The following is a 225,944-nucleotide window of genomic DNA, read 5'->3' on the forward strand; positions in this document are numbered from 1 at the left end:
ACGGTTGGAAATATGACAAGAATGCCGCTTGGAGAGAGCATTGAGGTAGTTTCTGCTGACTAACTCGGCAAAATCCACGCATTACAGCCCTGCTATACCTGTTGTAGTCTCAACTTCCAGACAGCCAGAAATTATATAGCGATATGGGGTTTATGTGATTTCGAATATCCATAAACCGGGTGATTTAGGACTTCTACCCGCCGAATTGGGTTGTCTGGTGGCCTCGTGCGACCGCTTACGTTTAGCGCGATAAACGTAAACAGATTCAAGGAGGAGGCCGCCGTCTGCCACAGCCAACACCATGTCACCGCCCAAACCTCCGGATACAGACCCTCAAGACACCACTCCAGAGTCACGGGGGGACGCGGTGGCCGTCCTCGACGTCCTTGATGACTACCTCACTGACAAAGGGAAAGGACGAGATGGCGAGAGCGGACAGTATCGACGACACGCTGACCGCGAAGTGAACCGTTTCGTCGAGTTCCTCGCCGGCGACCGATCGGCGTCGTCGGCGACCTTCGAGGAGCTGACCGTTGAATCCCTCCGGGAGTACGCTCGCTACCTCTCTCGACAGGGCTGGACTGGGGGCACAGTCCGGAACTACTACGCCCACGTCTCCGGGTTCTGTGGGTGGGCGGCACGCGAAGGCTATCTGTCTGGGAATCCCGCCCAGCGCCGCCGTGCGAAAGAGCCACTGCCCGAAGATACCGGGCGAAAGAGCGGGGAACAGCAGGCGTGGACGGCCGAGCAGCGCGAGCAACTCCTCTCGTACGTCGACGAACAAGCGCACAAGGCAATCGACGACGTCGCGAGTGACCGTCAGGCCGCAATCAAAGCGTGTCGCGACCGGGCTCTCGTCTACGTCCTCTGCTTTACGGGAGTCCGAGGCGCGGAGATACTGGCCGACGACGGCGATGATCGACGCGGTCGGGATGGTCTCCGCTGGGCGGACGTTGCCCTCGAGGACAACAGTATCCAGGTCCTTGGGAAGAGCGGGAAGTGGGACGATAGACCACTTCCTGAGCCAGCAGTACCCTCGATTGAGCGCGTTCGGAGTGTGCTCGCTCCCTCGGGTGAGGACTGGCCGGTGTTTCCGACGCTCGATTACCCGACGCTCGTACAGACGTTCACACAGGCGATGACTAGTCGGGGATACGACATCGGGGAAGTCGAGATCCTCCGCCGAGAGCAGGTGAACGACGGTGAGGCGTCCGTTCTCGAACTCCTCGCGGACTATGATATCGCACCACCGGCGTTGACGACCCATGGCGCTCGGACGGTTCTGAAGCGTCTCACGGACGAGGCGGGCATTGAACTGGACGACAAGCACGGGTATCTCGCGCCTCACGGGGCCCGACGCGGTGTTGGTGAGGTCCTCGTCAGGGCGTATGGCCACGCTGAGGCGGCTCGCTACCTCGACAATTCCGAGGAGATCGTTCGCGAACACTACTCACATATCGAGGCCGGAGAGCTGGCCGACCGCGCTGAAGCTGCATTCGCCGAACACCGTGAGAAACAACGACGCCCCGCTAAGGAGGGAGATGAGGAACACACAGAGGACAGTGGGGGGGATACAGAGCCGGAGACAGGGTAAGACATCTCATTATTCCCTCTCAACCGTGTGCAACGGTCGGTAGCCGTTTCCTCGCTCGTTCAATCAGGATTCCGCGCCTGTCCGTCTCAGTAGCGCTCGAGCAGTTCTTCGATGTACGCGTCGAGGTCGTCGTGGTTGAGTCCGGCTCTCATGACCGCTTCGAGGAAGTGCTTGTGTTTCTCGATCTCCCCCTTATCTTCCATGACTCGTTGGGCATTCGCTTTCGTGTATGCCTGGTTAAGTTCCTCTTGGAACTCTTCAGTGAGGTACACAGCGTACTTCGTCCGAGTTCTGCGGGTGCTGTTCGGGTCGGGGTCGGGGCCGCGAGTCTTCTCTGTAGAACTTGTCACACCCCCAGAACTTGTCGAACTCGCAGAACTCGTAGAACCTGTATCACCCGTGTTATCTGTCTCACTTTCATCTCCTTCATCACCGGCTTCATCATCGGTCTCCTGGGGCCGCTTACCGACTCGACCACTGAGAGCGTTGCCGAGAGCGTCATCAAAATCTCCGCCGGACTGCGGATCAGCGTCTTCGGATTCGATTTCGTCTTCGGGTTCTCCGTCAGTCATGCGAAGTAGTCCTCCACGGCACGTGCGAGGCCATCGTAGGTCTCACGGACTTCCTCGGCCTTCTGTTCCCGATGGCGATTCTCCGGTTCATAGGTGTAAATACTGTGGTTTTGAGCAAACGCGCCTTCGATGGCGACTGTCTCTGGGATGGTGAACGTGTGCTCTTCGCCGATGTTCTTGTGGAACCACTCGAGGCGGTCCTCGCTGATGTTGTTCCGAGTTACAGCATTGACCACCGCTCCCATAATCCCGATATCTGTCTGGAACTCGCGTTCGAGTTGGTTGATCTCCTGTGTAAGGAGATTCATCGAGAACGTCGCGATTGGATCTGCACGTGAGACAAACAGGACGTTACGGGCGGCTAATAACGCGCCGTCTGCGAGTGGTCCCATGTTGGGTGGTGAATCAATGAGCACATAGTCGTAGTCGTGCTCAATCCGGTCGAGCACCATTCCTAGGCGCTCCTGAGTCCGGCTGAGTGACCAGAGCTCACGTTCGAGCTGGAAATTGCTCCCGTGGGCTGGTAGGACGTCGAACTCGCTGTGTGAGACGATGAGATCATTTACCTCGTCGAATCGGTCAATATCCGTCATGATGTCGTAGAGGGACCGATCCTCACTCACGTAGTATTCGCGCAGACCCAGCGTGATGGTGATGAATCCTTGGGGGTCTGCATCGACGACGAGCACGTCGCTATCCTCCTCAAGTCCCTCAGAGACGGCGAGCGCCCCTGCGAGATTTATTGTCGTCGTACTCTTTCCGACACCGCCTTTCTGCATCGAGATTGAGAGCCGATGTGTCATGGGTATCCCGTGTGTTCTGTAGAACCTGTGTGATACGGGTACTGCCCGTTCTACAGGTTATGTGGCGAGGTACTCGTAGAACGCGTATAAATCTACGTCAGACACGTTCTTTGGGTTATACAGGTTATACAGGTTCTACGGGTTATACGCTAAGATTCGTGCTCCTTCTTGGCCCTACTACCGTAGTATAAAGGTTCCACACGGAACCCGTGTTCTACAGGTTCTTCGACTAGATGCGTTCCTGTTGGCTCATGGGCCGAATGGCCAAACAAATGTAGCGCAGTCCGTCGATTTACCTCATCACCGAAAGGATATACGGCCGGAGTCCTTATTTTGTATTGGCCAAGACTGTGACACCCGGATAGGAGCGTCTGTGCGGACAGGTGATGAGGCAGAGATTGCCCCAACATACGGGGTGACCTCCCGCTGTCACGCTGACATCTTTAGGAGGGTGTTCCAGTGGAATCTCACGGGTGGTGCCGTGGGAAGCCACTCCGTTGCAGATGCCCCGGTAAGTGCCGTGGTCTGGCCATCACCCAGCCGAGTCTCGCCGTGAATACGCGGTTTTGTGTGGGGAGAGAGCGTGAAGGCCCGAATCCCTTTTTGTCGCCTCGTCGCGTAGAGTATCTGAGCCAACCGAGCTCGCCGTCCCCCTTCGAGAACCACCACCATGCCTTACCTCGCGATGCGTCCGAACGGCGACCGGGTTCTTCCTCTAGACGTCGGAGATGACGACACGATTCTGTGCCCACTTTGCGAAGAGTCACTCGGCGTTCGCCGGTCGCACTACAACCGGGGGCGCTTTGTCTCAAAGCATTTCGTGCATCCGCGAGGGTCGGAGTGTCCGGGCGAGTCGAATCTCCACGCCAAACTCAAGACCATCGCGGCGATGAAGCTGCGTGAGGTGTTCGAGACGGCGTCCGTAGATCACGAGCGGCAAATCCCAGGGACAAATCGGATTGCGGATGTCGTCGCGACGTTTTCCACCGAGTTGTACCCCTTTGGGAAGGGGCTCATCGTCGAGATTCAGCACAAGCACGCCGAGAAAGAGATTGGCCCGATCACTGGGGAGTATCTAAACGCGGGCTACTCGGTGTTCTGGGCGTACCAGTCCGATTTCGAGGGCCACGACATGGCGTTCGCCGAACACCGCGTCAAGCGGCCGTGGCCTCACGCGGTCCCTCTCGTCGGGGGAGTGGACGGCTATCCTAACCCCGTGCAACGATTGTTGGACCCCGAACCGGCTGAGGAAGTGCGCCTGGAGGTGCCGTTCCCGACGGAGTATCTGCGGGCCCACGCGCTCGAGGTCATCCCGCCGCTGCGCGGCCACTACGATGGGGGGCGGTCTCCGGAGGGCTGGGAGCGAATTGACACGGTCTCACTCCACGGCAAGGGCCGCGAGCGAGCGTGGATGAACGTCCTGCGCTCGCCGTCGAATCACATCTTCCTCGAGTTCTGGAAGAAGGACACTGAGGACGGCGAATCGGAGTATCTCATCACCCACATCGGGAGTGAGTTCCCCGAGCGATTCGAGGTGTTCATGGAGGATGCTCGGACGTGGTTTTCTTCAGAGGACGTCGACCAGCAGGTTGCACACTGGGTGGGTGGCGCGTCGTTGAGTTTCCGAGGGACGACGCTGTGCGAGTCGTGGTTGTCGCTGGTGAAGGTCCCGTTCGGCCCGGTGAAGTTCGTGGTCGCCCGCCGAGACACGAAGGGAAACACGCGGACGTGGGCGGTGAACTACCGGAGCGGCGATCTCGGTCGGCTGGCGGCGTTGCGACACCCGATTCGACGCTTGTTCGGAGACGTCACGGACACGGCCGCTGCTGTGACGGAGACGGGGGCCTCGACGGCGGCTCGCGAACGGATGGCGGGCAATTCGGCGGACGTAGTTCGCGACTAGAGCTCGTCCCAGGCTGGTGGTTCGGGTGACCCAGGGACACCAGTTGGCCCGTGTTCGTGGACGAGTGCGAGGACATTTGCCGATGGCGACGGTGAGATGTCCGACGCACGCGATTCCGACTCCGTTTCCGTCTCTGTCTGCGTCTGTGCGTTGGACTCGATGTGAATCTGAACCGGGGGTTCGTCCGGGTTTTCGGTCGCGATCTCTACATCGACTGGTAGCGTCTCCCCGCGCTCTTCGTAGATGGCGTCGCGGCGCTCGGTGAGCCGGCGGATGATGCCTCCTCGATTTCGGTGCGCTCGTTCGTACTCGAGGTACTGTTCGACGGTTTCGACTTCTCCCATCATCGTGATTGCGGGGGTGATGACGCGATAGTTCGATGTATCGAGGAGTTTCTCCGGCGGGAGTTGTTCGAGGACGGCGGCGTCGTGGCTCATCGGGTCACACCCGTGCTCGCTCGTGTTCGGTGGGGCTGGTCGCGTTCTCTGGGCCGAAGCGTCCCCACGCATTGAGGTGCGAGCAGGCATCCTCGACGACGTGTTCGATTGCGCGTTTGGTCGAGTCAACTTCGAGTGGGCGTTCGACGATACGTGCGAGTTCGAGGGCATCCTCGAGGCGGATGTGTGGGTGTGCTCGATAGAGGTCTTCGACGACGGCCTTCGCGAGGGTTTCCGGGTCGTCTGTGTGGCGGTCTGTATCGTCGAGGTGTGCCCTGACGACGGCACTGAGGTGTTGCACACGGCGGGCGCGGGCGATGCTGGCGTCGACGGAGTCCACATCCGGAGTCAGGGTTGGCGGCGTCACCTGGTGGTCGGTCGTGGTTCGTCTGGCGGGGGTGGTTTCGGTATCCATCGGGCAAGTCCCTCACCGACCCTGGGGGCGACAAACGGTGCGCGAGTTCGATTCCTACGCAACAACTATACTGAGCTCTTACGTTGAGTGTTGCGTAGGAAAATGGCCTCGGACTCCCCCGACAGCACCGACGACGATTTGCCTGAGCCCCCGGATGAGTTGGCGAACTGGGTCGTGGACCCGCTTCAATCCCAGAGCATCCCGAAGCTCGAGCACGTGATCGAGTATGCCGAGGAGTTGATCGCCCACAAGTCGCGACCCGTCTCTGTTGGGGGGGCGGACGAGAGCGAGGAGGTAGACGGGACTGGTGAGGGTCGGGGCGGTGAGATGGTTGATACGCTGCCACAGAAGGACCAGCCTGCTCCGGAGCGCCGGCGTCGACAGAAGGAGTTCGAGGAGAAGTCGAAGTCAGAGCGGATTGCGCTCTCGGATGAGGAGTTGCGGCGGTACGGGACGGTCGAGATACGGAAACTCGACTGTGGCCCTGGCTGCAAGCAGTGTCCACACGGCCCATATCGCTATTGCGTCTTCAGGAACAGCAAGGGAACGGTGACCTCGAAGTACGCGGGGAAAGCCAGCGGCGAGTAGGCGCCATCCCCCCTCTCCCGAGTGTACTGATCGGTAAATCCTGAGCCATTCCCCCGAGGTCGCGGCCTTGCTTACCCGCCGGATTCGTAGAAGTCAGTAGTGGACGTCGACGGGCGTGACGTACCACTCTTGGTCGTCGTCGGTGTCGCCGGTCGCGATGGTTTCGAGGAGATCGCGGTATTCCGAGGGGGTACGAATGGCCGTTCCGTACTCGTCGTAGAGGTAGTACATCGGGCCGCTGTATTCCCCGACGCCGTACATCGCGTACCGGATGTCGCCGGTGTACGTGTCGATGTAGTCGTCTTCGTCGGCTGCGAGCCCGAGTGGATTCCAGGGTTCGACACTGGCTTCGACGCTCTCGCCTTCGAGGATTTCTTCATCGGAGAGTTGCTCGAAGCCGGCGCGGATGACGGCGAGTTTCCGTGAGAGTTCCTTCATCGTCGAGTGCCACGCCTCCTCGATGAGTCCGTTCCCGGTGTCGCTGTCTGCGGGGACGGAACCGACGTCTCGGAGTACTTGGGGGAGCGAGTCGCTCCATCGACCACCGTCGGTCATGAGCGTGCCGTAGTCGAATGTGGGATACAGTGGGGCGCCGTAGCCATCGAAGAGGCCACGAGCGATTCCGGTTGCGTCCTCGGCGCAGTGGGCCTGCGAGACGACGCGGATGAGCATGTGCATGGGGAGCTGGAATTGGGATTTGAGGGCCGGTCAGGGCGAGATGAAGAACGCTTCATCGGCAGCACCGATACCGAACAGCGCGCCGGGGCCGTTTCCTTCGGGGTCCATCGATGGATAAAGGATAGCACCGGATTCGAGTTCGATGACAGGGGGCGAGTTCCCGCGTCGGGCAGCCCAGCCTTCGTGTTCGAGTTCTGTATCCCTCATCTTCCGGATCGCGACGATTCGCTGTCCTTCGATCTGGTCGTCTGTGTTGGGTTCCATTTTGGAATGGCCTCCGCTGTGCGGGGCCCGACAAACAGGTGCGAATTAGCTGTCGCCGGGGGGTGAATTCAGCACCAGGGCATGATGTGCTATACGTTCAGATTTCGTCTCATTTCCCAAGCGTAGTTGCCGCGGTGAGGTCTATCAGAGGCAGATGATGTCGCAGAAGTCGTGCTGAATACACATCGCGGGTCTCGCACCCACAACCTTATCGCCAAATAACAGGATTGGCCAGTATGGATATCCTCACCGCATACAACGGTGCCCTCCTCCGTATCGGGCTCTATCTGCTTATTTTCTGGCCAACGGTCGGGTACTACGTATATCAGGATAGTAAAAAGCGAGGGCGCTCATCACCACATCTCCGTGGGGCTGTCTACGGGTTCTTCGGGATACTGGGATTAGTTGCGTATATCTCACGCAGGACTGGAGGTGACGCATCTGACTCATAGACCATCTGTGTCGAACGAAGCACTTCGGCGAGCTGTCACTCGTCGTTACTGCAGCCCGTACAGACCCCAAGTAGCGACAGGAGAGAGAACACGCGAACGTCTGTCGCGGATTACGGATGAACGAGGTGAAGGGTATCAGTCGTAGAAACTGACCCGCTCGACAACATCCGCGAAGGCGACGTTTTCCCGCACGTCAGTGATTTCGATGGTGACTCGTTCACCCTGTTCAGTCTCGGGAACAATGACGACGAAGCCTCGCTCAACCCGGGTGATACCGTCGCCCTGTTCACCAATGTCTTGGATTTCGACGGTGCGCAGCTCACCTTCCTCAACAGGCGGGGTCTGTGGCGTTTGCTCGTGGTTCGATTCTGCCTGCGTCTCGTTGGCTTCATCGGTCACCGGTGATGGGAGAACAGCCACACGATACGTCTCGCCCGCCTGAATGTTGTCGAACCGAATCTCTTGCTCAGGTACCTCAACGACATACGAACCGTCTCGCTCTTCAGCAGAGGCGGAGAACAGACAGCGAAGTTGATCGGAAATCTCCATTAGTGGACTCTCAGACAAGTTACGCGAGGGAATACACTTGATTCTGCTGTTGCCCTACTCCGGCGCGACGACCTCGCCACACGCAGGACACTCGGCCCACGTGCCTTCGGTACCGTCAGCCTTCTCATAGTCAATGAGCCGCCATGCAGTAGCAATTCGCTCGCCGCAATCCGGACAGCGACCGAGTAGCTGCGTGTCGTCGGGCATGGAAAGGGGTGGAAGGAGCGTGTGACAGTGTTCCTTCCATTCGCATTTCTAGCGTTCTCGAACCTAAGGCTTCGGCGGGATTTCGCTCTCTGAGCAAAAACGAGATTCGGGTGGAAATACTAACACAGGCGAATTCCAATCACGATTATTGCCGGTCGGACAAGGTCAGTCACACTCACTCCTCGGTGACGCTATCCCACAGCCCCTCGTAATACTCAACGTAGTCGCGCTCGGTCTGAGAGCGATACGCGAGCGTTCGGCCGTCCTCGTAGGTGACGACGATGGCGTGCTCGATAGGATAGGTTTCGTCATCGTCGAAGTCGACGCGTGTCTCCCATTCATCCGGGCCAGAGAGTGGGTCGGGTTCGCCGATATCTCCGCCTGTGGCCCCCCAAACGGCATCGTCAGGCTCTCTGACAGCGGGGCCGTGACGGTCACGGAGAGTAATGGGCCACACGCCGCGTGCCTCCCAGTAGGTTCGCATCTCACGGAGGCTTCGACGGACGGTGCTGCGAATGGAGAGTTGGTCGGCGCGTTGCCACCCGTCTCGCGACCAGGACTCCCCGTTGTAGGCGACTTTGTGCGGGCCGTTCCAATCGAGCCCGACGATATCAGCGGGTGGATCGCTGGTGAGCGTCGGCTGGGTGAGTTGCTGGATGACGTTCCACTGCTTGGGTGGACTCGCGCCGAGGAGATGCACACGCTGGCCGCGCCAGTCAGCGTAATCGGAGAACTCGTTCGCGAGGATATCCGAGTAGCCCATCGAGTAGCCGAGGACAAGCGGGGTTCCTGGGACCTCGGCGTCCCCGATGATGGCGATTGCTTCGTAGCACTTCGGGACGACGATGAGCGTCGCTTCTGGGAAGTCGGCTTTGAGCTCGCGGGCGGCGTCGACGTAGCGATGAGCGGCGTCGGGCGTTGGTGCGTCGCCGATGACGCCGATTTCGGGTTCGTGGGTTCGGAAGGTTTCGAGATACCGCTCGAGGTCGGGGTTTTTGAAGTCGTTGTCGAGCATCCCGAGTGGGATGTCGACGTTGCGGAGGTGGTCGGTCTGGAGGCGACAGTCCTCGCGGATGCCGGTGACGAAGCCGAGTTCGTGGGCGTCGGTCGCGAAGGGGTGTCGCGAGAGGAAGGCGACGTACTCAGCACGTCGAGCAGTCTCGATATCCTGGACGTGTATCGACGAGTCGGGGCTCGTGTGCTGTGGTTGGGCGTGTGCCATATCTCGAATCTGCGGTGAGAAGGTGGTGATTGGCTAGCGGCGCACGGCGCCGCCGCCAACAAACGTGCTCCTGGTGGTCACGCCGACTAGGACGTTGTCGGTGACGCGATTACGATTGGCTTGGCCGAGTCTGCCCCGGCCTCGACGGGCGTGGTGAGGCCGTTGAAGGCGTTGATTGCGATGGGATTCTCGAGGCGGGTTTCGACGGTGGCGTATCCGTGGAGGGATGCCCACTCGACGGCGTCGGCGATGAGCGCACGCAGTGTGTTCACGGGATGACATCCTCCCCGGCGTAAACGCCGGGGTTTCCTCGCGCTGGGGTACCGACTACCGACCCACGGAGGCAACTTGCGGGTTCGTATGCTCCTCGTTGGGACGGAGAGAGCGTGATGACTCCAACCATTCGTGGTTGTCCCACTTGAGGCATACAGGCCGTGCCATCGACCGTGTCACCATTGTCTGCCGTCTCAGGAACGTTTCCGACGCCACGAGGTCGGCGTGCCCCTCGAAGCCACACGGACACGTCAGCGTGTCTCTGTGACGTGTCGTGTCCTCTGTCGAACCACAGTTTAGACACTCCTGACTCGTCCACGCCTCAGACCGTACTTCCACCGAGATACCGTATTCCTCAGCGGTACACGCCAGTCGATTCACGAACGCTCTGAACGCCCAGAAGTTGTGCGTCTTCGCGTTCGTCTCCACCGACCAGTGCGTGTCAAGGACGTCCGTCAACGCCCCGACGTACACCATCGAGACGCCTTCGTCATACAGGCGTTCGATGAGATCACGAGCGAGTGCGTCTTGAGCGTGGTCACGGCGCTTGGTACGCCGGTCGTACAGGCGCTGGATTCGGTGACTGTTGTATCGACCGTCCTCCAGCAGTGATTGGAGGCGGGCGATTTCCCGCGTCGTCTCACGGAATCGTTTGAACAGGTCGCGTCCTTCGTACAGGTATCGCTGGCCGGTTGTGGTAGTGCAGGCGACGAGGTTGTTCGCGCCAATATCCAGAGCGGCTTCTTCCGAAGCCAGTGGTTGTGCCAGCAGAGAATCGTCGACGGTGACTGGCTGAAAAGCCCTAAATGTCTGTGCTTGCTCGTCGTAGAACAACTCCAACCGACCTTGCTTCTCGTACTCCTTCCAATTGGGGTCGCCTCGAACTTCGAGCCGGAACCGTTCGCGGTGTCCCAACCCGTACTCGTCTTTCAGGTCTTTACCGACGAGGATTTCGAGGCGAGAGTATTCGCCCCACTTGACGGAGTACGACGTGTTTCGGATGTACGTGCAGAGTTCTCGACCTTCGTCTGCGTTACCCCAGAATCCGGGTTTGCCGTTGGCTTCGCCCTTCTTCTTGAGGCTGAAGAACGACTTCCATGCTTCTCGGTTCTTGCGCTCGATTTGTTGAACCGTGGACGCACCGAGGACACCGCCATAGCGACCGCGATACTCACTAATTTCCCACACATCTCCGTCTGGATCAGCATAGTTCTCGCGGCGCTCGTAGTTGATCTCGTTCCAGAGCGCGGCAGAAGCGTCCAACAGGCGTCGAAGTAACTCCTCGTCCGCGTCGGACTCAGGAACCACTTCGAACGTGTTGGTTCGCTTCATTGAACCAAGGGAGGGCGAGCAGATACCTATATACTCGCCATCCGGAGTGAAGGTGAATGGGGGACACCCCGGAATAAGTGACGACTGCGGTTGTTCGTAAGTGGTCGGATTCACGCCCGCCCTGAAACGCGGGACTCTCTCCTTGAAGCAGGTAGGTGAGGAGCCGGTCGTAGCCTTCGAGCGTGGCCCACCGGCAACACCGCGAGAGGAGCCACGACCCGGTGTTCGCGGACCGGGGGCGTCAGGCGCTCGCCCAGCCGAAGAAGAGGTACATGTTGTCGCTGAGGTGAATACAGCCGGCGGGTCCCCATTTGCTGTCGATACGCGGGTCCTGGTCACGGATGAGCTGGCTGGCGTATTCGTGGGGGTCGGTATCGCCGACTTCGTCGGCCGGTATCTCGGTGAACGACGTTTTCTCTGCTATTGTGCCGGTGTAGCCGGCGTGTCCGTGGCGGTATTGCGCGTCCTCGACAGCGTTCTGGAAGGCACTTTTTGCGTCTTCTCCGCTCGAACGGGTGTAGAACGTGTGTGCTCCCATTAATGGGCCTCCTTGGTATCTTCGGGATTGGAGCCGACGAAGAGTCCGGCGGCGTCGTCGGGCGGCCAGTTGTCGCGGCGTGCTTCGCAGGTGGCCCAGAGTGCGAATTCGATGTCGGAGACGCGTTCGCTCCCGGCCATGTGATGTTCGTGGCTACGGCCTATCGTTTCGAGATCACGGCTGAGGTGGAACCAGGCGTATTCGGTGACGACTCGTTCGGGGTTGTTGAGGACCGCTGGCGGGACGGCGAACGCTTCGTGGTCCCAGAAGGCCCACATCTCGTCGCCGGAGCGAATCTCGTGGTCACCCGTTGACTGGTCGGTGAGTCTGATTTCGTCGGCGGGTTCATCGACACGGATGACGCGGAAGATGCGGCCCCCGTCTCTGGTGACGAAGACCATTCCTGGGTGGAGTTGCGCGTAAATGGGTTCCTCGTCGTCGAAGACGTGGCTGGGGCGGGTCATCAGTGGAACTCCACGTTGTGGCTTCCACACTCGTCACACCAGCAAGCTCGCGTCTCGAGTTGTTGGTGCTCTACGCTGTCCAAGTAGCCTTCCCCGTCGTAGATTCGGGTTTCGGTTCCTTCGACTTCGTGGTTGAATGCGACTGACTGCCCGCAGTCGAGACACTCAGGCATCATCGCTCCCCCGTGGTGGCGACGCGGTCCGCAAGCACAAGGTCGTCGTAGGTGCGGTCTTCGCCACACTCGACGCAGAAGACGCCGTTCTCGCCGATGTCTGACCCCGTGATGGGGCCGTCTTTGCTGGCCTCGACGTCCACGTGGCCGTTCTCGAAGCGATGCACACCGCCGAATTGGACCTGGTGGATTACCCAAGAGAAGCGCTCGCCGCCGCACTCGGGGCAGGCGAGGAAGCCACTTTCGTGTTGGTTCGTATTCGTATGTCCGATGCTGTCGCTGTGTGTCATCTCGTGGTTGTCCTCCACTGGCTACGGGGAGCCACAAACTGGCGGTGACTTCGCGGCCGGGAACGGGCAACGTGGAATCGTAGACGTGCTTCAGGACGTCACGACCGGCGTGATCGTGTAGGCGAAGCCGGGTACAATCCAGAGTTCTGGTTCTGCGCTCCCGTATTCGGGTGGCGTGTACTCCTCTGGACTGTCGGGAACGTGATACCCGTCGAGGAGGTCGACAAAGTCGCCAGCTGATGTGACTGGGACGCCAGCTTCGTCGTAGAGATAGAACCACGGTTCGGCTGGGCGGTCCTCGAGTGGGTCGTCGAGCCAGTCCGTCCGTCTCCGCGCTTTTTTCAACAGGCGAAGGCCGTCTTCGCTGGCCACAGGCACGGCATCGGGGAGCGCGCCCCATCCGACGGTGAACGGTCGGATGTCGGACTCTGGAGCTTCGTGGATGAGGATGAACGTCCGGCCGTCGAAGCCGGTCGGGAGATCGGGGATGGTCTGGCGGTCGTGGAACGCGTGAGTGGCCTTGATGATGGCCTCATAGTGCGAGCAGGCGGGGACGACGGCGAACGCAATGTCGTCGACGGTGGGTTCGTAGCCGACGGCGATTTCGTCGAAAACAGGCGCGTAGGCGTCGGGGTGGGCGTTGGCTTCCTCGAGTTCGCGTTCGCAGTCTGCACAGAGGTCGTCGCCTGCGGTTATGGGCCGGTCGCACTCGCTACATTCAATCTCGGTGTTATTCAGGTCCGAGTCGGCATCGGGAGTTCCGGGCCCATAGTGTTCGTTCTCGTAGTAGGCGTCGCCGAAATCCTCGGGGCTGTAGTAGTCGCGGTCGTCGGTGGTCATAGGAGGGTGTATCTCACCCTCTATACCCCGCTGTCGTACTTAAGCCAGATTGGCGGTCAGGCTTCGTCGTCCGGGGAGTCCTCGTGTCCGTGTTGTCGGCGCTGCCGGACCTCGAACAGGAAGCGGGCGTTGGCTTGCTTACCGTTGAGAGTTCGCTGGTCGAGTGCGGTATCAGCGAACAGCGTCCCCTGCTGACCGGGGGCGGCCTCGAGAGAATCGGTGCTGTCCCGTCCCGAGCGGATGGCCGAGAGCGGCCGGTCGTCGATGAACTCGTCGCTCCCGCCGGTCTCGATTCGCGAGGTTCGCTGGCGGGTATCGACGTCGACGCCGTGATGGAAGAGCGTGGTCTCGAACGGTTCATCGTCGAACGCGAGCAGTCCGTGTTCGTCGACAGTCTTGGTCTTCGTATCGGCCGTGTGGTCGGTATCACCGTCGCTGTCAGCGTCGGCGCCGATGACGAAGACGGATTGGTGATGGACGGTGAACGAGCGGTTCTGCGGGCTGGCACTGGCTGTATCGGAGCTCATGGTATCGGTCGAGTTCGTGGGTGGTGGTCGTATCACCGGGGCGAGACAGAACGGGAGGGAAGTGCCGTCGGTGACTGATCCCGCGCTTTCGACGGGGGGCACAAACAGGGTGCGAGGGGCAACCGCGCCCCTCGATGCGTGGTCCGCTATATGTGGAAGTGCCAGTTTGCGACGGAACGCCACGGACCGCCCCAGTCGCCACCTGATTCTTCGAGTTTGTAGTCGTGGACGCCGCTGAGGAAGGTAACGATGAGGTGGTCGGCGTCCATGCTCGAATCGAGTTTCCCGGTGATGGTGATGGGCCCGTATCGTGCGCCGAGACGTCCGGGGTGTTCAGGCGTACAGGTGGTCTCGTCGATGGTGTACGCGAGGGCGATGATGGCTTCGCCGTCGACCACATCGAGATAGTTGATACCGTAGTAGCCGCAGGCGTGGGTGTAGTGTAGCGCACCCGTGATAGTGAACGTCCCGTCGGATTCGATGACGGGCTCGTCGAGGTAGTCAAGATCGAGGCGCGCGAGTAGCGGACTGTTTTTCCGGTTGGCGTGGGGTGTATTCGTGATGGTGACGTCTTGGAGGCCGTGATTCGCGGCGGTTAGGGGCCCCACCCAGGCGCGGTAGTCGGGCTTTTGCCACTGCTCGGAGCCACCGCGTCCCTCTTCTGGTTCGACATCGGCGGGAAGGACGCCGGGGCCGACAAGCGACGTCGGTGCCTCGGGCGTCGACGCCTGGTCGGCGTCGGGTGTCGATGGTCCATCGGGGTCGTGGTAATCGTCGCCGTCACTGCCTCCCGCTCCCGGGCCAGTGCTTGGCGTGGGAGTTGCGGTTCCGGGGGTGGTCCTCGGTTGGTCTGCGGCGACGGGTTCTGCGCCGAGGAGTCCGAGACAGCCGGAGAGACTGCTTGCTGCGAGGAGGCCAACCCCGGCGAGGGCGCTTCGGCGGGTCAAGTTCCTTCTCAGCGTTCGAGGTCGCTGGTGATCTCCAGCCGGAGCTGAATCTACATCGCTTGTCGATGCGGTCGCTGGCATCCTGGTGTGGTCGGTCGGTGGTTCGTTGCTGGTGGTGGTCGGGTCAGTCATGGGAGGGAATTCCTTTGATTTATTAATGCTGAGGCACGGCGGCGGGTCCTGGCAGGCAATTACTGGTTAGATCGCTCCGGTGCTGTCCTCGGTGTTCTCTTGGCCGGGTTGGTCTGGCTGCTCGCTTCGGTTGGTGCGGAGCTCTCGTTCTTCACATTCTGAGAGGGCCTCCTCAGGAACGCTGAGGTATTTGAGCGCCCACTCCTCGATTTCTGGGAGCGTCATCGGATGGGGGAGTTCGTGATGCCCGACGGGGCGTGCTAGAAAGGTCCCGTCAGCGTCACGGAGATCTTCGTTGAAGTACCCGAGAAAGTACCTCTCGAGCCCCTTCACACCCGGGCCATCCATGATCGTAATCATATCAAATGAGTCGACAGACACCTCAGATTCCAAGCTGAGTGTCGGGTACGTGGAGGGGATATTCACACCTATGTTAGGCTTAGTTCAAACATAACTTCGCGCAGTCCACATTTCCACATTGAATGTGGTGGTTGTGGCGTCCTCACTAGGTCAATCGATGGCGTAGTGGGTTGTCTGGTGTCTCGGTCTCGTCAGGCGGGGACCTGTGCGAGGAGTTCTTCGACGGCGCTGACGGTGTCGTCTTCGCCGGCGTCTTGGAGGGCGTCGATGGCCTCTCCGAGGTGCCAGCGGGCATCGGTTCGGGCGCTGTGCATCTCTCGGCCACGCGCCTCGCCGGAGAGCTCAGCGGCGACGGCGGCCTCGAGGTGATGCCAAAGGACGCCGGCGCGGAAGGTTTCGACGAGCGTGGTGGCACAGTCGGGGAACTGGGCAGGTTCTTGGATATCCCGAAGGCCGTATTCTGCGCTGAGTACCTGAAGCGTGTGGGCAATTGCGACGAGGTCCTCACCGAAGGGATCGCGGTCGGTGTGGAGGAGGTCGTCGATAGCGTCGGCTCGGGCCTCGAACAGTTGATCGCTGTCGGCGGCTCCGAGTGAGGTTCCCTGCTCATCGAGCCGGTCGAGGGTGTCGTTGACGAGGCTGTGAACGATGCTACGTGGGTTCAGTTCGTGAGAGGGCGGTCGCGTCATTGGCTGAGTCATAGCGAATCACTCCGGAGTTCCTCGAGGGCGGCCGGGACGCCGTTGCGTTCGGCAAACTCGAAACAGGAAGAGTGTGCTTCTCCACTACCGACGGTTGCAACAAGTGCGTGCGCGGTCTCGAGCATCGTGGAGGATGCTCCGGGTGCGGGCTCATCGAATGCGTCCCAGGAGAGTGTCTCCCGCTCATCGGCAAGCTCACCACAGAGAGGACACGTGACGGAGTGGACGTCGATCCAGCGGTCAGTCATGCGTCTGACTCTGTGGAGTGGGGTCCGTCGTGTCAGCGTCGTCTTCGACATCGACCACGATGACGTCGGAGGCGACGTAGGGGTCTGTCCCGAGGCGCTCGAGGAGGACTCGTTCGGCGGCTGCTTCCGTCGGCGCGTCGACCCGAAACAAGTCGTCGATGGCGAGGATATACGTCGGCATTAGTAGCCACCCGCCTTTGAGTGAGCGACCGGCTCACTCCCGTACGTGACGGGGATGGATTCGATGGATTCGAGCGCTTCCCCGTCTTCGAGACGTTCATCGGGGTTGCTGTCGAGCCCGAGGTCAGTCGCGGTCTCGAAGGTGAGGCCGATACCGAGCGTGGTCGGATTGGACTCGGTGCCCTCAGCACTCTCGACGTCGCCGTACACGTCGACGCGCCAGATGTGGTCGTCAGGGATGACGGTGAGGAGTTCTGTCGTTGCGTCTGCGATTGCGAGGTCGCGGCCGACCACGCGTGTCGTGAGGATTGCTTCGTAGTCGTTCATAGGTTCGTAGCGGCTTGGGCCGCTCTACCGCTAGCGGAGGAGACAAACCGAGGCGTCGATTCACTCCTACGCAACAACTGGAGTGTAAGCGAATCCACTCTGTTGCGTAGGAAGCCGACTGGGGAGGGATACAGCCTACCGCACACACCCCTATTTCGAGTTGTAACTAGCTCCTGACCCCCCTTTTTCGTGTTGTAACACACCCCTGTTTCGAGTTGTAAATGTGCTGTATATGTGCGTCCGAGGGTTTGTTACGCGGATTCAGTGTTTTCGACGTCGTGTTTTCGGCGTCGATGCTCGCGATAGACTTGGCAGAAGCGTTGGCGTTGACTCCGAAGATTCGATTGGGCGGTGCGAGCCCGGCGTGCGCGGTCGAACGCGAACGGATCGCGATACTGTACGTGCGTCGGGATTGAGACGTGGGCGAGGTCGCCGCCGGTTGAGACCCCGAGTTCGCGAAGATAGCGCCTTAGAATCGCTTCGGTGGAGTCGATTTGCGAACGGAGCGAGCGCAGTGTTCGTTCGTGGCCGGTCGGGTTCTCATCGAGGGCGTCGTAGTCGATATCGTTGATGTCGATGTCTTCCCAGCGGAGGGTGTCGTAGGGCGGCACAGTTACCGTGGTGGGTGCTCGTTTCCGGTCTCGACCTCGATCTCATCGACGAGTTCGTCGACAGTCACGTAGAAGGGGCCTGACCAGTTCCGTGCGATATCGGGGGCGTCGTCGACGCGAGCGAGTTGGTCTGAGCCGTCCGTATCGTCGGCGACGAGCTCACCGTCGGGAGTGAGCGCGTGCTCGATGGGAACAAGATATGTTTCGGTGTCGTCGCTGGTGACGGCCCGGCCGTGGTGCCAAATTTGCGGGTGGAACGTGACGCGGACGTGCGTGGCGTCCGGGTGGTCCTCGAGGACACCCATCGTCAGGCTCCGGCCTCGGCGGTATCAGTGGTCGCGTCGGCCGACGGACGGGGAACGGTTGCGCCGACGCTCGGTGGGTCCGGGTCACGGTCCTGGTCGTGGAAGGTGTCGTCCCGAGCGTTCATCGAGGCCTGTTCTATCTCGTCGTTGGCATCGGTGTCGTCTCTGTCGTCTCTGTCGTCGTGTTCGTAGTCGTGGTAGTCGCCGGCGACGTAGAGTGCGATGCGGCCGGAGATCGTGCCGTCGGCGTGAGCGGTGAACAGGACGTGTTCCGTGTCGTATCCGAAGTGGTTGACGGCGAGTTCGTGAAGCTGTTCGGCTTCGTAGCGGACACGCTCGGGCGCGTCCGTCTCGATATCGTAGGTCATGTTTCGAGTCCCTCACCGACTCGGGGGCGACAAACGGTGGCGGGAACAGTGTCCTACGCAACAAAGTGAAGTCATCTGACGGTCCAATTGTTGCGTAGGACAAGCCGAACTGTCTGCCGGTCACAGTTCCCCGAACGTGAGCTGGCTGGTCGAGTCTGCAGTCTTGCCTTCACGCTCGTTCTCACTTTGGCTCTCACACCCGGCTTCGAGCGTGGTGTTGCTGCTCTTCGAGCCCCTGGTTGCCCCTTTGCTGGGCATTTGCGCGAGCGATTCGGCGCAGATTCCCAGCGGGCAGTCGCCGTAGTGTCCGTCAGCGACGGCGAGCCGGTCGCGAGCGGCGTGTGGGTGGACGAAGTTCCCGCCGTGTCCGGAGGGGCGCTTGCACTTCGTCCCTATGTCGGCTCCACACGTGGGACACCGGATTTCGAGGACGGGATCGCGAGGCCAGGTTCGGTCGCACTTCTTCCGATTACAGGAGACGGTCATCGGGGTGTCACGCGAACTCGTCGAAGCCGACCTGCGCGGTGTTCTCATCGTCGAGGGCGACATCGAGGGCAGACTCAACTCCTGTCGTGTGTGCCGTGGGCGGTTCGGTGACGGGCTCGCCGACTTCACCTCCGTGTTCAGCGTCGGCCTCGTTATCGACGTCGTCCATGGCGTCGTCTACCGACGGTTTGGTCGCGCCGTCGTCGAGTGGCACACCGAAGAAGCGAGCCAACACACGATCACGCCCGTCGGCATCGAGGGCTTTCACTGGGTGGTCGCCACGGGCGAGTTGGGCGACGCTGACGAACCAGACGCGGTGAGCCTCGAGTTTCAGGGCATCACCGAGCAAGACGTACCCGGTGAGGTCGTTGAGGACGAAGTTCAGAACCGCCATTTTCGCGCAGATCGGGTCTTTGTCGTAGCCCAGGAAGACGGCGGGGGCCTCCGGAGCGATTTCGCGGAGGCGGTTCGCGGTATCGACGATGAGTCGGCCACTTCCACAGCCGGAGACGTCTCCGATGACGAGCAGGTCTTCGGGGGTGGCCTCGCGGAGGTCCTCACCATCGGGGAGGTTCATCGCTGCCATCGCGCGGCTCACCGCCCCCGGCGTGAAGTACTGGGCGAAGTGACTGCTCGTCAGGCCGTAGTGTTCGTACACGCCGCCGAGAACGTCTTCGTTGGTCTGTTCCATCGCGAGGACGAGTCCCCCGAGGGCGTTTGCGTGCTGAGTTGCGAGCTCTCGGACGGTGTCTTCATCGCGACCGTCGTTTGCATACCGGGCGAGCGGTTTTTGATACGCGTCTTCGTCGCCGCTGAAACTGGCGAGGGCGAGGTCGATCCAATCCGAGAACACTTGATACGGCGAATTGCCGGTCTGCTGGCTGATGGCGTCGAGTGGGTCGGTGACGAGTTTCCGATGTTCGCGTTCGAGCAGCGTCGTCATCGGTGACAGCCCTCCGCTCGGGATTGGTGTGAGACCGCGATTTCGGGGCTGACGAAGCGCCGCGCTCGGTGCGGGACGTCGATGCCCCGGGAGACGGGGAGGAAGATCGAGTCGCGGCCACCGCAGACGACGCTCGCGAGCAGTTCGTGTTTGCACATCACGCGCCACGGGGCTGACTGTTTGTACGGACAGGCGCAGGTCAGGGCGTCACCCCACGGGATGAGAGGGTACTGGCTGCCGCTTTGGTATTCGCCGACCAGGAGCGGGGTAGGGAGGTCGATGCCGTAGTCAGCGAGTCGGACGGGGTCATCGGTCTGGGTATGCGAGAGCGCGGATTCTCGGAGGACGTACGTGGAATCGAGGGTGCGGTCGCGAGCGTAGGCGTCGGGGTCGGTGTCGTCGTCGACGAGGACCATCCCGACGAAGGCGTTGTGTTCGAGGAGGCGATCGGCGTCGGGTGCGGGCCCGATACACGCCTCGATGAGCGAGCCGTACGACGAGTCCTTGAGGACCTGACTGAGGTTTGGCCCGGGGATGAGTTCGCGATACCATTTCTCGCGGCGCTGGCGTTCTTCCTCGAGAGCCTGTTCGGGGTTGGGTTGTTCGCGAGCGATTCGGAGGCGCGCTGCTAGGAAGGCCGGGGCATCTGCGAGGACGGCGTCGTTGTCGACGTGGTCGTAGAATCGCTTCTCCTCGTGAATACGAGCGGCACAGGAGGTTTCGGCGTAGGCGAGGCCGAGTGGTTTCTGCTTGACGCCCTGCCAGGGGAGGGTGGCGGGGTCGGTCGGGTCGTACTTCCAGGGGTTGTAGCTGCCGAGAAGTTGGTCGCGGCGGACGGGGCCACCGCGGATGAAGTCGAGGCGGATCTGGTGTTCGATCGGTTCGACGTTGGCCGGGTCGCGTTCGACGTCGTACTCGTATTCTCGGTCGGTGTGGGCGAGCGCCCCCGGCGGGAGGACGAGACTGGGCACGTTGCCGTCGGCTGTATAGAGTGTTCGACAGGACATAATTCGGTGACTGGTGCGGGCGTCGGAGGGACGCCCCGCTACCGTTTCGGGGGCGACAAATTGGCTAGGAGTGACTCTCAGAGACCGGCGAGGAGACTGGCGAACTGGTCGAGTCTGTCGTCGAGACGCTCAGGCGAATAGACTGTTTCCTGGCGCTCGTAGTAGGCCGCGAGTTCTGAGGCCGAACCTGAGAGCGTGCCGGGTTCGGTGTCAGTCGCGATGGTGAGCGAACAAACGGGAGCGTACGCCCGGCGGATGACGTCTTTCACGGCGTCAGCTGAGGTCTGATCGTCACCGACGCTGATAATGAGCGGTTCATCCTGCTGGGATTCGACGAGGTCGTTCGCGAGGGCAATCGCATCGGCGAGTGGCGTTCCTCCACCACAAGAGGTATCGAGAAGGGATGACTGGACGTGTCGCGTCTCGATGCTGAACGGCTTGACGAGGCGGGCGTTGCCGTGGATGAAGTCGATAATCGCGACACGAATACCGAGAGTCTCAGCGGCGAGGGCAAACCGAGTGAGAGCCTGGGTTGCCACCTCTATCTTCGCGGGTGACCCGCCTCGCATCGACCCCGAGCGGTCGAGGATGAGGACGAGGGCATACTGTTTCTCGTTGCCTATCGTCCGGCTCTTGCAGACCCGGGAGTCACCGATGGCGAGGCGGTGGCCGGCGCGAGTGTCGTAGGCTCCGGCAGAGAGTCCGCGTCGCGTGCTCTTGCGGCGATCGAGTCGGAGATACATTTCGAGCGTGTCCGCAACGCGGCCAGCGCCGTCTTCGATGGCAGCCCACGCATGGGGTGGGACAAGATCGTCAGCCACAGGCAGGATTTCGAGGTCGGTGAGGCTCTCCGGAGAGTATCCTACCCCTCCACGCTGTCCGCTGTTCTCCTCACGTTCGGTATCCGGTGTCTGCTGGCGGCGTTGATGGTCGAGGTGGTCAGCGAGCGCGTCGAGTTCGTCTTCGAGTGCCCGTTCGTCGACTTGTTCGCGGTCGGCTTCGGTGCGGGCTGCACGCTCGTCGCCGGCGAGGGCGTCTTCGTACGCTGCCTGCTCGTCGCGCTGTGACCGTGAAGAACTCTGTGCGTGGGCTGGCCCGGCGGGGAGATCCTGCGTCTGGTCGGCCACGCTACCCGTAGAACTCGTAGAACCTGTGGTCTCTGTACCACCCGCGTCTCCAGTCTCCTCACCGCCCTCGACATCGACGCCGGGGGAGCCACTCTCGCTTTCACCCTCACCACCACTTGCACTCTCACGCTCGCTGGACGACGGCGAGTCTTCGATGTCGTCCTCGGTACGAGGTTGATGTTCGTCCTCGAAGTTGCCGAGCGTGAGCTGGTTACGCTGTTCTCGAGAACGGTCGCTCCCCGCCGAGTCATCTGCTCCAGATGAGTCAGCGGGATTCGGTTGCACTCTTGACTCGTCTCCAGCACAGGGGTCTGTTTCTGTTTTCGTTCCGTTAGCGGCTCCCGCTTTCTCGCGTTCTCGAGCCCGCCTGGTGGCTTGAGCAATCACCTGTGCCCGAGTCGGAGACTCAGGTGTAGAATCGATGCTTGAGGGATCGCTGGTGTCACTGTCAAGTCTCTGGTCGCCATCACCGCTGGCGTCGCTCCCACTGTCACTGGTTCCGGGAGAGGGTGCTCCAGCCGCACCGCCAGCGTCGGTGGCGCTATTGGTGCCATCCACGTTGTCGGGGGTCGTCTTAGAGTGCTCGGCGTCGACGTCGTCGGGATGGGGGTCAGCCGTGACTTGCGGTTGCTCGAAGATGTTCTGATGGGGGTCGTCAGTCGCCTCTCGTGAGAGCGTGACCTCGTTTGGATCGAAGTTTTCGGGCAGAGATGGCTCGGCGTTCTCACCGGGCGTGGCTGAGGCGTCCGGTGTGGCGTTCTGAGGCTGTCCGTTTCCACTGGAGATCTCGCCGCCACCGTCAGGATTGGACGCCGACTCGGAGCGGCCTGTGGCGTCTCCGCCAGGATCCTGCTGTTGTCTCTGTTCGTCGCCGTCGTGCTCCTGAGATTGCCCTTGGCCGTCTCCCCCCGCTTGCTCGTTGTCTCGGGCCTGCTGGCGGTTTCGAGTGTCGGCCTCGAGGACGGGCTGGATATGGTCGGTCCAGGTCTGAATGACGCGGCGGGCGCGACGGACGGAGGCGGTCTTGTCGTGGGTGTGGGTCGTGTCGTCGCTGTCGGCACTCCGAATCGCGAGTGCGTCACGCGAGAGGGCGCACAGTTCGGTGTGGATGGCCTCGAACGCGTCGCGGTCGGCCTCGCCTTTGAAGCGGACTCTGTCGTCGGCCTCGTCGAGGAGGACAGCCGTGGTACCGGTCGGATAGATGGCTTCGTCATAGAGACACGAGGTGACGGCGTCCCAGAACGAGTAGCGAACCTCCTGTCCGTCGGGGATGTCGTCGGGCGTCTGTGAGTGGAGTCGGCGGGTCAGTTCGAGGCGGATGCCAGCGTTGTCGCTGAAGTTCTCGCCGTGGATGGCTTCGCTCTCGATTGCGCTGTCTTCGATGATGTTGATGAGGTCGTGGACCTGCACGTGATACTGCGAGTCGATTTCGGTGTCGAGTAGCTCACCGATGGCGGTGATCGCCGTTTTGAGGATGTGCAGGAGTTCGTGGAAGGCGAGGCCGAACTGGTGGGCGTGGTCGGCGGTGAGTTGGTCGTTGAGCGGGATTCGCGTGAGGTCGGCTTCGTTCCCGGTGACGAGCACGAGATAGTCAGCCTCGACGCCGGCGAGGAACTGTTCGGCCTGAGCGCGTTCGATGTCGGTGGCGTCTGAGGAGACGATGGCGTCGACGTCGGCCGGGAGGACGGCGGCAGTCTGGACGCCGGATGTGATGACGACGTCGACGGTCACCTCATCGGGGAGATGACCGAGGATGAACTCGCGGAGTCGGTCAGCGCGCTGTGTGGAGATGCGGGCTCTGGTCGCGGCCTGTGGCGTGAGGTCGTCGACGATCTGTTGGTGATTGCGATCTCGGTGGCGGTGGCTAAGTGACATGAGTTGGATGGGACGAACCCCCTCGTCGACGCGGGGGCGCACAAACGTGCAGAGTCCATTAGAGGAAGTCGTTGAGCGTTTCGTAGGCATCCTCGGGATACTGATTCGGTTCTGCGACCGCCCAGAGCTCGTTTTTCGTCGCGGCCTTCGGTGACGCTCCATCCTCGATGTGCTCGCAGAGAATGGTGAGGTTCCGAGTCGACAGCGTCGGCCAGGATTCGTTCTGCCGCGTCTGGTGAGCGAACTGGACGATCTTCCGGAGCGTCGGGCGGTCCACCACGACGTCCGTACTGTTGACCTGGCGGTCGAGCGTCTCGACCTCTTCTTCGACATCCTGGATGTAGGGTTGCTCGAAGCCTCGGAACCGGCCTCGAGTGGCGGAGTTCATCGGCTCGGAGTCACGGTACTCTCTGGTGGGCGGGTTCATCGTGATGACGAGTCGCGCAGAGGGGTGGGGCTCAACGAGTTCTCCGTGGGATTTGACGAGGAGCGTACCCTCGTTCAGGAGCCGGTGGAGGGCGATGGCCGCGCCAGCCTGCATGACGGGGAACTCGTTGATGACGATTGTATCGCCGTTCAGCAGTCCTTGTTTCACGGCGCCGTTGCGGGGCACGATGACGTCGCCATCGGGAACGAGCGGCCCGAAAAGGTCCTCGGGTTCGGTCGCTCGATCGACGTCGATGGACTGGTAGCCACGGTTCGTCTTGTGACAGAGGTACTTGAGCAGGTAGTTCTTCCCCGATCCCCGGGGGCCAACAACTCTGACGGGGACGAGTCCGCGGGCGAGTTTCTTCGCGATGAGTTCGTCCAGCGGGAGCTGGAGGCGGGGGTCAATGGGGACGGCGGGCGGGATGACCTCACCGTGTTCGTCGATAGGGAGAGCATCGTAGCTCGCATCGGGATGGGTCGCGGCCTTCGGGACGCTGGGATGGTCAGGATTGTCGAGGATGTGGAGACCCGTGGGAACGGGAGTCCCGGCGTTGCGTCCGATGTTGGAGACGTACATCCCGCGTTCGTCGTCGGGGTCCCAGCCTTCGGCTAAGAAGCGCGGTTCGCCGACGGATTCGGTGACGAGCGAGAGGTCGGTGACGCGGGCTTCACCGAGGCCGGTGTCTGGATTGCTCCGTTGGCTGTAGTAGGCGGCGGCTCGCTGTGCGAGGCGGTGCCCGATGGGGACGTGTCGCTGGGCTTCTTTGAGGAGATTCTCGGCGCGGCTCTCGGTGAGGGTTCCGGTGAGGCCGGCGATGTCGTTGGTGCTGGCGCTCGCGAGTGCGGTGAAATCATCGTAGCCGGCGTCGTGGAGGGCGTCGTTGATCGAGTCGGTGACGACGCTGATGACGCGGAAGTCTGCGCCGGTGTCGTGTTGGAGTTCGCCAAAGGCATCGGTGATGACCTGTGGTTCGGGCCCCTGTGGTGAGACGCCGGCGATAGTGGCGCTTCCGCTCTGTGACCGATTCAGCGTGTAGATGCCTGCGTCTGCGCCGTCGTCGATGAGGTCGGCGGCGTCCTGGTCGGAGAGGTCGGCGTAGTCAGAGACGCGGAGGGTAACGCGTTCGACGGGGATGTTTCCGCCTTCGCGCTGTAGGAGTCGATTCACGAGGTGCGAGAGGATGACCTGCTCCTCGGGGCTGTCTGGACTGTCGGGACTACCGGATGTCGTGGTTGAGGACATGGGGTTAAGTTTGCGAGGCTGAGTCTGTTCGGCTCCTCCACGCTTCCGGGAGCGACAAACGATACTCAAATTCACACTCCGGCCACGTGCAACGGTCGGTGGCTGGAGGCGGCCTCCGGTGACTCGAGAGAGGCCATCTGCGGTGCGTTCGAGAGGCTTTCAGACCCGCTGTGAGTGGGCTAGGCGTCGCCAAGCCGCTGCTGGAGTCGGTCTTGGACGCGCTGGGCCTGCTGGTCGGTGAGGTCAGCTTCGGTATCGACGCTGATGCCGGGAATATCGACGATGTCCTCGAGAGCGTCTGAGAGCGTCTGTTGACTCTCAGGGAGGATTCGTTCGGCATCCGTATCGGCACGCCGGTCGTGTTCCTGCATCGCGAGCTGAATCATCATCGCGGGCTTCCTGAACAGTTCTCCGGCGACTTCGAGATACTCCTGGTAGGAGTTCGAGGCCATCGAGCCGTCATATTCCTCGAGAAGTGCGATGAGCAACGAGAGCTGGATATTGAAGACGGTGGGGCGGTGTGCGGGCTTGGCGATTGAGGTTGCACGCTCGGCGGCGCGCTCGGCGTATTTGAACGCGACCCCCCAGTACGTGTAGCAGTCTTCGAGCGAGAAGGGAAGGTCGTCGAAGTCGTAGGCGATGGCGCGGGTCCGTCGGATGGCGGTATCGACTTCGATCATCCGCGTGTCGATGTCGTCGTAGATGTTCCGCCACCACTCGCTGATGGGAACGCGGCCCTGTTTGCGCTCGTGGGCGGCGTTCGTCGCCTGCCCATAGTGGCGTCGCGTGTAGCGCTCACCCATATCGGGGAGGACTGTCCCCGAGTCGGGGAAGAACAGGATGGGCCTCGCCCAGAGTGTTTGCGTGCCTCGGAAGTCGTATCCTGTTTGAAACCCGCCGTAAACAACTGTCTCCGGGGCATCGGAGTCGGAGTGGGGGTCGGTCTCTGCATCACTCGTGTCACTGTCGGTCTGAGCGGCGCTGACGAAGCTCGTGATACTGTCTTCGTCGACGGCGTCCTCGAGGTCTGCTTCCCCACCGGAGACGACGTGGCGGAGGCTGGGACAGATGACGACCATTTTGAGCAGGCCGCCCCAGTCGCGGTAGGACACCCATCCGAAGGCGTCGGTTTCGCCCCGTTGCTGGAGCGCACTGATGATGGGGAGATACGCGTCCTGTGGGTTGATGATGCTATAGGAGTCGCTGGCGATCTGCCAGCGGAATTTGACGTCGTAGCCCAGGGCGTTCAATGCTTTCCGGCGGTCGTCGACGATATCCTTGTGGTCACGGACGCGAACGACGGCGTCGGCGCTACTTCCAGCGGCGAGGTCCTCGAGTGAGCGACCAGTGGCGGCTTCGAGGGCGTCGATATCGAGTCCATACACATCGCGGATGGCGGTGGTATCGACGCGGCCGCTCGTCTCGACGAAGTCGTTGGTCGCCCAGAGTTCACCTGAACTGGCCTTCGGCAGGACGCGAATCGCCTCTTTGAACGAGCGAGGTGAATCGGCGAGACACCGGGTTTCCGGTGGGATTTCGTCGGGATACGACCCGATGTCGGTCTCAGTGAGGCCGGCGAAGTTGATGTCGGTCTCTCGGGTGAGGAGATCGGCTAGGGCGACGGCTGGGCGGTCAATCACCCCGGACGCGTCCCCGCTGTTCGCGTGCTGGGTTTCGTTATTGTTCTCGGCCTCGGTCGAGGCGGGCGATTCGGTATCGGACGTGGTGGTGGGTTCTGTGGACATTGGAGTGGAGTGTTTCCTCGTACGAAAAGTGGCAACCGCCAATGGGTAGGACAGCGGTTGTTGAGAGAGACCGGAGAACGGAGGTGGAAGCGCGGTCGGGGGCGGTGCAATGGTTCGAGAAGAGACGGACGAAGAGAGGTCAGGACAGGAGCCTCAGCGGAGAGGGGAGAGGAGATCGCCTTGAACAGGAAAGTGGTGCCTCTGACGAATGGCGTACCGGTGCGTCCTCTGTAGGGGAGAAAGAACGGAGGGTGTTCCGTTCTGAGGACGGAGGGCGAGTTGTGGTACACCCACGCGGAACCGCACTGGGCCGTTTGTGTCGGCACAACGCGCTAGGAACGCTCTGTGTGGACGTCCGCCCTCCACCGCATCCGGGGGAGACAAAACGAGTCCTACGCAACGGCTAGACCGACCGGCGAGTGTAGTCTGTTGCGTAGGAACGAGCAGACTGTAGGTCGCGACTCCCAGCTCGACGGACGGGGAGGAGAGGAAGAACTCAAGAGAACATGTAGAACCCGTGTTCTACGGGTACTGTGGAGGGCGGGAGCGAGCTGTGGCGTCAGGCATCATCACCGTCTGCGAGGGCGCTCCGGAACGTCTGTTGGGCGCTTTCCCCGCCCGTGGCTTCCGAAAGCGTCATCTCCCGGCCTTCGTGTTCGGGGATGTACTCTTCGCCACCGAAGTACTGGACGAGGCCGGGGCGAGCGGCGGTGAGTTTCTTCGCGGTCGCTTTGCTGATGCCGTTTAATCGGTCATGGTGACGACCGAAGCAGATCCAGCCGGCGAAGTCGCCCATCGTGTCGAACTCGCGGACGAGCGTACTGCGGGCGTTCGAGGGAATGGAGAGGCCCGGAACCCGATACAGGGTACTCGAGGAGACGGAGGCGGTACTCGGGTCTTCCTCACCGTTCCAGATGGCGAGGAGACGACGGAGGTTGTCGCGCCGGTTGCCGCTGGGCCAGAGGACTTCGTCGAATTTCTCTGCGAGTGCGATCTCCTCAGCGTACGTGATGGTGTCGAGGTCGACGTCCTCGAGAGCGGGCATAGCCTCTGGACTGGGGGCGGTATTCGCTGGATAGTCGCGACCGTCGATGGCACGGACGTAGTCTGGACTGCGGAAGTCGCTCCGCTTGATTTCCCAGGTGTCTTCGGTGAGTTCGCGCCGGACGAAGTTCTCGGCGAACAGGTGGTGGTGTTCGACGGCGTAGTCCACGCCTTTGTACGGGGCGAGGAGCGCGATGGCGAGTTGGCAGGCTTTCTCGTCGGAGGCGTTGGGGCCCCAATCGAAGCCGCCGGGGGCAACGCGATGGACGAACAGATGCTTATCCAAGAGGTTCTCCCCGGAGTACACGAAGTTGCCTCCGATGGAGCGTTCGCCTCGGTACGGTTCGGTCTTCCACTTGATCTTTCTGGAGTAGTCGGTTTTGGCTGGCATGGTGTGGGGTGAGGTGGTTAGCCGGTGGCGTGCTCGGATGTAGGCGGGCCGGTCGGTGCGGCGCCGTGGTCGCGGTGGTGATAGATGAGGTACTCGTCGCTGCGGAGGAACTCGAGGACACAGAAAGCACATCCGGCGTGGTTGGCGGGCCAGCTGTCGAGTCGGTACAGCGTGTGCGAGTTCCACCGACAATACGGACATTTACGTTGGTCGTCGGATTCGGATTCGGATTCAACGAGCGAGAGTGGCGCTGCGTAACGGTCGAGAGCCATCTCAGCCGAGTGCCCCGGTGGGATTGGTGTTGTTCTGGGTGGATTCGCTCGGCGTCCCAAGGCAGGAATCGTCGTCGAGGGTGAGGTTGAGGTGGTGTTCGCCGACAGGGGTCTCGGGCGTGTCCGGATGAAAGACGCGGATGGTGATGGCGTCCTTGCGGGCGGTGCGGTCGATGGTGACGATGAAGTCGTCGCCGAAGCGAACGTCGGCGTAGGTTTCGCCGTCGCTGAGGGTGGTGAGGGAGTTCATGAGAATCGGGGGGGTGCACGGAGCGCGGTGGTGGGTATGCGATACGACGTGGTGGGCGCGTCGACTAGTCGCTCTGGATACGCGGAGCGAGCATGGCGAGGACGTCGCATTCGCCGTCACTGAACTCGTACTCGAACATCATCGGGAAGTCGCTCCCGAAGGTGAGCGTGATCTCCGTGCCCTTGGGGAACTGTTTGGAGATGTCGTTGACATAGTCGAGGCTGTAGAGTGCGTTGCCGTCAGCGGCCGTGAGCGCGACGAGGTCGTCATCTGCGAGTTCGAGACTGACGTTGTCGGTGTCGCCTTCGGCTTCGATGTAGACGGTGGTCTCGGCCTCGTCACAGCGGAAGCGGATGTGGTCAGAGACCATATCGGCGGCCTTGACGCCACGCGAGATTTGTGCTTCCTCGAGCGTGAGGGAGATGGGCAGGTTCATCTCGGGGATTTCGGGCTCTTTGCGGATGCTGTCGGGGTCGATGAGCGCCATCGTGAACTCGACGCCGTCGATGTGAATGACGAGCTTGAACGACGTGGTGTTGAACGAGAGTTGGACGAGGTCGTTTTTCTTGGCGAGTTTGAGGACTTCCTCGAAGCGTTCGAGGTTGACACCGAGGACGCCCTCGGTAGCGTCGTAGGACTCGAAAGCGCCGGCTGCGAGAGAGACGTCGTACATCGCGACGTTGGCGGGGTCGACGGCTCGGGTGTGGATACCGTCTGGGCCGACGCGAATTTTCGCTTCGTCGACGATGGCGCGAAGCGTGCTGACGAATTCCTTGATCTCTCCGCCCTTGATGGCGGCGGTGAACTGCTGGGGCGGGCTCGTGACGACCTCTGCTTCGTCGTCGCCACCTTCGCTTTCTGGTTCGGCCTCCGTCTCCCCCTCGGTTTCGCTCTCGGCGGCTTCGTCTCCGTCTCCGTCAGTGTCAGTGTCAGTGTCGACGCTGGGGTCGGATTCCGGTTCGGCCTCGGGTTCCGGGTGGGTGTCGATCTCGGATTCTGATTCGGCTTCAGGTTCGGTTTCAGATTCGAGGTCGGGAGTAGTCGCGGGCTGTGCATCGGCGGTGTCGGATTCGATGTTGGTACTCATCGGTTTCGAGCGTGTTCGGGTGGTTGGTCTGCGTCGGTGCGGTTCTGGGTGTTCGACCGTGCGTCGGTGGTCGAACTCGGCAGCTCGTCGTGTCGGTTGAGGAGTTGGCGAGCGAGCAACGCAGTCACGGTGTGGATAATGCTCATCTCTGTCCCCTCACCGCCCTTAGGGGGCCAAAACTGAGCGTCGGTGTCGCACGTGGGGGAACCGGCGTTGGTGAGAGTGATCGCGCAGGACGATACTGAGGCGATGGTCTGGGGTGCTGGCTGCGAGCTGTCGGCTCTCGGAGTCGGGGGCTGTCGACGTACTCGTCATGGTTGAGACTCGGAGGTGGAGTTCGAGTGTGACTGTGCGTTCGTCTCGGGGAAGTCGATGGCGTCAGGGTCGGTAGCGATGGAGCGGGCGGCCCGGTCGAGTTCGACTTCGTCGATGGCGATGCTGATTAGCGCCTCGAATGCGTCGTCGTAGGCTTGCTGGGCCGGGTTCGGATCGGACGCGGCATCGAGACGCTGTCGGAGTGCGGTCTGGAAGCGATTCGCTGCACGGTGGTGGCTGAGTGTGCCCATTCTGGGTGTCCTCCACCGAGTCCGAGGGAGACAAACGAGGCGGTGGATTACTCCTACGCAACAGAGTGGAGTGGATTGTCGGTCCAAGTGTTGCGTAGGACGATGAACCTGCGCGGAGCGATGCCGCGCCGACCGACCGGGCTACCCGAGGTAGTCGTCGAGATTGCCGTCTGGATCGGGGAGATCACCGGCCTCGTCGAGCGAGAGAAGTTCCCGGCGGATGTTCCGGATGGTCGTTGGAGTGGAGAAGCCTGCGTCGGCGAGTCGCTGCTGTGTGAGCCGGAGGTTGGTGAGCTCGCTTTCATCGTGAGCGTGATAGAGGCACGCGGCGGCGACCCCGGCGGGCTGTCGGCCGTTGGCGAGGACACCGACAGGGGGGGCGGTGACGAGTTGGTGGGCTCGTCGTTCGACTCGGGGGTGGGCGTCGACGGCGTTGGCGAGTCGAGGGAGGAAGTCCTGCGGGAGCGGCGGTGGCGTTGCGAGTTCGAACTCGCGATTCAGCAGTCGATAGGCGCTTTTGATATCGGATTCGCCGACGCGGGCAACGGCGGCGAGTTCCTCGAGGAACCGTGGCAGGCGTTCGAGGCGACAGGCGGCGAAGATGCTGGCGGTCCCGATGGCTTCGATGGAGCGCCCACGGAGGAGATTGCGCTCCCAGGCGTCGCGAAAGAGTCTCGCAGCGCGGTCGTGGATCGGTGCGGGGAGTTCGGCCGCACTCACGAGACGGGCGATTTCGCCAAGACCGGTACGGAGCGATTGGTCGTGAGTGGTACTCGCCTTCGCGCGGTCGTCCCATTTGCGAAGGCGTTTGAACTGGCGCTGTGTCTTCGATGAGAGTTCGTTTCCGTAGCCGTCGCGGTAGGAGCCAATCTCGGTCGGGAGTCCCTTGTCGTGGCGTCTGATGGTCGTAGGAGCCCCGCCCCGGGCGGGTTGCCGTTCGCCATCGGCAGTTGTCTCCCACTGGAGTTCCCGATCCAGGATGTCTCGGGCGACCACGAGGCCGCACGCCTGACAGAAGGTTTCAGTCTCGTCGACGACGAGGTGTTCGTCGGTCGCACACTCGGGGCAAATTGGGTCACCGACCGGTTGGGTGCGTTTGGGCGCCAATTTCTGGGCTGACGACGGCTCGGAGTCGATAGCTGGGGCGAGTCCCCGCTGGTGGGTACCGAGGGGGCTGCCGGACGGATGGGGCCCGGGACGGGCGTTGCTGTTCGCGGTCTCAAGATAGCGTTGGGACATGGAGAGTGGTGAGGAAGGGGACGGAAGAGACCAGGAAAGGGCAGTTCGACCCCTCTAGCGAAGCGGGGACAATAAACTGAGAGCGATCAATAGTCAGCGCAAACCCAATATCACGTTGTTTTGATGCCTCGATCAATGATCGGTGTCAGCAGTCCTGCTGAAATGAGGGTGCGTGTGCCATGTCTTGATATATAGGGTTGCAAATTACATTATATTTATTACATTTCATCATCTTCATAGAGATGCTGGTCAGAGGTGCTCCCCTTCCCACCCCCCGTTGACGCCTCTATTGCCGCCGAAATAGAGACCAGCAACGTGTTAAACACACCCTCTGTCTCTCGCAGACTGGTACTGAGAGACGATTGAGGGGGCTATCGGTGGTGTACTCGACGCAGGGCATCCGCTGTCGCTGTCCCCGATATGCGGATATACTTCTGGGCAGTCGCCAGATCGCTCCATCCCATGAGCGCTTGGAGTGGCACCGGCGCGACACCCTTGTACGCATGGTAACTGGCGGCAGTTGCCCGCAGGCAGTGTGGATAGACACGACCTGGTAGGTCGGCCTCGGTTGCTGCAGCCTGTATTCGCCTGTTGATTGTTGAGCGTGAGCGCGGAAACGCATCGTACCGATTGGCGAAGCGTTCGAGACACAGCTCCAACCGCAGTGTGAGGTCGAACGGGATGAGCCGAGCCGAAGCCACCGTCTTCGGATGCCACCGTGACTGGATAGCCCCCTCGACAGACAGCCCACTGTTGTGGGTCGCCTCCTGTCGAGCTTGTCGTTGGCAGTACCCGCACTGACACGGTTCGTGCTGTGGAATGCGAATCGTTCGACGGTTCCAGTTCACCCACGTCGTCTGAAAGTGCGCAATCTCACCAGCGCGAAGCCCGAGTCGACCCGCGAGGAGACAAATGAATCGTGCTTCGAAATCGTGCGGTGCTGGAAGGACTGAGCAGGCCTCAAGCAGGAGTTCGAACTGGCGGTCAGTTAGGACATCCTCGTGGGTATGCCGGGTCGTGAGCGCCCGCCGATGACGATCCGCCCATTCGGTTGCAGGTTGGTTGTGGTGGGACACTCGTGGCTATCCTCATGCTGGCGGATTGGGGGTTCCGTCAAGTCGTGCTGAATACAGGGCGCGAATCGGTCAGCCATCTTTCGTCGAAAAGCAGGATTGTGAGTCGATCGATACAGAAATGATACTCAGCGCGCTGGTCGAGGTTCGACCGTGTGATTATGTGATTTGCCGACGTTCTGATTGCATGGCAGACAAGACGTACTCCTCTTAGGTGTGTGGCACTCGGGGGGTCTCTCGATGATTCTGGGTTCACTGGAGAAGAGTCAACGGCACCTGTGGCAGCTACCGAGCCCCAAGGGAGAACACCCGACCGTCAGCGAGCGCAATATAGATCCTCCCGTGAGCCAGTGCCACCCTGGGCTGCATGATGTAGGCCGCCATCCCTGGTGCATCGAACGCCTCCATGTTGAACTGCCATCGACGCTCCCCCGCTGCATCGTAGGCTTCGACGTTCCCTCCGGTCGTCGGGATAACGACGTACTCACCTGCGGCAGCCGGTGGCCCCTGCCCACCATACTTGCCTGATCGCCACTGTTCGCGACCATCGGATCGACGGAGTGCCAGTACTCCGCCGTGAATTGTATTCACGTACAGGCGGTCATCAACGACTGTGACCGACGGAATCGCGTTGCCGTACGACTTCGACAGCAATCGTGTCTGCCAGCGAACCGCCCCGTCCGCCGCATCGACTGCGTAGAGAGTGTAGTTCGTCGCCGACGCGTAGATAGTCCCGTCGGCAACAGTTGGCGTCGTCTGGAACCGAGGCCGGTGTCCGTCGCGGGCGACGCTCTGCTGCCATCGCCGCTGGCCGGTCTCGGCCTCAAACGCAACGAGCCGACCTCTATCAGTACCGACGTAAATCGAGTCTTCAACCGCACAGGGAGCCGTCGCTGCATCCTCGTCACCGCTTGCGACGGCACGGTCCCACTGGTACGTCCCATCGAGTGCAACAGCTGACAGCCCGCTGCCGTAGGCGGAAATATAGGCTGCACCGTTCGTGACCAGCATGCCCCGGAGCGATGCGGAGGGCAGTTCGGTTTGCCACTCGACTGTTCCATCGGTCACGTCGAGGGCTGTAAGGAGCCCTCGATCGGGGTCTCGCTCCGAACTGATTGCCAGAACTCGGCCATCGTCGTACGATAGGTCACGGACTCGCCCAGTCGTGACCTGAGTCCACCACGTACGCTCTCCGGTCGCACCGTCGAACGTAGCGACGAAGCCGTTGCGGGAGCCATCCCGCTCGTCGGTCCCCAGCCCGGACCCCACGTAGACACGCCGGTCATCGGTGATGGGGTGCGTCGTCTGGAACGTCCGCTGGTCGGGGACAGGGGTTCGAAGCCAGGCAGCCCCGACCTCCCCGGTCGGGAACGAGGTATCCGGGTTGTGGCTTTCACGTCCCGGTGCCATGCAGTACATCGGCCAGGCGCCACCTTCGGTGAACTCTCCTGCGAAGGCGTCGTTGGTGGCCGAAAGTGGCGGCGTGTCCGAGGGTGTTGAGCGAGTCCTCGTGGAAGAGCCCAGGTCGAGTGAGGAGGCACACCCGGCGCTGAAGGAAGCAGCGGCGAGGGTTCCCGCGAGGAAGGTTCGCCGGTCCATACTCCCACTCGTTGATACATCGGCATAAGTCTCCCCGCTGCTTTCGTTGGGGGACTCCTCTCCCTCCGGTCCAGAGTGTATCATCGTAATATCGGCAGGGGTCCGGTGCTGCTGCACTCAGCCTCTCTATCGGTCACCGTGGAACAGATTGACAGCTGAGAAGTCCTACCCGTGATAGACTCAACGCAGCCCGTCAGCTGTCGTGTCCTCCGTCGTCGGCACCTCACTCACCGGCGCCGTGACCGTCGCCGACGGCCTCGGATACGAGTGGCGGATGGACGGTCGTCCCACGAAGGCCATCGCGACGGCGGCGGTCACCGGAGCGTGGGCGCTCTCTATCGGCGCGCAGTTGCTAGACCAGAACCCGGTCGATACGCTCGTCCTCGCGCAGGTGTCGCTCGTCGTCGGGACGCCCGTCTTCGGGGCGCTGCTGCTCGTCATCCTGAACGACGATGACGCCGTCGCCAGATTCACCAACACCCTAACGAGGAACGTCCTCGCCGTCCTCGGCTACCTGCTCGGCCTGGGCGTCGTCGTCGCACTCCTCTCGTCGTTCCTCTGAGAGTGGAGCGACGTTCGACTTAAACACCCGAACCCGTGGGAGAGAGAACTGAGGTGGGGACACACCGTGGAGGGAGTATGCACGAGACGGACACACAGGAGGCCCCCGGTGGCGGGCGGCCGTGGACGACGGGGACGAGTTGGGCATGAAGCGGGTCGCAGAAGGCGTCCACTCGCTCGGCGGCATCCGCGACGGAATAAACGCCTACCTCGTCGAGGACGTCCTCGTCGACGCACGGACGAAGTGGGCAGCAGGGACGCTGTTGCGGGCGCTGGAGGGCCACGAAGTACGCACCCACGCGCTCACTCACGTCCACCCGGACCATCAGGGCGCGTCCGCGGCCGTCTGCGAGGCGCTCGACCTCCCGTACTGGGTGCCGGAACCGGAGGTGGAGACGGCCGAGTCCGGCGCGGTGTACGACTCGATGCCGCGGAGTGCGGTCGGGTGGCTCCAGCAACGGTTGTGGGTCGGGGCTGGTCACCCCGTCGACCGTGGGCTGTGCGGCGGCGACGAGGTGGCCGGCTTCGAGGTGATCGAGACACCCGGCCACAGCGAGGGACACGTATCGTTCTGGCGTGGGGCGGACGGGACGCTCGTCCTGGGCGACGTCCTGGTAAACATGGACCTGCTGACGACACGCCCCGGCCTCCACGAGCCACCGGGGCTGTTCACGAGCGACCGGAAGCGGAACCGCGAGTCGGCGCGACGAGTAGCCGACCTCGAGCCCGAGACGGTCCTTTTCGGCCACGGGCCCCCGCTGTACGACGGTGACCGGTTCATCGAGTTCGTCGCCGAACTCGGTCGCTGAAGCGGAACGCACAACCCAGCGCTCGCCTTGCGGAGGGTATGGTATACGCTCGGTTCCGGGTCCGGTTCCCGGAGTCACTCTGGATCGGGCGTCTCTCGCGAGAGTACCCCTCGGCAGTAGTGACGGCCCTGTCGGCGATGGGTATCGACGACAGCGTCGTGACGCTCGTGGAAGTGGTCGACGCACCCCCTGCCGAAGTCCTTGAGCTTGCTCGATCTGATCCGACCGTGACGACGTTCGACCCCGTCGCCCAGAGCGACGGCCGACTTCTCTTCTCGTACCGAACCCGGTCGACACTCTACCGGGCGGCTGAGCGCAGCGGCGTCCCACCGCTGTACCCCGTCGAGGTTCGCGACGGGTGGGCGGACATCGAGTCTCACGCGTCTCGCGAGGGAGTCTCTAAGCTGGTCGCCGAACTCGAAGCCGAGAACGCCACCGTTGAGGTGACCGCGATCTCAGAGGGACCGGCTGGCGATGCGCTGCTCACCGAACGCCAGCGAGAGGTGCTCACCGAGGCGTACGAACGGGGGTACTACGATTCACCGCGGCGGTGCTCGACGGCCGAACTCGCCGAGGAACTCGGCGTCGCCCCTTCAACGATAAGCGACCTGCTCCGGCGGGCCGAGCGCCGGGCGCTCGGGGCGCTCGTCAGCGACGGGGCTAGCTGAGCGACCACACCACCCGGGTGAGACTACCGTCAGGTTCGATACCGTATCATGGACGGCGGACCTCGGCCACCTGGACGGTCTCGTCGACGACGAGTTCGAGCGTCTCGCCGTCGAGGGTGAACTGGACGCCGACGCGGAGTGGGTCCGTCTCGAGGCGCCGCACGTCGGTGCTGGTGCGCCACATCTCCGACCAGAGCGGGTGCTCAAGCGGGTCCACTGCGTGGTTCATCCAGAACTGGACGACAGCAGGGTGTTCGACCAGCCACGCCGACACCGTCCCGTTGACCGTCCGGGCACACTGCTGGCAGGTGTAGCGCGCGGTGATGTCCTTCGCTGGGTGGTCGGAGTCCTCGTCGGTGAGGTGACCACTGAGTCGGCCGGAACAGACCGGACAGATGTTGGCCCGGACTCGGCGGACAGTCGTCCGGACCCATCGGTCGAGGAGATCCGGGAGGTCGGGAGGATCGTAGGCAGCGACGGCGCCGGCCGGTAGTGGAAAGTCGAACATACGGACGTCGCACTCGAGACACCGGACACAAGCGAGGTCGTCCTCGTAGACAGCCTCTATTCCGCCGCCACAGTCCGGGCAGGTCCCGTCGATACCGACTGGGCCGACGCGCTCGGTCCGGTGGTAGCCACCGGACTCGATCGAACCCATCACGTAGCCGGCGGCGACAGTGAGTTCGTAAGTCGGGCTGCCGTCAGTCTCGTGTTTGACGACGAACGGGCCGAGCAGTCGCCGGAGGTGGTAGTTGAAGTTGCCCGCGTCGGGGTTCCCGACCGCCTCGCGGAGCTCGGAGAACGTGAGTCCCTTGTCCCCGGCGTCCCAGAGGGCCCGGAGGATGGCGAACCGCATCTCCTGGCCGATGAGCGCGAACGCGGCCTCGGGTTCGAGGTCGGAGTCAGGGTCGCTACCCTCGGCCATGTCGTCCGCTTCCATGCTCGCGCTCGGGCCTTCGCGGATAAAAACGCTCGGCGCACCCGATTGCAGTAACCAGGCTGTCAGTTCGTCTCGATCCGTCGGGCCTCCGCCACCGGTGGGAGGCGCCGGAGCGACGGCACGACGAGGTGGTGGATGGCTGCGAGAAAGAACGCGAGGGCGCTCGCGGCGAAGATAGGGACGACGCCGACGCCGTCGGCGACGGCACCGCCGACGAACGCACCGAGCGGTGCCGCGAGCGACGAAGAGGACGCCAGCAGCGCCGACACCCGTCCGAGCATCGACGTCTCGACAGCCGACTGAATCAGCGCGCTCGTCAGTACGCTCATCACGCCCAGCGGGAGCATCGCCAGCCCAAACAGGACCGCCGTCGGCAGCAACCCAGGGATGTAGACACCCGCCACCCACGCGAGGCCGCTGCTCGTCAGGGCGACCGGTGCCAGTAGACCGTATGGCAGACTGTCGAGCGGTCCGGCGACGAGCGACCCGAGAAGCATCCCGACCGCCGCGACAGAGAGCAGGGTACCGTAGGCCGTGGCGCCGCCGAGCGTGTCCGCGAACCCGGGCATCAGCGCGAGGTTCATCCCCCCCTGGAAGTTGACGACGATCGGGACGAATGCCATGTGCAGCAGTACGGTTCCGCGGACGAACGAGAACCCCTCTCGCAAGTCCCCGAAGTAAGAGGTACCACCCTCGGTGTCGCCCCCATCGGCCGCGACGACCTCGTCTTCCCTCTCACCATCGGGAGTGCCCTCACCACCCGGCCGTCCGAGGCCAAGCCGGGCGAACAGGAGCGCGGCGACGCCGAACGTCACCGCATCAACGAGGAACACGGCGACCCCGCCCACCGCCGCGACCAACACGCCCCCGACGGCGTTCAGTACCGAGTCCGACCCCTGCAGCGCGAACGCGAACGCGGAGTTCGCGTCGGTCAGTTCGTCGTCCGCGACGATGCGTGGGAGTGCGGCGCTCTGGGCCGGGTAGACCGGTTGGTTCAACAGTGCCGTCAGCGGGCCGACGGCCATCACTACCCATACCGAGAGGCTCCCGAGTGCCCACGATACGGGTACCGCGAGGACGACGAGCAGTTGCGTGAGCTGAGAGCCGACGAGTAGTCTGTCGAGGCGAGCGCGATCGGCGAGCGGGCCGAACAGGAACTGAAGGGTGTTCGGTGCGAGCGTGAGCGCGCCGGCGAGTCCGGTCAGCGCGGGCGACCCACCGAGTTCGTGGACGAGCCACATCGTCGCCACTGCGGCGAGACTGTCACCCGCGTTCGTCACCAGGCGGCCGGCGAACAGTCGCAAGAACGTCGCGTTTCCGAGGAGCGAGCGCATACCGACGCGTCGGGACGGCCAGGACGTAAGTGTCAGGAGCAATAGGTTTCTGTCGAGCGCGTTACTGCAACCGAGTGCAGGGTCGATGACCACACAGTGGATAAAGGTAGGGATAGCCGAGAGGCCGGACGGACCGTAGTGACGGCGCACCTCAGAAGCCGCGATTTCCCCACCATGCCCTTCTGGCGTGGGACCCAGACTGCGCCGCCGATCCGCCTCGGGACGGCTCCGGGTACTCACCGTCCGGGGGGAGCCACTCATGCGGAGACCGGGGACCGACCGCCACGGCCGGCGGGATGACTGACTCAGGGATACAGGTGGCGGTCGAGCGACCGCCGGATGCGGTCGTACGCCCCGATACCGCGGAGGTGGCCGACCGGCCACACCGTCGGGTCGACGCCCGAGTAGGAGGCCCGCTGGGTCGCGTAGCGGTTCAGCTGGTCGTGGCGACCCAGCACCGGGTGGACGTGGGCGTGGTCGTGTTCACGCCACGTATCGGTGAAATTCAATCGCTTGCGGAGGTGGCCGGCTCGCGAGCGTGCGACCGGCGCGGCGGGGACCGTAGTGAGGAAGATCTCGCCGTGGGCGGTGCCCGCCATCAGCGGCACGTAGGCGTCGGCGGTGTCGTGGTGGACGTGGTGGCGGTTCGTGACGAAGCCTCCCAGACTGTAGCCCGCGACGACGGTTCGGCCGTCGACGGTCTCGAGGACGTGTTCGGTGGCGGCGACGGCCACCGCCAGCGTCGCGAGGTAGCGCGAGAGCGTCGCCCCCACGCGCTGGACGCCGAACCGGGTGTCGTGGCCCGGTGCCCGGACCACCACGAGGTTCGCACCAGCCGCGTCCGGGTCGGGAAACACCCCGTCGAAGATGGTATCGTACGGATACTCACCCCCGCCGTGGTGCCAGACGAGCGTCGGGGCGTCGGGGCCATGCCACGCGCGAACCGAGACGGCGGCCCGGAGCGACCCCGCTAGCGTCTCGACGGGACGTTCGCAGGTGCCGACAGCTGGGACAGACGGCCAGTCGGCGTCCACGGCCTCTAGGTGGGCCTCGAACGGCGGCGAGTCGGCGCCGTCGCGGAAGTAGCGTCGTCGCCGGGTCAGCAGTTGGAGGGCGGCGAGGAACGCCCGGTCCAGCAGGGCGTCGCGGTGCGGGAGCCGTCGAAGGAGAGATTCGTGGCGCACGACCGTTATAGAAATTCAAAAACAATATTGTTTTGTATTTCTAAGCGTGAGTGGGTACGATGCTCGACGCTCAGGCGGCGACGGCGGAGACGGCGAAGACGACGGACGGCGACGCGGGTATCGACGGGACACCCGCCGTCGTCGTTGAGGACCTGCGGTTCACGTATCCGGGGAACGACGAACCAACCCTGCGGGGACTCGATTTCACCATCGCGCCCGGCGAGGTGTTCGGCTTCCTCGGGCCAAGCGGGGCCGGCAAGAGCACCGCGCAGAAGGTGCTCATCGGGCTGCTCGAGGACTACGACGGCCGAGCGAGCGTGTTCGGTCGCGAGGTGGCCGATTGGGGCGGCGCGTACTACCAGCGCGTCGGCGTCTCCTCGGAGTCCCCGAACCAGTACCTGAAACTGACCGGCCGGGAGAACCTCGAACTGTTCGCGGCGCTCTACGACGGCGAGACACGCGACCCGGAGGAACTCCTCTCGATGGTCGGCCTGCGTGATGCCGCCGACCAGCGCGTCGAGGCCTACTCGAAGGGGATGCGGATGCGCCTGAACTTCGTCCGCGCACTGCTCCACGACCCAGACCTCCTGTTCCTCGACGAGCCGACCTCGGGACTGGACCCGACGAACGCCCGGAACGTCCGCGACATCGTCCGCGACCTGCAGGATGCCGGGACGGCGGTGTTCCTCACCACGCACGACATGACCGTGGCCGACGACCTCTGTGACGAGGTGGCGTTCATCGTCGACGGCGGGATTCCCGTCGCCGACGCCCCGGCCGAGCTGAAGAAGCGCCACGGCGCGCCGCTCGTCGAAGTCGAGTTCCGCCGCGACAGCGCGCTGGAGACCGCGCAGTTCGACCTTGAGACCATCGGGAGCGACCCCGAGTTCGACCGCCTGCTCGCGGAGACACGGATCGAGCGCATCCACTCCAGCGAGGCCACGCTGGAGGACGTCTTCATCGCCGTCACCGGCCGGGAGCTGGTGTAGATGTCCGTCACCACGATGCTACGGTGGGATGGTCGGCTGCAGTTTCGCTACGGCTTCTACGCCGTCTACGCCGTCGTCACGGTCCTGTTCGGCCTCGGCCTGAGCGGCCTCCCCGCCTCGGTCCGGACGGACACGCTCGTGATGGTGCTGTTCGCCGATCCCGGCTTCCTCGGGTTCTACTTCGTCGGCGCGCTCGTCCTCTTCGAGAAGAACGAGGGGGTCCTCCACGCGCTCGTCTCCTCGCCGCTCTCGGCCGACGAGTACCTCGTCTCGAAGACCCTCTCGCTCTCGTTCATCGCGACGCTGGGCGCACTCGCCATCACGCTGTTCGTCCACGGCACCGGGTTCCAGCCCGGCTGGTTCCTGCTCGGCCTCGGCCTGACCGCAGGGCTGTTCGTCCTCGTCGGGTTCTCGGCGGTCGCCCGCTTCGACTCGCTGAACGCCTACTTCCTCACCGCCATCGTCTACATCGTCCCGCTGTCGCTCCCCCTCCTCGACCACTTCGCGGTGGTCGAGAGCCCGCTGTTCTACCTGTTCCCGACACAGGCCTCGCTCGTCCTCATCGGGGCGGCGTTCGAGGCGACGCCCGCGTGGGAACTCGCCTACGCCGTCGGCTACCTCGTCGTCGGCATCGGCGTCGCGTACGTGCTGGCCCGACGGGCGTTCGAGCGCCACATCGTCCGCGAGACGGAGCGAAAGCCGACGGCCGAGGTGGAGCGCGGAAGCCTGCTCTCGGGGCGCTCGCTCGGCCCCGTCGCCACGCTCGCCGTGACCGACCTCCGCAACTGGGTCCGCGACCCGTTGCTCCTCTACATCGGGCTCTCGCCGTTCCTGCTCGGCCTGCTCGCCCGGTTCGGGGTCGCCCCCATCGACGCCGCCGTTGAATTCGTCGACCTCGCGGCCTACTCGCCGGAATTGCTCGCTGCCTTCCTGTTCACTCCCGCCGGCACGCTCGGCTTCGCAGCGGGGTTCTTCATGCTCGAAGACCGCGAACAGGGCGTTCTCCGGGCGCTCCGGGCGACGCCGCTGACCGGCCGTGGCTACCTCGCCTACCGTGGAGCGGTGTTCCTCGGCCTCGCGTTCGTCTCGACGCTCGTGATGGTCCCCCTCGTGGACCTCGGGACGCTCCCCCTCGTCCCGTACCTTGCGATCGCCCTCGTCGCGTCGCTCCACACGGCCGTCGCGGGGCTGCTGATGGCGAGCCTCGCGGCCAACACCGTCGAGGGCGTCGGCGTGAGCAAACTACTCGGGTTCCTCATCATCGCCCCCGTCGCGGCCATCGCGCTCGTCACGGAACCGCTCCAGTTCCTCGCAGGTGTCCTCCCACCATTCTGGGCGGCGAAGGCCACCATCGCGGTGCTGGACGGCGCTGCGCTCGCCACGGTCGGCGGTTACCTCGCCGTCGGCGTCGTCGTACAGGTAGCCCTGATAGCGCTCCTCTTGCGGCTGTTCCTCCGGCGGGCCGACTGATGGGAACGACAATGCCACCCGCTCCGAAAACTCAGAACCTATCCGTTCCTGATTCATGGTGGAGAGTATGAAGGGATTCACCGACGACCAACGCGAGCGCATCCAGTCGGACCTGCTGGAGGCCGGGCGCGAACTGTTTGCACAGTACGGCCTCGGGAAGACGACCATCTCCGACCTCACCGGCGAGGTCGGTATCGGGACCAGCACGTTCTACCAGTTCTTCGGCTCGAAGGAAGCGCTCTACCTCGCCGTCCTCGAACGGGAGGGCGAGGAAATCGTCCATCGACTCTCCGAGGAAGGCGTCGTCGACGGCGACGACCCGGAGACGGTCGTCCGCGAGTTCCTGCGGTTCCTGTTCGACGAGATCGAAACGAACCCGCTGGTACGACAGCTGGTCGTCTCGGACGAACTGGGCCGCCTGCGTGAGTACCGCACGCCGGAAGAACGCGAGGCCGAGCGGGCCGAGGAGGTGGCGACCATCCGCGCGTTCACCGACCCGTTCGTCGAGGCTGGCGCGGTCCACGGTGAAGACCCCGAGCTCGTCGCGCGGGCCGTCGGCGCCGTCCCGTACCTCACGCTCCACGAGGACGACATCGGCTCGGACCACTACCCCGAGGTCCGGGACTTCGTCATCGATACATTCGCACGAGGACTTGCGGCCGACGAGGAGTAGGGCGCCCGGTCGTCTATCGTCGATTTGATTCCAATCTATTCGCTGTCCTTCTCGATTACCTCCTTGAAATACTCCAACTCGACGAGGGTGTGTTCGTAGGCTTCCTGCTCGATGTCTCCGAAGAGAGCCAGACCCGTTTCAGCCACCGCCCCCAGCACCGTGGGAGGGATACGGGCCCAGACGCGGTGAGAGAGGCGTGTCTGTTCGTCCGTACCTTCGAGTTTCATCGTTCCGCCCTCTTCGACGGTGAATGCGAACGGGATCGGCGGCAGTGTATACGTACAGGTGCCTATCCAGCTGAATCGCTCCTCAGTGACGACGTCACGGAGATCAGCCTTGATCAGCCCCTTGACTGGTCCGACAAACTCCCGCTGGTAAAATCGGAGTCCATCCCGCAGCGGCTTCTTCGGGTCCATGACGACCCACGTCCCGTCGTGATCTGGATTCGACTCTTCCCAGAGTGTTTCAAACTCCTCCAAATACGACCAGACGGTTCCTGGTGACGCATCGATTCTGACCGCTGCGCTTGCTTCGATCATATGCTGTCAGTTTCGGACAAGTGAGGTTGACGCTATATCCGAGTATACTCGGGTGCTTCTTATGCTATAGTGACTCATAGAACAGCATGCGTTATGCCTCCGGTGTTCTCGTTTGGAACGATGGAGAACTCCATCCGCTCGAGACTGCTATCGAAGGCAGTCCTGCCGTCACGATAGAGACGACACATCACATCAATAGAACAGGCGAATGGTTCGTCGAGTTGAGTGAATTTTCAGGAGACATGGCGACGCTCGAGCGACTTCTCGCAGCCGAATCTTCAGTTCACGACTTTGCAGTGACACCCGAGACTGGACTCGCGTATCTGGAGTACGAGCAATCCTCGTCGATGACGCAGTTGTTCGCCATTCTCAAGGCGTATTCGCTCATTCTCGCCCCACCAGTCGAATACACCGACGAATACGGGAAGCGTGGCGTTCGCCTCACTGTCGTCGGCACGGAATCCGCGATCTCACGGATCACCGCCGACCTGCCATCCGAAATCGAGCTCTATCCAGAGCGCGTGGGTGAGTACGTACCCGAGCGTGGTCACCTCGAGGAGTTGCTCACCGACCGGCAACGCGACGTGTTCGAGACCGCCGTGAGGCTGGGTTACTACGAGGTTCCGCGAGAAGCGACACACGAAGAAATCGCGGCAGAGGTCGACCGAGCGTCAGCGACGGTCTCGGAGCAGCTCCAGCGGATCGAGGCCAATCTGCTGCCTCGCTATCTCGAAGCGGAGTTTGGGTATATATGACCCGAGTATACTCGGAGTTGCTTCTACTATCATCCCTTACTGAATCTCAGTATGTCCCGGACTGACGCTTCTGTTCTCGTCGTCGGTGGCTACGGCACTATCGGCCGGACTGTCTGTACCGAACTCGCTAAGCGGACACAGAGAAATATCCTCGCCGCAGGCCGATCGCCGGAGAAAGCACGGCGTTTCACGCGTTTGGTCGACGGTGTCGACCCCCGGACCCTCGATGTAAGCGACAGGACGGGCTTCGCGGACGCTCTCGACGGCGTAGGGGCGGTGGTTATGTGTTTGGATCAGGACACGCCGCAGTTCGCGGAGGCCTGTCTCGAGCGGGGAATCGACTACGTCGACATCTCACCGACAGATTCTCTTCTTCAGGAAATCGAGTCGTTCGACGATCTCGCCCGTGAACGAGGCGCGACTGCCGTCCTCAGTGTCGGTCTATCGCCCGGAATGACGAACCTCTTCGTTACCGAAGTCACTGACGAACTCGACAGTGTCGGCCGAGTGGATATTACCCTTTTGCTAGGTCTTGGAGAGGCGTTCGGTCCAGACACGGTCAAATGGACTATCGAGGACGCCCTCGGTTCCTTCTCGGTTCGAAGTGACGGCGAGTCTCTCTCTGTAGTCGGCCTCACCGACCCCCGGGTTGTCGATATCCCCGGGTGGGGACGACGCAGAGCGTATCGTGCGAACCTCGCTGATCAACACGTCCTCGCCCGGGCGACGAATATCCCGACGATCGAAAGCAGACTGTGTTATGACTCTCGCATCATTACTCGCTACCTCGCGATTTTACGTCGAACCGATGTGTACCGACCGGCTGTCTCGGTGCTCGGGGTCGATAGAGTTGCCAAGTTGGCCAACACTGTCCCGTTTGGCTCCGATGAGTCGGTAATTAAAGTGGAGGTTCTCGGGCGGGTCGACGGCCGAACAAAGCGAATTGACCGGTGGGTTCGCGGACCCGACCAGGCCCGAGCGACTGCCATCGTGACTGCACGAGTCACCGAAGCGCTGGACTCCTCCCAGCCTCCGGGCGTCCACCACATCCAAGAGTTGTTCAGCAGTGCACCGCTCTCCGATGCGCTGGTCGAGGCTGGATACATCATCGGGCGATCAGAACAGCACGGAGACCTCGCATGAGCGGCAATCGTCACGAAAAGACTCTACTGTCCGGCTACCGCTGCGTCAGTATCGGGCGTCAGTTCTGCTGTTACCTGTTTCGATCGGTAGCCCCCACACCGCCCACCAGGGGCCACCGGTAGATTCGATAACTGGTGTAAAGTACACTTTACTGTAAAGTCAGATTTACATCGTGGCCGAGACGACACCATGTCCACCTCCACACGCACCAGCGAAACCACGTATCGCACCCTCTACATCGGTCTCTGGGCCCTCTCCGGTTCGCCTTCGCGGGCGGCGTGAACAACGCCGCCCGCGAACGCCGCGAGACCCGTGCCATCACGCAAGGTGACCTCGCCTCGCACGTCGGCGTGACCCGACAGAGCATCAACGCCATCGAGCGCGGCCGGTACGACCCGAGCCTCGAACTCGCGCTGAAACTCGCCGCCGAGTTCGACGTCACCATCCAACAGTTGTTCAGGCTGGGGTCGTGAGCGTCGGTAGCTTTCCCGAAACTCTCGACCGACGATGCTCAACGACTATCGTCGTTCGGTGTCTGTTCCAAATCCGCGATCCAGCGCGTTGACTTCGCTCTTGAGCAGGCGTTCGACCCGGTGCTCGAACTCCTCGTCGGAGAGTTCGCCCGCTGCGTATCGCCGTCTGAGAACCTCCAGCCCACTTGAGGGTCGTTCAGTCCGTGTGCTGGCGACGTCTCGCTGTTCGTCGCCGCGACGGTCGCGGGCCATCGCGATAGCACCCGGGAGGAGGACTCCGAAACCGATGGGAAACGCGACCCAGAACGCGCGGACGCCGAGCGCCAACAGCCCAAACGCCACTCCCAACGTGAGTGCAGTCACACCGCCTACGACGAGCAGGGTGAGCGTCTCTCCGCCGGTCGTGCAAGCACCCGAAACGCGGTGATACCGACTGTCGTTGAAGATACCTGAGAGTCGCACTCGTTCAGTATCACGTTTCCACCAACACGTTGGGCGAACAGGGTTCGAGTATCGACGAGGATGCACTCGGTTCTCTCACGAACGGAGACGGGGGTACCTGTACCTCCAACAAGGGAGAACCACACAGTCGAGATGATCTACGAGACTAGAACGTCGTCAGAGTGGAAGGCGTGCACCGAGGCGCCGAATCAGCGACCGAGTTTCCCCCTCGTCCGTGCTCGCTTCAGTCGGTCTGTCGTCCGGGGCGGTATCGCCTGTCGACCCGTCCGCTGGTACGACGAGTTCGTCGTCGACTGTCCCGAGTCGTTTACCAGCAGTCTCTGACTTCCCGACCGCTGGCTCGAGCGTACCGGCACCGCCCAGACCGAATTCGGGCATATTGTTGTAGACGGTCTCACAGTCGTCGGGGTCGACAAGGTAGGTCTCGTGAAAGATGCCGACACCACCGCTTCGTCCGCTGGTCCGGTTGTACTCGACCCAGGCTGGCACGTGTTCCTGTAGTGGGTCCCGGGCGTACTCTCGGACGCTCTCGAACGAGTCCCAGTACTGGATCATGAGGATTGTTCGGGGAGTGACTGCAGTCTCGAAGTGAAGCAACCCCGAGTGCTCGGCCGCTTCGAGTTCCCGAAGCATCCGCGGCATGGATCCGGCGATCGGGACCCACTCGTGTACCCTCCAGTAGCTGTTGATTCGCATCCCGATGAGGAATACGACGAACGGTTCGTCCATCTCGGCTGTCATTCGGCTTGTAAACATACGTGTCCAGGCAGACTGCCGGAGCACACGGTCACCAGACCTCTCGCGGTTCTACGTCTAGGACTGCGACCGAGGCGGCAGTACATCGACTACACCGAAACAGGGTCGGTGGAAACGATTTTCACCAACACGTTGGCCACCTGCTCCACCGAGACTCACACCATAGTCGAGAGACGGGGAACCGAACGGCCCACGCACCGACTGGCGGGGACCACCGGTAGATTGAATAGCAGGTGTAAAGTACGCTTTACTGTAAAGGTAGCTTTACGCCACACGAGACTCCGACGATGTCCCCGAACACCAGTTCCGAACGCACGTATCGACTCCTGTACATCGGCCTCTGGGCCCTCTCCGGTGTCGCCCTCGCGGCCGGCGTCATCGCCAGCTATCCGCTCATCGGCGTTGGTGCGTTCGCCGCGCTCGGCCTCGCCGCACTCCTCACGTTCCGCCGGTACGACGGCCCGCTGTTCGACGAGCGCGACGAGCGCCGGCAAGCCGCCGCGAGCAAGCGCACACTCGCGGTGATGGGCGTCACCTCCGCAGTCGTCTTCCCCGGCGTGACCGCACTCTGGGCGCTCGGCGTGGTCGAGTGGCCGCTCTGGCTCACGCCCATCGCGTTCTTCGTCGCGGCGCTCACGTTCGTCCACGTCGGCAGCACGATGTACGAGTCCGCGCGGGCGGCATGAACAACGCCGTCCGCGAGTACCGCGAGGGACGCGACCTGACGCAGGGAGACCTCGCCTCGCACGTCGGCGTGACCCGACAGAGCATCAACGCCATCGAGCGCGGCCGGTACGACCCGAGCCTCGAACTCGCGCTGAAACTCGCCGCCGAGTTCGACTGCGCCGTCGAGGACCTGTTCTGGCTCGAGTGACTCAGGCGCGTCGGCGCTGCGTCAGGAACTCCTCCAGCACGCTGGCGGTGCCGCGTCGAATCGTCTCACTGACGGTGGAGGTGTCCACGTCGAGCGCGTCGGCCACGTCCGCGAGCGAGCAGTCACGCGGCACCTCGAAGTAGCCCATCCGCCACGCCACGGTGAGACACTCCAGCTGGCGGTCGGTGAGCGGGCCGCCGCCCGAATCCTCGCGGTGGACGACCGACAGGAGTTCGTAGCGCAGCCCGCTGGCGTCAAGTCGGTCACCGAACGCCTCGAACTCGTCCCGCGTCGCCGTGATGGCAAAGGTCATCGTGCCGTCCTCGACGACGAGTGGGAACTCCGGGAGGAGCGAACTCGCGCCGAGAAACTCGAACAGCGCCTGGTCGCGCGTCTCGTACTTGGAGATGGAGCGCTCCGCGTCGCAGTAGAGCAGTTCATGCGCGAGGACGTCCGGGTGTGCCTCGATGGCCGAGACGACCGCCCTCGGGTCCTCAGCCCGCGTCTCGCCGAGTTCCATCGTCTGGTCGCCGACGGGCGCGGCCGTGAGCAGGCGGAGGGTCGCCTCCGGGAACGCCCGGGACACCTCGGCGATCCAGAGGCCTTCGGCGAGTCGGAGTCGGAATCGGGCACGTATCACCGCACGACCTCCCCGTCTGCCGGTCCGTTCTCCCACGTCACACCTCTCGTCGAGGGGCGGCGAGGCATAGCGTTTGTCCCGGAGCCAGAGCGCTCACGCCAACTCCCTACCCCAGAGCCGGAACGAGTAGAGCGCCCCGGCACCGACCACGCCGATGAGCGCCAGCAAGACGGCGAACGCGACGTAGCCGAACAGCGGGTTCGCGTACGGCAGGACGACGTCGCCCGGCGGTTCGACGGCCCACGGCGAGAGGTGGAAGAACACCAGCATCCCCGCGCCGAGCGACATCACGACGGTCCAGTAGCGCGCGCCCGCCCGCCCAGTGAGCGAGAGCGTGAACCCCAGCACCAGGAGCGGGTAGATGGCGAGGCTGTAGGTGAACGGGTTCACCTCAGGCGTGATTGGCCAGCCGACGTGGTTCCCCCGAATCACGTGGTCGAGGTGGTGCGCGAGGCCGAGCAGGGTGGCGACGGCGAACAGCAGGTACGCACGCGGGGTGAGGGTCCCCGGTTCGGCGTCTGTCGGTCGGGTCGGGTCGTCCATACCGGACGGAGGGCGGAGCGTGCGGAGAGGATTTGCCCAAGGTGTTGGGCACGGTGGCCGGCTAGCCGGTCACTCCGGGCCCTCGTCCGCGTCGAACCGGCCGTACAGCGAGTAGGCGATGGCGACCAGGCCGAGCAGTTCGGCGCCGTTCGTCGTCACCACGACGAGGTAGTTCGGCAGCGCGGTGAACGTCGAGAGGAACAGCGACAGCACCGCCGGCACCGCCGTCAGCAGGACGATGCCGGCCGCGAGGTAGAGCATCGGTCGCGAGGCGTTGCGGCGGTACCCCTGGTAGGCCTTCCGCGCGATGACGAGGCCGAGAATCGCCGAGAGCAGGAACGTCGCCAGCACGGCCAGCACCTGCGCGGTTTCGCCCGTCTGGGTCACCTGCAGGGGGAGTGTCGGGCCGATCATCGCAGTCCCTCGTAGAGTCGGGTGAAGCGGTCGGCGGTCGACTCCTCGACACCGTCGACGTGGACGGCGTACTCGCCGTCCTCGAACGTGACGGTGACGCGCTCGACGGCGGTCCGGTAGACGGCGTGGTGGTGGCCGCTGGCCTCGTACTGCATCTGCTCGACGAGGAGCCCGGCGTCCTGCAGGTCCTCGACCCGTCGGTAGACGGTCGGGGGCGAGGCGTCGATGGTGTCGGCGAGTTCTTTGGCGGACATTTGCGCTCGGCTGGTCGCCGTGAGGATGGCGCGGGCGTACTCGTCGTCGAGGAGGCGGAGCACCTCCGCCCGGTCCACGTCCTCACTCACAACGGACGGGCGGGGCGAGGGGTGTTATACGGTGCGGCACAGTTTCTGGGTGGGAAACTCGGCTTCCCGGCTTATCCCTTCCCCCAACCCAGTGGGGGTCGTGATGCGAACGACCACTCCGACGCCGCGCTCGGCCGCGCTGGCGTTCCTGACCGCCCCCGTCCGCCTACAGACGTACAAGAACCTCGCGTACCTCGCGCTCCAGTTCCCGCTCGGCGTCGCGTACTTCACGCTGCTCGTCCCGGCGCTCGCGTTCGGCCTGGGGACGCTCCCCCTGCTCGTGCTGTTCGGCCTGCCCGCCGTCGGCGCGTTGCTGCTCGGTGTCGGGACGATGACTCTCGACCGCGCGGTGACGGGTGCCCTGCTCCCGGTCAATCTGGAGCGTCACACCGCCACGAAGTCGCTCGACGACGGCGTCGTCGCCTACGCAAAGGACCTCCTGCTGGACCCCGGCACCTATCTCAGCCTCGTGTTCGTCCTCGCGAAGTTCGTCGTCGGCATCGCCACGTTCGTCGGCCTCACGGTCTCGAGCGCGCTCGTGACCGTGGCCCTCGCGGCACCGCTGCTCTACGACCTCCCGATGACGAACTATACGTTCCCGCTCCCGTCGTGGCTCGGCGGGACGACGTACGTCGTCGATACGCTCCCGGAGGCGCTCGCGGTCGCCGCGCTCGGCGTCGTCGGCCTGTTCGTCACGGTGAACGCGCTCAACGCGCTGGCGTGGGCTCTCGGGGAAGCGACGGCGCGGGCCTGCCGGTACGCTCGCGTCCTCGGCCCGACCACGACGGCGCCCGACCACGCGTAACGACGAAGCCACCGCACCCACACTACCACCCATGTCGACTCCCTCCAAGACTCGCGGCGGCCCGGCCGAGAGTCTCCTCGACGTCCTCCGTGCCGTCTTCGGCGTCCCGTTCCGCCGCCGAACCTACGGGAACCTCGCGTACCTCGCGCTCCAGTTCCCGCTCGGCATCGCCTACTTCACCACGTTCGTGACTCTGCTGGCGCTCGGCGCCGGCCTCTCCGTCGTCCTCGTCGGCGTCCCGCTCCTGCTCGGGACGCTCGTCCTCGCCACGGGCGTGGTCCGGGTCGAGGCGGTCCTCGCGGATACGCTCCTCTCGGTCGACGTGCGGTCCCGCTCGGTCAGCGTCGACCTCGATGACGGCGCCCTCGCGTACGCCACGGACCTCGTCCTCGACCCCGGTACCTACGTCGGGCTCGCGTTCCTGCTGGCGAAGCTGTTCGTCGGCGTCGTCACGTTCACCCTGCTGACGTTCTTCGCGTCTCTGACCGGTGCCCTCCTCGCGGCGCCGTTCCTCTACGACAGCCCGGGCTCGTACCGGTTCTTCTACGACACGACGCTGACGTTCGCGCCCGAGATACGGTTCGTCCAGGACCTCTGGTCGATAACGTTCGCGCCCGTCGTCACACTCTCCGAATGGAACGTCGACACGCTGGGGGAGTCGCTCGTCGTCGCGGCGTTCGGGCTGGCCCTCCTCGTCGTCTCGCTCCACGTTCTGAACGCGCTCGCCCGCGGACTGGGGGTCGTGACCGCGTGGGTCCTCGGCCGCGCCCGGTCGCTGGACTTGTGAGAGGCCAGCTGATTCGCCGAGTGAGCGAACGGTGGTCGGGGTTCATGTACCGTCCTCCCCCGCGTGGAGACGTGTGCCGACCGCTCCGACCGCTCCCCGACTCTCCCACCGCCTGATGGACGACGCCGACACGCTCGCGCCCGTCGCCGAAGTGCTGGCCGACCCGTACGCGAGATCCATCCTCGCGGCGGCGAGCGAGGAGCGCGTCGACGCGGCCACGCTGGCCGAGCGTCTTGACGCCGACCCCTCGACGATCTACCGGCGGCTAGAGACGCTGGCGGCCCACGACCTCGTGACGAGTCACCTCCAGCCCAGTTCGGACGGTCACCACTACCGCGTCTATCGGACCCGGCTCCGCCGGGTGACGGTCGACCTCGAGGACGGCGAGTACCGCGTCAGCGTGGAGCGCGAAGAAGCGACAGACCCGGCCGACCGACTGACCGACCTGTTCGAGGAGATACGATGATAGCACAGACCACCGCCGAGACGCTGTTCCTCCCGCCGTTCGTGACCGTCCTGCTGTTCCTGCTCACGGTGCCGCTGGGGTTGACGGTGGGCTACCTCGCCTTCCGCGGGCTCCGGCGGGGCCGACGCCGGGCGGCACGGGCGCTCGCGCTCGGCCTCGTCGTGTTGACCGCCGTCAACGCGCTGCTGGGTGTCTCCCTGAGCGTCGGCGAGACGACGCTCCTCGCACAGCGCGGACCGCTACTCCGCGTCGTCGTCCAGGGTCTCGGCCTGCTGTCGATCCTGTACGCCATCTACGTTCCCCAGGGCGGCGAGGGAGGTGGGGACCCGTGACCGCCGCTCTCGAGCCGCTGCTAGTCCCGGCGAGCCTTTTCGTGGCTGCCCTGAGCCTCCTCGTCGTCGCGCAGTGCTACCGCGGCTACGCCCGCAACGGGAGTCGACCGCTCCTGTTCCTCGGGCTCGGCGTCGCGCTGGTGACGTTCCCGTCGCTCCTGCTCTACCCGGTGTCCGTGGCGTTCGCCGTCCCGGCGTACGTCGACGTGGCCGTCCTCGCCCAACTGCTCGGCCTGCTGTCGCTGCTGTACGCGTTCACGCGGGCCTGAACTGGATCCCTGGCGCCGAGTTTCCGACCCGGAAACTCTGACTCGGGAAAGATACCCCCACACCCGAAGGTCGGGATATGTCACGGACAGATTGGCGACGATTCGCCTTCGTCGACCACCCCGTAGTGACGTTCAGCCTCCTCGACTTCGCCCTCACGTGGGGGCTGTGGACGCTCCTCTTCACGCTGAGCGACGGTCCCCCGCCCGGCCCGCTCGTCCTCTGGGTGGTCGTGGCCGCGCTCGTGCTCCGGTACGGTCACCGGACGCTGGCTGCGGGCGACGCGTGGACCGCGACCTGAACGGGCCGGGCGAGCACCGCGGAGGCGGCCGACTGACCGCACTCACCCCAACAGGTTGGGCGAACGCCAAACCCGCTCCCCACCGACCCACCGATATGACACACGGAACCGACGGCAGAACGGTCAAGGGGAGCGGATGAGCGGGGACAGCGTCTGGTCGCGTTCGCGACAACGGCTCGTGCACCTCGTCCTCGGGACGACGCTGGGTGTGTACCTCTACTCGCCGCTGGGGGATGTGGCGGCGTTCGAACTCGCGGTGCAGGTGCTGGTTTTCCCGGCGCTGGCGCTCTCCGGCCTGTTGCTGTGGAAGGGCCACCGCGTCCGGCATTGGCTGGGCCGATGAGCGGGGAGGGTCTGTCGACCGAGGGTGTCCCGCCCGACGCCCGGCGTCTGTTCGAGTCGTACCGCGAGACCCTCCCGCTCGAGGAGCGGCCGGACCTCGCTGGCGCGTTTTCGTTCGGCGACACGCCCGCGCTCGCCGACACGCTCGCTGATCTCGTCTACGTCGGCAAGAAGACGGCCACAGCAGAGGCAAAGTGGACGTTCGAGGCGGCGGGAGAGCCCCTACCGGAGCCAGGCGACCACTGGGTCGTCCTCGACAGCGGTGGAGAACCGCGGTGTGTAATCCGCACCGAGCGCGTCGAGGTGGTCCCGTTCGTCGACGTGACCGCCGACCACGCCGCCGCCGAGGGCGAGGGCGACGGCTCGCTGGCATCGTGGCGCCTGTCGCACGTCCGGTACTACCGGCGGACGCTCCCCGAGGGGCGGTCGTTCGACCGGGAGATGCCGGTCGTCTGCGAGCGGTTTCGGGTCGTCTACCGTGCCTGAGCGTCCCCCGTGGCCGGTTGACGTGAGTCGCCCGTCAGCTCCCGGCCCCACACGCCGATCACGACGAGCGCCACCGCGACGGTCAGGAGTGTCATCGCCTGTCCGTACCGGAGCTCGAGGAGTGGCGTGGTGAGCGTCCCCGAGACGAACGCTTCCGTCCCGTTGACCGTCGCGTGGAGGAGGACGGCGTGGAGTACGCTCCCCCGCGTGTGGTCGAACACCCACGTCAGCAACACCGAGAGCGCGAGGAGTCGTGGCAGGTACCATTCGAACGGGAGCGTCGTCCCAGCGTCGGTCAGGAGGAACACCGGCAGATGCCAGACAGCCCAGACGGCCCCGAGGAGGAGGCTAGCGCCGAGCGCGTCGAACCGGGCCTGCAGTCGCGGGAGGGCGTAGCCCCGCCAGCCCAGTTCCTCGGCGAGCGCCCCGCTACCGAGACTTGAGACGAGGAACAGGACAACGACGACGGGAAGCGGGAGGGTCCCGAGGTCACCACCGAACCGGCCGAGCGGTCCGGCTCCGGCGGTCAGATGGAGGTACCACCAGCCGAGGAGACCAAGGCCGACCGGCAGGAGCGCGGCGGCGTACCAGCGGAGGGGGACGCGGACCCGGACGAGTCGGGCGAGCAGTCGACGGACGCCGGCGAGGCCGTCGGCCCGCCACGTCAGCGCGAGCGCCGCGACGGTCGGCCCGAAGATGGAGGCGACCACGAGCGGCGTGGCCGACCCGACGGGGACGAGTCCGAGGACGACGGGGACGAACGCACCCCACGAGAGCAGGAACGTGAGGCCGAAGAACCGGGCGAGGGTGGCGGGCGGGGCGTCGTTGCGGGTCGGGTTGGGGAGCGTCATAGGTACCCGTCGAACGCTCGCCACCTCTCACCCACAGCCGCGTCACGGGGTGCGGAATCCGGCGGTACTGTTATGTACCGTCAGCCGCCGCGCTCCGAGAGCGTAACCAGCAGGAGCGCCTGTCCGAGGATGAGGAACCCGGCGTACCCGAGGGCCGCGTGTGCCGGGCCGCGGCCGAGGAGGACGAGCGCGGCGGGGTTGGGGGCGACGACGAGCGCGACGGTGCCGGCCGACAGCGCGAGCATCCGCGGGTCGGCCCGGCGGCGATAGGCGCGGGCGGCCTGCCCAGCCACGAACGTCCCGGCGGTGACGACGACGGCGAGCGTGCCGGCGGCCAGGGTTCCGGCCCCACCGACGAGCGCCATCGCCACCCCGACGGCCGTCCCGACCGCGAGGGCGAGCGCCACGACGACGAGGTCGGCGGAGGACCGCTCGGCCCACCGTCGCTCCGCCCCTGCCGGGCCGTACATCCCCCAGAGGACGGCCAGCAGTCCGACCCCCTGGACGACGCTGCCGGCGACGTATCGAAGACGGTCGGGGAGAAGGCCGACGTCAAGGAAAACGAAGGCGAGCGGAGCGGCCGCCACCAGCGAGATGCCGACGGCGAGCGCGCGAAGCGACGAGTCGGGGTCGGTCCGGGAGCGACGGACCACGCGGACGACGATGACGAGCCCGAGCAGCGCCGCGAGGCCGACGGCCAGCGTCGCGGCCAGCACCACCGGGGACGCGTCGCCGAGGCCGAGGCTCTGGAGCGGGGCGAGCGGCAGGGGGTGCGGTGTCGGTGTCATCGGAGTCGGTCGAAGAGGCCCTCAAGTCGGTCGACGGCGTCGTTCGGCGGGTCGGTACGGTCGACGGTCACCGAGAGGCCGTCGGAGTCGAGGTCGACGGTGACTCGGTCGAGCCGCGCGCGGTATCGCTCGAAGTGGTGGCCGCCGGGATCGAACTGGACGGTCGAGGTCACGAGTTCGGCGGCCTCGAGCCGCTCGAGCTGGCGGTAGACGGTCGTCCGGGAGGCGTCACACCGGGCCGCGAGTTCGTCGGCCGAGAGGGCCTCGCGGGCGGTGTAGACGAGTATCTCGCGGGCACACGGGTTGGCCAGCAGTTCGGCCACTCGCCCGAGGTCGTCCCGGTCGGCGTCACCACCCGGAGCCATTCGTGCGTCGTCTCGGCCGGCGGCGTGATAGCCGCTCGTGTTCGGGGGTCACTCCGCGACCGCCGTGGCGCGCGGCGGGTCCCGTCCCCACAGGTACGCCGCGAGGAGGAACAGGCCGAGCAGGCCACCGGTAAGGAGCGTCGCGCCAACGGCACCGGCCCAGAGCGTCGGTCGGGAGCGACCGGCCACCGCGGCGTCTCGGCGGACCCAGACGGCCACCAGCAGGCAGACTCCGACGTAGGCGCCGGCGAACAGGACGAGCACGAGGACGACCAGCCAGCCGGTGGCGGTGGTCGGCGGGAACGACGACTGGAGGGGGACGGACAGGGAGTGGAGCAGTTCGAGCATCACGGGTCATCAGAGGGGGGCAGGGGTCGTGACCCCCGAGTCACGGTCACGCCGGACGGAACTGGGCGATAGCTTCATACGGCAGTCTCAGGCGTCGTCGGCCGCGACCAGTCGCACGTCGTCGAAGAACCGCTGGACGGTGGTCTCCCAAACGACGTTCATCCCGACGGCGACCACCCCGGTCCCGGTGAACTCGACGGGGTACTCGTAGGTCTTCCAGCCAGCGTGGTCGCCGGTCTGCTCGCTCGTGTCGAAGTCGGCCTCCGAGAGGCCACCCTCCGGCATCGGCCCGGTGTAGACCGTGAGTTCGGCCAGGAGGTTGAACGTCGCCTCCTCGCTGTAGCAGTCCACCCGGAGCGTGTCCACGCCGCCGAACTCAACGCCCTGCCCGACCCAGACGGTGCCATCGTCGGCGCTGCCATCCACCTGCATCCGGACGCTCGTCGACCCGTCGCTGGCTTCCGCGGTGCTGGCTTCGACCGTCGAGGCGACCGGGTTCCCTGGGTCGTTGGGGTCCTCGGGGAGGTCACGGCCGACCGTCAACCCCGCGAGGCCGTCCTCGAACGAGGGGTTCGTGAGCCCCGGCCGCGGGGTCGGCGTGGGCGAGGCCGTCGGGGTGTCAGTGGGCGTCGTCGTGTCAGTGGGCGTCGCCGTCGGCGTGTCCGTCTCGCCCCCGTCGTCCGGGTCGGTCGCGTTACAGCCAGCCAGCGACGCGGTCGCCGCCGCGCCGAGTGCCACCAGGTACTGTCGTCTTCGCATACGCGACCCTCCGGGGGGCGGGACTGAGTACCTACTCGAGACACAAAGAGCCGTTTGAAGCGATGGAGATTCGCCACCGGTTTCGTCGAGTTGGCGGGTCTGCAACTCGTTCTGGGGGTCTTCGTCGTCGTTGGTCGGGGACTGAGTGTGAACCGAACCACACTCGTCCGTCGCCCGGCGCTCGTCGCGGCGGTGGGCTACGTCTGTCTGCATGTCGCCGTCGTCGTCGTCGGCGCCGTCGCCACGGGTGGCGACGCGGGCACGCTGGTCGCGGCCGGCTTCCCCTCGCTGGCGTACTACCTGCTGATAACCGCCTTCGGGGCGGTCCTCCTCACGGTCACGGTACCCTCGCTCCCCCGTGGGTGGTGGCTCGCGGGCGGCACGCTCGCGGCGACGCTCGTCGCCGTCCGGTACGCGTTCGGGACCGCCGCGGGCGTCCTCACGGTCGGGTCGCTGTTCGCGCTCGTCTTCCTGCCGTACCTCGTCGCCGCCGGCGTCGTCGTCCGACTGCTCGTGACTCGGGTCGGGGGTGAGCGATTGCGTGGGCTCCCCGGACACCCCCTGACGCGGCGGGGACTGTTCGTGGCCGGCGTGTTGCTCGTCGCGACCGTGGGCGGGTCGGTGCTGGCGGTGGCGACGGCGCCGGCCGCCGTGCCGCCGTCGGACTGGTCGGCCGACCGGCAACTCGAGTACCTCGAACGCACCGACCAGCGCGATCGGGAGACTGGCGCGGTGGCCGACCGGAGCCGCGACTACCGCCGGGCCGAACGGGTCCTCTCGCTGCTGGCGGCGGGGCAAGCGGACGACCCCGAGCAGTGGCTCGACGCGGCCGTCGTCCTCCAGCACGGCACCTGTCCCGAGCACTTCGAGGTGGCCCACAGGCTCGCGCTCGCGGCGAACGACTCGACCGCCGTCGAGGCCACGGACTGGGTCCACCTCACCTACGACCGCTGGCAGGTGTCGATGGGCCAGCCACAGCGCTACGGGACGCAGACCGGGACACGGCCGGTGGACGCGGAGTGTCACCCGCCGGTGCCGGCCGAGCTGGACCCAGCAGCACCGCTGGAGTCGGTGGCGTGAGCGAGTCCCCGAAAAGTTCATTGTGTAAAGCCCACTTTACGTAAAGCGAGCTTTACACCATGACGACGCCACCACCCTCGGCCCGCGCGCCGGAGCGGCCGACGCCCGGAACCGAACGGCTCCCGCTCGACGGGACCGAACCGACCACCGAGCCGCCGGAGGCGGGCAGATGAGCGACGGTGAGGTGGGCGTGACCGAATCCGGAGGTGGCACGGGGGCGTCCTGGACGGGTCCGGAGACGGACCGTGGTGCCGCGGCCGTCGCATGGCAGCGACAGGCCCGCGCGTTCGCCCTCCGGACGCTCCGGGAACTGTTCCGCAACCGGGCGGCGCTGGTCTGGGGGGTGGCCGCACCGGCGTTCTTCTTCCTCGTGTTCGGCGTCCTGCTGGGCGACCTGGGGGTGCAGCGTGGGGCGAACGCGGTGGTGTTCGGCGTGTTCGGCGCGTTCAGCGTCTCGCTCGTCATCTTCGCCACCGCGCTGAGTGCGGACCTGAAGGCCAAGCGCTACCGAAAACTCCGGTCGCTCCCCGTCTCGCCCGCGGCGGACGTGCTAGGGCGGTTCACGGGGGGGCTGGCGCTCGCGCTCGTCTCGTTCGTGCTCGTGCTCGCCCTCGGTGTCGCCCTCGACGGGACGCTCGCGATCCGCTCCGTCGTCTCGATACCCGTCGTCCTCGCTGCGCTCGTGCTGTTCTGCCTGCTCGCGATGGGGGCGGCCGTCCTCGTCGCCTCCGTCCTCGACGACGGCGAGTACGTCGTCGGCGTCACCAACATGTGCACGCTGGCGCTGTTCTTCCTGACCGGCTACAACGGGCTGCTGCCGGCGATGGCACCGGGACCGCTCGGCGACTTGGTGAACGTGCTTCCGAACTCGCTGGCGACGCGGCTGGCGGTCCACCACCTCGTCCCGGTCGGCTCAGGCACGGGGACGCCGCTTGTGCCGCCCGCGCTCCCGACCGGGGCCACGTCGGCCCTCCTCCTCGTCGGCTACGCCGTCGCCGGGGTCGTGCTGGGGGCGGTCGTGATGCGCCGTCGCATCTACGACGGCGAGGGGGGTGAGTGACGTGTCGAGCGACGCCACCCCGGCGGTCGAGGCGACCGACCTCGCCAAGTCGTTCGATGGAGACCCGGTGTTCGACGGGGTCGATCTCACGCTCCGACGCGGGGAGACGACCCTGCTGATGGGTCCGAACGGGGGCGGCAAGACCGTCCTGCTCTCGTGTCTCGCGGGCGGGCTGAAGCCGTCCGCGGGGTCGGTGTCGGTGTTCGGCGACCCACCCGCTGACGCCCGGTCGCGACTCGTGTTCATGTTGCAGGACGGCCTCGTGATAGACGAACTCTCGGGACGGGAGAACGCGGCGTTCTACGCGTCGCTCCACCCACGCGCGACCGACCGGTGGCGCGAGCTGGTCGACCGCCTCGGACTCGACGCGCTGGACCGCCGCGTGACGGACTACTCCGGTGGGATGCGGCAGAAGCTGGCACTGGCGCTGACGCTGTCGGTCGACGTGCCGCTCTACCTCCTGGACGAGCCGACGGCCGCACTCGACCCGACGACCGTCGAGCGGTTCCACGCGATGCTGGACGAGCTGGCCGACGCGGGGCGGACGGTCGTCGTCACCAGCCACTCGCCGCGCGACATCCGTGCGGCCGACCGACTCGTCTTCTTCGGGCCCGGGGGCGTGGTCGCCGACGGCGATCCGGTCGCGCTCCGTGAGTCGACGCCGCCGGTCGTCGTCGTCGACGACACCGTCCGTGACCCCCCGACGGGCGTGCTCCGCAGCGGGCGGTTGCTCGAGACCGACGCGGGTCGCCGCGGGTTCCTCGCGGCCGGCGCCGACCCGGATGTCGTCGCCGGCCGGAAGGACGTGCACGCCGTCGAGCCGCCCACGGCTGCGGACGTCTTCGACTACTATGTCCACCTCCAGTCGTGAGCGAACTGCAATCCCCTGCAGGAAACGGCTTAGGAGCGCCCGACTCACGGACCACCGTGAGCCCTCCCCGACACGCCCAGACACCCCCGCCGGAGGAATCGCCGATGAGTGACCGCGAACCACGCCGGTACAGCCGTCGCCGGCTGCTGCGTCTCGCCACACCGGCCGTGGCGCTCGGTCTCGCCGGGTGTGGCGGGACCGAGTCGACGCCGACACCGACCGGGACCAAGACCCTCACGCCGACACCGACCGGGACCAAGACCCTCACGCCGACACCGACCGGGACCAAGACCCTCACGCCGACACCGACCGCGACAGCCACGGCCACCGACACCGCGACGGAGACGCCGACCGAGACGGAGACCGAGACCCCCGAGGGCACGCCGACGGACGCCGAACTCCGCGAGGCGGCGCTCGGGTTCGTCGAGCGGCTGACCACCGGCGAGTACGAGACGGCCCGCGAGGTGTTCGCCCCGAGCGTCGCCGACCAAGTGAGCGCCGCCGCCCTCCAGAGCATCTGGGCCGACCTCCAGCGGGCCAACGGTGCGTACGTCGACGTGGAGGGCGCCGAGCGGACGACCGTCCAGTCGTTCGCGGCCATCGTCGTCACCGTCCAGTTCAGCCAGGCCCGACAGGGGCTCCGGCTGGTGTTCGACGACGACGGGTTGGTTGTCGGCTTCCAGATCGTCGCACCCGCGAGCGCAGAGTGGACGCCACCAGCGTACGTCGACCGGGAGGCGTTCGAGACGCGCGACGTCGGGATCCGCGGACCGGGGAACTGCGCGATTCCGGGTGAGCTCGCTACGCCGTCCGCCGAGGGTGGTGACGGACGCCCGTCGCTCGTCTTCCTCGGTGGCTCCGGCCCGACGGACCTGAACGGGACGGTCGGCCCGAACCAGCCGTACCGTGACCTCGCGTACGGGCTGGCGACGGCCGGGAACGCCGCACTCCGCTACACGAAGCGGACCGCTGCCTGCGAGGTCGATGCGGCGAGCCTGACGATCGACGACGAGTACACGGACGACGCCGTCGCCGCGGTCGAGACGCTCCGGTCGCTCGACGGTGCCGACCCGGACCGGACCGTCGTGGCGGGCCACAGCCTCGGGGCGATGCTCGCCCCCCGCGTTGCCGCTCGCCTCGACGGCGTGGCGGGCGTCGTGCTGCTCGCCCCGCCCGGACGGCCGCTCCACGAACTCGTCGTCGCGCAGACGCGCTACCTCGTCGAACTCGACGGGACCGTCTGAACGGGCGACTCATACGCGGTACGTAGGGCCATGCGAGAGACGCGCCCTCTATCCAGCACATGCTGACCCGACTACCCATCATCTGACAATAGCGGTGTGACCGATACAGAGGGCGCGAGCCGGTCACAGGTCGCTGCTACGGAACCGCCAGTAACCAATCAACGTCGGAATCACGACCCACAGCGCGAGGACAACCGCCGATGCGGAGGCTGAGAGGTGTACTGGGACCGGTCCTCCACCCAGTTGCTCCGCGGTAGTCGCGGCTGGCGGACGGATGGAGAATATCGACGCGTTTGTGGGGACGCCCAGCGCGGCCTCGACGAGCATCTGGTAGGCCATCGTCGGCGAGAGCCGTTCGACCAGCAGATACCAGGCTGGCACCTCGAGGCCCGGGATTGACCCGGTGACGGCGTAGTGGAGGCCACCGACGAGTGGCTGCCAGACCATCACGAGCAGGACGTACGCGCAGACGGCCAGCGCCAACGCCCGCCCCCGGGATCGAACTGCAGCCGAGATTCCCACCGCGAGGCCGCCGAACGCCACGCCCAAGCCGACCGTCGCGAAGGTGAAGCCCGCGTAGCGAGCGAGGGAGAAGCCACCGTACAGTACGGTGCCGACGACCCCTGCGGCGAGGAAACTAACCGCGATGGAGCCGGCGACGACCGCGGTGCGGCCGAGTACCTTCCCGGCGACCACGGCCAGCCTGGAGACTGGAAATCCGAGCAGGAGCTTCAGGTTACCCGAGCGGCGCTCGCCAACGACAGCCATGTAGCCCACGACGATGGCAGCCAGTGGAACCAGCAGGACTGCGGGGAGGGTGAGCGCGCCGACCGCCTCGATCGCCGTCGCCCCGTCGGCCCCGACGAGAGCGAACAGCGAGACGCCGAGTACAGAACACAGCGTGAACACGGCTGTCAACCCCCAGACCATCCGCGATCGACTCGTATCTCGGAGGTCCTTCCGGGCGAGGCCAGCGACGCTCATCCGCTCACCTCCTGGGAGTCGCTCTCGTCCGCGTCACCCGCTGCATCCTCGGCGGGCACGTTTTCCGCGGTGCCAACGATAGACGCGGTGAACAGGTCCTCCAGCGATGCGGCCTCGGTTTCGAAGTCGACCAGGCTGGCCTCCGAGTCGTGGATGGCAGAGAGGAGACTGAACTTCGCCGTTCCGTCCTCACACTCGGCGACCAGCCGGCCGTCCTCAGCCGCGACGGAGCCGACCCCATCGATACTCCCGAAGGGACTGGGGGCAGGGAGTGGATTAGCGTCGACCCACAGCCTCGCGGTCGCACCGAGGCGCTCGCGCAGACCGTCGACTGTGTCGACCGCCACCAACTGCCCTCGGTTCAGTATCGCGACGCGGTCGCAGACCGCCTCGACCTGATCGAGGTCGTGGCTGGAGAAGAACACCGTCGCACCGTGGTCGGCCTCCTCGCGGACGATTCGTCGGAGCGTCCGGACACCGTCGGGGTCGAGACCGGTCGACGGTTCGTCGAAGACGAGGAGGTCCGGATCACCGACCAGAGCCATCCCCAGCGCAAGGCGCTGGCTCATCCCCTTCGAGTAGCCGCCAGCCGGTCGGTCGGCGGCCTGGGCCACGCCGACCCGTCTGAGGACCGCGTCTGGGTCGTCGTCGGCGTCCTTCAGTTCGATAGCCGTCTCGATATGTTCCCGACCGGTCAGCCGGTCGTAGAGTGCGTAGCCGTCGGAGAGTACGCCGATTCGCTGGCGGACAGACTTCGACTCGCTCACGGCGTCGTGACCGAGGACAGTGAGACTGCCCGCGGTGGGGTACGCGTAGTTCAACAGCAGGTCGATAGTCGTCGACTTGCCCGCCCCGTTCGGACCGAGAAAGCCGAACACCTCTCCCTTGGACACCGAGAGGTTGAGGTCGTCGACGGCGACGGTATCGCCGTACGTCTTTCGCAGGGAACTGATGGATATCGCGTCCATGCTCGCTCCGCGACTTCCCAAGGGTTAGACGGCGGCCCACAGTCGCATCAGCGAGTACTGTGGAAAACGTATATGTATGAGAAGTTGAACCCGCGAGACGGTGGGGGTGACCATCATCATTGCCACCACCCGAGGCTGGTACATCGCGGGTCAACAGCTCGTCTTTCTTCTCGCCTACACGCTCGGCTTGGAGCTCGGTCGAAATTGGTGACAAATTTCAGTAACTGTGCTGGATAGAGGGTGCGTAGTCCCAAGCGGCAGAAGACTCATTACTGCGAATAGACGGTTTTCAGTATGGCGACCCGTCAGATGACCGCCGTCTTCTTGATACTGCTCGGGGTGTTGTCTGTCGGGTCGGTTATCGTAAATCCGCCGGGCGTCGGGCAAGGTGGCCCCGGGGTCGCCTATGCCGCGTTCATCGTAGCGGTGATGGCAGGCGGTGGGCTTCTCGCAATAGTAGTTGGACTTTACTCGTCGTACACAGGTCGTTACCGGCTCTCGACCGTGGTTTCTAGCGGATACGTGGCCGTTGGACTCGTGTACGGTGTGTATAGACTTCGGCTATTCCTCGAACTCCCTGCGACAGTATTCGCAGCCGTTGCCACTGGGTTCGTGATAGCGGTCATGTATGGCACCTTCCGGCTGACGCCCCTCGACGAGATACGAGCAGGGTAGTTTCTGACATCTTTAGCTTGCTGAATACACCCTCTATATTCAGCACGCCGGTTCTGTCTGTTCCTGGGCAAATTAGTATATCCGACATCACCGACTCGTCCACGGGAGTTCGTGGAGGTTGGTGAACAGGCGGATGGCCTCATCGAGGGCTTCATCCCCTCCGTCTTGTGCAGCGGCGTGGGCTTTCGCCGCGTCCAGGAGTGTCTCGAACGCCGGGCGGCGTTCATCGTCGATGACGAAGTCGTCGTAGTCGAGGAAGGCGCGCTTGCGGTACTGGAGGTCGTCGTAGCGCCAGTCCGACCAGAGGTCGGCGAGTTCGACGTCGTATTCCTGGCCGTTGTATTCGTCGCGGAGACGGACGAGTCCCCGGTCGGTATCGCAGGAGACGATACGCCGGACGTGGCCCGTGCCGTCGGTGATGAATACTCTGGAGTACGGAGCGACCTCAGCGATTCCGAGGTCGTCGGCCATCGTCTGGAAGTCGAGTTCGCCGGCTTCGGTGAGTGGATACGCGGCGCGACGGCCGAGTCGGTGATCGCTCATCCCGTTCCCGGCGATGTCGGCAGCCGCCTGCTCAAAGCATTCCTGACAGACGACGAAGTGGGTACGCCTCAAGCTGGCGTCGGTGTCTTCAGTGTCAGAATCGGAGTCAGAATCGGACTCGGAGGTGGGAGCGAGGTTGAGGTCGAGGCCGAGGTGTTTCGCGGCGGGCGTCGCTGGTCCGACGGCGACGTACTCGCGGAAGGAGAGGTCCTGGCCACAGACCTCACAGGAGTAGGTCGTGGTTCGCGGGTCGAACGCTGAGTCCTCGGCGCCCTCTATGGAGTGGTCAACAGCACGCTCGCTGGCGTCTGTACGGTCAGAGTTACTCATTGGATGCCTCGTTTTCTGCGGCGTTTTTGACCGGGATGGGGGGCTCGCCAACCCGCATGATGAAGGAGCCGTCGCTGGTCGTCACGACGTCGTCGGCGGGCGTCGGTTCGTCGTAGGCGTAGTACTCGAGGTCGGATTCGAGAAGCACGTGGTGGGTATCCGAGTCGTGGACGCGGAGTTGTCGTTCGTAGCCGTCGTCGACGTTGGGGCCGCCGAGGGCGAGGACGAACCACCCGGAGTCGGGTGAGCCACGCGTGGCATCGAGGACGCGATAGACGCGGCCGGTCTCTTCGTCCAGGAAGAAGACTGTCGGGGGATTTTCGGAGTCGATTTCGCGGGCTTTCGAGAGGGCGTAGAGAACGCATTCCTCGTCGAATCGCTCACGAAGGTCGGCGAACGTGTCTGGCGTATCGGTTGGATTTGAGTTCATGGCTGGATGGATGGATAGCTGGGTGGGATGACTGGCTGGCTGGTCGTGGAGATGCACAGTTACCGGCTTCGGGGTGTCACTCGGGTGGTGCGGAGGGGGATTCGAGGATTTCGTGGACGTCGGGGTCGTACTGAGCGTGGAAGGCGTCGAGTACGTCGCGCTGCCACCGTTCGTGGCCGGGATCGCCGAGCCGTTTGATGCCGAGGCCGTTCGAGCGCGCAAGCTGTTCGAGGTCAATACACTCTATCGAGGAGACGTCGCCGCCGTCACCGGCGGGGATGTCAGCAGCGTCTAGGAGTGGGGTCTCGACCCAGGCGTCGAAGCAGTTGTCGCTCGAGGACGTGACGACGAGGCCGTCGGTGGCCCCGGCGAACAGTTCGGTGGTGATTCGCCCGAGGTTCTGGTAGACGCCGGGCGGAATAACGAGGAGGTTGCGTTCGTGGTCGATGGTGGATTCGGCGCGTACCTGCCGGGGGTGGCCTTTGAGGAGCCACTGTTCGTCGGTGTTGAGCCAGGCACCACGGATGAGGCGCTGGATCGCAGCGTCGAGGTGGTCGTGCGTTCGGTACGTGAGGTGGCCGGAGAGACGGGCGTAGAACGTCATGAGAGAGTCTAGTAGTGGAGCCAGTCGAGTGTGAGTGGGATTCGAGAGCGTCCTCAAGGTCCGAGTTGCGGGCCGGGGGCGACGAGCACTCAGGCGAGTGAGACGTGGGTGATTTCGCCATCGGGGTCGACCATGTACTGGTAGCCGACGAGCGGGAAGCGACATTTCTCGTAGCCGGCGGTCTGGACGATGAACGGTTCGGTGAGGTATGCTGCAAGTTCGCGCAGGAAGTCCTCGGCGTGTTCGTGCTGGTAGTCGTACACGAGGTCCTCGGTTTCGGCGTCGATGAGGGCGTCGCGGTCGTCGTCGCTGAGGCCCTCGAGCTCGCCGTCGGCGTCGAGGTGGTCGCGGGCAGCGTCACGGACGGTCGGGCGGTGTGCTGGCCCGAAGGAAGCGTAGCCGTACAGGACGAGATACGGCGACGGCGTGTCGCCGATCTCGGTATCGCTATCCGTCTGCACGTCGGTGTCAACGTCTTGTTCGGGTTCGATGACGTCGGCGGTGAGGTCATCGAATGGGCCGGTTCCGAGGAGCCACTCGGTGAGGAAGGAGCGGAGTTCGTCGACGCGTTCGTTGTCGACGGTCGGTGCGTTCGAGGCGGTGCTGACTTGGAGTGTTGCCATTGGTGCTTCGGACGAGTGCCCTCCACCGATTCGAGGGAGACAAAGTGGGCGTGTTGGTGGAGCGGGGCGACTCAGGTTAAGGAGCATCGCTGTACGGAAAATCGGGCGTCGCGTGTGGAGTGTCACTCGCGTTCGATTCGGTTACTCGAACGCGGATGAGACGAGGGTGGGATGATTGCGTATCCCCCTGAGAGAGAACGACCGTGTTGGAGTGCTGTTGTGGAAGGTCTTGCGACGAATCACTCCTCAAGGCCGGCGTTGGCGACGGCCGAGGCGAGGGCCGCTTCGTCGATGGCCCCCTCTTTCGTCGGCCCCTCGGGGTCGGACTCGCTGTTGCTGTCGGTGTCGTGGTCGCCGTCATCGCTCTGGTCGGCGTCGTCGGTGTCGTACACGCGGGTGTAGCCGCCCTTGGTGTCGGCCTCGGCTTCGACCTCAACCTCGCCATCGGCGTCGTCGTAGCGGACGGCGTCCATCCCAACGTCTTCGCGAGCGTCGTTGAGGGCGTCGTGGTAGACTTCGAGCGAGAGGTTGTCCCCGTACTGTTCACGGCACATCGCGACGTAGGGGGTCGAGTCGGTGCCGTCCTCGCCTCCGTTCTCGAAGGCATCGAGGCGAGCGGCCGTCCGGTCGATGGTTTCGCGCACCCACTGGTTTCGGGTGGCTTCATCGACGCGGGTGATGGTCTCGGGCCGAAGAGAGACGTTCACGTTGCCGTCGTCGGTTTCGTACGTGCTGGGCTTGGCGGTGATAGCGACGTACGCGGGGGGTTCGAGGCCGTAGAGGAACGCGGCGGCGTCGGGCTGGTACTGACCGGCGTAGACGAACACCGTCCCCGTGGGATCGACGATTCGGGCCTGCCAATATTCGCTGTCCTTGCCAACGTCGTTGACTTCGGTGACGGTCCCGACGAGGAAGTAGCGGTTCGCAATCTCGCCGCTGGGGAGCAGCGCGAATTTCGGGGCGCGCTCCTCGTCACTCTCTTTGAAGACGTGGGTTGCCTCGTTGAGTTCGGCGGCGAAGGCGCGCTTTGCGACCTGTCGGCCCTGTCGCTGGGTGCTGTTGCTGTCGGTGCTGCTGTCGGCTGTGGATGCTGAGTTACTCATTAGTGTGAATTGGAGAGGGTAGTGGGCGGGGCGTGGACCTACGCGAGTGGGTCGGCCTCATCGACAAGGAGGTATTTCCCGATGACGCGGCCGCTGACTCGGTAGTAGCGACCGACGAGGGCGTCGGTGAGGTCGTTCGCGACGACGCTCGTATCGAGAGCGTCCATCGCTTGCTGTTTGGCCTCCTCGATGGTGATGTCGGCGAGGGCTTCGGTCGCCTCCTTGTCGAAGATGGCGTGTTGGACGCGCACGCCGTCGTCGAAGACGGCCTTGATGCGGAGGTCGAACTCGCCTTCGACCTTTCCGTGTTCGGCACACCGGCCGTCCTGGAGGACGCGCGTACAGCCGTCGTGGGGACAGCGCTTGATGAGCCCGCTTCCGGACTGGATCGCGACCATCGGGGCCTCGATAGTCAACTCCTCTGCGTTGTCGCCGACTTCGATATCGTCATCGACGGGTTCGATGACCGACCGGGAGTTGAGGTTGATGGAGTAGCGGCCTTCGTACTCGCTGGTGACGACGTTGTCGATTCGGTACACGCCGTCCGCGTCGAGTTCGGGAAGGTCGGCTTTGGCCCACTTGGTGAATTTGAGTCGGCCGCTCTCGTCGCCGATGAGCCCGACCTGGGCGATGCTGTCGCTGGTCGGCTCCCATAGGTCGACGACTTTGACGGTGACTCTGACCCACTGGCCGTCGGTGTTGATTTCGTCGAGCGTCGTGTCGCCGGCACTCTGCGAGGAGAGTGCGAGGTCGTCGTATTCGATGCCGAGCACGTCGAGGTAGTGGTTGCGCGTGGCGCGAGTAGCCTCGTCGAGCGGCACGTTGTAGCCGTTGACCATCTGGTCGAGCCGGGTGACGATATCGTCGACACTCGGGAGGGCTTCATCACCGGCGTCGTCGGGGAATTGTTCGATGAGGGTGGTCGCAGCCGTCGCGAGGTCGTCGCTGGAGGCGTTGACCGCCGAATCTGCGGGTGTTGCGTTGGTGGACATTGGTTCGAGTTTTGGTTCTGGTTCGATGGCTGTTTGAGGTGGCTTCGGGGGGAGTTTCTCCACGAAGGAGACGGGCCGAGAAGCGTCGGAACGAGGCACACGAGAGCCGTGAGAGACACGGTATCTCTCGTCTCTCCTCTGATTCCCCTCACCCCCCTTGGGGAGCAAAAACTCTGGGAGGGATTGCTGATCGCGACGGTCTGCGAGTCCTGGCCTGCTCGGTCAGCGAGCGTCTTCGAGACTGATGGTTTCGTCGGCGCTGATCCATCCGCCGAGGGCGGCACGCTCAATGATGGCGAACGACCCGTCTTGGAGCGTGGCAAAGCGCGTCCCGACGGTCGGGCCTGGCCCCGGTGGGTCAGGCCGGTATCGGTCGTCGGGATTGACCGCTCGCGAGGGATCTTCGCCGTCGACGATATCGAGGTCGAACAGCTCCTCGTCGGTGGGAATGGCGTCGGTATCGGTATCGGTATCGGTGTCGCTGCTATCGGGATTGGAGTTGGTATGTGAGCACATGAGTGTGAGGTTAGCTGTCGTCGCGCCAGCGCTGGCCGCAACTGGCACACGAGAGGAGTCTGGTCGGTGGCTCGTCGATGGAGCGGAGTTGGACGAGTCGGTAGTGCGCCCGGTCGTGGGAGCACTCGGGACACCGGCAGGTGGTCGTGGGAAGGCCGAGGCTCGGCTCTGTCGTCGCCGTCGTCTCGGAGGTGTCGGGAGTCGCGACGCCGGTGAGCGCGTTCATGCTGGCGTCCTCGATGGCTGCTATGGACTCGTCGGGAGCGCCCGAGTCCTCGTCCTCGAGTGCGGTTCCGAAGTGGTCGAGGTTGCGCACGAGCGCCCAGAGACGGCGCTTGCCCTGTGGGACGGGATGGTCTGGGACGGGAGTCGAGTCGGGCTGTGAGGTGGCAATGACGTCGTGGACGGCGGCGTGAATCGCGTCTCGGTCGGCGTCGGCGTCGACGAGGACGGAGACGACGTTAGCCTGTTCGCACCACCAGGTCGGGAGTGGGATGCCGCCGTCTTCGTCGAATATTTCGGTGGCTTTGAGCCATTCGTGGGCGTCCATCTGCCCGCTCTCTTCGGCGTCGAGACGGTCGACCGGCGTGTGGACGGGACGAGAGACTTCCTGCACACCGGGTGTGCCGAGCGCGGGTATCGAGCGGCCGCCGTGCCGCTGGAAGGGCTGTTCGATGCCGCGCTCACGATTTGCTTTGGCGTATTTCGCCCAGTCGACGTTGGAGATGTCGCCGCGTGGCGCTGGCCCGTCGCCAGCCTCGATGACCGTGATGCGAGTCTCGGAGTCGGCGGCGAGCGTCGCTTGGCCCTGGTATTTCCCGACTTTCCCGGCGACAACGCGCACGAGGTCGCCTTCGTGGAGGATGGTTCCCTGATTGGATTTCGTCCAGACGGTGAATTTGATGGTCCCGGTGTCGTCTTCGATGAGGCCGACTTGCTGTTGGGTGCGGGATTTGGGTTGCCAGAGTCGCGTGACGGTCCCCTGGATGTCGGCTTCGACGTTGTACTTCGAGGGGATGATCGGCACGGAAGAGATGGGCTGGATGACGCCCGCTTCCTGGTAGAGTTCGTCGAGGACGTTCGATTGGGCGGTGAAGAGGTCCTGTCCTCGGGCGACCTTGCTGGCGAGGCGGTGTTCGAGGATGGGCTTGTTCGGGGGCGTGACGAGGCGGTCGGTGATTCGGTCGGCAGCGTCGTGCACGCGCTGGGTGGTTTCCTCGTCGAGCTGCTCGAACGGGTCGTAGGAGTGGATGTTGTCGCCGATGACGCGGTCGTTGTAGTCGGCCCGGCGCTCGCGGTACTCGGTGAGGAGTTCCTCCCGGCGCCGTGTTTCACGGTCGATGCCGGCGACGTGTGCGGCGAGGGCTTTCTCTCGCTGGCGTTTACGTTCTTCGCGAAGTCCGTGGAGGCGTTCTTGGGCTTCGAGTGGGAGTCCGGTGAGGTCCTCGTCGGCGAGGTCCATCGGGTCGATGTCGCGGGCTTGCGTGGTGCGGAGGCTCGCGCCGACCCAGTAGGCGTCGAGTTCCTGTCCGCCGGTGCCTTCGATTTCGAGGCCGAACTCGTCGTATTCGGGCTGGGTTCGGGCGGCCATCATGAGTTCGCCTGCGTTCTCGAGGCGGACGCCGAGACAGTCGCTCTCGAGGTGGGGACTCTCGTAAAGCCCGCGCAGCCGGAGTTCGTCGAAGCGGTCGTCTTGTTCAACGTCGCTGTTTGAGAGGCGGTGCTGTCCGTCGTGGTAGTATGTCATCGGTAGGTCACTCCGTGGTGGATGATTCGGGAGGCGGGCGGCTGTCGGCCATCCTCCTCTCGAACTCCCCTCGACCCCCTTTGGGGGCCAATACTGAGCGAGAGCTAGCCGAGCCCGGTCTGTGGAGGCGGAGTTCGATTACCAGCGACACAACCTGGTACAGTCCTCACAGGGCTCCTCGAACAGCGTATGTGACGTGGAACCCGGAACGACCGGGAGTGGACGACAGGATGTGGAAGTGGAGTAACATAGTCCCGTGGCAAAATACTATATTCCCACACCACAAAGGAACCAGTATGAGTGATCGAGCGCTGGCCGAGTTCGCGGATATCAACGAGAAGGTCCGAGAGGATTGGAAGGAGGAGACGACACCGTACGAGCGTGTCCGCCACGTTATCGCCCACACGTATTCACCCGTGTCGGCAGACACCGTCGCCGAGGACGCTCTCACCTCGCCGAAGACGGCTCGAAAGCACCTCAATGCACTCGCCGACGAGGGATTTGTCGTGACGGCTACCGGCGAGCACGGTGGGACAACGTACCGCCGGTCCCCCGAATCGCTCGTCGTTGAGCAGGCGGCAGATATCCTCGAGCACGTCTCGACGGATGAACTCGTCACGCGTATCGGCGAGATGCGCGATCAGCTCAACGAGTATCGCTCTGAATACGGCGTTGATTCGCCTGAAGAGCTAGCCGTCGAGCAGACGAACCAGACACTCGAGGATAGAGCATCGGACCAGCCGGAAATTGATTCGGAGACGATTCAAGAGTGGCAGACGCTCCGGCGCAACCTCGCGTTCGCAAACGCAGCCCTCTCGATCGCGAATGCCGAACGATTTGTCGATGGTGATCGTCGCTCGACCGACCGCAGTATTTCGGCCTAGTCGATGTCGAATCCAGATGGAACGGAGGAGAGCCACTCGCTCCGTGGGCCGATTGACCGATCAGCCCTGATTACAATCCGCGATATTATCGACGAGACAGAGCCCCTCGCGACACCTTCACTCGACGACTATCTCAACCCGTCTGTACTTGAGATCAGCCTCAAGGATGGCCTTTGTGGGGCCGATAGTGGGCGAATTGACGTCCAGTGGACAGTCCGTGGAGACTACAAGTTTCACTATACCGACTCCAAGGGCGTGAACTTTCGGTGGGGAAAGCATCCACACGATGGGGACTATATCCACGTGCCCGGTCTCGAGCATTATCACCCACCACCTAATGCGAGTTCAGACCCGGACGAGGTAGAGGAATCCTGCATCAAGCAGTCACCGGAGGCACTGGTTACTCGTGCTGTGCTCAAACTCTGGCGTGTCGCCTACCACAGCCAGTCATATGATCCGCTGAACGCTGGAAGCAATCCTCCGTGAGACTCGACTACCAGCAGAGCTAGCGATGGATAGTTCCGTCTTCGAGGTCCCTCGACGATATCGTTATATCCAAGCGTGGAGTAGCTACAGTGAGCCTTGAACGGCTCATCATAACAAGCTCGGAAAGGCACATTCGCCTTTCCACTCTACTTTCGATGAGCGGGAGCGCCGTTCCATTAGCGAGTTTCTGTCCTGAGTAGCCCTGTTCGACGTGGTCGTTCGTGGGTGGTCGTCCGTCGCGCGCCAGAGGCTCGTCGAATGTACGCGGGATTGTGGGGGATTACAACGTAGGAATCGATAGACAGCGCAGGGATACCGCGATACAGTTATGACTGCTGTTCGCCTCTCTGAGAGTGGAAAGCACGGCGCTTTTCGAGCTTGTTATGAGTGGATACACCGACAGGTCCGACCTCACTGAGGACGGACAACAGAACGGCAGTACCGAAATCGAACACAACAACGAACATGAGCACCCCACCCACACTGTTCGCCTGTTCTCACAGGCGGCAGACCACGGATTCCCGGCGACGGTTCGCCTCTCCACCGAGGAGGTCCGCCGTCTCGACGACGGAGTGGAATCTCCGACGATTCGTCGGTGGCTCAACCTCGATGCAGACACGAACGCAGACGCGAGTTCCCACTCGCCGTCCGCAGTCTCAACTGAGCGTGAGTTCCGTGGCACCGTGGATGGACAACACTCGACCACCGATCCCTACTCCGAATTCGACTCCGATGTCGATGTCTTCGTCGATGTCGATGCCGGTGTCGACTTCGAGCGTGAGTCCGAGCGTACAGGTGCGCACGAGTTCGGTTCTGAACTCGAACGTGAATCCGAGGGCGTCTACGGCTGGTATGATGACCAACCGATGGTCGCGTCTCGGAGTGATGAGCGGAGGACTGAGATGAACGCTCGCGGACGACCCGCTGATGCGCTCTCTGAATCTGATGTCATCGCACGTGGGCAGTACATCTACATGGGCCACGACCGCCTGACCGACCCGACTGGCGACCAGTTGACGGGCACGGCATCTGGCTTCGATGAGTACGACCCCATCAGTTCGACGGAGGTTCCGGTGCGCCTTGGACGAACACTCGTCCCTGAAGACCAGCTGGATGCACACACTCGCCGGCTGCGTGCGCTGAAGGCCATCCCCGAGGATGAGCAGACGCCACGCGAGGCAGAGGGTGTCGGAACGGACGATCTGGAAGTGACGCTTCCCTCTGGGGAGTTAGTCGCACTCCGGACTCTCGTTGCGAATCCAGCGGAGTACTCTCGATCGTCGATTCCTGGTATCGAGCGCCGGCTGGCGTTGGATGCAGAGCTAAAGAGAGTCTCTGCGGGAATTGACGCTGCTGGACACCTGACTGGCCTGGCTGCGACGTTGGATGCACACACCGACTTGCTCGCTCGCTACCGGAGCGCGCGTGCTGGTGTTGCTCCTGCGAGTCGTGAACAGACCGTCGCCCAGCAACTCTACGACCTCGCCGAGCCCCTTCGGGAGCTCGACGCTGAGGATTCCGAACTTCGTGAGGAGGTCTTGACTGAAGCACGCAGATTGCTCCAGGCTGAGACCGTCCACGAGATTCGTCGCCGACCCGTCGAAGTCGCGTCCGACCTTGCACAGCGTGTGCTGGATGGACAAGATGTGACGTCGGCATTCCTCAGACTCCTCGAAGACGAAGCAACGAACCCGAGAAACGTCCTGCGAATCAACGCGATTCTACAGGCGAACCTCTGGTCCTCGAAAGGCTATCTCACCACGCAAGGCGTCGTGAAGAAGGTCTACCATGCTGACGTCCCTGGATTGAAATTCGGGATGATCGTCAAGGATGGAGATCGCCGCGAGGATGAAGTTCGTGTCTCTGTCTGGGAGTCAAGCGAAGAGGAAATTACTGCATCAACGGCCGACCCGGATGACGCCGATGGAGAAGTAATCATCTCGAAGAAAATTCTCGCCGAGCCGAACGAAGGTGACGTGGTCCGCCTTGTTGACTTCAAGTTACCGTACAAGAAGTCCAACCAGACGTACCAGGGTCAACCGAAGCTCGACTCGCGCTGGGAATCCGAGATTCAGATTCTCGAGCGTGCACCGATCACCGCATCGACTCGCTCGACGCCTGCGACACCTCAGCGTGTTAGTCAGTCGTCGCGCTCGTCTGATGCTGGTGAGGCTGTTCCCCGGAGTTCCGCTGCGAAGTTCTCAGGTGATGTTTCGACAACCTGGCCGTCGCCAGTGCTGCTCGAGACGCTCATCGAAGACGAACTCGCTCGTGTCTCCGACCGCGTTCAAGCAATAGCCGAACGCAAACAGCTCGCACAGCAAGAGCGTCAGATGAAGCGAAACCGCCGATTCCTCACGGACCACCCTGAGGCACTCGGTCTCTTTAAGGCAAACGCGTCGATGAGATTCGTGAACGGCGACTCGCCTCGTGACCCCTCGTCGTGTTGGGTTTGTGGTGTCCGGAACGATGACATGAACTACGATCCGGTCGTAGCGTCTCGATTCCACCCACTCTGCCTGGCACGCGCTGGTGTTGAGAGTTGTAAGGAATACACCGAACAGCGTCTCACCGAGTACACCGAGTCACTCGATGGAGGAGCTGTCTGAGTATGCGTACGTGTATGAGCACAGCTGATACCCGCACTCAGATTCGGATACAGGCTCAGATTCGACAGCCCTCGATAACGGTACTTCCCGTTCCCTGGTTATGTCCTGAACTGTAACGAACCCTAGCACCCCCGAGTTCCCTACCGATTGAACTCAGAATTCCAACTAAACCCTCTTTCGAAAACCGGACCTGTAGCCACCGAGCAGCGCCTCAGCCTCCCGAACCGCGGATCACGAACCCCCCAGAAGCAGCCTGTGCTTCGGTAGATATCGTGCGGACCAGAATGTGGTGGGTGTAGTTCCACATTCAATGTAGCCAACGAGTCCTCATACGGGTGAGACGCATATGGAACAACAGTATGACGACGTCTGGGCACGGTGGGGAGGAGACATGGTTTGAGGTACAGCTGTCGGTTCCATGGGTGGTGGCGGGAACGACGGGCGTCCAGGACGTGATCAACATCGCGGTGTCGGAGGTGGGCAAGAGGGTGAATCAGACGTCGGCGCGGTACTCGGAGATCGTCGTTCAGGACGTCGCGTGTCCGTCCTGCGGGTATGAGTATGAGGCGGCGCTTTCGACGACGGATTTCGCGTTGGTGGTCGTGACGGTGTTGGCGCAGTTCAAAGCGGCCTCAGCGGAGGAGAGTTCGCGCATCGCGAAGCGGGAGTTGGGTGTGCGAATGAAGGATATTCCGTTGACTGTCCTTGGGGTTCGGCGGGCGTCGTTAGCAGTGGAGGAGCCAGCGGTGGAAACGGCGTCGGAGCCGGACGCGGTGACAGATGCGCCCTCAGGGGACAGGCCGGAGAGTGACGCCTCGAGGTCAAGCTCCTCGGCGAGGTAGTCTTCCGTCTCTTCAAACTTCATAGTGAAACGAAGCCCTACAGGTGGTATAGCGCTAATACTGGCCTTTAGTACTCTACCTCAATCCAACTTCCGGGGTATTCGAACCCAGTATTCTGATTGTGACCCCGAAAGTCATAATATTTATTATGTTAAGGAACCAACTGATGTCGTGCCCAAAACACCCTCCTACGACGGACGACACCCCTCCATGGATGGGCACACATCCACCGGGGATTAGGACAGTTTCCCACGTCTCCTGCCACAAGCGAGCGAAGTTGCTCGACCAGTGCCGAGCGTAGGATCAGCGGAGCAGTCTCTAGCGGTGGATTAGCCGCGGATGACTGTAACGCCGAAGCCGATAGCAAAGCCAGTTCCAATCCCACTGCCCGTACAAGCACGGGAACTCGGCCTCTCACGTAAGGATGGCCGGGGACACCCTCCTTTCGAGAAAGTACCAGAACGAACGGTGCGCGAGGTCGATGGCTTAGTGTCTGGTCGGGGAGTGCATTCAGCCAATTCAATTCGTAAAGAAGATTTCGAGTGTGGGGTCACGGCTGTCGAGGGACCGAAATCCGTGGTCCTCAGCACGCCCTCAACGACATGAGCAAAACTGGATATTCGATGCACAGCGACCGCCGGCTACCAGGACGGTCGGGTGAACGCGTGGAGGATGCGTCGGATCGTCGAGATGACGATGTATGCGGTCGAGACTGCGAAGCCACCGACACAGACGGTCCAGAGGCCGGTGGTAACGAACTGCGGATCGACAGCGAGGAACATCATCCCGACGTAGGCGGTGATAAACATCGAAAAGACGGCGGTGGTCAGGAGCGGTACATTGACCGGGGGTAAATATCGGATGGACATAATTCGTGGTCGGAGTCGAAGGTGAGTCAAGACTGATTGGTTCGGTCGGGTCGGCGGCGCATGGCCGCGCCGCGGACAAAATCGAGATCGAGATCGAGCTGGAGCTCTGGCTCGGAATCGGAACGACGCGAGTGTCGTCGACGTCGCGGCGACACGCCGCGCTGCTCGACTTCCTCACCCCCTTTAGGGGACCAATACTCGGCCCGAGAGTGACCGTCCGGGGGGGGTCGAACCGCATCGGTAACCGGCCGAGCGAAGCGAGGCCGGGAGCGGAGCGGGGCGGCGGAACGGGGCGGGGCGGAAGCGACAGGCCTCTCACAACCGGGGGAGCGCTAGCCGAACCGGATCAGGGGCTTCGAGCGTCAAAAAACGCCTCCGAGAGGTGGGGACGGCTCGCCCCTTACTGGGCTTGAGCGGGACTCGCTTCCGGCGCGATGTCCTTGATGGCCGCCTCGACTGCCACTTCGATGTCGGAGACATCCGACTGGTACACCGACTGGACGGCGTCGGTGGCGTCGGAGTCGCGACTGGCGAGCGCGCCGAGGCGCTGCTGGGTCGCGTCGATGGTCTCGGCCACCCACGAGTCACGGGCCTCGCGGTCGACGACCGTGATGGACTCAGGTTGGATGGACACCTTCACGCCGTAGTCCGTCTCGTAGTGGTGGAGTTTGCCGACCACGGCCACGTACGAGGGCGTCTCGGCCGACCGGAGCACGTCCATTGCCTCTGCCTGGTACTGCCCGGCGTAGAGGTTGGCGGCCTCACCAGCGGCCATCACGCGCCCCTTCCAGAACTCGGAGTCACTGCCGACGTCAGCCGTCTCGATGAGCGTCCCGACGACGAACACGCGGTTGGCTGCCTCGCCACTCGGCAGGAGCGTGAACTTCGGCGCTCGGTCATCACCCTCGTCTTCGGGGCGGGTGAACGAGTGGGTCGCCTGGTTGAGTTCTTCGGCGAACAGGCGCTTGGCCGGCTGGCGCTGAGTGACGGCCGGGGCCATGCTCGCGTCGTTGAGGCCGGGGTTGTCCGCGGAGTAGCCTGTCTCGACCGCTTCGTCCACGAGGAAGTACTCGCCGACGACCGGGCCACGCACGTCGAAGGTCTTCCCGATGAGCGAGGCGCGGAGTTCTGCGCCGACGACGCTGGCGTCGAGGGCATCAGCGGCCATTTCCTTCGCTCGCTCGAGCGTGATGCCACTGACAGCAGTGGTCATCTCGGCGTTGAACAGCGCTCGGACAGCGCGCTCACCGTCGTCGAGGATGGCTTTCAGCCGAAGGTCGAACACACCATCAACTTCGCCGTGCTCGGAGCAGCGGCCGTTCTGGACGACGCGGGTGCAGTCCTCGTGGGGACAGCGCTTGATGAGGCCACTCCCGTCTTCGAGGGCGACGAGCGTGCCCGTTGCGCGCACTTTGCCGTCGGTGGGTTCGACGGCGTCCTCGGCGGCGGCCTCGGTGACCTCGCTGGCCTTGTTGAGCGAGATGGAGTACTTGCCTTCGTACTCGTTGGTGATGGCCGAGGCGATGTCGTAGGTGACGCCCTCCTCGAGGGCAGGCAGGCTCTCAGTGTTCTTCTGCCAGACGACGAACTTCATCTGGGCGCTCTCATCACCGATGAGGCCGACCTGCCGCATGGAGTCGTGCTTGGGCTCCCAGAGGTCGACGACCTGCGCTCGGACGTCCACCCATTCCTCCGGGCCGACGTCTGCGATGTCGCCGAGCATGACGCGCTCGAAGGCGTGCGAGCCGCTCGCGTCGCCACCGAAGCCCGCCAGCGCCGAGATGTCCTCGGACAGGTCGCCGTCGTCGAGGTCGTACTCCGCTGCGAGGTTGCGAACCGTCGTCGTGGTCGCCTCCTCGAGTGGGACGCTGAACTCCTGCATAGCCGCGATTCGCTCCTGGACGGTCGAAGCGGGCACGTCAACGCCCATCTCGCCGAACTTGCCGCTGATGTCTGCCGCACGCTGCTCCACGCTGAGGTTGGAGTTTGCACTCATAGTAGTCTCTCTGAGGGGGATTTCACGAGCAGGACAGAACGAGGACGCGCCTCGCCCCACCCGCACTTCCCTCACCCCCTTTGGGGGCCAATACTTTCGGGAATCGCAAGCAGGACAACCGCCAGTGGCGGAGTTTCAACAGATCGGCGTTGCTCGCATCGAGCCGCTCGTGAGGTCGAAGATCGAGAAGATGGACGTCGTCACGCCCTCTCTCACTTCCCTCACCCCCTTTGGGGGCCAATACCCACGTCAAAGGGGAAAGCCAAACTCGTCTTCGTTGAAAGTCTCGCTCGATTCTGAATTCCAGTGACTGTAGCCGATGTCGGGAGCGTATTCGAGTTGTATTTCTCTCTGGTAGGCCCTAGGATTATATGTTTCTAAGGTAACCTGTTGATGCCGGGAGATGTCAGAGGCACCGGTTCCCCCACCCCCCAATCCCCTTGCATACTGGTACTACCCCGGAAGAGGGGTTGTCGAGATAGAGTCAAGGATTGTCCATTACTCCCTTCTAGCAGCACGCATACCGAATTGGTCATCCCCTGTGGATTGCTCTGAAGCCTAAGCCTGGAATCCTGCTCTTAGCACATGATGTGGATTAGAACGTGTAGTCGTCGCGAACGACCGCGTTCGCACAGGATTCACAGAGGACGTCAAAGGGGGGCCACCCGGTGAGGCCGTCGGCGTCCTCGAGGAGCGCGGTCGGGACCAGGCCGCTGGTCCCACAGCCACCGTCACACGAGGTGAACGAATGGCTGACCGCGGCGAAGGTCTCGCCGTGCGGGTCGTGGTCGGGCTTGCGGAACTCGGGTTCCTCGCCCGTTTTGAATGACACGCTGACCGGCTCGCGCTCGGCCGTGTGGTTGGTATCGGTGCGCCGCTCGTCGGACTGGATGTTGGTCATCTCAAATCCCTCACCCCATTTGGGGTCCAATACTTTCGCAGCGACGAGGAGGGGCACACCGCTGGCCGTGCGGGAGAGACGCGCGGCGACCACCCCACCAGCAAAGCCGGGGAGCGGAGTTAGCCGAAGAAGCGGGAGAACATCCCTCGTTGTTTCCGGCGTTCACGTTCGTCGGCCTGGATCTGCTCGTTGGCCTCCTCGTATTCGCGGAGGACGGCGTCGAGGCCGGAGAGCGTCTCCTTGGCCGTCGCAACGTCTTCGCGACGGACCAGCGGGCGGAGAATCTGCTTGAGCCGCTTGACGGGGTCGTCCGGAAGGTCGGCATCCGCCGGCGACAACAAGCCGGCCCGCTTGAGCTGGGTCCGGTAGCGTTCGCGTTCGCCCATCAGCTCGTCCATCGCCTTCAGGTAGGTCTCGGCGGTGAACTTGTAGCGGTCACGTTCCTCCTGAACATCCGCGAGATCGCGGAGCCGCTCTTCGAGGCGGGTCTGATACCGCGCCAGTACGCGGTTGTCCTCGCGAGCGACCTTCATCGCCTGGGCTGTCGGCGTTCGACCCTCGATGGGACCAACGGTCCAATCCGTCGGATGTTTCTCGGAATCGTCGAGATGGGGATTGGTCCGCGACCAGTTGCCACCGGCTTTCGTGACGGATTCGGTCATCATCCGCTGCGTACTCTCATCGAGGTCGGAGTCGATGTCCGTCCCGTCGGGAGCAGCGGGCGAGACGCCCTCGGGAGTGACGCTCCCACCAGGGGTCGACTTGCCCCGGTCGTTCGAGGCGGGGGAAGCGTCGCGCATGGCCGTCGACGTTGACTGTCCAGTGGGGGCGTTCGCAGCCGCGTCCGCAGCAGCGGCCGGGTCCACCCCCATATCCACACCCACACCTCCGTCGTCGGCCCCACTGTCGCTGTCGTTGTCGCCGTCGAGGCCGAGGAGTACGTCGGGGGAACTCTCGGCGGCAGTCGCGGCGTCATCCGTGTGCAGCGGACCTGGGGCGCTCGGAGCGGCCTCGGCCGATGCAGACGTGCCATCACTCACGAAAGAACTCCCGGCCGCACCAGCGGAGTCCTGTGGCTTCTGAGCGGATGCTGAGGATGCCACGTCATTCGCGGGGATATCCGAGGCCGAGGTCGAGGGAGAGGACGATGCCGTTGGCCCGTCGGCCTTCGAGAACTTCACCCCATCGTCACTCGGGAGTTCGTAGTGGTCATCCACTCGGAGGAGCGCGCGGGCGAGAGTGACGCCGCCGTAGGTCGCACCACTCGAGTAGTGTTGGCCGTCCCACTTGGGTCGCATCAACCCGGAGGTACGAAAGAGCGCGTCCATCCGATCGGGGTCTTTCCCCGTCCAGAACGCAAGCGTATGAGCGAACGCCATATCCGCTTCAGACTGGCTCGGATAGTCGGCATCGTGAGACCCCCACATCGAGGAATCGCCTTCGTAGAGGCGGCGTTTCCGGTCGCCACCTTGCGAGTCGTACATCCGCTTCAGAATCTCGCCATCTGATAGCTCGATACCGGGCCCTGCGAGGTCGGCAAACGTACTGGGGCACACCGGGGGAAGGTACTTCGTCTGGACCCGCTCGAGGGCTTCTCGGATGGCCGGGTCACGGATGTTTCTGAAGGCGTCACCGTAGCGCTCGACGAGTGCGCTTTCACTCTGCCGACCAGGGACGTCGGTGGAACGCCGACCGCCACGATTACCTCCACTTTCTGAGGCATCGCTCGCGGCGGTATCGGCGAGACTCAACTGCCCATCCGAGCTGGACTCGCCACGAATGTACTCACCGTGAACGGCGTCTAACTCGTCCTGACATTTCCGAATCTCCGTGGGCGTGTCCTCGAGGTGCGCCCCGGTCACGGTGAAGTAGCGATCAGAGTCGTACATCTCAACGCGACCCCGGCGATTCCCGGCGGCGGTCAGTTCGCCCCCGACGAGGATATGCACACCCGTGCCGGAGGGAGACACTTCGGTGTATGAGTCGAGTCGGTCGATGATATCTTCGGCCCAGTCTTCGAGCTTGCCTGTATCAGGGTCACGACACTTATCGAGGTCGACGCCGGTGATGGAGACGTTGTCGGTGAAGACGAAGCCAAGGCCATCGCCGGGCACGCGGGAGTCGTTGAGTGCCTCCCACGCAGTGTCGAAGTCGCGGCGCTGTTTGGGATTGGTGACGTCGCAGTTGATATCACCGCTGGTGCGATACGGTTTAGTCGGGATTTTGGTAGCTTTCCCGTTGCGCTCTCCCTCACGCCAGAGAATCCAGTTCTCGATAGAGCGGATATTGGCCGGGATTGCGTCGTTTGTTACGTCTATATTCGTCATAGATTCATCGTGATGTTCGGAAGGGTCGTCGCCACTCGACGGCGGGCGAAACAAACCCGGATTGTCGATCTCGACCCGATTTCAGGGAAAATCGACACCCTGCGCGCGATTCGCGCAGAACTGGTGACCCCCTCTAATCCAATACTATGATATGTAGCATCGAGGGAGCCGAATGGGGCCACCAGATCGCTCAATAGAGTCTCTGGACCGTTTTGCGCGCGTGCGCTAAGTCCCGACGGTTGGGGAGTCGTCGCAGACCCGAATTCTGGGGATAGAAGTCTCTTACCTACTGTGCGCGGCGTGCGCGGATTTTGCGGGGATTTGCGCGCACTCGAATCACCTTCAATTTGGCCGATTTTGAGCGGAGCAACGAGCGCGCTTTTTAGACCTTCTGGGCCGTTTTGCGCGAGTGCGCTAAGTCCCGACGGGTAGGAGGCGGTCTCAGACCCGGATTCTGGAGGCACAAGGACCCTACCTGTTGTGCGCGCCGTGCGCGTACTTTGCGCGCACCGCCGGAGATGGTTATTCAAGTTCATCGAGTAGATTGGCCGCGCTGACGAACTCCCATTCTCCATCCGGCCCCCAGATCGACTCGGTCAGTTCACCGTGTGACCGCCCCCGTCGTTTGGCGGGGAGCTCGTCGATCAAGCCGGCGTTCGCGAGAGCCCGCGCGATATTCCACGCTTCTGAGAGATTTGGGACGACCCAGATTTTCTTCTCGACGTCGAAGCGGTTGAAGTCCTCGTAGTGCTTGACGATGTGCTCGTGGCGAACGTTCCAGATCGCCTCTCCAATCACAGCTGGCTTGTCGTCTTTGTACGCGACGACATCTGGCTTCACGTCCGTCCCGAAGATCGGGGTGTATCGATTGACGAAATAGTGAGAGGTTTCATCGTTCGCGAGTGTGCGAGCGAGTGCCTCGACCATCACCTTGTGGTAGGTCTTCTCGTTGACGTCACCCTGGTCTTCACCGAAGGCGACGCGAGCGCCACACGCACGCTGACCGTCCTCGGTGACGGTGTAGTAGACACGGAGATTCTCGGTCACCTTCTCGAGGTAGCCGAGGTTGATGAGCCGGTCGGGGTCTACCTCAGAGAAGTGACTATTTATCGGCTTCATCGTATCGAGCATATCGAACTTGGGATGTCGACCGTTCACAGTCGTCACCACGGCAGCGAGAAATTGGCGTTCCTGAACTGTCAGATTCTCGTCTATTCCTGAGCCAACGCCACCGAGCCAGGTATCGTGCCGGTCAGCGTGGTCAGCGTCCGAAGGATTCTCCGTGGCCGCCCCCGCTCCATCGGCGCGGGTCGTATCTCCCTCCACGCCGCCCTGTGCAACGGCGGTAGCAGTCTCGTCCGTGGTGGTTGGGTCGGCCCCGTTGTAGAGGAAGTCGTTGATACGATTTTCCAGATTGCTTACCGAATCTTCACCGCCACGTTCAGCAGGAGATTCGGCCTGAGCGCCACCGATTCCTTCGCTGGCTGCTCGGCGCGAACCAAAGTCGTCCGTGAGGTCGTCGGCGGGCCGGGTGACAGGCCTCGACGGTCCATTCTGATCGCCACCATTTGCGGGTTGCGTCCCGACCTGAGTTGCTACGTTCCGCCGACTCTCCCAGACGTCTTCTTCGGGCTTCGAGTCGGAGTCGGGGCCGGAGCTGGGCACATCGTTGTGGTGTTCGTTCGGATCGGTGGCATCGACCCCAGAGCCGGTGTGGGATGCCGAGAGTTGCTCGGCGGAGGGGTCCGTGTTGCTTCCGGGGATGAGACAGTAGTCGTCCCGTGTTTGGCGTGTCTTCTTCGCGTCGATCCCCCCGAAGGAGTCACCGTAGGGTGAGACTGAATCCTCGTTCACGGGGTCGTCCGAGTCCCGGTGGCCTGCGGGGATGCCGACCGGCAGGAGCGTGACAAGTTCGGGAACGTCGGTCATGAAGCCCGTGTCGGGGAGTTGGGCGACCCATTCCCCACGAGGGAGTGACGTAATCCGGTCAACGAGTTCCTCGTCTTCGATGCCCTCGTGGAAGAGTGTCATCACCAGCTCTTCGTCGACGGCGAGTTTGCCGATGAGTTTGGTGTTGATGTTCCGCAGAATCTCCTTGTAGGAGGAGACGTCGAGGGCGTCGGATTTCACCTGCTCGGCGAAGTGAACGATAACCTCGAGGGCGAGGCCGAACTCACGGCCGTCGGGGATCATGTCGTCGCGAACCAGTTCGGACTGGAGGAGCGGTGCAGCCTCGTCGATAATCAGGTTGATGACGTAGCCATCGCTGACAGGCGGTGTCTTGCCGAGGCGATGGCGGAGGCGAGCGCCGGACCAGATGTAATCGAGCAACATGAACGTGAAGAGGTTGCTCGAGGCGGGCCGGAGGTCGCCGGTGTCGATGAGAACGACGCGCTTGCTGGCGAGGATGTCCTGGATGTCGAACATCGGCGATTGGTGGGCGTAGTGCCCGTTCTCCTCGTCCCATTCTGGGACGAAGTTGAGAATCCGCCAGATGAACGACCGCTCTGCTAGTTTCGTTATCCGATTCATCACCGCGTCGATGGAGGTCATGAACCGCTGGCGGTCAGCATCGACGTGGCGCTGAAGGGTCCGGTGGAGCGTGGCATCGCTCACGGGTGGGAGCTTCCCCTGGGCCTTCGTTTCCTCGTTCATGCTCCCAAGTTTCTGCATGTCCATCGCCGCAGTCAGGAGGTCGCTGATGGGCCATGCATCCTGGCCGTGAACGGGGTCGAACATCGCCTTGATGAGGCTGTTGAGAATTTCCTGAGCGACGAACGCCTGGTCAGCCATTTCTCGACCGAGGACGTACACGAGCAGTTCGTTGTAGCGGTCGATTTTCTCTTGGACAGCGACGGTTCGACTGACGCCGGCGGCGAGTTGCGGGCGAATATCGAAGTAGGGGAACGCGAGGACCTCGTCGTTCGGCCCAGGGACGGTGATATGGACGACGTCGTCGAGGTTCCCGAACTTCTTGAAGTGGGCGCGCTTGTACTGGTCGGCCATCGACCCGCCCTTCTTGTCGAAGACGAAGATGGGGCCGTCGAACGACTCGTAGGCGCTGAGGGTGTCGTTAATCATCGCGGTGGTCTTCCCGCCACCCGTCGTGGCTGCGCGCATCACGTGGTGGGTGAGTTGTTCGGCGCTCAGGCTGATCGGGATGTCCGGCCGGTTGTCGACGGCAGTCTCGGCGTACCCGATACACATCCCGTGGTTATACTGCGAGAGGAGGTCCTCGTCAGTCGCAGTGAGTGGCGAGCGAGCGTCGGGTGAGCCGCCGGAGGATCCGCGACTCGCGCGGGGGAGTGCGTCCGTGTGGGGGACGACGACGAAGTTCGCGAGTTCGTCGGGCGAGGCACACAGGATGGGGTCGCCTTTGCTGAAGCGCCCGGAGAGCCCGCTCGAGGTCGCAAGCCGGGCGTGACAGAGCGCGGCGAACTCTTTGTCGCTGATGCCGAGGAGGTCGCCTTCGATGCCGTAGTAGGGGCCTGACAGCGAGGTGAAGGCGTTCGAGATGCTCTGGATGGTCTGTTCGTTACAGGCGGCCCGGAGCGTGAGGTCGAACGTCGTCGTGGGCTGTTTGTGGTCGATCTGGGCCATCCGCGAGCCGGTGATTTTGTTGCTGTCACCGGCGGTGACGGTCCCCCCGACCTGTTCTGAGATATCGCCTCGGTGGATGTTGCGGCGTTCCTGTTCTGAGGTACCGAACATCTGGCGGGCGAACTCGTTTTTGAACGCGCTGAACGTCCCGTGGTTGCCCATCTTGAGGTTGCGCTTGTGGACTTCGGCTTCACTCGTCCAGTCGGGTCGTGGTTTGAACACGGCCTGGAACATGAACGGGTCGTCGGCGTGCACAGCCTGTTCAAGGAGGACGCTCAGGGGCGACCGATACTGGTCGTCGTTGTCCGTCGCGATGTCGCTGAACGGCCGCAGGAGCGTCATCCAGTCGTTCTTTTTCGACGAGATGCCTTTCCAGCGAACCAGCGAGGGGCGTTTCTCCTCGGGGACTTCCTCGGGACGGAGGGGGACGCCTTTCTTGATGAGTTGCTGCTCGGCTTCCTTTGGTGAGGGCCCGTCGCCACGGCCGATATCGTGGTCCTCGAACACGGCGGGATCCTCGAACCCGCTGAGGCGCTCGAGGTCGCCAATATCTTCGAGGGTCGCAATCCGCCGACCGCCCACCTGTGCGTTGCCGTTGTCGCTGGCGAACGCGGCCACGGGGTTGAACGGGACGATCTCGAATTCAAAAGACTCGGGATACATCGCGGCGATGTTGGCAGCGAGTGTCTTGAACGCGGTTGCGTCGTAGGGCGTTACCGAGACGTAGAAGTCGAAGCGTTTGGTGTCTCGCGGCTTGTGAATGACGAACTCGAAAGATTTCTTCGTGTCTTTGAGTCCGAGGCGGCCCGCGAGGTTGAACCGCCCAGTGTCGGTGACGCCGGCTCGATAGAGGCCGAAGAGTCCGGCGATTATGTTACCGGGCGTGACCTGCTCCCGAGCGGGGGAGATGTGGATGTACGGGCGGGCTTCAATAGGGTCGCCGAGTTTCTTTCCGGGCCCGGACCCCACTTCGACGTCCTCGTAGTCGGCGAGACGGTCCTCACGTGACGCATCCTGGTCGCCTGCGGTTGCTGGCGTCTTGACGCGGTCAAGGTCAGATGACTCTGTGCGAGTCTCTGCGGGGATTTCCTCCTCTGTACGGTCGTTCTGGTGCTCGCTCGCGTCCGTCGTGGAGTTCGGAGCGTCGGCCCGGAGACGCGAGAGGTCGAGGCCTTTCCGCTCAAAGACGCTCTTGGGGGGCTGTGAGCTCTCTGGAGCGTCGGCGTCCTGGTCGAGTGTTTCGCGGTCTGAGGGCGTTGCGGTCATCGCATCACCTCTACGCGGCCGGGGAGAGGTCTCCCGGTGGGGCGTGCGATGGTCGCGAGAGTCCCGGTGGGCGGGACGATTCGATTGCTGTTGGTGTGCTCGGTCATTATCGTGATTGGCGGGTGAGCGTCTCGTCCGGGGACGCCGGTGTTCCACGGGGTAATGCCTCGGAAGCTGTCGCTCCCGAGCTGTGAAACGAGCCACTCGGAAAGGGCCCGGTTGGTTATTCGGGCACGAGTGGGACGATGATTGAGGTGTGTTTCCTATCCGTCCCTGCCGGGTCAGGGGGTGGCGATCCACTCGAGGAGCGTCACGAAGACGGTGACCCCGAAGTAGAAGATCGTCATGCTGGCTCCGCCGATCATGAGCCACATCCCGTTTTCTGCACGGTCGGAGTTCTTGCGGGCGGTGAACCAGACGATTGCGCCTAGCGCGAGGCCGACGAGACCTGCGTACTTGAGGACGAGCAGGACGGTGTCGTACAGGTTGGTCATGATGCCTTCCAGACCACTCGTGCCAGTCTGTGCCGCGACAGGCTGCACGAAGAGGGTCAGTGTGATGAGGCCCATGAGAACAGTCATTCGGTGCTTCTTCAGGTGTTTCGTTACAGGGAGGGTGTTCATGTGATTCCTCGAACACGAGTACGGCGAGAACGAGAATAAAGAAGCGCAGCCCACATTGGATGTGGTAATGTAGCGGATGTAGTGATGTGGTCAGAGCAATAGTCGAGGACCGCTTCGTGAACAGTCCATGCGGCTGATTTCGGCGTTTCGAAAATATACACGGGTTTGCGTGGGATTCGCGGAGGGGCGGGATTGTGGGGGTGACCGCTCAGTTTATTTTCATGCCATACGTAAGCGTCTCCGGATAAGGGAACACCCTCCGCGTAGACCCAGTCCATCGAGTGATTGAAGTGTCAGCCAAAAACACCACACCAACCACGGGTATTGCTACCGACTGTGACGAACCCCGGACGACGATCAACGTTTGTCTGCACCGGAATACGCACACGCGTTTGACGGCCTACAAGAATTACAACCCACTCGCGAACAAGACGTTCGACGAGGCGGTCAACGAGATTCTGGACTCGGTCGGATTCCCCGAGGCCGATGTCTTTGAGAACCCGGCGTTCCCAGTTCTCTCATACACGGGTGACCAGCCATTCTCAATGCCTGGTGACGACTGAGCAGAGCCACCCACGCGGTCTTTCCCGCCGGTCGCTCTCCACAATCAAATAGCTGACTCTGTTGAAATTATTAGTCGTTGATAATTCTCAGCAGCCGTGCTGAATATAGAGAATAGATACAGCAACCAGTGTGGGTTCAATTCAGGTTTCAGTACCTGAGTGCGCTGTTACGCAGGCGACTCTACGTCTCAGCAGGTAATGGCACGCCACAGTAGTCACACTGCTGTCTGTTGACCGGATTACGAGACCCACACTCAGGACAGTTGGATTTCTCCTCCGGTGAGACGCGATCTTCACCCGACGTTGCGGCGTGGACAATCGAAAATTCGGCCCAAATTAGAATGACAGTACCGGCGCAGAAAACGAGTAGAACGCCTGCAGCCAGTATCTGGTTCATCAGACTGAGGACGGTGATAGAGAACGAGGGTGAACTCATTCTCTCGTAACATATGCTATCATTCTGGCATGAAGGTTAGGATTACAAATGGGATGTCGCCTAGCTCTACAGATTCGAGTAGCGTCGATTCTGATTGACGACGGTGACCGACTCGCGCCCTGTATCTTGCACGCACTCTCTGTCAATTTCTGAGGATTTCAACAGAGCCTGACGCACTGTGCGTGTTCGCTGGCGCGATTCAACTGGTTTCCGTGAGACATCGCCTCCGAGAATCCTACGCAACAATTGACCTCCAAATTGAGTACACTGTGTTGCGTAGGAACAACAGCCCCCGTGACCTGACTCAAGCGCTCGATCGGGGGGAACTCGGGGGACGGTATGGCTCGGGGGCGACCACATCGGGTCCGTGTTCGTCCTCGATGATAGCGACGACAGTCGAACCGCCGTTGCGAACTCGCGGTGGGCCCCACTCGATTTGCACTGTGTCGCCGACGGCGATGTCGTTCTCAATCGTCCACTGGTATGGTACTTCGAGGACGTACTTCGCTCGCCCCCGATATTCCGTATAGGGTTCGCCGTCGGTTTCGAGTTCGGCGTGGTGGATGGTCGTGATGGTCCCGTCGGCGTCGATGAAGATGATGTCGATGGGGAAGGTCATATCTCGCATGACGTAGGCACGCTCTTTCTCCTGTTTGTGGCGGAAGAACATCCCGTGGCCGGGGTCGAGCGACTCGGTTTCTGAGAGCCCGATGGCCAGTTCGCGCCACGTCGCGGCGACGGGACCCTCGACGGATTCGAGGTAGCCACCATTTTCGTCGTAGATGGTCGCTGACGCGTAGTTCGGCGACGTCAGATCAGAGTACATCGTGAATCCGACCCAGCCGACCATCGGCGCGAAGACGATGATGAGGACAGCGAGAACTCGGCGGTCTTTGAGGCGGTCGATGATTCGGCGGGCGAGCGTGTCTTCAGGGAATACCGGGAGGTCGGTCGGGTCGATGACCTCCTCATCCACCGCCGTGTGCCCCGGTCGGTGCTGGTCTTCGTGATCGTGATTGTCGGTGTCTGTGCGGTCTGGAGTGTTTGAATTTGAGTCTGTAGTTATGGAGGTGAGACGGTCAGAGGAGAATCCATGCGAGCGTGCTGAACACGTTGCCGCCGATACTCGCCCCGACGAGCGTGAGACCGATGACGATACCCCGCCGCCCTCGGGCGTTGGCGAGCGAGTCGCGGCTGCCGAATGCCCACCAGGTCATCCCGATGATGAAGACGGCGAGGCCTAGCGCTTCAAGTGCGAGACTGAGGGCAGTGGCGAGTTGTGAGATCGAGCTTGCCTGTGGACCCGTGACCGCGCCGTATGGCCAGCCGGCGGGGAGGAATCGAGACCCCAAGATGAACACGAGGACATCATAGAGGACGTCGAGGCCTGTGATGGCGACGAACCCGCTTGCGCCGCCGACAGCCATCCCCCGGTAGCGGTCCATCGAGCGGGCGTCCTTTGAGGCGTAGAACCATCCTATCACGCCGACCACGAGTGCGATGAGCATCCCGTAGCGCCCGAGTACCTCTGCGATCTGGTAGATGCGGAGGAAGGGCTCGACGAAGCCGCCGACGCTACTCATGCGTTCTTCCCTCCGCCGCGTTTAGTCGTGCGGCGGCGCATCCGCACGTACCAGAACGCGAAGATACCGAGGGCGAGCCACTCGACGAAGAGGAGTGTGTTATTGATTGCCCCGGAGATGTACTCGCCGACGGTGCCGGCGGCTACGAAGGCAACGTCTCCCGGTGGAAGGAGATACAGGATGCTGTCACCCTTGTAGTATGGGTTGTCCGGGCCGGTGTCCCATACATCGCCGTCGTACCTGGCTCGGAGGGTCATCCCGTCCCACGTAACTGAGGCACGCCCCTCAGAGTCGGTGGTGACGGTCCAGTTCGTCGCGTCTGCTTGGGTGACGGTGATGGTCTTGTTGTCGAGGAAGTTGCTGTTCGTATCGGTCAAGATGAGTGTGCCCTCGTGCCCTTCGCCGGTGGGTGAGCGATCTATCTCCATCAGCCGAAGGACGGTTGGAGAGTAGGGTTTAGTGGAGACGTTGAGTTGGTCGTCGAGACTGCTTCCGAAGGGGTTGTCGGCGGTCGCCGTGGCCGTCTCGCCAGTTTCGAGGTCGTTGGAGTTGAGGGTCACGACGTACTGCGTGTAGAGTTCGGTTGGTGCGTCGTTGTCCGTGTCGCTGACGCCGGCAGGGAGCGGTGCTCCACCGGGTCGCGCTGCGACTTGCGTATCGACAGTTCGGAGGTAGCCCCAGCGTTGGGTTTCGACGGAGTCCTGTTGACGTGGGAACTCCATCGTGACGTTGGCGACGCTCGTCTGATAGTGGTAGATGGCTGGCCAGCGGTCGCCGTGCGTGTGGGTTACGTCGTGTGTGTTCGATCCGCTTGCCGTCCGGACTTCGACCGCGTCGTTCCGTGAGACGCCGTAGAAGCGCCACGGTGAATCGATATTGACGACTTTCCCGTTGACGTCAACCTGAATCTGTCTCCACGGGTCGTGGGGAAGGTCCTGGTCGCCCGTCCACGTGATGAGCAGTCGGTCGTCGCCTTCACCGTCAATGTGAACGACGCTGATGTTGAGATTGGGCGAATCGAAGTCGGTGATCGTCACAGGGACGCTGTATTGCGTCGTGTGAGTGTACGTGCTCGTACTGGATTTCGACCATTCGTTGCACCGCGAACTCGTGATGCCCCAGCGACTTTCGACCTCGCTGGTCACCCGGAGCGTGGCGGTGAGGGTGTATTCCCCTCGGGGGTATTCGAGGGGCATACTCGACGGGTCTTCGATAGCAATCCAGGTTGTGTCACCGAATTTCGCCCAGTCGGATTCACCGCTGAATCCGGGGCGGTCGAGCTGGACAGAGGTGACTTCCGCACTAGAGTTGATGAGTTCGTACTCGGCCCACTTCGTCCGGTCGTAGTAGTGCCAGTGGGTACTTGTGTGCGTGTGCGTAGAGTTATCGTGGGTGTGCGTTCGGCGGTGGATGTGCTTTATCTTACACTGGTCGTCGTAGCTGTAGTCCGGCGGTGCGATGGCTCGGTGGTCGAACGGGACGTAGGCTCCCCGCGTGGGGGTTCCGCCCACGACGTAACTATCGCGATACCAGACGCCACCGAAGACGTGGTTGATGCCGACCCACGCATCGCGGACGGTGTCGAAGTTCGACTGCCCCCACTGTCGGGACATACTCGCGCCATCGCTGGTCGGATAGAGTGCTCGGCCATTCACCGTCGGGATGGCGACCAGGTCGGAGTCTTGGGCGTACCGCGAGTACTGGCCGGCGGCGTGGAGGTTTCGGTCTATCGTGTTCGAGTAGTACGCGGTGTGGATGAGCGCTTCCTCTGGGTTTGCCACGTAGAGTTCCTCCGTGCTACGGTCCCACCTGACCTCGGCATTATAGACGGGTTGCCACTCACCGTATTGGCTGGTGACGCGGACGAACCACTTTCCATCGGTGCTCGTCGGGCCGTCATAGGTGTTGTTGCCGTGGACAAGGAGGAACTGCGTCTCCTGGTAGGAGGTGATATCGGCATAGCGCGTCCACCGATCTCGATACGGTGCGGCTTGGAAATCGCTGAGGTCTCTGATGTAGAGGTCTTGCGTCGCGACGTATCGGAGTGTCTGTGAGGGTGATTGCGATTTGGCTTGGAGCTCGACCGGCCCGTATGGATAGTCGTTCTCGAAGTAGCCGTCGTAGGAGATGTCACTCGGGTCGACGTCGTCGTCGTTGTTCGCGAGGATACGGTAGGTATCGTCGTAGGACTTCTCGACACCGGGGTCGGGGGACGGGATTGCGGTGATAGCCCCCAGGCCAGCGGCGGCGACGCTGACGGACGCGAGCAGGAGCGATCCCACGAGCGCTATCGTAATGCACGCGTGGATGTGCTGTGCGTACCGCCCGTCGGTGCGCTTGAGCCGGGGAAGACTGAGACGTCGCTCGGAGAGTCCGGTTCGGAATGCGCGACCAGCCGACGTGACACGCCCTCCCAGCGTGGTGTCGTCCTGGTGCGCTCCGGTCCCAGTCCCGGTCTTGGTCTTTGACTCGTCCTCGGCCTCGGGGTCGACCCGTTGACTGTCAACGTCGGCCCCCTTCCGGGGGGAGTCAGCCTGAGAGGACATGGTCAAGCAGGCGGATGAAGACGGGGAAGGCGAAGCCGATAATCGAGATGACGATACCTGTGGTCGCCATCATGAATCCGCGCCGTCGGTTGTTCAGAGAGGGGCTGATGAAGTACGCGATGATGCCGACAATCATCGTGATGAGGCCACTCCACTTGAGGAGGGTTCCGACCCAGCCGGGGACCCTGATTGCATCTTTCAGCTCGGCAACGAGCGTGCTGAGGTCCGTGCCGGATTGTAAGGGAAGGACCAAAGCTCGCTGTACATCTGGGGTCGAGTGGAGTGCGTCCGAGTAGAGTACTTGTGCACGCGTAAGCGTCTGTATGAGGTTGAGGTTATTGCCGAGTCGAAAACCGCCAGATCCAAAGCCGAATCCGAGAGGTTGGAGCGGGCCGCCAGCTGCTCGAAGCGACGGGGCCACCGAGGAGGCCGCGTCGATGGCTGTGCTGGGTAGTGAGAGAGGCCCGGCGAGGATGAGCCACCGGCTGGCGACCTCGATGGCCTCTGGCTGTAGTGCTATCATGGGGAGGGTGTTCTCTCCACGCACCGTCTGGTGTAGCGACGGTGGTGTTTGGTACAGCACGGGAGGCCGTCTGCGGGTAAATACCCTCTTCGGTCACATCGGATGTGGTGCTACAGGGACCACATTGAATGTAGAAATGTGGGCTTGATAACATCTTAAGGTTGGCTGGCTTACGGATGCCGATGGAAAGTCCCGGTCATAACCAGTCGGTCGCTCGCAATTCGAGCGACTGCTCGCCCGCCCGAGAGGGGCGCGAGTCCGCGGAGCGTCTCGAAGACGCTCGGTGGGACTCGCGACGCTCCGGAGAGCGCCATCCGGGACTCTGTCCACAATCCAAACAACGGGAACACCCTCCTATGCCTGAAATCCAAGTTGATTGGCACTCTCAACAGGAGGCCGACCGCCTACGCGATCTCCGTGACCGACACGGGATGGTGTGGCGCGGCGTCCTGCTCGAGGGGGCTAAACACGCAGAAAGTGTAGATTTGCTTAAGGCGCTCACAGAGCTCCACCCAGCACTCGCGACAACTCTCCCCAACCCGACCGGGGACGGCGCGGCCCCGAGCCGGTCGGAGCTGACCGAGGAGTTGCGAGAGCAGATTCGTGAGCGACAGCGCATCCGATCGACGGCAGAGATCCCACTCTCTGCGTTCGATGATGAAACGGACGCCGACACGCAACGACAGCGTGAGGGCGACATCGAGAGCGACCCTACTCCCGAAGTAGCGGGCGTGAAGGCACAGCCGTCGCGTGTTGATGCCGACCGAGCGCGGGCGTACAAACAGTGGGACGTACAGGAAACCCGTGCCCTCGAAGACGGCGAGGTACTCCATCTCGATGCACATGCGGACGTGCGAGATGTGCTTCGTCACGAAGGGCGAGAGGCCGATCACCCCGAGGACGAACTCGAGGAGTGGGAGGTCTATGACGACTATCTGTACGATTACGACGGTGACTACTGATGGCGGGGAGTACCCGGATCAGAATCACGTCCCAGGAGGAGTACGAATGGCTCGACTCCGTTCGTGTAAAGTACGGACTCACCTGGCGTGGGATGCTGTTAAAGGCCGAGCAGCGGTTGCTCGCCGCCGAACGTTACTGGCCGGAAGAGTTCCAGACACCAGAGCACCTTCGCGCGGGCGGCGTCGCCGGCGTTGCGAGTGACGCCGATGTTGAAAGGGACGCGTCGGCAGAGACCGACGAGGTGGTTGGATGAGCAAGGACGTCCCGATGGCGTCGCATTTGCTTTCCTCGAAAGTGTTCGGCGTCTCGGCCCGGAAGTTGGCTGAGTCGTTGGGTCCGCCGCTCATCGTCCCAATCATCCTCTACGCGATTGGATTACCGCTCCTGGTCACGACGCCGTTCGTGATTCTCGGGGGCATCGCTGGAATCGTTATCTACACACGGACGCCGGAGGGGCAACGCCCGATTCGGTATGCAGCAGCAATGGCTCGCCACTTCCGAGGGCGGACAGAGTACCTCTGGAAGCCTCCCGAGGCTGGTGACCACGATATCGCCTCGCGTGAGCCCTTCGAGGGCTGGATCACGGAGCGGCCAGACCCGGCGGCGACCGAGAGTGAGAGTGTGAGTGAGAACGAGGGCGGGAACGAGAGTTTCCGCTCGGATACTGTGGACAGAGAATTGACGGTGAATACGGATTCGGATTCGGATGCTGGGCCCGCTTCGGAGTGGCCCGCTGCGACGACAACGCTCGGAGAGACCTACAATGACTGAATACGAAGAGGCCGGTTCGACGCTGGACCTCATAGACTTCAAGAATGTCCGTGACGGCGGTGTCGTAGAAACGCCAACGACGTACGCGATGCTCATGCGGGTCCAGCCCCGCGAGTGGCTCATCCTCTCAGAGGAACGCCGGGAGAGCCTCTACTTGTCGTTCATGACGTTCCTTCGCGGGCTACAGTTCCCGACGCAGATCCTCTCGGTGACGACTGCGTACGATCCTGAGCCCTACTTGGGACGTTTCGAGAACGTCGACCGCCCGCTCATCGGGACGAGCGAGGACGGGGCTGACGAAGAGGACGCGCTCGACGAGTCGCCGCTGATGGATTACGGGCGACAGTATCACGCTGAGTGGCTGCGGAACGTCGTCGACGTCGCGGAGATTCCTGACCGCGATTTCTACGTCGCGGTCTCGGTCGCGAAGGATGGAGAGGCCGACGATGGCGTCATGGCCCAACTTCGTGGGTTCCTGCCGGGTGGGAACGATGTCGAGACGGACAGCGAGACGGAAGCCGCGTGTCTCGAAGAAGTGAAAGCCCGCGCCCAGCGTGTGGCCTCGAAACTCCCGCAAACGCAGGTGAAAACGGAACTGCTCGACACGCGAGCGTCTGTCTTGGAAGTCCTCTATGAGGTCTATCACGGGCAGAAGCCACCGATTTCGTTCACGCAGGGCAACTACACGCGTCCGGACGACCGCGCCCAGGATGTTGCTGACGCGGCCTACGATGTCGAGGCGGCGGCCCAGGCGGAAGCGAACGAGGATGGCGACTTCAAGTTCGACCGTATCTCCGAGAAGTACCCCGAGATTGAGATTGAGTCGGATGCCGACCCACTCGCGGCCGTCGGTGATGGTGGCTATGCCCACCCCGAGTTCGTCGAACGGGTGGCGAGCTCGCGTATCCTTCGCTGGTACGCACGGAATATCGGGCCGGTTGGCCACGGTCCCCGCCCGGTCGTCCCGCGAGCCATCTACGCTGGAGTCTTCGTCGGCCTACTGAGTTTCCTCCTCGGCGCCGTGGCGCTGGGGGGATTCGTGTGGTCGATGGAAGTTCCCCAACGCGGGTCAGACATCTACTGGCTGGCTCGAACGGCTTCGTTCGCGACTGGCGCGGTGAGCCTTCCGGCCTTCCTGTTGAGCCTCGTCGTGCTCTTCCCCTCGGGACGAAAGACGAAGGCGCTCTCGCTGGTCGGCCTCGGCGTGGTCGGCTATGCGATCAGCCTGTTCCTCGAGGCGTACCCCTATGAGTGGGACTCGAATGCGGCTGTGACGACGCTCACGGTCGAAGTGTACGCGGCTGGACTGGCCGCGTTACTGCTCTGTGTCGCCCTCGCAGTTCGGTCCCGGCAGAAGGTGGACCTCTCGAATCTCACCACGCTGCCTGTCGGTGGCGTCGACGGCGAGATGGAGCTTGACCCTCGCACCGACGGCGGCTGTACAGAGGTAGACACTGACGAAACGAACGGCGACGCGGTTGCTGACGACCCGCTCACGGCGGCGGACGCGGACACGGACACGGACGCGGAAGTGGACACGACGGTCGAGCGAAACGAGGCAGACCAATGAATCCCCTACACAGACTCCTCGGGCGAGACAATACCGAGGATGACGAGACTGAACGGATCCCGATTGACGACCTCACGGGCGAGGAGACGCAACTCGCACTCGAGTATTTGAATCTGCTCGACCGGGACGCAACTCGGAAGAACATCGAGTGGGCGGCCTACCAGTTACAGGCCGAAGAACTCCCGTTGGTCTCAGCCATCGAATCCCTCGAAGAGCGCGGGAAACTCGACAAGAAGCTCGTCGCGCCCCGTGCGATGGAGCGCTACCCCGAGTTCCAGATTCGCAACGAGAAGGTGACGCAGATTATGACCGTCACGGGCTTCCCCCGGAAGGTCAATCTCGGCTGGCTCGTCCCGCTGACGATTGCGGACGTCGACCTTCGACTGTCGTTCCACATCACGCCGCGTAACCCCGCGAAGACTCGCCAACAACTCCAGCGACGCTACACGCAAACGACGACGTCGCTGGCGCTCAAGAGTCGCAAGGGCCGGACAGACACTCACCAAGACGAACTCGAACGCGAAGACCTCCTGCGCATCCTTCAGGACGTGGTTCGGGGGACGACGAAGGTGTACGACATCGCAATCTACATGGAGTTGATCGCGGATTCCCACGAGGAACTCGACGAGATGCGCGAGCGCGTCGACACCATCCTCGCCGAACAGGATGTCGAGACGACCGTCCTTCGCCACCAGCAAATCGAGGGTAACGGGACAATTGTCCCGCTCGCGACGGACACTATCAAGAACGTCCACCCGATTCAGTTGGAAGCGCTGGCGACGCTGTTCAACCTCGTCGAGCCGCCGATTTACGACGCGGACGGCATCATGATGGGGTTCGACGACACGAGTCGGCCGGTCATCATCGACCGCTATGCACACTCCGGGTACGGAATGGTCATCTCGGGGAAGACGGGGTCGGGGAAGTCCTACGCCCGGAAGCTCGAGATTTACCGACGCTTGCTGGCGGACCCGACGGTCCAGTGTGTGCTGTTCGACCCAGCGGGTGACGACTATCCGTTCTTCGCGGAGAAGCTGGGCGGGGAAGTCATTCGCTTCGGCGGCGCACAGAAGGTGAACCCGATGGATATCGAACCGCCGTCGGGCGACCTCGGTGCGGCCGAGGATACCTACCCGCTGACGGTTCGCTCGGTCGTGGAGATGCTGAACACGCACTACGAAGACCGGGGCGGCCTCCCCGCTGCGGAAGAGGGAATGCTGATCCAGGCGGTCCACTACGCGTATCTCTCGAAGGGGATTGTCCTCGGTGAATACGAGACGTACGCGAACGAGTCGCCTATCATCGACGATCTCATCCGGGGCGTCGAGGTCATCACTCACGGTGGCTATGAGGCGGCGCTCGAGGAGGGCCTCGTCGACGAGGCCGAGTTCGAGCACTTCTGTGAGATGGGCGTGCTCTCTGAGGAGGGCGAGCCAATCACGGACGCCGGGATTTCGGTCCCGATGGCGGTGTTCACGCCCTCGGAAAAGCACCAGGAGGTCGCGAAGTCCCTGGAACCCAAATTTGAGTCGTTCAAGCCAGGCGGTATCAACTACAACCTGAACGGGACGACGAACCTCGAGTTGAACTCGCGGCTGGTCGTGATGGACATGAGTTCCTTCGCGGACACGGGCGAGATGCCGCTCATCCTCCACGCGATGTTGCAGTGGGCGTACCTCGAGGCCAAGCGGTCGCCGAATCGCTTCGACGTGACGTTCGACGAGGCCCACTATCTGTTGGGTCGGGAGTCGACGCGGGATCTCATCAACCTCTTCATCCGCCACGCCAGGCACTACGATGCCGGGCTGACGCTGATGAGTCAGACCGCACACGAGTTCCTGCGGACGGAAGAGCGCCGCGAGATTTACGAGAACTGTGACATCAAGATGCTGTTCTATGCGCAGTCGGTCTCGGACGCGACGAAGGAGTACTTCGACCTCTCGCCGGCTGAAGTGAAGTACCTACAGTCAGCCCCGCGAGGGCAGGAATCCGGGTACTCTGGCTGTCTGTTGTCGACGACGAAACACGGTCGTCGCCGGCTCGAGGTTCACTCTGGTGACTTTGAGCACTACATGATCGACAACAACCTCGACCCGTGGACGTACATCGAGGAGCGCGAGGGAACGCGCCGCCCCGAAGATGCCGGACCGGTCGAGTCCGAGCTGGACCTGACTGATATGCCGGACATCACGAACCGCGAGTTGGATATGCAACTCTCTGGTGAGTTCGCACAAGACCGGGCCGCAGCAGAGCCGTCGCCGGGATCGGACTCCGTCGATGGGGCTGTGGCGGACGTCCCAGCGTCTGGTGAGCGCTGATGGACCCCACGCTACTGGTCCTGATGGTTCCGCAGCTCGCGGTGGGGTCGGTAGTGCCGCTCCAGATTCTCGGCCCCGATTCGGTCGCAGAGGCAATCTGGGGATGGCTTATTGATACGCTCAATACGGCAGCGTCAGAGATGTCGTCGGCGCTCACTGACGAGCTCCTCAAGGGTCTCCTGAAGGTCCCGAACCCACACGGTTCGACGGCGGCGAACGGAGCGTGGACTGGGATATTCGAGATTTCGCTCGTCTTGCTCCCGATAATGATCGCGTTGGCGCTCATCGCGTGGCCGTTCAGTGAGGACCGCGAGTCCGGGTTGATGGACCTCGTGGTCCGGACGGTGATGGTGCTGTTGTTCATCGGGATTTCCCAGCCTGCCTGGGGATTCGCGATCGACGCGACGAATGCCGTCACGATGGCGATTCTGAACCTCGACCCCGACCCGGGAGTAGCGAACTATGGGTACGGTAACGGTCTCGTCGGCGCACCCACGACGTTCGCCACGTGGACGCTGAAGTTCATCGTCTCGATAGTCGCCGCGATTCTCGCGGTGCTGTCGCTCCTACTGGCGTTGTTCTTCCTGCTACTGCGCTGGTTCATGATTTGGATGGCCTACATCGGGACGCCGTTTTTCGCGGTCGTCTGGTTCGTGGGCCGTGGTCCATTCAAGTCGGTGGGGAGCGTCGGAGCGACGTTCATGCGGATGGGCGTCTTTGCGCTGTTAGCCGGCCCGATCATCGCCATCATCGTGTTGGCTTTCCAGGTGATCGAACACGGTGGTATCCTCCAGGCCACGGGCGGGAGTTCCGATAGCGCCGGGGCGATGATTCAGAATGTCGCTGGCGAAACCGGCCTGATCTTCGCCGAACTCGCGTTGATGCTGCTCTTCCCAGTTGTGCTCATCGTGGCGATCTGGAAGCTCATCTCGTGGGCGGGCCAGCCCATCGGGGTTGGTGAGGCGGCAGCAGTCGCGACGATGGCTGTCACGGCCGCTGTCGGCGGCGCCGTCGCTGGCGCGGCCGGTGGTGCGGCTGCTGGTGGGTCCGGTGGTGCGGCCTCCGGTGGCGCATCAGGCGGTGCATCGGGCGGTAGCGCGGCGGGCGGTTCGAGCGCGGCGGCCTCGGGGTCGGGAGCGACCGCGGGGAGTGCCGGCAGTGCGAACGTCGGGGCCGGCGGGTCCGGCCTCTCGAGTCGCATGACAGCGCGGGCGAAAGGCGCTGTCAGCAGCGTCAAGCAGAGCGCACACCAGCAGGCGACCAAGCGTATCGGCCACTACGGGACGTCGGGGAAGTTGGACTCGGCACAGGCCTCGTTGTCTGAGGCGCAAACCGACCACAAAACCGCGTCGTCGCAGGCGAAGTTCATCCAGAACGCGATGGCGAACGAGGAAATGGACATGGCCGAGGCCAAGAAACAGGGTTTCCTCGACGCCGAGCCGATGGAGAACCAGAAGCCGGAGTTCAAGACCGACCCCGATACCCTCGACCGGAAGATAACGTATATGGGGACGGATGGAGCGAGTCGCTCGGTCAACCTCTCGCAGAAGTTCCGGGCGGCAAAGGCCGACCAGCAGGATGCCAGCGAGCGCATCACGACCGCAGAGAGCAACATCGCAACGAATGCTGCACGGAACCGCCGTGTGGAGACCGGCAAGAAGGGCGTGAGAACCGGGAGGAAAGCAGGGACGTTCACGGCGAAGACTGGCGCGGCCGCGATGATCGGCGGGGTTGGTGGCAACTCCTATCTCGCGTATTCCGCGGGCCGCCGGGCTGGTGGGCCGATGATCGGCTCGAATGGCTCGGAGTTCGGGAAAGCAGTGGGCGGCCAGAGCAAGCCACCCAAGCCCGACGATGGAAACGGGCCGGAGGTCTAGACTCAGCACAGAGTCGAGAGGGCTCTGAGCCGCTTTGTCTTCGCTCTCGCGGAGATTTAAATACGGGCATGGGGCTAAGAGGTGTGTGATTCAGAGGGACCGTCACGCGATGCTGCGAGGGCCACAGACGGACCGTGGATTCATCTCGCGTGATCGCAGTCGGCCCTCTCGTCGATTTACACCATACAAAATCGCATCACCTCCGAACCCGCCTTCGGGCGACGCATAGCCACTCACCCATCGACATCACCAACAACAAACCATGTCACCACCATATTACGGGGACCTCGCCACTGGAACTGTGGCAATCATCATCCTCGACCTTGCATACGTCTACGTCCGCCCCCGCTTACCGACCCCCGACGGCGGTCGTCGCGAGCGCGCACTCGAAGCGGCCACTGTCGCACTTCTCGTCTCCGGCTGGGGATTGCTCGCGTATCCGGCTTTGTTCACTCCAGCGTGGCACGGAGCAGCGGGAATCGCGATGTACGGACTCCTCACGGTTCCTATCGTGGGTGTCCTCTTCTTCCTCGGGAAGCCGCTCATCCCGCCGATTGGAGCTGGCGGTGTAGTATTCATCCTAATGGTGATCGGACTCGCATTCCTGAATATGCTCCTCCCGGGGACCAACGGGGGGAGAGAGCTCTCGAATCTCCTGTCTGCACCGTTCCTGCTCGCTATCCCGGTTGGCCTCTTCATCGGCGTGTACGTTGTAGGGATCCTCCAACAGGAGATTGCTGAGGACGACGAGCCAGAGTATGACCCAATCGGCTTCGCAGGGGGACCGACCTCTGAGACGCCGGACCCGAACAGCACGGGCAGTCCGTCCTCGAACACCTCTCCCTCGTCCCACACGCCGAATCCGCCGAAGCGCGTCTCGATTGACGAAGTCCCACAAGACCTTCGAGAACAATTCCAGCTCGGGGATTCGTCTCCTACAGAACGAATTCCGCTGGAGGAGTACCGCTATGACTGGCGATATTCAGAGACATCGTTCGACAATATCGGCGGCTACTACGACCTGAAGGACGCCCTCCGCGAAGACGTGCTCAAGCCACTCCGAGCGGCTCAGCGAGGAGATGATCGCTACTCACGATTCGGTATCGAACCGGAGCGCGGCATCCTCCTGTATGGGCCTCCGGGGACAGGGAAGACGATGTTCGCAAGAGCGCTCGCCGGAGAACTAAACATCCCGTTCGTGGAGCTGTCGCCGGCGGACGTAACGAGTATGTGGGTCAACGAAAGCAGCGACCAGGTCAAGACGCTGTTCAGCGAGGCCGACGGGATCGGGCAGTGTATCATCTTCCTCGACGAGGCGGAACATCTCTTCGGCGCTCGCGAACACACCGCCAAGAGTGCCCACGCCGAAGACCGGAAGGTCACGAGTGAGTTCCTTGCGCAACTCACGCGGGATGACCGCGAGGCGATTGTGGTCTCGGCGACGAACCGACCGGGAGATATCGACCGGGCGATTCTCCGACCAGGCCGCCTGACGGCACACTTCGAGGTTGGCCTCCCCGACGAAGAGGCCCGCCACGCGATACTCATGACTCATCTCAAGGACATACCCTCGAGAGTGTCGGGCGATGAGTTCGCGGCGCTGGCCCGTCACACAGGCGGGTTGACTGGCGCTGATCTCGCCAATCTCGTCGGTCAGGCTCGCCGGAGTGCGGCATACCGGGACGCAAGCGCGGTCACCCGCGAGGACTTCCCCTCAGAGGATGCTCTCGAGGAGCTGTCGGTAGAGTTAGCAGCAGCGAACGAGACGGGCGAACTCCCAGACGCCGACGACGGGTCGGATACTGAGACTACCGACTCGCCGGAAGCGAAAGCGGGCGTGCGAGCGGATGATGAGGGGGATTCCGGACCCGACGGCCCTGCTCGCGGCTACCAGTAGGGAAGACGCTCTCTCACGAGGCCGGGGACCCGCAATGGCGGTGACGGGATTTCTGTGGCGGAGCAGCGCGAGGGCGGCCAGGGGGTTTAGTCCTACGCAACAACTGAACCGGCTACTGACTTCACTCTGTTGCGTAGGAATCATTGGCTCGCTGTTCCCCGCCCGGCGGCTCTGTTCGCGACGTCGGGGGTCCCTCGGTTCGCATACTCCCCCACCAACCGCTGTGCAACGGTCGGTGGCAGTACGGTACTCCGGCGTGGCTGGCAACGAGGCCACGTATCGCGATGATTCGATTTCGTCATCGACTTCACTTCGATAGAGGGGGTGTGTCCGCATTCGTGGCTCGTGACGCTCGGTGGAGATATGCGGGATTGTGGGGAATAGCGACGAAAATCGCCCGATTACGCCCGATTTCGCTGTCTCGGTTTATACCGAGATAGAGCGTATAGTTGAGTGGACATGAACACCCTCCGTGAAGACGCCCAACTACTCCACGAGCAGGTGGCCCCCCACCTCTCGGACGACCAAGCAGATGACTACGACGTCGACGCTCTCGAGACACTGTTCGACTGCTACGTGAACACGTATCGAGTGCCGAGAAACGCGGCCTTCGACAGCGTCCGTAACCACGTCCTCAAAGAGGCGGATGTGGATACGGAAGCGTTCTGGGCCTCACTCCGAGGCGGCGACCAGGGAACGACCGAGGAACCGCTTCCGCTCGCCGAGTGTACGGCTGACGGCGCGTGGGTGACGGTGCGAGCGAAGATCGTCGAGCTCTGGGACCCTCGCGAAGACTCGATCCACCAAGTCGGCCTCATCGGTGACGAATCTGGCCGGCTCAAGTTCGTCGCGTGGGCCAAGTCGAACCCGCCTGTCCTCGAGGAAGGCACGACGTACACGTTCAAAGACGTCGTCGTCGACGAATACGACGGGAACTACTCGCTCAAGATCAACTCGCGTAGCGAAATCATCGAACACGCCGCTGACAGTCCGGAGACAATCAGTTCGGTCGGAACGATGACGACGGTCTATGATGGCGTCTTCGTCGCGATGCAGAGTCAATCGGGGCTCATCAAGCGGTGCACAGACCCGGAGTGTACGCGCGTGATTCAGCAGGGGGAGTGCAGCGAACACGGTTCGAACGAAGGTGAGTTCGACCTCCGAATCAAGGGCGTCCTCGACGACGGGGAATCCGTCCAAGAGTGTCTGTTCACGGCCGGAATGACAGAAGTCGTGACCGGTATCGATCTGGAGGAGGCGATGCAGCTGGCGTCGGACGCGCTCGACATCAGCGTGGTCGAACGCCGACTCACTGATCTACTCATCGGGCGTCGCTACTCGGTCGAAGGGCCGATCCTCGGTCGGTATCTGCTCGTCGGCGAAGTTTCAGAGACACCGAACCGGGCGTTCGCTCAGGGCTACCACGATGCGGTTGATGACCTGCTTTCTGAGTACGGCTATGATGGGCCGGGCCTGACGGCCGAGAACATCGAGGATCTCCCGCAGACCTATGACGCGCCGGTCGCGGCAAGAGGGAACTAAGACCAATGGCAGCAGCAGACACCACCCCCCAGCAGACGGACGTACCGACTCGCGAAGTCGCCAAGCGCGTCTTCGCCGCAGAGCTGAACACGGCGACCTACACGTTCAGAACCTCACAAGATGAGCGCGCCCCGGTCTACGTTGCGCTCCCGACGGGCGAGCGGGCCAACCGCATCTGTATCGCGGGGACGGTCACGGATATCGAGGACGTCGGAGAGAGCGCAGAGTACCTCCGCGCTCGCGTCGTCGACCCGACCGGGACGTTCTGGGTGTACGCTGGCGAGTATCAGACAGACGCGCTCAAGCAACTCAAAAAGGTTCAGGCGCCGGAGTTCGTCACGATCGTCGGCAAGCCACGGACCTACAAGACTGACGACGGGTCGGTGAACGTCTCGGTTGTTCCCGAAGACGTCGGCGTGATCGACCTGGAGACGCGGAACGCGTGGGTGTACGAAACAGCGGCGCGGACGCTCGAGCGCGTTCACTCTGCGCGGGAGACATCTCCGAAAGTAGCAGCACTTGCTCGCGAACAGTACGGCCACGATGGGTCGTCGTTCGCGCACGTCGCGGCGTTCGCCCTCCAGGACCTCCTCAATATGAGCGGTCACGACGCGGTGAGCGGGACGAGCCTCGACGAAGAGGCGTTCGAGAGGCGTCTGCTTGAAGTCGAGTCTGAGGACTCGGCTGAATCTTCGGGCGACGACGTCGACGACGCTGCGGATCTCGAGAACGAGTCGCTGTCACCGGAGGAGCTGGGGAAGCAACTCGGTGACCCATCCGGCGTCGACAGCGAATCCGATTAGTCATGTTCGGACGGCGTTCCGGAATCAACGGTCGGTTTGATGACCCGCGAGCTCACGACGGGAAGTACCCGCCGGACTGGGATGCTCGGCGGAAGGCGGTCTATGAGCGCGATAATTATACCTGCCAGCAGTGTGGGCGACGGAGTGGTCCCCACGCCGGTGATGGTGGAGTCGTGTTGCACGCTCATCACCGGCAGTCGCTTCGTGACGGTGGCTGGCATCATCTCGGGAATTTGGTGACGGTCTGCCAGTACTGCCATGACGGGATTCACGGTCACCCGACGGGGAGTGGCTACGGAGTGGGTGGGTTCAACGGGCTGCGCGTCCTTCGAACGGCCGGCCGAGCCTTCCTACGAGGCCTCCGGTGGGTGCTGCGATGACCGAGACGATGACCGCGATGTCCGATAGGAAGCTGGGCGTCCTGGGTCTGAGCGTCGTAGTCCTGTTCGTGGGCGCGGTGCTCGTCTGGTATTCGTATCAGTTCACGGTCTGTCTCCTCGGCGGCGTGGGACCGAATCCCCCCACGGGGACGTGTGCACCGAATATTCGCTTTTTCGTCCCAGGCGTCATCGCGATAGTCGCCGGCGGTGCCGGACTCGTGTATAGTCTCGCCTCGAGATTCGCGTAGGAAGACACCACAGAATCCAATTCAGGATTCTCGACTGAGTCGTGAACTGGTTCTCGCTATGTCAGGCGACGCGTGTGCCGCCAGGGAGTGGCACAGTTCGTGGGCCGGGTTCTGCCATCACGATGTCGTCGTGGGGTGCTGACCGGACGGCGAAGGTACAGCCGACGACGGGGTCGAGTTCGTTCATCAGTCCCGGTTCCATCCGGTAGTAGGCGAACGCGAGTTCTGCAATCTGTTGTATCTCGGCGCGCATTACTTGCGAGTGTATCCCGGGAAGGAGTTGGTCTTCGTCGAGCGAGGAGATTGTGAAGTCGATATCGAGGACTTCGTCGATGTCGGTATCGACGAACCCATATCTTGGGCGTCTGTTCTCGTTCTCGTTCCTATCCCCGGCTCCGTCGGGGTCGTCATCGGTGACGTTCTCGTGGGCTCGCTGCGAGTAGTCGTCGTCGACGCCAAACGATGAGGGCGACATTGGGTAGGGGTGTCCCGTGGCGGGGCCCTCGAACTCGGGCATAGCGATGCCGATAGCGTCGGTGAGGATGGTGTTCGCGTAGGGGCCGCTGAAGAACAGCAGGTCGCCGAGTCGGTTGTGCCCAGTGACGCGGTCGACATCGAGGACCTCGAAGCGTTCGGCTTGCGGCACGAGCTGGTCGAAGAGGAAGTGGCCGTCGTTGGCGGCGGAGATAGCGAGTTGAAACTCATCGAGAGCTCGAGCGACGGTGGTGACGTACTCGGGAGGGTATCCGAGGTCGGTCACGGCGTGGTAGATGTTCGTGGCGGTGACGGGGGAGTATAGGGGTGTGGTGGATGGCGAATCGGTGTCGAACGGGTCGGTTGGAGTAGGGGCGGTCATCGGCGAGCGGTCTAGCCGCGTAATCGCTTATAAACCTCAGCAGGGCAGAAAACTCGAACCAGAGTGGGAAGGTTGTCGGAAGTGATGTCGATCAAGGTCGGACACCCCCACCCCTTTTTCGAGTTGTAACGGACAGCGATGACACGGGGAGAGAAGCTGTCGAACACGACGAGAACACCAAGGACGAACGGGAGAGGTCGTCAGAGTGCGGTTCTCAGAGGTTAACCACGATCCCCTCATCACTCACGGATACGTAAGCAAGCTTACGTTTCGTTCGTAGGTATTGTCTAGTGCGGTTGTGGTATGCTACCGTACTACATAAAGTTTTGCTTTATTGTAGTACACTTTTGAAAATGGGCGATACAGTGTTTGTAACCGCTGGAATCGTAGAATACAGCCTGTTCGAGCCGCAACGCGGCAGTGGCCCCCCACCCCCCCTCGTTCTGTTACAACTCGAAAAAGGGGTGGGGGTGTGGGTTGATTCCTCGAGGACGCTCCTGGTCTCCACCGAGTACTGTCCGTGGTTTGCCCTGTGATCCTGTCCTCAAGGCTCGTGTGGAACTCGTTCTTCATATTCTCACCATTTGATACAATCGTCCATCGTATAATTCTCAAAACTGTGTTAGAGGCTCCCAATCCGTTACAACTCGAAAAAGGGGTGTGTCTCTATATTCTATTCTATCTTTGACAAGACGTTACAACTCGAAATAGGGGTGTGCCGCTCCGTCGACAGCGGTTCGAGCCTGGAAAAGAAGAGATAGCCGACTCAGTCACTCCATCGGTTGAATCTTCGCGTTTACAAATCGAAATCGGTGGCCTTCAATTATTTATACTAGGCCTACAGAGGATGGAGACATGGGTGATGGACCGCCGGATATAGATATTCAGACGGAACAGTCTGGTTCTATAGACGAAGTTCCGAGAGATGGGGGGAGCAATTCTGACGGGTCCGACACCAGTCAATCTACGTTCGATGACTCGGGGAGCGGCATCTCGATCATGGATGAACTCCAATCCGAATCTGTCGAAACTGTCTTCGAGAACAAGGATCTGGTTCGCCCCGACACCATCATCGACGAAGATCGAATCGTTGGTCGCGATGACCAGCTGAAGACCGTCATCACGAATCTAAAGCCCGCACTCCAGGGTCAGGGGATTCCGGATATGTTGTTGACCGGACCGTCTGGAACCGGGAAGTCGCTGATTATCCACGCAGTCTGTAAGAAAATCGTCGAGCTGAGCGAGGCTCAGGGAATGCGGTTCGGTGTGTTTTCGATAAACTGCGAGGGACCCGGCACCACCAGTCGCGCTGTCTATCGTCTGATCCAGGAAGCGACGATGAATATCGAGGAGGAACCTGGTGTTCCTGAGAGTGGTGTCTCGACAGACCAGAAACTCGAGCGCCTCTGGGAAATCATGCGCGAGCACTACGATGGCGTCATCTTCGTTCTCGACGAAATCGACATGCTCGATGGTCCATACTCTGAACCAGAATACAATTCGCTTCTCTACCAGTTGTCGCGAGCTCGCGATCTCGGTCGCTTTGATGGCCCCGTCTCTGTGACTGCGATTACGAACTACGTCGATTTCATGTCTGATCTCAACAGCCGCGCAAATAGCTCGTTCAATCCTGACGAGATTTTCTTCGAGGATTACGATGCGACCCAGCTCCGACATATCCTCCGAAACCGCGAAGACGCATTCAAACAAGAAGCTCTCGCGAGTGACGTCGTTCCGCTCGTGGCTGCGTTCGGCTCGCAAACCCATGGTGATGCACGGAAAGCTATCGACCTGCTTCGGTGGTCCGGTGAATTAGCCGATAAACAGGGGGATGAACGGGTATTGGAAACCCACGTCCGGACTGCTCAGGAACGATACGACTCCGATCGCAAATTGCGACACATCGGCGGGCTATCGACTCAAAAGAAGCTCTGTATTTTCGCCGTGGCTGCAACGGACTATTATTCAAATGTGAGTGTCGACTGGATCCCCGCTGGCCCTTCCTACAGTCTCTATCAGTACGTCTGTGACGTCCTCGATACGGACTCCTATGGACGAGAAACCTTCGTCAATCACGTCACTGAGCAGGCGACCTACGGTATCCTCGAGTTTGACCGACGTGGTCGTGGGAGGGGCAAAGGTATCCACATGCACTTTGATCTCGCCGAGGACCCCGAGTCAATTATGGAACGAATACTGGAGGATGACCGCTTCTCAGAGTTAGAGCGCGAAGAGGAGATGATGCGATCGGTCGCCAAGTCGCAGATGAACTCGTTCCTGAACTGATGCGCGATTGCGAACTCTCCCCCACCCTCCGGTGTTTACAACTCGAAATAGGGGGGTCATCGGACAATACCCTTCGATAGTCATGCCGAATGTCGCGTTACAACTCGAAATAGGGGTGTCCACCACCATGTCCGCTGTTCTTGTGGGTGTCCTCTTCGCTTACAACTCGAAATAGGGGGGTGGTCCTTCGAGCAGGTTAGCGATTCAACCCTTCCGCTGATTCTCATACCCCTTTGTTTCTACTCGACACTTTGAGCCAACGACTTCAAAACAAGAAACCGGCTTAGATGGTCTGGCAGCCGCGAATTCCCTATATTTACAACTCGAAAAAGGGGTGTGTTACAACACGAAATAGGGGTGTCTGGCCACGTCCCTATCCCCTTCACAACGCGAAATAGGGGTGTGGTCAGCTCCAGTTCGTGATGCCAATCACACGAGATCCATCGAGTTCTCGTCGAATGTCGGTCCGATCCCAACCGAGCGGAGACAGTATACTCTCGGCCGCTCTGACGAGCTGAACCTCGTAGTAGGAGGCGTCGTAGGTGTTGATATCTTCATGGGCGAGGGCCACCCGGTCTCGCGAGGATTTCTCGTTGTCGACGACCACGTACTCGATATCCTGGCCCGGGTGGACTGCAAGGTTCTGATCGCGAGCTCGTTTCAGCGCTGCCACGTTCAGGGTGTTCTGTGTGTACCCCTCTAGCGGCTTAGAGACTCGATTTCGCTCGACGAGCCGCTTCACTGCGACGGTCCCCGACCGCAACTCGGTGATTGCTCGTTCGAGACGTCCGAGTACCGCGTCCGGTGACCGTGTGGTATCGAGTCGGTCGAGACAAGCCCGCTGGAGATCCTCGATGAACGGCGGGGTCGAGCGTTGTCGGGCTTCGATGCCTCTGATCTTGAACTCCTCACTGTCCGCTTCTTTGCCGAAATACTTCGTCAACGCGCCGGCGTCGCTCTCACGCTGCGGGACGAACGCGACCCAGTCGTAGTGTGCCTCGTGTTCGAGCCGAATCTCGACTGCATCAGAAATCTCCGTCGCGAGCGTCTCGAGGTCCTCGCGGCCATCATCGTCGACGTCGGGATTTGGCGTCACCCAGATGGAGTCGACGATACCGTGGACAACGCGCCAGCCACCGGCCTCCAGACGCTGTTTCGCCGTCAGCAAAATCTCGCGAGCAAACGCGTTGATCGCCTCGTGGCACTCGATACGGCCGAACTTCGCGTTGCTGAACCCTTGATAGCCAAAGCAGGCGACGAGAATCCACTTCAGCGCACCCGACCGTCCTTCGAGTTCCGCCAATCGGTCCTCGTCGGGGTCGTCTCGATTTTCCTCGTGACGGATGTTCGCCTTAATCTCGTCGCGGGCATCGATAATCGGCTGGAGGACGTCGACGAGATAACCGCGCTCGTCGCAGATCGAGTATCCAAGGCCGGGGACATCGTCGCGGTCGTGGCAGTCACACCGGATGACGTCCGGTGAGACGTTCCGCGTACAGATGATATTCGGATAGAGACTCGAGAAATCGAGTTCGTGGACGTTCTCGTGGAGACCGACCTCGGGGGCGAAGATGAAGCCGCCACGGTCGGCATCGTGGAGCGTTCCCATCGATTTATAGAACTCGTGGCGCCAGGAGTTCCACGGCACAAGAACGCCGCGGTCGTGTGCCTCACATATCTGGATCGCCGTGAGGACGTTCCCGATTGACGCCCACGCGAGTTCCTGGACGGGCTTCTTCGAGCGCGACACGAGGTCGAGGACGCCGTCGAGGTTTGTCTCCCCGTAGAAGAACGTGTTCGACTCGTCGATAATCGCACGGCCGGGCACGTTGTACCGTGCCGGAGAGTGCCCAACCCGGCCGTAGCTCGAGTACGTCGACCACCTCGCGAGCTGCTGATAATCAACGCCCGGCCACCGACTCAACGAGAAGTCGTCAACGCCGGCGTCCGTCGCCATCTCGTAGAGCGTCGGAACAATCTCACTTGTCGAACAGACCAAGACGTCCGGGTTGTGTACTTCAACTGCAGTCACTACAGCCGACAGAATGTCTGCCGGCGAACCAGTGACGGTGTCGCCGGCGACGGACAGCTCTCCATAGCTGTCGTTGCTCGTTTCGGTCAGCGGGACGCTGAGTCGGAGTGTCGACAACTCAGTCGCCGGCGTCGGATCGACGTCTTCCTCCAGGCAATACCGAAATTCCCGTGAGAAGTCGACGTTGAAACAGGCGAGATCACCGACTGGATACTCCGACAACTGGCGCGCTTGCCCGGCGAGCGGGGTGACGCGGTCGATGTGCGTAACGTCGACCGCGAGGACTGTCTCCTCGTCCCGTCGAAAGCTGGGCCGTCGTGCAACCGTCTCGGTCGCGACGACGTTCGGATGCGGGTCGTACACCGACTGGAGTGTCGTGAGATCGGTGTCGGCGTCAGGGTCACGAGGGGCGACGTAGAAGCGTGGGTTGTAGTCATCGCGTTCGGTCGCGACGGCGCCGTCAGCTGTCGTCTCCCACTCGAGGACGCGCCCATCGTCGAAGAAGTCGATACTGAACGGCATCGTCACGAGTTCGAGTCTGGTGGAGCAGCCTTCTGGTCATCGTTTGCTGCGACCGCGGCTTCGAGTTCATTGAGACGTTCTTCGTGGTCGTCGAGACGGGTTTCTTGTTCCAGATGGATGCTGAACAGTGCCGGTAATAGCGGATTCTGGTGGTTCAACAGCCCGCTAGCGTCGGCGTGTTCGCGAGCGTACTCGAACAGCCGGTCAAACCGCGGTTGGTCGCGTCGCCGCAGTGCCCGTCGAAAGTCCGACCAGCGCTCCTCGATGGCCCGCAGTGCATCTCGGTACGTCGGGTTCGTACGCCCCATCGCTACCGGCCTCCTGTGCCGGTCGCCGCCCACGCATCGAGCAGGGGATTCGTGGTCGTCGCCACAGTCTCACCGTCAGCGGTGACACCCGTCCCGACGCTCTCCGGAGTCGGCGTCGACGGCGTCGGCGTCGACGGTTCCACGCCCACCTGCGAAGCGCGTGCCGCGAGCAGTTGCCTCCAGTACGCGAACGTCGTCTGGTAGTACGCACCGTCGTTGACGGGATAGACGAGCGTCTCGAAGTCCTCGCCGACGATCCGCGGCCCCATCCGGGTCTGCTTGCACTCAATGTGGTGGTCAGCGGCTGTCGCGACCGATGTCGTGAAGTCGTCGTCTCGGATCCGGGTAATGAGCACAGGGATGTCGTATCCGTCGGCGTAGGTTGCCAACCGGGCGAGTATTCGAGCCTGCAAGGTTTTCGCGTGGGTCTCGCCGAGGCTATCGTCAGCGCGATACTGGGCGTCGACGGCCGGTGCGACGATAAGGGCGGGTGTGTGGTGGGATGCGTCCTCGTCATCACTTGGTGACCGCCGGCCGCGTGTCCCGACATCGGCGGTGGACTTCTGGAATGTCTTGTTCACTGCTGTTGAGAGATCGCGGACGGCGCCGTAGTGCTGGTAGGCGGTGAAGCCCCGTGCGACGTGAATCCTATCGAGCAACCGCTGGCTCGGGGCGATTTGCGAGAGCGTGGTCGTCGTCGCGTGGCCGTTTGCATCGACCCAGAATGAGGGTCCGTTGTGTAGGAGGAGATGGTCGAGCACGAGTGACTGCAGAATCGGAACCCCAGGGCCGCCCTCCACGTCGAGTAGCGTGATACCGTCCTCGAGCGACGGTAGCAGCATATCGTCTGTTGGTGAGTCGGCTTGGCCCGCGAGGGACTGATTGCGGTCGGCGCTCCGAGTCGGCTGGTTCACCACGAGACGGTTCGATGGAACTGTCGATTGGTCGGGCATACTCGTGTGGATGCCCACAATCCCGATAAGCCGCGGCGTGTCGCTTCCGCGTTTCAGGGAACGCGAACGGGGCGTACCCAATCAGGGTAAAGTCTCGGGAATCCTCTGTTTAGAGACTGTTTCCGAGAACGGTTCCAGAATCGAGAGCCACCTAATATTAACCAACAGTTCCACCCCTTGCATCGGAATGTTGGTTAATAAAACACGGCCGTAGAGACTCCGATTCTCTCGCTCGGAATGTTAATGCTTGACACCACGTTGTAAGAGGTGCTCAATGAGCTATCCACGAACCTACGTCAATCACCGCGATCCGAATCATCACGAAGCAATCCACCCGACTCGAAACATCGGGAACTCTCACGTTGTTGCGGGAGAATTCCTCACCTCGCGGTTTCACGATGCTCTCCAAACCGTTCTCCACCCACTTGGGGAGTCTTTGGACACTCAGGACCAACACGCGCTCAACGATCTCGGGATCGTTCATGCCGATGGCTCGCTCAACGATATGTCTCCTATCGTCCGTCGATACGTCAAGCTCGACGAGTATTGGACTCGAACCCATCGTACTGCCCTCAACGAGTTATTCGGCGACCGACGTGCTCACGTCCTAAGCTGTTGTACGCGGTGCCTTCCTGAGTTCTCTCGACGCACATTCGAAGTCGAAACTGGGCGGTCTGGTGCTGCACTCGATACTACCCTCGCCCCACTTCTCGAAAGTGGATTTCTCTCACATAACGATGACGAGCAAACGTCCTATACCGTCGATGAACACCATGCGCTGTATCGGCCGACGGAACGACTCTTCGACGCACTTCTTGATCAAGCAGCTGTTCTCTGTGATCTTCTGCCACCGACCGAGCTCTAATCGAACGAGTCAGGGCTTTCGGACATCCAGATACGTTGAATAATTCCCCGGTCGAACCAGAGTGTATGTGTGGCCGGAACTCGCTCTTCATCGACCAGACCGACCTTGAGGCCCGCTTCAACGCGGAGGTTGTCACGGATGGGGGCTATAGACCCCGATACAACATCGCACCTGGCGAGGACCTCTACATCATCACGAACGAAGCTTCCGACGAGATCGACGCCTACCACTGGGGATTGATCCCGTTCTGGGCGGACGAGCCCGAGGAGGGCATCATTAACGCTCGCTCCGAGACTGCCGACGAGAAGAGCGCGTTCAAGGGGGCGTGGGAATCCCGCCCCTGTCTGGTTCTCTCGTCAGGGTTCTACGAGTGGAAATCGCCGAACGGCGGGTCGAAACAGCCCTACCGGATTACCCGAGAAGACGACCCTGCCTTCGCGATGGCTGGCCTCTGGGATGTCTGGGAAGGCGACGACGAGACAATCTCGTGCGTCACGATTCTCACGACGGAGCCGAACGACTTGATGAACTCAATCCACGACCGGATGCCTGTCGTCCTCCCGCAGGACGCAGAATCCGACTGGCTCACCGCAGACCCGGCTACTCGCAAGGAACTGTGCCAGCCGTATCCGAAGGACGACCTGGGCGCCTACGAAATCTCGACGCGAGTCAACAATCCCGGCAACGACGATCCGCAAGTCATTGAACCGCTAGAACACGAGCAATCAGGCCTCGGTGAGTTTGGTTCGGGATAGCTGACGGGGTCACAGTCACTGCATCGGCGACGCAGCAGCCGAATCCACGAGCGAGTATTCCCGGTCCCGACTCGTTCCCTCCGCCTTGAGGAGGTTGTACTGAGCCATCTTCGAGAGGTATGTCCGGACTGTTCGTTTCGTCCGGGGATCGTCGGCTTCCTCCGTGTAGCGATCGTGAATTTCGCTCGGCCCGAGTGGGCCGTGCTCGCGAACGATATCGTAGACGATCCGCTGGTGCGGCGTGAGCGAGTCAAGGCTCTTCTGCTTAATCTGGGCACGGGCGTCCTCGGCGGCGTTCAGGAGGATATCGTCGGTGATGCGCTCGTGGTTCTCGCGATCCGCCTTTCCGGCCGCCGTTCGTAGGATGCCGATTGCGAGCCGGGCGTCGCCGGCGGCCGCATCGGCGATCCGGTAGAGCTGGTCGTCGGTGATGATGTCCTCTTCGAGACCCCATCTTGCGCGAGCACTCAGGATGTCATACAGTTGCTTGTCGTGGTACTTGTCCATTCGGACGTGTTCGCTGGAGCGCAGGCGACTCACGAGTCGCTCGTCGACTTGGCTGAACAGCTCTTCTTCCTTGTTTGCGATGCAGATGATGGCGAACTGCGGGAGGCTGTGGAGGTCGTAAATAACGCTCAGATCTTCGAGTTGATCGACCTCGTCGAGGATAACGACGGTTCGAGGGCCGTCGTGCTGCTGGAGGCGGTCGACGAGTTCGTCGTGCGGGGTCGACTGCCGGTGGATATCGATTGTCGCGCCAAGGTCGTCAAGAATCTGGTAGAGGGTGCGGAATCGGGTGTAGTTGCGCCAGCAGTTGACATAGGTCGCCTCGACGTCGAGGACCTCTTCTCGGAGACGTTCAGTGACAAACTGCGCGATGCAGGTCTTGCCAGCCCCGCTGGGACCGGTGACGATGGCGGTGTCGGCGGGTTCACCGTTCGTAATTGGTTCGAGAACGCTGGAGAGGTGATTGACTTCGGCGTCGCGATGCTCGACTTCCCGAGGGACGAACCCGGCGCGGAGCACGCGAGCATCACGAATCATCTTGATCTGTTAGACTGGTTTTCCGGCTAATACTAAAAACGTGATAGGGATCTTTCCGGTAACAACCCGATTGATGGCTCCTTCGGCACCGAGATTACGGCGATGTCGCGTGGTTTTGTTTGTAGAAAATTCTCCTTTCCGGGAACTTCCGGAAAGCACCCTTCGCTGTGATTATCGAATGACCTGTTGTTGATGGCTAAGATTGTCGATCTTCGCCGAGATGGTCAAACTTACTGGTTCCTAGTATTAGATTCGCCATTCTGAGGGAGTTCCAGACCATCTCTCAAATTTTGATATTCGGCACATGGCACTTGTTCTTCGGTAGGTGGGTGTGATTAGTTCTGATGACAGCTTGTTCGCTCTCTCCTCGTACTATACAGACAAACTCCTGAGTTTCAGGTAGCATTATGTGGTTTAGTCGACACACTACTTAGAAGAAATGTCTCGGCTTCTCTGTGGCCCAGATGCTGTTACAGTTGATCGGACAGCGCTCAACTGGGCCGCGAACCACTCGGACGGAAATCCTGAAAGCGTCCTCTACATCGCGAATCAACCTCATCGTCTCCGAGAAATCGAAGCGCAGTGGGAAGGCGTCGGCCGGCCGCTGGAACTCACTGCGCTCACCCTCGACGAATTCGTCGACCGGTGTTACGATAGGGAAGAGATCGGCGGTGCTGCCTCACGGATGGACCAGCCAACCCGTCTCCGGCTCGTCGAACAGGCTCTCTTGGACTTACCTTCCAAGTGGTCGCTTATGGAAGGGGACGGACTGCCTCCGACTGGTCTCATCGAGCAGATTGAGGACCTCCTGAGTCTCGTCGAATTCGCCGGGCTGCTCTCACCTGAAGCTGTCCGCAACCGCCTAATTGAAGAAGGGCTAATCAATCTGAGTTCCGAACTTGAGGCCATCACCGAGCGGTTCTACGACGGACGAGAACGGCTCCCCGACGGTTCATCTATGACCCTTTGGGCAGAGCGGTACCGACGGGTAGCCAACTCCAATCCTGCTCAGTGCTTTCCACACACAGACGCGGTCATCATCGGAGGTTTCGACACGTTTTCCATTCTCGCATCGCGCGTCGTCGAAACAATCACCGAAACCTGGCCAACGGCGGCGACCTTCCCCCGATTGACCGGAACAGCCGCTCCGAACGGCGTCGACGTCGCAACGGCCCCCGCATGGGAGTTCTTCGTCGACGACCTCGGATTCGAACCGGATACGGTCGCGGCCCGTGAGTCTCGCCCACCGGCGAACCGACGGTTAGCGTGCGCACCGTTCCGTCCTGATGCCGACACACTCTCCCTGGATGAGACGACTGCCGAAACCGTCGTCCTGTCCTCACTTCCGGGTGAAGTCCGGTATACCGGTCGGCAGGTACAGGAACTCCTGAGTGACGGTGTCAACCCAAACGACATCGGCGTGGTCGTGACTGCGCCGTCAGCGTATGCCCACCGTCTCGCCGGTGAGTTCTCTTCGCGATCCGTTCCATACGCTGTCGCTCGGGACTACGATCTGGATGGAACGTCGGTTGGTGCTGCTCTCTTGACCGCGCTAGAGCTGCTCGATGACACCGAGACGGGAATCACTGATGACCTTCGCAGTCTCCTCGATAATCCGCTCGTAGAGCCGGTGCTGCCGAGTTGGGAGACCATCGATAGCGAACAGGCATACGACGCGATTGCGGACGTGGAAGAACTCAGTGACGTCGAGGAGCCGTACCGAGCGGCCATCGACGAACTTCTCGCCAAAGCAGAAACCGTCGAAGATGACGGAGGCGTCGAAGCCTACCGCCACTTCGTTGCGTGTCTCGGAATCAAGGACACCGTGGAAGATCGAACGACGACCGGGTCACAACGGGTCGTCTATCGCAGTGCTGAGCGAGTCCTCAACGCCGTCGAACGGACAGGAGACGGGGACGACCTCGAACGCGCCCGACACGCACTCGGTGCCGTCTCCGTCACCGATGATTCGACAATTCGCGATGGGCGAGTCGAAGTGCTCGGCGCGGCGGAACTCGGGATGCGGACGTTCGACCACGTGTTCGTCCTCGGGCTGACTGCGTCACACTTCCCAGGGTCTGCGAACCGACTCGCACTCGTGAACGCCGTCACCGACGCACACCCAGACTTTGCCGAAGCCGACCAAGCTCGGCGCGCTGAGTACCGTATCGCAAGCCTCGTCGCTGCCGCAGAGTCAGTCACGCTCTCGCGGCCGAAACAACAACTGGACGGGACAGAGTATATCGATGCCGGCATCCTTGCGGAATTCCGTCGAATCACCGACACTGAACCACAGCGACGAGACGAGTTCGGTCACCTCGTTGGACAGGCACCGACCGGTCGCCGAGACAAAATTGGGGCGCGAGAAGACGCACAGCGAGCGCTCGCGACCGCCGGCGCTCGTGCTGGCCCCGAAACACTCGGCGAGTATGCGACTGCCGCGTCGTCGACCGAACTGTTCGCGGAGGCGGCCGGAAGCAGTGACTGGCTCAGTACGGAGGCAGCACCGGGGGAGGGAGTAATCGACGGGATCCAGACAGCGTCTGATCGCGGGCTTGCGCGGCCGTCAGAGCACACGGGCTGGCTCACTCCCGAGACAGCGCAGAGCCTTTCGTTCCAGCTCGACCGACTCTCGCCGACGCAGGTAGAACGATACGCCAGTTGCCCGTTCCGGTTCTACGCGAAGGAAGTCCTCGGGCTGGAGGAAGAAGACCGCGACGAGGGGCCGATCAACCGCGGACACTACGTTCACGATGTTCTGGAACGGTTCTACACGGAGCTCCGGGACGAGGTCGGGTCTCCAGTTTCGCTCACCGGGTTCGACCAAGAAGATCTGGAGACGCGACTCCTCCGCGTCGCGGTTGATGAACTCCAAGCGGTCGACGACGAGTTCGACGACCGCTGGCTGTTCGAACTACTGGCTGGCCTTGGTGATGCCGACCAAAACGAGTACTACAATCGGACCGCCGTCGACGGCCGCCCCGCTGGTATCCTCGTCCGATTCATCGAAGAAGAGCTCGCGCTGTACGTCGATCCGGATGGCCGACTTCAAAACGGCCCTCTCACGGCAGCACCGGTCTGGTTCGAAACCAAACTCTCGTTCGACGTCGACGGGACTACGATTCGCGGGGTCCTCGACCGCGGCGAAACGACATCCGACGGCAGGACCATCGTCCGTGACTACAAAACGGGGTACACCTCCTCCGAACGCGACACATTGGACGGACTCAGCTTCCAACTCCCCATCTACGCGAAGATGCTCGAGGAGAACGTCGACGAGGTTACCGAAGCCGTCGGGGGTGGGTACTACCGGCTCAAGGAACCCGGAAAGGTGAGTAGCACCGCTGGCCAGATCGGGTTCATCGGTGACGGCCCACCGAACGCGAGCTGGCGCGGGAACTCGTACCGCGACGGATACGGTGGGACACCCATGGTCTACCGGAGCTCGGACAAACCGAGCATCGAGACCCGAGCAGGCTTCCGCGAGTTCCTCGACGACATCGTCCCGCAACGCCTCACAGATATCGTCGCTGGCATCGAAGCAGGAACGTTCCATCCGACGATCAACGACCCCGACGACGCCGGATGTTCGAGCTGTCAATTCCGTGACGCCTGCGACATACGCTCCTACCGACGTCAGCTTTTCATGGAAAATCTGGAATCCGAGGGACGAGATGCGTACGTCCCGCCGATCGCTCGCGGCGTAGAATGGACCCCGACGGTCGAGGAGGGGGAGAACTGATGCGCCGAGACGACCTCACCGACCAGCAGGGCGACGCTGTCACGGCGCTCTCACAGAACTATCCACTCACGGCTGGTGCTGGGACCGGGAAGACGACGACGCTCTCGTTCCGGTACCTTGCGCTTCTGGAGGACCATCCTGATTCCCTCCCCGAGAACGTCCTCGTGACGACGTTCACACGACGAGCCGCACGCGACCTCACAGAGACCGTCCGCGAACGCGTCTTGGATCGACTCGCCACCGCAGACGCCGATCACGAGCGCTGGCGAGATGTTCTCAACGGGTTGGACGACGCGTACATCCACACGCTGCACGCATTCTGTCAGCGCATCCTCTCCGAACACGCGACCGCAGTCTCCGGACTTGACCCCGGATTCGATACCCTCGACGACGTCGAAGCGAGCCGCCTCCAACGAGACGTCATCGACGAACTCATCGAAGAAGAACCACGAGAGGTCATGCTCCTGCTGGATGCGTTCTCGGAATATTCCCTGCGCGAGGTTCTTGAAGACCTGTTCGGTGAGCGCCCAGACAGCGAGGCCTGGGCCGAGGTCTGGAGCGCACCTGCTCGTACCGTCGACGACTACGTCAACTACGTCGAAGAAGAACTCCATCCGTTCCCGGCCGACGAGGTAAACGCGCTCTGCGCCGACGAGACGCTCCGAGCGCTCGTGGAGGAACTCCAGGAGCTCGTTGCCGACCTCGACAAGACTGATGCCGGTGGGCGGACCGAGCGCGTCTGGGCCGCAGTCAGACTCTTCGATGAGCTGGACGCCCTGGATTCCGTTCGTGACCGCCGAGAGCGGATTTACGACGTGTGTGACGATCTCACCAAATCCCGGCACGACGAGTACGCGGACTACACCCCGGTGAAGGGAGACTGGAGCGGTACCGACGAAGACGCCGACCGTATCGGCGAAGTCGTCGCCGAAATCGTTGAACGACTGGATGCGACACACCGATCTGCGGAGGGTGACGGTCTCGATATCACCGTCGACCGCGAGGGCGCGCCGTACTACTTCGCGTTAGCTCGTCTGTTCGACGAGGCCGTTCGCAGGTACGACGCGCGGAAGCACGATCGGAACGTCTTGGACTACACCGATCTGGTACAGCAGACACGGAACCTCCTGCATCCGGAGCGTGGAAACGACGCCGTTCGCGAGTCTCTCGCCGACCAGTTCGACTTCGTCATGATCGACGAAGTTCAGGACACCGACCCGAACCAGTGGGACATCGTTCAGTCACTCACCAGCCTCGCCACCGACGATACCCCCTACAGCGCGCAGAACGTCTTCGCAGTCGGCGACGAGAAACAGTCGATCTATCGCTTCCGGAATGCGGACGTCGCCGTCTTCCACGAAGCACGGAGCGCACTCGTCGGCGCAAATGGGAGCGAGAACACAGCAACGACAGGTCAAGGGGACGATGTTGTCGGGTACCAGCTTCAGGACAATTTCCGAACGCTCCCACCACTACTCCGCTTCCTGAACAGTCTCTTCGAGGACGTCTTTGATGACGAGGCGGACGACGCTTTCGAGGCAGCACCCCAACCCCTCCGTCCCCGACGAGACAACCCTCATGACGTGACGCCGACTGTGGAGTACCTGTTCGTCCCGGACGACGACCTCCGACCGAACGTCCTCGCTCCTGGTCACCCGCTCAACGATGCACCACCCTCGGCACGACGGTGGACGGAAGCGCAGTCCGTCGCAGCGCGTGCTACGCGCCTCGTCGACGACGAGACACAGGTCTACGAACCTGATCCGGACGACCGCCCGGAGAGCCGGCCGGTGACGTACGACGACATCGCGGTCATCATCCGGAAACGAACCCACCTCGACGAGTTCAAGCGCGCGTTCGACGACCACGAAGTTCCCTACACCGTCGTCCAGGGAGAGGGCTACTTCGACACGCCGGAAGTGCGGACGCTCACGAACCTGTTCCGCGTTCTCGCCGACCCGACAGACGACATTCACCTGTTCGGACTGCTTCGCTCTCCGATGTTCGGCTTCACCGATGACGAGCTCGCGCCGGTCGTGGAAGGAGGCGACGTCTGGGAAACGGTCGGTGAGACGGACGACCCGGAACTCGCACGCAGTCATTCCCTGCTTGCCGAGTTGCGAGCGCTCGCTGGTGCCACTGAGGACACCGCCGGTCCACAGGTCGACTCGTGGGGCGAGATTCTCGATATTGCGCTTGATGCAACTGGCTACCTTGTGAGTCTCAGTGCTGACGAACGACCGCGACAGGCACTCGCTAACGTCGAACAGTTCGAAGAGTACCTGCGTGAAGCCGTCAGCGACGCCGGAAGTCTCCGTTCACTCGTCACACGCCTCGACGAACGTCAGGAGTTCACCAACTACGACCCGGAGGCCGCGATTCCCGACGGCGAAACCGGGGTCCAGATACTCACTGTCCACGCCGCGAAAGGCGAAGAGTTCCCCGTCGTCATGGTACCTGGCCTCGGTGACAAATTCAACACCGACCCACCACTCGCCGGTGGTACCGAGTTCGAAGACGTGAACGACCGGCCAGCACTCGGTCTCTCTGTTCCCGACAGTGACGATCCCTTCGACTCCAACGACACTGTCGCGAAGAAGGGACTCCAAGCGCGTCGACTCGCCAAGCTACGTGCAGAAGAGAAGCGCACGCTGTACGTCGCCTGTACGCGCGCCCGGGACCACCTGATTCTGGCCGGCACGCACGGGACCGAAGACGACGAATCACTCACCACCCTGCAAGAACCGGATAGCGACGAACCAACCCGATGGAGCGACTTCGTGCAAGAGTCACTGCTCGGTGACGAGGAGTTACTCGCCACTCTTGAGGCTAACGGGAAGGTGACTGATCAGCTGCACGTCGACTCGCTCACCCGGAGCGAGGACCCCGACCGGGACGGGCCCACCTACTCGGTTCGGCTCCCGCAGCCAGGAGTGCCTCAGACACAGGATGTCGATGTCGAGGCGCCACCAACCTCTGTCGAGATACCGGAGCGACAGCCCGGCCCCATCCAATACCGCCTCTCGCCCTTCCAAGTCGCGGACGTTCTGGGAGAGGACCAAGACGGCGAACTGGTGTTCGACGAAGCGAACCGTATCGTCCACTACCGACGAGGAACTGACGACGACACCGAGTGGGACGAAGACGACGATACGCCCGCAGAAGAGGGAGATGGGCCGACCGAGCTGTCCGGCCGCTTCTTCGGCGAAGCGGTCCACCGAATCTGTGAACTCCAGCATCCACCCGAGCGCTGGGACGACATCATCGACGACGCTCTCCGGTCGATGGACTACGAGGGAGTGGTTACCGCAGACGACCGCGACCGCGTCGCTGAGCACGCTCAGCGAGCGAACGGATACGTCCGTCACGTGGCCGACAGCGACGACGCCGTCTATCGCGAACTCAAGGCAAGCGTGGAACTGGCCCACGGCTCAATCTCCGGAATCATCGACTGCCTCGTCCTCGGTGACGAGACAGCCACTGTGGTCGACTACAAGACCGGGCGCGTCGACGAATCGAAACTGGAGCAGAAGACCGAGTACTACCAGCCACAACTCGAGGCGTACGCTCTGATGGTCGCGGCGTTCGACGACCGTCCGGTTACGACGAGTCTCTATTTCACCGAAATCGAAGCTGACACCGGCGTCGAATTCAGCGCCGGGAGTGGCGACGGATCGCTCGGAGAGCTCAAATCCTGCCTGGACAGGCGGCTTCGTGAGGAAATCGAAGCGCAGACACAAGCTGAGTTCGACAGATAATCTAGGACGCCAGAGTGGGCCGATGACCCGGAGAGTCGTCTCGAACACCTCTTCGCTCACTTCTCTCTCAATCGGCGCTATACTGTTCCCGATTCGCGACGAAATCGTCGTACCAATTGGACAGTTCGGTCACAGTGGTTGCTTCTGCGACAGTGCCGTCGTCTCCAACCACGCTGATAGTGCCGTCTCTACCCCAGCCGCAGACAACCGGGCGGGACGACTGTCCTTTAGACTCGGTGAATTTCACCAGTCGCTCAGTCCCATCCGAGGTCGTCCTCCAAGTCTCGACAAGATGCCGCAATAACGGGTTTCCGGGCGCGAGATAGTGAAGCGATGGGAACTCATCCGCACATTCGTCCGAGAACGTCACTGCAACCTCCTCATCGTCCGGAGCAATCACGGAAGCCAGAGTCCCCTCTGTGTCCAACTCTGGAATAGACTCTATGTCGCTGACTTCCAGTCGGTACGTACACTCTCCGAACTCGAAGCCGTCCCCGTATTCGGTGTCAGTCACATCTATCCCGAGCTCGTCGACGCTCGTGAATCGGATTCCAGCATCGACGAGAGCTTCGCTGCTGGTCAAGACCGACTCAAGGGATTGCACAGTGAACGGCGTATCTGCGTCGTAGTCGTCAGCACCGACATCGAGGATATCTGGATGGTTGAACGATTCCCAGGCATCGAGCTTCGCCTCGTCAATTACGTCTTGGGCGAGGGGTTCATCGATGTCGTCCAGCGATTCACCGACATCAACCCTGTCGCTCTCTTCCTGCTTCTCGATCCGGTCAGAGAACTCCTTATCAGCTCGCTCAACCGCATCTCGGCTTTCATCCCGCTCCGTCTCTAGCGTCGCGGAACGAATCTGGCTGCTGACTCCAGAGAGGATCGGCTGCATATCGCCAACAACGTTTTCGAAGAGACCAATCCGTGCGTCCAGTCGCTCGTAGATGTCCGTCTCGACCGTGTCCTCGTAGCTGTAATTGAGAATCGTCACCTCGTCGTACCGCTGTCCGATACGGTCGATTCGCCCGATACGCTGTTCGACACGCATCGGATTCCACGGGAGATCGTAGTTGATGAGAGCGCCACACTCCTGAAGGTTCAGCCCCTCACTGGCGGAGTCCGTACAGACGAGAATATCGACTTGCCCATCGTCCGCTGCGAACTCGCGCTTCACCCGCTCTTTGCCGACGTGAGTCCACGACCCCGAGTCGCCATCGTACATCTCGCCGCCGCGGCCAGAGTAGGTCGCGACAGTCTCACCGTGGATAGACACGAGGCTCTGACGGATGAAGTCCATCGTGTCCGCATACTGCGTAAAGATGATCGCCCGGTTGTGCCCCTCGTGATCCAGTTCGTTGAGATCGTCGATGAGTTGGCCGATTTTGGGGTCCTGGTCTATCTCCGCCAGTTCGTCGACGAACGACTCCAGTTCCTCGATCTCTTGGTCTAAGAGGTGGAGCCCTTCGTCAGTGACGTTGGGGATGATCTCAGCGAGATCAGCATCTTCCAAGTCGCCCTCCAGTTCTTCCAGCGCCTCCACATCCTCGAGATCGTACTCGGAGAGCGTCTCCATCACCACCTGACGAGAGCCGCCCGAATCCGCTTCCTGAGCACGCTGTTTCCCCCTGAGCACTGTCCGCTGTCCCCGGAGTTTCTTGAGACGATTCTGGAGACTCTGCGAGATCGCATAGACGCTGCTGGTGAGTCGTTGACGGTACGTCGTCATCACAAACCCAATCGCCCGGGATTCTGCCTCGTCGGACTGCTGCGCGAGCTTGTAGAACTTCCTCGTGTAATCGTCGATCCGGTCGTACACGCGGCGCGTTTCGTCGGTCAGCTCAATTTTGTGCTGCTCTGGATTCCGGTCGGGGACAGTCGCATCAAGGAGTCCCACGCGCTCGTACTTGCGGAGAGTGTCACGGGTATTCCGATGGATGAGCGCATCGACAGGGGTCGACTCCCCGAGAACGTCCTGAACGACCTTCCAGCCCGATTCCGAGAGTTCGTCGAGCGCTGCAAGGCGTTCGTTCCGCGAGAACGTCAGCCACTCCTCATCCGCTTTCCACGCAGGATACAGGAGGTACTTCAGCTTCTCGTCCTCTTTGGCGTCGAATGGATCGACGTCGTGCTCGTCCATCGCGGATTCGAACACGTCGATGTACCCATCGTAGTGTTCGCCGTAGTCACTGGCGAGGTCACATGCCCGAAGCACGCGTTGCTTGGCGATAGACCGGGCCTGCTGGTCGTCACCCACGTCCAGTTCGGTGCCGACCGCGTCGAACACGAGGTCGGAGAGGCTCCGTTCACCAGGGAGCCGGTCTTGATACCGGCTTTCGGTGAGCGTCGCCTGTGCGGACCACGATTCGTCGTTCGAGGTGCTATCGCTACCCAGCTCCTTGTCCAGCGCCTTCGTGAGCGCACGGCGGGTTTCGAAGAACTCGACGAACTCGTCTTGATTGTCCCACTCGCCCGGGAGGTCGAGCAAGGACATCAGATCGTACAACTCGCCCGCGTGCAGCTGCATGGGCGTCGCGGTAAGGAGATAGTACGCCTGCGTGTGGTCGCGAAGACGTTCCAGCATCGAGTAGAAGCTGCTCCCCTTGCGTCCGTTGTGGGCCTCGTCGACGATGACTGCGTCCCACACACCCTCTCGGTTTGACGTCTGCCGGCCGCGACAACTCGCAGGCACCTCGTCGCGTGTTCGCGTCTGGCCGCCATCCTTGGGGGCGACCTGATCCCATCGGTCACGTAGTCGCGCAGTATGCCAGGACATGATGACGATCGCGGGGCCGCTGTTCTCGTCACTGTCCTGATGTTCGTGGAGAAATCGCCACATGGGGCTCTCCACCCAGGCCTGTTCTCGTTCTTGGCCCCGGAGGTCGAGTTCAGACGCTCCAGGCGGGGAGTGTTCGCGTCCGAACGCATCGATGAAGGCGTACTCGTAGTTGCTTCCTCGCTCGTAGCGGTAGGTGTTCAGATTGAACTTCTCCCACATCTCCTCCTGCCACTGAACAGTGAGGCTTGCCGGGACGAGCAACAGTCCGGTCTCGAGCTCATCGGTCAGCCCGAGCCGGGAGAGTGTGAGTCCGGCTTCGATGGTCTTCCCGAGGCCGACCTCGTCACAGAGCAGGAAGCTGTTCGGGTAGGTGTTGACCAGCGTATCGGACACGACGCGCTGGTGCGGCCACGGCGTAATCGTGCTGCCCTCCTCGGCAAGTGCGAGTCCGCCAGGAGAGAGATGCCCATCGGCGATGATATTTGCCTTGTCCCGTTCCGTCGGTGGTGCCTCACCACGGGCGATCTGAATCGCTTCCTCGAGTTTCGTCTGCGAGTCCGGATCCTTCCAGTCGATGAGTTCCTTCTCGATGGCTTCCGGGAGGTCGTACACCTCGACGTAGGGGTGTTCGTTCTCCCAGAGTCGGTCGAAGGTATCGATGTCGCCGTCGACGTACGTCGACTGCTGGTCGACCCACGAGCGGTGGACTTTGAACCGCTCGTAGTTGTTCTTCCACCCGCCAACGGTCTCGTTCACGCTCCCTTCGAACGAGAGCGCGTTCCCATCGTCGTCGTGGAAGATCCCCATCTTCGGGTGGAAGATGCGCCAGGACCCTTCCCGGGGAACGGCGACCTTGATCTGTAGACGTCCTTCTCGGAGAAGCCGAGCGAGGAGCTGGAGCTGTGCATCCAACTGTTCGTCCTCCAGCTCTTCGAGCTCGTCGGTCAGTTCGTCGGTGAGCGCCTCGAAGACAGGTCGGTCAGTAGAGTAGAGTTCGGTCCCAACGACGAGCCTCATCTCGCCGTCGTTCTTGAGGAGGGCGTCGATTCCTCGGGACGCGACCGCGAGCGCGCTGCTGGAGAAGTACCCGGCGACGCGGTCGTAGCGAACGGAGCGCTGGAGTGCAGGCACGTAGAATTCGTCTACTAGATACGCACCGTCTTCCTGTGGCCGTGTTTCGTAGATAGACTCCCAGGTGTACGATGGAAGCGACATCGAGATGAGTTCTGTCGAATAATGTGGGAGTCAGTTTATAAACGTGTGCCTGTGAGGGGATAGCAAACGAAATATACTCGCCAGACGGAGTGCCTTGAGAATTGTCGGGCTATCCCTGACTACGCTCCTCAACAGCGGCTAACAGCTGGTTCCGGGTTTCTGTTCCAAGTCTGGCAACACCGGAGCGACGGTACACATAGAGATCGTTCTTCGTACGGAGTGAATCAAGGTCCACGCTATCTAGAGCACTTCGCGGGAGTCCGAGGCCCCAGATTGCCCCCGATTTCGTAGTCTCCACGAGCTCGTCCCAAATGGGCTCGACGACATCCATGAATGCTCTCTTCGTCAACAACACGACGACCACATCCGCGTCAGGTACAGCGTCTCTGAGGAGTTTCTGAGCGTCTTGTCGCATCTCGCCTTTCGATGCTTCTTCAACTTCTGAGAGAGTGCTTCGCCCTTCGCACAGTCCGTGCTCGTCGGAGAGAATGTACACGTCGGTTTCGACGATGTCGGTGAGTTCGTCCACGAGAGTAGCAACTGGTCGAAACTGGCCTTTGTAGTATTCAAGCAGTTGTGGGTCATCAGCGGCTTTTGAAACCGTTTGTGCTTCCTCTGTGAGAACGACCGCTTTCATTAACAGAGGCGTTCTCGGCACCGATTCAAAAACCCACTTACGTGAGAATCGGTATAGAGTGGGAGTCAGTTAGTGATCCGTCAACTCGCTCTGTGTAGTTTCATCACCGTCGTCAGCGAAGACGTTCGGACTGAAGTCGAGATCTAAGACATCTCGGGTTCTTCCGACAGCAAGGTCGCGAGCAAGTTCCCAATCTTCGTGGTCGTGTGGGAGTACCTGAAGAAGTGCCTTCAGCGTCGCTTTGAATGTCGAATCCGAATCGAAGTTCCGTTCACGAAGCCAGTCGCAGCAAGCACTCTCACCCTGCACGTCATAAACGTGCATCGCGGCATGTACTTTGTCCAATGCGAGACCGAACGAGAGATCGTCTGGGTTCACCGGAATGCGACTCGACCGATTCTCTGGTTTTTTATTGATGTTTTGAACTCGATCTGAGTGGCCACGTAAACTAATATCACCACGACTCTTTCGCCAAGTCTTCGTGCTTCGCTTGATTTCGTCGATGTCTACGCCAATTCCTAGTCCCAGTTGATGCCCTTCATCATAAGGGAATGTTTGCGATTCGTGTACTAACCAACTGAGGATATACCATTCAGAAACATCATCAAGATCCTCAATTCCTTCTGCATCCAAGTATTCGTCAACTAAAACTTGGGTGACTGCTTCTCTAGCTTCTTCTAAAGCACGACGCGGCTGTACTTCGTTGTCCTCGTCGTCAACAACGGGATATGCGTCTGCAAAGACGCGCAACGTGGGACCGAAGGCGCTGATAATAACATCCGTTTTCGTGAGACTAAGACCAGACTCGATCAGGTCTCTGGCAGCACCTTTTGCTGCTTTTCGAGTGTCACTTTTAACATCTGTCCAGAGGGTAGGAATTGTGCTTGTAGCATCTCGCTCCTTCTGAGGTTTCCGTCCTGTAAGCAGTAGCGTACTGTCTGCTGAAGCGCTTTTCTGCATTCCTGCGCGCTGGGGCATCTCACTCGTGATCGGGTGGGTAGATGTTATTGTGAACCCGGAATTAATCAAGGACATCGTCAGGGTGTCCCAGGCATCTGTTTCCTTGTGTGTGAACATTACCGTCATAACGCCGCCTGGTTCAAGGACTCGGTAAAGCTCAGAGAAGATCTCACTCATCTTCTGTTCGTAGAAGTCGTTGGCGAGTTCTCTTTTTGATGATTCTCCTGCTACATCTTCAAATCGACTTGAGTTAGCGACTGCTTCATTACTCTTGTCTGTCAGTTGTGAATTAAAGAATTCCGGACGGACATCATCTAGATACTCTCTATGCCACACATAGAACATGTCTGAGAGTTCAGAATACATGACACTACTGTAGTAAGGTGGATCAATGACTACAGCATTGACACTATTCTCCTTAAACTCCAGATTCGCTGCGTCTGAGTTAGTGAGATGAGCAGCTTCAGAATTTTCAGGTAGATAGGAAGCTAATTTCTCATAAGAGTCAACAATCTTGCGAAGGTGGGACTCATATCCCATCGTTCCCACAGAAGCATTATTATCGACAAATACTCGCTGGAATGCATAGTTTTTCCCCTTAGATATGTGATTTGGATATCCACGGTTCATATTCCAGCTTGACAGACGTGTGTTGTAGTCAACCGTCTTACTCGCCACAAAACTGAGAATTGTCAGGATTGCCTCGGCGGTTTTTTGATCGTATTCTTCTTTGATATCCGGTTTAAAGTGGTTATATGCATCCAAGAATTCGTAGTGGGTGATCAGTTGCCTTGGCGAAAACAGATCCCTCCACTTTTTTATCCCATATCGTAAGGGCTCACTAGACTTTGCACCTTCTGGGATTGGAATATCAAGGAGACTTGCTATATTGTAATCTGATTTAACCTTATTAGCTGCCTTATTAAGCGCTTTTTTGTCTTCTTCCGTTGGGGCTCGGTATCCGTAATCTCCGCTATTATCAACGTACTTCACACAGACAAGCTCATATTCGAACTCTCCTTGAGAGATGGATTCCTTCACATCTGAGCTCTCCATGACGACATTACAATTCAAACACTCCGCGTCCCCGCCACGGGACACGGGACCGTTAGACGGGTCAAAGCCATCTAGCTCTTTTTGACTTGGATCAATCAAACAGTCATATTCGATTTCACCATCGTTTATTCTTGGTTTGGCTACAACGTCCTGAGAGCTACGACGGTACCGAATATACCATTTCGGCATCAGCGGGATTTTACAACCACAAGACGGGCAAGTTACCGTGTAGGTACAAGGACAACTCTCTGGGATCTGATTTTGGTTTTTACTGGGATAGTATTCTTCTCATCCGTCTTTAGTTAGGAGACGAACCGCATGACAGCGGCGGCGTATCGAGGTATGTTTGCGGAAGGAACGAGGAGGCAACGAGTGTGTACCACGAAACCTCCTCATCTCGGATTATGCGTCGGCTCACTACGCTTTTTCCATCTGAGTTCCTCGAAGAGCACGCCGAGGAACTCGGCGTGGTCGAACGTGATCGCAAGCTCCAGATTCCCGCCTTCGTCTGGTCGTTCGTGTTCGGCTTCGCCGCAGGCGAACGCCGAACACTCGCAGGGTTTCGTCGCAGCTACAACTCGACAGCTGACGAGCCGATCTCTCCCGGCGGCTTCTACCAGCGGTTGACACCGTCGCTCGTGGAGTACCTCCGTGACCTCGTCGAGCGAGGTCTCGACGAGGTCGCAGTCCCAGACGCTGTCGGTGCTGATATCGACCGGTTCAAGGACGTGATGATCGCTGATGGAACGGTGTTGCGGTTACACGAGTTTCTCTCCGATGAGTACGAAGCCCGTCACGAGGAGCAGGCTGGAGCGAAGCTCCACCTGCTCCACAATGCTACTGACCAGACGATTGAACGGCTCGACGTAACCGACGAGAAAACACACGACAGCACGCTGTTCAAGACAGGCACGTGGCTTGAAAACCGCCTCGTGTTGTTCGACTTGGCGTACTTCAAGTACCGCCGGTTTGCGTTGATCGACGAGAACGGCGGCTCCTTCGTGAGCCGGCTGAAACAGAACGCGAATCCGGTGATAACGGAGGAGTTACGGGAATGGCGCGGGCGCGCCATTCCCTTAGAAGGCAAGCAGCTCCGAGCTGTTCTCGATGATCTCGACCGGAGGTACATCGATGTGGAGGTCGAAGTCGAGTTCAAGCGCGGGCCGTACGAGGGGACGCGCTCGCTGGATACGAAGCGGTTCCGCGTCGTCGGCGTCCGCAACGAGGACGCCGACGACTACCATCTGTACGTGACGAATCTGTCGAGAGAGGAGTTCTTTCCGGCAGACCTAGCGCAGATCTACCGGTGTCGGTGGGAAGTTGAGTTGCTGTTCCGTGAGTTGAAGACGCAGTACGACCTGGACGAGTTCGACACGAGCAACGAGCACGTGGTGAAGATCTTACTGTACGCAGCGCTGCTGTCACTGCTTGTGAGCCGTGATTTGTTGGATCTGGTCACCGAGCAGGCTGACGATGAGCTCGTGTTTCCACCGGAGCGCTGGGCGGCGACCTTCCGGTCGCACGCCCAGCTCATCCTCCACGACCTCGGTGAGCACCTCGGTTATTCGCCACCGCCGCTGTTGGAGCGGCTGATCAAGGACGCACAGAAGATCCACAAGCAACGACCGATCTTACAAGAGACGCTCGCTACCGCTACGCAACCGAGGTGTGAGTCTTAACTAAAGACGAATGGTTTGACACTGCGGGCCGAACAGGACTACACGAAAGTCCAGGATCTGTTCGAACAGATGCCGGACGAAGCGTCGAGTCTGAAAATCGAGATCAGCTTCCAGAAGTAGGTCTCAAGAATCAGGCTCCAGCCCGCTGAGGTAGTCAGAGTCTCCAAACTTCTTTGGCGGCAATAGCTGCTAATTCCTCGCTCCTCCCTTCGATTTCGGAAACTCCCCATCGCTCCTTATCTTGGAGCTCATGAGTCATGATAAAGTCAGTCGCCTCTTCCGAGTAGTACTCTTGCTTCTTTTCCAGAGATCGGTTCGAAGCACTGATATTCGGGTCTTCTTCCAGAAGGGTGAGGTTCCCGATTTTATTCTTGAAGTCGTCATGTTCGTCGTCGCTGATATCGAAGGGTTCCAACCAAAGCCTGCTGAGGTTCTTACCGGGGTACGTTGGAAGGATATGCTCTATATGAACTTGATAGCGACTTTCGACGACTTCTTTCCCACCATGTCCGAAGTGGTCCTCCTCAATCTTGCTCAGTATGTACTTTGTCCCATCACTCCGTGAGAAATTCTCCTGTTTGAAGTGCCGCTTGAATTGCTCGTCGTTGGGAAACCTGCCCTCAGATTTCAGATACTCGTCAATGTATTCCAGGGGATCTGTTGACTCGAACGCGTTATGAGATAAGTGATTGAATATCGTGTCGTGCGGACCGGTGTTCCGATCACAGATTTGCCGCCGGATGAGTAGGGCGTTCGACTTCCGAATGACCTCCTTCAATAACTCTACATCGTCCGATTCGGAGAATGCTCTTAGGAAGAACGTGAACGGGGTGATAGAAACAATCTGGGCATCGCGGAGCAGCCGATTGATTTCAGAATTCTCACTGGGACTAAACTGGTCGATGTCCTGTTGGAGCAGTTTACGGAACAGCGACGATTTCTCACGGATGTCTGTGAGCAGTGTCTCGATGTCATCCGCTCCGTCGATTGTTTCGATGAAGGTCGGTTCGTACAGCTTCTTCGTCGTGATCTTTTCGCGAATCTCAAGAACACGTGAAGACATGAAGTATTGCCTGAAGAACGTGACACCTGGGTTATTGACATCCGACACGCTGTCAAGATTCTTGATGATATCTCCCCAGAGGTCCTCCACCCGGTCTTCGTTTGCATTTGCCCGGTCAGAGGCTCTCATCAGAAGGTAGTTCTTCATGAGGTCGATGGGAGACAACGAAAGACCGCGGTTGTTCATGGTCTCGAAAAGCTGGTACGCTTCAGAGTGCCCTTTCGCCGTGATGGATACATAGATGAGCTGGTCGAGAATCCGATCGTGAATCTCCTTTACTTCGTCAAGATCCGCACAGTCCGATTCTAGTCGATCTCGAAAGAACCCATACGCGTTTATTATCTTCCCATTCTCGATTTCGTCGATATAGCCCTTCACCAGACTCTCGTAGCTTTCTCGGTCTAGGTTTCCGAGATTCAGCCGCATTCCCTGTTTCTCCCCATCTCTGTCTACGATCCACAGGTTTTCGTTGATCGACTCCACTCGCTGCTCGACATCGTCCTCTTCATAGGTTTCACGTAGGTGATCCCGAATCGCGCACAGGAGTATCGAAACGGTCGTAATCCGCTGCTGGCCGTCCACGATGTCTATTTCGTTTGTGCCCCCTGCAACGTGGGTTCCGGACATGAAGACGATCGTCCCGAAGAAATGACTTCCATCCGAACCAATCTTCTCCAGGTCACTCCAAAGGTCGGCGAATTGTTCTTCCTCCCATGAGTAGCGCCGCTGATACGATGGGATTCGTAACCGCTCGTTCTGATCGAACAAGTCGCCCATATCCTTTGGGAGGATCTGTTCTGCTATCTGCATACAGACTTCTCATGGAAGTCCCACGAATATAAATCACAGTCGCCGATTCAGTTCGGGCGGCGGTGTACCGCCGGGACTGAACAGCGTAGACTTATGGGCTTGCTCGTTAACATCTGGATATCTCGAATAATGTCTGAAGAGTCAGGGTCTTTGACCGAGGAGCGGACGGAACTCCCGATCGAGCGCGGTTTCCCCATCGAGCGCGTGAACGAAATCGCCGAGAAGGAAGGTCGGGCGAAGATGTACTACCGCCCGATATACACGATGCACAAGTGGTGGGCACGTCGCCTCGGCTGCGTCTTCCGAGCTATCTCACTATACACGCTGCTGGACGACCCGGAGAAGGTCTCGGTGTTCGAGCCGGGTCACGAAGGCAGCACGCTCGCGGCCTATAGCGACGACGTCGACGGCGAGTCAGACCTCGACATCGCGTCACTCCTCGAACGCGTGGACATGACCGACCCGGAGAGCCTCTGGGAGCTCTACCCCAAGGACGTTCGCGTCGAGGACAAGAAGATTCTCGACCCGTTCATGGGCGGCGGCACCTCACTCGTTGAGGCGTCGCGCTTCGGCGCGGAGGTCGTAGGGAACGACTTGAACCCCGTCGCTTGGTTCGTCACGAAGAAGGAACTCGAAGCGGGCCAGACCGACGTCGAAGAGCTTGAAAAAGCCTTCGAGAAGGTGAAGGAGGACGTCGCCGACGAGATCACGCAGTATTACAAGACACCTTGCCCGAACGGTGACCATGATGCCGACGTGATGTACAACTTCTGGGTGAAGGAACTGGACTGCGTCTCCTGTGACTCAGAAGTCTCGCTAACTAATGACTACCGGCTTGGTAAAGGACGGTATAGCGAAGATGATTGTTACAATGTAGTCTGCCCCAAATGTGACTTCGTTAACTTAGTGACAGACTGGCATGAGGAGACTGTTTGTGGAGATTGTGGCAATGGATTCGTTCCGGACCAAGGAACTGTCGGACAGGGGAAATATACTTGTCGTGACTGCGGGCAGAAATATAAGATTGTAGATGCTGTAAAAGAGCAGGACGGCTTCTCTACTCGCCAATATGCGATCGAGTACTATTGTTCGGTGTGCGAACAACAGGGTGCCAACAAGAGTGAATATAAGGGATATAAGCGGGCTGAAGAGGAGGACATCAAACTCTTCAATGAAGCATCCAAACAGTGGGAACACAGAGATGAGCACAAGAAATTTGTACCTAATGAAGAGATTCCGTTAGGTATTTTGTCAGATAGTTCAGCGTTTGAAGGCGGTATCGGCGGTGGACACAATATCCTGCGACAGGGCTACGAAGAATGGACAGATATGTTTAATGAACGCCAGCTCCTTTGTCTATCAAATATTTTAAGTCGGCTCGATGAAATTGAAGACGAGAACATACAAGAGTATTTGATCTTGGCGTTTTCTGAGAGTCTGAACTATAATACGATGTTGACAGATTATAACCCTGGATATAATAAGATTCAACCAATTTTCAAAACAAACGCCTTCAGGCCTCCAGTAAAACCTATAGAAAACAATGTGTGGGGGACTGATGAAGGGTCAGGTACGTTCTCTGCAATGTGGGATATGGTGAAAAACGGAGTTGACTACGCTAATGCACCAACAGACCGTTACGTCACGAATGGAGAAACAAATAAGACTGCAGAATTTGAGCAGACAGTCGGTAGTGCGAGCGAGTTGTTCTGTGGTGACGCCCGAAAGTTGGATTTCAAAGACGAATTTGATGCAGTAATAACTGACCCACCATACTACGACAATGTGATTTACTCCGAATTATCGAATTACTTCTACGTATGGCAGCGTCTGCTATTGAAGGAACGCTACGACTATTTTCAACCTCACGAAACACCAAGAGCAGAGAGTATCGTTGCGAATCCCGCAGAAGGAAAGGGAGCGCCAGAATTTGAATCTGAATTGAAACAGGCATTCAGTTCGATTCATAAAGCTCTGACAGCAGATGGATCACTCACCTTCACGTATCATCACGCAAGCTCAGAGTCTTGGGGAGAACTGCTTGAGGCCCTCTGCGAGGTCGGATTTGAAGTTACTGCGACATATCCACTCACAGCAGACATTAACAAATTCATTGAGGGCGAAGCCGTCTCCTTCGACATCGTCGTCGTCGCCCGTCCCATCGACGACACTGAACCAGCATCGTGGAAATCCCTCCGCCGCGACATCTACCGCACGGCTCGACGCACCCGCAAGCAACTCGAAGAGAACCGCGACCTCTCTCGCGGCGACATCGGCGTGATGGAGATGGGTGCGTGTTTCCGTGAATACTCGAAGCACCATGGAAAGGTCCAGCGCGACGGCAAGATCATGAACGCGAAGGAAGTCGTCCAGGAAATTTACGGCATCATCCAGGAGGCCAGCGACATCGGCGTCGAGGACGTGTTCATCGACCTGCTCGACACCTCGAACGTCTCCTACGATGACGTCAACAAGCTCTGTCGCGGGACGAACGCCACGCCGGAGGAGCTCAAAGAGATGCGCCTGTACAACCAGGACGACGGCTTCGAGCTCGGCACCTGGGACAACGAGAAGCGTCAGGCGTACATCCAAGAGCGTGTCAACGGCGACGGCGGCGACCATCTCTCGAACCTCGACAAGCTTCAGTTCCTCCGCTACCGCTACGAGAAGGGGCAGGCAGTACAGAACTACGTCGAGAAGTGGGATATCGATGACGACCTGCGCGAACTCGCTGGCCGGCTCGCGGACGTGACCGGTGACGAAACGTACACGCGCGTCCTCGGTGACCGAGACATCACGAGTTTCGGAAACTAAGGATCGACCCGAATCGTACAGTTACAGTAGACGTATTCCCCCCTCTTCACCCACGATCCACAGTCCTCGCAGTACAGCAAGTCATAGGCACGCCTGAAAACATCGCGCTCACTTTTTAACTCCTCTCCAGTATAGAACGCCGCTTCGGCATCGTTGTGGTGCACGTTTCGATGCAGCAAATTGAGATGTCGTTCCATATCCTGCTTGAACTTCTCGATTGCCTCGAGATTCGCGTCAATCTGAGTTTGGTCGTACAGCGATTGCGGATAATCCGTCTGCTCGACAACAGTCCCCCCTTCCAGGAGCGATTGGTATTCCGAGAGCGCCGTCGTGAAGAGTCGCCCAATCTGGAGGGACTCGTCTTCCAGTTCGTGGTATGGGACACTAGCTTTCAATGCGGCGCACGACCGCCGCGAGTACCACTCGACAGTCTTCCGAATCCAAGCCGCTGCAGAGGTGACGTCGTCGCGCTCGATTAGATATTCGATCCGCTCCCATGGGTCGGAGATATTCTCTACGGGGAGCGGTCCGCCTCCGAGTGAACACTTCGAGAACCGCACCTGTTTCTGGAATTCGCCCGTGAGATGGAGGTGCCGGTCCCAGGTTTTGTCGTGTGTGGTCAGCAGAATCTGATATCTGTCGGAGATGTCCCCAGCGAGAAGGTTTGCGATGTTCGACCGATGGCCCGAATCGATCGACATCATCACGTCGTCGAGCAACAGGATGTCGATTGCTTCACCACCGACGTCAGACATTGCCAGGAATAACGCCAGGCCCATACTATCCCGATGTCCTTCGCTGTGGACTGCACTGGGATGGTGATGTCCTCGGTCGTAGAACTTTGGCTCGAACTTGACGCCGGTGTCCGTCGGCTCAAGAATCGCCGAGAAGTCCTCAGCTTCGTCGTCTTGATGCATCTCCTCGTAGTACTTTTCGAACTTCTTTCGAATGTCACCGAACGCGTCCGTCAAGACCCGACTCCGGGCATCCAGGAAATGCTGTTTGATGGTCCCGAGAACGTCCTGGACTTCTTCTGCTTCTTCCAGCTCTCGCTCCCTCTCGACGAGTTCCTCATACCGATCGTCTGCTCTTGCCAGTCGGTCGACGTTCTTCGTAGTCGACTTTAGCTCTGGCTTCTCCTCGGCGATCTCCAGCAACCGATGAATTTCTGATTCTATATCATCAGTGAAGACCAAATCATGAACGTCGGGTTCATTGACCAGATCGGTCAACGGCCCGTTGTTGAGTTCCGATTTACACGATTCTGCCCGGACGATTTCTTCGGAAATCCGGGCTGCGGCCTTGGGATAGTCCTCCCGCAATTCGGACCTGAGACTCTCTAAGCTATCCGTGTATCCGACAATTAGTTCATTCACCTCCTTGTAGAGCGATTCCAAGGCTTCCTTTCGGTCTTTTAGATTAGCAGCTTGCTCCCTCCGTTCATCGAGACGCTCAAGAAGATGTTCATCCTCCCAATCAGTCAAACAGAGTGGGCATTCGTTATCGTAGTGATCGAACACCGAAAGCCCGTTCTCAACCAATTCCAGGGTTGCTAGCTCCCGCTCGAGATGCTCCGCTGCTTTTAGCTCGGACGTTAACTCCTGCAACTGGTCGTAGTGTCCCTGGAACTGCGATTGTTGTCCATCGAACTGGTCCGCGACCTGCTCAAGAAGCGAAACGGTCGGCTCACTCTGAAGCGAATCAACTGAGATAACTTCGCCTAACTCGATCCCCTCTGTGAAGTCTTCATCAAGGGAATCGAGCCCTTTGGCTCCATGTTCCTCTCTCAACTCATTCACGCGCTCCAGCGCTCCCGAACGGGTTGAGACGCCTTGCTCGAACAATTCGAAGAACCGCTGATCGGCCTGGCTCTTCTCCTTCTTGAGGGTCTTTATTTCCTCTTTTCTGTGCTTTCGCTCGGCGTACTTCAACGCTTTCCGTTTCTCGTCCATCTTCTCGAGCCCAAATAGCTCGTCGATTCGGTCTCCACGCTCCCCCTCCGGAGCCGTTACGAACCGTAGCAATCGGTCTCGGTCGAGGATAGAATGCCCTAGCGCTGCAGCTTCCATTTGCTCATCCAACCAGTCTGGAATCTCGTTCAGGCCTTCTGGTTCGACCACCTCTGGATTGGTCGGCTCCGACACCAACCGCTTCACCGTCACGTCCTGTTCCCCTTCGTGAGCAAAGGTCCCCTCGACCCACGCCTCATCTGGCTCCGCTTCCATATGCGAGGCGTACTCGGGGAACGGGATGCCCTGAGTTCCACTCCCGCGAAGCCTCGAGATATCTCCGGTGAGAACGAACTCGACCGATTGGATCACTGAACTCTTCCCAGACCCATTCGGGCCAAGGATGCGAACGTTCTCCTTCCCAAATTCTTCTTTCCAATGGGTTATACCGCGAACGTTCTCGATCTCAATCTTCCGAATGTGCACCGCCCACCACCTCCTTTGCGCTCTCGATTACTTCGGTCGCGTCGCTCAGCTCCCCCCTCCGCTCAAGTCGCTCCAGTTCTTCGACGACTTCCGCTGGAATTGAATCGTCGTTTGTGAGCTTCTCGAAGAATGATTCCAAAATCTCGATTTCCAGATTCCTGCCACCTTCGACCATGCTCATCGAAATGATTAGCTGGTAAATAAATCTCATTACTGATTACCATTTTCTCGTTCAGATATCCAACGAGCTCCCACGGATTTGCCAGTCATTCGCTCCAGTCTCGTCGTAGACCGACACCAACTTGGTTTTTTGAGTTCACCCACCCAAATTCTGTGAAAATCCCCGACACCCACGGACCTGAATGGCAAGAACACGCGAACTTTTCACGCTGTAGCACCGTACCTAAGCTGATGGCAGGACCCGGACAGATCCCCGGCCGCTACAATCTCGTCGTCGAGGGAAACTTTGAGACGTTTGACCATCAGATTCCGGTCGAGGAGTTCATAGTTGATTTGAAAGAAGACGATGTCCCTGACAAAGCAAGCGTCGTCGGACTCGGCGAAGCATTCGAAGATGGTGACCTAGCAGCCGAGCTCGCCACAGCAATGGACCAGCGAGCAAACGATCTCGAGTACCAGAGTCCGACAATCCAGTTCGTCGTCGAAGGCTCATTCCATAGGCGGGGGAAGACGTTTGACCTTCGCCAGAACGACGAACTGTATCCCCTCCAGGAGGTCTTCGGTCCGCAACTTGAACGGAAGGAAGAGACTGGATGGCTCATCGCGCCATTCTGAATACGATGAAGCTTGCAGCCAGGATTCCTCCCACCGTACCACGGACCATAGGATAACTCACTTACGACGATTCTTGACTTCGGTGGCCGCCCTCAATAGATGAGTTCCAGCGGGCCTTCCTTCTCGACGTCACCGGTTCCATTGTTCAAGAAGTAGAGGTCGATCAGTTCCTCGCCACCCTCACGACGGAACACAGGAATACAGGTGGTCGTGTACTCGTACCGGTTGTCACAGTGGTTCTCTATGGAGTCTCTCGTCCATTCCCCTTCCTGCTCGAGATCGAAGCGGTTTCGAACGTTGTACGAGTGCTCGTCCGCGGCCGCTTTCACGACGCGGAGAGAGAAATCTCGCTTATCGGTGAAACTGAAAGGCCCACCAGCGTCCCGCGCTTTGTCAAGGTCGCTCTCGTCGACACCATCCAGGCTCAGGCGATTGTTTGCCACCGCCCGGAACGCTTCGAGTTCGGGGTGCTCCTCTGTGAGGATTTCGTGGATATACTCGCTTACTGCTTCGTCGTAGGCTTCTAGCGAGAAGTCGTCCGGTTGGGAGATGATTCGTAATTCGGCTCCGGTCTGCGTCACTGTTCGCGTCTTTGGTTCCAGAAGCGGGCAGAGGAATCCAAGATAATCAGAGTCGAGCAGGTACGCGTAGCTGAACAACCGGGAGCGTGATGGGGACTGCTTCACTGGGTCATGACCCGCCGCGTAGTACTTCGAGTCCAGAACGGCCAGCGTGTCTTGCCCCCGCTCGAGGGCGTGGTCAGGTTGATGATAGATGTCGCTCTCATCCTCGAACGGCTTCACGTTCGGAGCTGATTCAGATGCGACGTCCACGATCTGATCGAGGTGATCGTATGCCTTCACGGCATCCAGTTGTCGGTCGATGACGACCTGCGAGTACTGCTCGAACAGCGACTCCATGTTGAGGACGTAGTCAAGGGTCAACTCCCGCTGGCCATCCTGTAGCTGTCGACCCAGAGAGGACGACACGATCGATTCAGAGATTTCCAGTGCCTTCTGGTAGTAATGTCGTTGTTTCGGCAAGTCGTACAGTGAGAACGTCCGGTACTCTCGCATACGCCGTGCACTACTACTCACACCCAAATCCTCGAGCTTCTGCACCTCGCGATGTACCTGAGAGAAGATATGGTTGTACGCCGGATGAGTGTAGTCCTCGGCGTGCTCTCTGAACAACCTGAGCAGAACTGTTCCTGCGTAATGCAGAAGCGAGTTCGCCGAATTATCGTATTCGACTTCTTTGAGGATGCAGTGAATCTGTGAGCTACCCTCAGCACGGTTCACGAGCGTTTGTTCGACGTCGACCTCGCCGCGGACATCGTCGAGGTCTGCTCGTCTAGTTTCCAGGTCCCTAATGAACCCGTTCCTGTGGATGATGTCGATGCCCTCGAGGTAGTTGATCGCGAGGATCAGAAAGACGTCGGAGAGCTCGATGTCGTCGGCGAGGAAGTTCTCGAGAGGAACGCCGTGGTATTCGAGCGACCGGTTCTTGTCGTAGACCTCGAGTACCATATCGAAAATGTACTCCCAGTCGATCTTTGGATTGATCTGGACCTTGGAAGTCGGAGTCAAGCTGACGACACCAACCACGTCTCTTGCCTCGAGTTTGAGACTCGTGCCATCGACAGTCGCTGTGACGACGGTGTAGTTCCTCTCTTCGTCGAACGCTTCTTGCGTTCGCTCGAAGACGTTAGGGCTGATTCGATCGAACGACGCTCGCTGGAGCTGTTCGCCGATAGAATCCGGGCATTCCTCAATGACGATTTCCCCTCGTTCTGGGATCTCGAACGTTCCATGGTCGAACGAGTAGGAGTCCGCCGAGCTACTCATACGAACCCATCTGACGCTGTTCGGCCTCCAACTCGCGTTTCGCCAGGTCTGCTGCAGGGGTCAAGTCGAACTCTTCGAACTCGTCGTTGAGCGCGCGATAATGGTTCTCGATGCGTTCGATTTGCGGGAATGCAGCCGAGTTGAGCAACCGGGGAATGATGTACGTTCTGAAGGCCTGCCCCACTGCAGCTCTAGAATCGTTGAGATAGAGCTCGGGGTCCTCCGACGCAACCCCCAAGAACTTCGCCACGTCCTCGTAATGCATCGGCCCGAACCGCATAATCGGCCCCTTTGAGGTCTGGTTGTTGCCCTTGTTTATGCCCAGATAATCCATCTCAAACAACTCCAGCAGGCGATCTTCATTGTAATGCGGCGAGCCTCCCGAACCGGACTGGTCGATGTGGCTCTTGATGAACTGCTCGAAGAGCTTTCTTCGACTCTCCTCGCTGTACTCGTCGACCTCAATCATCGCGAACCGACGAGTGATGGCGTTGTCGAGTTCGTTCACCGTACGGTCGGACATATTCATCGTACAGATGATGTTCACGTCATCCGTGAGTGTGATCGGTTCCCCATCGTCCGTTTCGATGAGTTCCTGTTGTGGATTCTCGATGGCAGTGTAGAGCGGACCGAAGATTTTCGAGATGTCTGCTCGAGTAATCTCGTCGAGGATGACGGTGTAGTCGATGTCGTAGTCCCCAGAGCGCTTGATAGCTTCTGACACACACCCCAACTCTGTCTGGTAGTTGAGTCGAGCGCCGGTTAGCTTCGGTCCAATTCCACCAATGATATCCTTCGCGGTCCAGGACGGCGTCGCCGTATTGAGCGAGTACCCCAGACTCTGCTCAAGCGCAAGCTGTTTCGCAAACGTCGTCTTCCCAGTCCCGGTTGGGCCATAGAGGACGACCGGCTTGCCCGCTTCGAGAGCAACCTTCGCGTTCCGGTACACGTCGTCCGGGACCAGGATCTCTCTCGGTGTATTATCGTTCCGAGTAATGACGAGTCGTTTGAGTTCTTCAGAAGCTAGGTCAGATTTGAGGACCGCTCGTCGAACTTGTCCAATTCCTCGCTCACCGTCGTGGACGGTGTCGAGGTTCTGCTCTTTGATGAGGAAGTCGAGAACCTCTTCGTTGGCAGCTTTCTCGATAGCATGGACGACTTTGTTAGAAACTTCTCGAAGGACGCCGAGGTCATCTTTCGCATCGTCGATAGAATAGCCACTTGATTGACTCATTGACTGATAGATATCGCCGACGAAGTAAAAAGGTAGTTGGCCGAAGCGTGTCCGATTCTCGAATACTCGATCCTTTCGGCGAGCGTTACATCTTATTACAGGACCTTTGAACGACTTCGAACGAATCGTGATTTGTAAGTGCATCCGCGCGACCGATATCTTCGTACTTCAGGGAAGGCGAACTAAACTTTGCGCCACTAACTAGTTGACACCGAAGGGGGCACTCACTCATGCCAATTAGTAACTTAACTCGGACAGGATCTATACTATCCGGTCCTAGAAGGCGACCAATTAATGAAATGTTCCGTTAAGGCACAATCTCGAACCGGCACTGGCCCATACAATCATTACGTCGACACAATAACCCGGTACCATGAGCGATGCCCCCGTAGACGATGCACCGAGTCTGGCCGGTGCGTTGCATCTTCATCCGTTTCTGGGAGACACACTGGCGGACTCGGCACCACCGCTGTTTGTCGACCTTGCTGAGGCACATGGGCCGGGCAATATCCTCGTCATCAAACGGTTCCCGACGGGAATCGAGGAACTAAAGTCTGCACTCACGAACGCGGCTGATGGCGTCACAGCACCCGAAATTTCGGGACTGGCCGCCCACAGTCGACGAGTCCTCGAAGAGAGCCCCCACTCATCGCGAGTCCTCGCCCCGGCCGAACAGTCCCTCCTCTTAGAATCATTCGAAGCCCAGTACGACTGGGAGACACCCTATCTGCAGCGTGCGAGCCAGCAGGAGTCCTTCGTGGGGGACCTCGGCCGGTTCGTGGCCGAGGCGACGTGGCAGGGGAGTCGCATCGAAACAGACGACGAGGTCCTCGCCGAGCTCGCGGCGTTCAACAGGTCGTTCCACGAGTGGCTCGGTTCCAACGACCTGCTCGACCCGGGGAACGTCCTCTCGACGGCTATCGGACAGCTCCAGGACGACGAGACCAGACAGCGGATCCAGCGGGAGTTCGACGCCGTACTCGCCCTCGAGTTCGAGGAGTTCACCCCGATCGACCGGGCCTACCTTGCATGGCTAACGCTCGATGTGCCACTCGTCTGTGTCGCCGAGCGGGATAGCGCCATCCAGCGACTCTGGAACGAAGCTGGGCGTATCGAAGATACCGCGCCAGCACTTTCGGTCGTCGACCACACGGACACGACACAGCGGACCCGTCCCGATGCAGTCGCGTCTTTCCTCGCCACCGGCGACCAACCGGGCCCAGCAGACGACGGGCACGTGGCCGTTCTGGAGAGCCCGACGTTCGAGGCACAGGTCCGCCGCATCGCCGACGAGATCGAGCTCCGCCGACGAGCTGACGGCGTCTCCTACGACGAGATAGCGGTGGTGCTGCAGGACTCGAAGGCGCCGATCCCGGAGACGCTTCGACTGCTCCAGAACGCCGGGATACCCGTCACGTCAGCGACCGTCGGCGGGCTCGAACACGACCCGGCCGCCAGGGAGCTGTACGCGCTCGTCTGCTCGTGTACCGACGAGACCGACACCGACAGCGGGTGGTCAGTTGACCGCGCACACACGACCCTCACAGCCAGAATTGAGAACCCGGATTCCGTATCCGAACTACGCGACGGAACGGTCGAGCGAGCCCGGACTGACGGACTCGAAGCGGCGCTGTGGCACTGGATTCTCGAGACCGACCTGAAAGGACGCATCGGGCGCGACGAGACGCCGCTCGATGCGAAGACGCAGTTCGAACACGTTCGCGAGGTCCTCTCGCTCGCGAGCTTCATCGACGACACGGACCTGATCGAGTCGTCCTGGGAGCGGCTCCGCCACGGCCTCGAACGGGAGATGGAGCGCGCAGCGTCGGACCGGGTCGCCGCGGAACTCGAAACCCCCACCGAGGGCGTGCTCGTCGATACCGTGCGGGTCGTGAAGAACACCAGCAAGGACACGGTGTTCATGGTAAACGCCATCGACCGCGACTACCCTGCAGATCCCCGGTTCACCGCACTGTTCCCGACACCGCACCTGGAGCAGCTCGACGCGTACCCGTCCTACACGACGCCGACCGAAGCCGACGTACGAAACACCTTCTCGACGGAGTCCGAGCTGCAGACGCGACCGCTCCACGCCTACTACGCAGCGCTGAGTCGTCGGTTCCTCGCGGTCGGCGCCCGCGCAGCAGCGGACCACCTCTACTTCTGCACGTACCGCGAGGAGGTGGGCGGGACCGGCAGCAACCTCCAGCCGTCGCGCTTCCTCGCGGCTGCAGATGAGGCACTCGGCCCGTTCGAGCGGATACGCCACGACGGAATCCACAGTCACGGGAGCGCCGTCGAGTTCGCTCTCACGCGCTCGGACAGCGCACTCGACGAGATCAGGCGCGCCGGCGTCATCGGTGACCCCGTCGACGTCGAGGACGTTCGCGAGGACTTCGCGACGATCCAGACACTGCTCGAACGGGACCTCCCCGACGAGGTTCGAGAAGCGATTCGAACACGCGTCGACTTCGCGGAGGGGGTGGTCCACCGTGAGTGATGACGTCGTTCGGGTCTCGCCGTCGAGTCTGGCGACCTACGCGACCTGTCCCCGGAAGTTCGAGTACGACAAGGAGTGGTCGGTCGAGTCACCGGAGGAGTCACGGCGGTATCTCGACCGGGGACTCGCCTACCACGGTGCCATCGAGGACACCTGTGCCTGGGTCGCCGAGCAGTCCGACTCACCGACTGACGATGAGATTCAGACATACGCTCACGAGGCCATCGAACGCCGATGGGAGGACCACGCCGACCGCGACGAGTACGCTTCGGACGCCCAGTTCGGCTACGACCGGCAGGTCGCGATCGCGGGGGTGGACGCCTACTTCGCCGAGGACGGCCTCGAACACGCCCGCAATTCGGTCGCCCAGGAGGGCTGGCTCAGCTGTGACCGGGGCGACGTCCACCTGCACGGTCGTGTCGACAACATCGTCCGGACCGACGAGGGGCTCCAGATCATCGACTACAAGGGGAAGCTCTCGGGCATCGTCTCCGGTCGCAGCCACGACAAGATCGAAGCCCACCACGCCGGCGAAGCGTACCACTCCGATATCCTGAAGAGCGTCTTCCAGGCCGCCACGTACATCGAGGGCGCGAAGGCGACGGACTACTACGAGCCGGGCATGGACGTCGAGTTCACGTTCTACGGTGTCCTCTACAGCGTCGACCGGACACCCGGACAGGACGGACTCACGGTCACGGTCGACGGGAAGTCCCGTGATGTCGGCTGGATCTACGAGGCCGACGAGGATACCATCTGGTCGCTCATCGAGGACTGCTACACCGGCATCGTCGAGGGGAAGTACACACCAGAGCCGTGGGAAGCCATCCAGGAGAACGCGTGTGGCGACTGTGCGTACCAGGGTATGTGTGGCGACTACATCGGCGCCGAGGTGAGCCTCGATGACTGACGCCCCCGACTCGGCGGACCAGCGCCCGGAGCCCCGGGACGCACAGCAGGACATCATCCAGAGCGACGCCTACCCGATGCGCGTCCGAGCTGGCGCTGGCACCGGGAAGACGTTCACGATGGTCCGCAAGGTCCAGCGACTCATCGAGAACGGCACGCCACCGGACCGCATCCTCGCGCTGACGTTCACGAACAAGGCCGCCGATTCGATGCGGGAGAAACTCGTCGAGACCGTCGGCGAACAGGGCTACGACATCGAGGCGTACACCTACCACGCCATCTGCCACGAGCTCCTGCAGGAGTTCGCGTACCACGCCGACCTCGACCCGCGGTACGACATCGCGACCGACGCAGACCGGTTCGCACTCAGCTACGAGGTCCTCGACGAGATGCCCTACCGGTTCACGAACCCTGACGTGTACGAGGGCGTGGACTACGCGAGCGGGGCCTCGGACCGGATCCTGCAGTTCATCCCCGCGATGAAGCGCGCCGGAATCACGCCCGACGACGTCGACGCGTACCTCCCGAGCGTCGAGCGCCTGTTCGAACTCGGGGAGCTGACCGAGCAGATCCACGAGGCTGCGGACGAACATCTGAAAGTCCGCTGGCAGAAGGTCACCGAGGACCGCCTCGACGAGATGATCGACAACCTCGGCGAGATGGAACGGAGACTCGCAGCGCTCCGCACCGACCTGCACGACGAGGGGATGGAGGCGCACGTGGCGGCGTATCTCGACGTGATGACCGAGACGTGCGTGTCGTTGGCGGCGTTCCTGAACTCGAACCGAACCGCGGTTCTCGACGGCGACCTCACGTACAGCTTCAAACTCCCCGCCCATCTGTTCGGCCAGTACAGCAGCGCCCCGAAAGGGATGCCCTCGCTCGACTACTCGCTCCCCGAGAAACTCGACGAGTTCGTCGAGCGCGGGCAGGTCCTCTCCGACCTCGTTCCCGGCTACAGGGCCTACGAATCTCGACTCGACGAGGAGAACCTGCTCGACTTCAACGACCTCGTGCTCGCGGCGGTCGACCTGCTCGAAGACGACACGGTCGCCGGCTGGCTGGGGGAGCGCTACGACTACATCTTCTGTGACGAGTACCAGGACACCGACACCGTCCAGTTCGAGCTCGTCCAGCAGCTCGCTGCCGAAGCCGACCTCTTCGTCGTCGGTGACGACGACCAGGCGATCTACGAGTGGCGTGGGGCGAACGTCGAGAACATCGGTCCACGACTCGACGACGCCTACCCGGACCTTCACGACCGGACACTCGAGGAGAACTTCCGCTCGCGCCAGCCGATCCTCGACCTCGCGAACAACGCGCTCTCGCACCTGGATGCCCGGGGAAGCGACAAGGAACTCACCGCGGTCGGTGACGCAGCAGCCGCCGAGACCGGGGTCTTCACGCTCGATGCCGAAGAGGAGCCCGAGGACGAAGCAGCCCAGATCACGAACACGCTCGCTCGGCTCATCGACGGCGAGAACCAGATCGCGGACACGGCGTACAGCCCTGGCGACATCGCGATTCTCGTGCGCAAGAAGCGTCACGCGCGTCCGATCGCCGACGAACTCTCCGCAGCGGGAATCCCGTACGAACTCGGCGGCGACCTCGCATCCGAGGCACCGGGCGTCGAGACCGTCGTTTCCGCACTCAAGGCGCTCGCGAACCCACGCGACGAGGTCGCACTCAACCGAGTCCTCGCGATGCGGTACCGGATCTGTCGGGATGACCTCGAACGACTGAACACCCACGAACTACCGGGAACCAACCCCGACGAGGATACGCCCCTCAAGGAGTCGCTCCTCGAGATCTCGCTCGATGAGCTCGCCGAACCCGACCGTGTCGAGACGGCGCGCGAGCAACTCGACGACCTCTGGACGAATCGGGACACCTACTCGCTGTCCCGTCTCTACCAGGAGCTGAAGTCGACGATGCGCATCGAGTGGTTCCTCTCCGAGCAGGAGCGCCGCGACCTGCGGGCCCTCGACGAGGTCGTGAGCTCGTTCGAGGAGGGTGCTGTCGAGCCCGAACTCTCGGGTCGGTTCGTCGAGTTCCTCGACCAGCACGACATCATCACGGAGGTCTCCGACCGCGAGATGGAGGACCAGCCCGAGGCACAGGACGCAGCCGTCTCGATCATGACGATCCACAAGAGCAAGGGGCTCGAGTTCCCCGTCGTCGTCCTGCCACAGCTCCGTGCCGGCGAGTGGGAGCCCCAGGCTCGAACGTACGACGTCGTCGAACACGTCCTCGATGGTGGCAGCCCGTTCGACCACGACTTCGCCGAGCGCGACGAACAGGAGGCTCGCCGACTGCTCCACGTCGGTATCACCCGTGCCGAGGAGCTCTCCATCCTCAGCGGCCGGGTCGACGACGACGCCACCGACGCGGTCGGCGACGAAACCGTGCCGCCAGCGACCGTCGCCGACCTCCTCCCACCGACCGTCCCGTGGCCGGTCGACGGCGTATCGTTCCCGATCTGGGAGACGATCCAGGAGAGTCTGCCGCCGACGGCTGTCGACGGGACCGACACCCTCGCTGCTCCTGTCGACGTGACCGAACGGGTCGCAGCGGTCGACGAAGACCACCAGCTCGGACGATCGGCCGGCCAAGCACGCGTGCTGGGCCTCGCGAGGCAGGCGCTCGACGGTGCGCTCGATCCTGCACTGGCCGACGAGCTCCCCGCCGACATCCTCGGCGAACCAGCGGCTGCGACACTCCATCGTCGCCACAGTTACACGTCACTGGACACGTTCGAAACGTGCGAACGACGCCACTATCTCAGCCACGTCGTCAGAGCGTTCGACGACCCGCCGACGAGCGAGTCCGACGGCGCAGCACGGAGTGGCCCGAGCCAACGCAAGATCGGCATCCTGTTCCACGACACGGCGGAACGAGCCGCCGACCGCGGATACACGAGCAAAGCCGAGTGGCTGGCGCTCGCAGACCGCCTCGCGACGATGCGTGGAGAAGGCGCCGTACTCCCCGCGGTCGAGGCGTGCATCGAGCGGTTCTTCGACACCGAGGCGAGTGGGTGGGAGATACTGGCCGCCGAACGTGGCTTCGAGCTGACGTTCGACGACGAGACCGTCGTGGGGATGATCGACGCTCTCTGTCGGACCCCCGACGGCGAGCTGGTGGTGCTGGACTACAAGGCGACCCAGACGGAGCGCTCGCTCGACGACGACCTCCAGCTCCCGCTCTACCTGCTCGCCTGTGAGCAGCTGTTCGAGGAGCCAGTCCGAACCGCCGGCTATGCGTACGTCGGAGCGCAGGGCCCGAGAATCGACCTGCGGGAGTTCTCCGACCGGGAACTCGACCGGGTGAGAACAGCGCTCTCGGACCGTCTCGCGTCGGCCGCCGAGAGTTCCTTCGAGAGGTACACCGCTGGAGAACACTGCAGGTACTGCCCCCACAGGAGTCTCTCCTGTAGCGACGAGGCAGCCGTCGACGTCTCTCGTTGAGGTCCGCGAGACGGCGGAGGGCTCACCGTCGCTCCGGCTGCTTCTGACTGAGGGTTTCGAGCAGGTGGAGCTCCCGTTGGAGTGTGCTATCCCCGAGCGCCTCCTTCTCTGCACCGAGATAACCGTGGAGCGAATCGAAGCGATCTGCATACTCCGTGGGAACGACCAGCGGAACCGACTCCCGTTCGTGGTCGCCACGTCTGGCCGGCAGCAACCAGTCGTCGACACCCTCGGAACCGTTCGCACGCTCGTGGACATGCCGAGTCCATTCGCGAAGTTCTCGTGCGTACCGGGCCAGTGCGATCGCCTTTCTGATGCCGTCGTGTCCGTAGGTTCCAGCTTCAGCGGGGACGTCGACACTCACGGATTCCTGATACTCCGAACCGTCGCGTTCGGTCCACGAGACGACGAGGTCGAGATCGGTGTTCGGCACCGTTCGGTCGACTTCGACGAGGACGATGCCGCCTCTGGCCTCGCCGTCCTCCTTCGCCGAGGGGAACAGCGTTTCGACGTGCATCAGTTGCCCCGAGGAACCATCCGTAGACGGTGACCCGTGGACGTCTGTCACCGCGTAGCCCTCGCCGACAAGTTCTAGCTCCAGGTCGTAGACCAGTGGCGTCACCATGTAGTCGAACTCGTCGCCGAGTCGCTCCTCGAACTCCTGTCCTGACTGGACGAAGTAGTGGTTGGCTCCCCTGATTCCTGACAGTGTGTCAGCGAGCGCCGCGTTCGCGTCGATACCCATCCCGACGAACGTCGTGTGTATCCCGGTGGATGCGGCGTCTTCGAACAGTTTTGTGAGGGAGTCCCCGCTCGTGGTGCCGGTGTTCGGCATCATATCGGTCATGAAGACGACGCGCTGCTCGACATCAGCCTCGTCGGACTGTCCATCCTGTGCATCCTCGACCAGCAGATCGATGGCGGCTTCGAACCCATCAGCGAGGTTCGTACTCCCCCCGGCCGCGATGTCGCGGATGTGTCGGCGGATTGCGTCCATGTCCGTCGAGCCGACGTCGCGGAGTGGTTTCGCGACGTGCGCTCGATGATTGTACAGCACGACACCGAGTCGGTCGTCCTCGCGAAGTCGTTCCGTCAGCGCACAGAGCGACTCCATCGCGGCTTCCAGCTTGGTCTGGGACCCACTCTCCGTTTCGCGCTTCCGATCGTGTTCGTCGTAGTAGTAGGAGTCGAACTGGCTGTTCATCGACCCCGAGACGTCGAGCACCGTGACGATGTCCAGCTGGGGTCGCTCGAAGTCCTCGAGAGCGAGCGTCGAATCCAGGCCCACGGTGAGGAACTGGTCGGTCTCTCCGGTGAGTGGATTCTCGCTCGCGGCAGCCGCATACCGGGGCGCGAAGAGCGCGTCCGATCCGGTCCGTTCCCCTGTTTCGAAGTAGTAGTCGTAGAAGAGGCCTTCGGTGGTGATCGATTCTGGCTGGGGTGTGTAGCCGTTGGCGACGTTCTCGCGGAAGTTACTCACGTCTTTCGCTCCCCCCGTCGCCAGTCCGACGGTCTCAGGCGCCCCCCGGCTCATATTCGGAGCACGAACGGGACTCTCGTTTGCGATTGGCTCAGTCGGTTCGTCCCGACTCTCGTGCAGCTCCCGGGAGTCGACAGTTCGTCCGCATGCCGAACAGACGTAGTCGGGTGCCTTGGTGACCGACCCACTCCGCCGGTCGACCGACATCGGCTGCCAGTCGTCAACGGCATCCGTGTCCCGTTCCGCGAGGGACACGGTAGTCTGCTCGTCGATGATGCCGAAGAGCTGCGTCACCCCCAGTGGCGAGGCGGCGTCGGTGATCGTGGTGTCGATAGCATCAGCGGTGACGCCGCGTCGAAGCGTCCCCCCACATGAAGGGCATTCCTCTGCCGGATCTCTCCCCGGTCCAACTGGTGCGCTGCCGAGAAGTCCGGTGAGTCTGTAGCTGACTCCCGTCCGAAGTCCTCCGAGATCCCCCCTCTCCGGCGAGCTGAAGATCGCGAACCGTCTGCCGGTGTCGTCTTCGACCAGTAGCCGACAGACGCGGCTCGCACCGCTGTCGAGCGCTCGTCGTGAGATGAACTCGACGGTGATGTCGACTCGTTCCCCCTCGTTCAGATCTGAATATGTCGCGTTCATCTGTTCTGAAGTGCCGTCTTCCCCCCAGACAGCCAGTGGGTGGCCGGACCCAACCTGACAACACACCGCGACGATTATCGACATCGCAGTGTTCCTTTCCCGGCCACCGCAGTCAATAATGTGTACCAAGATGTATTAAATACTTCGGCAAAACTCGTCTTCTAGTCTATTATCTCGTTGAAACAGACTTCTTGACGGTGAATATTCCTGCTCACCGTGCTCCTGACCGCACATTGGTCGAGATAAGTGCGACCCAACAACCGCTCTATCGAGCAAAAGATCCCCGAAAAAACCATTGGGATGGGCTCTGATACTCCGATATCGATGTCACTCGACGCCCGCGATCCCCTGGTTCAATCCCTCCACGATCACAATCCGTGGTGGGAACAGGGTGCTGCCGCATTTTCACTCCCTGCGCGGCAGAAAAGCGACTTCTACCATCTCGTCAGGCCGAACCGGTCCGGGAGCCAGTTCGAAGACCAACCGCTGCTGGGACTGGTCGGACGGCGCGGCGCGGGGAAGACGACCCTGTGCAAGCAGTTCATCCATCACCGAATCGAGTCCGGTGCCAGGCCCGAACGCTTCCTCTATCTCCCGTTCGATTCGAACCCACTCTATCAGCTCCAGTCGGACGAGCAACTCCGCCGTGCAGTCCGCTATTACGAGAGCCGAGTCCTCGGGCGGCTCGATTCACCTGCTCCACACTTCATCGTCCTCGACGACGTCCACCAGATCGAACATCCCGGAAAACCGACCATCGACGGTTGGGGAACACCGGTCGTGGATATCCTCGACGACACGGCCGAACGTTACGTTGTTGTGACGGCGAGTGCGGAGGTTCAGGTCGAACGTGAACTGGAGAGAGCTGACTTTCCAGCGGCCCGATACGACACGCAGCCCATCCTCCCAGAGAAGTTCCGTGACTACCTCTTCACGCTCTACCCCGACCTCGAGGAGTCCGACCGCCGGGTGAGTCCGACCTCGATCCGTACCGGGGAGCACAGCCTCCCGGCCACTCTCGATAGTGGTGAGGTCGACCCGCTGCTCGACGAGCTTCGCGGGAAGTACGCACAGATCGAAGACGTCGAACCCCGTATCCAGTCCAAGGTCGTGGATTTCCTGGCCATGGGTGGGACGATAAGCTACGAGCACGAGGGAGTCATCGATTCCGCATCGGAGCTCTCGACGAGCGACTACTCACGCCTGCGGGAGGAGGTCCGAGATGCGCTTTATCAGGAGGTCCCGGGGTTCGAGTCCATCAAGACGATCGCGGATCTCGAACGTCTCTGTGCACTTGCTGCTGCCAATCGCGGCACCGAACCGATACGATACCAGGAGCTCGTCGAACTGTTCGATGTCGACCGGCGGACCATCGCTGACAGTTACCTCCCGGCTCTCGCGGACCTGTATCTGTTGACCGGTGTTACGGAGTACGACAACGCCCGTCCACGGTCGGTCAGGCTCTATCTGCGAGACACAGGTCTCCTGACCGCACTTGCCGACGGGAACGCCGAGCGGGCTCTGAGTGATTTCGGACGGGAGGCCGACCTCGCTCGTGTCGCCGGGTTCGACCACAGTATGCGGTTCACCTACGGAGTCAATGCCGCTCAGGGATCGGAGACGGACCCCTCCGTTCAGTTCTGGCGAGGGAGAGAGGGTGTGGTCGATTTCGTCCTCGATATCGACGACACGCCGGTGCCCGTTGCGCTCGCATATCGACCACCGATCGACGATTCGCTCGACGTGTTATCCGAGTTCCTCGACGAGTACGAGGTTCCAGTCGGGTTCCTCCTGACCGGGGATACAGTCCCGACCGAGGACCCGATCACGCTCCAGCGAGACCGCATCATCCAGCTTCCCTATTGGTTCTACCTGCTGCTGTGTTGAAGCCGACTCTCAGTCTGTGGCGTCCAGGATCCGCAGATCTCGTTCCAGTCGCGGCTCGATCTTCGGACTTCGGCAGTCGACCTCGAGCTGTTCGTGCTGCCAGTGTCGGCCGTCTTTCCCGTTCCAGACACCGTACAGCGTGACCTTCGGGAGCGTGATGACGCCGAACAGCACTGCGAGGTGGTACAGCAGTTCACAGGCGTCGGTCCAGGTTCCAGTCGCCTTCCGTGGCATGTCGAGCGGGAACTCCACGTGCTGAGCGGGCACCCCCGCGTCGGTCGCCCGGGTGATGAAGCCGCGGTCGTTGCTCAGAAGGACTGCTGTCTTGCGGCTCTCCCCGTTGAACCGCTCGTACGCGTCGACGATGGCCTGGTCTCCGGTGCCCGATTCGACGATGTCGACCGTTCGGTTCGTCCGGAGGCGCCGATACTCGTACAATCCCATGAACCCCTCGCGGTTGCTCCCGGCCGGCTGATTGTCGAGGCGCTCGAACTCCGTCCCGAAGGCGGCGGTGAGTTCGTGCGTGTTGTACTGCTTGTAGTGCCAGTCGAGTTCCTCCTTCACACCCGTCGCGAGTGCGTAGCCGTTCGTCGGGGCCCGGTCCTTCTCGTCGGGCTCACCGGTTCTGCTGTCGACACCGAGTATCTCGGGGAGTCGCCACGGCATGACGTTCGTATCGAGTCCGAGCACGACGGGGCCATGGCCGGCCTCGAGGTCGGAGTACCCATGACGGTCGAAGAACGCGTCTATCTCGTCCCGGTTTTCGAGGTCGACCAGCGAACTCGCGACGGCGGCACGGGTATAGGTCTCCGCGTCCGGGAGGTCGTCGTGCGCGGATTCGCCGTGCTTCGCAGGAATCGCCTCCCGGTTCTCCTGGTAGGTGAACGAGCCCTGGGTGAACCGGACCGTCACCTGGCCATCTCGCTCGAGTTCGATCCTGACGAGTTCGCCGATGTCACTGGATGGGTGCTCGACCGCTATCGAGTCCACGCCTTCGTCGTACAGTGCGTTCAGCAGCACGGTCAGTCGCTGGCGGCCGACCTCCATCACAGAACCTCCGTGAAGTCGATCAGGTCGGTGGCGGTCCGTGGAATCTCGGGGTAGTACTGACCGTAGTACCCGCCGGCCTTCCGATGGAAGTAGTAGACGTGGTCCGCGCCGAACTGGATACCTGCTTGAAACGCGATCGCGGACATGAACTTCCGTCCCGGAGTGACGTCGATGGCTACCTCGTCGTCGGCTGGCGAACCCTCCACCTGGTCCCGGTAGAAAGCCACGATGCTCTCGAAATCGGTCTCGGTCGTCAGTTCGTGGACCGCGATCTCGGCATCTCCTCCGTATGCCGCGATGACTTCGCTCATCAACGCCTTCGCTTCGGCGACGTGTTCCATGACTGGCGGATTGGACAGGATACGAACCTCGTCCGGTACGTACCCCCGGTCACACGCTGCAGTGACCGGATTCAGTATCCCGGGCGTCGTCGGGGTCCCGCAGGTAACCCATCGTCGTGTCATATCGCATACTCGCCATCGGTGGCCAAAATCCTACTGGCGGCTCACTGACCGTTCGTATCGAGTCGCGTTCACGGTCCCCACCGACACGAGGTGGCTGGAAACCTGCAGGGACGACAGTTCGTAGCGAGGCGAGTATCCGCTTCGAGAGACCGCCTCGACCTCTACCGACGGTGAGCAAGAAACCCTCGTTCGAACTGCCTTGGGACCACATTTAACCCCCGCCATTGCATGCTTTTGGACGTAATGAGCAATACCGATATCGAGGCAGCCGAGGTCGCCCGACGGCTGGTCGAGGAGGATGCGGAGGCGCCGTTCGTCCTTGACGTCCGCAACGAGGACGACTACGAGGAGTGGCAGATCCCCGAGAGCACGAACCTCCCGGTGTACGACCAGTTGCTGGAGTACGACTACTCCGGACTGGAGGACCACCTCGACGAACTACCCGAGGACGAGGAGATCGCCGTCGTCTGTGTCGCCGGTGTCACGTCGGCCCGTGCCGCCGACTTCCTGCGCAATCACGGCTACGACGCGAAGTCGGTTCCGGACGGGATGAACGACTGGGGACGGCTCCACCGCGAGTACGACGTCGAGGGTGTCGACGGCGTCCGACAGGTGGTACGGCCCGGGACCGGGTGTGTCTCGTACCTCGTGCACGACGACGAGGAAGCCGTCGTGGTCGACCCCAGCCAGTACGTCGACAGGTACCTGTCCGTGGCGGACGACCACGACCTGGACATCGTCGGCGTCGCCGACACGCACGCACACGCCGACCACGTCTCCGGCGCTCGCCGACTCGCCGGCGAGCTGGACGTCCCGTACTACCTCCACGGCGAGGATGGCGGCGAGCTGGACGAGATCACCGAGGTCGAGGACGGCGATTCGATCTCCGTGGGGGACAGGTCGCTCGACGTCCGGTTCACGCCCGGACACACGCCCGGCAGCGTCTCGTTCCGCTTCGGCGACGCACTCCTCTCGGGGGACACCCTGTTCCTCCGGAGCGTCGGCCGACCCGACCTCGAGGACGGCAGCGAGGACGCGGTCCGCGAGGCCGCTGGCCGGCTGTTCGACAGCCTCGACGAGCTCACCGACCTGCCGGACGGCACGGTCGTGCTGCCGGGGCACTTCAGCGACGAGGAGCTTCGCCCGCTGGCGACCGAACTCGGCGAACTGGAGGCGGAGACGACGAACGAACTGCTGAGCGACGTCGAGGACGACGACGAGCAGGCGTTCGTCGAGACCATCGTCGAGAGCCTCTCGGACGAGCCCGCGAACTACAACGAGATCAAGCAGATCAACTGGGGCAAGGAACAGCCCGGCGGTGACGTCGAGCGCCTCGAACTCGGTCCAAACAACTGTGCGGCCAACTGACTCGGGTCCAGGTCCTGGACGGTCTTCTAGCGGTCATCCTCGGCCGTCCCCGATTCCCTGGTGAGGGCATCGGCGATCGCCGTCAACCACGCCTCCCGGTCGTCAGCGTCGACGAACGCCGACGCCGCGCCGGCAGCGTCGGCACCGTGGTCGAGGCTCGCCGCCACATCGGCCGCCGTGCTGATGCCGCCCCCGAGCAGGACCCGCGTCGCCGGATTCTCCGATTCGACCATCGAGACGAACGCGTCGACGCGCTCGGGCTCCGTTCGAGCGAGCGCGCAGTCGCTGGCGATGTCCGCCGGGTTCTCGAACAGTAGACAGTCGGGATCGAACGTGAGTGCAGCCCGGCCGAGCTCGATGCTGTCGACGCAGACGATCGACTCGAGGCCGTACTCTGCACAGGCGGCGACGATATCGCCGACTTCACCGAACTGCGCGGGGCTCTCGGGATGGTTGACGAGCACCCCCGCAGCCCCGGCTTCGGCGACGGCCGGAAGCGACACCTGTCCGTTTCCACGCCCGGGTGCCAGCGCGTCGACCGACTGGGCCACGACCGGGAGGGCCGTCGCCTCGGCGATACGGTAGATGTCCGGGGTCTGCGGGGCCACCGCGAACGTCGCACCGGTCCGCCGTTGCACGGTCTCGATGGTCCTCGCCAGTTCGAGCCCGTCGGCTCCCGCAGTCCCCTCGTAGAGCTTGAAGTTGAGCAGGAAGTGTGGATACGTGAGCGCCATCGTCGGGCGGACCGACGAGCAGGAGCGGTTTCAGCGTTGTCCTGCGGGGCGGCCAGTGGCCTCAATCGGGCACAGCTGTGTGGAATCTGCTCGCATCACGCCGGTGACTGTCGCAGTCTTCGGGCCGCTACAGCGTAATTGGGCCACTACAGGGCGTTCTACGGGCGTCAGGGGGCCGGAAACCTGTGCAAACCCGGTCCGGTGACCACCCCCCGACTCGAGTATTCTGGCCCCCTCGACCCGACAACACGTATATACCGCCTGAACCAGTATTGTGGAGTATATTTAATGGCTCGTCTGAACCGGCAAAGTGAGACACAGGAGAACGAGACCGAATCAGACACGGAGGAGCGGGCGGGAGAGTCGGAGACGCAGTCGTGTCCGGAGTGCGAGTCGGAGCGCCTGGTCACGAGCGGTGACGGTGACGAGCTCGTCTGTGACGACTGCGGACTCGTGCTCGAGGACCAGATGATAGACCGGGGGCCGGAGTGGCGGGCGTTCAACCACGGGGAGCGCCAGAGCAAGAGTCGCGTCGGGGCGCCGACGACGCAGACGATGCACGACAAGGGGTTGACCACCCAGATCGACTGGAAGAACAAGGACGCGTACGGTCGGTCGCTCTCCTCGGAGAAGCGGAGTCAGATGTCCCGCCTCCGGAAGTGGCAGGAGCGGATCCGCACGAAGGACGCCGGGGAGCGGAACCTCCAGTTCGCACTCAGCGAGACGGACCGGATGGCGTCCGCGCTGGGCGTCCCGCGGTCCGTTCGGGAGGTCGCGTCGGTGATCTACCGGCGCGCACTGAACGAGGACCTGATCCGTGGCCGGTCCATCGAAGGCGTGGCCACGAGCTGTCTGTACGCCGCCTGTCGACAGGAGGGCATCCCCCGGAGCCTCGAGGAGGTCTCCGAGGTGTCGCGGGTGGAGCAGAAGGAGATCGGGCGCACGTATCGCTATATCTCCCAGGAGCTCGGCCTCCGGATGGAGCCAGTCGACCCGAAGGAGTACGTCCCGCGGTTCTGTTCGGAACTCGGGGTGAGCGAGGAGGTCGAGATGAAGGCGAAGGAGATCATCGACGTGACCGCCGAGCAGGGGCTCCTCTCGGGGAAGTCGCCGACGGGGTTCGCCGCGGCCGCCATCTACGCGGCCTCACTCCTCTGCAACGAGAAGCAGACACAGCGCGAGGTGGCGTCGGTCGCACAGGTGACCGAGGTCACGATCCGGAACCGGTACCAGGAGCAGATCGAAGCGATGGGCATCCAGTGACGGACTGAGGGGTCTCCGATCAGGGGGGCGGGTTCGGCGGCGGAAACCGATGTTCTGTGGTCAGTTCGTCCGTTCTGGCAGAGACGGCTGTGTGTCGACGGGAGCGCAGCCGACGAGGTGCGACCGGCTCTCGACAGTCGGTTCTGGGGCTACTCCTGCCAGTCCGGGTCGTCGCGTGGCGGGCTGAAGATGTCGAGCCCGACGACGGGGACGTCACCGCGGTTCTCGGCGCCGTGTGGTTCACCACCAGCGAAGACGTAGGAGTCACCGGCTTCGACGACGTGGGTCTCGCCGTCGACGATGAACGTCAGGCTCCCGTCGATGATGTAGCCGGTCTGCTCGTTGGGGTGGCTGTGTTCGGGGACCGTCGCGCCGGGCTCGATGCGGAACTGCTGGACGTTCATCTCGCTGCCGCCGGCGAGGAGCTTCAGGTGGGTGCCGTCGACCGCCTCGGTGGCCTCGACGTCGGATTCGGGGACGATCTCCATGCAGGACGCATCGCGGTGGGCGGACAAATACTCTCGCAGAGCGACGGCATCGGGCTGCTCCCCCTCGGCTTCGTCGCACTCCGCATCGCTGCGGAGTCGTGTCCGAGTCAGGTGCCACTGGCGTCGCGAACGGATTCACGTTCGGAGGGTGTCGCGGCGTCGCCCGTGGTCAGTGGTCGAACGTGCGCTCGCCGGCCCTGATCGGCACGTCGAGCCAGTTCTCCATCGGGGGCAGCGGGCACTCGTAGCGGTCCGAGTAGGCACAGGTGGGGTTGTACGCCTCGTTGAAGTCGAGTATCCACCGCCCGTCGTCGGTCCGGTGGCTGTCGGGTTCGAGGTCGAGGTAGCGGCCGGCACCGTACGTCTCGTCGCCGCTCGTCTCGTCACGGAAGGGCACCCAGAGGCGGTCCTCGTCGGGGTCGCTCTTGTAGGCCGTGATGCTCACCGACTCGCCGTCGACCGTCACGGTGAACTCGCCCCAGGCGAGGTACTCCTGCTCCCCGTCGGTGCTGGTGCCGACGACGACCGGCTCGGGTTCCTCGTACGTCTCGAGCTCGACCACGAACCGGAGGTCGGGGTCTATCTCGTAGTAGTCGAGCCCGTCGAACGTCTCACGGACGTCGGGCGGGAGCGGCGAGTGGGGGTCCTCGCCGAAGTACTCGTCCTTCTGCTCTCGGTGAGCCTCGACCGCGTCCGTCCACTGCTCTGTGTCCTGGTCCGTCATGTGTTCCTGTCGTGATGTTCTCGTCCCAGGCACTTTAGTATTGTGCGGAATATGCAATATGGTGTCGCCATCGAACGCGTCGTCCGCAACCCGGGCGACGCCACTCGACACGGGCCAGGGTCGGGACAGATCCCCGGCAGCGACCGTTCGACTGGTTCCGTCGCCCGCTATCAGTTCACGACGTTCTCAGGGATGTAGCGCTCACCGTCGACGATGATCTCCGAGGCCTGCGTGACCGTGACCTGATGGTCAGCGAACTGGAACGTCACGCGACAGTTCCCCAGCTTCTGCTGGGCACCCAGCTTCGCCAGTATCTCCGGGTCGATGTAGTCGTGGAGCTGCGGGACGTCGGCCATCGCGACCCCGTCGGCCGCGGCCACCGCCTCGACGACCCCGGTGACGAGATCAGTTCGAGTCACTCTCGCTCACCTCCCCGATGACGGTACACTCGTCGCGCAGCCGGCGTGGTAATCTGGTCTCCGACTTGGTCATCTTACCGACTACCAGCGCCGGTTCCGCGAAGTGGGGGCCGCGCCTGACGGTGAGCGGGTCGCTCTCCCAGCGGATGTAGCCCGCATCGGCGAGCTTCGGGAGATGATGGTGACGCAGTCGTACGGTCAGGTCATCGGTATCGAGCTCGCGGGACGCCGACCGAGCGGCATCTGGCAACGGCAACCGCCCGTCCGCTGGCTCCTTCATGAGCGAGAAGATGATCATCCGACGAGGCTGGGAGGCCAGTGACTCGTACAGCTGGTCCCACGTTCCAGTGCCGCTGTCGTTCGTAGAGTAGGTGCTTGACACGCCCGGGACTACCGACTTCAACCCACAAAAAGACTTGTTACGTGTTGACAACCATCGACGTGGTCGCGCCGTTCGACGGGCGCTCCCACGGCCATCGAAATTGTGGGGTTAGCACAATACTTTATGGTCTCGCCGGGCGAACGTTCGCACATGGAAGGTCCGTTCGTCATCGTCGGCGGAGACGCGGCAGGGATGAGTGCGGCGAGCAAGGCAAAGCGGGACGACCCGGACCGGGATGTCGTCGTCTTCGAGAAGGGCGAGTGGGTCTCCTACGCCGCCTGCGGGCTGCCCTACTACGTCAAGGGCGACGTGGAGACCCTCGACGACCTCGTCACGGTCACCCCCGAGGCGTTCGTCGAGGAACGCGGTATCGACCTGCGGACGAACCACGAGGTCACGGCGGTCGACCGCGCGGACCGGACCGTGACGGTGGCCGGCCCGGACGGCGAGTTCGAACAGGCGTACGGCGACCTGCTGATCGCCACCGGAGCGCAGGCCATCGTCCCACCGTTCGACGGCATCGACCTCGACGGCGTGTTCACGCTGCACAACATGAACGAGGCGGCCCAAATCCGCCACTACCTCGGGCTGGACACGCCGACCGTGAACCTCCCCGAGAGTGGCTACGGGGAGGCGGCGACGGAGTACGCCGCGGCGGAGCAGCCCGACGCGGTCGCCGTCATCGGCGGCGGCTACGTCGGCATCGAGATGGCCGAGGCGTTCGCCGCTCACGGCCTCGACGTCCACCTCTTCGAGATGCTGCCGCACACGCTCCAGCCGTTCGGCGCCGAGGCGGCGGTCGTCGTCGAGGAGCACCTCCGCGAGCAGGGCGTCGAGCTCCACCTCGACACCGCCGTCGACGGGATGGTCGGCGACGAGCACGTCGAGGCCATCGCCGCCGGCGACCTGACCGTCCCGGTCGACCTCGCGCTGGTCGGCGTCGGCGTCGCCCCCAACACGGAGCTCGCCGAGGCTGCCGGCATCGAGCTCGGTCCGACCGGAGCCATCGCGACGGACGAGTACGGCCGGACGAACGACGAGCACGTCTACGCGGCCGGCGACAACGCCGAGATGACCCACGTGGTCACCGGCGACCCGGATCACGTGCCGCTCGCGCTCAGCGCGAACCGCGCGGGCCGGGCCATCGGTGCGACGGTCGCAGGCGACCCCACGCCGGTGGGCGAGATCGCCGGGACGGCCGCGGTCAAGGCCTTCGACCTCGAGGTCGCCCGGACCGGTCTCGTCGACGAGGAAACGGCCCGCGAGGCCGGGTTCGACCCCGTCTCGGTGACCATCACGGCCGAGTCGCGCGCCCACTACTACCCCGGCGGCGAGGAGATCCAGATCACGCTGCTCGGTGACCGCGAGGGCGAGCGCGTGCTCGGGGCGAGCATGGTCGGTCGAGAGGGTGTCCCGAAGCGCATCGACACGGTCGCGACCGCCCTGCACGCTGGACTGACCGTCCAGCAGCTCTCCTACCTCGACCTCTCGTACGCGCCGCCGTTCAGCCCCGTGTGGGACCCGGTCCTGACGGCGGCCAAGGTTCTGGACGGCAAGCTCTGACGGGCCGACTGCCAGCGCCGACGCTGGCAGCCCGTTCGCAGTGCCATCCACTACCGTCGGTCCGTGGCCCTCTCAGTCCCCGTGTGGGGCACACCGGACCTGGTAGTACCGCCCCTCGTGCTGGAGGACGGCCGTTCCGCCGTCCCGTGTGCCCTGATAGGGACATCTGACGCCGAGGTCGTCGAGGCTGCGGACGGCGGCGCGTTCGTGTTCGAAGCCGCGAAGCGAGAGGTAGCAGGCCTGGAAGCCGTCCGCGTCGGTCTCGCAGTTCCCGGCCGCGAACAATGCACTCTCGACGGACGGCGCGTCCGAGAGGTCGCCGACTGGCTCGCCCTCGACGGCATCGGCCGGCACCTCGTGCGCGCTGACGACGTAGCCCCAGCCCCAGCCCAGGCCGAACGCCACGAGGAGCACGAGCAGGACCAGCACCGGGATACCGCCGACGAACGCCGGGACGGCACCCGAATCGACCTCGAACCTGTACCGGAGCAGGATGGGGACCGCGAGCAGCACGAGCAGGAGCAGCAGGAACGCCACGGGGGCGGCGGCGAACCCGAGCAGTGCCACCACCAGGAACACGACGAGCAGTCCTACCAGCGCGGCGAGTGCGGACAGGAGGGCGTCACGGTTGGCCAGGTCGCTGCTGAGGTAGTCGGCGACGAACAGGGGAACCGCTGCTGCGACCACGCAGATGCCGAGGAAGTGCAGCAGGACGGCGGCCTCCGTCGCCTCGCTCGGTCCGAGCCGCAGGTAGAGGAGTTCGTAGAGAAGCGACTGGACGAACACCGTCGAGCGCATGAGTGCGAGGGCGACGGCGAGCGTGCCCACCAGTCCGAGTCCGAGGTACGCGACTGTCCGTGTGATCCCCTCTAGCGTTAGTTTCGTCCGGTCCATCCCCTCTGATCCCCCTGGTCGAACGCCGCGACCATCCAGAACGATGTGTCGCCGACCGCAAGTGTGTTACGAACTCACGCACCCTGCCCCCACTCCTCCTGTCAGGTCCGACCCATCGGCCCATCGATCCGCACGCGGGGCCACGGCTGGCAACTGCTCCGTGGCCCACATTTTTCAGGATGCTGGTCGATATCACGGGTACACATGGGAACTGGGCAGGACCAGGCCACGATTGAGGCGGGGGCGAACCGCGAGGGTGAGACCCCCGAACAGCTCACGACCGTCGAGTCGGCCTCCGGTGAGACCTCCGTCACCGAGGAGGGGACCGAGCTCGAGCGGTCGATCGGGCTCGTCGGCGGGCTCTCCATCGGCGTCGGCACGATGATCGGCGCCGGCATCTTCGTCTTCCCCGGACTCGCAGCGGGTCGCGCCGGGCCGGCCGCAGCCGGCTCCTTCGCCTTCGGGGCCGTCATCGCCCTGCTGGTGGCGCTTCCGGCGTCGGAGCTCGCGACGGCGATGCCGAAGTCCGGCGGGGGCTACTACTTCATCTCGCGAGCACTCGGCGCGTTCGCCGGCGCAGTCGTCGGCATCAGCATCTGGCTCGGGCTCGTCTTCGCCACCGCGTTCTACCTCGTCGGCTTCGGCAACTACGCCGCGGCGGTGCTGACGGAGGCCGGCGTCGCCATCGGGAACACACCAGTCGTCGTCTCGCTCGCGCTCGTCTTCGGTGTCCTGTTGACCGCACTCAACCTGTTCGGCACCGAGAACGCCGCGGCGCTCCAGAACTACGTCGTCGGCCTGCTGCTGACCATCCTCGTTCTCTTCCTCAGCTACGGCGGACTCGACGCCGCCGGCGTCTTCGGCGGGAGCACCGCCCCGGAGCGGTTCCTGCCGTTCGGCCCGATGCCCGTCTTCACCACCGCCGCGCTCGTGTTCACGTCCTACCTCGGGTTCGCGCAGGTGGCCACCGTCGCGGGCGACATCAAGGAGCCGGGACGGAACCTCCCGCTCGCGATGGTCGGCTCGGTGCTCGTCGTCGGGACGCTGTACGTCGCCACCATCTTCGTCGCGACGAGCGCATACGGCAGCAACACGCTCGCGGGCTTCGGGGAGACGGCCATCGTCGAGGTCGCGCGGAGCTTCGTCGGTCGCCCCGGCGCCATCGTCATCCTGCTCGCCGGGCTGCTGGCGACGGTCTCCAGCGCGAACGCGTCCATCCTCTCCACGTCGCGTGCGGTGTTCGCGCTGAGCAAGGACGCACTGCTGCCCCGGTTCGCCAGCCGGGTGAACCTGCAGTACGGCACCCCACACGTCGCGCTCGCCATGGGCGGCGGCCCGGTGCTCGTGCTGGTCGCGTTCGGCGAGGTGGAGGTCCTCGCGGAGGTCGCCTCGTTCCTGCATCTGGTCATGTACGGGCTCATGTGCGTGGCCCTCATCACGATGCGGCGGAACGAGCCCGAGTGGTACGACCCCGAGTTCCGGGTCCCCGCGTACCGGCTGGTCGCCGGTCTCGGGGCGCTCGCGAGCTTCGGCCTCATCTTCTTCATGAAGCTCGAATCGCAGGTCATCGGTCTCGCCATCATGCTCGCCTCCGGCGGCTGGTACGGCTACTACGCGAACGACGTCTCGCTGAAGGGGGTGGTGTAGATGAGCGACGAGCCCACCACCGCCGCCGCCGACGACCCGGCCCCGGAGATATCGATCCGGGAACCGCCGAAGGTACTCATCCCGGTGCGGGTGCTGGAGGGACAGACCGTCCCGGACCCCCTCGTCGAGTTCCTCGCGCCCGCCGAGATCGTCATCCTCGGCTACCACGTCCTCCCCGAGCAGACGCCGACGGAGCAGGGGAGCATGCAGTTCGAGGACCGCGCACAGGAGGCCGTCGCCGACATCGCGGACGCCTTCCGCGACGCCGGGCGCGAGGTCGAGACGCGGGTGGTGTTCACCCACGACCGCGACCAGACCGTCGACCGGGTGGCCGAGGAGGTCGGTGCGACCGCAACCCTGCTCCCGAACCCCTGCGGCGAGATCACCGACGTCCTCGTCGCCGTCCGCGGGAGCATCGACGTGAGCCGGCTCGCGGACCTCGTCGCCTCCCTGCTCGTCGACACCGAGGACACCGTCACGCTCTGGGGGCTCACCGGCGGCGAGTTCGACGCCGAGGCGGCGGTCGAGCAGGCCGCGGCGACGCTCGCCAGACGCGGCTTCGACCACGACCGGGTCACCGTCGAGACCGACGCCGTCGAGACCCCCATCTACGACATCGTCGCACGGTCCGCGGAGTTCGACGCCATCGTGATGGGCGAGGGCGGTCCCCCGGTGCTCTCGGCACTCTTCGGCGAGGACGCCGAGCGCGTCGCCGAGGGTGCGGTCGCGCCCGTGCTCGTGGTGCGCGACCTCCCGAAGGCGGCGGAAGCTGCAGACGAGGACGCCCCTGGCGAGAGTGGGGCCGACGCCGACGAGGCGGCCGGAGACGATACGGCAGAGCCGGAGCGCTGAGGCGCTGCGAGCGCCCGTCTTCGGGACCGGGCGCGTCGGTACCCGTCCCGCTCGTCTTCAGCGGTGGCCGCGGTGCAGGTAGCTCCTGACGACCCGACGTTCCGCCTTCTGGAGGTGTTCGCTCGCCGTGCTCGGGGCGCAGCCCAGCGCGGCGGCGACCTCGTCCCGACCCGCCTCGCGTGGGACCTCGTAATAGCCGAGGTCGAGCGCGGTGACGAGCGCCTCGTGCTGGCGGGCGGGGAGCGACGGTGGGACCGGCGGCCGACCGAGGTCGTACTCGCCGACGCGTTCGATCTCGGCGTCGATGTTCTCGGGAACCGCCTCGACGGCGGCCTGGAGGATGTGTGTCGGGCCGACGATGCGGGCCGTGATGGAGCCGTCGTGATGGTACTGCAGCGGGAAGACCGGGATGAGGCCCTCCATCGTCCCGATCTCGAACAGCCGCCACTCGACCGGGTGTGGCTCCGAGTGCACGTAGACGTAGGCGCGGTCGTCGACGAACCGTGTGACGTCGTACTGAAGCACCAGTTCGGTCGTCTCGAGCACCGCCTCGAACCGGTCGGTGTCGCCGTCGACGTACAGCAACACGGTGGCCCGCGGTGGGTCGAACGAGGGTGCCCAGTCCACCATCTGGACCTCGCGGAAGACGGACTCGTCGGTGAGCGTCGGCACCAGTGGGTGCAGCTCTGCCTCCTCGCTGGAGACGCGGAGCGTGAGGTACCGCATCGGCTACACATCCCACCCATTACTGATAAATGAACCGACCAGAGTCGGCAGTACCAGCTTGCCCTCACGCGTCCAACTGACTGTCATGAAGGTGTTCATCGCTGGCGCGACCGGCGTGCTCGGACGACGACTCGTCGACCGGTGTGTCGACCGGGGGCACGACGTGGTCGGGCTGAGCAGGGACGAAGCCGGGGACGAGACGATCCGGACTGCTGGGGGTGTTCCGCGCCGTGGCGACGTCCTGGACGCCGACTCCATCGTCGAGGCGGCCGCCGGGGCCGACGTGCTCGTCCACGCCGCGACGAAGATTCCGACCGACACGAACCCGGACGACGCCGACTGGGAGCGCAACGACCGTGTCCGACGGGAGGGTGCGGAGAACCTCGTCGCCGCAGCCGCGGCACACGATGCCGACCGGGTCGTCCTCCAGAGCGTCGTCTGGGTCGCCCGCCAGCCCGACGGGAGCCGGTTCGACGAGGACGCCGACCCGAACCCCGACCGGTCGACGCGGTCCGCACTCGCTGCCGAACGGATCGTCGAAGACGGCGCCGAGAGCCACGGGTTCGAGCCGGTCGTCCTCCGGGGCGGCTACTTCTACGCGCCGGACACGGTCCACACGCAGCTGTTCGGGGAGCGGCTCCGTGACCGCCGGCTGCCCATCGTGGCGAACGGTCTCCTGGGCCGCGACGACGCGGCGCTCTCCTTCGTCCACGTCGACGACGCCGCGAGCGCGTTCGCTGCAGCCGTCGACGGCGATGCGACGGGAACGTTCCACGTCGTCGACGACCGCCCGACCACGTACGCGACGTTCCTGCGGACCTTCGCGGAGCTGCTGGACGCACCGACCCCGCGACGGGTCCCAGCCTGGCTCGCCGGGTTCGCCATCGACGACAACATGCGGCGACTGCTCACCCGGCCGATGCCGACCTCGAACGACCGATTCCGCGAGGCGTTCGACTGGGAGCCCGCGTACCCGACGGTCGAGGAGGGGCTGGCCCAGGTCGTCTCGCGCTGGCAGGAGACCGGCGAGGTCGAGGCCCCGTGAGGATGGTGTCCGGACGGCGGCTCCTCGCCATCATCCTCGTGGTCCACCTCGTCGCGGCGACGACACACGGGCTGACACACGGACTCGTGCCGGTTCCGCTGCCGCCGTGGCAGAACGCGCTGGTCGTCGCGACGACGTTCCTGGGTCCGATCTTCGGCGTCGTCCTCCACGCCCGTGGTCATCGGTCAGGACTGCCGCTGTTCACCGTCTCCATGGCGGGCGCGTTCCTGCTTGGGGTGCTCCTGCACTTCGTCGTCGAATCGCCGGACCACGTCCACGCTGTGTCTGCGGGGACGTGGCAGTTGCCGTTCCAGGTGTCGGCGGCCGCCGTCGCGCTGACGCCACTGCTTGGGGTCGTTGTCGGGGCCTGGTCCCTCCGCGATGAGACGGTGACAGGGTAACCGGACGGGCCTGAATCATCTGGGGAGCTCCGTCGGTACTGCGATAGATTTCACCGTACACACGACGATCGATTTCCGCGTTTTGCGAGTGTCTGGAACCCTACTGGTGGGAGTGTGCTTCCGATTCTCGTCTGCTGTCCGAGCCGATCGACTGGTCAGGGTGACGATTGTCAGGGTTGGATGCACACGGGAATTCCGTGGTCGTGTGCATCTTCGGGGAAGCAGATCTCTCGACGTGTGACCCCAGGGGTTGCGCTACTAACACTAGTCGCTACAGCTTGTCGTGCAGTTCACGAAGATCGGAGGCCGTGAGAGCGTCGTTGGCTTCGATATACTGCTCAACCTCGTCGACAGTCGAATTTTGTTTGAGAATCTGGAGTTTAGCACAGGCCTGAGCATCAAATTTACCGATATTTCGATATTCGTGTTTCCGGGCGGCGAACACCCAGAGGATGTTGTAGTCTGGTAGGTGGGTGTGGAGCATCACATACAGCCGCATGTCTCCCTGACGGAGCTGCTGAAGAGCGCGGCAGGTTTCATAATCCTTCTCGATTACTGATTCGGGTGCTGCGTTCGAGAGGCAGTTGATAATCGCAGTCAGGGCGTCTTTGCCGTCGCTGGCGTCGAGCTTACGGATATCTTTCAGTGCGTCGTCGGTGAAGATGGCAACACCAGTATCGCGGTCGGAAAGAGAGTGCCAACGAGTCACTATGCAGTTAACTGCTCACCGCGAGAATATGAAGCAACAGGGTGTCGAGTGGAGCCCCCTTTGCGGATTACTCAGTAGAGAGGAAGGCGTCCTTGACGTCATCAGCGTCGGCGACGTCGCCATTAAGCGCGTCGTCGACACCATCTTCAATCTGCTCGCCGAGGGATTTCTCGTCGTCTTCCTCCGTTGCGGTGCTCATACTACCACTTTCATATTCGTAAGTGTAAACCTTCGGGTTGTGACGGTTGCATAAGTGTTCTACAATCTCATTCAATCGGTTTAGTGCCTCAGATTCGCTTATGAAAGTTCTCGTTAGTTCTCGTGCTCTTCACAATCGGTTTTCCCTCATGACACTCTAAGGACACCACCGTTTCGAGTGTTTCATCTGGAATCGGTGGTTCGGAGGTTGGGCGGGGGCTGAGTATTTTTTCTGCTTTGTGCCCTTGGGCACACACTTCCCGCACCCCCCAATTCACTCTTCAGCAGTCTCCCTACGCACGGACTCGATGCGAGGCCGGGACCGACCTCGACCGACGCGCGCTCCCCGTCGACGGCGAAGTGGACCGAGAACCGGGGCGGCTCCCGATCCAACTCTCCGCCGTGGTCGTCGCGGCCACGCCGCTCATCGGGGCTCTCGCTGGTCTATCGATTGGGCGGGAGCGAACAGACACCTGAAGTCAGTCTGCCCGCGGTTCCCGCCGGACGTCCTCCACGAAGCCGTCCGCGGTCACGGTCGCGACCACCTGTTCGTCGTCGACCGCGAAGCGGACCCCGAACGCGGGCTGCTCGTGACCGTCGTAGAACGCCTCGTGGTCGTCGAGTTCGGCCCAGATCTGCGACGGGTGCCGGGCGGAGACGTCGAAGCCGTGTTCGGCGAGGAAGCCCTCGACGATCGGGTGCATCGTCACGAGCGAGCCACCGGTAATCACGCCGAACGAGCCACAGCGGGTGCACTCGAACGCGACCTCTGACGGGCCACGTCCCTCCTCGATGCTCTCCGGCGGGTGCAGCAGCTCCCGCTCGACACGGCCGCTGCAGACCCCACAGAACCCGTTGAACAGCTTCCGGAAGCTCTGGTGGTACCAGCGGGCGAACGCCCGCGGCAGCTCGTCGCGGTCGAACTCGTCGAGGTTGCCCGGCGGGAACGGGAAGGAGGCACCCTCCTCGCAGTCCTCGCACCGGAACCGTACCCGCTCGTCCTCGTAGTGGATCAGCATCTCGCCACCACAGAGCAGGCAGTCCCAGTCGGCCGAGATTGGTTCGATGGCCGCGTTCGCGGTGTAGGTACCGGCGTACATCGCACCGACGACCGACTTGCCGGCGTGGGTGAGGCCGTAGCCGTCGGTCTTGCGGACGAAGACGCCGCGGAGCTTCTCGAGGTGGTAGTTGAAGTTGCCGCTGTCGTCGATGGCGACCGCATCGAACAGCTCTGAGAAGGAGAACTCGTCGTCGGGGCGTGAGCCGAGGGCACGGAGGATGTCGACCCTGGCTTCGCTGCCGAGCAGCCCGAACACGTCGTCCGGTGCTCGCTCCTCGACCGCCTCGCTGGTCTCGGATTGCCGATCTGCGCCCATGGTTCGTCGTCCGCCCGCACGACCTACTGGTTTGTGGTCGCATCGTATCTACCGGCTTACAGTATCGTGGTACAGATTACGCTTTTCCCGTTCCCGCACTGGAACACAGACACATCCGACCGTTCGCACATCACCCGGAATTCGGCACCCACCACACCACGATATGTCGACATCGACCCCCGTCCGGTACCTGTTGCACCGGTTCGCTCGCCGCCGCAGTCCCCAGTTCGTCGGCGGCACGCTGCTGATACTGCTCGCGCTCGCGTTCCAGCGCGTCCCCGCGCTCGTCATCGGCGTCGCGCTGGACTCGCTGCTGCTCGAGAGCCAGGCGTTCGGGCTGCCGCTCGTCCCCGACGGCCTGGTTCCGGACGAGGCGGGCGCACAGGCCACCCTCGTGGTGGCACTCCTCGCCGTCGCCGTCGCGGGCGAGAGCCTCTGTCGCTGGTACGGCACGCTCGTCTACGAGCGTGCGAACCTCGAGACGCTCCACGACATCCGCACCACGGCCTTCGAGACGGCGACGGGCCTCCCGCTCGCCGCGCATCAGGAGGCGGAGAACGACCTCCTGAGCGTCCTCAACGACGACGTGGACAACCTGGAGGACCTGTCCGACGGCGGCCGCGCAGCGGTCGTCTACGGCGGCGAACTCCTCACCGCGTTCGCGTTCATGCTGCTGCTGAACTGGAACCTCGCGCTCATCGTGGCCGTGCTGCCGGTCGTCGTCGCCATCACCGCCCGGTACTACGCCGGGCTGCTCGAACCCCGGTACGACGCCGTCCGCTCGAACGTCGGCCGACTCAACGCGCGGCTCCGCGACGCCATCGAGGGCATCCGGAGCGTGAAGTCGCTCGTCCGCGAGGACCACGAGGCCGACCGGCTGGGTGACGCCTCGAACGCCTACAAGCGCTCGGCGTGGTCCGCGCTCAAGCTCAGGGCCATCTACAACCGCGTCTCCTGGCTGCTCGCGGTCGCCGGCGTCTGGTTCCTCTTCGGCGTCGGGAGCTACTGGATCCTCACGGGCGTGCCCGCCCTGTTCACGCAGTCGCTGACCGCGGGGACCCTGCTGACGTTCATCATGTACACGTTCTCGCTGATGGACCCGACGCGCAAGCTCGCCGTCGAGGTCATCGACAAGATCGAGAGCGGGCAGGCGTCCAGCCGGCGGGTCGTCCCGCTGCTGCGCCACGACGCGGCCGAGCGTCCCGACGAGGATGCGCCGCCCCTGTCGGTCACCGAGGGAGCCGTCGAGTACGACGACGTGTCGTTCACCTACGGTGACGCCGAGAGGCCCACGCTGGAGGCCGTCTCCCTGGACGCCGAAGCCGGTGACTTCGTCGGCATCGTCGGCCACAGCGGCGCCGGGAAGTCCACCCTCGTGACGCTCCTGCTGCGCTTCCACGAGCCGGACGTCGGCGAGATCCGTCTCGACGGCCGATCCATCGCCGACCACTCGGTCGAGAGCCTCCGCGAGCACGTCGGCTACGTCGGCCAGGACCCGTTCCTCTTCCCGGGAACGGTCCACGAGAACGTCGCCTACGCCGACCCGGGGGCCTCGCGGGAGGCCGTCGTCGCGGCCGCGAAGCGAGCCAGCGCACACGAGTTCGTCACCGAACTGCCCGACGGCTACGACACGACCGTCGGCGAGCGCGGCACCACCCTCTCGGGCGGCCAGCGCCAGCGCCTCGCCATCGCGCGGGCGCTCCTGACCGACCCCGAGATACTGGTGTTCGACGAGGCGACGAGTCACGTCGACACCGAGACCGAGGCCGAGATACAGCGCACGCTCCGGGAGGTCGCCCGGGACCGGACGGTGTTCGCGGTCGCACACCGCCTCTCGACGGTCCGGCAGGCCGACCGCATCGTCGTCCTCGAGGACGGCCGGGTGACCGAGCGCGGCACCCACGACGAGCTCGTCGCGCAGGACGGCAGCTACGCCGCGCTCTGGTCCGTCCAGACCGGTGCTGCCGCCGGCAGCGACGATGCGGCCGGCGTTGCCCACACGGAGGTGCAGGGATGAGCGACGCGTTCGCCGAGCGCGCGGACGACGCCCCGCTCGTCTCGCTGGTCGGCCGGTACGGGCGCGCCGACCTCCCGCTCCTGCTGGTCGCGATGGCGTCGACGTTCGTCTCCATCTTCCTGAGCCTCGCCGACGTCTACCTCATCGGGCTGGGCATCGACGCGCTGTTCAACGACCAGCCGTTCGCGCTGCCGCTGCTCCCGCAGTCCGTCGTCCCGACGGCGACGCTCGACCTGCTCGTCTTCGTCACGGGACTCATCGTCGCGACCAGCCTCGTGTCGCACGCCCTCTCGTTCGTCGGGGAGTACTGCTTCGGGCTCTACACCCAACGGTTCCTCCACGAGGTCCGCACGGGCGCGTTCTCCCGTGTCCTCGGCTTCGACCTCGCGTTCTTCGACGAGCACCGCACCGGGAACGTGATCAGCGTCCTCAACGACGACGTGAACCAGCTGGACACGTTCTTCAACAAGCTCATCGAGGCGAGCATCTGGGCGCTCACGACCATCGTGAGCGCGTTCGTCTACATGGGCCTGCTGAACGTCCAGCTCGCGCTGTTCGTGCTCTGCTCTGCGCCGGTGCTCGCCGGCCTGAACCACTGGTTCTCCCGCCGCGTGGAGCCGATCCAGGACGACATCCGCACCGACCGAGGCCGACTGAACGCGCTGCTGGAGACCGCACTCGGCGGGCTCGACGTCATCAAGGCGAACACGGCAGAGGCGACCGAGAACCGGCGGGTCGACGACGCATCCCGTGCGTACACCGACGCCCGGCTCGAGAACCGCCGGCTCTCCATCCGGCAGGCGCCGCTGAACCGCCTCGTCGCGGGCATCTGGCTCCTGCTCGTCGTCGCCATCGGCGTGCAGTGGATCACGGTCGGCCCGCCGCTGTTCTTCTCCGGCACGCTCACCGCCGGGGAGCTCGTCCCGTTCCTGTTCTACCTGGAGCGGATGACGCCGCCGCTGAAGAACCTCGGCGGCCTCATCAACGGATACAAGGGCGCGAAGGCGGCCGCGAAGCGCGTCGGCGGACTCACCGCTCGCGAGCCCCGGACCGACGATCGAGACGGGACCGCGATCGACCTCGATGCACCCGGCGTCTCCTTCGACGGCGTCTCGTTCGCCTACCCCGGCACGGACCAGCGCGTCCTCGACGGCATCGACCTCGACGTCGCGCCCGGTTCGACCGTCGGCATCGTCGGGACGACCGGTGCGGGCAAGTCGACGCTGCTCGACCTCCTGCTCACGTACCACGACCCGGACGAGGGGCGCATCGCGGTGCAGGGGCAGGACCTCGCGGACGTCGCACCGGGTTCCTACCGCGAGCAGGTCGGCTACGTCGACCAGGACTCGTTCCTCTTCGACGGGACGGTCCGGGAGAACATCGCGGCCGGCGCACCGGCGGGCGAGGTGGACGACGAGCGGGTCCGCGAGGCGGCCCGGGTCGCCGGCGCCCACGGGTTCGTCGAGGAGCTCCCGACGGGCTACGAGACCGAACTCGGTGCGCAGGGCACCTCGCTGTCGGGCGGTCAGCGCCAGCGCCTCGCCATCGCTCGCGCCGTCGTCGACGACCCCGAGCTCCTGGTGTTCGACGAGGCGACGAGCCACGTCGACACCGAGACCGAACGCATCGTCCAGGAGCACCTCGCCGACATCACCGCCGACCGGACGACGTTCGTCGTCGCCCACCGTCTCTCGACGGTCCGTCACGCCGACCAGCTCGTCGTGCTGGACGACGGCGCGGTCGCGGAGTCCGGCACCCATGAGGAGCTGGTCGAGGCAGGTGGGAGCTACGCGAGACTGTGGAACGTGCAGGTCGGTACCGTGTCCGCAGCAGGGGACTGACCCCCCAGGGTCCTCGATGCCGGAGTGCACCCACTCCGGCCTTGCCGAGATAGCTCACCCCTGGTGTTTGCCCCCACCGACGACCTCGTCGGCGTCGCAGACCCGTTGCCCGGCGGTGATGGCGGCCCGGTCGTGGACGGTCCACCTGTCGTCGAGTCCGGTCGCCGTCGCGGTGTCGTCGAACCGTATCGGGAGTCCCATGCCGGTGAAGAAGCTCGGGCGGTCCTGCAGATGGAAGTGGAGGTGTGGTTCGGTGGAGTTTCCCGAGTGACCACAGGCGCCGACGCGCTGACCCGCCTGCACCTCCTCGCCCGGTTCGACGGTGACGCTCCCCCGTCGCAGGTGGGCGAGCATACTGTACTCGCCGTCGGCGTGTCGGATGGTCACGTAGTTGCCGACGATGCTCCGCTGGTCGAGGTCGACCCACCCGATGCGGTCGTGGTCGGGATGTCCGGTTCGAGTCGCGACCACCGTCCCGTCGGCGGGGGCCACGACCGGCAGGCCGAAGCAGTGGAACTGCTCCGGGTCGGTCCCGTCGCCGTCGTGTGTCGCACCCGAGTCGTCGGTGACGACGAGGTCGTAGGCGTAGCGCTGGGTGACCAGCCCCCAGGAGTGCGAGTGTCGGCGCTCGTGACTCCCGTTGACAACGGTCCACTCGCCCTCGACCGGGAGCCGATACTGAACCTCGCTCTCCCAGGTCTCCGGGTTCGGGAGCCTGCCCAGATAGCGGCCGTAGACCGCGGCCTGCCCGCCCAGCTGTTTCAGCCCCTCCCAGACGACGAACGGATTGAACTGGACCACGAGCGACGAGAGGACGAACTCCCTCGTCGACCCACCCATCCCGACCCAGCCGACGGGGTCGGCCTCCGCTGGGGTGGCACTGCTCGGCAGGAGCGCCTGCACGAACGGCCAGAAGCCGAACAGGAAGAACAGTGCGAACAGCTGAAGCCCGGCGAACTGCTCGAAGAGGAATCCCGGAAGGGAGACCAGCCCGAGCATCGCGAGCGTCGTGGGGTCGGGGAGGTGGCGCGTGACCCGCTGTCGAAGCGGGCGGTCGGCGCCGGCGTCCTCACCCGCTGGCGGCTCCGTCATAGCTGTCGACTCGAAGTCGGCGCGCTTAACGGTTGGTGGCGGCGGGGCGGTTCGACGTGGCCTCAGTTCTGCGCCCCGGCGCCGTTCGCGGCGAACGTGTTCCCGCTGCTCGAGACCGTCGAGTCGCCGCTCACCGCCAGCCCGTAGCCGGAGCCGTTGCGGAGCGTCGAGTTCTGCAGGGAGAGCGTCGAGCCCTCGAAGACGACGACGTTCCCGTGACCGGGCGCGAAGATCCAGTCGTCCCGGCCGCCGTACTCGACGACGCACCAGTGGAGCTGGTTCTCCGTGCGGGCGGTGCCCCGGAAGGCGATGCCGTCCCAGTAGCCGGCCGTCTGCTGCTCGCCGGTGAAGGTGATCGGGTTCCCTGACTCGCCGACTGCGGTCAGCGCGCCGGGGCCGTCCTCCTCGACGGTCATCCGGGCACCCTGGCCGAACTCGACGGTGGTCCCGGGGTCGACGGTGAGGTGGCCGTTCACCTCGACGTTGTCGTCCGTGTGCACCCGGTACGGCACGTCGATGGCGTCCCACGTGACCGTCTGTCTGCTCCCGATGTTCGCGCCGCGCACCAGCACGATGTCCTCGTCGTTGCCGGTGTAGGTGCCGGTGTCCGAGAGCGGGTGCGCCGTCGCCGCGGAGACCAGCCCCGCGCCCGACGAGTTCCCGGTGACGGTGTTCGTGGTGAAGCTGTCGACCGTCGCGCTGCCGGAGAAGGCGAAGCCGTAGTTGTCGCTCTCCCGGAGCGTGCAGCCGTCGATGCGGACACGCGAGCCCTCGAAGACGACGACGTTCGCCCTGGCGGGGGCGAAGATCCAGTCGTCCCCGCCGCCGTACTCGACGACGCAGTTGCGGAGCTGGTTCTCCGTGCGGTCGGAGCCGCGGAACGCGATGCCGTCCCAGTAGCCGCGGGTCCGCTGTTCGCCCGTGAACGTGATGGGTTTGCTCTCCTCGGTGTCCCGGTCGATGCCGACCGCCGTCAGCCTGCCCGGCCCGTTCTCCTCGACGGTCATGCGGGCCCCCTGCCCGAACTCGATGGTCGCGCCGGGGTCGACGGTGAGGTGGCCGTCGACCTGCACGTTCTCGCCGGTGTGGACGCGGTACGGCGCGTCGATGGCGTCCCACGTCACCGCGTCGTCGCCGGCGATGGTGTCCCCGCGGACCCTGACGTAGTCGTCGTCGTTGCCGGTGTACGTTCCCGTGTCCGAGAGGACGTGCGCGGTGGCGGCCGTGACCCTGCCGGCGGCCGTCCCGTTCGCAGTCACGGTGTTCTGCACGAACGCGTCGACGCGTGCGTTCCCGGAGAAGCTGAAGCCGTAGTTATCGCTCTCGCGGAACGTGCAGTTCGCGATGCTGACGCGCGAGCCGTCCCAGACCGAGAGGTTCGCCCGGCCCGGCTGGAAGATGTAGTCGTCGCCGCCGCCGTACTCGAAGACGACGTGCTCGAAGCGGCTCGGCGTCTGGTCGCTGCCGACGATGCCGATCCCCTTCCAGTAGCCGCGGGTCTGCTGTGCGCCGGTGAAGGTGATCGGTCTGACCGCCTCGGTCTCCGGGTCCATGCCGACCGCGTGGAGCGACCCCGGCCCGTCTTCCGACACGCGGAAGCCGACGTTCTGGCCGAACTCGACCGTCGTCCCGGGGGCGATGGTCAGCTCGCCGTTGAGGACGATGTTGTCGCCCGTGACGGCGCGGTACGGGACGTCGAGCGCGTCCCAGGTCCCCTCGAACTCCGCGCCGATGTCGGTGCCGCGGATCTCGACCCTGTCCTCGTCGTTGCCGGTGTAGGAGCTGCTGTCGCTCAGGTAGTGCGCGGTCGCTGCAGACACGAACGCGGCGCCGTCTCCGTTCGCCGTCAGCACGTTCTGCTCGAAGCTGTCGACCGAGACGCTCCCGCTGTAGGCCAGGCCGTAGGCGTCGCTCTCGCGCAGGGTCGAGCTGTCGATGCGCAGTCGCGCCCCGTCGATGGCCACCACGTTCGCCCGCGCCGGAGCGAAGATGAACGAGTCGCCGCCACCGTACTCGACGACCGAGTAGGTCAGTTCGCTCTGCACGCGGTCGGCGCCCTCGAAGAAGATGCCGTTCCAGTACCCGCGCGTCGCCTGGTCGCCGGTGAACACCACGGGGTCCGCGCACGTCCCGACCGCCGAGAGCGCGGAGTCCGATCTGATGGCCAGTGCGGTGTCCTGTGCGAAACGGAGCTTCGTCCCCGGTTCGACGGTCAGCACCGCCCCGTTCTCCACGTCGATTGAGTCGGTGACCAGGTACTCGCTGGCGTCGGCGCCGAGCGTCGTGTCCTCGGTGTAGGTGCCGCCGATCTCGACCACCTCGCCGCCCCCGGCGTTCCCTGCCGGACAGGCATCGAGGCCGGCCGTGGCGCCGTCGCCGGCCGGCTGGTCGGTGTCGTCGCCCGTGTCGTCCGTCGATGGCGACTGGTCGGTCTCGGGCGCTGCCGTCGTCGACGCCCCCGTCGGTGTCCCGGACTGGTCGTCCGTCTCACCGAGGAGTCCCGAACAGCCCGCCACCGAGGTTGCGAACGTCGTCGCCCCGACCGCCTTGAGCAGGTCGCGCCGTCGCGTCGACCGGTCCCCCCGGCCCGTCATCGGCGGCCTCCGCTGCCCGCGTCGGCAGCCGCGTCGAACCCGTTCGCAACCGCAGTCGCTGTCGATGTCACCGTCTCTTGTCTACCCATCGACCTCCCATCGGTCGCCAGCGCTCTTGACCTAGCAGTCGAAGTACTTCGTGTCCGCACCCACGGCTGCTGTGCTCGGTCCGAAGTACGTCGCCTCCGCACCCGGTTCTCTGGGCAGAGAACGGCAGTTTCAGCCCCTCAGACCGGTGTGACAGGCACGTCCGCCTCCCGCAGGACCCGGTCCGTGACCGACCCGAGGTGGTGGGTACCCTCGGTCGGTTCGCCCGTCGCGCCGCGCTTGCCCATGACGATGGCGTCGATCTCGTTGGCGGCCGTGTACGCCAGTATCTCCTCGTACGGCACGCCGCGGCGGACCGCAGTCGTCGTCTCGATGCCGTGCTCGATGGCGTCCTCGACGATGTCGCCGACGAGGTCCTCGGCCTCGTCCGCCAGCTTCTCCAGCGACGCCTCGTAGCTGCTCAGTGCGGGTGTCGAGCCGTACACCTTCTCGTCGACGACGAAGAGCACGTGCAGGGTCGCTCCGTGCTCGGCGGCGAGGTCCATCCCGTGTTCGACGCCGCGCTCGGCGTGCTCGCTCCCGTCCGTCGGCACGAGGATGTTCGAGTACATGTGTAATGATAGCACGTGTCGTACCAAGAGTGGTTCGCCGCTTCTCACACCCTCGGAACTCATGGGGGGTCACTGTGCCATGTTCCCGAGAGCGTAGGTGGGCTGGTCCGCGCCGGCGCCGTCCCGTCAGCACGTGGTGCAGCGACGGCGTTGATAGCCCAGGATACCGACGAACAGCACGATACTCGCGACACCCAGTACCGGCCTGAGCGGGTCGAGGTAGGTCATCAGGGCCGAGGTACTGAACAGCGCGAGGAGGACGGCGTTGCAGATCGGGCAGCCGAACGCCAGCAGTCCGGTGAGGACGCCACCGGTGGCAGCGCCATCGCCGACCGTCTCGTCCGCCAGCGAGCGCTGGTAGACGAAGGCGGCGGCGAAGGCCGACGTGGCGGTGAGGAACAGGTAGTCCGCCGGCGTCCGGGCGACCATCCGAACGTACAGCGGGTTCGGTATCAGGCCCGTCACCGTGCCGAACACCAGGAACGTCACGACGCCCACGGCGATGCCTCGCAGGACGTCGCGCCGGTCGCCAGCGAGGGTCACGAGAGATCACCGACGCTGCAGGTCCGGGGGTCGCCCGTCCTGGCGAGGAACCCGACGAGCAGCAGGATGCCAGCCACCCGCAACAGGTTGCCCTGGAACGGTAGCGCAGCCATCGCTCCCACGAACCCGAGCATCCCGAGGACGCCCGCCCCGCAGCTCGCACAGCCTGCCGCGAGGACGCCCGGGAGCACCGTCGCCAGCGAGGAGGCCCCTCTCCCCCGTGCCTGTCGGTACAGTGCAGCGGTGTGGGTCAACGCGACGCCGGTCAGCAGCGCATAGAGCACGACGAGCCCGAGCCCGACCCAGCCGGTGGTGAGGTACACCTCTCGGGTGAGCGCCGAGACGGCGTAGCCGATGTCGGTGGGGTCCCGCGAGACCAGCTGCACCGAGAACTGCGGGAACGTGCTCAACACGAGCACAAGGTATGTCACTGCCGTGGCGACAGCCGCGACCAGCAGTCGGCGGTCGGATGTGAGGGGATAGCTCAGTGCCTCCCGCAGCGAGTCGAGGTGGCTCCATCCGGTACTTTCGGCGGTACTCACGCCGCTAGCACCCTGTCGAGCGCTTCCTCGAAGTTCTCGTAGGGGTGCGCCCCGACGATCTTCCCGGCGGCGTCGGCGTCCCGGTTGTAGAGCACGAAGCCGGGTGTCCCCTGGACCCCCGAGTTCCGGGCCAAGCTCACGTCCGCCTCGATGCCGGACTGGATCTCCTCGCGGTTGGTCTGCCGACACTCGTCGACGGCGGGGACGGTCACGCCGTCGGTCCGCTCCGTGATGCCCGCGAAGGTCGCCTCGTCGGCCCAGTCGTGGCCACCGCTCTCCTGGGCCTCGAACGCCTCGCCGTGCCAGTGCCAGTACGTCGACGGCTCGCTCTCGGCGTTCAGTCGCCACACGCACCGGTCCCAGTGCGCCGACGGTCGCGAGTACTGCCCGATGTTCGGGTACGAGAGGAACACCAGCCGCACGTCGCCGGACTCGATGTAGTTCCGACCGATCTTCGGCAGCGTCTGCGTCTCGAACTCCTTGCAGAACGGACAGAGGTAGTCCGTCCAGTAGTACATGTCCACGGGGGCGTCACGCTCGCCGACGACCGGCCTGCCGGCGAGTTCGACACCGTAGCCCGTCTCGCCGTCCATGGACTGGTACGTCGAGGGGGTGTACTCAGACTCCGATTCGGACGAGTCCGATCGGGTCGCCACGTAGGCGACAGCGCCGCCGAAACCGACCGTACCGAGTCCAGCGAGGAGGGCTCTCCGGGTAGCGATATTGTTCCCGTCTGCCATTGACGTCCACGACTACCGCCGCCCACCTGAAGTCCTTTGGGATAGCTCGATACCGAAATGTGTTCGACGGACACGACTGCACCGGGTTCGAGAAGCCGTACTCAGGCCGTGTCCGACTCGACGGACAGCCCCCCCTCCGCCGCGGAACTCGCCTCGCGCCACCAGACCAGCTCGAACTCGATGCTCTGTTTTGCTTCGGTATCGCCTTCGCTCCAGTCGGACTCCCCCTCCAGCTTGAACGTGATGTCGTCCGTCGGGTCGAACGACACCCGGTCGCCGCCGAGCTGGAGGGTCACTGGCTCCGAACCGTCCAGCTGGTCGGCCAGCTCGCGCAGGTAGTCCGCGACCTCGCCACGCGTCCGCTGTTCCTCTGTCTCGAGTTCTCCCATGGGAGACCAATCGACTGCATGATGGAAAAATCGCGGTGTCCGACCCCTGACCGTATCGTTCCCAACCGTCGACCATCGCAGTTCAGCACGACTCGGAACGGTGCTTCGACCGACCGACGAGGACGTAGGCGACCGGAACCGCGGCTCAGGCCGGAAGCGCCCGCAGCAGCCACGTCTCCGGGTTCTGGCGTCTGACCTGGAAGGATTCGAACGCGTCGCTGTCTGCCACGTCGAGCAGCAGCTCCCGCACGGGAGATGGATCGCGGTCGCTGACGACGTAGAGTGGCTCGCCGGCGTCGTGGTCCTCGAACCCCGTCCGGACGTGTTCGCGACGCTCGTCCGGCGAGACGCCACGCAGGTCCACCGCACCTTCGGGGAGGTCGACCGTCCAGATCTCGCCGAGCCGGTCGCGGACCGCCGTCGAGAGGTCGCTGGCGTGCGCCGGCACCCCGTCGGGGGACGGCTCCGGAGCGGCCTGCATCTCGGGGTCGAACGGGATCTCGGCGAGCACGGGCGCACCGAGGGCCTCTACCGGGTCGTCGCCGTCGAACAGGTCGTGGGGTTCGCCACAGCTCTCGCAGACGAACTCGCCCATGTTCGAGACGACGCCGAGGACGGGTACCTCGTTCTCCTCGAACAGCTGGAGGGACCGGTGCGTGTCCGAGACGGCGGCGTGGAATGGGGTCGTCACGAACACGACGCCGTGGACCGGCACCTCCTGCAGCGTCGTCAGCACCACGTCACCGGTGCCGGGCGGGAGGTCCACCACGACGGTGTCGGGGTCATCCCAGGCCGTCTCCTCGAACAGCTCCGAGAGGGCGTCGTGGGCCATCGCACCCCGCCAGGCCAGCGGCGCGCTGGAGGAGAGCAGGCCCACGCTCATCACCTCAAGACCGTCGGCGTCGACGGGGATGGGGTTGCCGTCCTCGTCGGAGTGGACCGGGCCGCTCGTCGAGAGCAGCTCCGGGACGTTCGGGCCGTGGATGTCGGCGTCGAACAGCCCGACGGACTCGCCGTCGGCGGCGAGCGCGCAGGCGAGCGACGTGGCAATCGTCGACTTGCCGACGCCGCCCTTCGCGCTCGCGACGGCGACGACGCGGTCGGCGGCACCGATGCCGACGCTCCGGTCGTCCATCTCGGGCTGGGCGTGGACGTGCTCGACGTGGGCGTGGTCGACGCCGTCGACGTCGCTCGCGGCCCGCGTCATCGTCGCCGTCACGGCCTGGGCCTCGTCCGGTGGGAAGTCCCCGAGGTCGGCCTCGACGACGACGCGGCCGTCGTCGACGAACACGCCCTCGACGAGTCCGGCCTCGAACACGTCCTTGTCGGCGTCGGGGTCCCGGACGCGTCTGAGCGCGGCCTCCACGTCGTCCTGCAGCTGGTCGTCGTGCGAGCGCTGACTCGTGTCCGTATCTGGTGTCTCTGCCATGGTTCAGAGGTCCGGCTGTCGGTTGAGGCGGCTCTCGCCAGGGAGCGCCGCGCTGTCGTTCTCGGTGCCGCCGGTGAACTGCCGGCGGAACTTCCCCGGGTCGGCGTCGAGCGACCGGGCGGCCGTGCTCCGGACGACCTTCGGCTCGGTGTCGTCGCCGGCGACCGCCCGGAGTCGCTGGTCCGCCCGCTCGTCGTCGACGCCCGCGAGCAGGTGGACCGCCCACTCGCGGACGCGTTCGCTCTCGTCCCGGCTCTGTTCGAGGAGCGTCTCGAGCATCGCCTCCCCTCGCGATTTGAACAGGGAGACGGCCGCGTTCCGGCGGACTGCGTGGTGCTCGTCGTCCAGTGCGTCCTCGACCCGGTCCTCGAACGTCACCCGGTCGATGCGGTCGAGGGCGACCACCGCCTCCGCCCTGACCCACGGGTTCGGGTCGTCGAGCGTCGCGACCGCGGCTTCACCCGCCCGCTCGCCGCCGAGGTTCCCGAGCGACTCGACTGCGAACTGCCTGACGTCCCCGTCGTCGTCTTGCAGCCCGAGGTGGACGAGCGCGTCCACGACGACGTCGGTCGGTTCCTCCTCGCCGAGCGCGAGCGCGGCGCGCCGGCGGTCGACGACGTCGCCGTCCTGCAGGCGGCCCACCTTCTCAGCCACCGCCTCGTCGGCGATGGGGCTGATGTCGGTGGCCTGGAGCTCCCGGGGGGTCGCCTCCCCGATGGTCACGTCGCGGTCGACCTCGATGTCCTCGAGGCCGGCGGGCTCCTCGCCGAAGCCCGGGCTCTGCTCCGGGTGGACGCGCGGGTCGGTCGGTCCGTCGGTGGCCTCCTCCTCGTCCCTCATGGTGCCACCTCCGTCTCGCTCCGACCCCGGTCCGTGCCCGGAGCGAGCGCCCCGGCTGGCAGCAACACGAGCGCCGCGCCGAGCAGGACTGCCAGCGCTCGCGGGAACGTCGCGGGCATCCCGGCGACGACCAGCAGGCCGGCACCGGTCGCGGTCGCGTACTCGCCCCGGCGGACGGCCGCGGTGCCGACGGCGGCACAGACGCCAACCGCGGCGGCGACCAGCAGGTGTGGGACACCCACGACGGCGAACGCGACCAGTAGCGCGCTCCCGGCCACGTACGGGTTGGCACCGGTCAGCGCGAGGGTCGCGACGAGCACGAGCACCCCGACGGCTGCGGCGAGCCGGTCGCGCTGGACGCGGATGCCGGTCCCGAGGATCGCGGCGACGACGAGCAGGCTCCCCGTCTGGCGCAGCCCCACGTCGACCAGCCCGGTCGCGGCCGCGAGCGAGACCGCGACGCCAGCGACGAAGCCGGCAGCCACGGCGAACCGGCGGAACGCACGGTACGAGTCCGGGACGCCGACGGTCCCCAGCAGGGCGAGGCTCGCCCCACCGGTCACCCCGACGGCGCCGGGGAGCGTCGCAGCCGCGTCGAACGCGGGGAGCACCCCGAACACGGCGGCGAACAGCAGGCCGACGCGGACGGTCCGCCTGCCGGTCGAGAGGACGAGACCGACCAGCGTCACCGTCAGCACCGCCAGCATCGCGGCCCCCGCGACCGACCGGCTCGACGGCGACACCGGGACCGGGTCGAACGGGAGGTTGTACAGCGTGCGCAGCGCGGTCGCCCCGGCGACCGCGAGGAGGGCGGCGAGACCGAGGCCGGCGACGACCCGCTCCCGGTCGCCCGTCCAGCGTGCGGTCGGGAGACCCGGGTCGGTGTCCGTCGGGCCGTCCTCGTCGTGGACCTCCGTCGTCATCGTGCCCCCTCCCCGTGGATCCGCTCGTCGAGGTCGTCGACGTCGGCCTCGGAGAACCGGTCGAGGAAGTCTGCCAGCTCGCCGTAGATGCCGGTGCCTGGCTCGGACTCGAGGGCGTCCGCGATGCCGCTGGTCACCACCCGCAGGTGCCGGTCGTGGAAGTCGAGGCGTGCCTGGGCGAGGGTCTCGTCGACCGCTGCCTCGCGTCGGCAGAGGTAGCCCATGAACTCCAACTGCAGCCGGAAGTGGTCGTGGTTCCGCCGATCGTCCTGGTCGACCTGGCAGCCGAAGTGCTCGTACGCCCGTGCCAGGTCCAGGTTCACGTCGTTCCAGGAGACCTCCGACCGGTAGTCGGACTCGTACAGCGAGACCGGCGGGCCCTGGTTGTCGACCGTCCCGTCGGTCTTGTCGACGACCTCCGTGAACCCGATGACGAACAGGTCGTTGTAGCGGGCCGAGAGGATATCCTTCTCGTCCTCGACGGTCAGCTCGGGCGGCTCGACCGCCAGGCCGCTCCTGTCGACCAGGGTGTCGAACTCCGCGGCGACCCGGCCGTCGTCGAGGGCCTCGTACAGCTCCGCGTCGAGCTGGTCGAACGTCCGCGCCGCGAGCGCGTACACCGCCCCTCGTGCCCCGGCGGACGCGTCGATCTCCTCGTGCAGCCGTCGTCGGTCCGCAGACCGGGCGAGTCCGTCGGTGTCGTCGGTCGACACGGTCACGCACCCCTCGTCCGGCGGACGCCCTCGATGGTCACGAGCGTGGTCACGACGATGCCGATGCCGGCGACGGTCCAGAGGATGGCCTCGTACGGTGGGCCGGCCGGCCCGGGCCCCAGCGCGAGGTAGTACCACTCGCTGGCCGCCTTCTGGCCGGAGCGCTCCATGTTCCCGCCGTTCCAGACCGCGATGGCGACGTCGAGGTCCTCGTCGGTCGGGACCGTCGTCCGGTTCGCCGATGTGCCGTCGAGTGCCCGGGAGAACGTCACCGTCCACCGACCATCCCGGTAGGTGGCGTTCGTCGTCATCGTGGAGTCGGGGAACTGCGTGGTGGTGCCTGGGCCGCCCGCGAGCAGCTCCTCGCTCGCGTTCGCGCCGGACCAGTACCAGACGTTCACCGGGTTGTCGGTGCTCCCCATCGCGATCGGCGGCCGATTCGAGGCGTTCGCGGGGAACTGGACGGCCACGGCGTCCGCGAACGAGCGGATCTCCTCGTTCGAGACGTTCCGGCTCGGGTCCGCCCACGACACCCGGACGTGGAGGGTCTCCTCCGTCCGGACGACCGCAACCGACGCCTCGGTGACCGAGGTGTCGTCGCCGCCGGGCACGTTCGCGCCGGCGCTGCTGAGCGGGACGGTGGCGGCGGGCGCACGGTCCCACGCCTCCCCGTCTGCGCCCTCGACCGAGTCGTCGTCGACCGTGTAGTGCACGGGTATCTCGTAGGCTGGCCGCGCCTCGACGAACGTGGGCGCGACGGCCGTCGTCGCGACCACCGCGAGCCCGAGCAGGCAGACCAGCGCGAGGTCACTCCTCCGCATCGTCGAACACCTCCAGCCTGTACTGGTCGGCCGTGTCCTTCGTCGTCAGCATCTCCATCACCTCGCTCTCCTCGCCGCGTTCGACCTTGTTCCGCTCCCGCTCGATGGTGTTCAGCGCCTCGTTCACCTTCGGGCCGAACAGCTCCTCCAGGTAGTTCCGGGGGATGCGCTCGGCGTCCAGGGACTCCCCGCTCTCGGAGTGCTGCGGCGGCGCGAACGGCGGGATGTAGTAGACGTTCGGCTCGGTGCGGTACTCGGGGTGGAGCCGGACGGCGACCTCGTACTCGTTGACGAGCTTGTGGATGGGGCCCTCCTCGTCGTCGAGGTAGCCGACGAGCCGGAGCTGGGGCGGGCAGTCCTCGGCGCACGACGGCGGTCTGACCTCGCCCTCCGGCCCCTCGCCCTCGATGCGCGGGTAGCAGAAGATGCACTTCTCGGAGGTCTTCTTCATCGCGTTGTAGTACACCTTCTTGTACGGACAGCCCTCGACGCAGTAGCGGTAGCCCCGACAGCGGTCCTGGTCGACGAGGACGATGCCGTCCTCCTCGCGCTTGTACAGCGCCGACCGCGGGCAGGCCTCCACGCAGGAGGGATGCGTGCAGTGGTTGCAGATGCGCGGGAGGTAGAAGTAGTACGAGTTGGGGTACTCGCCGGCTCCCTCGTCCTCCTCCCAGTTCGGCCCCCAGGAGGCCGCGTCGCCCATCGGCCGCAGGGGCTCGTCGCTGCCCTCGTACATGATCTCCTCGTGGTTGAACTCCCACGGGGTGCCGTAGTCCTCCTCCTCGGGGAGGTCGCCGGGGGTGCGCTCCTCGCCGGACTCGTTCCAGCCGCCGCCCATGTCCTCCCAGTCCTTCGGGTAGCCGGAACCGGGTTTGGTCTCGACGTTGTTCCAGTACATGTACTCCCGGCCGCCGCCGTCGGTCCAGTTCGTCTTGCACGCGATGGTACAGGTCTGGCAGCCGATGCACTTGTTCAGGTCCATCACCATCGCGACCTGGTGGTCGATCCCCTCCGCGAGGTCGACCGTGTCGCCCTCGTCCGACTGGCTCATGAGTCACCACCTCCACCGGCACCGCCATCGTCTCCACCCGGTCCGTCCGCGACCTTCTCGACCTCGACGCGGACGTCGCTGTTGACGCCGGTCGGGCCCCAGTAGTTCGGGAAGAAGTGGAGGTGCTCGCCGGTGTCCTCGGGGTACTGGACGAGCTGGGTCGGCTTCATGTACATCGGGACGAGCGAGTTGAAGTTCTCCCGGTCGGGGTACTGGAACTTCTCCCAGGAGAAGAAGTGCCGCGCAGTGCCGGGCTCGCCGCTCGGGTAGATCTTCGCCTGCACCTCCACCTCGGAGAGGTCGTTGTAGACGCGGACGGTGTCGCCGTCCTCGATGCCCCGGTCCGCGGCGTCCTGTGGATTCAGGTACACGGTGGGCTCGCCGCGCTGGAGGCGGAGCATCTTCGTGCTGTCCCGCCACGTCGAGTGGATGGACCACCGGCTGTGGGGCGTGTTGTAGCCGAGTGGGTACTCCGACTTCTCCTGGAGCACCGGGGCGTCCTTGTGCGTCGGGAGCTCCTCGCCGAGGTCGAGGAACCAGTCGTGGTCGATGTAGTACTGCTGGCGGCCCGTGAACGTCGGCCACGGGTTCTTCTCCTGCACGTAGTCCTTCCAGGGCGTGTACGCCTCGCCCTCCTCGATGGGGCTCGTCCAGTGGTCGCCCGAGGCGAGGAACCGTCGCGGCTGCTCGTCGATATCGTCGAAGGTGATCTGCTCGTCGGTCCCCTCGGGGTTGGACTCCTCGGAGTGGTCGAGGATGAACTCGGCGGCGGCGCGGTCCTCCGCCAGCCCACCCGGCTCGTCGTCGAGCCAGTCCCGGACGTAGTCGTCGTGGACCGACTGGAGGTCGATCTCGCGGTCGAACTTGCGGTCCTGGACCGGCTCGACGCCGCGCTCGGCCGCGACCTCCTGGATCTTCGCGGCCAGTTCCCGGAAGATCTGCCAGTCCGTCTTGGACTCGCCGAGCGGCTCGACCGCCGGCGTGAACGGGTGCACGAACGTGTGCATATCCGTCATCGAGAGATCGTACTTCTCGTAGTGGCTCGCGGTCGGGAGCACGATGTCGCTGTACAGCGCCGTCGAGTCCATCCGGAAGTTGATGTCGACGACGAGGTCGAGCTTCGGCCAGAGCTCCTCCTCGACGGCGACGTTGCCCTTGGCCTGGTTGAAGTAGTTCCCGCGCCAGACGAACATGAGCCGCGGGTCAGGGCGGCTGCCGTCCTCGCGTTCGCTCGGGTACAGCGGCATCCACCCCTTGTCCACGGACTCGCGGATGCGCGCCGCGGTCTCCTCGTCGGTGTTGTCCATGATGCCGGCGTGGTAGTACGTCCACAGCGTCGTCGGCACGCCGCGGACGTTCCCCGTCGGGAAGGAGAGCTGCTGCCAGCCCTTGAACGTCCAGATCTTCTCCTGGCCGACGTAGTGGTCGAGCCCGGTCCCCTGCCGGCCGAGGTTGCCGGTCAGGGTCACGAGCAGCTGGATGGCCCGGTTCCCGAGGTCGTTGTGGTACCAATCGTTGACGCCCTTGCCGTGGATGATCTTGGCGCGGTCGACCGTGGCGAACTCGCGGGCGATCTCCTGGTGGGTCTCCCGGCCGACGCCGGTCACCTCCTGGACGTGCTCGGGCGTGTACGTCGACAGCTCGTCACGCAGGTTGTTCCAGACCGTCCGCACGGCGACGCTCCCGTCGGTCGTCGCCACGTCCGTCTCGGCGGCAAGCTGCGGGTCGAAGTCGAGCTCGATGCTCTTCGAGTGGTCGTGCTGGCCGTCGCGCTCGCCGAGCGAGCCCGGTGCGGCCCGGAGCTCGCCCGACGCGTCGAGCATGACGAACACGTACTCGGGGCGGTCGGCGTCGATGGAGAGTCCCTCGACCTCGTCGGCCCGGAGGAACTTCCCGGTGTCCTCGCGCACGAGCAGCGGCATGTCCGTCTGCTCTTTCAGGTGCGACTCGTCGTACAGCCCCTCGTCGACGATGGTCCGGGCCATGCCCATCGCGAGGGCGGTGTCGGTGCCGGGCTCCGGGCTGAGCCACTCATCGCAGTGGATGGCCGTCTGGGAGTAGTCCGTGAACACGCCGACGCGCTTCGTGCCCTCGTACGCCGCCTCGAGGAAGTACTTCGCGTCGGGGATGCGCGTCACGTTGACGTTCGAGCCCCACGCCATCAGGTAGTCCGCGTTGTACCAGTCGGCGGACTCGGCGTTGTCCGTCTGGGTGCCCCAGGTGATGGGCTGGCCCGGCGGCAGGTCCGAGTACCAGTCGTAGAAGCTGTGCGAGACCCCGCCGAGCAGGTTGACGAGGCGGCTCCCGCCCGCGAACGACACCGGGCTCATCGCCGGGATGGGCGTGAACCCGCTGATGGCGTCGTACTCCTCGTCCACGACGGTGTCGACGACCTCCTCGGCGATCTCGGTCAGCGCCTCGTCCCAGCTGATCTGTTCCCACTGACCGTTCCCGCGCTCCCCGACGCTCCGGAGCGGGTGGAGCACCCGGTGGTCGGCGTTCACGTAGTCCGAGTAGCAGGCGCCCTTCTGGCAGCCACGCGGGTTCGGGTCGGGGAGGCTCTCGTCGAACTGCGGGTAGTCGCCCGCCTGCGACTCCCGCCACACCTGGCCGTTGCGGACGTACACCTCCCAGGAGCAGCTGCCGGTGCAGTTGACGCTGTGAGTGCTCCGCGCTTTGGAGTCCCAGTCCCACTCTTCGCGGTAGAGGTCCTCCCAGTCGCGGTAGGGGTAGGAGCCGATGGGGTCGTCGACGACCTCCAGGCCGTCCATCCCGAGCAGGTCGTCGCCCAGGACGCTGGCCGAGCCGGCGACGGTCGCCGTCGCGCCGATTCCCTTCAGGAAGTCACGACGGGCCAGGTCGAGGCCGTCGTCGGTGCTGTCGTGCGTCTCTCGTTGGTCGCTCATTGTGTGGTGATGATGACGGTGGTGAGTCCGACTGCGACGCCGATTGCTGCGAGTGCGATGCCGAGTCCGGTGTCCCCGCCGACCTCCAGCCCGGCCGCGATGAGTGCGATGCCGCCGAGCTTGGTCGTGCGGTCGAGCCACCGGTACTGCCGCGGGGAGCACGCGATGCTCCCCAGACGTCCGGTCATCCGCGCTCACCCCCGTCGTCGTCGGCCGACGCGTCGGCGTCGGGTGCCGACGTCTCGTCGGCCGCGACAGTCCCCTCGTCCTCCGATGCCGATTCCGTCTCGTCGGGCTCCGCCGTCGCGTCGTCCGGTGTCGAATCTCCATCCGCGCCCGGTGGGTCGTCGCCACCGGTCGTCCGGTCCTCGCCCGTCCGGTCGATGACGAGGTAGGTCACCACGCCGGCGACCGACGGGACGAGCACCAGGGCGGCCGTGAGGTACGGCTTGAGGGCCGCGGTGTTCGTCTCCAGCAGGTCCGCGACGATGACGTCCATCCCGGCGATGGAGGCGACCATGATGAACACGACCGCGGCGATGCCGACGGCGGTCTGGCGCGGCCGTTCGAACGGGTCCGCCGTGAAGTGCGTCGGCTCCGACTCGTAGTCGATGAACGGCCAGAGTGCGACCGCGCCGAACACGATGCCCGGGAGCACGAGCCCGCCGACGAACTCGGAGCTGACGTGGACCCCGAACAGGTCGAAGCTCATCCACGCCGGCGTGAGCTTCAGGAAGCCGTACCCCCACATCAGGAACCAGTCCGGCATGATGAGCGACGGCGTCGATGCGGGGTCGTTCGGTCCGTACTCCGCGATGTTGTGCACCGGCAGGAAGCCGGCCAGCAGCGAGAGCGTCGCCAGCGTCAGGAAGAACACCACGGCGCTGACCGCCACCTGGTTCGGGACGGCGGGGAGGCCGACGACGACGCTGTCGTCGTCGCGGTCCACTCCCTCGACGGCAGTGCGTGCGGCCTCGCTTCCACCGGCGGTGCCCTCGCCGGAGCCATCGGCGTGCACGCCCTGACGTCCCGGGACGTCGCTATCGCGCGGGTCCTCGGTGTGCTTCTGCCGCACCAGGATGGCCATGTGGACCGCGATGAGTCCCGCGATGATCAGCGGCAACACGAAGACGTGCAGGAAGAAGAACCGTGGGATGGTCGCGCTCGAGGGGAACTCCCCGCCGAAGACGATCTGGCCGAGCATGTCGCCGATCAGCGGCACCGAGATGGCGACGTTGTAGCCGATGCCGGCCGCGGTGCTCGCGAACTCGTCGAACGGCAGCGCGTAGCCGGTGTAGGCCGCGAACATGGAGGTGCCGGCGAGTCCGGTGCCGACGAGCCAGTTCGGCTCGCGCGGGTTGCGGTACGCCCCGGTGAAGAACACCCGCAGCATGTGCAACGCCATGGAGGCGACGAACAGGTGCGCGGCCCAGTGGTGGATGCGCCGGATGAGCATCCCGAACGGCACGTCGTACGTGATGTTGAGGACGCTGACGTACGCCTCCGGCAGCTCCTCGCCCTGGTACTCGGCGATGCTGCCCTCGTACTCGACCTCGGACGTGCTCGGCTCGAAGAAGAACCCGAGGAACGTCCCGGTCAGCACCAGCACGAGGAAACAGATGAGCGCCACCTCGCCGAGCAGGAACGAGTCCTCCGCGGGGAACGCCTTCCCGAGGAACGACTGCGCGCCCTCGACGTCCAGGCGGTCGTCGACGAACTCGTACGCTCGCTGCAGACGGCTCATCACTCACCCCCCGGGCCGACCGGCCCGGTGAAGTCGCCCGTGGCGACGAGGTAGCCGTCGCTCGAGATGGTGATCGGGAGCTGTGGCAGCTGGCGCGGCGGCGGCCCACCGGTGACCCGCCCCCCGGTCAGCGGGTCGAACCGGCCGGAGTGACACGGACAGACCAGCGTGTCCCCGTCGCGGTCGGCGACCATGCAGCCCGCGTGCGTACAGACCTTCGAGTACGCGGCATAGCCGCCGACCGTGTACTCCATGTTCGTCCCCTCGCCGTACTCGCTCTCGGGGAAGCGGACGAGGAGCGTCGGCGCGTCCGCGATGCCCGGCCGTGGCTGCGGGAATACGGTCATGTGCTCGCCCTCGGACAGGTGGTCCTCGGCGATCTGGGCGCCGTCAGAATCTATCAGCGCGACCCCGTCGGAGTAGACGGGACCGGTGTACTTCCGTTCGAACACCTGCGTCAGTCCGGCGAGCGGTGCGGCGAGGCTCCCGAGAGCCGTCAGGCCGCCGATGGTCGCGAGCACCTTCGCGTAGTCGCGTCGGTGGAGTTCGGCGCGCTCGTCCCGCCAGAGCGGGTGGTAGATGCTGGGGGTGCTGGCCCCGTCCGACTCGCACGGACAGTCGTCGTCCTCCTCGCTGCCGGGATAGCTCCGGGCGAGGAGCTCGCGTCGGTCGGTGGGGCTCACGAGTGGTCCCTCCGTTCGGCGACCTCGACGTGCGGCATGAACCAGGCGTAGTAGGAGACGGTCAGCCCGGTCAGCGACATGAACATGCCGAAGGCGTAGATCCCGAAGTACTGGGTCCGGGCGAGCGTGAGGTACTCGCCGGTGAACAGGGCCGCGAAGACGATCGTGAGCACCGTCAGCCCGCCCATCGCGACCAGCCCCGCGAGCGCGTCACTCGCCGGTGCGTACTCGACGATCCAGCGGTCCTCGGTCTCGATCCAGGGGAGGCTCGGCCGGACGGTCCCGCCGTCGGAGATCGCGTCCTCGTCCGGGGCCGGTCTGGCGGCGTAGTTCATGAACCGGTGGAAGAAAGAGAGCACGCCGACGAGTGCCAGCAGGGCGACCCAGACGACGACCCCGACCTGGCTCGGGGAGAGCTTGTTCGGGGTGTCGACGAAGCCGTCGAGCGGCCTGATCTCGTTGACGCTCTGGTCGATGCGGATCTCCTCCGAGGGCGGCTCGCCCTGGATGGCGACCGCCCACATCGGCAGCAGCACAGCGAGCACCAGGAGGGCGACGACGAGTTTATCGGCGCGCATCTGTGCCTCCGGTCTGTCGGCCCGTTCTCCAACTGCCCACACCTGGTCGGCGCCGGGTCACGACGTCCCGACGGCACCTGTCTGTTGTGCGTGTTGACAGGAGACGGCGCCCCAGCCGCCGAACACGAGGTGTGATACCAGTGGACATATCCGGTGAATCTGGATGTATCATAATAAAACCTGATGGTGAAATCGGGTGAATACGGCGATGAGGTTCCTCGCCACCGTCGTTCCGGATGGCGGATTACTGGAATCGACTCAGGTTGATGCTTGGCGTCGGGAGGGTATTCAACCCGGTCGCGAACATGTTCGTCATCCGGACCAGTCGGTCGCACGACGACTGTGGTTATAAGTACGCGTCCGCACCACGTCCAGACAGCACATGACCTCAAAGCCGGACCCACGCCGGCGTGGTCTGCGATGAATCACGGCGACACGGTGTCGCTACCGGCGGCACTCGAGGCGCTCCGCGGGCGACTCCGGCCACTCGACCGTACCGAGACTCTCGCGCTCTCCGACGCCAGGGGCCGCGTCCTCGCCGAGCCCGTCGTCGCATCCCGCAGCATACCACACTACAGACGGGCCGCGATGGACGGCTACGCGGTCCGGTCGGCGGACATCGTCGGGGCATCCGACGACTCGCCGGTCGCCCTCGCCCAGGCAGCGGACGAGCTCTCCCCCGGCCAGGCAGTTCCGGTCCACACGGGCAGCGAACTCCCAGACGGTGCCGACGCAGTCGTCAGGGTCGAACGCACCCGTGAGTCCGACAGTACCGTCGAGGTGCGCTGTCCCGTGGAGCCAGGCACGGACGTCGCGCCCGTCGGCGAGGACGTCTCGCGAGGCGACCCGCTGTTCGACCCGGGGCACCGCCTGACGACAGCCGACCTCGCGCTGTGCAAGGGGATCGGCGTCCGGTCGGTCTCGGTGTACGAACGCCCCACGGTCGCCGTCCTTCCGACCGGCGAGGAGCTCGTCCAGCGGGACCCCGCCCCCGGAGAGGTCGTCGAGACCAACGGGCTCACCACGGCCTCGTTCGTGGAAACCTGGGGCGGTGTGCCGACGTACGGCTCGGTCGTCACCGACGACGAGTCGGCGCTCGCGAACGCCATCGAGGGTGCCTGCGACCACGACATCGTCGTCACGACCGGCGGGTCGTCCGTCGGCGACCGGGACCTCGTCCCCGACGTCGTCGACGACCTCGGTGAGCTGTTCGTCCACGGCGTCGACATCAAGCCGGGCCACCCGGTCGGCCTCGGTGTCGTCGGTGACACGCCGGTCCTCCTGCTGCCGGGCTACCCGGTCTCCTGTATCGTCAACGCCGTCCAGTTCCTCCGCCCCGCGGTCCACGAGGTCGGCAGGCTCCCCACGCCCGCGTTCCCCACCGTCGAGGCGGAGCTCGCCGCGCCCATCGAGTCGGCCGCCGGGGTCAGGCGGTTCGCCCGGGTCACGCTCGATGCGTCGGCGGACGGACGGCCACTGGCCACCGAGACCGACGCAGCCGGTGCGAGCGTCCTCTCCAGCGTCTCCCTGACGGACGGCTGGGTGGTCGTCCCCGAGGAGACGACCAGAGTCGACGAGGGCGACACGGTGACGGTCCAGCGATGGGAGCACGCGCTGTAGTGCTGCCCCCATCGGGCGTGGGCTTCAACACTGTCGCCGTGGTACACCCCGACAGATGACTGGTCAGGACGGTCCGGCAGTCGGCGGACGCGACCGGTGCACGACCGACGTACAGGTCGCTGGTGAGGTCCCCCGGTCGCTCGACGCGCTCCTGTCGCAGGCCGAGGTCGGGACGGTCCAGCGGACGCTCGGCTACGAGTGTCTCTCCCGTGGACTCGTCGACGCGACCTGGCGAGGCGTGCCCGTACGGGACCTCGCCGACGCCGTCGGGCTCCCGGACGAGACGACGCACCTCGTCGTCGAGAGCCGGGACGGCCTCCGGGGCTGCGTGCCCATCGGGACCGCACTCGACGGGCTCCTGGCCCTCGAACGCGACGGTGAACCACTCGCGGGTCCACGGTTCCTCGCGCCGGAGATCGAGGGGCCTCGTGCCGTGAAGGACGTGGCACGTCTCGCGCCCGTCGCGCTGTCCCCCGACGAGGACCGGACCGCGTACGAGACGAGCGCCGGTGACTCGGGCGATGACGTCTGACGGAATCACGGCCGTCGTGTTGGTCGGCGGCGACAGCACGCGGTTCGAGGACGGTCACAAGGCGAGTGCCACGTTCGAGGGACGGACGTTCCTCCGTCGCGTCCTCGACGCCGTGGCTGCTGTCTCCACGGAACCGCCGGTGCTGGCCTTCCGGAGCGACGCGCAACGTCGCTCGGTCCTGGATGCGGTCGAGGACGTGACCGGTGACGGGGTCCAGACCGCCATCGACGACGACGGGTTCCGTGGACCTCTCGCCGGCCTATACGGTGCGATCGAAGCCGTGGAGACATCCTGGCTGTTCCTCTGTGCTTGTGACATGCCGCTCGTGTCGGCGACTGCGATCACCTACCTCTCCGAACGGTGGAGGGACGGCGTCGATGCTGTCGTCCCCGTCGACCCGACCGGCGGGTACGAACCGCTGTTCGCTCTCTTCCGATGCGAGTCGCTGCTCGATGCGGAATCAGAGCTCCCCCGTGCGGCTGGCGTCCGAGCTCTCGTCGCGCAGCTCGAGGTGGTCGAAACGGTGCCTCTGGAGTCGGCACCACCGCAGTCCGGGCTGACGGTGGCGACGACGAACGTCAACACCAAGGCGGATCTGAGACGACTGTCAGAGTGATACCCAGCCCCGTCTATACTTCAGCAACGCCCGACCGGGTCCGGAAGGTCCGATGACTCTTCAGCCCGAAAATCGCTGGTCTCGGTACTCTCACCCTTGCTGGCCTGCGGATTCGCGGTCGACGAGCTCTGACCGACCCGTAGCGTCCCCGGGCCGGTCCCGAGCGACCCTCGTCTTCTTCTTCCGCCCGTCTGCCAGGCGGCCCGTGGCCCCCTCTCGAACGCTGATGGTTCGATAGTAAACCCCTAATCGCTGGCGCCCGTCTGTCCGACGAACGATGTGCGATGCCCCCAGCTACCACCGTATTCGCCGGCCGAGTCTCCCCCGACGCCGGCAGGTCCCGGGTGACCGGCCGTGACGGACACCGACAGCCTGCTGGACGAGACGACCACGTTGCTGGTCGGTGAGACCGACTGGCTCGACCGGTTCGAACGCAGACTCGACGACCGGACCGACGCCAGGACCCAGCGCGAAACTACCGCCGCCGCCGCCCTCGAACGGGTCGGCTCGGAGCCCATCGACTGTCTCGTCGTCGAGCAGTTCCTCGCGGACGACACCGCGGTCGACCTCCTCGAACGGCTCCGAACCAGGACGGCGGCGCTTCCCGTCGTCGTCGCGACGGACGCCGGCGACGAGGCGACCGCGAGCGAGGTGATCGGTGCTGGGGCGAGCGACTACGTGGCCCTCACCGAGGACGAAGCGGCCTCGGTCGAGGAGGTGTTCGACCGGTCGGAGCGCGCGGTCAGAGAAGCCCGGCGTGACAGGACCCGGCGCGAGCGGGCCCGCCAGTTCGACGCGATGTTCGGCGACGACCGGACCGCGACCTGGGTGCTCTCGTCCGACGGCAGGGTCGTCCGGCTGAACGAGACTGCTCGCGACCTCGTCGGCGCGGCCGCCGATGACCTGGTCGGGACACCGTTCTGGTCGCTTCCCTGCTGGTCGAACGGGGACGAACCGCATCGGGACGTTCGCCGCCTCGTCGGGACGGCGCTCGACGGCACGTTCGCCAACGCTGTCGTCGCACCGACCTCTCTGAGCGCCGATTCCAGCGTCTTCGAGCTCTCGGTTCGGCCGGTCTCGAACGAGCGCGGCGAGCTGGTGTCCGTGGTCGTCGAGGGCGTCGACGTGACCGACCGCGTCGAGCTCGAACGCGACCTCCGTCGCTCCGAGGAGCTCCACCGCGTCACCCTCAACAACATGACCGACACGGTCCTCATGACCGACGAGGACGGCGAGTACACGTACGTCTGTCCGAACGTCCACTTCATCTTCGGCTACACCGCGGAAGCGCTGCGCGAGCGGGTCCCCATCGACGAGCTGCTCGGGGAGGACCTGTTCGACCGCGACGAGCTCGCTGCCGAGGGCGTCCTCAAGAACATCGAGGTGACCGCCACCGACAGGGCCGGCAACGAGCACACGCTCCTCGTGAACGTCCGCGAGGTGTCCATCCAGGACGGGACGCTGCTGTACAGCTGCCGGGACATCACGAAGCGCAAGCAGCGCGAGGAGGCACTGGCGACCCTGCAGGAGACCGCCCGGGACTTCCTCTACGCCCAGACGGGGCAGGAGATCGCCCAGCACGTGGTCGACGACGCACCGGGGGTCCTCGACCTCGACGCGAGCGCGGTGTTCCGCTTCGACCCGGACGCGAACGAGCTGCGGCCGAGTGCGTACTCGCAGGCGCTCTCGGAGCTCCACGGCCCGCTCCCGCAGATCCCGTTGAGCGAGGACGCCCTCCCGAGCTTCAGCTTCGTCGAGGACGAACCGCTGTTCCTCGACGACGTGCATCGGTCGCCCCACCTCGCGAACGAGGCGACGGACCTCCGTGGGGCGGCGTTCATCCCGCTGGGGGACCACGGCGTGTTCATGGTCGGCTCGGCCACCGTCGGCGTGTTCGACGACGTCACGCGGGAACTGGCCGACCTGCTCGCGGCGACCGCGGAGGCCGCGCTCGACCGCGTCAGGCGGGAGTCACGGCTGCGCGAGCAGGACCGGACGCTCCAGCGGCAGAACGAGCAGCTGACGATGCTGAACCGCATCAACGAGACGATCCGCGAGATCGACCAGGCGCTCGTGCAGGCGGAGACCCGCGAGGCGGTCGACCACACCGTCTGCGAGCTCCTCACCGACGACGACCGGTTCGCGTTCGCCTGGGTCGGGTCGGTGGACCGGACGACCGGCAGGGTCACACCACGAGCGTGGGACGGTGCGGAGCAGGGCTACCTCGACAGCCAGTCGTTCGTCGTCGACAGCGAGGCCGACGAACCGGTCGGACGGGCCGCCGCGTCCGGCGAGCCGACCATGGTCACAAACGTCGCGGCGGGCCTGCGAGAGGAGCAGTGGCGGACGGACGCTCTCGCGAGGGACTACCTCTCGGTGCTCAGCATCCCGCTCGTGTACAACGACCTGACCCACGGCGTGCTCACGGTGTACGCGGACTCCCGGGACGCCTTCGACGACACCGCCCGCGAGGTCCTCTCGGAGCTCGGGGAGACCATCGCCGCGGCGCTCAGCGCCCTCGAACGCAAGAACGCACTGCTCACCACCGCGATGACGCGGCTGGAGTTCGCCAGCGAGGACGGCACGTTCGTGCTCTACCGGCTGGCCCGCGCGGCGGACTGCACCATCTCCTATCAGGGTGGCGTCCAGCAGACCGCCGACGGCAGTTTCGTGTTCGCGAAGGTCGAGGACGCGCCGGTCGACGCCGTCGTTTCTGCGGCCGCCGAGCTCGTGGCGGTCGAGGACGTCCAGCCCGTCAGCACGGACGGCGACGGCGGCGTCGTTCGACTCCGGCTGTCCCAGCCGTTCCTGGCCCTCGAGCTGGCCGACCACGGTGCGGTGTTCCGCGAGGCGACCGCGATGCCCGAGTCGACCACGCTCGTCGTCGACATCCCGGACGGGATCGACGCCCGAACCGTGACACAGCTGGTGCGGGAGACGTTCTCGGGGGTCGAGCTCAGGTCGAAACAGAGCATCGACACCGTCGGCGAGCACGAGCTGTACGCGTCGTTCCTCGACGAGGTCACCGACCGACAGCTGGAGGTCGTCCAGACGGCGTACTTCAGCGGGTTCTTCGAGTCACCCCGGGAGAGCAGTGGGGAGGAGGTCGCCGAGACGCTGGGGATCTCCTCGACGGCGTTCTACGGCCACGTCCGAACCGTCCAGCGGAAGCTGTTCGGCGTGCTGTTCGCGGAGGGCGCACAGCCACGCCACCCGGGCAGGGTTCGATAGTAAACCAGTCTGTTGGACACTGGTTCGACTTCCAAGGCACGGATATTCCCTTATACACCTATTACCGATTCGCCGAGTGCCTCGGGCTTCCCGCTGGCGCTCGTGACCACAATGAGAGATGTCGACGTCAACCCCGACGAGGAGAGCCCGTACGAGTGTTTCGAGTGTGGAACCATCGTCTTCGCGACCGACGACCCCGGTTCCTGCCCCGACTGCACCGGCTCGATGCGTAATCGACGCACACCCATCGAGTGACGATGGCTTCGCAAACGAGCGCACCCGACGACGAGCGCAGCGCTGCGGAGTCGGTCGAGCCGGAGTCGGCCGTCGAGACCGCACGACGGCAGCTCGAGCACGCCGCCGAGCTGGTGGACATCGACCCGAACATCGTCGAGCGACTGCGGTACCCGAAGAAGGTCCACGAGGTGACCGTGCCCATCGAGCGCGACGACGGCTCCGTCGACGTGTTCACGGGGTACCGCGCTCAGCACGACAGCGTGCGCGGCCCCTACAAGGGTGGACTCCGCTACCATCCGGAGGTCACCCGCGACGAGTGCGTCGGGCTCGGCATGTGGATGACCTGGAAGTGCGCCGTGATGGACCTCCCATTCGGCGGCGCGAAGGGCGGGATCGCGGTGAACCCGAAGCAACTCAGCAGCGAGGAGACGGAGCGGCTCACGCGTCGGTTCGCACAGGAGATCCGCGACGTCATCGGGCCGACGGTCGACATCCCCGCGCCGGACATGGGGACGGACCCGCAGACGATGGCGTGGCTGATGGACGCCTACTCGATGCAGCAGGGCGAGACGACACCCGGCGTCGTGACCGGGAAACCGCCCGTCGTCGGCGGCAGTGAGGGTCGCGACGGCGCGCCGGGTCGGAGCGTCGCCATCGTCACCCGCGAGGTCGTCGAGTACTACGACCGGGACGTCTCGGAGACGACCGTCGCCATCCAGGGGTACGGGAGCGTCGGCGCGAACGCGGCGCGACTGCTCGACGAGTGGGGCGCCGACGTCGTCGCCGTGAGCGACGTGAACGGTGGCATCTACGACCCGGACGGGCTCGATACCGCCGCCATCCCGTCCCACGCCACGGAGCCCGAGGCGGTCATGGCACACGACGCACCGCGCACCGTCAGCAACGAGGAGCTGCTCGAACTGGACGTCGACGTGCTCGTCCCCGCCGCGGTCGGCAACGTCCTGACCGCTGAGAACGCCCGCGACGTGCGGGCCGACATCGTCGTCGAGGGCGCGAACGGGCCCACCACTACAGTCGCCGACGACATCTTCGACGAACGGGGCATCCCGGTCGTCCCAGACATCCTCGCGAACGCCGGCGGCGTGACCGTGAGCTACTTCGAGTGGCTGCAGGACATCAACCGCCGAGCCTGGTCGCTCGAACGCGTCCACGAGGAGCTCGAGGCGGAGATGCAGGCCGCCTGGACGGAGGTCCGAGAGGAGTTCGACGCCCGCGACGTGAGCTGGCGCGATGCAGCCTACATCGTGGCGCTCTCGCGGGTCGCCGAGGCACACGAGGCCCGCGGCCTCTGGCCGTAGCCCGCCGGTCGTCCAGTCCTCCAGAAAGCACTTCCCGCTGGCTCGGTCTGTCCCTGTACGATGAACCGCCGCAGGTTCCTCGCTTCGACTACCTCCACCCTCGCCGTCGCGAGCTTCGCAGGCTGTCTGGACTCGCTCGCCGGCGGCGACGAGTCGACGACGACCGGCCCGACATACGGGTCCACCGACGACGACATCGTCGACACCACCAACAGCGACTCGGGCACCGACGAGACCGAGGGGCCACTCGCAGAGGAGGAGCAGTTCGATGCGGACCACCCGGTCTGGGTCCAGAACTACGACTCGACCGCCCACACGCTCACGCTGCGCATCCGACGTGACGGTGCGGAGGTCCACACCACGACGGTCGAGGCCGGGCCGGGCTTCGACGAGATCGTCTACAACCTCGAACAGCTCCAGCCCGAGGGCATCGTCCAGTACCGGGTCGTCGCCGAGGTGGGCTCCAACCAGGATTCCCGAGCCGTCCAGACCAACGCCTGTTTTGGCGACGTGAACGTGAGCATCTCGGACGGCGAACCGACCGTCGGCTTCGAGATCTGTTGAGGTCGGCACGGGCGTCCCCCTGCACTCACACCAGCTATATCCTGCTGCACGTCGCAGGTAGCGTATGGACCGGCGCCGCTTCCTCGCGGGTCTCGCGGCCGCGACCCTCTCGGCCGGCTGCAGCTCCAACGCATCGGACACCGACGGGACCCCGACCAGCGACGGGTCTACCGAGACACCGGGGGACACCACCGTTTCGGGAACTACCAGCTCCGGATCGACGGCACCTGTCCCCGACGCGGTGGGCCTCGAGACCCTCGCCAGTGGGCTCGCGAACCCGCTCGACATCGCGTTCGTGCAGGGATCGGACCGCCAGTACGTCGCCGAACAGCCGGGGCGAGTCCGGGTGGTCGGACCGGATGGCCTCCGCGAGCAGCCACTCCTCGACCTCACCGACACCGTCGTCACCGGGTTCGAGCAGGGACTGCTGGGTATCGCCCTCCACCCGAACTTCGCCGAGAACCGCCGGCTGTTCGTCCGGTACTCCGCACCTCGGCGGGAGGGCACTTCGGCCGACTACAGCCATACCTTCGTCCTCTCCGAGTTCTCCGTCTCGGCGGACGGGATGACTGTCGACCGTGATTCCGAGCGCGTCGTCTTGGAGATCGACCAGCCACAGGCGAACCACAACGCCGGCTCGGTGCTGTTCGGTCCCGACGGCTACCTGTACGTCGGGACCGGTGACGGGGGTGCGGCCGGAGACAGCGGGTTCGGGCACGCCGGCGACTGGTACGACGGGGCCGACGGCGGCAACGGACAGGACGTGACCGAGAACCTCCTCGGGAGCATCCTCCGCATCGACGTCGACGGCCGCGACGGCGACCGCGGCTACGCCATCCCGGACGCAAACCCGCTGGTCGGTCGCGACGGGCTGGACGAGCAGTACGCCTGGGGCTTCCGGAACCCGTGGCGGCTGGCCTTCGACGGGGAGACGCTGTTCGCGGGCGACGTCGGACAGAACCGCTACGAGGAGGTCGACGTCGTCGAGAAGGGGGGCAACTACGGCTGGAACGTCCGCGAGGCGACCCACTGCTTCGGCACCGACGACTGCCCGAGCAGCACACCCGGCGACGTGCGCGGCGGCGAGCCCCTTCTCCCGCCGGTCATCGAGTACCCACACGAGGGCCAGCCCGTCAGCGGCATCTCCGTCATCACCGGCAACGTCTACCGCGGCGACGCGATTCCGGGCCTCCGGGGGCAGTTCGTGTTCGGGGACTTCCGGGCGCAGGGGCGGCTGTTCGTGGCGACGCCGGCGGAGAGCGGTCTCTGGTCGACCGCTGTGCTCTCCGTCGCGGACGGCGACGCCGGGAAGCTCTCGCAGATCCTCTCGTTCGGCCGCCAGAATGGGGAGCTGTACGTGCTGGGGAACGGCGGTGGTGGCGGAGGGGTCCACCGGTTGGTCCCGGCCGCGTAAGGTCGGGCTGCCGACGCCGACGGTCAGCTGTCCCTTTCGAGCCTCTCACGTCGGGTCTCGTACTCCTCGTCGCTGATGTCGCCCCGTGCGTAGGCGAGTCTGAGCTCCTCCAGTGCGGGCTCCCTCTCGGTCGAGGAGCCAGTGACCGCCCGGAAGATGAGGTAGCCGACGCCGACGATGGCGACGAGGAAGCCGAGCTGAATCAGCGCACCGAACAGCACGACCCAGCCCGGTGCAGTGCCGCCGTTCCACATCCCGTGCTCCCAGCCGCCCATCATGCCGCCGTAGCCCAGCATCCCGAAGCCCATGAACAGCAGGGGCAGGACGAGCAGGGCTCCCAGGACGACGATGACGAGCGTGACGAGCGAGTTGTCGGTGGTGTGTTCGGACATCGGTGTGTCTCCGTGGACCGTCTCCACGGTCCTAGGTACGTCGGGACGGTTCAATGCGATTGTCCTTTCGAGAATGGGTGTATGATTCCGATGTCGCTTTGGAATCTGGTTGCCGGCGGCTCGGGAAGCCCGAAAATCGAAAGCCTCAGTGTCCGGATGCGAGGTCCGGACTGATCCGCTACCCCGCGCCGGCTTCGGGGATCAGCAGGACCGGGAGCGCCGACCGTCTGACGACGCGGTCCGCCGTGCTCCCGAGGATTCGGTCGGCCAGCCCGGACCTTCCGGTCCTGCCGAGGACGATGACGTCCGCGCCGACCTCGTCGGCAGTGGCGAGTATCTCGTCGACGGGTCGTCCACGCCGTACCATCCCCTTCACCGTCGCCTCGCCGAGGTGCTCGCCGACCTCGGCTGCAGTCCGCTCGACGGCCGTCTCGATCCCCTCGACCGTCTCCACCCCGAAGGACATCGGACTCTCGCGGGAGTGGGCGACCGAGAGCACGTACACCGTGTCGCCGGGGTCGTCGGCCAGCGAGACAGCGTGGTCGACCGCCCTCCCAGCTGTCTCGCTCCCGTCCGTGGCCACGAGGATGGATTCGTACCGGGCCATGGTTCTACAGACGGTCGATGATACCATGAAAACACGTGTTGTCCGGGTCGGTCCGTCCACCGAGACTCGAGCGGGGAAGAACCCGGCAGGTCGGGCTCTCAGTCGCGCAGTCCGAGCAGGCTGTAGTCGTGGTCGGGCTCGTACCGGCGGAACAGCAGGCTGTTCGTCAGCACCGAGACGCTGGAGAACGCCATCGCGCCGGCCGCCAGCACGGGCTGGAGCAGGCCGAGCGACGCCAGCGGGATCATCGCGGTGTTGTAGCCGAGCGCCCAGACGAGGTTCTGCTTGATCTTCGACAGCGTCGCATCGGAGATGCGGATGGCCTTCACGACGTCGAGCGGGTCGTCACGCATCAGCGTCACGTCGGCGGCCTCGATGGCCACGTCGGTGCCCGAGCCGATGGCGGTGCCGACGTAGGCCACGGCGAGTGCGGGCGCGTCGTTGACGCCGTCGCCGACCATCATCGCCTGTCGGCCCTCCGACTGGATGGCCTCGACCGCCTCGGACTTGTCCTCGGGCAGGACCTCCGCGCGGACGTTCTCGGGGTCGATACCCACCTGTTCGGCGACCGCCCGGGCGGTCCGCTCGTTGTCGCCCGTGATCATCATCACGTCGACGCCGCGCTCCTTCAGCGCCGCGACCGCGTCCTTCGCGCTCTCTTTCACGGTGTCCGCGTCGGCGACGACGCCGACGAGCTCGCCGTCGCCGTCCGCGGGGATGCGACCGACGAGCATCGCGGTCTTCCCCTCCGATTCGAGGCGTTCCATCGTCTCGGCGGCGGGCTCGGGGTCGATGCCGTTGTCCCGGAGCAGCTTGCGGTTGCCGACGAGCACCGTGTCGCCGTCGACCTCGGCCCGGACGCCCTGTCCGGGGACGTTCTCGAACGAGCCTGGGCTGCCGACGTCGATGTCGCGCTCGCGAGCTCCCTCGACGATGGCCTGTGCGAGCGGGTGCTCGCTGCCGCTCTCGGCGGTCGCGGCGAGCCGGAGCACATCCTCCTCGGACAGGCGGTCCTCGACGGCGAGCTCCCCACCGTCGGCAGCGGTCTCGCCGCCGTCGGTGACCGCCTGGCCGTCCTCGAAGACGACGACGTCGGTCAGCTCCATCTCGCCCTTCGTGAGCGTGCCGGTCTTGTCGAAGACGACGGTGTCGACGTCCTTCGCGCGTTCGAGCACGTCACCGCCCTTGAACAGCACGCCGTTCTGCGCACCGATGGTGGTCCCGACCATCGTCGCCGCCGGGGTCGCCAGCCCGAGTGCGCAGGGGCAGGCGATGAGGACGGCGGAGGCGAAGACGATGATCGCGAACTCGAACACGGAGACGCCACCGCCGGCGACCCCGGGGCCACCCGCGACGAGCCCCCAGAGCGGGAGCGCGTCGACGAAGCCCGCCAGCGCCTGGGGGAACAGGAACCAGACGGTCCCCCAGAACAGGGCGTTCACGATGACCGCGGGGACGAAGTACGCGGAGATGCGGTCCGCGAGGTTCTGGATGTCGGGCTGGCGGGACTGGGCCTCCTTGACGGTCTGGACGATCTGCTGGAGCGCCGTGTCGCTGCCCACCTTCGTCGCCTCGACGACGAGCAGGCCGTTCTCGTTGATGGTCGACCCGACGACCTCGTCGCCCTCGCCCTTCTCGACGGGGACGCTCTCGCCGGTCACCATCGACTCGTCGACCGCGCTCTGGCCCTCGACGACGACGCCGTCGGTGGGTATCTTCTCGCCGGGTCTGACCTTCATCCGGTCGCCGACCGCGACCTCCTCGAGCGGGACCTCGTGTTCCGTGCCGTCCTCGTCGACGAGGGTCGCCGTCTCGGCCTCCATCTCGAGCAGTTTGCGCAGCGCCTCGCCGGCCTGGCCCTTCGACCGGGCCTCGAGGTAGTTCCCGAGCGTGATGAACACAAGGATGAGCGCGGCGGTGTCGAAGTACATGCTGCCGGCGACGAGCTCGAACAGGACGCTCACCGAGTAGATGTAGGCCGTGCTCGACCCGAGCGCGATGAGCACGTCCATGTTGGCCCGCCGGTTCTTCACGAGGGCCTTGTACGAGTTCCGGTAGAACGGCCAGCCGAGGACGATCTGGACGGGCGTCGCGAGGGCGAACTCGACCCAGCCGAACTGTACCCCGAATATCGTCTCGGGGACGAACACCCCTCCGAGTACGAGCTTGTCGACGAGGAAGAACAGCATCGGGATCGAGAGCGCGGCCCCGAACAGGGTCAGCCGCAGTTGCTTGCGGATCTCGGCGTTGCGCGCGGCGTCGCGGGCGCTCTCACCGCTTCCATCGCCGCCGGCCTCGCCGTCGCCGGACTCCTCCCTGACCGGCGAGTAGCCGGCGTTCTCGATGGCGTCGTAGAACGTGTCGAGATCCGATTCCGCCGGGTTGAACGTGACCTGTGCCTCGTCGGTGGCGTAGTTCACGTCGGCGCGGACGACGCCCGGCAGCGACTCCAGCGCGTCCTGGACCGTCTCCGAGCAGTTCGCACAGGACATGTCGGTGATCGCGATGGTCACGGACTCGGTGACGGGGCTGTAGCCCGCGTCCTCGATGGCGTCGAAGATCTCGCCGAGTGTGACATCGCCCGGGTCGTACTCAACGGTCCCCTCGTCGGTGGCGTAGTTGATACTCGCCTCCGTGACGCCGTCGAGTTCCTCGACCCGCTCGGCGATGGTCTGTGAGCAGTTCGCACAGCTCATCCCCTGGATGTCGATCTGACTTCGATGCGTGCTCATGGCTAGTCGTACGGGCTACTCCTTCAATCGGTTTGCCCTTTCGATATCCACGCTCAACCCGGCTCATTACATTCGACTCGTAAGCGATGGTGGATATCCAGTTATCGAAGTGGCTTCTCGATGCGGTTCGCGGCGGGGTGGCCATCCGCTATCCGGCGTGAACGTGCGCACGAACCCCTCGAAATGTTAACCGAGGACGGTTCGATTACTAGCATGGACATACTCGACCCCGAGGGCGTAGCAGCCGGTTTAATAACTCTCCGTGGCCTAGCTCCATACAATGACCCCTCCCGAACGGGATACGCCGGATTCCTGCGCCGTATCCTCTGCAGGCGACTCCTGCGATGTGGACGAGCCTCCGGACCCCAGCGAGACGGATGGTGAGTGGACCGTGGCAGAGTTCTCGGTCCCCGACATGGACTGCCCGTCCTGTGCCGGCAAGGTCACGAAGAGCGTCGGCAGGCTGGACGGCATCGTCGACCAGGACCCGCAGGTGACGACAGGAACCCTCACCGTGACCTACGACCCCAAGCTGGCCTCGCCCGATACCATCGCCGGCCGCATCGAGAAGGCCGGATACACCGTCGAGCGGACGACCGAGACGACGATATCCTACACCGTCCCGGAGATGGACTGCCCGTCCTGCGCCGGCAAGGTCGAGAACGCGCTGGGTGCGCTCGACGGAGTGTTGTCCATCGACCCACAGCCGACGACTGGGAAGGTCACCGTCATCTCCGATGGGTCGGTTTCGGAGGCCGACATGGTCCGTGCCATCGAGAACGCCGGCTACGAGGTCACCGACAGCACCGGCAGCGTGGGCGCCAGCGAGGGCGACGCGACCGAGGAGAGCATCTGGACGAGCCCCCGGGCGGTGAAGACCTGGATCAGCGGCGGCTTCCTCGCGGTCGGGCTCCTGTTCGAGTTCCTCCTGCACGCCCAGAACGGCCTCCTCGCGACGGTCGCGGGGAGCGAGCTCTTCGTCGCCGACGTCCTGTTCCTCGTCGCCATCGCGACCGGTGGCCAGGAGATCCTCCGGAACGGCTACTACTCTGCGCGGAACCGGAACCTCGACATCGACTTCCTGATGTCCGTCGCCATCCTCGGCGCGCTCGTCGCCAGCGTCGTGTTCGGGGAGGCGCTCTACTTCGAGGCCGCGACCCTCGCGTTCCTGTTCAGCGTCGCGGAGCTGCTCGAACGCTACTCGATGGACCGCGCCCGGAACTCGCTGGAGGAGCTGATGGACCTCTCGCCGGACGAGGCGACGGTGAAGCGGGACGGCGACGAGCAGACGGTGCCCGTCGACGAGGTGGCGGTCGGCGACGTCGTCGTCGTGCGCCCGGGCGAGAAGATCCCGATGGACGGCGTGGTCGTCGACGGCGAGAGCGCGGTCAACCAGGCCCCCATCACGGGCGAGAGCGTCCCCGTCGACAAGACCGACGGCGACGAGGTGTACGCCGGCACGATCAACGAGGGGGGCTACCTCGAGGTCGAGGTGACCTCTGAGGCCGGCGACAACACCCTCTCCCGCATCGTCGAGATGGTCGAGGACGCCCAGTCGAACAAGACCGAGCGCGAGCAGTTCGTCGAGCGGTTCTCGTCGTACTACACGCCGGTCGTCGTCGCCTTCGCGGTCGTCGTCACCCTCGGCAGTCCCTACGTCCTGAACACCACGTGGTCGACCGCCGTCGTCTACGGGCTGACGTTGCTCGTGCTCGCCTGTCCGTGTGCGTTCGTCATCTCCACCCCGGTCTCGGTGGTCTCGGGCATCACGAGCGCCGCGAAGAACGGCGTACTCATCAAGGGCGGTAACCACCTCGAGGCGATGGGCGCCGTCGAGGCCGTGGCCCTCGACAAGACGGGCACGCTCACGAAGGGCGAGCTGACGGTCACCGACGTCGTGCCGCTCAACGGCAACACCGAGGAGGACGTGCTGCGGTGTGCCCGCGGCCTCGAGACCCGCAGCGAGCATCCCATCGGCGAGGCGATCGTCGAGCAGGCCACCAGCGTCGGGGTCGCCGAGCGCGAGATCGAGGACTTCGAGAGCATCACCGGCAAGGGCGTCCGGGCGGACCTCGACGGCCGCCCGCACTACGCGGGCAAACCGGGGCTGTTCGAGGAGCTGGGCTTCGACCTCTCGCACGTCCACGCGACGACCGACGGCGGCGTCGTCACGCAGACCGCCCAGACCATCTGCGACCGGAACAACTGCCTCGACCTGCTGCACGAGACCGTCCCCGCGCTCCAGTCCGAGGGGAAGACCGTCGTCCTGGTCGGCACCGAGCACGAGCTGGAGGGAATCATCGCGGTGGCGGACGAGGTCCGTCCCCAGGCGGCACGGACCATCGCCCGGTTGCGGGAGCTCGGCGTCGAGCGCACCGTCATGCTCACCGGGGACAACGAGCGGACCGCCCGCGCCATCGCGGAACAGGTCGGCGTCGACGAGTTCCGTGCCGAGCTCCTGCCCGACGAGAAGGTCGCCGCCATCGAGGAGCTGACCGCGGAGTACGACGGCGTCGCGATGGTCGGCGACGGCGTCAACGACGCGCCAGCGCTCGCCACGGCGACCGTCGGCGTCGCGATGGGTGCCGCCGGGACCGACACCGCGCTCGAGACGGCCGACATCGCGCTCATGAGCGACGACATCTCGAAGCTTCCCTACCTCTACGAGCTGGCCCACGACGCCAACGGCGTCATCAGACAGAACATCTGGGCCAGCCTCGGCGTCAAGGCGGCGCTGGCCATCGGGGTGCCGCTCGGCATGGTGCCCATCTGGCTCGCCGTCCTCGCCGGCGACGCCGGCATGACGACCGCGGTGACCGGGAACGCGATGCGTCTCTCGCGGATCCGACCGGAGATGGACGCTTCCGGTGCACCGTCCGAGGGCTGAGCCGACGAGGCGGCTGTCCTCCGCCGTCGACGTTCGAACCGCGTACCGATTCCACATTCGTCGGGGGGGTCGGCTTTGCAGTCGAAAGCGACGGCCCTCTGCTGCCCATGAATCCAACCAACAACCAGCTTAAGTCCGGACCCCGTACGTCCACCTATGACGACACACATCACCGTCGAGGGGATGAGCTGTGAGCACTGCGAGCAGACCGTCGAGGAGGCGCTTCGGTCGGTCCAGGGCGTCACCGAGGCGAGCGCGGACCGCGGCGCCGCTGCGGCGACCGTCGAAGGCGACGTCGACGTCTCGGCACTCGTCACCGCGGTAGAGGACGCTGGCTACACCGCCAGCGCCTGACGCCACGGCATCCGTCGCGAAACGAAACCGGGGAGACGCCGGGTCCCGGGCCGGCCCACCCGGTGTGTGCTCGCCCAACTCCAGACAGGAACACCCGCCTCCGATGACCGACCACGACGAACACGAGACTCACGACCGTCCGACAGGAGACGGATCCACGGACCACCACGCTCACGAAGCCGGTCCCGACGATGGCTCGCACCCGCAGGGACGGGGCCAGCAGGGGGGCCACGAGCACGATGAAACCGACGACGAGAGGGGGAGCCCCCACCACGTCGGTGGGACCGGCCACGGCCCCCACGTCGACCACAGCGGTCACGAAGAGATGTTCAGACGGCGGTTCTGGGTGTCGCTCGTCATCTCGATACCGGTCGTCGTCTACAGCGAGTTCGTCCAGGCGTCGCTCGGGTACACCGCCCCGTCATTCACCGGCAGCACGTTGATTCCGCCGGTCCTGTCCGTGGTCGTGTTCGCGTACGGAGGCGTTCCGTTCCTGCGGATGGCCCGGACCGAACTGACGAACCGGGAGCCGGGGATGATGATGCTCATCTCGCTCGCCATCACCGTCGCATTCGGCTACTCCATCGCGTCGCTGTTCCTTCCGGGGACGACGCCGTTCTTCTGGGAGCTCGTGTCGCTCATCGTCATCATGCTGCTCGGGCACTGGATGGAGATGCGGTCCGTCCGGCAGGCCTCCGGCGCGCTGGACGAACTCGCGAGACTCCTGCCCGACACGGCCGAGCGAGTCACCGAGTCCGGTGGCACCGAGGAGGTCCCGGTCTCCGAACTGGCGGCGGACGACGTCGTCCTGGTCAGGCCGGGTGCGTCGGTCCCGGCGGACGGCGAGGTCGTCGAGGGCGAGTCCTCGGTGGACGAGTCGATGGTCACCGGCGAGTCGAAACCGGTCGGGAAGGCAGCGGGGGACGAGGTCGTCGCCGGCACGGTGAACCAGGACGGGAGCCTGCGCGTCCGGGTGACGAAGACCGGTGACGAGACCGCACTCGCCGGCATCATGCGGCTCGTCGAAGAGGCCCAGCGGTCCAAGTCGCGAACGCAACTGCTCGCCGACAGGGCCGCCGGTTGGCTGTTCTACGTCGCGCTGGGCGTCGCCGCCATCACGGCGGTCGCCTGGGTCGCCGTCGAGGGCTTCCAGGTGAGCGTGCTCGAACGCGTGGTCACCGTCCTCGTCATCGCCTGTCCCCACGCACTGGGGCTCGCGGTTCCGCTCGTCGTCGCCATCAACACCTCGACCGCAGCCCGGAACGGGATGCTCGTACGCGACCGCATCGCGATGGAGCAGGCCCGGAACCTCGACGTCGTGATGTTCGACAAGACGGGCACCCTCACGAAGGGGGAACAGGGCGTCGTCGGCGTCCAGACGGGCGCCGACTGGGACGAGGAGCGGGCGTTCGCCGTCGCGGCGGGCGTCGAGGGCGACTCTGAACACATGATCGCCCGTGCCATCCGCGACGCAGCAGGGGAACGTGACGTCGAACCGGTGTCGGTCTCGTCCTTCGAGAACCTCCGCGGGCGCGGCGTGCGGGCCACCGTCGACGACGAGACGGTCCACCTCGGCGGGCCGAACCTGCTCGACGACCTCGGCGTCGACCGCCCGGACGCCATCGCCGAGTTCGCCGCCGAGGCCGGGGAGCAGGCACGGACCGTGGTCTACCTCGTCCGGGACGAGACGGCGGTCGTCGCCGCGTTCGCCCTCGCCGACGTCGTCCGCGAGGAGAGCCACCGGACCATCGCGGCACTGCACGAGATGGGCATCGAGGTGGCCATGCTGACCGGCGACTCCGAGGCGGTCGCGGAAGCGGTCGCCGCGGAGCTCGGCATCGACCAGTACTTCGCGGAGGTCCTGCCGGAGGAGAAGGACACGACGGTGGCCGAGCTCCAGTCCGAGGGCAAGCTCGTCGCCATGGTCGGCGACGGCGTCAACGACGCCCCGGCACTGGCCCGTGCGGACGTCGGCATCGCGATCGGCTCGGGCACCGACGTGGCCATCGAATCCGGGGACATCGTCCTCGTCGAGAACGACCCGCTCGACGTGGTCCGGCTCATCCGGCTCTCTCGGGCGAGCTACCGGAAGATGCAGGAGAACCTGGTCTGGGCGACGGGATACAACGTGTTCGCCCTGCCGCTGGCAGCGGGAGTGCTCGCCCCGTTCGGCATCCTGCTCTCGCCTGCCATCGGCGCGGTGTTCATGTCGCTCTCCACCATCATCGTCGCCGTCAACGCACGGCTGCTTCAGGGCGTGGACCTGTCGGTCTGAAAGCCCGGGTGCCCGACGTCAGAGCCCGCCCTCCCGGTCGGCCGTGTCTGGGGTACCACCGTCGATACCGCCACCCGGAGCCGGACGAAGAACACGCCAGAGGGCGGTGGGTCGAACGAGTGCCGTTGCCGGCGTCTCCAGTCTCGTCACCCGGGCGTAGAGCTCGCTCAGCACGGGGTCGTCGTGCGCTCGCGTGACGAACCGCCGCATGTAGCGGTTCGAAAGGTCCGCGCCGGTCGGCTTCGGCCCGGTCGTCTCTCCGAACTGGAAGTCGCTCCCGACCACGACCCGCCAGACGTCGTCGACGACGTCCGCCGCCCGGTCGAAGAAGCGCTGCCCCAGCTCGCGGCCCCCGCCGTCTGCCAGTGTGGCGTGCAGGGCCAGTGCGTCGAGCGCGGCGACCGACATCCCCTGTCCGTAGATGGGGTTGAAACTGGCCAGTGCGTCGCCGGTGACGACCAGTCCGTCCGGGAACCGACCCAGGTCCTCGTACCGGTGACGCCGACTCGACGGGTACGGGTACCGTTCGGCCTCCTCGGACCGCCACTCGTGCGAGTCGAGGATGGCGCCGAACTCGTCCGCTGGCAGGCTGTCAGCGAACCGCTGTAGTGCGGCCGGGTCGGTCGGCGGGTCGTCGCCGTGGACTCCCTGGAGGATGCACTCCCACTGCCCGTCCTCGGTCGGGATGAGGGCGCCACCCCTGGTTCGCGGGGCACTCGGCGCCACGAGCAGCATCCGTCTATCGTCTGGCGGCCGTTCGACCCGGATGGTGCTGTAGGCGACGTCGATGGTCACCTCGTCCGTCGCCGGTCGCTCGAACCCGTTGTCGGCCAGCCACGATGGCGTCCGACTCGTCCGCCCGGTCGCGTCAACGACCAGGTCGGCCGCGAACGAGCGGGCTGCACCGTCGCTGTCCCGCGCCGCCACCCCGGTGATGGCTCGACCGGTGTCGTCGGTCGTGTAGCCAGTGAACCGGTGCTCTCCGTGGAGTGTCACACCGTCGAGGGTGCGGACGTGCTCCCGGAGCACCGCCTCGATGAGCGGGCGACTCGCGCAGTAGGTCGGCAGTCGGTCGGGCGCGGCGGCGATGTAATCCCCCTGGTTGAACTCCTTGAGGTCGGTGCTGGCGTCGACGAGCAGCCCGCCGCCGTCGATCAGGTCCTCCGAGAACCCCGGGAAGAGGTCCTCCAGCGTGGCTCGCCCGCCCTCGAGCAGCACGTGCGGGTGCCGGGTCTGCGGTGCACCGTCTCTGGCCACGGGTTCCGTGGGGAGTGCATCACGTTCGAGGACGATGACCCGCTCGAACGCGTCCGCCAGCACGGGGGTGGCACAGAGCCCCGCGACGCTCCCGCCGAGGACGATGGCGCTTCCACCGACGGTGCCGACACTCGACTCGTCGTACCTGGGGAGATCCGCGAGGGTCATCGCAGTGCGACCCCGCTCTCGTCTACCTGTTGTGCCTCGCTCGTGCTGGCGGTACGTCTCGCGCCTTCGGCATTCCGGCACATACGGACGGGTACCGTCTCCACACCCGAGGGGGCGTCGCGGCGCATGCGCGGCTCTTTAAGTACCCCCGCCCGGGCCGTGACGCCGGTGTTCCACACAGACGTGTCTGACCGGTCGGCACGTCAGGTGGTCAGGACAGGTCCTGCCGCTCAGTCTGTGTCAACTCCTCGTCCTCGACGTCCCCGGTGTTCCGTGTCTCGACAGGCTCGAACAGGAGTATCTCGGCCTCCTCGTCTGCGACCGGGCGGTGTTCGACGCCACGGGGGACGACCAGGAGCTCGCCCTCGCCCAGCGTCACGTCGGGTTCGTCGCGGAACTCGATGGTCAACTCGCCGGAGCGGACGAGGAACAGCTCGTCTGCCTCGTCGTGGTGGTGCCAGACGAACTCCCCGTCGACCTTCGCGAGCTTGACGGCCTGCCCGTTGAGTTCGGCGGCGAGTCGCGGCGACCAGTGGTCGTCGAACGACGCGAATGCTGCCTCGAGGTTCACCTTCTCCATGGCGGCTCCGTCGGGTTCCAGCGATACGGCGGTGTCGGTCTCGGCTGGCTCGACGACGGCCTCACTCCTCGTCGAGCGTGAGCGAGTCGAGGACGAACTCGTCGATGGACTGGCGGGCCTCCTCGGGCGCCTCCTCGTGGCCGAGTGCCATGCGACGGCCGCGGGCCGCATGGATGATGTCCGTGATGAGCTGGCCCATCCGCTCCGAATCGACGTCGCGGAAGGTGCCCTGTTCGATCCCTTCCTCGACGACCTCGACGATGCTCCCGCGGATGCGCCCGTAGTGGTCGTTGAAGATCTCGCGGTGCGTCTCGTCGTTCTGGGCGAAGGTGTACAGCTCGTGGTACACCTTCATCCGGTCCCAGTGGGAGAACTCCTCGAACTCGGGGCCGAACAGACACTGGTCGATGCGGGCGTCGAGCTCGGTTCGGGGGTCCGCGTCGCCGTCGACCTCGACGCTGCCCTCGTACTGGTCGATGATGTACTCGAGGAACGAGGCCATGAGGTCGTACTTGCCGTCGAAGTGGTAGTGGATGACCTGACGGGTGAGCTCCATCTCCTCCCCGATGTCCCGCATCCGCAGCTCGCTGTAGCCGTGTTTGCTCAGGGCACGGAACGTGGCCTCCATGATCACCTCCTCGGTGTCCTTCGTGGAGACCTTCTCGTCCGATTCGCTCATACTCCCACTCCACCCGGGAGCTACATAACTCGATTGCCCCTGGCAGCACACGGCGCCGGTGTTTACCGCGCGGTAAATTTTTAACCTAGTGGTCAGACTGTGGTATTGAGTATGTCAGTCACACTCATACAGAACGGCACGCTCGTCACGATGGACCCCGACCTCGGGGAGATGGGCGGTGCCGACGTGCTCATCGAGGACGGGAAGATCGTCGACGTGGGGCGGAACCTCAGCGCCCCGAACGCAGAGGTCATCGACGCGTCTGACCACATCGTCCTGCCCGGCTTCGTCGACTCACACATCCACCTCGCACAGACCCAGGTCAGGGGCATCGCCGGGGACTGGTCGCTCATGGGGGAGTACTTCGAACATATGCTCGGGAACATCACCGGGCTCTACCAGCCCGAGGACATGTACCTCGGGGGGCTCTTCGGTGGGTTCGAGAAGCTCTATACGGGGACGACCACGGTCCTGGACTGGTCGTACCCCAACTCGGTCGAACACGCCGAACGGGCCGTCGACGCGCTGCAGGACGCTGGAGTGCGTGCGGTGTACACCTGGGGGCCGCCGGGTGACGACGCGGCGAAGTGGTGGTACGAGAGCGACGTCGGCCTCCCGGCGGACCAGATCCGCGAGGTCCACGACTCGATGATCCGCGACGACGACCTGCTCTCCCTGGGGCTCGGGCTCCGTGGCCCGGACTTCTGCGTCGACGAGACCGCACGAAGCGACCTGGAACTGGCACGCGAGATGGGAGCGCTCGCCAGCATCCACATGGGCGCGGCACAGTGGACGTCCTCGGAGTACAACCCCGAGTACCAGGGGTTCGGTGCCATCTCGGACATGCTCGACGCCGACGTGAACGTCGCACACGGGAACCACTTCACGCAGGCGGACGTCCAGCACGCCGTCGACGAGGGGGTCTCCTTCTCCGCGACTCCCGAGGTCGAGATGCAGATGGGACACGGCATCCCCGTCACCGGGAAGGTGCTGGAGGCGGGCGGCCAGCCGGCGTGGGGCGTCGACGTCTGCTCGAACATCAGCGGCGATATGGGCAGCCAGATGCGGATCGGGCTCCAGGTCCAGCGGATGTTCGACAACCAGAAGATTCTGGAGGAGAGCGAGGAGGTCACCGAGGTCAGCATCACCGCACGGGACACGCTGGAGATGGCGACCATCGAAGGCGCGAGGGCGCTCGGCATGGCGGACGAGATCGGCAGTCTCACGCCGGGCAAGCGCGCCGACGTGGTCCTGCTCCGAACTGACGACTTCATGACCGCCCCCTCGCACTCGCCGATCCAGACCGTGGTGTTCCAGTCCTACCCCTCGCACATCGACACGGTACTGGTCGACGGCGAGGTCGTCAAGCGCGACGGTGAACTGCTCAACCCCGCCGTCGAGGAGGAGTTCGACCGGTTCGTGCAGTCGGGCCATCGGCTCATCGACGAGGCCGGTCTGGACCTGACCTGAATCGTACTCGAACACTTCGACTCAATCACAGATGCGCATTGGACAATTCCAGACGACGGCGGACGAACAGCCCTGGTGCGGTGTCAGGCGTGCGGACGGCACCGTGATCGACCTCCCGACGGCCGGCTACCGTGCGGGCGTCGACATCCCGAACCGGACGACCGACCTGCTCGCGACGTGGGAGTGGCGGCGCAAGGTCGACCTCGCGGTCGAGTACGCGGCGTCGACTGGCGTCGGCGTCCACGAGGCCGACGAACTCGACCGACACGCGCCCGTCACCGACCCCGAGAAGGTGGTCTGTGTCGGGCTGAACTACCGCGACCACGCAGAGGAGGGCGACAACCCCATCCCTGAGACGCCGGTGCTGTTCTCGAAGTTCCCAACCAGTGTCGGCGGCCCCGAGGACACGATCTCGTGGGACCCGGACCTCACCGGGAAGGTGGACTACGAGGCCGAACTCGTCGCGGTCATCGGCGAGGAGGCCAGACGGGTCGACCAGGACGATGCACTCGACCACGTCGCTGGCTTCCTCGTCGGCAACGACGTGTCGGCTCGGGACCTACAGCACGGCGACGGGCAGTGGGTACGCGGCAAAAGCCTCGACGGCTTCGCCCCTATCGGTCCCGAACTCGTGACGCCGGACGAAGTGTCTGACCCGCACGACCTCGACATCTACGCCGAGGTGAACGGCGAACGCCTACAGGACTCCTCGACGTCCAACCTCATCTTCGGCATCGACGAGCTCGTCTCTTTCTGCAGTCAGGCGTTCACGCTGAAGCCGGGGGACCTGCTGTTCACCGGTACCCCGCCCGGTGTCGGTGTCTATCGTGACCCGCCGGTGCTGCTATCGGAGGGTGACGAGGTGACCATCGGCGTCGAGGAGCTCGGCGAGCTGACGAACAGCTGCGCCTACCTGTAGCGCCGACCCCCGCCCGCTACGCGTCGGCCAGCCCGAACACGTCTCTCGGATTCTCGTAGACGACCCTCCGGATCGCTTCGGGGTCGATGCCGTAGCGGTACAGCTCGAAGATGGCGCGCTTGAGGGCGTACGGGTCGGTGCGGAGGACGTTCGCGCAGTCGGTGTCGACCATGATACGCTCCGGGCCGTACTCGTCGATGGCGTTCGCCACGTCGGCGGCGTCGACCCCCACGAGCCAGGAGTGGCCGATAGTGTAGCTCAGGTAACAATCGGTCTCGTCCATCAGGTACGCTGTGTTGTTCCCATCCGCGTGGGAGGCGACCACGCGACGCTCGGGAAGTCCGGCGTCGTGGGCGGCCTCGATGTCGAGTCTCACCGCCTCGAGTTCGGGGTTCTCGCCGTCGAGCACCGGCTCCGTCCCCATCCCGGGGTTCTTCTCGTAGCCCGGTGTCCCAAGCCCGTCGCGGTAGTGCCGCTTCGACGCTGTCCCCGTGTTCGGCGTGTGCAGGATGACCGGCAGGTCGTGGTCCCTCGCGAGTTCCATCTGCGCCTGAACGACGCCCCGCTGCTCGTCGAGGGCCCAGGCTTCGACGTGCTGGCTGGGTGTCATACCGGTCTCCCCGATGGCCACGACCTCGTCGAGCGCGGCGTAGTCGTCCATGGCGGCGAGCAGTTCGTCCGGGTTCTCGATGCGGACGCCGGTATGCACCCCCAGTCCGAGCTTCGCCTCGAAGAAGTGGTTCCGCTCGATGGCGGCCCGGCGGTTGAGGGCGTCGTCCCAGAGGAACCTGATGTCGCTCGCCCGGGCCGGTTTGTACGGCGTCCAGTGGTATCCGGATGCGACCATTACCATGGACCGGCAGCCGGACAGCGCGTAGCGCTCCCGGTCCTCCCACGAGAGGGTGTGGGCGTGGTTGTGGGGGTCGATCCACGGGAGGTTCAGCAGTTCGGTCGGCAGCGCGGGCTGGTCTTCGAGCTGGGACGCGTCCGTCGGTCGAGCGGTGGGGTAGTCCGGTGTCATTGCAGGTGTTGTCTGTGACCGCGCTGGGCCGCCCCGGCGACGGGCCACCCGTCGTCTGTCGTGCTGGAAGCCCCTTCGGGACCCTGCCACTTAGCGTTTTACAGCTTGGTAAAAACTTAATATGTGTCACAAACTCACACAGGGTATGTCACTGGTCATCGGGACGGACGACGGACTGTACAGGGCGGATGCCGTGCCGTTCGAACGCGATGAACTCGAACAGGTGCTCGACTGCGGGGTGGTCACGGCCGTCGAATCGTGGGCACACACCGACGGCGTGTTCGTCGCCTCCTCCACTGGTGCCTACCGGTCTCGCGACGGCGGCCACAGCTGGACGGACCTGGGGGTCCCACTCGGTGACCGCTTCTGGCACGCTGGCGAGAGCGAGGTCTGGTCCATCCTCGCCACCGCCGACGGGGCGGTGTACGCCGGCACGAACGACCCCTACATCTACCGGTCGGTCGACGACGGCCAGACGTGGGCCGAACTGAAGGGGTTCCGAGACCTTCCGTCGCGCGGCCACTGGGAGTCGCCCATCGACCCGCACTACGCCCGGCTGCGCGCCCTCGAAGCTGTCCCGGGCCGCCCCGACCACCTCATCGCCGGCGTCGAGGCCGGTGGCATCCACCTCAGCACGGACGGCGGGAAGACCTGGCACGACCGTCGCGACACCATCGTCGACGACGTGCACCAGGTCCTCCCCATCTCCGAAGACGTGTGGCTGGCGACGACGGGCTACCTCGACCACAACCTGGAGAACCTCGGGCTCGGCCACGCTGTCGGCGAGGGCGGACTCTGGCGGACCGTCGACGGCGGCGACTCGTGGAACCGCATCGACGCTGGGAACGACTACTCCTACATCCGCTGTGTGTTCGTCCACGACGGCACCGTCTTCTTCGGCGGCGGCGAGGAGGCACCACCGGCGTGGGTGAACGACGAGCACGGCGTGGCGCTGTTCGAGTCGACGAACTTCTGCCGCGATCTCGAGCGCGTGTCCTACCCCGGTGAACCGCACGAGGTCGTCGAGACGTGGGCCGTCCACGAGGGCGATGTGATCTGTGGTTCGGGGCTGTTCGACGTGCCCGACCAGCGCGACGACGTGGAGGGCCGCATCATGCGTCGGACCTCGGCTGGAGAGTACGAGACTGTCGGCCGCGTGAGCGCCAACGTCAGCCGCCTGGAGGTGGTCTGAGAATGGGCGACGCACCGTCCAGACTCGGCCGCACCCTGTTCAGCGCCACGCTCGCGTACATGGCCATCGACGGCTTCATCAACAACGACAAGCGGGTCGAGATCGCCGAGTCGAAGGGGCTCCCGATGGCCGACGTCGCCGTGCCGTTCGTCACGGGGATGCTGCTCGTCGCCAACATCGGAATCCTCCTCTGGCGCTTCCCCCGGGCGTCGGTCGGCGCCGTCATCCTCTTCTTCCTCGGGACGACGCCGGTCATCCACGACTTCTGGACGATGGAGGGGCAGGAACGGCAGGCGAACAAGGTGAACTTCTGCAAGAACGTCGCGCTCCTCGGCGGGGCGGTGCTCCTGCTCTCAGAGGCGGACGGAGACGGCGAGGGGGAAACCGACGACGAGTGAGCCTGCGACGATTGACGGGCGCCACGGATTCTTCCCTCAGTGTGCGGACATGTCCGAGAGGACGTTCACCGCGTAGACGCCGACGAGGATGCACAGGATACCGACGACGCCGGCGAGGTCGACGGGCTCCTCGAACACGAGGACGCCGATGGCCGCGACGCCGACGATGCCCAGCGCCGCCCACGTCCCGTAGACCACGCCGATGGGGAGCTCCTCCAGCGTGAGCGACACCAGGTAGAACGCGACGCCGTAGCCGACGACGACGGCGACGCTCGGGAGCGGCTTCGAGAACCCGTCGGACAGTTTGAGGGCGGTCGTCCCGAACAGTTCCGAGATGATCGCGACGGCCAGCAACACGTATGGATGCATGGTCGTCGGTCCCGCCGCGGTGCGTTTCACTGTTCCCGAATCTGGTGCCACTTGCAGTCTGTTTTCGGGGGTCCGGGTCGACGACCGGCCGTCGAAGCTCGCATCACTTTTGTCGCGCACCCGAGAAGCGCCCCGTGATGACGGAGCTCGGAGAACTCGGCCTGTCGAGCTACGAGGAGCAGGCCTACCGGACGTTGCTGGTGACCGGTGCGACGACGGCCGCCGACCTCTCCACCGCCAGTGAGGTCCCCCGTGGTCGCATCTACGACGTGCTCAACGGTCTGCAGTCACGCGGTCTCGTCGGGACGCAGTCGACGGAGCCGACCCGGTACCACGCGGTCGACCCGGACGTCGCCGTGGAGCGGCTGCTCGCCGAGCGGACCCGCGAACTCGCCGACGAGTGGGAGCGCTACCGGGGGGTCGCCAGCTCGGTCCGGTCGAACCTGCTCCCGACCGCCCCGGCCGACGCGAGCTTCTGGCTCGGGTCGCTCGGTGGCGAGACGATGCGGACCTCGATGGCGGAGCACACGCGGACGGCGACCGAGTCGGTGCTGGCGACGGTCGGGCCGCCGTACCAGTATGCGTCGTGGGAGACGCTTCGCACCGAGGTGGCGGCATTCCTCGACGGCACCGCGGACGACCTCCCCGTCTCGCTCGTCCTCGCCGAGGGGGTGCTGGACGTCCTCCCCGACGGCTTCCCCGACGTCGTCGCGTCGGCCCCGGGGAGCTTCGAGATACGAACCCATCCGACCGTCCCGGTCTCCTTCGACGTCGTCGACGGGGAGCTGGCGACGCTCGACGTCCCGCACCCCGTCCGTCGGGACGACCGCCTCGGTGTCGTCGGCGTCTCCGACCCCGACGTGGTCGCGGCGTTCGAGCGCGAGTTCCGCACCCTCTGGGCGGACGCGACACCGCTGCTCTAGGCGCCGTCGGTCGATTCGATACGGTCTCGCGTCACCAGCCCGAGCAGCACCAGTATCGGCACGAACAGCAGGCCCGCGACGACGAAGGGCGACCAGTACGCGATGGCGACGTAGAGCAGCCCCGCCGCCGCTGGGCCGAACGTCCGCGCGAGGCTGCTCGCGGACTGGGTGAGGCCGAAGGCGCCGCCCTGCTCGTCGGCCTCGGCGTTGAGCGAGACCAGCGCGTTCAGCGAGACGTTGGTCAGCGCGTTGCCGAACGCGAGCGGCGTCGACACGAGCGCCAGCGCGACCGCGCCGGATTCGACCGGTCCGAGCGCCGGGACGAACCCCCAGGAGAGCGAGAACGGAACCAGGGCGAGGGTCACGACCTGGATTGCTGCGCCCGCGATTGCGAGCCGGTACTCGCCGAAGCGGTCGGTGAGCGGGCCGATGAGTCCGCCCTGCACGATGGCGATGAGCACGCCGATGTAGGTCAGGAGGACCGCGTTCTCCGCGGTGCCGTACCCCAGCCGGTCGCTCGTGAGGAAGATGAACTGGCTCTCGAACGCCGAGAACGCGAAGGAGGCGAGGAAGAAGGCGACGACGAGCGACCCGATGTCGGGCGAGCGGACAGCGTCGTACAGCTGCCGGAGTCGGGACTCGCCCTCGCTCGTCGTCTGCTCGCGCCGCTCTGGTTCGGGGAGCACGAAGTACGCGAGGACGAGGTTCCCGCCGGTCAGGGCCGCCGCGGTGAACGACGGCATCGTGAACTCGCTGACCGGCACCACGGACGGGAGCACCGCCTCGAAGACGGAGAGCGCTTGCGGGCTGGAGACGATGCCCGCGATGGCGGGCCCGAAGACGAACCCCAGGCCGAACGCCGCCCCGAGGATGCCGAGCCCCTTCGCCCGGTCCTCGGGCGGAGTGATGTCCGCCATGTAGGCGTTCGCCGTCGCGATGTTACCACCCATCGCACCGGCGAGGGCCCTGGCGAAGAACAGCACGACGAGCCCGTTGGCCGCACCGATGGCGCTCCCGAGTTCGCCCGCCAGCCCGAACAGCGTCCACGCGAGCACGCTCCCGCTGAGCGACAGGAGGAGCACGGGCCTGCGGCCCCGTTCGTCGGAGAGCCGCCCCAGCACTGGGGCACCGACGAACTGGAACAGCGAGTACGTCGCGATGAGCAGGCTCCCGACGAACTCGTTCGCGCCGAAGAACTTCGCGTACAGCGGGATGACCGGGATGAGGATACCGAAGCCGAGCAGGTCGAGGAAGATGATGAGGAAGAGCGTGCCGACCACCCGGCGACGTGTCATGCCCGGGACGGGACCCGAGTCGTCGCCCGCGTTGTCGCCGTCGGAGTCCTCGTTCACGGACACCCGGTCGGACGCTCGGACGAAAGAAGTTCCGATGAGGTCGGTGCGGCCTCACCGTGGGTCGAGGTCGACCGCGTCCGCGAGCAGCTCGTGGGACCGGAGCCCGTCGTCGTGGTCGGCGACGACGTGCTGGATCATCACCTCGTCGACGCCGACGCGGTCCGCGAGCTGGTCGAGCAGCCCCGCCAGGGTCTCCGGGCTCCCGGAGATGGCACGCGGCCACTCGTCGTCGTCGAGCGTCGCCGGCGTCGGCTCCGGGACCCCGCCGAGTTCGTCGACGGCCTCCTCGACGGAGGGCGTGCTCCCCAGTTCGCCACGCCGGAGCCGCTGGTACGACGCCTCCGCGACGGCCCGCAACCGGGCCGCGGCCTCGTCCGTCTCGGCGCAGATGGCGTTCACGGCGACCATCCCGGTCGGTTCGTCGACTCCGGCGGCCAGCTCACCAGACTGGAACTCCTCGCGGTAGGTCTCGAACGAGTGCTCGGCCCACTGCGGACGGATGAACCCGGCGTAGCAGTACGGCAGCCCGAGTTTGGCGGCGATCTCGGCGCTCGACGGGCTGGAGCCGAGCAGCCAGGGCTCGGGTGACCCCGCGGCGGAGCCCGGGACGGACAGGTCGGCGTACTCGTGGCCCTCCGGGTAGTCGTCGTAGAGGTGGTTCACCACCGCCTCGACGCGTTCGCGATGGTCGCCGTCGGGGTCCTCCACGTGCCGGTCCGTCCCGAGGGCCCGGTCGCTCGCCGGGGAGCCGTTCGCCCGGCCCAGTCCGGCGTCGATGCGGCCGGGTGCGAGCCCGTCGAGCGCGCCGAACACCTCCGCGACCTTGAACGGGCTGTAGTGGTTCAGCAGGACGGCGCCGGAGCCGAGCCGGATGGTGTCGGTCTCGGCGGCGAGGTGACCGAGCAGCACCTCCGGAGTCGTCCCGGCCAGTCGCTCCGCCATCCCGTGGTGTTCCGCGACCCAGAACCGCTCGTAGCCGAGCCGTTCCGCCTGTGTCGCCGCCTCGACGGTGTTCGCGTACGCATCCGTCGCGGTTCCCCCGTCGGGGACCGGCGAGAGGTCGACGATGGAGAGGTTCATGCAGGCAGTCGGGGAGTCCGGCGGAAAACGGTTTGGCAACCAGCAGACGACGGTGTCCTCAGCCCCCCACGAACGACTTCAGGACCGAGCCGGCCCCGACGAGGGCGAACAGGCCACCCATACCGACCAGCTTCAACGGCGCGTTCGGCCGCTGCCTGGAGAGGTACGACTGCCCAGGGGCGTCGGGGTCGACGTACGCTGTCACGACGGACCCGTTCTCGAACGTCTCGAGCTCGGTTTCGGCGGCCGACCGCCGCTCGAACGTCGGCCCGACCGAGCCGGGGTAGACGTTGTGCGCGGTGTAGGACGCCCCCTCGTACCGGTACTCGTAGGTCACCCTCGGGCGGTAGTCGGGGGTGCCGCGTCGCTGCGGGACGCGCTCGATGGCGGTCTCGGTGACCGTGGCGTTCACCGTGGTCGCGTCCTGGAGCACATCCGACTGGCGCTGGTAGTCGTAGGCGCCGTACCCGAGAACCGCGCAGCCGACCAGGAGGGTGACGAACCCGCCCCGCAGCAGCCCGAGCTTCCGGCCCGCCGCCGAGATGTCCAGCTCAGGCGTCATCGTCGGTCCCTGGTTCGTAGTGCTCTCGATGGACGACGGTCTCGGTCCCGCCGTCGACGGCCGTCACGACCAGCTGGTCACCGGCGGCGTTCGCACCGATGGTCCCGGTGTTGCCGGCCCAGCTGGTGGTTATCGGCCCGTTCTCCTCCGTGTAGAACTCGAGCTCCATCCCCGCCACCGTCGTCTCGATGCGGACGGTGTCGGCGTCGACGCCGGGCGAATCCGTGAGCGCGACCCGGACGCGGATGCGGTCCGCTGCGGCCTCGCCGGTGGGTGACTCCGGCTCGACGTCCCACGTGACCGAGTCGACGACGTCGCCCGCCGTGTCGAAGATCTCGGGCTCGAACGACGCTCGTGGGTCCCCGCCCGCCCGCCGGCCATCCCCGACGAAGAACACGCGCCACTCGCCGTCCTCGGTCACGAGAATCCAGCTGTCCCGCTCTGCCTCGGTCAGCGGCTCCGAGCCGAGGTCGATCACGGCGACCTCGGCGGGCCCGATGCGGGCCCCCAGTTCGTCCTGGTCGAACCAGACGTCGACCGCGTGGAACTCGAGCAGGAACTCGACCGAGACGTCCGTGGTCACCTCCTGGAGCTCGAACCCGTCGACGGCCTGGTACACCTCGGTATCGAACTCCCAGTCGGTGTCGCGCCACTGGTCGGGGTGGAGGAGGCTCTCGCTGTGGGTGACCGCTGCGAGTGCGTCCATCTCACCCGCGGCGGCCGCGTCTATGTACTCACCGATGACGTCGCGCAGGTTGCCCCTGAGTGTCGCGGTCGGCGTCTGTGCGGTGTCTCGGGTCTCGTCACTGTCGTCGCGAGCGCCCGCCAGGGTGTCGTCGAGACAGCCCGCGAGGGCGAGGCCGGCTGCGGCGACACCAGCACCGAGGAACCGGCGGCGGGAAGCGGTCTCTGGTTCGTCGTCACGCTGCGGTCGGGACCAGTTCGGTCGGTCTACCATCGTGACTGGACCCAGCGCCGATGAATGGGTAAAACCGGGAGCAGATTTGGCGGACACCGGACGCGAATCGACACCGACCAGCGGCCGTTTGGCGGCCACCAAACCGATTCCCTACCGCGGTTCCGCCCGGACGGTCAGCTGGTCAGCTCTCGACCCCACGCGAGGAGGTCCGGGGCGAGCGGGTACTCCCACGGCGTCCCGAAGATCGCCTTCGCCATGCCCACCACCGAGAAGACCATGGTCAACAGCGTCAGGGCTGCCAGGACGAAGATGCCCGCGACAACGAGCAGGAGGAGCGCGAGGACGACCCAGTCGAACGGGGCGAAGTCGGGCAGTATCGCGTCGACCACGAACGTGAGGCCGAACCCGAACAGGACCGCTGCCAGTACCGACAGGTAGCAGAGGTGCCAGTTCAGCACGTTCCGGGCGTTCTCGCGGGTGAACGGGTGGTCCGTCGTCAGGTAGACGATGCCCGGCAGTGCCACCCCGGAGACCAGTCCGAGCGGGTGCAGGAAGATCCCGGTCAGCGTCCGTTCGGTCAGGAGGTTCGGCCCCGGCTCGGACTCCTCGTACTCGCTCGCGCTCGCGCCGTCCTCGTCGGTCGGCGGCTCGGTTGGTCGTTTCACTGTCGCTCATCCTCCCGGCCGTTCGACCAGGGTGCGAGCCCACCCGGGCCGTCCCCTCTGAGCTGGCGGGCGGTGCGCTCCGCGATCAGCAGCGCGAGACAGACCAGGAAGAGATTCCCCGCTGCCGCCCAGAGCCTCACACCGCTCCCGAGGGCGATGTCGACCGAGAGGACGGTCGTCACCGCGCCGAGCGAGAACAGCACGAGGCTCAGCTGGAACCCCGCGAGCACGAGCGTCCTGATACCGGCGGGGTTTCGCAGGCGGACGAAGTCGGTCACGGAGAGCGTGTCGAGCGGCGTCTCGTGGGCGAGCGCCTGCCGTCCCTCGGGTGAGACCGGCCATGCTGATTCGGGGTGGTTGATGTAGTACAGCGTGATGGTGTCCGGGTACGCCTCCGTCGAAACCACGTCCAGTTCTCTGAGTTCGTTGAGCCGGTTCCGTACCGTCTCCTTGCTCACGTCGGGCGTCACGCGCGCTCGGATCTGCTCCGCTGAGAAGAACGGCCGGTTGGCGTGGAGCATGGTCTCGACCACGTGTTCCTGCGTGAGCTTCTTCGTGAAGTCGTGGTCGATGCGGTCGTCGATCCATGGGGGGAGGGCCGTCATCTGTGTGGTACCTCGCCGTTTCGGTGAACGTGTTGTAAAGGGACGACCGGATTTTGTGGCCGCCAAACCCGAATACGTGGTGGTTTCGTTCGAGCACTGGGGTCGAGGTGTCGTGACGGGTGACAACCCGAGTCCTTCGCCCCATTCTTTCATTACCTCCTCGGGACTGTCTCCGATATGGAGCTCACCGCGCGCGAAATCGACATCGCGACCCCGACGCCGACGGTCATCCTCCACACCACCGACGCGGAGGAGCTGGGGGCACACCCGCTCGACCGCATCCGCATCCAGCGAGACGGTCGTACCTACACCGGGGTCGTCGAGACGACGACGGAGCTCGTCGACGAAGGGACGCTCGCGGTCACGAGCCGGCTGGGTCACGTCACCGGCCCGGTCGACGTCTCGCTCGCACCCAAACCGCGGTCGGTCGCACACATCCGGACGAAGCTCGAGGACCACGAGCTGGAACGACCGGACGTCGAGCAGATCGTCCACGACATCAACCGGAACCGCCTCACCGACGTCGAGCTCGGTGCTTACGTCGCCGGCCTCCACGCGAACGGTCTCTCCCACGAGGAGACCCGCCACCTCACACAGGCGATGACCGACGTCGGCGAGCGGATCGAGTGGCCGGAGCCGGTCGTCGCCGACAAGCACTCCATCGGCGGGGTGGCGGGCAACCGCGTGACGCCCATCATCGTCCCCATCGTCGCAGCCGCAGGCGTCACCATCCCGAAGACCTCCTCGCGTGCCATCACCTCGCCCGCGGGCACCGCCGACACGATGGCGGTGTTCTGCGACGTGGAGTTCACGACCGAGGAGATGCAGGCCATCGTCGAGGAGACCGGTGGCTGTCTGGTGTGGGGCGGCGGCGTCGACCTCTCGCCGGTCGACGACAAGATCATCCGCGCGGAGAACTCGCTCTCGGTGGACCCACCCGGGCAGATCATCGCCTCGGTGCTCTCGAAGAAGAAGAGCGCCGGCTCGAACCGGGTCCTCATCGACATCCCGTACGGCGAACACGCCAAGGTGACGAGTCTCGTCGGCGCCCGGGAGCTCGCCGAGGACTTCCGACTCGTCGCGGAGCATCTCGACCTCGATCTCGCGTGCACCATCACGCGCGGCGGTCAGCCCATCGGGGAGGGCATCGGGCCCGTCCTGGAGGCACGTGACGTCCTGGCGGTGCTCGACGGCGACGGTCCGCTGGAGCTCCGACTCAAGAGCGTCAGGCTCGCCGACATCCTGTTCGACCTCTGTGACGTCGACGCCGATGCGGCCGCCCTGCTGGACTCCGGCGCGGCCCGGGAGCGGTTCCGCGAGATCGTCGCGGCGCAGGGTGGGGACCCCGACATCGAACGCGACGATCTGGAACCCGGTGGACGCCGGCACGTCGTCACGGCGGGCAGAGACGGTATCGTGATGACCATCCAGAACCGCCACATCAGCGAGGTGGCCCGGCGCGCCGGCGCGCCCCGGGACCCCGGTGCGGGGATCAGACTCCACTGCCGCGAGGGGGACACGGTCGAGACGGGCGACGAGCTCTTCACGATCTACGCGGAGAAGGCGGGCAAGCTGACGGAGGCCGTCGAGTACCACGCCGACCTCGAGGCGGTCCGCGTGGGCGACCCCGACGAGGCGCTCAACGAACGGCGCTGAACTGGCTGGACGACACGGTCGAGCCCGAGGGGCGACGGGTCAGGCGAACTCGACGCCGGTGAACTCGAACCGCGCCCCGCCGCTGGCCGACTCGCACACGTCGACGGTCCAGCCGTGGGCGGCGGCGATCTGTTCGACGATCTTCAGTCCGAAGCCGGTCCCATCTGTCGTCGTCGAGAAGCCGGACTCGAAGATGCGGTCGCGTCTCTCGGCGGGGATACCGCAGCCGTCGTCGGCGATGTAGAACCCATCCCCGATGTCGCCGACCTGGATGGTG

Annotated in this window: 213 protein-coding genes (1 of these 213 running past the window's edge); 81 read left to right on the top strand and 132 right to left on the bottom strand. The window is 63.8% G+C overall.

All coding sequences use genetic code 11. The annotated features are described in order from the left end of the window. Positions 1-367 precede the first annotated feature (367 nt). Positions 368-1,594 (top strand): tyrosine-type recombinase/integrase, encoded by a 1,227-nt coding sequence (locus ACSG06_RS16810; protein ID WP_440991446.1) that lies wholly within the window; start codon positions 368-370, stop codon positions 1,592-1,594. Between the two features lie 86 nt (positions 1,595-1,680). Here ACSG06_RS16810 and ACSG06_RS16815 read toward each other — a convergent pair whose 3' ends face one another. Together ACSG06_RS16815 and ACSG06_RS16820 are read right to left on the bottom strand one after the other, a co-directional pair. After that, entirely contained in the window at positions 1,681-2,166 is a 486-nt protein-coding gene (locus ACSG06_RS16815) for a DUF8160 family protein (protein ID WP_440991447.1), read from the bottom strand. After that, positions 2,163-2,969: a ParA family protein gene (locus tag ACSG06_RS16820; protein WP_440991448.1), complete on the bottom strand. Its 807-nt coding sequence runs from the start codon at positions 2,967-2,969 to the stop codon at positions 2,163-2,165. Before ACSG06_RS16820 ends, ACSG06_RS16815 begins: the two co-directional genes overlap by 4 nt. Before the next feature lie 670 nt (positions 2,970-3,639). On the opposite strand from ACSG06_RS16820, the gene ACSG06_RS16825 reads away from it, so the two are divergent. Then, positions 3,640-4,872 carry a hypothetical protein gene (locus tag ACSG06_RS16825; RefSeq protein ID WP_440991449.1) on the top strand — a complete coding sequence of 411 codons (1,233 nt, stop codon included), beginning with the start codon at positions 3,640-3,642 and terminating at the stop codon, positions 4,870-4,872. On the opposite strand, the gene ACSG06_RS16830 is transcribed toward ACSG06_RS16825, so the two are convergent. Together ACSG06_RS16830 and ACSG06_RS16835 are read right to left on the bottom strand one after the other, a co-directional pair. After that, entirely contained in the window at positions 4,869-5,309 is a 441-nt protein-coding gene (locus ACSG06_RS16830; protein ID WP_440991450.1) for a DUF8129 domain-containing protein, read from the bottom strand. The genes ACSG06_RS16825 and ACSG06_RS16830 overlap by 4 nt on opposite strands. A 4-nt stretch (positions 5,310-5,313) precedes the next feature. Next, complete coding sequence (locus tag ACSG06_RS16835) at positions 5,314-5,724, bottom strand: hypothetical protein (RefSeq protein ID WP_440991451.1); 411 nt, start codon at positions 5,722-5,724, stop codon at positions 5,314-5,316. Positions 5,725-5,826: 102 nt separating this feature from the next. On the opposite strand from ACSG06_RS16835, the gene ACSG06_RS16840 reads away from it, so the two are divergent. Then, positions 5,827-6,312, top strand: coding sequence for a hypothetical protein (locus ACSG06_RS16840; protein WP_440991452.1), 486 nt, complete (start codon positions 5,827-5,829; stop codon positions 6,310-6,312). A 93-nt stretch (positions 6,313-6,405) separates the two neighbouring features. Here ACSG06_RS16840 and ACSG06_RS16845 read toward each other — a convergent pair whose 3' ends face one another. The 25 genes from ACSG06_RS16845 to ACSG06_RS16965 all read right to left on the bottom strand — a co-directional run bounded on the left by ACSG06_RS16845 (position 6,406) and on the right by ACSG06_RS16965 (position 23,594). Then, positions 6,406-6,984 carry a DUF7995 family protein gene (locus ACSG06_RS16845; protein ID WP_440991453.1) on the bottom strand — a complete coding sequence of 193 codons (579 nt, stop codon included), beginning with the start codon at positions 6,982-6,984 and terminating at the stop codon, positions 6,406-6,408. Positions 6,985-7,020: 36 nt separating this feature from the next. After that, positions 7,021-7,254 (bottom strand): hypothetical protein, encoded by a 234-nt coding sequence (locus ACSG06_RS16850; RefSeq protein WP_440991454.1) that lies wholly within the window; start codon positions 7,252-7,254, stop codon positions 7,021-7,023. Positions 7,255-7,841: 587 nt separating this feature from the next. After that, positions 7,842-8,255, bottom strand: a complete 414-nt coding sequence (locus ACSG06_RS16855) for a TRAM domain-containing protein (RefSeq protein WP_440991455.1) — start codon at positions 8,253-8,255, stop codon at positions 7,842-7,844. Between the two features lie 54 nt (positions 8,256-8,309). Further along, positions 8,310-8,462, bottom strand: a complete 153-nt coding sequence (locus ACSG06_RS16860; protein WP_128081515.1) for a DUF7837 family putative zinc-binding protein — start codon at positions 8,460-8,462, stop codon at positions 8,310-8,312. A gap of 175 nt (positions 8,463-8,637) precedes the next feature. Next, positions 8,638-9,684 carry a DUF6610 family protein gene (locus tag ACSG06_RS16865; RefSeq protein WP_440991456.1) on the bottom strand — a complete coding sequence of 349 codons (1,047 nt, stop codon included), beginning with the start codon at positions 9,682-9,684 and terminating at the stop codon, positions 8,638-8,640. An 86-nt stretch (positions 9,685-9,770) separates the two neighbouring features. Further along, the gene (locus ACSG06_RS16870) at positions 9,771-9,956 is read right to left on the bottom strand and encodes a hypothetical protein (RefSeq protein ID WP_440991457.1); all 186 of its coding nucleotides are present in this window, start codon (positions 9,954-9,956) and stop codon (positions 9,771-9,773) included. A 55-nt stretch (positions 9,957-10,011) separates the two neighbouring features. Next, a complete protein-coding gene (locus tag ACSG06_RS16875; RefSeq protein WP_440991458.1) occupies positions 10,012-11,289 on the bottom strand; it encodes an RNA-guided endonuclease InsQ/TnpB family protein in 1,278 nt (425 codons plus the stop codon). Between the two features lie 241 nt (positions 11,290-11,530). Beyond that, entirely contained in the window at positions 11,531-11,827 is a 297-nt protein-coding gene (locus tag ACSG06_RS16880) for a hypothetical protein (RefSeq protein WP_260644174.1), read from the bottom strand. Beyond that, positions 11,827-12,291 (bottom strand): hypothetical protein, encoded by a 465-nt coding sequence (locus ACSG06_RS16885; protein WP_440991459.1) that lies wholly within the window; start codon positions 12,289-12,291, stop codon positions 11,827-11,829. The genes ACSG06_RS16880 and ACSG06_RS16885 overlap by 1 nt, the downstream gene beginning before the upstream one ends. A gap of 172 nt (positions 12,292-12,463) precedes the next feature. Further along, positions 12,464-12,754: a hypothetical protein gene (locus ACSG06_RS16890; protein ID WP_260644176.1), complete on the bottom strand. Its 291-nt coding sequence runs from the start codon at positions 12,752-12,754 to the stop codon at positions 12,464-12,466. Between the two features lie 90 nt (positions 12,755-12,844). Further along, positions 12,845-13,594: a hypothetical protein gene (locus tag ACSG06_RS16895; protein WP_440991460.1), complete on the bottom strand. Its 750-nt coding sequence runs from the start codon at positions 13,592-13,594 to the stop codon at positions 12,845-12,847. A gap of 56 nt (positions 13,595-13,650) precedes the next feature. Beyond that, positions 13,651-14,121 carry a hypothetical protein gene (locus ACSG06_RS16900; protein ID WP_440991461.1) on the bottom strand — a complete coding sequence of 157 codons (471 nt, stop codon included), beginning with the start codon at positions 14,119-14,121 and terminating at the stop codon, positions 13,651-13,653. Positions 14,122-14,267: 146 nt separating this feature from the next. Further along, positions 14,268-15,200 (bottom strand): hypothetical protein, encoded by a 933-nt coding sequence (locus ACSG06_RS16905; protein WP_440991462.1) that lies wholly within the window; start codon positions 15,198-15,200, stop codon positions 14,268-14,270. Positions 15,201-15,266: 66 nt separating this feature from the next. Continuing rightward, positions 15,267-15,626, bottom strand: coding sequence for a hypothetical protein (locus ACSG06_RS16910; RefSeq protein WP_440991463.1), 360 nt, complete (start codon positions 15,624-15,626; stop codon positions 15,267-15,269). 125 nt (positions 15,627-15,751) lie between these two features. After that, positions 15,752-16,261 (bottom strand): hypothetical protein, encoded by a 510-nt coding sequence (locus ACSG06_RS16915; RefSeq protein WP_440991464.1) that lies wholly within the window; start codon positions 16,259-16,261, stop codon positions 15,752-15,754. Further along, positions 16,258-16,509, bottom strand: a complete 252-nt coding sequence (locus ACSG06_RS16920; protein ID WP_440991465.1) for a hypothetical protein — start codon at positions 16,507-16,509, stop codon at positions 16,258-16,260. Before ACSG06_RS16920 ends, ACSG06_RS16915 begins: the two co-directional genes overlap by 4 nt. Then, positions 16,502-16,690, bottom strand: a complete 189-nt coding sequence (locus ACSG06_RS16925; protein ID WP_440991466.1) for a hypothetical protein — start codon at positions 16,688-16,690, stop codon at positions 16,502-16,504. The genes ACSG06_RS16920 and ACSG06_RS16925 overlap by 8 nt, the downstream gene beginning before the upstream one ends. Beyond that, positions 16,690-17,016: a hypothetical protein gene (locus tag ACSG06_RS16930; protein ID WP_440991467.1), complete on the bottom strand. Its 327-nt coding sequence runs from the start codon at positions 17,014-17,016 to the stop codon at positions 16,690-16,692. Before ACSG06_RS16930 ends, ACSG06_RS16925 begins: the two co-directional genes overlap by 1 nt. Before the next feature lie 251 nt (positions 17,017-17,267). Further along, positions 17,268-17,627: a hypothetical protein gene (locus ACSG06_RS16935; RefSeq protein WP_440991468.1), complete on the bottom strand. Its 360-nt coding sequence runs from the start codon at positions 17,625-17,627 to the stop codon at positions 17,268-17,270. A 2-nt stretch (positions 17,628-17,629) separates the two neighbouring features. Beyond that, a complete protein-coding gene (locus ACSG06_RS16940) occupies positions 17,630-17,932 on the bottom strand; it encodes a hypothetical protein (protein ID WP_440991469.1) in 303 nt (100 codons plus the stop codon). 2 nt (positions 17,933-17,934) lie between these two features. Then, positions 17,935-18,300, bottom strand: coding sequence for a hypothetical protein (locus ACSG06_RS16945; RefSeq protein WP_440991470.1), 366 nt, complete (start codon positions 18,298-18,300; stop codon positions 17,935-17,937). 120 nt (positions 18,301-18,420) lie between these two features. Then, positions 18,421-18,786 carry a zinc finger domain-containing protein gene (locus ACSG06_RS16950; RefSeq protein ID WP_260644188.1) on the bottom strand — a complete coding sequence of 122 codons (366 nt, stop codon included), beginning with the start codon at positions 18,784-18,786 and terminating at the stop codon, positions 18,421-18,423. A gap of 7 nt (positions 18,787-18,793) precedes the next feature. After that, entirely contained in the window at positions 18,794-19,729 is a 936-nt protein-coding gene (locus ACSG06_RS16955) for an N-6 DNA methylase (RefSeq protein WP_440991471.1), read from the bottom strand. Next, positions 19,726-20,700: a hypothetical protein gene (locus ACSG06_RS16960; RefSeq protein WP_440991472.1), complete on the bottom strand. Its 975-nt coding sequence runs from the start codon at positions 20,698-20,700 to the stop codon at positions 19,726-19,728. Before ACSG06_RS16960 ends, ACSG06_RS16955 begins: the two co-directional genes overlap by 4 nt. Positions 20,701-20,813: 113 nt before the next feature. Further along, on the bottom strand, positions 20,814-23,594 hold the full coding sequence (locus ACSG06_RS16965) for a VWA domain-containing protein (protein WP_440991473.1): 2,781 nt from the start codon (positions 23,592-23,594) through the stop codon (positions 20,814-20,816). A gap of 12 nt (positions 23,595-23,606) precedes the next feature. Here ACSG06_RS16965 and ACSG06_RS16970 point away from each other — a divergent pair, with 12 nt between their 5' ends. Continuing rightward, positions 23,607-23,735 (top strand): hypothetical protein, encoded by a 129-nt coding sequence (locus tag ACSG06_RS16970; RefSeq protein WP_440991474.1) that lies wholly within the window; start codon positions 23,607-23,609, stop codon positions 23,733-23,735. A gap of 61 nt (positions 23,736-23,796) precedes the next feature. Here ACSG06_RS16970 and ACSG06_RS16975 read toward each other — a convergent pair whose 3' ends face one another. The 9 genes from ACSG06_RS16975 to ACSG06_RS17015 form a co-directional block, all read right to left on the bottom strand. Then, a complete protein-coding gene (locus tag ACSG06_RS16975; RefSeq protein WP_440991475.1) occupies positions 23,797-25,410 on the bottom strand; it encodes an AAA family ATPase in 1,614 nt (537 codons plus the stop codon). 179 nt (positions 25,411-25,589) lie between these two features. After that, positions 25,590-27,155, bottom strand: coding sequence for a hypothetical protein (locus ACSG06_RS16980; protein ID WP_440991476.1), 1,566 nt, complete (start codon positions 27,153-27,155; stop codon positions 25,590-25,592). Positions 27,156-27,714: 559 nt separating this feature from the next. Continuing rightward, positions 27,715-28,590: a DUF6166 domain-containing protein gene (locus tag ACSG06_RS16985; protein WP_440991477.1), complete on the bottom strand. Its 876-nt coding sequence runs from the start codon at positions 28,588-28,590 to the stop codon at positions 27,715-27,717. A 273-nt stretch (positions 28,591-28,863) separates the two neighbouring features. Further along, positions 28,864-29,112 carry a hypothetical protein gene (locus ACSG06_RS16990; protein ID WP_440991478.1) on the bottom strand — a complete coding sequence of 83 codons (249 nt, stop codon included), beginning with the start codon at positions 29,110-29,112 and terminating at the stop codon, positions 28,864-28,866. Positions 29,113-29,176: 64 nt separating this feature from the next. Next, positions 29,177-30,199 carry a DNA polymerase sliding clamp gene (locus tag ACSG06_RS16995; protein ID WP_440991479.1) on the bottom strand — a complete coding sequence of 341 codons (1,023 nt, stop codon included), beginning with the start codon at positions 30,197-30,199 and terminating at the stop codon, positions 29,177-29,179. Positions 30,200-30,510: 311 nt separating this feature from the next. After that, on the bottom strand, positions 30,511-30,765 hold the full coding sequence (locus ACSG06_RS17000) for a hypothetical protein (RefSeq protein WP_440991480.1): 255 nt from the start codon (positions 30,763-30,765) through the stop codon (positions 30,511-30,513). A gap of 141 nt (positions 30,766-30,906) precedes the next feature. Then, positions 30,907-32,004, bottom strand: a complete 1,098-nt coding sequence (locus ACSG06_RS17005; protein WP_440991481.1) for a transcription initiation factor IIB — start codon at positions 32,002-32,004, stop codon at positions 30,907-30,909. A gap of 371 nt (positions 32,005-32,375) precedes the next feature. Continuing rightward, the gene (locus tag ACSG06_RS17010; RefSeq protein WP_440991482.1) at positions 32,376-33,080 is read right to left on the bottom strand and encodes a tyrosine-type recombinase/integrase; all 705 of its coding nucleotides are present in this window, start codon (positions 33,078-33,080) and stop codon (positions 32,376-32,378) included. Between the two features lie 282 nt (positions 33,081-33,362). Beyond that, entirely contained in the window at positions 33,363-34,676 is a 1,314-nt protein-coding gene (locus ACSG06_RS17015) for a PQQ-binding-like beta-propeller repeat protein (protein ID WP_440991483.1), read from the bottom strand. 202 nt (positions 34,677-34,878) lie between these two features. Between ACSG06_RS17015 and ACSG06_RS17020 the strand changes: the two genes are divergently transcribed. From ACSG06_RS17020 to ACSG06_RS17030, 3 genes are all read left to right on the top strand, one after another. Beyond that, positions 34,879-35,238 (top strand): divalent metal cation transporter, encoded by a 360-nt coding sequence (locus tag ACSG06_RS17020; RefSeq protein WP_440991484.1) that lies wholly within the window; start codon positions 34,879-34,881, stop codon positions 35,236-35,238. A gap of 145 nt (positions 35,239-35,383) precedes the next feature. Beyond that, positions 35,384-36,046: an MBL fold metallo-hydrolase gene (locus ACSG06_RS17025; RefSeq protein ID WP_440991485.1), complete on the top strand. Its 663-nt coding sequence runs from the start codon at positions 35,384-35,386 to the stop codon at positions 36,044-36,046. Between the two features lie 38 nt (positions 36,047-36,084). Then, positions 36,085-36,714, top strand: coding sequence for a helix-turn-helix domain-containing protein (locus ACSG06_RS17030; RefSeq protein WP_440991486.1), 630 nt, complete (start codon positions 36,085-36,087; stop codon positions 36,712-36,714). A gap of 46 nt (positions 36,715-36,760) precedes the next feature. Here the strand turns inward: ACSG06_RS17030 and ACSG06_RS17035 are convergent, their stop codons facing one another. From ACSG06_RS17035 to ACSG06_RS17045, 3 genes are all read right to left on the bottom strand, one after another. Further along, a complete protein-coding gene (locus ACSG06_RS17035) occupies positions 36,761-37,654 on the bottom strand; it encodes a winged helix-turn-helix domain-containing protein (RefSeq protein WP_440991487.1) in 894 nt (297 codons plus the stop codon). Between the two features lie 62 nt (positions 37,655-37,716). Beyond that, positions 37,717-38,988: an MFS transporter gene (locus tag ACSG06_RS17040; RefSeq protein WP_440991488.1), complete on the bottom strand. Its 1,272-nt coding sequence runs from the start codon at positions 38,986-38,988 to the stop codon at positions 37,717-37,719. A 305-nt stretch (positions 38,989-39,293) separates the two neighbouring features. Then, positions 39,294-40,172: a hypothetical protein gene (locus tag ACSG06_RS17045; protein ID WP_440991489.1), complete on the bottom strand. Its 879-nt coding sequence runs from the start codon at positions 40,170-40,172 to the stop codon at positions 39,294-39,296. Between the two features lie 59 nt (positions 40,173-40,231). Between ACSG06_RS17045 and ACSG06_RS17050 the strand changes: the two genes are divergently transcribed. The 3 genes from ACSG06_RS17050 to ACSG06_RS17060 all read left to right on the top strand — a co-directional run bounded on the left by ACSG06_RS17050 (position 40,232) and on the right by ACSG06_RS17060 (position 43,304). After that, complete coding sequence (locus ACSG06_RS17050) at positions 40,232-41,161, top strand: ABC transporter ATP-binding protein (protein ID WP_440991490.1); 930 nt, start codon at positions 40,232-40,234, stop codon at positions 41,159-41,161. Then, positions 41,162-42,631, top strand: coding sequence for a fluoroquinolone export ABC transporter permease subunit (locus ACSG06_RS17055; protein ID WP_440991491.1), 1,470 nt, complete (start codon positions 41,162-41,164; stop codon positions 42,629-42,631). Positions 42,632-42,698: 67 nt separating this feature from the next. Beyond that, positions 42,699-43,304: a TetR/AcrR family transcriptional regulator gene (locus ACSG06_RS17060; RefSeq protein ID WP_440991492.1), complete on the top strand. Its 606-nt coding sequence runs from the start codon at positions 42,699-42,701 to the stop codon at positions 43,302-43,304. A 35-nt stretch (positions 43,305-43,339) separates the two neighbouring features. On the opposite strand, the gene ACSG06_RS17065 is transcribed toward ACSG06_RS17060, so the two are convergent. Continuing rightward, positions 43,340-43,843 (bottom strand): SRPBCC family protein, encoded by a 504-nt coding sequence (locus tag ACSG06_RS17065; RefSeq protein ID WP_440991493.1) that lies wholly within the window; start codon positions 43,841-43,843, stop codon positions 43,340-43,342. Between the two features lie 86 nt (positions 43,844-43,929). Here ACSG06_RS17065 and ACSG06_RS17070 point away from each other — a divergent pair, with 86 nt between their 5' ends. The 3 genes from ACSG06_RS17070 (at position 43,930) to ACSG06_RS17080 (ending at position 46,214) form a co-directional block, all read left to right on the top strand. After that, positions 43,930-44,598 (top strand): helix-turn-helix domain-containing protein, encoded by a 669-nt coding sequence (locus ACSG06_RS17070; protein ID WP_440991494.1) that lies wholly within the window; start codon positions 43,930-43,932, stop codon positions 44,596-44,598. 51 nt (positions 44,599-44,649) lie between these two features. Further along, positions 44,650-45,741 carry a saccharopine dehydrogenase family protein gene (locus tag ACSG06_RS17075; RefSeq protein ID WP_440991495.1) on the top strand — a complete coding sequence of 364 codons (1,092 nt, stop codon included), beginning with the start codon at positions 44,650-44,652 and terminating at the stop codon, positions 45,739-45,741. 278 nt (positions 45,742-46,019) lie between these two features. Further along, entirely contained in the window at positions 46,020-46,214 is a 195-nt protein-coding gene (locus ACSG06_RS17080) for a helix-turn-helix transcriptional regulator (protein ID WP_440991496.1), read from the top strand. A 45-nt stretch (positions 46,215-46,259) separates the two neighbouring features. On the opposite strand, the gene ACSG06_RS17085 is transcribed toward ACSG06_RS17080, so the two are convergent. Together ACSG06_RS17085 and ACSG06_RS17090 are read right to left on the bottom strand one after the other, a co-directional pair. Then, entirely contained in the window at positions 46,260-46,676 is a 417-nt protein-coding gene (locus ACSG06_RS17085; RefSeq protein ID WP_440991497.1) for an SHOCT domain-containing protein, read from the bottom strand. A gap of 156 nt (positions 46,677-46,832) precedes the next feature. Further along, positions 46,833-47,405, bottom strand: a complete 573-nt coding sequence (locus tag ACSG06_RS17090; RefSeq protein ID WP_440991498.1) for a DUF4188 domain-containing protein — start codon at positions 47,403-47,405, stop codon at positions 46,833-46,835. 314 nt (positions 47,406-47,719) lie between these two features. Between ACSG06_RS17090 and ACSG06_RS17095 the strand changes: the two genes are divergently transcribed. Continuing rightward, positions 47,720-48,118 carry a DUF2178 domain-containing protein gene (locus tag ACSG06_RS17095; protein WP_440991499.1) on the top strand — a complete coding sequence of 133 codons (399 nt, stop codon included), beginning with the start codon at positions 47,720-47,722 and terminating at the stop codon, positions 48,116-48,118. Then, entirely contained in the window at positions 48,115-48,306 is a 192-nt protein-coding gene (locus ACSG06_RS17100; protein ID WP_440991500.1) for a helix-turn-helix transcriptional regulator, read from the top strand. Before ACSG06_RS17095 ends, ACSG06_RS17100 begins: the two co-directional genes overlap by 4 nt. Position 48,307: 1 nt before the next feature. Here ACSG06_RS17100 and ACSG06_RS17105 read toward each other — a convergent pair whose 3' ends face one another. From ACSG06_RS17105 to ACSG06_RS17120, 4 genes are all read right to left on the bottom strand, one after another. Further along, positions 48,308-48,946, bottom strand: coding sequence for a helix-turn-helix domain-containing protein (locus ACSG06_RS17105; RefSeq protein ID WP_440991501.1), 639 nt, complete (start codon positions 48,944-48,946; stop codon positions 48,308-48,310). A 93-nt stretch (positions 48,947-49,039) separates the two neighbouring features. Then, complete coding sequence (locus ACSG06_RS17110) at positions 49,040-49,489, bottom strand: hypothetical protein (RefSeq protein ID WP_440991502.1); 450 nt, start codon at positions 49,487-49,489, stop codon at positions 49,040-49,042. Positions 49,490-49,558: 69 nt separating this feature from the next. Then, entirely contained in the window at positions 49,559-49,903 is a 345-nt protein-coding gene (locus ACSG06_RS17115) for a DUF7521 family protein (protein WP_440991503.1), read from the bottom strand. After that, positions 49,900-50,247: an ArsR/SmtB family transcription factor gene (locus tag ACSG06_RS17120; RefSeq protein ID WP_440991504.1), complete on the bottom strand. Its 348-nt coding sequence runs from the start codon at positions 50,245-50,247 to the stop codon at positions 49,900-49,902. Before ACSG06_RS17120 ends, ACSG06_RS17115 begins: the two co-directional genes overlap by 4 nt. 103 nt (positions 50,248-50,350) lie before the next feature. Between ACSG06_RS17120 and ACSG06_RS17125 the strand changes: the two genes are divergently transcribed. The 8 genes from ACSG06_RS17125 to ACSG06_RS17160 all read left to right on the top strand — a co-directional run bounded on the left by ACSG06_RS17125 (position 50,351) and on the right by ACSG06_RS17160 (position 54,033). After that, on the top strand, positions 50,351-51,052 hold the full coding sequence (locus tag ACSG06_RS17125) for a sensor domain-containing protein (protein ID WP_440991505.1): 702 nt from the start codon (positions 50,351-50,353) through the stop codon (positions 51,050-51,052). A gap of 31 nt (positions 51,053-51,083) precedes the next feature. After that, positions 51,084-51,839 (top strand): sensor domain-containing protein, encoded by a 756-nt coding sequence (locus ACSG06_RS17130; protein ID WP_440991506.1) that lies wholly within the window; start codon positions 51,084-51,086, stop codon positions 51,837-51,839. A 115-nt stretch (positions 51,840-51,954) separates the two neighbouring features. After that, a complete protein-coding gene (locus ACSG06_RS17135) occupies positions 51,955-52,305 on the top strand; it encodes a helix-turn-helix domain-containing protein (protein WP_440991507.1) in 351 nt (116 codons plus the stop codon). Continuing rightward, on the top strand, positions 52,302-52,637 hold the full coding sequence (locus tag ACSG06_RS17140) for a DUF7521 family protein (RefSeq protein WP_440991508.1): 336 nt from the start codon (positions 52,302-52,304) through the stop codon (positions 52,635-52,637). Before ACSG06_RS17135 ends, ACSG06_RS17140 begins: the two co-directional genes overlap by 4 nt. A gap of 41 nt (positions 52,638-52,678) precedes the next feature. Then, a complete protein-coding gene (locus ACSG06_RS17145; RefSeq protein WP_440991509.1) occupies positions 52,679-52,906 on the top strand; it encodes a DUF7521 family protein in 228 nt (75 codons plus the stop codon). Positions 52,907-52,983: 77 nt separating this feature from the next. Then, positions 52,984-53,205, top strand: coding sequence for a hypothetical protein (locus tag ACSG06_RS17150; RefSeq protein WP_440991510.1), 222 nt, complete (start codon positions 52,984-52,986; stop codon positions 53,203-53,205). A 136-nt stretch (positions 53,206-53,341) separates the two neighbouring features. Beyond that, the gene (locus ACSG06_RS17155) at positions 53,342-53,548 is read left to right on the top strand and encodes a hypothetical protein (protein WP_440991511.1); all 207 of its coding nucleotides are present in this window, start codon (positions 53,342-53,344) and stop codon (positions 53,546-53,548) included. Next, positions 53,545-54,033: an ASCH domain-containing protein gene (locus tag ACSG06_RS17160; protein WP_440991512.1), complete on the top strand. Its 489-nt coding sequence runs from the start codon at positions 53,545-53,547 to the stop codon at positions 54,031-54,033. Before ACSG06_RS17155 ends, ACSG06_RS17160 begins: the two co-directional genes overlap by 4 nt. Here ACSG06_RS17160 and ACSG06_RS17165 read toward each other — a convergent pair. The 5 genes from ACSG06_RS17165 to ACSG06_RS17185 form a co-directional block, all read right to left on the bottom strand. Then, positions 54,021-54,884: a CPBP family intramembrane glutamic endopeptidase gene (locus ACSG06_RS17165; protein WP_440991513.1), complete on the bottom strand. Its 864-nt coding sequence runs from the start codon at positions 54,882-54,884 to the stop codon at positions 54,021-54,023. The genes ACSG06_RS17160 and ACSG06_RS17165 overlap by 13 nt on opposite strands. An 80-nt stretch (positions 54,885-54,964) precedes the next feature. After that, entirely contained in the window at positions 54,965-55,672 is a 708-nt protein-coding gene (locus ACSG06_RS17170) for a hypothetical protein (protein WP_440991514.1), read from the bottom strand. After that, positions 55,669-56,037, bottom strand: a complete 369-nt coding sequence (locus ACSG06_RS17175; protein ID WP_440991515.1) for an ArsR/SmtB family transcription factor — start codon at positions 56,035-56,037, stop codon at positions 55,669-55,671. Before ACSG06_RS17175 ends, ACSG06_RS17170 begins: the two co-directional genes overlap by 4 nt. Before the next feature lie 48 nt (positions 56,038-56,085). Further along, the gene (locus tag ACSG06_RS17180) at positions 56,086-56,385 is read right to left on the bottom strand and encodes a hypothetical protein (protein WP_440991516.1); all 300 of its coding nucleotides are present in this window, start codon (positions 56,383-56,385) and stop codon (positions 56,086-56,088) included. An 87-nt stretch (positions 56,386-56,472) separates the two neighbouring features. Next, positions 56,473-57,144, bottom strand: coding sequence for a hypothetical protein (locus tag ACSG06_RS17185; protein ID WP_440991517.1), 672 nt, complete (start codon positions 57,142-57,144; stop codon positions 56,473-56,475). 147 nt (positions 57,145-57,291) lie between these two features. Between ACSG06_RS17185 and ACSG06_RS17190 the strand changes: the two genes are divergently transcribed. From ACSG06_RS17190 to ACSG06_RS17205, 4 genes are all read left to right on the top strand, one after another. Continuing rightward, positions 57,292-58,224 carry a hypothetical protein gene (locus ACSG06_RS17190; protein ID WP_440991518.1) on the top strand — a complete coding sequence of 311 codons (933 nt, stop codon included), beginning with the start codon at positions 57,292-57,294 and terminating at the stop codon, positions 58,222-58,224. A 169-nt stretch (positions 58,225-58,393) separates the two neighbouring features. Beyond that, positions 58,394-59,284, top strand: coding sequence for an ABC transporter permease (locus ACSG06_RS17195; protein WP_440991519.1), 891 nt, complete (start codon positions 58,394-58,396; stop codon positions 59,282-59,284). Continuing rightward, a complete protein-coding gene (locus tag ACSG06_RS17200) occupies positions 59,277-60,155 on the top strand; it encodes an ABC transporter ATP-binding protein (protein WP_440991520.1) in 879 nt (292 codons plus the stop codon). The genes ACSG06_RS17195 and ACSG06_RS17200 overlap by 8 nt, the downstream gene beginning before the upstream one ends. 104 nt (positions 60,156-60,259) lie before the next feature. Then, a complete protein-coding gene (locus ACSG06_RS17205; RefSeq protein WP_440991521.1) occupies positions 60,260-61,399 on the top strand; it encodes an alpha/beta fold hydrolase in 1,140 nt (379 codons plus the stop codon). Positions 61,400-61,522: 123 nt separating this feature from the next. Here the strand turns inward: ACSG06_RS17205 and ACSG06_RS17210 are convergent, their stop codons facing one another. After that, the gene (locus ACSG06_RS17210; protein ID WP_440991522.1) at positions 61,523-62,383 is read right to left on the bottom strand and encodes an ABC transporter permease; all 861 of its coding nucleotides are present in this window, start codon (positions 62,381-62,383) and stop codon (positions 61,523-61,525) included. Then, positions 62,380-63,351 carry an ABC transporter ATP-binding protein gene (locus ACSG06_RS17215; RefSeq protein WP_440991523.1) on the bottom strand — a complete coding sequence of 324 codons (972 nt, stop codon included), beginning with the start codon at positions 63,349-63,351 and terminating at the stop codon, positions 62,380-62,382. Before ACSG06_RS17215 ends, ACSG06_RS17210 begins: the two co-directional genes overlap by 4 nt. Before the next feature lie 294 nt (positions 63,352-63,645). Between ACSG06_RS17215 and ACSG06_RS17220 the strand changes: the two genes are divergently transcribed. Further along, complete coding sequence (locus ACSG06_RS17220) at positions 63,646-64,026, top strand: hypothetical protein (protein ID WP_440991524.1); 381 nt, start codon at positions 63,646-63,648, stop codon at positions 64,024-64,026. An 87-nt stretch (positions 64,027-64,113) separates the two neighbouring features. On the opposite strand, the gene ACSG06_RS17225 is transcribed toward ACSG06_RS17220, so the two are convergent. The 8 genes from ACSG06_RS17225 to ACSG06_RS17260 all read right to left on the bottom strand — a co-directional run bounded on the left by ACSG06_RS17225 (position 64,114) and on the right by ACSG06_RS17260 (position 70,914). Beyond that, positions 64,114-64,899 (bottom strand): hypothetical protein, encoded by a 786-nt coding sequence (locus ACSG06_RS17225; RefSeq protein ID WP_440991525.1) that lies wholly within the window; start codon positions 64,897-64,899, stop codon positions 64,114-64,116. Continuing rightward, complete coding sequence (locus tag ACSG06_RS17230) at positions 64,892-65,386, bottom strand: hypothetical protein (RefSeq protein ID WP_440991526.1); 495 nt, start codon at positions 65,384-65,386, stop codon at positions 64,892-64,894. Before ACSG06_RS17230 ends, ACSG06_RS17225 begins: the two co-directional genes overlap by 8 nt. Before the next feature lie 19 nt (positions 65,387-65,405). Further along, entirely contained in the window at positions 65,406-65,933 is a 528-nt protein-coding gene (locus tag ACSG06_RS17235; RefSeq protein WP_440991527.1) for a hypothetical protein, read from the bottom strand. 89 nt (positions 65,934-66,022) lie between these two features. Continuing rightward, entirely contained in the window at positions 66,023-66,556 is a 534-nt protein-coding gene (locus ACSG06_RS17240) for a hypothetical protein (RefSeq protein ID WP_440991528.1), read from the bottom strand. Positions 66,557-66,795: 239 nt separating this feature from the next. Further along, positions 66,796-67,659 carry an RPA family protein gene (locus tag ACSG06_RS17245; protein WP_440991529.1) on the bottom strand — a complete coding sequence of 288 codons (864 nt, stop codon included), beginning with the start codon at positions 67,657-67,659 and terminating at the stop codon, positions 66,796-66,798. Between the two features lie 38 nt (positions 67,660-67,697). Continuing rightward, positions 67,698-68,651 carry a replication factor A gene (locus tag ACSG06_RS17250; protein WP_440991530.1) on the bottom strand — a complete coding sequence of 318 codons (954 nt, stop codon included), beginning with the start codon at positions 68,649-68,651 and terminating at the stop codon, positions 67,698-67,700. Between the two features lie 222 nt (positions 68,652-68,873). After that, entirely contained in the window at positions 68,874-69,215 is a 342-nt protein-coding gene (locus tag ACSG06_RS17255; protein ID WP_440991531.1) for a hypothetical protein, read from the bottom strand. Continuing rightward, positions 69,178-70,914, bottom strand: a complete 1,737-nt coding sequence (locus ACSG06_RS17260) for a hypothetical protein (protein ID WP_440991532.1) — start codon at positions 70,912-70,914, stop codon at positions 69,178-69,180. Before ACSG06_RS17260 ends, ACSG06_RS17255 begins: the two co-directional genes overlap by 38 nt. Before the next feature lie 296 nt (positions 70,915-71,210). Between ACSG06_RS17260 and ACSG06_RS17265 the strand changes: the two genes are divergently transcribed. From ACSG06_RS17265 to ACSG06_RS17280, 4 genes are all read left to right on the top strand, one after another. Further along, the gene (locus tag ACSG06_RS17265; RefSeq protein ID WP_440991533.1) at positions 71,211-71,798 is read left to right on the top strand and encodes a DUF7342 family protein; all 588 of its coding nucleotides are present in this window, start codon (positions 71,211-71,213) and stop codon (positions 71,796-71,798) included. Positions 71,799-71,801: 3 nt separating this feature from the next. Beyond that, positions 71,802-72,284 (top strand): toxin-antitoxin system TumE family protein, encoded by a 483-nt coding sequence (locus ACSG06_RS17270; RefSeq protein ID WP_440991534.1) that lies wholly within the window; start codon positions 71,802-71,804, stop codon positions 72,282-72,284. A 383-nt stretch (positions 72,285-72,667) separates the two neighbouring features. Next, positions 72,668-74,893, top strand: a complete 2,226-nt coding sequence (locus ACSG06_RS17275) for a hypothetical protein (protein WP_440991535.1) — start codon at positions 72,668-72,670, stop codon at positions 74,891-74,893. A gap of 359 nt (positions 74,894-75,252) precedes the next feature. Then, a complete protein-coding gene (locus tag ACSG06_RS17280; protein ID WP_440991536.1) occupies positions 75,253-75,735 on the top strand; it encodes a DUF555 domain-containing protein in 483 nt (160 codons plus the stop codon). Between the two features lie 641 nt (positions 75,736-76,376). On the opposite strand, the gene ACSG06_RS17285 is transcribed toward ACSG06_RS17280, so the two are convergent. The 6 genes from ACSG06_RS17285 to ACSG06_RS17310 form a co-directional block, all read right to left on the bottom strand. Beyond that, positions 76,377-76,544 carry a hypothetical protein gene (locus ACSG06_RS17285; RefSeq protein ID WP_440991537.1) on the bottom strand — a complete coding sequence of 56 codons (168 nt, stop codon included), beginning with the start codon at positions 76,542-76,544 and terminating at the stop codon, positions 76,377-76,379. A 460-nt stretch (positions 76,545-77,004) separates the two neighbouring features. After that, positions 77,005-78,600, bottom strand: coding sequence for a hypothetical protein (locus ACSG06_RS17290; protein ID WP_440991538.1), 1,596 nt, complete (start codon positions 78,598-78,600; stop codon positions 77,005-77,007). 595 nt (positions 78,601-79,195) lie between these two features. Continuing rightward, positions 79,196-79,501: a hypothetical protein gene (locus tag ACSG06_RS17295; RefSeq protein WP_260644049.1), complete on the bottom strand. Its 306-nt coding sequence runs from the start codon at positions 79,499-79,501 to the stop codon at positions 79,196-79,198. Between the two features lie 119 nt (positions 79,502-79,620). Further along, positions 79,621-81,828, bottom strand: coding sequence for a phage NrS-1 polymerase family protein (locus ACSG06_RS17300; RefSeq protein WP_440991539.1), 2,208 nt, complete (start codon positions 81,826-81,828; stop codon positions 79,621-79,623). Between the two features lie 522 nt (positions 81,829-82,350). Then, positions 82,351-86,694, bottom strand: a complete 4,344-nt coding sequence (locus tag ACSG06_RS17305; protein ID WP_440991540.1) for an ATP-binding protein — start codon at positions 86,692-86,694, stop codon at positions 82,351-82,353. 281 nt (positions 86,695-86,975) lie between these two features. Next, positions 86,976-87,317, bottom strand: coding sequence for a TrbC/VirB2 family protein (locus tag ACSG06_RS17310; protein ID WP_440991541.1), 342 nt, complete (start codon positions 87,315-87,317; stop codon positions 86,976-86,978). Between the two features lie 392 nt (positions 87,318-87,709). On the opposite strand from ACSG06_RS17310, the gene ACSG06_RS17315 reads away from it, so the two are divergent. Beyond that, positions 87,710-87,880 carry a hypothetical protein gene (locus ACSG06_RS17315; protein ID WP_157837765.1) on the top strand — a complete coding sequence of 57 codons (171 nt, stop codon included), beginning with the start codon at positions 87,710-87,712 and terminating at the stop codon, positions 87,878-87,880. A gap of 740 nt (positions 87,881-88,620) precedes the next feature. On the opposite strand, the gene ACSG06_RS17320 is transcribed toward ACSG06_RS17315, so the two are convergent. From ACSG06_RS17320 to ACSG06_RS17335, 4 genes are all read right to left on the bottom strand, one after another. Further along, a complete protein-coding gene (locus tag ACSG06_RS17320) occupies positions 88,621-89,292 on the bottom strand; it encodes a DUF192 domain-containing protein (protein WP_440991542.1) in 672 nt (223 codons plus the stop codon). A gap of 103 nt (positions 89,293-89,395) precedes the next feature. Continuing rightward, positions 89,396-89,899, bottom strand: coding sequence for a hypothetical protein (locus tag ACSG06_RS17325; RefSeq protein WP_440991543.1), 504 nt, complete (start codon positions 89,897-89,899; stop codon positions 89,396-89,398). Beyond that, positions 89,896-92,445 (bottom strand): hypothetical protein, encoded by a 2,550-nt coding sequence (locus ACSG06_RS17330; RefSeq protein WP_440991544.1) that lies wholly within the window; start codon positions 92,443-92,445, stop codon positions 89,896-89,898. Before ACSG06_RS17330 ends, ACSG06_RS17325 begins: the two co-directional genes overlap by 4 nt. Continuing rightward, entirely contained in the window at positions 92,429-92,968 is a 540-nt protein-coding gene (locus ACSG06_RS17335) for a hypothetical protein (protein WP_440991545.1), read from the bottom strand. Before ACSG06_RS17335 ends, ACSG06_RS17330 begins: the two co-directional genes overlap by 17 nt. Before the next feature lie 356 nt (positions 92,969-93,324). On the opposite strand from ACSG06_RS17335, the gene ACSG06_RS17340 reads away from it, so the two are divergent. From ACSG06_RS17340 to ACSG06_RS17390, 11 genes are all read left to right on the top strand, one after another. Then, positions 93,325-93,930, top strand: a complete 606-nt coding sequence (locus ACSG06_RS17340) for a hypothetical protein (protein ID WP_440991546.1) — start codon at positions 93,325-93,327, stop codon at positions 93,928-93,930. After that, on the top strand, positions 93,930-94,184 hold the full coding sequence (locus ACSG06_RS17345; RefSeq protein WP_440991547.1) for a hypothetical protein: 255 nt from the start codon (positions 93,930-93,932) through the stop codon (positions 94,182-94,184). The genes ACSG06_RS17340 and ACSG06_RS17345 overlap by 1 nt, the downstream gene beginning before the upstream one ends. Continuing rightward, entirely contained in the window at positions 94,181-94,702 is a 522-nt protein-coding gene (locus ACSG06_RS17350) for a hypothetical protein (RefSeq protein WP_440991548.1), read from the top strand. Before ACSG06_RS17345 ends, ACSG06_RS17350 begins: the two co-directional genes overlap by 4 nt. Continuing rightward, on the top strand, positions 94,695-96,272 hold the full coding sequence (locus tag ACSG06_RS17355) for a cell division protein CdpA domain-containing protein (protein ID WP_440991549.1): 1,578 nt from the start codon (positions 94,695-94,697) through the stop codon (positions 96,270-96,272). The genes ACSG06_RS17350 and ACSG06_RS17355 overlap by 8 nt, the downstream gene beginning before the upstream one ends. After that, complete coding sequence (locus ACSG06_RS17360; RefSeq protein WP_440991550.1) at positions 96,269-98,590, top strand: VirB4 family type IV secretion system protein; 2,322 nt, start codon at positions 96,269-96,271, stop codon at positions 98,588-98,590. Before ACSG06_RS17355 ends, ACSG06_RS17360 begins: the two co-directional genes overlap by 4 nt. After that, positions 98,590-100,467 (top strand): hypothetical protein, encoded by a 1,878-nt coding sequence (locus tag ACSG06_RS17365; RefSeq protein ID WP_440991551.1) that lies wholly within the window; start codon positions 98,590-98,592, stop codon positions 100,465-100,467. Before ACSG06_RS17360 ends, ACSG06_RS17365 begins: the two co-directional genes overlap by 1 nt. Positions 100,468-100,768: 301 nt before the next feature. Beyond that, positions 100,769-102,364, top strand: coding sequence for an ATP-binding protein (locus tag ACSG06_RS17370; RefSeq protein ID WP_440991552.1), 1,596 nt, complete (start codon positions 100,769-100,771; stop codon positions 102,362-102,364). A 459-nt stretch (positions 102,365-102,823) separates the two neighbouring features. Continuing rightward, complete coding sequence (locus tag ACSG06_RS17375) at positions 102,824-103,906, top strand: replication factor A (protein WP_440991553.1); 1,083 nt, start codon at positions 102,824-102,826, stop codon at positions 103,904-103,906. 5 nt (positions 103,907-103,911) lie between these two features. Beyond that, entirely contained in the window at positions 103,912-104,709 is a 798-nt protein-coding gene (locus ACSG06_RS17380) for an RPA family protein (protein WP_440991554.1), read from the top strand. A gap of 2 nt (positions 104,710-104,711) precedes the next feature. Beyond that, positions 104,712-105,089 carry an HNH endonuclease gene (locus ACSG06_RS17385; RefSeq protein WP_440991555.1) on the top strand — a complete coding sequence of 126 codons (378 nt, stop codon included), beginning with the start codon at positions 104,712-104,714 and terminating at the stop codon, positions 105,087-105,089. Then, on the top strand, positions 105,086-105,337 hold the full coding sequence (locus tag ACSG06_RS17390; RefSeq protein WP_440991556.1) for a hypothetical protein: 252 nt from the start codon (positions 105,086-105,088) through the stop codon (positions 105,335-105,337). Before ACSG06_RS17385 ends, ACSG06_RS17390 begins: the two co-directional genes overlap by 4 nt. A gap of 61 nt (positions 105,338-105,398) precedes the next feature. Here the strand turns inward: ACSG06_RS17390 and ACSG06_RS17395 are convergent, their stop codons facing one another. Next, positions 105,399-106,193 (bottom strand): hypothetical protein, encoded by a 795-nt coding sequence (locus ACSG06_RS17395; protein WP_440991557.1) that lies wholly within the window; start codon positions 106,191-106,193, stop codon positions 105,399-105,401. Between the two features lie 855 nt (positions 106,194-107,048). Between ACSG06_RS17395 and ACSG06_RS17400 the strand changes: the two genes are divergently transcribed. After that, entirely contained in the window at positions 107,049-108,479 is a 1,431-nt protein-coding gene (locus tag ACSG06_RS17400; RefSeq protein WP_440991558.1) for a Cdc6/Cdc18 family protein, read from the top strand. Positions 108,480-108,885: 406 nt separating this feature from the next. Here the strand turns inward: ACSG06_RS17400 and ACSG06_RS17405 are convergent, their stop codons facing one another. Genes ACSG06_RS17405 through ACSG06_RS17415 form a run of 3 tightly spaced genes read right to left on the bottom strand, consistent with a single transcriptional unit; the run spans position 108,886 to position 112,294 of the window. After that, the gene (locus ACSG06_RS17405; protein ID WP_440992102.1) at positions 108,886-111,033 is read right to left on the bottom strand and encodes a type B DNA-directed DNA polymerase; all 2,148 of its coding nucleotides are present in this window, start codon (positions 111,031-111,033) and stop codon (positions 108,886-108,888) included. A 2-nt stretch (positions 111,034-111,035) separates the two neighbouring features. After that, positions 111,036-111,341 carry a DUF8156 family protein gene (locus ACSG06_RS17410; protein ID WP_440991559.1) on the bottom strand — a complete coding sequence of 102 codons (306 nt, stop codon included), beginning with the start codon at positions 111,339-111,341 and terminating at the stop codon, positions 111,036-111,038. Positions 111,342-111,343: 2 nt separating this feature from the next. Next, positions 111,344-112,294, bottom strand: coding sequence for a hypothetical protein (locus ACSG06_RS17415; protein WP_440991560.1), 951 nt, complete (start codon positions 112,292-112,294; stop codon positions 111,344-111,346). A gap of 930 nt (positions 112,295-113,224) precedes the next feature. Here ACSG06_RS17415 and ACSG06_RS17420 point away from each other — a divergent pair. Then, positions 113,225-113,914, top strand: coding sequence for an SOS response-associated peptidase (locus ACSG06_RS17420; protein ID WP_440991561.1), 690 nt, complete (start codon positions 113,225-113,227; stop codon positions 113,912-113,914). Between the two features lie 15 nt (positions 113,915-113,929). Here the strand turns inward: ACSG06_RS17420 and ACSG06_RS17425 are convergent, their stop codons facing one another. After that, positions 113,930-114,958 (bottom strand): Cdc6/Cdc18 family protein, encoded by a 1,029-nt coding sequence (locus ACSG06_RS17425; RefSeq protein ID WP_440991562.1) that lies wholly within the window; start codon positions 114,956-114,958, stop codon positions 113,930-113,932. A 439-nt stretch (positions 114,959-115,397) separates the two neighbouring features. On the opposite strand from ACSG06_RS17425, the gene ACSG06_RS17430 reads away from it, so the two are divergent. Together ACSG06_RS17430 and ACSG06_RS17435 are read left to right on the top strand one after the other, a co-directional pair. Further along, positions 115,398-118,700, top strand: coding sequence for a PD-(D/E)XK nuclease family protein (locus ACSG06_RS17430; RefSeq protein WP_440991563.1), 3,303 nt, complete (start codon positions 115,398-115,400; stop codon positions 118,698-118,700). Then, positions 118,700-122,458 (top strand): UvrD-helicase domain-containing protein, encoded by a 3,759-nt coding sequence (locus tag ACSG06_RS17435; RefSeq protein ID WP_440991564.1) that lies wholly within the window; start codon positions 118,700-118,702, stop codon positions 122,456-122,458. Before ACSG06_RS17430 ends, ACSG06_RS17435 begins: the two co-directional genes overlap by 1 nt. Before the next feature lie 67 nt (positions 122,459-122,525). Here ACSG06_RS17435 and ACSG06_RS17440 read toward each other — a convergent pair whose 3' ends face one another. The 3 genes from ACSG06_RS17440 to ACSG06_RS17450 all read right to left on the bottom strand — a co-directional run bounded on the left by ACSG06_RS17440 (position 122,526) and on the right by ACSG06_RS17450 (position 129,090). Further along, positions 122,526-126,452, bottom strand: a complete 3,927-nt coding sequence (locus tag ACSG06_RS17440) for a DEAD/DEAH box helicase (RefSeq protein WP_440991565.1) — start codon at positions 126,450-126,452, stop codon at positions 122,526-122,528. A gap of 109 nt (positions 126,453-126,561) precedes the next feature. Continuing rightward, on the bottom strand, positions 126,562-127,089 hold the full coding sequence (locus tag ACSG06_RS17445) for a hypothetical protein (RefSeq protein ID WP_440991566.1): 528 nt from the start codon (positions 127,087-127,089) through the stop codon (positions 126,562-126,564). Between the two features lie 69 nt (positions 127,090-127,158). Continuing rightward, positions 127,159-129,090, bottom strand: a complete 1,932-nt coding sequence (locus tag ACSG06_RS17450) for a DUF1156 domain-containing protein (protein WP_440991567.1) — start codon at positions 129,088-129,090, stop codon at positions 127,159-127,161. Positions 129,091-129,509: 419 nt separating this feature from the next. Between ACSG06_RS17450 and ACSG06_RS17455 the strand changes: the two genes are divergently transcribed. Further along, positions 129,510-130,784: an IS4 family transposase gene (locus tag ACSG06_RS17455; RefSeq protein ID WP_050033929.1), complete on the top strand. Its 1,275-nt coding sequence runs from the start codon at positions 129,510-129,512 to the stop codon at positions 130,782-130,784. A gap of 154 nt (positions 130,785-130,938) precedes the next feature. On the opposite strand, the gene ACSG06_RS17460 is transcribed toward ACSG06_RS17455, so the two are convergent. Beyond that, complete coding sequence (locus ACSG06_RS17460; RefSeq protein ID WP_440991568.1) at positions 130,939-132,657, bottom strand: DUF262 domain-containing protein; 1,719 nt, start codon at positions 132,655-132,657, stop codon at positions 130,939-130,941. Between the two features lie 129 nt (positions 132,658-132,786). Between ACSG06_RS17460 and ACSG06_RS17465 the strand changes: the two genes are divergently transcribed. After that, positions 132,787-135,471 carry a DUF1156 domain-containing protein gene (locus tag ACSG06_RS17465; protein WP_440991569.1) on the top strand — a complete coding sequence of 895 codons (2,685 nt, stop codon included), beginning with the start codon at positions 132,787-132,789 and terminating at the stop codon, positions 135,469-135,471. Here ACSG06_RS17465 and ACSG06_RS17470 read toward each other — a convergent pair. Together ACSG06_RS17470 and ACSG06_RS17475 are read right to left on the bottom strand one after the other, a co-directional pair. Beyond that, positions 135,468-137,906, bottom strand: coding sequence for an AAA family ATPase (locus ACSG06_RS17470; protein ID WP_440991570.1), 2,439 nt, complete (start codon positions 137,904-137,906; stop codon positions 135,468-135,470). The two genes, ACSG06_RS17465 and ACSG06_RS17470, sit on opposite strands and share 4 nt — an antisense overlap. Then, entirely contained in the window at positions 137,887-138,081 is a 195-nt protein-coding gene (locus ACSG06_RS17475; protein ID WP_440991571.1) for a hypothetical protein, read from the bottom strand. The genes ACSG06_RS17470 and ACSG06_RS17475 overlap by 20 nt, the downstream gene beginning before the upstream one ends. A gap of 236 nt (positions 138,082-138,317) precedes the next feature. On the opposite strand from ACSG06_RS17475, the gene ACSG06_RS17480 reads away from it, so the two are divergent. Then, positions 138,318-138,701 carry a DUF8076 family protein gene (locus ACSG06_RS17480; RefSeq protein ID WP_440991572.1) on the top strand — a complete coding sequence of 128 codons (384 nt, stop codon included), beginning with the start codon at positions 138,318-138,320 and terminating at the stop codon, positions 138,699-138,701. Positions 138,702-138,793: 92 nt separating this feature from the next. Here ACSG06_RS17480 and ACSG06_RS17485 read toward each other — a convergent pair whose 3' ends face one another. Beyond that, positions 138,794-140,548, bottom strand: coding sequence for a 5-methylcytosine restriction system specificity protein McrC (locus ACSG06_RS17485; protein ID WP_440991573.1), 1,755 nt, complete (start codon positions 140,546-140,548; stop codon positions 138,794-138,796). Then, positions 140,541-141,782 (bottom strand): AAA family ATPase, encoded by a 1,242-nt coding sequence (locus ACSG06_RS17490; protein WP_440991574.1) that lies wholly within the window; start codon positions 141,780-141,782, stop codon positions 140,541-140,543. The genes ACSG06_RS17485 and ACSG06_RS17490 overlap by 8 nt, the downstream gene beginning before the upstream one ends. A gap of 757 nt (positions 141,783-142,539) precedes the next feature. Here ACSG06_RS17490 and ACSG06_RS17495 point away from each other — a divergent pair. Genes ACSG06_RS17495 through ACSG06_RS17505 form a run of 3 tightly spaced genes read left to right on the top strand, consistent with a single transcriptional unit; the run spans position 142,540 to position 148,655 of the window. Next, entirely contained in the window at positions 142,540-144,282 is a 1,743-nt protein-coding gene (locus tag ACSG06_RS17495; protein WP_440991575.1) for a PD-(D/E)XK nuclease family protein, read from the top strand. Further along, a complete protein-coding gene (locus ACSG06_RS17500) occupies positions 144,275-145,192 on the top strand; it encodes a PD-(D/E)XK nuclease family protein (protein WP_440991576.1) in 918 nt (305 codons plus the stop codon). The genes ACSG06_RS17495 and ACSG06_RS17500 overlap by 8 nt, the downstream gene beginning before the upstream one ends. Continuing rightward, a complete protein-coding gene (locus ACSG06_RS17505; RefSeq protein WP_440991577.1) occupies positions 145,185-148,655 on the top strand; it encodes an ATP-dependent helicase in 3,471 nt (1,156 codons plus the stop codon). The genes ACSG06_RS17500 and ACSG06_RS17505 overlap by 8 nt, the downstream gene beginning before the upstream one ends. Positions 148,656-148,677: 22 nt before the next feature. Here the strand turns inward: ACSG06_RS17505 and ACSG06_RS17510 are convergent, their stop codons facing one another. Further along, positions 148,678-150,858 (bottom strand): vWA domain-containing protein, encoded by a 2,181-nt coding sequence (locus ACSG06_RS17510; protein ID WP_440991578.1) that lies wholly within the window; start codon positions 150,856-150,858, stop codon positions 148,678-148,680. A 240-nt stretch (positions 150,859-151,098) separates the two neighbouring features. Between ACSG06_RS17510 and ACSG06_RS17515 the strand changes: the two genes are divergently transcribed. Beyond that, positions 151,099-152,661 carry an AAA family ATPase gene (locus ACSG06_RS17515; protein WP_440991579.1) on the top strand — a complete coding sequence of 521 codons (1,563 nt, stop codon included), beginning with the start codon at positions 151,099-151,101 and terminating at the stop codon, positions 152,659-152,661. Positions 152,662-152,670: 9 nt separating this feature from the next. Here ACSG06_RS17515 and ACSG06_RS17520 read toward each other — a convergent pair whose 3' ends face one another. Both ACSG06_RS17520 and ACSG06_RS17525 read right to left on the bottom strand, forming a co-directional pair. After that, on the bottom strand, positions 152,671-153,708 hold the full coding sequence (locus tag ACSG06_RS17520; protein ID WP_440991580.1) for a hypothetical protein: 1,038 nt from the start codon (positions 153,706-153,708) through the stop codon (positions 152,671-152,673). Beyond that, on the bottom strand, positions 153,708-154,175 hold the full coding sequence (locus ACSG06_RS17525; RefSeq protein WP_440991581.1) for a hypothetical protein: 468 nt from the start codon (positions 154,173-154,175) through the stop codon (positions 153,708-153,710). The genes ACSG06_RS17520 and ACSG06_RS17525 overlap by 1 nt, the downstream gene beginning before the upstream one ends. Positions 154,176-154,418: 243 nt before the next feature. Here ACSG06_RS17525 and ACSG06_RS17530 point away from each other — a divergent pair, with 243 nt between their 5' ends. Next, complete coding sequence (locus ACSG06_RS17530) at positions 154,419-155,543, top strand: MBL fold metallo-hydrolase (RefSeq protein WP_440991582.1); 1,125 nt, start codon at positions 154,419-154,421, stop codon at positions 155,541-155,543. A 26-nt stretch (positions 155,544-155,569) separates the two neighbouring features. On the opposite strand, the gene ACSG06_RS17535 is transcribed toward ACSG06_RS17530, so the two are convergent. After that, a complete protein-coding gene (locus tag ACSG06_RS17535) occupies positions 155,570-156,277 on the bottom strand; it encodes a triose-phosphate isomerase (RefSeq protein ID WP_440991583.1) in 708 nt (235 codons plus the stop codon). A gap of 288 nt (positions 156,278-156,565) precedes the next feature. Here ACSG06_RS17535 and ACSG06_RS17540 point away from each other — a divergent pair, with 288 nt between their 5' ends. Further along, complete coding sequence (locus tag ACSG06_RS17540; RefSeq protein ID WP_440991584.1) at positions 156,566-157,540, top strand: transcription initiation factor IIB; 975 nt, start codon at positions 156,566-156,568, stop codon at positions 157,538-157,540. Between the two features lie 149 nt (positions 157,541-157,689). Here ACSG06_RS17540 and ACSG06_RS17545 read toward each other — a convergent pair whose 3' ends face one another. The 4 genes from ACSG06_RS17545 to ACSG06_RS17560 all read right to left on the bottom strand — a co-directional run bounded on the left by ACSG06_RS17545 (position 157,690) and on the right by ACSG06_RS17560 (position 159,553). After that, positions 157,690-158,028, bottom strand: coding sequence for a cupin domain-containing protein (locus ACSG06_RS17545; RefSeq protein WP_440991585.1), 339 nt, complete (start codon positions 158,026-158,028; stop codon positions 157,690-157,692). Between the two features lie 169 nt (positions 158,029-158,197). Beyond that, positions 158,198-158,752, bottom strand: a complete 555-nt coding sequence (locus ACSG06_RS17550) for a DUF1684 domain-containing protein (protein WP_440991586.1) — start codon at positions 158,750-158,752, stop codon at positions 158,198-158,200. Positions 158,753-158,922: 170 nt separating this feature from the next. Next, on the bottom strand, positions 158,923-159,171 hold the full coding sequence (locus tag ACSG06_RS17555) for a HalOD1 output domain-containing protein (protein ID WP_440991587.1): 249 nt from the start codon (positions 159,169-159,171) through the stop codon (positions 158,923-158,925). Continuing rightward, the gene (locus ACSG06_RS17560) at positions 159,158-159,553 is read right to left on the bottom strand and encodes a DUF7344 domain-containing protein (RefSeq protein WP_440991588.1); all 396 of its coding nucleotides are present in this window, start codon (positions 159,551-159,553) and stop codon (positions 159,158-159,160) included. Before ACSG06_RS17560 ends, ACSG06_RS17555 begins: the two co-directional genes overlap by 14 nt. 150 nt (positions 159,554-159,703) lie before the next feature. Here ACSG06_RS17560 and ACSG06_RS17565 point away from each other — a divergent pair, with 150 nt between their 5' ends. After that, entirely contained in the window at positions 159,704-161,116 is a 1,413-nt protein-coding gene (locus ACSG06_RS17565) for an FAD-dependent oxidoreductase (RefSeq protein ID WP_440991589.1), read from the top strand. Between the two features lie 72 nt (positions 161,117-161,188). Here ACSG06_RS17565 and ACSG06_RS17570 read toward each other — a convergent pair whose 3' ends face one another. Next, on the bottom strand, positions 161,189-162,010 hold the full coding sequence (locus ACSG06_RS17570) for a hypothetical protein (RefSeq protein ID WP_440991590.1): 822 nt from the start codon (positions 162,008-162,010) through the stop codon (positions 161,189-161,191). A gap of 204 nt (positions 162,011-162,214) precedes the next feature. Between ACSG06_RS17570 and ACSG06_RS17575 the strand changes: the two genes are divergently transcribed. Together ACSG06_RS17575 and ACSG06_RS17580 are read left to right on the top strand one after the other, a co-directional pair. Further along, entirely contained in the window at positions 162,215-163,657 is a 1,443-nt protein-coding gene (locus tag ACSG06_RS17575) for an APC family permease (protein ID WP_440991591.1), read from the top strand. Continuing rightward, positions 163,658-164,509: a universal stress protein gene (locus ACSG06_RS17580; RefSeq protein WP_440991592.1), complete on the top strand. Its 852-nt coding sequence runs from the start codon at positions 163,658-163,660 to the stop codon at positions 164,507-164,509. A gap of 57 nt (positions 164,510-164,566) precedes the next feature. Here the strand turns inward: ACSG06_RS17580 and ACSG06_RS17585 are convergent, their stop codons facing one another. After that, positions 164,567-165,235: a helix-turn-helix domain-containing protein gene (locus tag ACSG06_RS17585; RefSeq protein ID WP_440991593.1), complete on the bottom strand. Its 669-nt coding sequence runs from the start codon at positions 165,233-165,235 to the stop codon at positions 164,567-164,569. A gap of 85 nt (positions 165,236-165,320) precedes the next feature. Between ACSG06_RS17585 and ACSG06_RS17590 the strand changes: the two genes are divergently transcribed. Both ACSG06_RS17590 and ACSG06_RS17595 read left to right on the top strand, forming a co-directional pair. Then, on the top strand, positions 165,321-166,280 hold the full coding sequence (locus tag ACSG06_RS17590) for an NAD-dependent epimerase/dehydratase family protein (protein WP_440991594.1): 960 nt from the start codon (positions 165,321-165,323) through the stop codon (positions 166,278-166,280). Positions 166,281-166,282: 2 nt separating this feature from the next. Further along, complete coding sequence (locus tag ACSG06_RS17595) at positions 166,283-166,681, top strand: hypothetical protein (protein WP_440991595.1); 399 nt, start codon at positions 166,283-166,285, stop codon at positions 166,679-166,681. Positions 166,682-166,952: 271 nt separating this feature from the next. Here the strand turns inward: ACSG06_RS17595 and ACSG06_RS17600 are convergent, their stop codons facing one another. From ACSG06_RS17600 to ACSG06_RS17610, 3 genes are all read right to left on the bottom strand, one after another. Then, entirely contained in the window at positions 166,953-167,390 is a 438-nt protein-coding gene (locus ACSG06_RS17600) for a hypothetical protein (protein WP_440991596.1), read from the bottom strand. 67 nt (positions 167,391-167,457) lie between these two features. Further along, positions 167,458-167,589 (bottom strand): hypothetical protein, encoded by a 132-nt coding sequence (locus ACSG06_RS17605; protein ID WP_440991597.1) that lies wholly within the window; start codon positions 167,587-167,589, stop codon positions 167,458-167,460. Positions 167,590-168,067: 478 nt separating this feature from the next. Next, entirely contained in the window at positions 168,068-168,964 is an 897-nt protein-coding gene (locus ACSG06_RS17610) for a winged helix-turn-helix domain-containing protein (RefSeq protein ID WP_440991598.1), read from the bottom strand. A 163-nt stretch (positions 168,965-169,127) separates the two neighbouring features. Between ACSG06_RS17610 and ACSG06_RS17615 the strand changes: the two genes are divergently transcribed. Next, the gene (locus ACSG06_RS17615; protein ID WP_440991599.1) at positions 169,128-170,981 is read left to right on the top strand and encodes an ABC transporter ATP-binding protein; all 1,854 of its coding nucleotides are present in this window, start codon (positions 169,128-169,130) and stop codon (positions 170,979-170,981) included. Beyond that, positions 170,978-172,822 (top strand): ABC transporter ATP-binding protein, encoded by a 1,845-nt coding sequence (locus ACSG06_RS17620; protein ID WP_440991600.1) that lies wholly within the window; start codon positions 170,978-170,980, stop codon positions 172,820-172,822. The genes ACSG06_RS17615 and ACSG06_RS17620 overlap by 4 nt, the downstream gene beginning before the upstream one ends. Positions 172,823-172,876: 54 nt before the next feature. On the opposite strand, the gene ACSG06_RS17625 is transcribed toward ACSG06_RS17620, so the two are convergent. From ACSG06_RS17625 to ACSG06_RS17710, 18 genes are all read right to left on the bottom strand, one after another. After that, positions 172,877-173,914 carry a M23 family metallopeptidase gene (locus ACSG06_RS17625; RefSeq protein ID WP_440991601.1) on the bottom strand — a complete coding sequence of 346 codons (1,038 nt, stop codon included), beginning with the start codon at positions 173,912-173,914 and terminating at the stop codon, positions 172,877-172,879. A 62-nt stretch (positions 173,915-173,976) separates the two neighbouring features. After that, complete coding sequence (locus ACSG06_RS17630; RefSeq protein WP_440991602.1) at positions 173,977-176,508, bottom strand: hypothetical protein; 2,532 nt, start codon at positions 176,506-176,508, stop codon at positions 173,977-173,979. A gap of 227 nt (positions 176,509-176,735) precedes the next feature. Further along, entirely contained in the window at positions 176,736-177,167 is a 432-nt protein-coding gene (locus ACSG06_RS17635) for a universal stress protein (RefSeq protein ID WP_440991603.1), read from the bottom strand. 126 nt (positions 177,168-177,293) lie between these two features. Beyond that, the gene (locus ACSG06_RS17640) at positions 177,294-177,710 is read right to left on the bottom strand and encodes a hypothetical protein (RefSeq protein WP_440991604.1); all 417 of its coding nucleotides are present in this window, start codon (positions 177,708-177,710) and stop codon (positions 177,294-177,296) included. Next, on the bottom strand, positions 177,707-178,252 hold the full coding sequence (locus ACSG06_RS17645) for a hypothetical protein (protein ID WP_440991605.1): 546 nt from the start codon (positions 178,250-178,252) through the stop codon (positions 177,707-177,709). Before ACSG06_RS17645 ends, ACSG06_RS17640 begins: the two co-directional genes overlap by 4 nt. Next, complete coding sequence (locus ACSG06_RS17650) at positions 178,249-178,845, bottom strand: DsbA family protein (protein WP_440991606.1); 597 nt, start codon at positions 178,843-178,845, stop codon at positions 178,249-178,251. The genes ACSG06_RS17645 and ACSG06_RS17650 overlap by 4 nt, the downstream gene beginning before the upstream one ends. 248 nt (positions 178,846-179,093) lie before the next feature. Continuing rightward, on the bottom strand, positions 179,094-179,381 hold the full coding sequence (locus ACSG06_RS17655) for an amphi-Trp domain-containing protein (RefSeq protein WP_440991607.1): 288 nt from the start codon (positions 179,379-179,381) through the stop codon (positions 179,094-179,096). Positions 179,382-179,526: 145 nt separating this feature from the next. After that, entirely contained in the window at positions 179,527-180,810 is a 1,284-nt protein-coding gene (locus ACSG06_RS17660; protein WP_440991608.1) for a P-loop NTPase, read from the bottom strand. A 3-nt stretch (positions 180,811-180,813) separates the two neighbouring features. Further along, a complete protein-coding gene (locus ACSG06_RS17665) occupies positions 180,814-181,650 on the bottom strand; it encodes a HEAT repeat domain-containing protein (RefSeq protein WP_440991609.1) in 837 nt (278 codons plus the stop codon). Further along, positions 181,647-182,573 (bottom strand): DUF8068 family protein, encoded by a 927-nt coding sequence (locus ACSG06_RS17670; RefSeq protein WP_440991610.1) that lies wholly within the window; start codon positions 182,571-182,573, stop codon positions 181,647-181,649. The genes ACSG06_RS17665 and ACSG06_RS17670 overlap by 4 nt, the downstream gene beginning before the upstream one ends. Beyond that, complete coding sequence (locus ACSG06_RS17675; RefSeq protein ID WP_440991611.1) at positions 182,570-183,292, bottom strand: molecular chaperone TorD family protein; 723 nt, start codon at positions 183,290-183,292, stop codon at positions 182,570-182,572. Before ACSG06_RS17675 ends, ACSG06_RS17670 begins: the two co-directional genes overlap by 4 nt. Further along, the gene (locus ACSG06_RS17680) at positions 183,289-184,107 is read right to left on the bottom strand and encodes an ethylbenzene dehydrogenase-related protein (protein WP_440991612.1); all 819 of its coding nucleotides are present in this window, start codon (positions 184,105-184,107) and stop codon (positions 183,289-183,291) included. The genes ACSG06_RS17675 and ACSG06_RS17680 overlap by 4 nt, the downstream gene beginning before the upstream one ends. Further along, positions 184,094-185,158: a nitrate reductase subunit beta gene (gene narH / locus ACSG06_RS17685; RefSeq protein ID WP_440991613.1), complete on the bottom strand. Its 1,065-nt coding sequence runs from the start codon at positions 185,156-185,158 to the stop codon at positions 184,094-184,096. Before narH ends, ACSG06_RS17680 begins: the two co-directional genes overlap by 14 nt. Beyond that, positions 185,155-188,064 carry a nitrate reductase subunit alpha gene (gene narG, locus ACSG06_RS17690; RefSeq protein WP_440991614.1) on the bottom strand — a complete coding sequence of 970 codons (2,910 nt, stop codon included), beginning with the start codon at positions 188,062-188,064 and terminating at the stop codon, positions 185,155-185,157. The genes narH and narG overlap by 4 nt, the downstream gene beginning before the upstream one ends. Then, complete coding sequence (locus ACSG06_RS17695; RefSeq protein WP_440991615.1) at positions 188,061-188,252, bottom strand: DUF8120 family protein; 192 nt, start codon at positions 188,250-188,252, stop codon at positions 188,061-188,063. The genes narG and ACSG06_RS17695 overlap by 4 nt, the downstream gene beginning before the upstream one ends. Then, complete coding sequence (locus ACSG06_RS17700) at positions 188,249-189,808, bottom strand: cytochrome b (protein ID WP_440991616.1); 1,560 nt, start codon at positions 189,806-189,808, stop codon at positions 188,249-188,251. The genes ACSG06_RS17695 and ACSG06_RS17700 overlap by 4 nt, the downstream gene beginning before the upstream one ends. Further along, entirely contained in the window at positions 189,808-190,491 is a 684-nt protein-coding gene (locus tag ACSG06_RS17705; protein ID WP_440991617.1) for a QcrA and Rieske domain-containing protein, read from the bottom strand. The genes ACSG06_RS17700 and ACSG06_RS17705 overlap by 1 nt, the downstream gene beginning before the upstream one ends. Next, a complete protein-coding gene (locus tag ACSG06_RS17710) occupies positions 190,488-191,069 on the bottom strand; it encodes a hypothetical protein (RefSeq protein ID WP_440991618.1) in 582 nt (193 codons plus the stop codon). Before ACSG06_RS17710 ends, ACSG06_RS17705 begins: the two co-directional genes overlap by 4 nt. 420 nt (positions 191,070-191,489) lie before the next feature. Here ACSG06_RS17710 and ACSG06_RS17715 point away from each other — a divergent pair, with 420 nt between their 5' ends. The 8 genes from ACSG06_RS17715 (at position 191,490) to ACSG06_RS17750 (ending at position 200,602) form a co-directional block, all read left to right on the top strand. After that, positions 191,490-192,689 carry a molybdopterin molybdotransferase MoeA gene (locus ACSG06_RS17715; RefSeq protein WP_440991619.1) on the top strand — a complete coding sequence of 400 codons (1,200 nt, stop codon included), beginning with the start codon at positions 191,490-191,492 and terminating at the stop codon, positions 192,687-192,689. A 55-nt stretch (positions 192,690-192,744) separates the two neighbouring features. Further along, the gene (locus ACSG06_RS17720; protein ID WP_440991620.1) at positions 192,745-193,221 is read left to right on the top strand and encodes a molybdopterin-dependent oxidoreductase; all 477 of its coding nucleotides are present in this window, start codon (positions 192,745-192,747) and stop codon (positions 193,219-193,221) included. Then, positions 193,211-193,837, top strand: coding sequence for a molybdenum cofactor guanylyltransferase (gene mobA / locus ACSG06_RS17725; protein ID WP_440991621.1), 627 nt, complete (start codon positions 193,211-193,213; stop codon positions 193,835-193,837). Before ACSG06_RS17720 ends, mobA begins: the two co-directional genes overlap by 11 nt. A 354-nt stretch (positions 193,838-194,191) precedes the next feature. Continuing rightward, a complete protein-coding gene (locus tag ACSG06_RS17730; protein WP_440991622.1) occupies positions 194,192-197,068 on the top strand; it encodes a bacterio-opsin activator domain-containing protein in 2,877 nt (958 codons plus the stop codon). Between the two features lie 111 nt (positions 197,069-197,179). Next, entirely contained in the window at positions 197,180-197,323 is a 144-nt protein-coding gene (locus tag ACSG06_RS17735; protein ID WP_440991623.1) for a rubrerythrin-like domain-containing protein, read from the top strand. Positions 197,324-197,325: 2 nt separating this feature from the next. Next, positions 197,326-198,624 carry a glutamate dehydrogenase GdhB gene (gene gdhB / locus ACSG06_RS17740; RefSeq protein ID WP_440991624.1) on the top strand — a complete coding sequence of 433 codons (1,299 nt, stop codon included), beginning with the start codon at positions 197,326-197,328 and terminating at the stop codon, positions 198,622-198,624. A 60-nt stretch (positions 198,625-198,684) separates the two neighbouring features. Next, positions 198,685-199,188 (top strand): hypothetical protein, encoded by a 504-nt coding sequence (locus ACSG06_RS17745; protein WP_440991625.1) that lies wholly within the window; start codon positions 198,685-198,687, stop codon positions 199,186-199,188. A gap of 64 nt (positions 199,189-199,252) precedes the next feature. Further along, positions 199,253-200,602, top strand: coding sequence for a PQQ-dependent sugar dehydrogenase (locus ACSG06_RS17750; protein ID WP_440991626.1), 1,350 nt, complete (start codon positions 199,253-199,255; stop codon positions 200,600-200,602). Positions 200,603-200,625: 23 nt separating this feature from the next. Here ACSG06_RS17750 and ACSG06_RS17755 read toward each other — a convergent pair whose 3' ends face one another. From ACSG06_RS17755 to ACSG06_RS17765, 3 genes are all read right to left on the bottom strand, one after another. Continuing rightward, positions 200,626-200,994: an SHOCT domain-containing protein gene (locus ACSG06_RS17755; RefSeq protein WP_440991627.1), complete on the bottom strand. Its 369-nt coding sequence runs from the start codon at positions 200,992-200,994 to the stop codon at positions 200,626-200,628. Between the two features lie 178 nt (positions 200,995-201,172). Then, positions 201,173-201,601: a universal stress protein gene (locus tag ACSG06_RS17760; RefSeq protein WP_440991628.1), complete on the bottom strand. Its 429-nt coding sequence runs from the start codon at positions 201,599-201,601 to the stop codon at positions 201,173-201,175. 98 nt (positions 201,602-201,699) lie between these two features. Continuing rightward, positions 201,700-204,333, bottom strand: coding sequence for a heavy metal translocating P-type ATPase (locus ACSG06_RS17765; protein ID WP_440991629.1), 2,634 nt, complete (start codon positions 204,331-204,333; stop codon positions 201,700-201,702). A 280-nt stretch (positions 204,334-204,613) separates the two neighbouring features. Here ACSG06_RS17765 and ACSG06_RS17770 point away from each other — a divergent pair, with 280 nt between their 5' ends. The 3 genes from ACSG06_RS17770 to ACSG06_RS17780 all read left to right on the top strand — a co-directional run bounded on the left by ACSG06_RS17770 (position 204,614) and on the right by ACSG06_RS17780 (position 209,849). Beyond that, on the top strand, positions 204,614-207,220 hold the full coding sequence (locus ACSG06_RS17770) for a heavy metal translocating P-type ATPase (protein ID WP_440991630.1): 2,607 nt from the start codon (positions 204,614-204,616) through the stop codon (positions 207,218-207,220). A gap of 156 nt (positions 207,221-207,376) precedes the next feature. Then, entirely contained in the window at positions 207,377-207,574 is a 198-nt protein-coding gene (locus tag ACSG06_RS17775) for a heavy-metal-associated domain-containing protein (protein WP_440991631.1), read from the top strand. Positions 207,575-207,899: 325 nt separating this feature from the next. Further along, positions 207,900-209,849, top strand: a complete 1,950-nt coding sequence (locus tag ACSG06_RS17780; RefSeq protein WP_440992103.1) for a heavy metal translocating P-type ATPase — start codon at positions 207,900-207,902, stop codon at positions 209,847-209,849. An 18-nt stretch (positions 209,850-209,867) separates the two neighbouring features. Here ACSG06_RS17780 and ACSG06_RS17785 read toward each other — a convergent pair whose 3' ends face one another. From ACSG06_RS17785 to ACSG06_RS17795, 3 genes are all read right to left on the bottom strand, one after another. Next, the gene (locus tag ACSG06_RS17785) at positions 209,868-211,274 is read right to left on the bottom strand and encodes an NAD(P)/FAD-dependent oxidoreductase (RefSeq protein WP_440991632.1); all 1,407 of its coding nucleotides are present in this window, start codon (positions 211,272-211,274) and stop codon (positions 209,868-209,870) included. 211 nt (positions 211,275-211,485) lie between these two features. Next, complete coding sequence (locus ACSG06_RS17790) at positions 211,486-211,854, bottom strand: cupin domain-containing protein (RefSeq protein WP_440991633.1); 369 nt, start codon at positions 211,852-211,854, stop codon at positions 211,486-211,488. A gap of 61 nt (positions 211,855-211,915) precedes the next feature. After that, positions 211,916-212,533: a TetR/AcrR family transcriptional regulator gene (locus ACSG06_RS17795; protein ID WP_440991634.1), complete on the bottom strand. Its 618-nt coding sequence runs from the start codon at positions 212,531-212,533 to the stop codon at positions 211,916-211,918. 111 nt (positions 212,534-212,644) lie between these two features. Between ACSG06_RS17795 and ACSG06_RS17800 the strand changes: the two genes are divergently transcribed. Then, complete coding sequence (locus tag ACSG06_RS17800; RefSeq protein ID WP_440991635.1) at positions 212,645-214,003, top strand: amidohydrolase family protein; 1,359 nt, start codon at positions 212,645-212,647, stop codon at positions 214,001-214,003. Positions 214,004-214,034: 31 nt separating this feature from the next. Further along, positions 214,035-214,922, top strand: coding sequence for a fumarylacetoacetate hydrolase family protein (locus tag ACSG06_RS17805; RefSeq protein WP_440991636.1), 888 nt, complete (start codon positions 214,035-214,037; stop codon positions 214,920-214,922). A 16-nt stretch (positions 214,923-214,938) separates the two neighbouring features. Here the strand turns inward: ACSG06_RS17805 and ACSG06_RS17810 are convergent, their stop codons facing one another. Beyond that, a complete protein-coding gene (locus ACSG06_RS17810) occupies positions 214,939-215,943 on the bottom strand; it encodes a TatD family hydrolase (RefSeq protein ID WP_440991637.1) in 1,005 nt (334 codons plus the stop codon). 145 nt (positions 215,944-216,088) lie between these two features. Here ACSG06_RS17810 and ACSG06_RS17815 point away from each other — a divergent pair, with 145 nt between their 5' ends. Continuing rightward, positions 216,089-217,135: a WD40/YVTN/BNR-like repeat-containing protein gene (locus ACSG06_RS17815; protein WP_440991638.1), complete on the top strand. Its 1,047-nt coding sequence runs from the start codon at positions 216,089-216,091 to the stop codon at positions 217,133-217,135. A gap of 2 nt (positions 217,136-217,137) precedes the next feature. Continuing rightward, complete coding sequence (locus ACSG06_RS17820; RefSeq protein ID WP_440991639.1) at positions 217,138-217,533, top strand: DoxX family protein; 396 nt, start codon at positions 217,138-217,140, stop codon at positions 217,531-217,533. A gap of 36 nt (positions 217,534-217,569) precedes the next feature. On the opposite strand, the gene ACSG06_RS17825 is transcribed toward ACSG06_RS17820, so the two are convergent. Then, on the bottom strand, positions 217,570-217,902 hold the full coding sequence (locus ACSG06_RS17825) for a DMT family transporter (protein WP_440991640.1): 333 nt from the start codon (positions 217,900-217,902) through the stop codon (positions 217,570-217,572). 137 nt (positions 217,903-218,039) lie between these two features. Here ACSG06_RS17825 and ACSG06_RS17830 point away from each other — a divergent pair, with 137 nt between their 5' ends. Beyond that, a complete protein-coding gene (locus tag ACSG06_RS17830; RefSeq protein ID WP_440991641.1) occupies positions 218,040-218,825 on the top strand; it encodes a TrmB family transcriptional regulator in 786 nt (261 codons plus the stop codon). Here the strand turns inward: ACSG06_RS17830 and ACSG06_RS17835 are convergent. The 6 genes from ACSG06_RS17835 to ACSG06_RS17860 all read right to left on the bottom strand — a co-directional run bounded on the left by ACSG06_RS17835 (position 218,822) and on the right by ACSG06_RS17860 (position 224,011). Continuing rightward, positions 218,822-220,120: an MFS transporter gene (locus ACSG06_RS17835; protein WP_440992104.1), complete on the bottom strand. Its 1,299-nt coding sequence runs from the start codon at positions 220,118-220,120 to the stop codon at positions 218,822-218,824. The two genes, ACSG06_RS17830 and ACSG06_RS17835, sit on opposite strands and share 4 nt — an antisense overlap. Before the next feature lie 111 nt (positions 220,121-220,231). Beyond that, entirely contained in the window at positions 220,232-221,260 is a 1,029-nt protein-coding gene (locus tag ACSG06_RS17840; protein ID WP_440991642.1) for an LLM class flavin-dependent oxidoreductase, read from the bottom strand. A 58-nt stretch (positions 221,261-221,318) separates the two neighbouring features. Next, positions 221,319-221,822, bottom strand: coding sequence for a DUF3592 domain-containing protein (locus tag ACSG06_RS17845; protein WP_440991643.1), 504 nt, complete (start codon positions 221,820-221,822; stop codon positions 221,319-221,321). Next, positions 221,812-222,780: a hypothetical protein gene (locus ACSG06_RS17850; protein WP_440991644.1), complete on the bottom strand. Its 969-nt coding sequence runs from the start codon at positions 222,778-222,780 to the stop codon at positions 221,812-221,814. Before ACSG06_RS17850 ends, ACSG06_RS17845 begins: the two co-directional genes overlap by 11 nt. 134 nt (positions 222,781-222,914) lie before the next feature. Beyond that, entirely contained in the window at positions 222,915-223,406 is a 492-nt protein-coding gene (locus tag ACSG06_RS17855) for a DUF4870 domain-containing protein (RefSeq protein WP_440991645.1), read from the bottom strand. Next, positions 223,403-224,011, bottom strand: a complete 609-nt coding sequence (locus tag ACSG06_RS17860) for a hypothetical protein (protein ID WP_440991646.1) — start codon at positions 224,009-224,011, stop codon at positions 223,403-223,405. Before ACSG06_RS17860 ends, ACSG06_RS17855 begins: the two co-directional genes overlap by 4 nt. A 177-nt stretch (positions 224,012-224,188) precedes the next feature. Between ACSG06_RS17860 and ACSG06_RS17865 the strand changes: the two genes are divergently transcribed. Then, positions 224,189-225,667 carry an AMP phosphorylase gene (locus tag ACSG06_RS17865; protein ID WP_440991647.1) on the top strand — a complete coding sequence of 493 codons (1,479 nt, stop codon included), beginning with the start codon at positions 224,189-224,191 and terminating at the stop codon, positions 225,665-225,667. A 39-nt stretch (positions 225,668-225,706) separates the two neighbouring features. Here the strand turns inward: ACSG06_RS17865 and ACSG06_RS17870 are convergent, their stop codons facing one another. After that, a protein-coding gene (locus tag ACSG06_RS17870; protein ID WP_440991648.1) for an ATP-binding response regulator crosses the window boundary here: on the bottom strand, positions 225,707-225,944 show its 3' portion. Its footprint extends 1,376 nt past the window's final position; the window shows 238 of its 1,614 coding nt (coding positions 1,377-1,614); its start codon lies off the right edge, out of view — the gene reads right to left on this strand; it ends in the stop codon at positions 225,707-225,709.

This window comes from Haloarchaeobius baliensis (assembly GCF_052060055.1).
In the GTDB taxonomy this organism is placed as follows: Archaea; Halobacteriota; Halobacteria; order Halobacteriales; family Natrialbaceae; genus Haloarchaeobius; species Haloarchaeobius baliensis.

Excerpts from the sequence above, each read along its gene's own strand:
- ACSG06_RS16815 (WP_440991447.1), bottom strand. The coding sequence starts at position 2,166 with ATGACTGACGGAGAACCCGAAGACGAAATCGAATCCGAAGACGCTGAT.
- ACSG06_RS16820 (WP_440991448.1), bottom strand. The coding sequence starts at position 2,969 with ATGACACATCGGCTCTCAATCTCGATGCAGAAAGGCGGTGTCGGAAAG.
- ACSG06_RS16825 (WP_440991449.1), top strand. The coding sequence starts at position 3,640 with ATGCCTTACCTCGCGATGCGTCCGAACGGCGACCGGGTTCTTCCTCTA.
- ACSG06_RS16830 (WP_440991450.1), bottom strand. The coding sequence starts at position 5,309 with ATGAGCCACGACGCCGCCGTCCTCGAACAACTCCCGCCGGAGAAACTC.
- ACSG06_RS16835 (WP_440991451.1), bottom strand. The coding sequence starts at position 5,724 with ATGGATACCGAAACCACCCCCGCCAGACGAACCACGACCGACCACCAG.
- ACSG06_RS16840 (WP_440991452.1), top strand. The coding sequence starts at position 5,827 with ATGGCCTCGGACTCCCCCGACAGCACCGACGACGATTTGCCTGAGCCC.
- ACSG06_RS16845 (WP_440991453.1), bottom strand. The coding sequence starts at position 6,984 with ATGCTCATCCGCGTCGTCTCGCAGGCCCACTGCGCCGAGGACGCAACC.
- ACSG06_RS16850 (WP_440991454.1), bottom strand. The coding sequence starts at position 7,254 with ATGGAACCCAACACAGACGACCAGATCGAAGGACAGCGAATCGTCGCG.
- ACSG06_RS16855 (WP_440991455.1), bottom strand. The coding sequence starts at position 8,255 with ATGGAGATTTCCGATCAACTTCGCTGTCTGTTCTCCGCCTCTGCTGAA.
- ACSG06_RS16860 (WP_128081515.1), bottom strand. The coding sequence starts at position 8,462 with ATGCCCGACGACACGCAGCTACTCGGTCGCTGTCCGGATTGCGGCGAG.
- ACSG06_RS16865 (WP_440991456.1), bottom strand. The coding sequence starts at position 9,684 with ATGGCACACGCCCAACCACAGCACACGAGCCCCGACTCGTCGATACAC.
- ACSG06_RS16875 (WP_440991458.1), bottom strand. The coding sequence starts at position 11,289 with ATGAAGCGAACCAACACGTTCGAAGTGGTTCCTGAGTCCGACGCGGAC.
- ACSG06_RS16880 (WP_260644174.1), bottom strand. The coding sequence starts at position 11,827 with ATGGGAGCACACACGTTCTACACCCGTTCGAGCGGAGAAGACGCAAAA.
- ACSG06_RS16885 (WP_440991459.1), bottom strand. The coding sequence starts at position 12,291 with ATGACCCGCCCCAGCCACGTCTTCGACGACGAGGAACCCATTTACGCG.
- ACSG06_RS16890 (WP_260644176.1), bottom strand. The coding sequence starts at position 12,754 with ATGACACACAGCGACAGCATCGGACATACGAATACGAACCAACACGAA.
- ACSG06_RS16895 (WP_440991460.1), bottom strand. The coding sequence starts at position 13,594 with ATGACCACCGACGACCGCGACTACTACAGCCCCGAGGATTTCGGCGAC.
- ACSG06_RS16900 (WP_440991461.1), bottom strand. The coding sequence starts at position 14,121 with ATGAGCTCCGATACAGCCAGTGCCAGCCCGCAGAACCGCTCGTTCACC.
- ACSG06_RS16905 (WP_440991462.1), bottom strand. The coding sequence starts at position 15,200 with ATGACTGACCCGACCACCACCAGCAACGAACCACCGACCGACCACACC.
- ACSG06_RS16915 (WP_440991464.1), bottom strand. The coding sequence starts at position 16,261 with ATGACTCAGCCAATGACGCGACCGCCCTCTCACGAACTGAACCCACGT.
- ACSG06_RS16920 (WP_440991465.1), bottom strand. The coding sequence starts at position 16,509 with ATGACTGACCGCTGGATCGACGTCCACTCCGTCACGTGTCCTCTCTGT.
- ACSG06_RS16925 (WP_440991466.1), bottom strand. The coding sequence starts at position 16,690 with ATGCCGACGTATATCCTCGCCATCGACGACTTGTTTCGGGTCGACGCG.
- ACSG06_RS16930 (WP_440991467.1), bottom strand. The coding sequence starts at position 17,016 with ATGAACGACTACGAAGCAATCCTCACGACACGCGTGGTCGGCCGCGAC.
- ACSG06_RS16940 (WP_440991469.1), bottom strand. The coding sequence starts at position 17,932 with ATGGGTGTCCTCGAGGACCACCCGGACGCCACGCACGTCCGCGTCACG.
- ACSG06_RS16945 (WP_440991470.1), bottom strand. The coding sequence starts at position 18,300 with ATGACCTACGATATCGAGACGGACGCGCCCGAGCGTGTCCGCTACGAA.
- ACSG06_RS16950 (WP_260644188.1), bottom strand. The coding sequence starts at position 18,786 with ATGACCGTCTCCTGTAATCGGAAGAAGTGCGACCGAACCTGGCCTCGC.
- ACSG06_RS16955 (WP_440991471.1), bottom strand. The coding sequence starts at position 19,729 with ATGACGACGCTGCTCGAACGCGAACATCGGAAACTCGTCACCGACCCA.
- ACSG06_RS16970 (WP_440991474.1), top strand. The coding sequence starts at position 23,607 with ATGACCGAGGATGAACTCGCGGAGTCGGTCAGCGCGCTGTGTGGAGAT.
- ACSG06_RS16975 (WP_440991475.1), bottom strand. The coding sequence starts at position 25,410 with ATGTCCTCAACCACGACATCCGGTAGTCCCGACAGTCCAGACAGCCCC.
- ACSG06_RS16980 (WP_440991476.1), bottom strand. The coding sequence starts at position 27,155 with ATGTCCACAGAACCCACCACCACGTCCGATACCGAATCGCCCGCCTCG.
- ACSG06_RS16985 (WP_440991477.1), bottom strand. The coding sequence starts at position 28,590 with ATGCCAGCCAAAACCGACTACTCCAGAAAGATCAAGTGGAAGACCGAA.
- ACSG06_RS16990 (WP_440991478.1), bottom strand. The coding sequence starts at position 29,112 with ATGAACTCCCTCACCACCCTCAGCGACGGCGAAACCTACGCCGACGTT.
- ACSG06_RS16995 (WP_440991479.1), bottom strand. The coding sequence starts at position 30,199 with ATGAGTACCAACATCGAATCCGACACCGCCGATGCACAGCCCGCGACT.
- ACSG06_RS17000 (WP_440991480.1), bottom strand. The coding sequence starts at position 30,765 with ATGGGCACACTCAGCCACCACCGTGCAGCGAATCGCTTCCAGACCGCA.
- ACSG06_RS17005 (WP_440991481.1), bottom strand. The coding sequence starts at position 32,004 with ATGTCCCAACGCTATCTTGAGACCGCGAACAGCAACGCCCGTCCCGGG.
- ACSG06_RS17015 (WP_440991483.1), bottom strand. The coding sequence starts at position 34,676 with ATGGACCGGCGAACCTTCCTCGCGGGAACCCTCGCCGCTGCTTCCTTC.
- ACSG06_RS17025 (WP_440991485.1), top strand. The coding sequence starts at position 35,384 with ATGAAGCGGGTCGCAGAAGGCGTCCACTCGCTCGGCGGCATCCGCGAC.
- ACSG06_RS17030 (WP_440991486.1), top strand. The coding sequence starts at position 36,085 with ATGGTATACGCTCGGTTCCGGGTCCGGTTCCCGGAGTCACTCTGGATC.
- ACSG06_RS17035 (WP_440991487.1), bottom strand. The coding sequence starts at position 37,654 with ATGGAAGCGGACGACATGGCCGAGGGTAGCGACCCTGACTCCGACCTC.
- ACSG06_RS17040 (WP_440991488.1), bottom strand. The coding sequence starts at position 38,988 with ATGCGCTCGCTCCTCGGAAACGCGACGTTCTTGCGACTGTTCGCCGGC.
- ACSG06_RS17050 (WP_440991490.1), top strand. The coding sequence starts at position 40,232 with ATGCTCGACGCTCAGGCGGCGACGGCGGAGACGGCGAAGACGACGGAC.
- ACSG06_RS17055 (WP_440991491.1), top strand. The coding sequence starts at position 41,162 with ATGTCCGTCACCACGATGCTACGGTGGGATGGTCGGCTGCAGTTTCGC.
- ACSG06_RS17060 (WP_440991492.1), top strand. The coding sequence starts at position 42,699 with ATGAAGGGATTCACCGACGACCAACGCGAGCGCATCCAGTCGGACCTG.
- ACSG06_RS17065 (WP_440991493.1), bottom strand. The coding sequence starts at position 43,843 with ATGATCGAAGCAAGCGCAGCGGTCAGAATCGATGCGTCACCAGGAACC.
- ACSG06_RS17070 (WP_440991494.1), top strand. The coding sequence starts at position 43,930 with ATGCGTTATGCCTCCGGTGTTCTCGTTTGGAACGATGGAGAACTCCAT.
- ACSG06_RS17075 (WP_440991495.1), top strand. The coding sequence starts at position 44,650 with ATGTCCCGGACTGACGCTTCTGTTCTCGTCGTCGGTGGCTACGGCACT.
- ACSG06_RS17090 (WP_440991498.1), bottom strand. The coding sequence starts at position 47,405 with ATGGACGAACCGTTCGTCGTATTCCTCATCGGGATGCGAATCAACAGC.
- ACSG06_RS17095 (WP_440991499.1), top strand. The coding sequence starts at position 47,720 with ATGTCCCCGAACACCAGTTCCGAACGCACGTATCGACTCCTGTACATC.
- ACSG06_RS17100 (WP_440991500.1), top strand. The coding sequence starts at position 48,115 with ATGAACAACGCCGTCCGCGAGTACCGCGAGGGACGCGACCTGACGCAG.
- ACSG06_RS17110 (WP_440991502.1), bottom strand. The coding sequence starts at position 49,489 with ATGGACGACCCGACCCGACCGACAGACGCCGAACCGGGGACCCTCACC.
- ACSG06_RS17115 (WP_440991503.1), bottom strand. The coding sequence starts at position 49,903 with ATGATCGGCCCGACACTCCCCCTGCAGGTGACCCAGACGGGCGAAACC.
- ACSG06_RS17125 (WP_440991505.1), top strand. The coding sequence starts at position 50,351 with ATGCGAACGACCACTCCGACGCCGCGCTCGGCCGCGCTGGCGTTCCTG.
- ACSG06_RS17130 (WP_440991506.1), top strand. The coding sequence starts at position 51,084 with ATGTCGACTCCCTCCAAGACTCGCGGCGGCCCGGCCGAGAGTCTCCTC.
- ACSG06_RS17135 (WP_440991507.1), top strand. The coding sequence starts at position 51,955 with ATGGACGACGCCGACACGCTCGCGCCCGTCGCCGAAGTGCTGGCCGAC.
- ACSG06_RS17140 (WP_440991508.1), top strand. The coding sequence starts at position 52,302 with ATGATAGCACAGACCACCGCCGAGACGCTGTTCCTCCCGCCGTTCGTG.
- ACSG06_RS17150 (WP_440991510.1), top strand. The coding sequence starts at position 52,984 with ATGTCACGGACAGATTGGCGACGATTCGCCTTCGTCGACCACCCCGTA.
- ACSG06_RS17155 (WP_440991511.1), top strand. The coding sequence starts at position 53,342 with ATGAGCGGGGACAGCGTCTGGTCGCGTTCGCGACAACGGCTCGTGCAC.
- ACSG06_RS17160 (WP_440991512.1), top strand. The coding sequence starts at position 53,545 with ATGAGCGGGGAGGGTCTGTCGACCGAGGGTGTCCCGCCCGACGCCCGG.
- ACSG06_RS17165 (WP_440991513.1), bottom strand. The coding sequence starts at position 54,884 with ATGACGCTCCCCAACCCGACCCGCAACGACGCCCCGCCCGCCACCCTC.
- ACSG06_RS17170 (WP_440991514.1), bottom strand. The coding sequence starts at position 55,672 with ATGACACCGACACCGCACCCCCTGCCGCTCGCCCCGCTCCAGAGCCTC.
- ACSG06_RS17175 (WP_440991515.1), bottom strand. The coding sequence starts at position 56,037 with ATGGCTCCGGGTGGTGACGCCGACCGGGACGACCTCGGGCGAGTGGCC.
- ACSG06_RS17180 (WP_440991516.1), bottom strand. The coding sequence starts at position 56,385 with ATGCTCGAACTGCTCCACTCCCTGTCCGTCCCCCTCCAGTCGTCGTTC.
- ACSG06_RS17185 (WP_440991517.1), bottom strand. The coding sequence starts at position 57,144 with ATGCGAAGACGACAGTACCTGGTGGCACTCGGCGCGGCGGCGACCGCG.
- ACSG06_RS17195 (WP_440991519.1), top strand. The coding sequence starts at position 58,394 with ATGAGCGACGGTGAGGTGGGCGTGACCGAATCCGGAGGTGGCACGGGG.
- ACSG06_RS17205 (WP_440991521.1), top strand. The coding sequence starts at position 60,260 with ATGAGTGACCGCGAACCACGCCGGTACAGCCGTCGCCGGCTGCTGCGT.
- ACSG06_RS17210 (WP_440991522.1), bottom strand. The coding sequence starts at position 62,383 with ATGAGCGTCGCTGGCCTCGCCCGGAAGGACCTCCGAGATACGAGTCGA.
- ACSG06_RS17215 (WP_440991523.1), bottom strand. The coding sequence starts at position 63,351 with ATGGACGCGATATCCATCAGTTCCCTGCGAAAGACGTACGGCGATACC.
- ACSG06_RS17220 (WP_440991524.1), top strand. The coding sequence starts at position 63,646 with ATGGCGACCCGTCAGATGACCGCCGTCTTCTTGATACTGCTCGGGGTG.
- ACSG06_RS17225 (WP_440991525.1), bottom strand. The coding sequence starts at position 64,899 with ATGAGTAACTCTGACCGTACAGACGCCAGCGAGCGTGCTGTTGACCAC.
- ACSG06_RS17235 (WP_440991527.1), bottom strand. The coding sequence starts at position 65,933 with ATGACGTTCTACGCCCGTCTCTCCGGCCACCTCACGTACCGAACGCAC.
- ACSG06_RS17240 (WP_440991528.1), bottom strand. The coding sequence starts at position 66,556 with ATGGCAACACTCCAAGTCAGCACCGCCTCGAACGCACCGACCGTCGAC.
- ACSG06_RS17245 (WP_440991529.1), bottom strand. The coding sequence starts at position 67,659 with ATGAGTAACTCAGCATCCACAGCCGACAGCAGCACCGACAGCAACAGC.
- ACSG06_RS17250 (WP_440991530.1), bottom strand. The coding sequence starts at position 68,651 with ATGTCCACCAACGCAACACCCGCAGATTCGGCGGTCAACGCCTCCAGC.
- ACSG06_RS17260 (WP_440991532.1), bottom strand. The coding sequence starts at position 70,914 with ATGACATACTACCACGACGGACAGCACCGCCTCTCAAACAGCGACGTT.
- ACSG06_RS17265 (WP_440991533.1), top strand. The coding sequence starts at position 71,211 with ATGAGTGATCGAGCGCTGGCCGAGTTCGCGGATATCAACGAGAAGGTC.
- ACSG06_RS17270 (WP_440991534.1), top strand. The coding sequence starts at position 71,802 with ATGTCGAATCCAGATGGAACGGAGGAGAGCCACTCGCTCCGTGGGCCG.
- ACSG06_RS17275 (WP_440991535.1), top strand. The coding sequence starts at position 72,668 with ATGAGTGGATACACCGACAGGTCCGACCTCACTGAGGACGGACAACAG.
- ACSG06_RS17280 (WP_440991536.1), top strand. The coding sequence starts at position 75,253 with ATGACGACGTCTGGGCACGGTGGGGAGGAGACATGGTTTGAGGTACAG.
- ACSG06_RS17285 (WP_440991537.1), bottom strand. The coding sequence starts at position 76,544 with ATGTTTATCACCGCCTACGTCGGGATGATGTTCCTCGCTGTCGATCCG.
- ACSG06_RS17290 (WP_440991538.1), bottom strand. The coding sequence starts at position 78,600 with ATGAGTGCAAACTCCAACCTCAGCGTGGAGCAGCGTGCGGCAGACATC.
- ACSG06_RS17295 (WP_260644049.1), bottom strand. The coding sequence starts at position 79,501 with ATGACCAACATCCAGTCCGACGAGCGGCGCACCGATACCAACCACACG.
- ACSG06_RS17300 (WP_440991539.1), bottom strand. The coding sequence starts at position 81,828 with ATGACGAATATAGACGTAACAAACGACGCAATCCCGGCCAATATCCGC.
- ACSG06_RS17305 (WP_440991540.1), bottom strand. The coding sequence starts at position 86,694 with ATGACCGCAACGCCCTCAGACCGCGAAACACTCGACCAGGACGCCGAC.
- ACSG06_RS17310 (WP_440991541.1), bottom strand. The coding sequence starts at position 87,317 with ATGAACACCCTCCCTGTAACGAAACACCTGAAGAAGCACCGAATGACT.
- ACSG06_RS17325 (WP_440991543.1), bottom strand. The coding sequence starts at position 89,899 with ATGAGTAGCGTCGGCGGCTTCGTCGAGCCCTTCCTCCGCATCTACCAG.
- ACSG06_RS17330 (WP_440991544.1), bottom strand. The coding sequence starts at position 92,445 with ATGTCCTCTCAGGCTGACTCCCCCCGGAAGGGGGCCGACGTTGACAGT.
- ACSG06_RS17335 (WP_440991545.1), bottom strand. The coding sequence starts at position 92,968 with ATGATAGCACTACAGCCAGAGGCCATCGAGGTCGCCAGCCGGTGGCTC.
- ACSG06_RS17340 (WP_440991546.1), top strand. The coding sequence starts at position 93,325 with ATGCCTGAAATCCAAGTTGATTGGCACTCTCAACAGGAGGCCGACCGC.
- ACSG06_RS17345 (WP_440991547.1), top strand. The coding sequence starts at position 93,930 with ATGGCGGGGAGTACCCGGATCAGAATCACGTCCCAGGAGGAGTACGAA.
- ACSG06_RS17350 (WP_440991548.1), top strand. The coding sequence starts at position 94,181 with ATGAGCAAGGACGTCCCGATGGCGTCGCATTTGCTTTCCTCGAAAGTG.
- ACSG06_RS17355 (WP_440991549.1), top strand. The coding sequence starts at position 94,695 with ATGACTGAATACGAAGAGGCCGGTTCGACGCTGGACCTCATAGACTTC.
- ACSG06_RS17360 (WP_440991550.1), top strand. The coding sequence starts at position 96,269 with ATGAATCCCCTACACAGACTCCTCGGGCGAGACAATACCGAGGATGAC.
- ACSG06_RS17365 (WP_440991551.1), top strand. The coding sequence starts at position 98,590 with ATGGACCCCACGCTACTGGTCCTGATGGTTCCGCAGCTCGCGGTGGGG.
- ACSG06_RS17375 (WP_440991553.1), top strand. The coding sequence starts at position 102,824 with ATGAACACCCTCCGTGAAGACGCCCAACTACTCCACGAGCAGGTGGCC.
- ACSG06_RS17380 (WP_440991554.1), top strand. The coding sequence starts at position 103,912 with ATGGCAGCAGCAGACACCACCCCCCAGCAGACGGACGTACCGACTCGC.
- ACSG06_RS17385 (WP_440991555.1), top strand. The coding sequence starts at position 104,712 with ATGTTCGGACGGCGTTCCGGAATCAACGGTCGGTTTGATGACCCGCGA.
- ACSG06_RS17390 (WP_440991556.1), top strand. The coding sequence starts at position 105,086 with ATGACCGAGACGATGACCGCGATGTCCGATAGGAAGCTGGGCGTCCTG.
- ACSG06_RS17395 (WP_440991557.1), bottom strand. The coding sequence starts at position 106,193 with ATGACCGCCCCTACTCCAACCGACCCGTTCGACACCGATTCGCCATCC.
- ACSG06_RS17400 (WP_440991558.1), top strand. The coding sequence starts at position 107,049 with ATGGGTGATGGACCGCCGGATATAGATATTCAGACGGAACAGTCTGGT.
- ACSG06_RS17405 (WP_440992102.1), bottom strand. The coding sequence starts at position 111,033 with ATGCCGTTCAGTATCGACTTCTTCGACGATGGGCGCGTCCTCGAGTGG.
- ACSG06_RS17410 (WP_440991559.1), bottom strand. The coding sequence starts at position 111,341 with ATGGGGCGTACGAACCCGACGTACCGAGATGCACTGCGGGCCATCGAG.
- ACSG06_RS17415 (WP_440991560.1), bottom strand. The coding sequence starts at position 112,294 with ATGCCCGACCAATCGACAGTTCCATCGAACCGTCTCGTGGTGAACCAG.
- ACSG06_RS17420 (WP_440991561.1), top strand. The coding sequence starts at position 113,225 with ATGTGTGGCCGGAACTCGCTCTTCATCGACCAGACCGACCTTGAGGCC.
- ACSG06_RS17425 (WP_440991562.1), bottom strand. The coding sequence starts at position 114,958 with ATGATTCGTGATGCTCGCGTGCTCCGCGCCGGGTTCGTCCCTCGGGAA.
- ACSG06_RS17430 (WP_440991563.1), top strand. The coding sequence starts at position 115,398 with ATGTCTCGGCTTCTCTGTGGCCCAGATGCTGTTACAGTTGATCGGACA.
- ACSG06_RS17435 (WP_440991564.1), top strand. The coding sequence starts at position 118,700 with ATGCGCCGAGACGACCTCACCGACCAGCAGGGCGACGCTGTCACGGCG.
- ACSG06_RS17440 (WP_440991565.1), bottom strand. The coding sequence starts at position 126,452 with ATGTCGCTTCCATCGTACACCTGGGAGTCTATCTACGAAACACGGCCA.
- ACSG06_RS17445 (WP_440991566.1), bottom strand. The coding sequence starts at position 127,089 with ATGAAAGCGGTCGTTCTCACAGAGGAAGCACAAACGGTTTCAAAAGCC.
- ACSG06_RS17455 (WP_050033929.1), top strand. The coding sequence starts at position 129,510 with ATGCGTCGGCTCACTACGCTTTTTCCATCTGAGTTCCTCGAAGAGCAC.
- ACSG06_RS17460 (WP_440991568.1), bottom strand. The coding sequence starts at position 132,657 with ATGCAGATAGCAGAACAGATCCTCCCAAAGGATATGGGCGACTTGTTC.
- ACSG06_RS17465 (WP_440991569.1), top strand. The coding sequence starts at position 132,787 with ATGTCTGAAGAGTCAGGGTCTTTGACCGAGGAGCGGACGGAACTCCCG.
- ACSG06_RS17475 (WP_440991571.1), bottom strand. The coding sequence starts at position 138,081 with ATGGTCGAAGGTGGCAGGAATCTGGAAATCGAGATTTTGGAATCATTC.
- ACSG06_RS17480 (WP_440991572.1), top strand. The coding sequence starts at position 138,318 with ATGGCAGGACCCGGACAGATCCCCGGCCGCTACAATCTCGTCGTCGAG.
- ACSG06_RS17485 (WP_440991573.1), bottom strand. The coding sequence starts at position 140,548 with ATGAGTAGCTCGGCGGACTCCTACTCGTTCGACCATGGAACGTTCGAG.
- ACSG06_RS17490 (WP_440991574.1), bottom strand. The coding sequence starts at position 141,782 with ATGAGTCAATCAAGTGGCTATTCTATCGACGATGCGAAAGATGACCTC.
- ACSG06_RS17505 (WP_440991577.1), top strand. The coding sequence starts at position 145,185 with ATGACTGACGCCCCCGACTCGGCGGACCAGCGCCCGGAGCCCCGGGAC.
- ACSG06_RS17510 (WP_440991578.1), bottom strand. The coding sequence starts at position 150,858 with ATGTCGATAATCGTCGCGGTGTGTTGTCAGGTTGGGTCCGGCCACCCA.
- ACSG06_RS17515 (WP_440991579.1), top strand. The coding sequence starts at position 151,099 with ATGTCACTCGACGCCCGCGATCCCCTGGTTCAATCCCTCCACGATCAC.
- ACSG06_RS17520 (WP_440991580.1), bottom strand. The coding sequence starts at position 153,708 with ATGGAGGTCGGCCGCCAGCGACTGACCGTGCTGCTGAACGCACTGTAC.
- ACSG06_RS17525 (WP_440991581.1), bottom strand. The coding sequence starts at position 154,175 with ATGACACGACGATGGGTTACCTGCGGGACCCCGACGACGCCCGGGATA.
- ACSG06_RS17530 (WP_440991582.1), top strand. The coding sequence starts at position 154,419 with ATGAGCAATACCGATATCGAGGCAGCCGAGGTCGCCCGACGGCTGGTC.
- ACSG06_RS17535 (WP_440991583.1), bottom strand. The coding sequence starts at position 156,277 with ATGGCGCTCACGTATCCACACTTCCTGCTCAACTTCAAGCTCTACGAG.
- ACSG06_RS17540 (WP_440991584.1), top strand. The coding sequence starts at position 156,566 with ATGGCTCGTCTGAACCGGCAAAGTGAGACACAGGAGAACGAGACCGAA.
- ACSG06_RS17545 (WP_440991585.1), bottom strand. The coding sequence starts at position 158,028 with ATGGAGATCGTCCCCGAATCCGACGTCGAGGCCACCGAGGCGGTCGAC.
- ACSG06_RS17550 (WP_440991586.1), bottom strand. The coding sequence starts at position 158,752 with ATGACGGACCAGGACACAGAGCAGTGGACGGACGCGGTCGAGGCTCAC.
- ACSG06_RS17565 (WP_440991589.1), top strand. The coding sequence starts at position 159,704 with ATGGAAGGTCCGTTCGTCATCGTCGGCGGAGACGCGGCAGGGATGAGT.
- ACSG06_RS17570 (WP_440991590.1), bottom strand. The coding sequence starts at position 162,010 with ATGGACCGGACGAAACTAACGCTAGAGGGGATCACACGGACAGTCGCG.
- ACSG06_RS17575 (WP_440991591.1), top strand. The coding sequence starts at position 162,215 with ATGGGAACTGGGCAGGACCAGGCCACGATTGAGGCGGGGGCGAACCGC.
- ACSG06_RS17580 (WP_440991592.1), top strand. The coding sequence starts at position 163,658 with ATGAGCGACGAGCCCACCACCGCCGCCGCCGACGACCCGGCCCCGGAG.
- ACSG06_RS17585 (WP_440991593.1), bottom strand. The coding sequence starts at position 165,235 with ATGCGGTACCTCACGCTCCGCGTCTCCAGCGAGGAGGCAGAGCTGCAC.
- ACSG06_RS17590 (WP_440991594.1), top strand. The coding sequence starts at position 165,321 with ATGAAGGTGTTCATCGCTGGCGCGACCGGCGTGCTCGGACGACGACTC.
- ACSG06_RS17595 (WP_440991595.1), top strand. The coding sequence starts at position 166,283 with ATGGTGTCCGGACGGCGGCTCCTCGCCATCATCCTCGTGGTCCACCTC.
- ACSG06_RS17605 (WP_440991597.1), bottom strand. The coding sequence starts at position 167,589 with ATGAGCACCGCAACGGAGGAAGACGACGAGAAATCCCTCGGCGAGCAG.
- ACSG06_RS17610 (WP_440991598.1), bottom strand. The coding sequence starts at position 168,964 with ATGGGCGCAGATCGGCAATCCGAGACCAGCGAGGCGGTCGAGGAGCGA.
- ACSG06_RS17615 (WP_440991599.1), top strand. The coding sequence starts at position 169,128 with ATGTCGACATCGACCCCCGTCCGGTACCTGTTGCACCGGTTCGCTCGC.
- ACSG06_RS17620 (WP_440991600.1), top strand. The coding sequence starts at position 170,978 with ATGAGCGACGCGTTCGCCGAGCGCGCGGACGACGCCCCGCTCGTCTCG.
- ACSG06_RS17625 (WP_440991601.1), bottom strand. The coding sequence starts at position 173,914 with ATGACGGAGCCGCCAGCGGGTGAGGACGCCGGCGCCGACCGCCCGCTT.
- ACSG06_RS17630 (WP_440991602.1), bottom strand. The coding sequence starts at position 176,508 with ATGACGGGCCGGGGGGACCGGTCGACGCGACGGCGCGACCTGCTCAAG.
- ACSG06_RS17635 (WP_440991603.1), bottom strand. The coding sequence starts at position 177,167 with ATGTACTCGAACATCCTCGTGCCGACGGACGGGAGCGAGCACGCCGAG.
- ACSG06_RS17650 (WP_440991606.1), bottom strand. The coding sequence starts at position 178,845 with ATGGACGGCGAGACGGGCTACGGTGTCGAACTCGCCGGCAGGCCGGTC.
- ACSG06_RS17655 (WP_440991607.1), bottom strand. The coding sequence starts at position 179,381 with ATGGGAGAACTCGAGACAGAGGAACAGCGGACGCGTGGCGAGGTCGCG.
- ACSG06_RS17660 (WP_440991608.1), bottom strand. The coding sequence starts at position 180,810 with ATGGCAGAGACACCAGATACGGACACGAGTCAGCGCTCGCACGACGAC.
- ACSG06_RS17665 (WP_440991609.1), bottom strand. The coding sequence starts at position 181,650 with ATGAGGGACGAGGAGGAGGCCACCGACGGACCGACCGACCCGCGCGTC.
- ACSG06_RS17670 (WP_440991610.1), bottom strand. The coding sequence starts at position 182,573 with ATGACGACGGAGGTCCACGACGAGGACGGCCCGACGGACACCGACCCG.
- ACSG06_RS17680 (WP_440991612.1), bottom strand. The coding sequence starts at position 184,107 with ATGCGGAGGAGTGACCTCGCGCTGGTCTGCCTGCTCGGGCTCGCGGTG.
- narH (WP_440991613.1), bottom strand. The coding sequence starts at position 185,158 with ATGAGCCAGTCGGACGAGGGCGACACGGTCGACCTCGCGGAGGGGATC.
- narG (WP_440991614.1), bottom strand. The coding sequence starts at position 188,064 with ATGAGCGACCAACGAGAGACGCACGACAGCACCGACGACGGCCTCGAC.
- ACSG06_RS17695 (WP_440991615.1), bottom strand. The coding sequence starts at position 188,252 with ATGACCGGACGTCTGGGGAGCATCGCGTGCTCCCCGCGGCAGTACCGG.
- ACSG06_RS17700 (WP_440991616.1), bottom strand. The coding sequence starts at position 189,808 with ATGAGCCGTCTGCAGCGAGCGTACGAGTTCGTCGACGACCGCCTGGAC.
- ACSG06_RS17710 (WP_440991618.1), bottom strand. The coding sequence starts at position 191,069 with ATGCGCGCCGATAAACTCGTCGTCGCCCTCCTGGTGCTCGCTGTGCTG.
- ACSG06_RS17715 (WP_440991619.1), top strand. The coding sequence starts at position 191,490 with ATGAATCACGGCGACACGGTGTCGCTACCGGCGGCACTCGAGGCGCTC.
- ACSG06_RS17720 (WP_440991620.1), top strand. The coding sequence starts at position 192,745 with ATGACTGGTCAGGACGGTCCGGCAGTCGGCGGACGCGACCGGTGCACG.
- mobA (WP_440991621.1), top strand. The coding sequence starts at position 193,211 with ATGACGTCTGACGGAATCACGGCCGTCGTGTTGGTCGGCGGCGACAGC.
- ACSG06_RS17735 (WP_440991623.1), top strand. The coding sequence starts at position 197,180 with ATGAGAGATGTCGACGTCAACCCCGACGAGGAGAGCCCGTACGAGTGT.
- gdhB (WP_440991624.1), top strand. The coding sequence starts at position 197,326 with ATGGCTTCGCAAACGAGCGCACCCGACGACGAGCGCAGCGCTGCGGAG.
- ACSG06_RS17745 (WP_440991625.1), top strand. The coding sequence starts at position 198,685 with ATGAACCGCCGCAGGTTCCTCGCTTCGACTACCTCCACCCTCGCCGTC.
- ACSG06_RS17750 (WP_440991626.1), top strand. The coding sequence starts at position 199,253 with ATGGACCGGCGCCGCTTCCTCGCGGGTCTCGCGGCCGCGACCCTCTCG.
- ACSG06_RS17755 (WP_440991627.1), bottom strand. The coding sequence starts at position 200,994 with ATGTCCGAACACACCACCGACAACTCGCTCGTCACGCTCGTCATCGTC.
- ACSG06_RS17760 (WP_440991628.1), bottom strand. The coding sequence starts at position 201,601 with ATGGCCCGGTACGAATCCATCCTCGTGGCCACGGACGGGAGCGAGACA.
- ACSG06_RS17765 (WP_440991629.1), bottom strand. The coding sequence starts at position 204,333 with ATGAGCACGCATCGAAGTCAGATCGACATCCAGGGGATGAGCTGTGCG.
- ACSG06_RS17770 (WP_440991630.1), top strand. The coding sequence starts at position 204,614 with ATGACCCCTCCCGAACGGGATACGCCGGATTCCTGCGCCGTATCCTCT.
- ACSG06_RS17775 (WP_440991631.1), top strand. The coding sequence starts at position 207,377 with ATGACGACACACATCACCGTCGAGGGGATGAGCTGTGAGCACTGCGAG.
- ACSG06_RS17780 (WP_440992103.1), top strand. The coding sequence starts at position 207,900 with ATGTTCAGACGGCGGTTCTGGGTGTCGCTCGTCATCTCGATACCGGTC.
- ACSG06_RS17785 (WP_440991632.1), bottom strand. The coding sequence starts at position 211,274 with ATGACCCTCGCGGATCTCCCCAGGTACGACGAGTCGAGTGTCGGCACC.
- ACSG06_RS17790 (WP_440991633.1), bottom strand. The coding sequence starts at position 211,854 with ATGGAGAAGGTGAACCTCGAGGCAGCATTCGCGTCGTTCGACGACCAC.
- ACSG06_RS17795 (WP_440991634.1), bottom strand. The coding sequence starts at position 212,533 with ATGAGCGAATCGGACGAGAAGGTCTCCACGAAGGACACCGAGGAGGTG.
- ACSG06_RS17800 (WP_440991635.1), top strand. The coding sequence starts at position 212,645 with ATGTCAGTCACACTCATACAGAACGGCACGCTCGTCACGATGGACCCC.
- ACSG06_RS17805 (WP_440991636.1), top strand. The coding sequence starts at position 214,035 with ATGCGCATTGGACAATTCCAGACGACGGCGGACGAACAGCCCTGGTGC.
- ACSG06_RS17810 (WP_440991637.1), bottom strand. The coding sequence starts at position 215,943 with ATGACACCGGACTACCCCACCGCTCGACCGACGGACGCGTCCCAGCTC.
- ACSG06_RS17815 (WP_440991638.1), top strand. The coding sequence starts at position 216,089 with ATGTCACTGGTCATCGGGACGGACGACGGACTGTACAGGGCGGATGCC.
- ACSG06_RS17820 (WP_440991639.1), top strand. The coding sequence starts at position 217,138 with ATGGGCGACGCACCGTCCAGACTCGGCCGCACCCTGTTCAGCGCCACG.
- ACSG06_RS17825 (WP_440991640.1), bottom strand. The coding sequence starts at position 217,902 with ATGCATCCATACGTGTTGCTGGCCGTCGCGATCATCTCGGAACTGTTC.
- ACSG06_RS17830 (WP_440991641.1), top strand. The coding sequence starts at position 218,040 with ATGACGGAGCTCGGAGAACTCGGCCTGTCGAGCTACGAGGAGCAGGCC.
- ACSG06_RS17835 (WP_440992104.1), bottom strand. The coding sequence starts at position 220,120 with ATGACACGTCGCCGGGTGGTCGGCACGCTCTTCCTCATCATCTTCCTC.
- ACSG06_RS17840 (WP_440991642.1), bottom strand. The coding sequence starts at position 221,260 with ATGAACCTCTCCATCGTCGACCTCTCGCCGGTCCCCGACGGGGGAACC.
- ACSG06_RS17845 (WP_440991643.1), bottom strand. The coding sequence starts at position 221,822 with ATGACGCCTGAGCTGGACATCTCGGCGGCGGGCCGGAAGCTCGGGCTG.
- ACSG06_RS17850 (WP_440991644.1), bottom strand. The coding sequence starts at position 222,780 with ATGGTAGACCGACCGAACTGGTCCCGACCGCAGCGTGACGACGAACCA.
- ACSG06_RS17860 (WP_440991646.1), bottom strand. The coding sequence starts at position 224,011 with ATGACGGCCCTCCCCCCATGGATCGACGACCGCATCGACCACGACTTC.
- ACSG06_RS17865 (WP_440991647.1), top strand. The coding sequence starts at position 224,189 with ATGGAGCTCACCGCGCGCGAAATCGACATCGCGACCCCGACGCCGACG.